This is a genomic window from Corynebacterium variabile (genome assembly GCF_006539825.1).
GTDB lineage: Bacteria > Actinomycetota > Actinomycetes > Mycobacteriales > Mycobacteriaceae > Corynebacterium > Corynebacterium variabile.
In genome coordinates this window covers 1-161,831 of record NZ_BJNT01000001.1, presented here as the reverse complement: position 1 = coordinate 161,831, position 161,831 = coordinate 1, and the positions used below count along the sequence as shown (strand labels likewise).

Below are 161,831 nucleotides of genomic sequence, written 5' to 3'. Positions count from 1 at the left end.
GGTGTCAGCCGGTGTCAGCCGGTGTCAGCCGGTGTCAGCCGGTGTCAGCCGGTGTCAGCCGGTGTCAGCCGGTGTCAGCCGGTGTCAGCCAGTGGGGTGACACTCACTTTGGGAAACAATGTGATCTGCGTCTCTCTGGTGATTACAAATTTATAGTATCCGCACCCCGGACTGAAAATGCAACAGGGATGCCGGGCGGGGGCTTCAGGATCCCCCGGGGGTGAGATGTGGGGGTAGGCATAAAGCTGCGTGCGTGTTCTCTGTGACGCGCAGGTCACGGGGCGGAAGCGGCACGAGTGAAGCAATTACGCAACATTGGTGTTGCTGAATTGTTGACACGCCGCTTTAGGTCTCGCTAACCTCATGGATGTGTCGAAGGCTAGTCACCTACGGCGCACTGCAGTTGTGGATCAGCCGCAACGGCAGGTGGAATCCAGGGTATTCAGCCCCGGTCCGAGACATCCGGCTTCCTCTTCTCACCGGACGATACGGAACGTGGCTGCGGCACCTCCAACGCGCACCCTGGGCTGCAGTTCACCTGTCAGTGGCGGCTAACGGAAGCTTGAGCCCCGCGGATTCGTCACCCGCGATCCGGGCCCTTCCACTGTTGAGGCCCCGACTCCCCGGTTCGTCACCCGGGGAGGCGGGGCCTCAGTCTTGCCCGGAACTAGTCCTCGGCGGACCCGTCCGCCTCGGTGTCGCGTCCCTTGCCTTCTTCGGTGCGGCGGGTGGCCAGCGCGGTGCGGGCGGTGCGCAGCCATTCCGGCTGATCCTGGAGCAGCGCCTTGATCTCTGTGGCGGTCAGTGGCTGATCTGCGTCATTGGCCTTCAGTGCGGTGATCGTGATGCCCAGCTTGCGGGCCACCTCGGGGCGGGGAAACGGGCCTTCGCGGCGCAGGGTCTGCAGCCATTCCGGCGGATCAGCCTGGAGGGCCACGAACTCGTCGTGGGTCAGCGGGGTCTCCTGGAACTCCGACGGGGTTGCGGGCAGGTAGATGTTCAGCTTCTTCGCTGCGGTCTGCGGCTTCATACGGTTCGCGTCGCTCATGGTCGTTCAGTGTAGTGGGGGAGGAGTCGCGGAGACCGATAGGATGACGCCATGAGCTATCTCAAGGTCGTCTTTGCGCCGGGTGTCGTCCCCGGTAAGTGGTTCTCCCGGTTCGATGAACGGATCGACGGGTGGCAGGCGGCCGGCGCGCAGTCGGACGATCCGCTGGCCCATGTGCTCTCAGGTGCGGCGGACATCGGGATCGTGCGTTTCCCCGGTGCGGGATGGGAGGGTGGCGTGGGCGGCGGTGACTTCGCCGGGGTGTCCGACATCGGCGAACGGGAGATGCTGCGCCACGATCTCCACCGGGTCCGCCTCTACGAGGAGCAGCCCGGGGTCGCAGTGCCCAAGGATCATGCGCTCGAGGCGTTGGGGGACCAGGAGCCGGCGTCCTCGGAGGACATTGAGGACGAGATGGTCCTCTACCGCGGAGTGGCGCCGGGGAAGGTACGGGAGGACCTCGATGTCGTCGCCGCGAACGTCGGATGTGTGATCGCGCCCCGGCCGTTGTTGCGCGGCATCAACCGCAGGGGTGTGGTACACCGCAGTTTCCGGGACGCGCCGACCACCGGGATCGGTCTGGTCTGGCGGCGGGACCGTGATGATGAGGTGGTCCAGCAGTTCGTCGGGATCTGCCGAGGACGCCGTGCCTCGAGCTCACGGTAGAAATAGTTTTCAGGTCGTGGATTGCTCGGCTGACCTGGAGGTAGTGGGAAACTACCCCCGCTCTTTATGATTTTCATCACTCATGCGCCGGAAAAGTCTGATAGACAAGTTGGGGGCGAGCCCGCCCACCCCCTCGCGATTTTTCCAGGAAAGAGGACTTCAGATGAAGATCACCCGTTCCCGTTTCTCCCGTCGGAGCGTTGTCTCCCGCTCGATAGCCGTGATCGCCGCCGGCGGACTGGTACTCGGTGCCGCCGCCTGCAGTGACGACGATGACGATTCCGACTCCTCCGGTACCGCCACCGCCGCCTCCACCGAGGACGCCGGCGCCGGCTCCTCGGACGGCGCCGCCGCCTCCGACGGTGCCGATGCTTCCGAAGGCGCTGACGGGGCGGAGGGCACTGACGGTGCGTCCGGCGACGGCGAGGCAGTCACCGACGCCAGCCAGTTGCCGGAGGACATCGCCGCAGCCTACGAGCAGGCCGGTGGTGAGGCCGGAGCGCTCGGTGCGTTCAGCGAGTTCACCACCGACGGTGACAAGACCCTGGCCACCTTCGCCAACGGCTGGATCACGTCCTCGCCCGAGACCGGCGCACAGCCGCTGATCGGCGAGATCGGTAACACCTGGAATGAGGGCGGAGCCCTCGGCAACGAGGTCGGACTGCCGACCGCACCCGAGTCCGGCGACCCCGTCTCCGGTTGGGACCAGGAGTTCCAGAACGGCACCATCGGCTGGCACCCGGACGAGTCCGGTACCTGGGGTGCGACCGAGTAGGCCGTCGATTTCACACGGTGTTCATCTCACAACCATGTGAGTAACACGTGTGCCCCCTAGCGTCGGGGACATGACCATCACCGACGCCACCACATCACCGGCAGGCCGCCCCGACGGGGCGGCCTGCGTCCGTCTACGCACCTATGTCATCGACACGTCCGTCCTGCTCTCGGACCCCTGGGCCCTGCTGAAATTCGCGGAGCACAAGGTCGTCCTGCCGGTGGTCGTCGTCAGTGAACTGGAGGGCAAACGCCAGCACCCGGAACTCGGCTGGTTCGCCCGCCAGGCACTCAACCTCCTCGAGGACTTCCGACGTACGGAAGGACGCCTCGACCGCGATATAACGGTCACCCCGGAGGGCGGCACCCTGCGGGTCGAACTCAACCACTCCGATGAGTCCGTACTTCCCCCGGGCCTCCGGCTCACGGCCGGGGCCAAGTCGGACGGTGCGGACAACGACCGGCGCATCCTCACCTGCGCCCTGAACCTCGGTCGTGACGGTGAGGCCGTCACCCTGGTCACCAAGGATGTCCCGCTCCGCGTTAAGGCGGGGTCAGTCGGGCTCGACGCCGACGAGTACCGCGCCCAGGATGTCGTCCTCACCGGTTATGACGGCATGTCGAAAGCGGAGGTGGACCCCACGGTCATCGACGACCTCTTCACCACCGGAGCCGCTGACGGTGCCGGGATCGTGGACGCCCGCCTCGATGCGGACGGTGACCCGCTGCCCGACCTTCCGGTGCACTGCGGCGTCCAGCTCACCGCAGGCAGTCAGTCGGCGATCTCGCGGGTCGCCCCTGGTGGCGTCCTCCGGGCGGTACCGAACGACCTGGAGGCCTTCGGGCTGCGGGGACGCAGTGCCCGGCAGCGCCTGGCTCTCGACCTTCTGCTCGACGAGGAGGTGGGCATCGTCTCCCTCGGCGGATCCGCCGGTACCGGCAAGTCCGCTCTCGCGCTGTGTGCCGGGCTGGAGAGCGTCATGGAGCGCAACCGGCACCGCCGGATCGTCGTCTTCCGGCCGATCTACGCCGTCGGCGGCCAGGACCTCGGCTTTCTGCCCGGGGACGCCGACGAGAAGATGAACCCGTGGGCGCAGGCTGTCTTCGACACACTCGAAGGCCTGGTCAGCGAGAACGTACTCGACGAGGTCATCGACCGGGAGCTGCTGGAGGTCCTGCCGCTGACCCACATCCGTGGCCGTAGCCTGCACGACAGCTTCGTCATCGTCGACGAGGCGCAGTCCCTGGAGCGCAATGTCCTGCTCACCGTGCTGTCCCGGATGGGGCGTAACTCGCGCGTCGTGCTCACCCACGACGTGGCCCAGCGGGACAACCTCCGGGTGGGACGCCACGACGGGATCCAGGCGGTCATCGAGAAGCTCAAGGGGCACCCGCTGTTCGCCCATGTGACCCTCAGACGGTCCGAGCGTTCAGCCATCGCTGAACTGGTCACGGACCTGTTGGAACGTGGTTGACGCGGCCGTGTGCGCGTCGGGGTCCGCGACTCTACAATCATCGTCATGACATTCACCATCCGCCCCATGAGGGAGGGCGACTACCCACAGGTCGCGTCGATCCAGCAGGCCGGTATGGACACCGGCCACGCGACATATGAAGGTGAGACCGTCACGTGGGAGGAGTTTACTGCCCACCGGCGTCCCAACCTCATGTTCGTCGCGGACGAGGACGGCGAGATTCTCGGCTGGGTCACCGGATCCTGGTACTCACACCGGTCCGTGTTCAGTGGTGTGGTTGAGGACTCGGTCTACGTGTCCCCGGATGCGACCGGCAGAGGCGTGGCGGGCGCCCTCCTGGACCATCTCATCGAGAAGTCCACGGAGGCAGGGTGCTGGTCCATCCACGCTGTGGTCTTTCCCGAGAACCCCGGTTCGATGAAGCTTCACCGTTCCCGTGGTTTCAAGGAGATCGGCACCGCCCACACGATGGCGAAGATGACCTACGGTCCGATGAAGGGGAACTGGCGGGACATCGTCAGCTTTGAGAAGGTCCTGGAGGGTGGCCCTGCCCACCCCGAGTACCACGAGCGGGTCGTCAAGCCGGGCGAGAATGATGAGTCTGTGTCAGCTGAGACACCTGAGGCGTCCTGACACTACGGCAGAAGCCCCGGTCACCGTGACGGTGACCGGGGCTTCGTGTTCCGGGACAGGCCCCGGGGAACACCGGGGAGTTGTTCCGGGACAGGCCCCGGGGAACACCGAGGAGTGAGGACTACTCCACGGTCTCCTTGAGCTTCTCCTCGCGGGTGAAGAAGAGGATCGCTGCGCCGACGAGGGCGAACGGGACCAGCACGGTGAAGATCGGCACGAGACCGTCGTTGTAGCTGGTGATGATCGCCTCGTGCAGCGGCCCCGGCAGGGTGTCGACGAGGGCGGGGGTCAGGCTGTGGTTTTCACCGGAGAACATGGCGGTGAACTCGGCAGCCTTGTCTCCGAGGGACTGCAGGGCGCCCGGCACACGGTCGCCCATGTTGTCCTGCAGGCGGGAGGTGAAGACCGAACCGACGACCGCGGAACCGACGGACATACCGATCTGGCGGAAGAAGTTGTTCGAGGCGGTGGCGGTACCGACCATGGTGACCGGGAAAGAGTTCTGGACCATGAGCACCAGGATCTGCATGGCCATGCCGATACCGAAGCCGAAGACGTACAGGGTCAGGCCCAGGTGCACCAGGCCGTCGTGGGTCTCCAGACCGCCGAGGAGGAACAGACCGGCAGCGGCCACAACCATGCCGATGACCGGGTACCACTTGTACCGACCGGTGCGGGACACGACGATGCCGACGATGATCGAGGTCGGCAGCATGCCGAGGACCATCGGGATCATCATCAGACCGGCCTTGGTGGGCGACATGCCGTGGACCATCTGGATGTAGGTCGGCATGTAGGCCAGGGTGCCGAGCATGACGATGCCGATGACGATGCCGGCGGTGGAGCAGAGCACGAAGTTGCGGTTCTTGAACAGCTCCAGTGGGATGATCGGCGCGGCGGCCTTGGACTCGGCGAAGACGAAGAGCACGGCGCAGATGACGGTCGCGATGATGAGGCCGATGATGGTGGCCGAGCCCCAGGCGTAGTCCTTGCCGCCCCAGGTGATGAAGAGGATGAGGCAGGTGGCGAAGCCGGCCATGAACAGGGTGCCCCAGATATCGAGCTTGGCACCTTCACCTCGCTTCGGGACGTGCAGGGCGAACAGGGAGATGGCGATGGCGATCAGCGCGATGGGGACGTTGAACCACAGGGCCCAGCGCCAGCCGGGGCCGTCGGTGAACACGCCACCGAGCAGCGGGCCGAGTACGGAGGACAGTCCGAAGACGGCGCCCATCATGCCCATGTACTTGCCGCGCTCACGGGCGGGGACGACGTCGGCGATGATGGCCTGCGAAAGCACCATCATGCCGCCGCCGCCGATGCCCTGGATGGCGCGGGCGACGATGATGATCCAGATGTTCGGGGCCAGTGCACCGACCACTGAACCGACGAGGTACGTGCTCAGAGCGAAGATGAACAGCGGCTTGCGGCCGATCTGGTCACCCAGCTTGCCGTAGATCGGCAGGCCGATGGTCTGTGCCAGCAGGAAGGAGGTGATGACCCAGCTCTGCTGGTCGGTGCCGCCGAGCTCACCGACGACGGTCGGCAGCGCGGTGGAGAAGATGGTCTGTCCCAGTGAGACCAGCAGCATACCCAGCATAAGGGCGCTGAAGACCAGTGGGACGTTGTTCTTGGCTGCGACCGCGACAGTGTCCGCGGTCGCGGTGGACGCAGTCTGCGGCTGTGCCGCCTGCGTCTCCGTGTTGTTGTCCATAGGTGTCCTCGTCAGTGTTCTTCTTGGCCCAACAGTGTGGATGTGTGTGAGTCTGGAGTGCTCCGTGTGTCCCAGCCGTCCCGGTAACCGTCGGCGAGACTGGTGAGGTCCCGTCCGGCCTTCAGGAGCATCTCCACCCGGCTGATGTCGTCGGCGCTGTAGATCAACGGGCCAGTGACGATCACCTGCCGGAGGAAGGATGTCAGGAAGGTCGCTTCCTGCTCCACAGTGAGGTGATGCAGTCGACGACGCTCAGGGAACGCGGTGAGATGCCGGCGGATCGTCTCCATCGCCGTTCCTGCGAGCTGGTCGAACCGGTACAGGCCGGCCAGCATGAGGTACGGGGTCTCCTTGATGATCCTTCGGCGTCTGGCCCTGATCCTCAGACTCGTCTCCCGGTCAGGGGAGAGGGTGAGTGAGGTGTCCGGGTCGTTGTCGACACGTTCCCCGATGTAACGGAGGATGTCGCGGACGACATTGTCGGAATCGGCGGTCGCGAAGACGTCCAGCTCCTCTGGATCGAGCAGCGGGACAGCTGTTCCGGTCGCGACCTGGTCCTTCGACTCGAAGTAGTTGAAGAAGGTGCGGCGGCTGATGCCGGCTTTCTCGCAGATCTCCTCCAGGGTGACATGGTCGAAACCCCGCTCGAGGATCAGCTCAGTGCCGCAGTCCTCGATACGTAGTCTCGTTTCCCGGCGCTTGCGCTCGCGCAGCCCCGGGCAGTCGGTGTTTCTCTCAGTCACGAGAGTCTGTTGTACACCGGGTGCATTCTTGCACGCAATGCAAAATTGCCCTCAGTCCACCCGCGGAAAGGGTTGTCCTCTTGCGGTGACTTCCGTTAACTGATATCGGACCCCGGTCAGCGTTCGGTGGGAGTTGCCTGGTGGTGGCGCAGTGTCCACTGTTCACCCTCCCGGACCCAGAGGGAACTCCGGGCGACGGTACCGGCGACCCCGGAGGTCGTGTAGGTGAGGAGGAACACATCAGGTGCGATCTGTGAAGAGGTGATGTCGGCAGCACAGACCTCGTCGACGGCATCGAAGCCGACCAGCGGAGACAGGGCGTCGAGGACGTCGTCGCGGGAGTACCGCTGACCGGTGGCGCTGATTTCCGTCATCCCTTCGTGCAGCAGTCGGGACGCGAGCTCCCGGTCGCCGCGGACCGCATCGGAGAGCAGGGCGAGCTCGCGGTCGACCACGGCGTCCGCGGTGGAGGCGACCCCGGTGGCGGCAGCCGGCGCAGGTGAGGATGTACCGTCGAAGCCCGGGCCCTCCTGCGGGGCCTGCTTCTTCTGGAAGGCGGTGGCCGCGGCATTCGCGCGCTGGTCGGCGGCCTCGTTCATCGGGTGACCGGCGTGGCCTTTCACCCACTCGAACCGGACGCGGCGTCCCTGCATCGCGGCGTCGATGGCCTTCATCAGGTCGACATTGAGTACCGGCTTGCCGTCGCGCTTCTTCCAGCCCTTCTTCTTCCAGCCCGGCATCCACTTCGTCACGGAGTTGATGACGTACTGGGAGTCGCACAGGACGAGGAGGTCCTCGTCCGTGCGCCCGGCGTCCGCGGTGGACTCCAGCAGGTCGAGGACCGCCTTGAGTTCGCCCATGTTGTTGGTGCCGTGCGGCCAGCCGCCGGCACGCCAGGTGTCGTCGTCGATGTACCAGGCCCACCCGGCGGGGCCGGGGTTGCCGAGAGCGGATCCGTCAGCGGCTGCGGTGATTGTCATGCGGTTCACCGTACAGGTGCGCCCGCAGGTAACTTCCGGTGGCTGAACACACGCCGGTGTTCTCTCCGGCGACCTGTTCCGGAGTGCCGGTGGCGACGATCCGCCCACCGTCCGCACCACCGCCGGGGCCCATGTCCACCACGAAGTCCGCATTGGCGATCATGTCGAGGTCGTGCTCGATGACCAGCACGGTCGCACCGCGGTCGCACAGTCGCTGCAGCACCTCCAGCAGTGTGCGGACATCGAGGGGGTGCAGACCGACACTCGGCTCATCGAGGACGAAGACGGCGTCCGACTGCTCGCGGTGGAGCTCGTTGACCAGTTTGAGCCGTTGGGCCTCACCACCGGACAGCGCAGGCGTGGCTTCGCCGAGGGTGAGGTAGCCCAGTCCCAGTTCGGCGAAGGCAGTGAGCCGACGCTGCACCTTCCTCAGTCCCGGCACCGCCTCGAGTGCCTCGTCGACGGTCATGGCGAGCAACTCCGGCAGGCTGACGCCCCCCCGGCGGTACCGGTCGGCGGCGGGGGAGTATCTGGTGCCACGACAGTCCGGGCAGGGGACGTCGATGTCCGGCAGGAACTGGACATCCAGCGAGATCTGCCCGGTCCCCTCGCAGCGAGGGCACGCCAGGGACGTCTCCCGCGACCCGGTGTTGTAGGAGAAGTCGGAGGCGGTGAGCCCGTCCGTCGCAGCCTCCGGCAGACGGGCGAAGGCGGCACGCAGATCGTCCATCACCCCAGAGTAGGTCGCCACAGTGGAGCGCACGTTGATGCCGATCGGCGTCGCGTCGACCACGTGCACGGTGGTCCCCGCGGGGGCGTCGATACCGGTGACGTGGGGGACATGGTCACCCAGCAGTGCAGGAACCAGGGACTCGAGTACGAGGGTTGTCTTGCCGGAGCCGGACATGCCGGTGACGGCGGTGAGCCGTCCGAGCGGGAACTTCACGGTGAGCGGGTGGACGGTGTGCACCGCAGAGGTCTCCAACCGGATCCGTCCGTGGTCGAAGACTTCCGCCGACGTGGCCCGGTCACGGACCAGGACCTCCTCCTCGCCGGTGAGGAAGCCGGCGAGCCGGGAGGTGCTGGACGCCCGGAGGTCGGCCACAGTTCCCGTGGCCACGACCGTGCCACCGTTGCTGCCGGAGGCCGGGCCGATCTCCACCAGATGGTCCGCCCGGCGCAGCACCCGGACATCGTGGTCGACGAAGACCACGGAATTCCCGTCGTCGAGCAGGTCGGACATGATGCCGAGCAATCCGTCGACATTCGCCGGGTGCAGGCCGATGGACGGCTCATCCAGGACATAGAGGACGCCGGTGGTGCGGTTACGTACCGCCCGTGCCAGCTGCACCCGTTGCCGCTCCCCGGTGGACAGGGTCGACCCCGACCGGTCGAGTGAGAGATAGCCCAGTCCCAGACCGGTGAGCCGTCGGGCCATGGACTGCAGGGTGTCCACCAGACGCCGGGCCATCGGGTGCATCTCAGCGGGCAGGGCGTCCTCCACCCCGTCCGCCCAGTCCAGGACGTCGTGCAGGGGGAGTGCGGTGACCTCGGCGAGGTTCCGGGTACCGGAGGCGGTGGTGATCTCCGGGGCGCGGGCGGCATCGGACAGACGCGTCCCGCCGCAGTCCGGACATACACCGGTGGACAGGAACCGTTCCACCTTCGCCAGCCGTTTCCCGGACTCGTCCGCTCCGGCCCGCTCCAGTTCCCTGAGCACGGTCAGCCGCGCATTGCGGAAGGTGAAGTCCAGGTCGTGGACGCCTTTCACCGAGGTCACCGTGATGTGCTTCTTCTCCTCCGGCCCGTCGAACACGATCTCTTTCTCATCGTCGGTCAGTTGCGACCAGGGGACATCGGTACGCACGCCGAACTCCCGGGCGATGTCCGGCTGCACATTGAAGCCGAACATGTTCCACGGCACCACCGCGCCGTCATCCAGGGACTTCGCGGGGTCCGGCACCAGTGTGGCGTCATCCACGGTCCGCACGGCACCGGTGCCACCGCAGCGTCGGCATGCGCCCCCGGAGTTGAAGGCGAGGGCCTCCGCGCCGGGGGCGTGGACCTCGGCGTCACACTCCGGGCAGTACAGGGGACTCTCGGCGGCGACGGCGAGCGACGGCGGGACGCGGTGTCCGTTCAGGCAGACATGGGAGGCGAGCCGGGAGAACATCAGCCGGATGACATTGAGCAGTTCGGTGGAGGTGCCGAAGGTCGAGCGCACACCGGGCACGCCAGGCCGCTGCCGGAGTGCGAGGGCGGCAGGGACATGCTCGACGGCGTCCACGTCCGCCCGGGTGGACTGCGCCATCCGGCGGCGGGTGTAGGTCGACAGGGCCTCGATGTAGCGGCGGGAGCCTTCCGCGTAGAGGACGCCGAGCGCGAGCGAGGACTTCCCGGATCCGGACACCCCGGCGATGCCGACCAGCCGGTGCAGCGGAATGTCGACGTCGATGCCGCGGAGATTGTTCACCCGCGCCCCGCGGACGCTGATGTGGTCGGGGAGGGAGTTCATCCACCCCATCGTAGGCCTCGCTCGTGTATTGTCGGGGAAAATAACTTTGACGGTGAACTCTTGAGGGGAACACCATGACCGATCAGTGGGGGGCAGTCGATGTCGCACAGGCAGGGGCCGGGGTACTTCGCGACGGGGCCGTATCCGCAGGGGACCTGTGCGCCGGGAGCTCCTGCCACTCCCCGGGCCGACGGCATGATTGTCGCTGCACGTGTGGTGTCGCTACTGCTCTGCCTGCCGGCATTGCTGGTGACCGTTTTCACGGCACTGACCATCTTCGCTTTCGCGGCCTGGGACCGGGAGGAGTTCGGTGGCAGTGGCATATGGGGGCTCCTGGGCCTGATTCCGCTCGTCGTACAGGTGATGGCCGTGATCTGTGCCGTGATCTCCTGTGTGAGGAAGGACAGGAAGACTGTGCTGCTTCTCGCCGGGGCATCTGCGGCACTGACTCTCTCCATCCTCCTGCTCGTGGTCGTGGGCCGCGTCCTGGTGGCTGCCTGAGGACGTGGAGCGGGACGGGACACAGAAAAGCGCATGGCCGGCAGGAGTGTTCCTGCCGGCCATGCGCCGGGTGGACCCCGCCCCTACGGGGCGGAGGTCAGTCAGTGACTAGTCGCGGTCGGTGTTGGCCATGGCCAGCACATCGAGGCGCTTGTCCAGCTCTTCCTCGGACAGCTTCTCCGGGACGAAGCCCAAGTCGATGACGGTCTGACGGATGGTCTTGCCCTCCTTCAGCGCGGTCTTCGCGACCTTCGCGGCGGCCTCGTAGCCGATTGCGGAGTTCAGCGGGGTGACGATGGAGGGGGAGGACTCGGCCAGGGTCTTCATGCGGTCGATGGCCGGCTCGATGCCGTCGACGAGACGCTCGGCGAAGACGCGGGAGGTGTTCGCCAGCAGCTTCGCGGACTCGAGGACGTTGCGGGCCATCATCGGGATGAAGACGTTGAGCTCGAAGTGGCCGGAGGCACCACCGAAGGCGATGGCGGCGTCGTTGCCGATGACCTGTGCGGCGACCTGGGTGGCGGTTTCACACAGGACCGGGTTGACCTTGCCCGGCATGATGGAGGAACCCGGCTGCAGATCCGGCAGGTGGATCTCGGCCAGGCCGGTCAGCGGGCCGGAACCCATGAGACGGATGTCGTTGGCGATCTTGTTCAGCGAGACGGCGATGGTGCGCATCGCGCCGGAGAACTCGACCAGGGCATCACGGGCGGCCTGGGCCTCGAAGTGGTTCTCGGCCTCCTTGAGCTGCTCGACACCGGTGAGCTTCTTGAGCTCCTCGGTGACCTTGGCGCCGAAGTCGGCGGTGGTGTTCAGGCCGGTACCGGTGGCGGTGCCGCCGATGGCCAGCTCACCGAGGCGCGGCAGGGTCGCCTCGACGCGCTCGATGCCCAGCTCGATCTGACGGGCGTAGCCGCCGAACTCCTGGCCCAGGGTGACCGGCACGGCATCCATGAGGTGGGTACGGCCGGACTTGACGATGGCCTTCCACTCGGAGGACTTGGCGGCCAGCGAGTCACGCAGCTGGGACAGGGCCGGGATGAGGTCGGTGACGGCGGCCTCGGTGGCGGCGACGTGGGTGGCGGTGGGGAAGGTGTCGTTGGAGGACTGCCCCATGTTCACGTCGTCGTTCGGGTGGATCTCCACGCCGTCCTGCTTCGCCAGCGAGGCGATGACCTCGTTGGTGTTCATGTTCGAGGAGGTGCCGGACCCGGTCTGGAAGACGTCGATCGGGAACTCGTCGTTGTAAGTGCCCTCGGCGATGGCCTTACCGGCGGCGATGATGGCGTCCGCCTTGGTGGCGTCCAGTGCGCCGGAGTCCTTGTTGACCTGGGCGCAGGCGGCCTTCAGCAGCCCCATCGCACGGATCTGGGTGGCCTCCAGCGGACGACCGGAGATCGGGAAGTTCTCCACGGCACGCTGGGTCTGGGCACGCCACAGGGCGTCGACGGGGACCTTGACCTCGCCCATCGTGTCGTGCTCGATGCGGTATTCCTGCTCGCTCATGTGTCCTGCCATGTCCTTTACTTGGTGATGTGACGGGGACCATTGTGACCCACGCCGGTGACGGGCGCACCAGGCACCCCCGATTCCGGGGGTGAGGTCACCCTTTTTTCAGAAACTCCGTCAGGGAACTAGGCGTAGTCCTGGACCGAGTAGTCCTGCAGCTTCTGGAGCTGGTGGACGGCCTCGATGCGGCGGACCGTGCCGGAGCGGGACCGCATGACCAGGGAGGTGGTGGTTGCACCGGACTTGCGGTAGGTCACGCCGTGCAGCAGATCACCGTTGGTGACGCCGGTGGCGACGAAGTAGCAGTTGTCCGACTTCACCAGGTCGTTGGTGGTGAGGACGGTGTCCAGCTCGAGGCCGGCGTCGAGGGCCTTCTGGCGCTCGGCGTCGTCCTTGGGGGCGAGGATGCCCTGGATCTCGCCGCCCATGCACTTCATGGCGCAGGCGGTGATGATGCCCTCCGGGGTTCCACCGGTGCCCATCATCAGGTCGACGGAGCTGGTGGACATGGCGGCGTGGACGGCACCGGCGACATCGCCGTCGCCGATCAGTCGGACCTTGGCGCCGGCAGCCCGGATCTCGGCGATGAGCTGGTCGTGGCGCGGACGGTCGAGGACCATGACGGTGACGTCGGTCGGATCGACGCCCTTGGCCTTGGCGACGGCCTTCACGTTGTAGTCGGTCGGGGCGGTGATGTCGATGACTCCTGCGGCCTCAGGGCCGGTGGCGATCTTCTTCATGTAGAAGACGGCGGAGGGGTCGTACATCGAACCGCGCTCGGCGGCGGCGAGCACGGAGATGGCGTTCGGGCGACCCTGAGACATCAGGGTGGTGCCGTCCACCGGGTCGACGGCGATGTCCACGTTGGCGCCCTCACCGGTGCCGACGTGCTCGCCGTTGAACAGCATCGGGGCTTCGTCCTTCTCGCCCTCACCGATGACGACCACGCCGTTCATCTGGACGGTGTTGATCATGGAACGCATAGCGTCCACGGCGGCACCGTCACCCTCGTTCTTCATGCCGCGTCCGACCCACTTGCCGGACGCGAGTGCGGCGGCCTCGGTCACGCGGACCAGCTCCATCGCGAGGTTGCGGTCAGGTGCCTTCATGGGGATGTCGGCGGGGACAGTGGGCTGAGCCGTCATGGCTACCAACTTTCATTCGATGTGCTTCGACAACTCATCCCATTGTTCCACGTCGCCGCCAATTCCGGGCGAGGGGGTGCCGCGTGACATAATCGACGCCGTGAAGATCGAGAAACCACGCATGTTCACCAACACCCGCGACCTCATCATCTCGCTGGGCGTTCTGCTGGTGGTGATGTTCTTTTCCGTCGGTTTCACCGGTATGTGCAGTTTCAACCCCGGCTCGGCGGACAAGTCCGGTCCCGTGCAGGAGGTGGACATCGACACCATCCTGAAGACCGACGCCCGCGGGCTCGGTATCCCGGTGCGTCTGCCGGCCTTCCCGGACAACTGGGAGGCCAACTCCGGACGCCGCACCATGGTCGACAATGAGCCGTCGTCGAAGGCCGGATGGGTCATCGACGGGGAGGCCTTCCTCGCACTCACCCAGACCGTCGCGGAGCTCAAGGACGCCGTCAACGACGAAGACGGCGAGTACCGCGAGGAGACCGACACCTTCGTGGTGCCGGCATCGAAGTCCTCCACCGGTGAGGACGTCACCTGGCAGATCTGGTCGGGGGACGACGTGAAGCAGATCTGGGCGGTCGATCTCGGAGATGTCCGCCTGCTCATCTCGGGAACCGCAACCCAGGCGCAGTACCGGACGATGGCCGAGGCGGTGACGAAGGCGGAGCCGCTGGAGACGGGGGCGGCGTCCTCCACCCCGGGGGGTGCCTACTCCGACGGAGTGACGGCGCGCTTCGCCAGCGCGTCCTCCACCCGCTGGGACGCCCCGTCGAGGTAGCGCTCGCAGTAGGCGGCCAGGGTTTCGCCGCGCTCCCAGTAGTGCAGGGACTCGTCGAGACTCATCTGGCCGAGTTCGAGGATCTTGACGACCTCGATGAGTTCGTCGCGGGCGGCCTCGTAGCTGAGCTCCTCGAGGGGGCGGAAGGTCTGCTGGTCGTTCTGGTCACTCATCGGTGGACTCCTCGGTCTCTGTATCGGTCTCTGTATCCGGTGCTGTCTGTGTGTTCGTCGGGGACTTCTGTACCCCCATGGCTGCCGCGGTCACGGACCCGTCTAGGACGCGGATCCGCAGCTGCGACCCCGGTTCCACGTCGTCGACAGTGGTGACGACCTGGGGTGGGGTGTGGTCTCTGGGGACGACCTGCACCACCGCGTAGCCGCGTCTGAGGGTCTGCGAGGGGCCCAGTGCGTTGACCCGGGCCCGCAGGGACTCGACCTGGTGCCGGGCGGTCCGCACGAGGACGCCGAGGGCGCGGTCGTTGCGGGAGCGGGCGTCCTCCACGACCTCCCGTGCCCGGGTGATCGGCAGCATAGGGTCGGCCAGAACCGGCCGGGAGCGGACCGAGGCCAACCCCCGCTGCTCATTGGCGACCCAGGAGCGCAGTGCGCCGGCGGCGCGTCCCCGCAGCTCTGCGATGAGGGAGAGCTCGGCGGCGACATCGGGGACGACCCGCTTGGCGGCGTCCGTCGGCGTGGCGGCACGCAGGTCGGCGACGTTGTCGAGGACCGGGTTGTCCGGCTCATGGCCGATCGCGGAGACCACCGGGGTCGTCATGGAACTGACCGCGCGCGCCAGCGCCTCCTCGGAGAAGGGGAGGAGGTCCTCGACGGAGCCGCCCCCGCGGGCGACGATGATGACGTCCACCCGAGGATCGGCCTCGAGGGTGCGGAGGGCATCGAGGATCGCCGGGACCGCCTGGGAACCCTGGACCGGTGTGTTGATCGTCTCGAACCTCACCGCCGGCCAGCGGTCGCGGGACACGGAGAGGACGTCATGCTCGGCCGCGGATTCACGCCCGGTGATCAGACCGATGCGGTTCGGCAGGAAGGGGAGAGGGCGCTTGAGCCTGGGGTCGAACAGGCCCTCGGCGGCGAGTGCGCGTTTGAGTTCCTCGATCCTGGCCAGCATCTCGCCGACACCCACCGGGCGGATCTGTGAGACCCAGAGGGAGAACTCGCCGCGAACGGCGTAGAAGGCGGGCTTGCCGTAGACGACGACGCGGTCGCCGTTCTTCACCGGCACGGGAAGATTACGCAGTGTCTGTGTGGAGCAGGTCAGCTTTATCGACTGTTCCTGGGAGACGTCACGCAGGGTGATGTACGAGAGCTTCCACGACGGCTTCATGTTGAGCTGCGTGATCTGCCCCTCCACCCAGAGATGACCGAGCCGCTCGATCCAGCCCTTGACCTTCTCGTTGACGGTGTGGACGTGCCACGGGGAGTCCGCTGTGGTGGGACCCGGGGATTCTGACATGCCTCTGATTGTAGAGATCTGTCAGATATCGAGGGGGGCGTCGTCCCCGCGGTGACGGGCGGTATGTGAGGATTCCTCACGGGCGCGACGGCGCTCGCTGGCCGCACGCAGTTCTTCGGCGGTGCGGGTCCGGATCTCCGGCTGCTCAGGGGAACTGGTGGACGTAGAGGACGCAGTAGCCGGGGAGTCCCCGGTCCGGGTGTGGCGCGGCGGGCGTGTGACAGTCCGGGCCCGCTGGGCCGACGGGGCACGCTCGGAGGTGTCCTCACGTTCCCGGTCACGGTCCCGGTACCGGTCACGGTCTGCGGTGCGCTCGAGGTCACGCACCCGTGACGTCACCCGGCGGTTGTCCTCGTCAGCGGTCGCGCTGCGCCGACGCCGCTGGCGGGCCAGCCGCAGGGCACGCTCGCGGGCGGCGGCATCCAGGCGCTGGCGGACCAGGGCGATGAGCAGACTGACGACGAAGGAGACGAGCAGCCAGAGGTAGTTCTCCACCGCGGGGAAGACCGCGGTGAGCAGTGCGGTCTTACGGTTACCGTCGGAGAAGGACGCCCGGTCGGCGAAGTAGCCGATCACGGTGATGCCGCCGAACCAGGCGAAGGGGACGGTGACGACCGTGAGGAAGAGTCCCCGCAGTTCGACCAGTGCGGTACACACGATCGAGGACAGGAAGAACAACACCAGATAGACGGTGCTGACTTCCCCGAGGACCACCCCGGTGAACGCGACCGCCACTGCGACGAGCAGCGGTGCCCACGGGGGGATGAAGCCCCACCGGTTCAGGGGCACGTCTTCCGGAGCTTGGGGGTCATTGGTCACGGGCAGTCATGCTACAGGACATGTCCGTCACTTCGCCGTGTCGTCAGGTGTGTCAGTGGAGTCAGTCACGGTCACCCTCCGGCGGGTGAGACGCCACTCCCGCCAGCGACGGGCGGCATCCTCGTTGCGTTCGGCCCCCTTGGCCCCGTCCTCCGTCGCGAAGTTGATCTCCTCGGCCCTCTTCTCTCCGGTGGACAGGTCCGTGAGGTCTCCGATGTAGCGCAGGATCTCCGCGATCATGGCGGCGACCGGGACGGCGAGGAAAGCGCCGATGATGCCCCACAGGCCGCCACCGACGGTCACAGAGAGCAGGACGACCACCGGGTGCAGATTCATGGCGCGGGACTGCAGTACCGGGGAGAGGACATTGCCCTCGAGCTGCTGGACGGCGATGACGATGAGCAGGACGATGAGCGCGGTGGTGAAGTCATTGCCGACGAGAGCGACCAGGACAGACAGCGCACCGGCCGTGAAGGCACCGACGATGGGGATGAAGCCGGCGAAGAAGGTGATGATCGCCAGTGGCCCGGCCAGCGGGACTCCGAGGATGAACAGGCCCAGTCCGATGAAGAAGGCGTCGATGAAACTGACGATGGCCTGGGTGCGGATGAAGCCGCCGAGCGTGTTCCAGCAGCGGGTGAGAGCTTCGGTGATGTGCCAGCCGACGCGACGGCCGGTGACCCGACGGACCATCGGGAGGAACTTCTCGCCGTCCTTGAGGAAGAAGAAGGTGAGGACCAGGACGACAACCAGCGTGACGATGGCCGAGGTCACGGCGGAAACGCCGGCGACGGCGGTCTGGGTGATCTGGTCGGTGCTGTCCTGGAGCCGGTTGGTGGCCTGGTCGATGGCGTTGTCGATCTGGTCGCTCTGCAGCTCCAGAGGCGGGCCAGCGACCCAGTCCTGAATCTTCTGGACACCCTCGGTGCCCTTGTCCACGAGCTCACCGGCTTGGTCGACCACACTCGGGACGATCGCGGCGATGATGCCCGCGAAGACGCCGAAGAAGACCAGTAGCGAGGTCAGGACGGCGAGAGGGTTGGGAAAGTGCCACTTCCGCAGCCGCCGGGACAGCGGCCACAGCACCGTACAGACGATGATCGAGAGGATGATCGGCAGGATGCCCGCCCACAGTTTCGCCGAGCCGATCCAGAGGATGTAACCGGCGGCGGCGATGACGAGAAAGCGGAGACACCAGCCGGCGAACCAGCGCATCGAAGTACCGATGACCTCGGCCCGGTCGCGGATCTCCTCCTGGTGGTCGGGGATGCCGTTGTCGTCGGCGTCCCCACCGGTCACCTCGGTGACGTCGGGGAGGAGGCGGGGGTCCTTCACCCCGTCGGTGTCCGCGGGCTGCTCAAGCAGTTTGTCCTGTTCCCCGGGCAGCGGAACCGCGGACTCGGCGGGCAGAGGTCCGGAACCCATGAGGAAGTCCGCGAAGTCGCGTCCTTCCGTCATGTCGCGGGGGTCGCGACGGTCCGGGGATTCGGAGGACTCGTTGCCGCCGGTGGACGGGGTGCCGTTCTGTTCACTGCTCACCCGCCCCATTGTGCCCTACCGGGGGAGCAGTGTCAGTGACTGCGCTGCAGGAAGACGGGTCAGTGCCCGTCAGTGACCGTGGATGACGAGTTCGGCGTCCGTGGTGCCCGGGAGAGTCCCGAGATCGCCGGCCTCCTCGTCGACCTTGCCGCGCAGGGCGAGTGCGGAGAGGACGAGACCACCCCAGATGACGACGATGAACAGGACCAGCATGGCGATGGCTGCGGCACTCATGACCGGTCACCTTCCTTCCCGGAGGTGGTGGCCGCTGCGGTGGCAACGGCAGTGGCGAAGCGGTTCGGGGCCTTGGCATCCCGCGTGCCGACCGGGACTCCGAAGTCGGAGCCGGGGACGCCGTCGAGAACGCGGACGTTCTTGTATTTCACGAAGACCATGGCGACACCGGCGATCGCGATGATGATGAGGACCATCCAGCCGAGTCCGAAGACCTGGCCGGAAGTGTAGTCCTCGTAGCCGTCCTTGATGAGGTTGATGACCTCTTTGACGAGGGTGTAGATCAGCACCAGCGGGGTGATGACGAAGGCGCAGACCTTCCAGATCGGGCCGACGCGGAAGCTGGAGACCGCGTTGAGGTGACGTTCGATCTCGGTGGAACGGCGCAGGACGTACGCGAGGACCACCGTCGCGATGATCGCGCAGACCACGATGCCGAGGTTGTTGGTGAACTTGTCGACGATGTCGACGCTCATCAGGCCGGCGGAGCTGGAGAAGATCAGGCAGGAGATGACGGCCATCGGAACGCCGACCAGTACGGCGACGCGGCGACGGTCAACGCCGATCTTGTCGGCGACGGCGGAGATGACGACCTCGATGATGGAGATGAGCGAGGTCAGGCCAGCGATGAACAGGCTGCCGAAGAACAGGACGCCGAACAGGCCGCCGGCCGGCATCTCGTTGATGATCGCCGGGAAGGCCATGAAGGACAGGCCGATACCGGAGGACGCGACCTCGTCGACCGGGACATTCTGCTGCACGGCCATGAAGCCGAGGGCGGAGAAGACGCCGATGCCGGCGAGGACTTCGAAGGAGGAGTTCGCGAAGGCGGTGACGAGGCCGGTCGCGGTGAGGTTGGACCGCGGCTTGAGGTAGGAGGCGTAGGTGATCATGATGCCGAAGCCGATGGACAGCGAGAAGAAGATCTGGCCGTAGGCCGCGATCCACACACTCGAGTCGGTCAGTGCCGACCAGTCCGGGGAGAACAGGGCGTCGAGACCGGTGCCGGCACCGTCGAGGAAGAGGGCACGGATGACCATGATGACGAACAGGACGACCAGGATCGGGATGAAGATCATTCCGGCCCGGCCGATACCGGCCGAGACGTCGAGAGCGAGCACAGCGATGGTGATGATCCAGACGACGACCATGGCGATGAGGATCGGCCAGACGAAGTTACCGGAGAAGATCCCGCCGTCACTGAGCTTGTCGGACTCGAGGAAGTCGTTGGCGAAGTACTCGTCGGGCTTGTCGCCCCAGCCCTTGTTGATGGACTTGAAGATGTACAGGCCGGCCCAGGCGAGGATCACGGCGTAGTACAGACCGATGAAGGCGGCGACACCGGTCTGGAACCAGCCGATGATCTCGGCCTTGGGGTGCAGACGGCGGAAGACCATAGGGGCGGATCCGCGGAATCGGTGGCCCAGGGCGAAGAACAGCCACAGCAGCGGGATACCCGCGGTGAGCAGGGCGAACAGGTAGGGAATGAGGAAGGCGCCGCCGCCGGACTCGTAGGCCACGTAGGGGAAACGCCAGATGTTGCCGAGTCCCACTGCGGACCCGATGGCGGCGAAGATGAAGAGCATCCGCGAGTTGAATGTGTCGCGGGTGACCTTCACCTCCGCGCCGTCGCTGGTATCGGACATGATGGAAGTCCTTCTTGTCGGTGAACGTCAGAATTGCTGGACCAACAGTAGCCCCACAGTGAACTGGCAGGAAAGGGGGAGGGGTCAGCAGGTGGGGTGGTACCGGTTAGGATGGTTCCCGTGTCTCTTACTCTCGGAATCGTCGGACTGCCCAACGTCGGCAAGTCCACCCTGTTCAATGCTCTGACCCGCAACGACGTGCTCGCCGCGAACTACCCCTTCGCGACCATCGAGCCGAACGAGGGGATGGTGGAGCTTCCGGACCCGCGACTGACGCGGCTGTCCGAGATCTACGGTTCCGAGCGGATCCTCCCGGCGACGGTGACCTTCGTCGACATCGCCGGCATCGTGAAGGGTGCCTCGGAGGGCGAGGGTATGGGCAACGCCTTCCTCGCCAACATCCGTGACGCCGACGCGGTCTGTGAGGTCGTCCGTGTGTTCTCCGACGACAACGTCATCCACGTCGACGGTCGCGTCGACCCGGAGGCGGACATCGCGGTTATCGAGACCGAGCTGATCCTCGCCGACCTGCAGACCATCGAGAAGGCCCTCCCGCGGCTGCAGAAGGAAGGACGCAAGGACAAGGAGAAGGCGGAGGAGGCCGTCGCCGCCGAGGCCGCGCAGAAGATCCTCGAGGACGGTCGGACGCTGTCGTCCGCTGCGAAGAAGGGGGAGATCGACCTCGCCCCGATCCGCGACCTCCACCTCATGTCCGCCAAGCCTTTCCTCTACGTCTTCAACTCCGATGAAGGCGTGCTGACCGACGAGGCGAAGAAGCAGGAGCTGCGCGACCTGGTCGGCCCGGCCGACGCCGTCTTCCTGGATGCCGCGACCGAGTCCGAGCTGCTGGAGCTCGACGATGACGAGGCCGCCGAGCTGCTGGCCTCCGTCGGCCAGGATGAGCCGGGTCTGGCGACACTGGCGAAGGCAGGTTTCAACACCCTGGGTCTGCAGACCTACCTCACCGCCGGCCCGAAGGAGTCCCGCGCCTGGACCATCCCGCAGGGCGCGACCGCCCCGCAGGCCGCCGGCGTGATCCACACCGACTTCGAGCGTGGCTTCATCAAGGCCGAGATCGTCGGCTTCGACGACCTTGACGAGTACGGCTCCGTCGCCGAGGCCCGCACCCACGGCAAGGTCCGCCAGGAAGGAAAGGACTACGTCATGCAGGACGGCGACGTCGTGGAGTTCAAGTTCAACGTGTGATCTCCGATACTCCGGGCAGTGTCCGACCTGACCTGCCGAGCCCCGCTACGACCCGCCGTACCCCGCGATGTTCGCGCTTCCAGGGTGAACTGTGGTTGAATCCTTAGCCATGTTCAGATGAAGTGCGCAGCGGTGCACGGTGACTAAGCGGAAGGTGCTCTAGTGAGTGGTCGGGTCAGAGATACAGCGCAGAGGGTCTGGTCCATCACCGACCGAGTCCTCCTCTACATCCTGATCTGGGCGGGCTTCACGTTGCTGGCCGCGGCCATCAGCATCCGTTTCTACTGGGGGCCCATCACGGTCGACCAGATGATGCTGAATCTCGTCTCCGTCCAGGGGGAGGGCGGAGGTGGCACGATGGTATTGATCTGCATCCTCGGCATCGGCGTCCTTCCTGTACTGCTCACGGCCGGTATCGCATACTGGCGATTCCGGATAAGGCGGAAGCGGCGGGCCTCCGCCGTCACTGTGGACGCCGCCGTCGTCGACTCCGGGACTTCCGATGGTCCGACCCCTCCCGCCGAGGATGAGACCGAGCCCCTCCGCCGCTCGTGGGCGAAGGTCTGGTTCGCCCGGACAGTCTCCCTGGTCATGGTGGCGGCCCTTGTGACCACCGGAACCGTCATGTTCGGCAATTCCGTCCACTTCGTGGACTACGTGCGGTCGGTGAACTCCGCGTACGCCGTCGACGACTACTACGAGACGCCTGTCGTCGCCTCTGCCGAGAAGAAACGCAATCTGGTGATGATCTACCTCGAGTCCGGGGAGGAGACCTTGTCGGACACCACCCTGTTCGACAAGGACCCCTTCGTCCCGCTCAAGGAAGCCACCCCGGCGGAGGACGGTTGGCAACAGGTCGAGGGTCTCCGCCAGTACGAGGGCGGTGGATGGACCATGGCGGGTATCTCCGGTACCCAGTGCGGTGTCCCGCTCAAGGGCAGCGGCCTTCTCACCGGGAAGTCCGGGCTGAACTCTCTGGGCGGAGAGCTGGACAGCTACCTCGGTGGACTTACCTGCGTCGGAGACATTCTGTCGGAACAGGGGTACCGGAACGTCTTCATGGGCGGGGCCGAGGAGTCCTTCGCGGCCAAGGACCGGTACTTCCTGAGTCACGGCTATGACGAGTTCTACGGCCTGAACCACTGGAAGGAGCTCGGCGAGCCGGCGGACCAGATCCGTAGCGACTGGGGCCTCAGCGACAAGCGGCTCATGGAGCGGGCGAAGGACCAGGTCGACACCCTGCATGCTGAATCCGAGCGGACCGGGGACCCCTTCAACCTCACCATGTTGACCGTGGACACCCACGAGCCGGCACACCTCTACGACTACTGCCCCCAGGACACGGAGAGTGAGGTCACCTCCATGTTCAACTGCTCGATGACCCAGGTCGCGGGCTTCATCGACCACCTGGAGGCCCAGGGGTACCTGGACGATACCGCCGTGGTGATCATGGGGGACCATCTCAAGCACATGGGGGCCAGCAACGCCTTCCACGAGCAGCTCGACGACAACCCGAACCGCACCATCTTCAACCGTTTCTGGATCCCCGGCGACGACCGTCGGACGTCGACGATGCAGGGCGGCGTGGACCAGTTGAATATGATGCCGACCATTCTGGAGGCGGCCGGAATCGAGTTGGCCGACCGTCAGGGAGGACTGGGCGTCTCCGCATTCACAGTGGACATTCCCCGGGAATCTGCGCAGCGACTTGAACCGGACGCCTACAACGAGTTGCTGAATTCCCGGTCGACCGACTTCTACAATGACGCCTGGGACGGGCAGGAACTCAAGAAGAAATAGGCGGGACCGCCGGGCGGTTATGCTGAGTCAGTACCGCACGCCGATGATCGGAGGGTCGACAATGGGCAGGAACTACGAGCCCTTCGACTATGTGATCACCAAGTCCGGGGATGTGCGGATATTCCGGGGAGGACGTGAGGTGGTCACCGTGCGTGGGCGGGCTGCCTCGGCGTTGGGCGCCAGACTCGGACGAGGGGAGGAGTCCGATCAGGCGGCTCTCCAACGGGTCACCGGCAACTACAAGCGTGGCAATGAACGTCGCTAACCGGCGCTGACTAGATTGGGGACCGTGAACTCGACTCCTGACGAACCCACCACCGCTGAAGATCTCATGAGCTCGCGCTTCCGTGCCTTCAGGGACGCGGACGCTGACTGGCTGCTCCATACCTGGCACCCGTCCACCCGACCGGAGTCGCTCGACCTGAGTGACAATCCGACCTGGCGCGGTCTCCAGATCGTCGACACCGTCGCCGGCGGGCCGGAGGACATCACCGGCATCGTCGAGTTCCGGGCGACCTACCGCGAACCCGGCGGGGGAGTCGGTGTGCAGGAGGAGCGTTCGCGCTTCGTCAGGGAGGACGGCCGCTGGTTCTACGTCGACGGAGTCGTCAGCTGAGCCCGGCGTCCTCGTCCCGTAGCCGCGGTTCGACCCTGTTCTCCGGGATGTACCCGGCCTTGTCTGTGTAGAAGTCACGGATGGCCCCCATGTCTGCCGCAACAGCGCCGGTGAGGTCGATCGTGGGGCCCAGTCCGGTGGTCATCGTCGTGCGGTCGACATAGCCGAGCGTCACCGGAAGTCCGGTCTCCCGGGCGATCCGGTAGAACCCGGATTTCCAGTGGGTGTGCCCGCTGCGGGTGCCGTCCGGGGTGACCACGAGACCGAAGGTCTCACCGGAGCGGAGACGGTCGACGAGATCATCGACCAGTCCGTCCGGGTGGGCCCGGTCGACGGGGATGCCACCGAGGGCCCGCATCACAGCGCCCTTCCAACCTTTCCAGCCCGTGAAGAGGCTGTCCTTCCCCAGCCAGTGGACGTTCATGTCGAGTCGCCAGGCGATACCGAGCATGAGGATGAAATCCCAGTTCGAGGTGTGCGGGGCGCCGATGAGGACTGTGGGTCGGTTCGGGGCAGGCAGGGTGTCCAACGTCCAGGGGCTGAACTTCCAGAACACACGGGCGACGAGGCGACGGATCATTTCCCCCACAGTAGGTGAATGTCCGTCATCGCCGGTGACAAGGTCTGGTCAGCAGCCCTTCGGCCCGCAGGCCTCGGCGTTCTGCGCCCCGTCGACAGAGAGGAAGGACGGCGTCCCGGGGTGGGACGCCGCCCACGCCTGTTCCAGGGCCCGTGTGAAGACCTCGGTCGGCTGTGCACCGGGCACCGCCCACCGCATGTCCAGCACGAAGGTCGGAACGGAGTTCAGCCCGAGGGACGCAGCCTTCCGCACATCCTCTTCGACCGCCGCGATGCGTGACCCGTAGGTGAGCTCCGACAGGACCTCCGAGGTGTCCAGACCCGCCTCGGTGGCCAGGCGGACGAGGGTGTCGGCGTCACCGATATCTTCACCGTGCTCGAAATGTGCGGCGAACAGTGACTCCTCCAGATGCTCCACCGCGGCGGTGTCCCCGGACTCCCTCGCCAGCTGGATGACCTGGTGGGCCCGTAGGGAGTTCGCGACGACGAGGCTGTCGAAGTCGTAGGTCAGGCCTTCACCGGCACCCTGCTCGGCGACATGGCCGACCATCGCACGGACCTGCTCCACCGGCATTCCCTTGGTCTCGGCGAGATACTGCGCTTCACTGCGGTCGTCATGGTCGGGGAGTGACGGGTCGAGCTGGTAGGAATGCCAGGTCACCGTCACCTCGTCACGGTGGGGGAAGGCGGCAAGCGCACGCTCGAACCGGCGTTTGCCGATCCAGCACCAGGGGCAGGCGACGTCGGACCAGATATCGATGTTCACTCCCGGTGCAACCCGCCGCGGGGCCCTGACATTCCCTGACATTCCCTGACATTCCCCGACATTCCCGGTTCATTCACTCACCGAAGGTTTTCAGCGACTACGGTGGATGGGGATGAAGCTGATCAGCTACAACCTCCACCACAACAACGCGGCCACCGAGCTGGCACCTTTGGCGGCCCTCCATGATCCGGATGCGCTGTGCCTGCAGGAGGCGGACACCGAGACTCTTCCCACCAGGATCGGTGACCTGGAACTGGTCCAGTCCACCTCGGGAAGCCGCCTCGGTCTGGCGGTCTACCTGCGGACCAGTCGCTTCGACCCCCGGTCGTTGCTCACTGTCCCGCTGGAGAAGTCACTGCACGACCTGGTGATGAAGCCCGGCGAGGAGCGGCTCGCCACAGTGCGAGCCCATGACGTCGTCCACGGCGGTGAGGTGCTCATCTCCTCCTTCCACGCGGCCCCGTTGACCGCCAGTAATTCGCTGCGACGCCAGCAGATCCGCACGGCCTTCTCCGCACTGCACGACCTCGGCCCCGGCCTGCCGTCGATGATGGTCGGTGACTTCAACTACCCGGTCTTCCAGGCCGGTCTGGCCAGACATGTCGGCTCCTACGGCTACGACCTCTCCAGCAGCGACACCTTCACCTACCGCAGCTACGGTGTGCTGCGGGGACGCTACGACCTGGCCATGTCCCGCGGCTACATCGACCCCACGGTCACCTCGCTGCCTCAGGACGGTTCCGACCACCTGCCGATCCTCGTGGAGACCGCACTTGAACCGGTGCAGGAGGCCGCACCGGGCGAATTGGAGACCGTCCCCAAGACCCTCGTCGTGCCGACCGGTCGGCGCTACCGTCAGCGGCGCGTCAAGCTGATCTGATCCGGCGGACTGCCCGGGCCACCAGACCGACCACGACCAGGACCACGGAACCGACCAGGAAGCCGACGACGGCCGAGCAACCGGTCTCCACCAGCCACTGCACCGCACCGCCGGCGGAGGCGACCGTATCCTCCAGGTGGTGGACGATATCGTGCGGCAGATGCCAGCCGAGTTCATCGGTGCCGGTGACGAGGATGTGTCCACCCACCCACAGCATCGCCGCGGTGCCGACCACCGACAGGGTGGCGAGGATCTTCGGCATACCCGCGACCATCCCCCGGCCGGCATTCTGGATCAGCCCGGTGCGTCCGGCATCCCCGGAGGCCAGACGCAGCCCGACGTCGTCCATCTTCACCAGCAGCCCCACCACGCCGTAGACACAGACGGTGATGACGAGGGCCGCGACGACGAGGATCGCGGCGCGTTCGAGGAACGGCTTGTCCGTCACCTCGTTGAGTGAGATGACCATGATCTCCGCCGAGAGGATGAGGTCGGTCATCACCGCCCCCTTGACCAGTGAGGCCTCGTCATCAGGCCCCTTGTCCACCGCAGCGGCATCGCGGCCACCGTGCCGGTGGCCGCCCCGTCGGGCGGCGACGGCGTGCCAGATCTTCTCCGCGCCCTCGAAGGAGAGGTAGGTACCGCCGACCATGAGGATCGGGGTGAGTGCCCACGGGGCCAGCCAACTCAGCAGCAGAGCGATGGGAAGGATGATGATGATCTTGTTGACCAGGGAGCCCTTGGTGATCTTCCAGACGATCGGGAGTTCCCGGGCCGGCGTCGCCCCCTGGACGAAGCCGGGGGCGACCGCTGCGTCATCGACGACGACTGCCGCGGCCTTCGAGGAGGTGGACGCCGCGGTACTGGCGACATCTCGGGTGGCGACGGCGGCCTTTTTCGCGATGAGGGCGACGTCGTCGAGGAGGGCGAACAGGCCACCGGCCATGGAATGTCCTTACGGGGGTAGGGGCGGGAAACTAGCTCAGTCTAGCGCCGGTCAGGCGCCGAGGAACTCCATGATCCTGTTCCACTGCCGGTCGGTCTGCACCAGGCCGTCGTAGTAGGAGGCTTTGAGCTTGTCGAGGTTGCGCTCGGTGTTCGAGATCCGCATCTCATCGGGGAAGAACAGCAGGGCACGGCCCTGCTTCTCCAGCTCGAGGAGTCGCTGCTTCGTCGCGTTGTAGAGGGCGGGGCGGGCCAGTACGGCCTCGGCGACCGCCGGGTACTTACCGAGCATGCGCCGGATGACCGCCGGGTACTTCACCTCGGGGCGCACGTAGTCGCGCGGGCGGGTGCACAGCACGAGGAACTTCCCGAAACCGTCGGCTTCCGCGGCGTCCACCGGAATGCCACCGGAACCGCTGAGCGCACCGTCGACATAGGGCACGCCGTCGACCTCGGGGGTGTTCATGATCACCGGCAGCGTCGAGGACGCCCGCACCCGCTTGAGCAGGGACTCCAGATCGGTGATGTCCTCGCGGCCCCAGCGCACAGATTCCCCGGTGAGGGCGTTGGTCGCTTCGATCCGGAAGGGCGTCGGGTCATTGAGGAAGGCGTCGAAATCGTAGGGCAGGTCGTTGCCGGGCAGGCCCGAGGTCTCGTAGATGTACTTCGCGTCGAAGTAGCCGTCACCGCGGATGAAGGAACCGATACCGCCGGACGCCGGGGACGCGGTGAACTCCACGAAGCTCTCCCGCGTGCGCTCGGCGTCATGGCCGAGGAAGTTCATGGTGTGTGACGCCCCGGCGGACACACCGCCGATCCAGCCGAAACTCACTCCCCTGACCATGAACTCGTGGACCGTCGCAGCGGTGAAACTGTTGCGGGCACCGCCGCCCTCGCAGACGAGGGCGACATCAGAGGCAGTGAAGGGGAGTTCGGTCATGGCGCCGATGGTAGTCCGTGTCTCATTCGAAGCCGGAGCCACGGGACTCCAGCGCATTCGACAGGTTCAGGTCCAGGTCCTGCAGCACGTCCGCCGGGGCGTCGTCGCCCTTGTTGAACCGCAGGGTGTGACCGGCGCTGCGCGGGCAGGCCACCGCCGCGGCGATCGCGGAGGCGACGGCCTGACGGGGTACAGAGGTCGCCTCGGTGCGTCCGCGGTCCTCCGGGATCAGGGCGATACCGTCGCTGTCCCCGTCGGTCAGCGAGCTGGGGCCCAGGATCGTCCAGTCCAGGGCAGAGTGGCGCAGATGGTCGTCCGCCCGAGCCTTGGCGTCCGCGTAGTAGTGGAAGGGATTGTCGGCGGGGATGCCGTGGTCGTCGTAGGACCCGGCCCAGGAGACCATGATGAAGCGCTCCGTGTCCGATTCCTCGGCGGCGTTCATGGTGCGGACAGCGGCATTCTCGTCGACGGCCCTGGTGCGCTCCGGGTCGCCGCCGCCGGCACCGGCGGACCAGACGACGGTGTCGAAGGGCTGGAGCATTCCGGCGAGGTCGTCGGTACTCATGGTCTCCACATCGGCAACGAGGCCGGCTGCTCCGGCATCCTCCACGTCGTCGATGTGCGCGCGGTTGCGGACCACGGCCGTGACCGAGTTCCCGTCGGCGACGAGCAGGGGGATGGTCAGCAGGGCAACGCGGCCGTGGCCGCCGATGATCACGATGTCGCTCATACGGCCCAGCCTAACGACTGTTCGCCGGTTATGCGGGGGAGAGCGCGCGGATCAGCAGAGTGGAGAGGTCGTCGTTGAGGCAGCCCCGCAGGTTCGGGGCGGCGAGATAGCTGGCGTCCAACTCGTCCGGGGGATAGATCCGCAGGCCGTCGGCGGTGGTGACCGTGCAGCGGTCGCCGTAGTTCTCGGGCTGGGTCACCTGTAGCTGGGCGACGGCGGACGCGCCCGGGGACAGGGGAACGGGGCCGCCGCCGGAACCACTGCCGTCGCGTTCGGCGGGGGCTCCGATCTGGGTCCCGTTGTCGTCCCCGACGAGGCTCACACCCGGGTAGCCGGACACGGTGCAGTCCCGGACGGAGATGTTCCGGAAGTCGAGGGTGAGGTACTGGCTTCCCGCTCCAGCGTCGCCACCGGCCAGGGTGACCTCAAGCTCGGAAGTGTGGCAGCGCGAGTCCGCGGCGTCGCCTCCGCCGGATCCGTCGCCGTCGGATCCTCCCGGCGCAGGTGCTGCGTCAGTGTCGGTGCCGGGGGCGGACGGTGCCGGGATCGGCGTCACCGTGTCCGTGACGGTCGCGCCGGATCCGGCGGATGCCGTGGTGCTCGGGGATTCATCGTCGTCGGAGCCGCAGGCGGTGAGTGCCAGCATGACTGTGCCGGTCAGGACCGCACCGGCAGCCCACCGGCGGTGGGTGCATGTGTTCGGTGCTGAAGTGGTCATACCCCGACGTTAGTCCTGGCGGGTCACCCCTGCAGGCGGGAGATCCGCAGCGTCACCGGTGCGTCATCGCCGGTGCAGCCGGTCAGGCCGTCGACGGTCACGGTGGTGGAATCCTTCTCGTCCGGCGGATAGATCTTCAGCGCGTCCGCCGGCGTGGCGGTGCACTGGTCGCCGTAGACGCCGGGGTTGCTGATCTTCAGGTCGGCGGACGCGGCGTCGCCGGGGGAGAGGGTGATGACCGGAGCTTCGCCCGGGGTGTCCTCACGGTCGGCGGCGGCACCGACCTGGGTGTCGCCGCCGGCGACGAGGCTGACGCCGGGGTAGCCGCTGATCGTGCAGTCACTGTCGGAGGAGTTGGTGAAGATCAGCTGGCGGTAGACGCTGCCCGCCGCGCCGTCGGGGTCACCGACGGAGACGTCCAGGTCTGAGGTGTGGCAGCGGTCGCCGTCGGACCCGGACGAACCGGAGGAACTGCCGTCCGGGGCATCACCGGCGAGTGCGGCCTCGGTCGGGGTGGTGGTGGCACCGTCGGCGGCGTTGTCACTGTCGCTGCTGTCGTTGCTGCAGGCACCGAGGACAACCACGGCGGCGAGGGCGACGGCGGTGACGGCACCGGTGCGGTGTGATGAAAGTGGTGTCCTGATACTCATGGGATCCACAGTAGTCGTGAATTCGGCAGAACGCCCTCCGCTTAAGAGGGGTCGTACTAGCATGTCCGGAGAACGGTGGTGCCGAAACGGCCGAGAAAGTTCGGTCACGGTAACTACCTGCACACCCACAAGGACTTCCAGGAAACAGGAGCATCCATGGCCTTCAACCCCGACTTCGACCTCTTCCAGCTGCCGGAGGAATACCGCGAGCTGCGCTCTGCCATCCGGCAGATCGCCGAGGAGCAGATCGCCCCCCACGCTGCGGAGGTCGACGCCGATGAGCGGTTCCCGGAGGAGGCCCTGAAGGCCCTCAACGAGTCCGGATTCAACGCCGTCCACGTTCCTGACGAGTTCGGTGGCCAGGGTGCTGACTCGCTCGCCGCCGTCATCGTCATCGAGGAGGTCGCCCGTGTCTGCGGTTCCTCCTCCCTCATCCCGGCCGTGAACAAGCTCGGCACCATGGGTCTGATCCTGGCGGGCTCCGACGAGCTCAAGGCGAAGGTCCTGCCGGACATCGCCGAGGGTGGGCTGGCGTCCTACGCCCTCACCGAGCGTGAGGCGGGGTCGGACGCCGGCGGCATGAAGACCAAGGCTGTCCGTGACGGCGACGAGTGGGTCCTCAACGGCTCCAAGTGCTTCATCACCAACGGCTCCCGTGCCACCTGGGTCACCGTCATGGCCGTCACCGATCCGGAGGCCGGCTCCCGCGGCATCTCCGCGTTCATGGTCCACAAGGATGACCCGGGATTCCGCGTCGGCGGCCTGGAGCACAAGCTCGGCATCAAGGGTTCCCCGACCGCGGAGCTGTACTTCGAGGACTGCCGTATCCCGGCCGACCGCATGATCGGCGAGGAGGGCACCGGCTTCAAGACCGCCCTGCAGACCCTCGACCACACCCGTCCGACCATCGGTGCCCAGGCGCTCGGTATCGCCCAGGGCGCTTTCGACGCCGCCGTGGAGTACGTCAAGGAGCGCAAGCAGTTCGGTAAGCCGATCGCTGCTTTCCAGAACACCCAGTTCACCCTGGCGGACATGAAGATGAAGATCGACGCCGCCCGGCTGATGATCTACACCGCCGCCTCCAACGCCGAGCGTGGTGTCGCCGAGGACGGTGGGAAGCTCGGCCTCATGGCCGCCGGCTCGAAGGCCTTCGCCTCCGACATCGCCATGGAGGTCACCCTCGACGCCATCCAGCTGCTCGGTGGCTACGGCTACACCCGTGACTTCCCGGTCGAGCGCATGATGCGCGACGCCAAGATCACCCAGATCTACGAGGGCACCAACCAGATCTGCCGTATGGTCATGGGGCGCCAGATCCTCACGTAGAGGTCAAGGGCGGGTTTCACTGTCCTCGTCGCCGCCGGCGGCACAACAGACCCGGGAGATCTGCCACCCCTCAGGTCAATTTTCTCGGCCTGGATCGACCTGAGGGGTGGCAGATTTCCGGGACGGGGGCGATCGCGGGTGCGTCATGAGAAGCGTCTCCGCGTCATGAGAAAACCGCCCGCGGTTCAACGGCACTTTGCGCGGGAGACTCATGACGCTGGGGCGAAACCCATGACGCCGACGTCAATGGTGGGGCAGGTCATCTCTCTGGCGGGGCCAGCCGGACGTCAGATACTCTCCTCGCCGGGGCGAGGGTCACCCTGTCCGGGTCTGCCCAGGACAACTCGATCCCGATGTTGCTCAGCCACCGTTCCACTGACCCCTCGGAAACCATTCCGGTGATGAGTTCCTGGGCGGACGACAGTGCGCGGTGGGTCGTCTCAGCGTCCAGGAGTCCGGCCGTCAATGCGTCTCCCAGCTCGTCGAGGTCGAGGAGCTCCCAGCGTCCTCCCGCGTAGGTGACGAGGTCGATGTAGAGGTCCGTGGTCCGCCACACGGTGTCGTCGGTAGATGCCGGTGGGTCGACGAGGGCGATGTCGACGTACAGCTCCTGGCCGGGGTAGGGACCGTGCCCGGTGCCGTTGCGGAAGTGGAAGCGGTTGACCCTCAGATCGAGTGCGGGCAGCAGCCAGCTCTCCAGGTATCCGAAGCGGGGATGGTCGGAGGGGCGTGCCATGTAGAGCGCGGCGGAGTCGCCGTCCCAGCGGTCCACCGGCCGGGTGAAGCCCTTCGGGTCGATGTTGACATTGGACGCTGTGTCGAAGGTCTCCACCTTCGGAGGGTGCGCACCGTTCATGACCGCGGTTCTACCACGGTGGAACGCACCCGGCCAGGGGTGTGACTGCCCTACGCGACCTGGGTCAGCCCGACGGTCGGCGCGAACTCACAGTTCGCGGGGCCGGATTCCTCGTCGGTGGTGATGCCACCACTTAGTACGGCGACGACCGGGCCGGAGCCGGTGTCCGCGAAGCCGTTGACGGTACCCGGACCGTCGGCGTTGATGCCGGTGGGCGTCAGCGGGGTCTGTCCCATCCGGCCGTTGGCGACATTGAGCCAGTGGACCTGCATGGCGGTGGACTGGTTCGCGGCAGCCGGTCCGGTGCCCAGCGCGGTGAAGATGAAGCCGGTCTGGCCTGCGCCCACGCCGGGGAGCGGGAGGGCGGCCGGGCCGGGCACGGCGATTGCGGTGCCGACGGCGTTCGAGGTGCCGCCGATGCAGTTGGTGGCGACGGTCGGCCAGCCGAACTGGGTGAAGACCGGACCGTTCTCGGGCAGGTCGACGCCGGGTTCGCCGTCGCCGCGGAAGAAGCTGATGACACGCAGGAGCGTGCCGCTGACCTCTTCCGGCATGCCGGGCTGGTTGGCGAAGTTCTCGAGCTGGTTGAGGATTTCAGGGCTCGGGCGTCCCAGGCTGTCCACCGGCGCGGCAGGGAAGACGGGGAGGTTCTGGGCGGAGGCGGACGGGGTCATGGCCATGGGCACGGCGAGGGCCGTCGCTGCGGCAAGAAGTGCTGCAGTCAGGCGGCGGGGACGTCGGGTGGGATGCACGTGGAGCCTTTCGAAAACCTCATGAGTCACATTTATCACTACAGTAACATTAGTCACGCGAAACGGGCGCGCTTCTGTCTGATGAGAAGAATAACGGGAAGAGCGGGTACTCTGTACCCCCGTCCGCATGTCGGGACCGCCGATATGCCTCAATGCTGTTTCTCCCGCTCTATAAGGAAGACCTGGATCTGTGTCACTGACTGAATTCCGTAATGTCGCCATCGTCGCGCACGTCGACCACGGCAAGACCACCCTCGTGGACGCCATGCTGCGCCAGTCGGGCGTTTTCGACCCGCACGCGCAGGTTGAGGACCGTGTCATGGACTCCGGTGACCTGGAGAAGGAAAAGGGCATCACCATCCTCGCCAAGAACACCGCCATCCGGCGCGCTGGCCAGGGCAAGGACGGCTCCGACCTCATCATCAACGTCATCGACACCCCGGGTCACGCCGACTTCGGCGGCGAGGTCGAGCGTGCGCTGTCCATGGTCGACGGTGTCGTCCTGCTGATCGACGCCTCCGAGGGTCCGCTGCCGCAGACCCGCTTCGTGCTCGGCAAGGCCCTCGAGGCCAAGATGCCGGTCATCATCTGCGTCAACAAGACCGACCGCCCCGACGCCCGCATCGACGAGGTCGTCTCCGAGGCCCAGGACCTGCTCCTCGAGCTGGCGTCCGCCCTCGACGACCCGGAGGCCGCCGAGGCCGCCGAGACCCTCCTCGATCTCCCGGTCATCTACACCTCCGGTCGCGCCGGCAAGGCCTCCACCGAGAACCCGGGCAACGGCAACATCCCGGACGCCGAGGACCTCCAGTCCCTCTTCGACGTCATCTACGACGTCCTCCCGGAGCCCTCCGCCGAGCACGACGCCCCGCTGCAGGCCCACGTCACCAACCTGGACTCCTCCAACTTCCTCGGCCGCATCGGCCTGGTCCGCGTCTTCGCCGGTTCCCTGCACAAGGGCCAGCAGGTCGCCTGGATCCACTACGACGAGAACGGTGAGGAGCACGTCAAGAACGTCAAGATCTCCGAGCTGCTCCGCACCGTCGGCGTGGACCGCGTCGCCACCGACGAGGTCATTGCCGGTGACATCGCCGCCATCTCCGGTATCGAGGACGTCATGATCGGTGACACCCTCGCCGACCCGGAGCACCCGGTGGCCCTGCCCCGCATCACCGTCGACGAGCCGGCCATCTCCATGACCATCGGTGTGAACACCTCCCCGATGGCAGGCCGCTCCGGCAACCAGCTCACCGCCCGCGTGGTCAAGAACCGCCTGGACCAGGAGCTCATCGGTAACGTCTCCATCAAGGTCCTGCCGACCGAGCGTCCTGACGCCTGGGAGGTCCAGGGTCGTGGCGAGATGGCGTTGTCCATCCTCGTCGAGACCATGCGTCGCGAAGGTTTCGAGCTCACCGTCGGTAAGCCGCAGGTCGTCACCAAGACGGTCGACGGCAAGCTGCAGGAGCCCTGGGAGCACATGATCATCGACGCTCCCGAGGAGCACCTCGGTGCCATCACCCAGCTCATGGCCGCCCGTAAGGGCCGCATGGAGGGCATGGACAACACCGGCAACGGCTGGATCCGGATGACCTTCCTGGTCCCGGCCCGTGGCCTCATCGGCTTCCGCACCATCTTCATGACGGAGACCCGCGGCACCGGTATCGCCAACAGCTACTCCGCCGGTTACGACGCCTGGGCCGGCGAGATCAAGGACCGTCCGAACGGTTCCCTGGTCGCCGACCGCACCGGCCAGATCACCGCCTACGCGCTGACCCAGCTGGCTGACCGCGGTTCGTTCTTCGTCGAGCCGGGTACCGAGACCTACGAAGGAATGGTCGTCGGCCAGAACAACCGCGACGAGGACATGGACATCAACATCACCAAGGAGAAGAAGCTCACGAACATGCGTTCCGCCACCGCGGACGCGACCGTGACGCTGGCCAAGGCCCGCAACCTCTCCCTGGATGAGGCCATGGAGTTCTGTGGCCACGACGAGTGCGTCGAGGTCACCCCCGACGCCATCCGCGTCCGTAAGTCTATCCTCGGTGCCACCGAGCGTGGTCGTGCGGCGTCCCGCGCGAAGCAGCGCGACAAGAAGTGATCGAGATCCGGTAGTCGCCCCTGTCAGAAGGGGCACTGGTGAGAGGAGCCGTCGGGAGTGGTAGAGAACAGTCGCCCCCGGCGGCTTCCCGCTGTCATGGCGGCGCTCAGTGCCGCGGGGTTGGTCGGGGCGGTCCTCGTCGGCTGTCAGGCGCGTCCCTCGGACGCGCCGACCGTCGCTGCACCCCAGACCGCCAGCACCACCCAGGAAGAGACCGAGGAGCCGGGCACGGTGCCCGATGAGCTCCGGACCGTCACGGTCGGTCTGGACAGTATCCCCGGCGACCTCAACCCCCACCTCATCGGCTCACGGTCTCTGGCGACCAGCGTCGTCGCCCAGCTGACCCTGCCCAGCGCCTTCACCGTGCCCGCCGGCAGCGCCTCCGGTGCCCGGACCGAGCGCAACACCGACCTGCTGGAGTCCGTGAAGGTCACCGAGGGGACCGAGGTGGCGCCGACCAAGGTCCGCTACGTGCTGCGTCCCGATGCCCAGTGGTCGGACGGGACGCCGGTCACCGGTGCAGACTTCGACTACCTCCACCAGCAGATCACCGGACGCTCCGGTGTGGTGGACCCGGCCGGCTACGCGATGATCGACAAGCTCTCGGTCTCCGCGGGAGGACGCACGGTCGACGTGACCTTCACCGGACCTGACCCTGACTGGCGGGAGCTTTTCGCCGACCTGCTGCCGAGCCACATCTACCGCACCGAGGACCGCAGTTTCGACTCGATGATGTCCGGTGTGCCCGCGGCGTCCGGCGGGATATTCCGGGTCCGCGGGGTAGACACCGCCCGTGGTGAAATCCGCCTGGACCGTAATCAGCGGTACTGGGGGGAGACGCCCGCACGTACTGACAGCATCGTGCTCTCGGCGGTGCCGGATTCCCGCACCGCCACCCAGATGCTGCGGACCGGTCAACTGCAGATGCTGTTGACCGGGGAGCAGGGGGTGACCACCGAGTCGTTGGCCGCTGTACCGGGCCTGCGCGTCCGGGAGATGACGCGGCGTCCTGACCTGGTCATGACCCTGAACACCACCGCTCCGCGGATGGCCTCGCTGACCAACCGCACCCGGGTGACCGACGCGCTCGACGCCGATGCCCTGGCCCGCATCCTCACCCAGGATCCCTCCGCGACGGCGCCGGGAACCGGCGTCGCCGCCGATGACGGCGAGACCGGCAGTACGGGCCGCGACGGCTCCCCGGCAACTCCCGCCCTGCCGACGGTGGGCGGTGAGCTCACCCCGTTACGGATCGGGGCGGACAGCGGGGACGCCACGGCGGTCGAGGCCGCCCGACGCGTCGTCGACCAGCTCACCGCTGCAGGCATCGCCGCTGAGCCGGTCATCCGCCCCTCGGCCGACCTCTACGGATCCTTCCTCCCCGCCGGGGAGGTGGACGCCGTCATCGCCTGGCAGGAGACCCCGGAGACTCTCAGCGAGCTGCGCAGCCGCTACGGCTGTGACACCACGGACCGCTCAGTGTCGAGGCCGTCCACCGGACTGCCCTCGGTGACCGCCGTGCCGACCTCGGAGTCGCAGTCCACGGAACCCACGGAAACCACGGCAGCGACTGAATCGACGGAATCGACGGAGACTCTGGAACCCACTGAATCCGGGGAGCCCACCGAATCCGCTACCGAGGGGGAGGACGCCGCCACCACCGGCCGCACCGTCAACACCTCGGGCCTGTGTTCGGCCGAGATCGACGGCATCATCGACGCCGCACTGCTCTCGGTGGAGGGCCTGTCCGAGGACGGGGTCAGCTCCCTAGTCGACGCCACCGTGGAGCGGGTCTCCGATGCCGTCGCCGAGCAGCGGATCGACGTGCCGCTGACCAGGGACCGTCGGGTCATCGCCGCCGGGCGCGACCTCGTCGGCCCGGAGCCCCGACTGGCGGACTGGCCGCTCGACCGGGACACCGGCCCGTTGGCCTCCGCCGCCACCTGGCGACGCGCCGAAGAGACGTCCGCGTCCTCGTCGCCCACGTCCCCGACGGCCGCGGCGCCCACGACCTCAACCACCACTGACGAAGAAGACGACTGATGACCGACCAGAACCTGCAGGGCCTGCGTGTGCTCGCCGTGCACGCCCACCCAGACGACGAGTCCCTGTGGACCGGCCTCGCGCTGACCCACTGGGCCCGACGCGGTGCCGAGGTCACCGTGGTGACCTGTACCCTCGGTGAAGAGGGTGAGGTCATCGGGGACAAGTACCAGGGCCTCGTCGCCGACCGTTCCGGACTGCTCGGCGGCTACCGCATCGCCGAACTCCAGCGCGCCCTGGCGGCGCTGGGCGTCAACCACGACGGGACCACCGGGTCCGCCAGGCCCCGCTTCCTCGGCGGCGTCGCACACTGGCGGGACTCGGGCATGGCGGGTACCCCGCCGGCCGATCATCCCCGTGCCTTCGTGCGTTCCGGGGACGCCGCCGTCGATGCCCTGCGTGCCGAGATCGTCGCACTGCGTCCGCATGTCGTCGTCACCTACGGACCCGACGGCGGCTACGGCCACCCCGACCACATCCGTGCCCATGAGATCACCCACGCCGCGGTCGCCGCACAGGCGGACGCGGGGGAGTGGACCCCGGCGAGGATCTGGTGGTGCGTCACCGAGGCCGAGAAACTCGAGGCCGGCCTGACGGAACTGCGTGCAGCGGGCGAACCCCCGGCAGACTGGCGGTGGCCGCTCGACGGCGAGCTGGCCAGCGTCCCGGCGTCCTCGGTGGACGCCCGCGTCCTCGGCAACGCCGAGGACCTCGCGGCGAAGCAGGCGGCCATGGTCGCCCACGCCACCCAGCTCTGGGTCGCCGACGGTTCCGCCGGCGATGTCATCGACACTCCCCGGACCAGCTCAGACGGCGCTCCGGTGCCGTTCTGTCTGTCCAACCTCATCACCCAGCCGCTCCTCGGCACGGAGAGTTTCACGCTGGGCGAACGGCGGGACGGCGAGTCTGGACTTTCGGGCGAAACACTGGACAGACTAGACTGTCTATTCGCTGAAGGGAGGTAGCCGATGTACACCACAGACGAACCCCACTGGGGTGATCCGGAACGCCGTCAGGTACGCCGGGACACGACCCGCGCCGAACGTAGGGCGGGGATCATCTGGTTGTGCGTCGGGGCACTGGCCGCGGTTCTGCTCGCGGCCCTCTACCTCGGCTCCAGGATCACGGTCGGAGACACCGCCGTGCCCTTCCCGTGGCCGCTGGTGGCCACACCGTGGTTCCTGGTGGTGCTGACGAAGACGGCACTGCTGTGGACCGACAACCGCTCCCTTGCGGCCGCCCCGATGTGGACCTGGCTGGCGGGGTACCTGATCCTCGTGTTCTGGCCCGCCATCCCCGGTCTCGGCGGAGACACCATCCTGGGTGGTTCCCTGACCACCCTGCTTCTCCTGCCGCTCGGACTGGCCGGCGGCGGTTGGGCATTGCTGCGGTTGAAGTGACAAGATGAGATCTGCCCGAAGCAGTACTGACGACCTGCGGAGGGCGATCGTGACGAGTTTCCCAGAAAGTGACAATCAATGACCTACGTAATCGCGCAGCCCTGCGTCGATGTGATGGACCGGGCCTGTGTGGAGGAATGCCCCGTCGACTGCATCTACGAGGGCAAGCGATCGCTGTACATCCACCCCGACGAGTGCGTGGACTGCGGCGCCTGCGAACCGGTGTGCCCGACCGAGGCCATCTTCTACGAGGACGACCTCCCCGACGAGTGGGAGGACTACATCGACTTCAACACCGCGTTCTTCGACGATCTCGGTGACCCGGGCGGAGCCGCCAAGCTCGGCCCGCAGGACTTCGATCCCGAGGGCATCAAGAACATGCCGCCCCAGAACCAGGACTAGAAGGAACTCCACCGATGACCGACGCAGCGCGACCCCGCCGACGCACCCTCTCCGCCGAACTCCCCGATTTCCCGTGGGACTCCCTCGAGGGGGCGAAGGCGACAGCGGCCGCGCATCCCGACGGCATCATCAACCTGTCGGTCGGTACCCCGGTAGACCCGGTCGCGCCCTCGATCCAGCTGGCCCTGTCGCTGAACGCCGGCGAGCCGGGCTACCCGCAGACCATCGGCACCCCGGAGCTCCGGGCCGCTGTCGTGGCGGCCATGGAGCGACGCTTCGGCGTCCCCGGCGTGGAGACCGCACAGGTCCTGCCTGTCGTCGGAACCAAGGAAGCCATCGCCTGGCTGCCCTTCATCCTCGGTGTGGTCCCCGGCCAGACCGTGGTGATCCCCGAGCTCGCGTACCCGACCTACGAGGTCGGGGCGAAGATCGCCGGGGCGGACGTCCTGCGCAGTGATTCGCTGCTCAAGATCGGCCCGGCCACTCCGGCGATGATCTTCCTCAACTCCCCGGCGAATCCGCACGGCAAGGTGCTCGGAGTCGACCATCTCCGCAAGTTCGTCGAGTTCGCCCGCGAACGCGACGTCATCGTCGTCTCCGATGAGTGCTACCTGGGTCTCGGCTGGAACGGGGCTGAAGAGGATGCACCGGTCTCCATCCTGGATCCCCGGGTCTGCGACGGGGACTTCACGAACCTCATCGCGGTCCACTCCCTGTCGAAGACCTCGAACCTGGCGTCCTACCGTGCCGGTTTCCTCGTCGGCGACACGGACCTCATCGCCGAGGCCCTCGCGGTGCGGAAGAACGCCGGCCTCATGATGCCCGGACCGATCCAGGCCGCCACCGTCGCGGCCCTCGAGGACGATGACCAGGAGACCCTGCAGAAGACCCGCTACCGGCAGCGTCGTGCACTGCTCGCCGCAGCGGTCGAGGACGCGGGCCTGCGTATCGACGATTCCGAGGGCGGCCTCTACCTGTGGGCCACCGAGGACCGGCCCTGCCGAGAGACCGTGGACCGCCTCGCGGCACTCGGCATCCTCGTCGCTCCCGGTGACTTCTACGGCCCCGCGGGAGCGCAGCACGTGCGTATCGGCCTCACCGCCACGGACGAGGACATCGCGAAGGCCGCCCAGCGGCTCAGCACGCTGGAGCAGTAGATACCGGTTCTCCGGCCCCCCGTTCCGCTCAGAAGTCCTCACCATTCGGGGTGCACCCCGAATGGTGAGGACTTCTGTGTCCCGACCACCCGGAGGCGGTTCAGGAGGCGACCAGAGTCAGGGTTCAGTTCTTGTGGAGGGCGTCGTTGAGCTCCACGGACCCGGTCGCACGCGGCACGGCCTCGACCGCACCGGTGAGCGAGTTGCGGCGGAAGAGCAGATTGGACGCACCGGAGAGGGTGGCGGCCTTGACGACGTCACCGTCGAAGGCGACCTTCGTGCCGAAGGTGATGTACAGACCGGCCTCGACGACGCAGTCGTCGCCCAGGGAGATGCCGACGCCGGAGTTCGCACCCAGCAGGCAGCGCTTGCCGATGGAGATGACCTGCTTGCCACCACCGGACAGGGTGCCCATGATCGAGGCGCCGCCGCCGACGTCCGAGCCGTCTTCGACGACGACACCGCCGGAGATCCGCCCCTCGACCATGGAGGAGCCGAGCGTGCCGGCGTTGAAGTTCACGAAGCCCTCGTGCATGACGGTCGTGCCCTCGGCGAGGTGGGCGCCGAGGCGGACACGGTCGGCGTCCCCGATGCGCACGCCGGTGGGCACGACGTAGTCGACCATGCGGGGGAACTTGTCGATCGAGTAGACGGTGACCTGGCCGCGGGCCTGCAGCTTCGCGCGGGTGGCCTCGAAGCCTTCGACGGCGCAGGGGCCGAAGTTGGTCCAGACGACGTTGGTGAGCCTGCCGAAGAGGCCGTCGAGGCTACAGCCGTGGGGCTGGATGACGCGCCCGGAGAGAAGGTGCAGACGCAGATAGGCGTCGGCGGAATCGGCCGGGGCGTCGTCGAGGTCGGCGATGGTGGTGTTCACCACGACGCGGTGGACGCCGCGGTCGGCGTCCTCACCCACCAGATGGGACAGGTCGAGCGGGGTGGCGGGGGCGTCACCCAGGCCGAATTCGGGGTACCACACGTCAAGGACGGTGTCGTCAGCGGTCAGGGTCGCGATGCCGGTTCCGTAAGCAGAGGTCATGGCATCACAGTGTACCGGTCAGTTACCGGCGGTCTCGTCAGACCTGTCACGCAGGGCATCGTCGGCGAACCGGTCGTGGTGCCGGGTGACCCAGTACCCGAGCGCGGAGAGCAGGCCGAAGGCGACGACCACCGTGATGACCTGCTGGCGGGCACTCTCGTCGAAGAGCATGAGGACGGTCAGGCCGAGCAGTGCGACGAAGGTGAGGACCGGGAGCGCGGGCCAGAACCACATCTTCAGCTTCAGGGATCCCTCCGCCTTCAGCAGCGGACGCAGCTTGAGTTCGGACAAGACGATCATGAACCAGATGACGAGCAGTGAACCGCCGACCGCGTTGAACAGGATGTTGATGAGGTTCTCCGGTCCCCAGACCTGCAGTCCGACGGAGATGAAGGCGAAGACCAGGGAGCAGATGACGGCGGGGAGCGGGACCTTCTGTGTGGAGAGCTTCCGGAAGACCTTCGGGGCGTTGCCCTGCCAGGAGAAGGAGTACATCAGACGCGAGGTGGCGTAGATCTGCGCGTTGAACGCGGAGAGCAGCGCCAGAACGATGACGATCTCCATGATCCCGACGATCGCGGGGACATCGGCCATGCTGAGCACCCGGGTGAACGGCGAATTGGAGGCGTCCTCCTCGTCGGCGAGATCGGTGTAGTTGATCAGCGTGGTGATCACGGCGACCGAACCCAGGTAGAAGACCATGATGCGCCAGACCACCGCGCTGACCGCGGAGGTGATGGCCTGGGCGGGCTTCTCGGACTCGGCCGCGGCGATGGTCACGATCTCGATACCGCCGAAGGCGAAGGCGACGGCGAGCAGGCCGGCGGAGACGCCGGAGATCCCCTCGGGAGCGAACGGGGTGAGGTTGTCTGTGCCGACGGACTCGTGACCGGGCAGCCAACCAAAGATGAGCAGGGCGCCGATGACGAGGAAGGCGATGATGACGGCCACCTTGACGAAGGAGAACCAGTACTCGAATTCACCGAAACCACGCACGGCGAAGAGGTTCACGACGGTGAAGAGCACCACGCAGACCAGGCCGGGGATCCAGCCTTCCACGCCGAACCACTTACCCATGATCGCGCCGGCGCCGGTGATCTCGGTACCCATCACCATGATGAGCATGAACCAGTACAGCCATCCCAGGGAGAAGCCGGCCCAGCCGCCGAAGGCCTGGCGGGCGTAGGTGGTGAAGGTACCGGAGGCAGGACGGGCGGCGGCCATCTCGCCGAGCATCCGCATGACGAAGACGACGACGATTCCGGCGACGACATAGGAGAGCAGGACAGCCGGTCCGGCCGCCTTGATGCCGACACCGGTGCCGAGGAACAGGCCCGCACCGACGGCGGACCCCAGTCCCATCATCGTCAGGTGACGGGTCTTGAGCCCGTGGCCCAGTTCGCCCCGGGTTTCTTCTGCGGTCGCGGTCTCGGACGCAGGTGATGCTGCGGAACCGCCCAATGAACTACTCATGAACACTCATTCTGGCACAGTGCCTGTGACCCGCTGCACCACTGTCACCTCTACGATGGGGGTCACGATGAACGAAAAGACTGCACAACTCGATCTCACCCTCGATCCGGTGTCACTCACCGCCGCGTTGGTGGACATTCCCAGCCGGTCCCACGAGGAGACCGTGATCGCCGACACCCTGGAGTCCGGACTCGTCCGGCTCGCCCTGCCCGGGGTCACGGTGGACCGCCGGGGGAACACGGTCATCGCCCGGACGCACCGTGGACTGCCCACCCGTGTCATCCTCGCCGGCCACATCGACACCGTTCCGCCGGCGGACAATCTGCCGTCGCGACGGGGTCCGGACGCCGCGGGCGCAGACTGCATCCACGGGCTCGGTTCCGTAGACATGAAGTCCGGGGACGCGGTGTACATCCACGCCTTCGTCACCCTCGCACAGTCAGATGACCTGGCCCAGGACCTCACGCTCGTGCTCTACGACGGTGAGGAGGTCGCCTCGCGCTACAACGGCCTGAAGAAGGTCGCGGACACCGAACCCGGTCTGCTGGCCGGTGACGTCGCCCTGCTCGGTGAACCCTCCGGTGCCGTCATCGAGGCGGGCTGCCAGGGCACACTGCGGCTGAAGGTCACCGCCCACGGCACCCGGGCCCACTCCGCCCGTGCCTGGCTCGGGGACAACGCCGCCCACCGGCTGTCCCCGGTGATCGCCAGGATCGCGTCCTACGAACCCCGCGACGTCGACATCGACGGCTGCCTCTACCGTGAGGGGCTCAACGTGGTGCGACTGGAATCCGGGGTGGCGACCAACACCATCCCGGACGAGGCGTGGCTGTTCGTGAACTTCCGTTTCGCGCCGGACCGGTCGGGGGAGGAGGCCCTGGCGCACACCCTCGACGTCCTGGGCGTCGGCACCCCCGAGGAACCGGCGGACGGGTTCTCCCTGGAGATCGACGACCTGTCCCCGGCCGCCCTGCCCGGACTGCACCGGCCGGCCGCCGCCGCACTGGTCACGGCCACGGGCGGCAATGTCCGGGCGAAATACGGCTGGACCGATGTCGCCCGGTTCTCCGTCCTGGGCATTCCCGCGGTGAACTTCGGCCCCGGTGACCCCGGCCTGTGCCACACCCCGCAGGAGAACTGCCCGGTCGAGATGATCACGACCGTCAGCGACCAGCTCATCAGCTACCTCACCACTCCGCCGGAGATCCCGGCCTGACAGAGAGGACCCACCATGGCTCCGATCAGACCGAACGACCCCTCGTACTTCTACGAGGGACCGGTCATGCGACGCGGCGAAGGCCGACGCATCGCCCCGACCACCACCACAGACCAGCGACTGCTCGGCGAACAGCCGAACTCGGACTGGCTGCACACCGACCCCTGGCGGGTGATGCGTATCCAGTCGGAGTTCGTCGAGGGCTTCGGCGCGCTCGCCGATATCCGCCATGCCGTCACGGTCTGGGGTTCTGCGCGGACCCCGGAGGACCACCCGTGGTACCGGCTGGGCGTGGACACCGGACGCCTGCTCCACGAGGCGGGCTACGCCGTGATCACGGGCGGCGGCCCCGGCCTGATGGAGGCGGCGAACCGTGGCTGCTCCGAGGCCGGCGGCCTGTCCGTGGGCCTGGGCATCGAGCTTCCCCACGAGCAGGGGCTCAACGAGTGGGTCAATCTGGGCCTGAACTTCCGCTACTTCTTCGTCCGCAAGACGATGTTCGTCAAGTACGCCCAGGCGTTCATCTGTCTGCCCGGCGGCTTCGGCACGCTCGACGAACTCTTCGAGGCCCTCGTCCTCGTCCAGACCGGCAAGGTCAGCGAGTTCCCGATCATTCTCGTCGGCACGGACTACTGGGGCGGACTGGTGGACTGGATCCGCTCGCGGATGCTCGACGAGGGGCTCATCAGCGAGTCCGACCCGGACCTGCTGTACGTCACCGACGATCCGGAGGACGCCGTGAACCGGGTGGTCGCCGCCCACGCCGGACGTCGGCTCCGATGACCCTCCGGTGAGGTAGGCTGACCGCCATGTACCTGCTCATCACCGTCATCGCCGCGCTGCTGGTGGGCCTCGTCCTCGTCGCGCTGGTCCAGACCGCATTCGGTCGGCCCGAAGAGGTGGCGGAGAGCACGGACGACAGTGACGGACCCCGCTTCCGGGTGGTGCGTCGCGGCTACGACATCGCCGAGGTCGACTACTACCTCGACACCCTGCAGGACAGGGGCCAGGACAGGAGCACTGCGCAGGAATGAGCACCACGATCCCGACCCTCGCCTCCGGCGCCCCCGCCACGGGCTCAGAGGTCATCGACTGCCGAATCATCGTCCGCGCCACCCCGTCCGCTGTGGTCCGCCCGGCCGCTGACGGCGTCTGGGAGGTTCAAGTCCCGGAACATCCCGTCCCGCTGACCGACCTTGCGGAGCTCCCGGAAGAACCCAGGCTCGGTGACGACGGGTGGCGCGACGCGGGGTCCCGGCTCGTCCGACGACTCACCGACCTGGTCGCCGTCCACCCGGTCAAGGCGAAGCGGCACCTTGTCCAGGTCCACGTCCCGGCGTCCACCACCCGACGCAACCTGCGCAACCTGGCGCAGGGGCTGGTCGGTGCCGGTCATACGCCGCTGGCAGGGGCTCCGGAGGCGGACCTGGCCGTTCCTGCCGTGAGGGACATCCGGATCGCCCTTTCCGCCGTCTCCGGCGACACCGCCTCCGCCGCCGACCGGGAGCTCCGGCTCGGTGCCGAGCTCGGCGCCGCCGCCGCACTGGCCGACGCCCTCGGCGCGGTGCCGGACGGTTCCATGACCCTGGACTGGTGGCGGCAGCAGACCCGGGCCCTGTTCCACGGGCGTCCCGGCGTGCGGGTGAAGGTCCGCACCGGTGACTGGCTGGAACGTAAGGGCCTCGACGGGGTGCGGGCCGCCAGTGCGGACCCGTCGCGTACCGCCGGGCTCGTCGAGATCACGTGGGACCCCGCCGCCGCCGACGGCGAACTCACCGATGACCGTCCGGACGCCGTACTTGTCGGTGGGGCAGTGGTCCCGGCGGTGCTCAGCGCCCTGTCCCGCCTGCACTCCCCGCAGAAGGTCATCGGCCTGGTGCCGGTCACCGGTCTGCCCGCGGACCTGAGGCCACCACTGACCGGGAGGCCCGAGGAGGTCGTCACCCACGTCGGTGGGAGGACAACCACCCTGCACGTCACCGGAGACGAGACCGGGCGGGCCGAGACCGTGTCCCGGCTCGCCACCGCGGACGCGCTGGCCTACGGGGTACAGCGCCACCGTCCGCGCCGGATCATCAGTGCCGGCCCGACGTCCACCGGGGCGAAGACCGCCCTCGGTACCCGCACCGGTGCGCTGTTCACGGAGGACCCGGTACTCGCCCGTCGGCTCACCCTGCGTGGGGCGAAGGTGGGGGAGCGGTGGTGGCCGATGCCGCTGCCGACCGACATCGCACCGGAACCCGATGGTCCCGACCTGCTCAACTCCGCCCTGTATCTGCGTGGTTTCACCGGGGATGTCACCCATATCCACCTGGACTCCGCCGGACCCGCCGCGGCCACGACTCCGGCCGGGGACACCGTGAGCGGTGTCACGGGGTTCCCGGCCCGTACCCTTGTAGAGTGGCTCCGTAAATAGCGGTCATCCACACTGACCCACCCCACCTGTTCTGACCCACATTGTCTGTCCGAGGAGAATTCCCAACCGTGCTGTCCGATGTCATCGATCTGCTCGCCGATCCGGTCGACGGGACCCCGCTGCGTGCCGGGGACGAGTCCTGGCGGACCATCGTCTCGGGATCCGGTCACAGCTACGACGTCGCCCGTCAGGGCTATGTCACCCTCGTCGGCGGTGCAGGGCTGCGCTACACCGGCGATGACGCCGACATGATCACCGCCCGTGAGGCATTTCTCGCCGGCGGACACTTCGCCCCGTTCGTCGAGGCGGTGTCCGACGCTGTCGCCGATGTCCTCGACGACAACCACGTCTCCGAGAATGACCGACCTTCGGTCGTGGAGATCGGCGCCGGTACCGGGTACTACCTCGCCCATACCCTCGACGCGGTCCCCGGCTCCCGGGGCATCGGCATCGACGTCTCCGTGCCGGCGGCCAAGCGGCTGGCCCACTGCCACCCGCGGGTCGGTGCCGTCATCGCCGACGCCTGGGCCCGGCTGCCGCTGCGCGATGACAGCATCGACGCCGTGACCGTCATTTTCGCCCCGCGCAACGCCGCAGAGTTCGCCCGGGTCCTCACCCCCGAGGGACAGGTCGTCGTCCTCACCCCGGACGTCGGACACCTCGGCGAGCTGCGCGCCCCGCTCGGCATCATCGACGTCGAGGAGGGCAAGGTCGAACGGATGATCACCCAGGCATCCGGCTACCTCGTGCCGGTCGGCGAGCCGGAGCATGTCGAGTTCGTCATGCACCTCGACCAGGCGTCCATCGCCGCACAGATCGGGATGAGCCCGTCGGCCCGACACATCCACCCGAAGGTGCTGGCGGAGCGGATCGCCGACCTTCCCCCGGTCATGGAGGTCACGGCACGTGCGACCGTGACCCGACTCGCCCGCGACCCCCGCACGCTGGGCTTCAACGGATCCTAGTCCGCCACATCCCCGGCGCTGAGCTCCGTGGCGAGATCCCGGTCCGCCAGTGCCGCCTCGGCGATGAGACGCTCCTGCTCCTCCGGGTTGTCGAGCTGGGCCAGTCGACGCTGCAGACGGCGTCCCAGTGACTCCATCGCCGACAGGACGCGGGCCCCGGCGGCGGTGTCCACCCGGAACTTCGCGAACGGCGCTTCGCCGTGGAGCGAACTGGTCAGCGAGACAAGCCCGCCGTCGGCGAAGACCTCGCACACCGGACCGTCGACGAGGATGGTGAGGGTGTCCGAGTCGCCGTCGGCCAGCTCTGCGGTGCGTACGTCACCGGAACCGTCCCTGGAGGGCCTGGAGACCTTGACACGGTCGCCGGAGTGCCGCACGGTGGCCAGCATTCCGTCCTTCTCATCGAGGAGGGAGACAGTCACCGATCCGGCGGAGACGTCGAGCTGGGCGGTGAAGACGGCCGCGCGGTCGGTGTAGGAGCGTACCGCCGACGGTACACCGACGATGTCCTGGTGCAGGTGCCCGCCGCGCAGGGTGAGGAAACGGGGGACCGACAGGCAGTTCGCCCAGGTAGCTGAGCCGTTGCCGGGGAAGGTCCCCACCAGGCCCACGATGACAGGCTGGACGCCCGGGATACCCTGGACGACCCTGGGCCGGGTGAAGTCGTGGCCGTTGTCGAAGAGCTGGAACCCGGTCTCGACCGTGAAGACTGTCCCGGAGAGGGTACCGACCAGGTAGCCCGCGTTCTCCCCGACGCTCTCTTCGCCGCCGTCAGCACCGTCTGCCGGGTAGGTGATGAACAGTACGTCGCTGGTCTCGTCGGTGAGTTCGTCGCTCATGGTGACGATACGCGGGGCGAAAGGGCGTCCCTCCGGCACGGCGGCGTCAGGGGAGTCCCCGGTGATCTCCAGCGGACCGAGGACGGTCCAGAGCTGCCGGTCACCGGAGGTGAGCACGACGATGTCGGCGGCGGTGTCGTCGACGAGGTCAAGGGCGACCATCAGCCAGCCGTCGTCGTGCCGGATGACGCTCGGAGTCACCAGTGCGGTGACCGGGTGGGCTGAGTCGTCGATCTCCACCGGACCGAGACGGTCGACCTCCCGGCGTACGACGCTCGGGTCATCGGAGACGTCGTCGGAGATGGCGGCGAGATCGGAGATCCGGGCGCGTTGGATCCGGAAGTCCCGGGGGCCGCGCCGGCCATGGGGCAGATCGGAGCCCCGGACAGCCTCCCCGTCGGTGGGGGTGGTGGTCACGAAGAACAGTTCCACGGTGCCGTCACCGACCAGGACGGAGGATCCGGCCAGGCAGTCGATCTCGTCGCCTTCGGGAGCGAGGACGTCGTCACAGACGTCCCAGCCGTAGGGGAGACCGGTCGCCATCTGGTGCGCCCAGCGGGCGCCGGAGTCCGGGGTGGGTCGGAACTGGTGGAAGACGTGCAGGGCATCACCCTGCCTGACGGCTCCGGCCGGTGCCTCGAGGACACCGGTCTCCGCGGTCACATGGAGTTCAGGTCGAAAGCGATTCACGAACCCCTGTATACCAGCGGTCAGGAGGCGGGCGGCGGGACCGGGGCTGTGGTGGCGGAGTCTGTGCCGTTCACGCCGGTAGTGGCTCCTCCGGCGGACGCGGCGTCCTCCCGCCCCTGGCGGCGTCCGCGCCACCATTCCAGGGCCAGCGGGATCACCGACAGTGCGATGAGCAGGATGATGATGAGGTCGACATGGGCGCGGATGAAGTCCACACCGCCGAGGAAGTACCCGGCGACGGGAATGATGCAGGCCCAGGCCACGCCGCCGATGATGTTGTAGGGAATGAAGCGGCGGCGTTCCATACCGCTGATGCCGGCGAGGACCGGGACGATGGTGCGGATGACCGGGACGAACCGGGCGAGGATGACCGCGTGCGGGCCGCGGGTCGCGAAGAAGTCCTGTGCCTTGCCGATCCGTTCCTCGCCGATCAACCGTGCCGCCCGGGAGCGCAGGATCGGCGGGCCGGCCCACCGTCCGATCTGGTAGCCGGTCTGGTCGCCGATGACGGCGAAGACGACGGCGACGGCCAGGAGCTGCCACAGCGGGAACACGGGGTTGTCCCCGCCGGTGAACAGTCCGGCGACGAAGAGCAGGGAGTCGCCCGGCAGGAAGAAACCGATGAGCAGCCCGGTCTCGGCGAAGAGGACCAGGGCGATGCCGATCAGTCCGAAGCTCGAGACGATGTGCTCGACGTCGGTGACGCTGTGATAGAAGTCGGTGATGGAATTCACCGGAGGAACGATAGCACCGTTCAGCGCCGGGTGATGACTGTCATGCCCGCACCCAGCGGCAGCCGTGAGGTCGAGACGGTGCCGGCGTCCACCAGCTCGCGCAGGTGGACCTCGGCGGCGCGGGCGGCCTCGGTCTGACGGTCGGTCCGGGCCGGATCCCCGGGCGCGCCGTCGAGGAGGGCGTCGAGAAGCACGAGGACGCCACCGGTGCGCAGCGCCGGCAGGGCATTGTCGACCGCGGCGGAGAGCAGCTCAGGGTCCACGTCGGCGACGATGATGTCGTAGGAGTCGGTCGCCAGGCGGCCGATGCCGTCGAGTGGGGCGGAGGGCACGAAGCGGAAGGCGGTGGGACGCAGGCCCACGGAGGTGAAGGCCTCCTTCGCGAGCTTCTGATGCTGCGCCTCAGGGTCGATGCAGGTGACGTGGCCGACCGGCTCCTTACCGGCACCACGGAACCCGGCGAACAGATACAGGCCGATGACACCACAGGCCGGGGACATGACCACGGCGCTGGGCTGGGCGGAACCGGTCGCGCGGGCGGCGAGGAACGAGAGGAACTCGCCGGTCGCGGCATCCGGGCTCAGCAGACCGAACTCGTCGGCGGCGGTCTGCGCCCGGTCGAGGTTGTCGTCGGAGGCGGCGGTGCCGTTGATGTAGGTGCGCACGGCGTCGAGGGCTGATCCGGTATTGACATTCACAGGGCCCAGCTTAGGGGGAGGCCACCCCCGACCGACGGAGGAGGTACCGGCGAGTCGGGGAAAGCGCTGTTCGTCTGGGGTTGCCGTCCTGTATGTTCGTCGGTGGAACAAGTAGTCTCCGCGGTATGCCGGTGGTTCACAGAGAACGTCCAGCCGGTCCGTACCGCACCTCAACCCCGGTGACCCAGAATGGAACGCATGACTTCCGCAGTGTCCCCCGACCCCACCTCCGGTGCCTCCGCCGACGGCGACCCAGTCTCCGGCACCGGCGCCTTCGACCGCGGAGAAGCGGACATGCCGGAGTGGGGGGATCTCGTCGCCGAGCACGCGGACGGTGTCTACCGCCTCGCCTACAGCCTCTCCGGTAACCGGCAGGACGCCGAGGACCTCACCCAAGACACCTTCATGCGCGTCTTCCGGTCGCTGAAGAGTTACCGCCCCGGGACCTTCGAGGGCTGGCTGCACCGCATCACCACAAACCTCTTCCTCGACATGGTCCGCCACCGGGCCACCGTCCGGATGGAGGCACTGCCCGAGGACTATGAGCGGGTCGCCGGGGAGCACCCCGGCCCCGAGCGCGTCTTCGAGTTCAACCACCTCGACCCGGCACTGGCCCGGGCACTGGACGACCTCTCACCGGAGTTTCGCGTGGCCGTGGTGCTCTGTGACGGACTGGACCTCAGCTACGAGGAGATCGCCGACACCCTCGGACTGAAGATGGGTACCGTGCGTTCCCGGATCCACCGGGCCCGTGCCCAGCTGCGGGCGGCCCTGGACCGGACGGCCGGGGAGCTGAGCTATGTGGTCGGGAAATGATGTCGGCCATCTGACGACCGAAGCTGTCGCAGCACTGGTGGACGGAGAGTTGTCCGCCGGTGCGGAAAGCCGCGCGAAGGTGCACCTGGTGCACTGCAGTGACTGTCGCGAGGAGGTCCGCGCACAGCGCCAGGCGGCGGCACGCATGCGTGACCAGGCAGGCACGATGTCTGAGGTCCATGCCCCGGGGGCGTTGCTCGACAGGCTGACCGGGATCCCGGCGTCCTGCGGGGAGCGGGATGCCGCGTCCGGCGACGCGGACGACCACGACGGGGTGGGGCTCGACGGGCGCCGACGCCCTGAGTCGCTGGGTGCCAGGTTGTCCACCTCTGTACGTCGCATGCTGCGTGTGTCGCAGACTGGGCGGGGTCGGCGGTAGAATCACCCGGGTCAGGGCACAGAGCAGGAAGTCAGGTGGAACACGGTGTTCTCCAGCGTCGGATGGGGCGAGATCCTCATCCTGGTTATCGTCGGCATCATCGTGGTCGGCCCGGAACGGCTGCCCCGGATCATCACGGACGTCAAGGCGATGATCCATGCCGCGCGGGGTGCGATCACCTCGGCGAAAGAGGAACTGGGGGATGACTTCAAGGAGGACTTCGAGGACTTCCGTAAGCCGCTGTCGCAGATCAACGACATGCGGCGCATGGGGGCCCGCGGTCTCGTGAGCAAGGCCCTGCTCGACGACGACCCCGAGTTCTTCCGCGACATCGAGGCCTCGGCCCGCGGGGTCAGCAGCGCGGTCACCGGTCAGGGTGGGTCGGCTTCTGCGTCCACCCGGTCCACCGGGGCCTCCAGTCAGGCACCTGCAGCGTCGGTTGAGTCCGCTGCGCCCGCTGAGACTACTGAATCTTCTGAGTCTTCCGCAGCCGGAGACACCACCGCCGCCGGTCAGAAGAAGACCGACGGCGGAGCGGACTGGGGAGCCATGGACGAGGGGGACGTCCTCTAGGACGGTTTCCCTCATCGTGGCGGGGTACTACGGGGGATCAGTTCCGGGTGACGCCGAGGTTCAGCGGGCGTCCTGCCAGCGACTGACGGCGGGTCACCAGCTTGTCGGCCAGCGCGACGAGAGCGACGCCGGCAGGTGAGTCCGGCTGGGACACGGCGATCGGGTTACCCACGTCACCCCCGACGCGCAGGTCCGGGTCCAGCGGGATCGAGGCCATCAGCGGTACCGGGGAACCGGTGATCTCGGACAGCCGGTCGGCGACGTGCTGACCGCCACCGGAACCGAAGACATCCATCACGGTCCCGTCGGGCAGAACCATGGCGGCCATGTTCTCGATCACACCACCGATGCGCTGCCGGGTCTGCTGGGAGATCGAGCCGGCACGCTCGGCGACCTCTGCGGCCGCGGCCTGCGGGGTCGTCACGATGAGCAGTTCGGCGTTCGGGACCAGCTGTGCCACCGAGATCGCCACATCACCGGTACCGGGCGGCAGGTCGAGGAGAAGCACGTCCAGATCGCCCCAGAAGACGTCGGAGAGGAACTGCTGGATCGCTCGGTGCAGCATCGGTCCGCGCCAGATGACCGGGGAGTTTCCCTCGAGGAAGTGCCCGATGGAGATCAGCTTCACGCCGTGCGACTGTGGCGGGATGATCATGTCGTCCACCTGGTTCGGCAGGGCGGTGGAGCCCATGAGGTGGGGCACGGAGTGACCGTAGATGTCCGCGTCGACGATGCCGACGTTGAGCCCGCGCGCGGCCAGCGCGGTGGCCAGGTTCACGGTGACGGAGGACTTGCCCACACCACCCTTACCGGACGCCACGGCGTAGACCCGGGTCGTCGAATCCGGCTGGGCGAAGGGGATGACCGGTTCCGTGGTCGAGCCACGGACCTTCAGACGCAGCTCGCGACGCTGCTCATCGGTCATCACGTCGGTGGTGACGGTGGCCTTCGTGACCCCGTCGACACTCTCCGTGGCCTCCCGCGTGCGGTCGGTCAGGGTGGATTTCATGGGGCATCCGGCGATGGTGAGATAGATCTCGACCGCGACCTCGTCCCCGTTGACGGTCACGGATTTCACCATGCCGAGATCGGTGATGGGGCGGTTGAGCTCCGGGTCCTCAACCGACGACAGCGCGCTGCGGACAGCCTCTTCAGTGACAGTAGACATCACCCGGCATGTTACACCCGGCCGACCGGATCACCGAGGCCGGTCAGAGTGGCCGTCCTGGCTGTCATGGTCGTCATGCTCGCGGTCCTCGAGCTTGTCCTCGATACGGTGGAGCAGATCGGTGAGGTCGTCGAGTTCATGACGCAGGTAGTCGCGGGTCACGTTCTCACCCACGGCGATCCGCAGGCCGGCGAGCTCACGGGCGAGGAACTCGGTGTCCGCCTTCGTTTCGGCGGTGCGCCGACGGTCCTCGTTGAGGGAGACGCGGTCGCGGTCGTCCTGCCGGTTCTGGGCGAGCAGGATCAGAGGTGCAGCATAGGCGGCCTGCGTCGAGAAGGCCAGGTTGAGCAGGATGAACGGGTAGGGGTCCCAGTTCCACCACATGCCGCCGATATTGAGCAGGATCCAGATGATGACGAATACGGTCTGCCACAGGAGATAGCTGCCGGTGCCGAGGAAGCGGGCCACCCGTTCGGCGCCGACACCGATGGCGTCCCCGTCGAAGGAGAACAGCTTCTTCCGTCGTGCCCCGGTGGGGGTGTCCAGGTCGGTGCGGGCGTAGTTGTCCGGCACGGTTCCTCCTTCGAGCGGTGGTCAGGCTGCAGTTGCGCCGTGGATGTGCAGTGGAAGTGCGAGGGTCCGCCGGTCAGGCGGGGGAGCGGAGTTCCCGCCAGTCGTCGTCACGCCAGTCCTCGGGGAGGAGGTCGTCGAGCAGGTCGTCGACCGCCACCGCACCGAGCAGGTGCTGGTTGTCGTCCAGCACCGGTCCACAGACCAGGTTGTAGGTCGCGAAGTAGCGGGCGGCGGTCTCGATCGAGTCATCGGTACGCAGGGCGGGGAGATCCAGGTCGAGGATACCGCCGATCAGCGTCGACGGCGGTTCGCGCAGCAGCTTCTGCAGGTGCACACATCCCAGGTAGCGTCCGGTCGGGGTGGCCTGCGGTGGACGCACCACGAAGACCAGAGAGCTCAGTGCCAGCGGGACCTCCGGGTTACGGGCGTGGGCCAGTGCCTCGGCCACGGTCGCCTGCGGAGTGAGGACCAGCGGCTCCGGGGTCATCAGTGCACCCACCGTGTCCGGCGAGAAGTTCATCAGACGACGCACCGGCTCGGACTCCTCCGGGTCCATGAGCTCCAGCAGGACGTCAGCTTTGTCGTCGGGCAGTTCACCGAGCAGGTCGGCGGCGTCATCCGGGTCCATCTCCTCGAGGATGTCCGCGGCACGCTCGATGGTCAGTGTCTCCAGGATCCCGGTCTGTTCGTCATCGGGCAGCTCGGCGAGAACGTCGGCCAGTCGCTCGTCGGCGAGCTCACCGGCGACCCGGTAGCGACGGTCGACCGGCAGGTCGTGGAGGGTCTGCGCGACATCGGCGTTGCGCATCTCCTTGAACTCGGCGATGAGTTCGGCGTCCGCGTCCTGCGGGCCTGCGCCGGAGGCGGAGAGGCCGTGGACGTGGGAGAACGGGACGATCGCCGGTGAGGACCGCCGACCGAGTCGGCCGCGGGTGATCACCGCGACGCGGCTGATGTCCCACTCGCGGGTGCGGGTGAGTTCCAGCTCGACATCGGAGATCTCCACCGCCCGACCGGTGAGATGCTCATGCTCCGGGTCGTCGATGTGGACGCGGGCACCGATGAGATCGTCCATGACCGAGACCTCGCCGGACCGGGATTTGAAGGGACGCAGACTCACCGAGCTGGTGTTCATCGTCACCTCCGACGGATCGATCGAGGCGATACGGAGCATAGGGAGGAAGATCCGGCGCTTCCCTGCGACCTCGACGACAAGTCCGAGGGCACGCGGACGACGGGCGCCGATACTCACGACCACGTCCCTGACCCGGCCGACGGACTCGCCGTCTGCACCGAGCAGGATCATACCGGCCAGTCGACCGGCGAAAACTCGCGAAGCACTCATAGAGCAGAGGATACGTGACGTGGTCTACGCACCGCTCACAGCAGGTGTCAGAGCCAGCGGTTGTGCCGGAACAGGGCGATCAGGCCGACGCAGATCGAGACCATGAGACAGACGACCAGCGGATAGCCGAAAGCCCAGTCGAGCTCCGGCATCTCCTGGAAGTTCATCCCGTAGATCCCGGCGATCATCGTCGGCACCACCGCCACCGCCGCCCAGGCGGAGATCTTCCGCATGTCGGTGTTCTGCTGCAGCGAGATCTTGGCGGCCGCGGCGTCCACCAGGGACGCCAGCCGTTCGGCGTAGTTGCCGGTGTGGTCTGCGGCGAGGATCTGGTGGTCCAGCACGTCACGGATATAGGTCCGGCTGTCGTCGATGATGTTGTCGTGGTCGGAGACCAGCAGCTTCAGTGCCACCGTGAGGGGGTCGATGGCGTGCCGTATCTCCAGGACCTCCCTCATGAGCAGGTAGACCTCCTCGATGGAGAAGGAGATGGACGGCGCGAACACGGTGGTCTCCATCGCACTGACATCGTCTTCCAGCTGGAGGGTCACGTCGAGGTAGTGGTCGACGATCTCGTCGGCCAGGGAGTAGAGCACAGTCTGCGGCAGGAACACCCGCTCGAGATTCTCCGTGACCCGGTCGGTGGGGTCCGGAGCCTCACCGTGGGTGACGGTGACGACGAAGTCCCGGCCCAGAATCACCTGTGCCTCGCCGGTGGTGACGTCCGGGGTGAGGTCCGTGTCGGTGCCACCCGGGGTGTAGTTCACGGTGCGCAACACGAACAGCAGCTGACTTTTGTAGCGCTCGAGCTTCGCCCGTTGATGGGCGGTGACGGCGTCCTCCACGACGAGTTCGTGGATGCCGAAGATCTCCGCGATCCGGTGCATGACGGCCTCGTCCGGTTCAGAGACATGGACCCAGCAGAAGTCCCCCTCGCCCAGAGATTCGTGGGCGTGGCGCAGTGCCTCGACGTCGCCGGTGGTGGTGTTGAGCTCGAAGCGTTCAGCAGAACCTGCGGCAGCGGCGGCACCGGATGAACTGTCCCGGTTGTCGGCCCGGTTGTCGGCGCGGTAGACGGTGCAGTGTGCTTCTGCGACGGAGAGGGGACTGCTCATGATGACAGTCAACCAGATCAGTGCATGATGTGGCGGGGCGTTGCGCTGCACCCCCGGTGTCAGTGACTACTCTGGTCGGGACGGACAGCACCGAACCGAGGGAAGGACCGGGTGACTGACAACCATGACCCGACTGATCGCCGGCGGCCTCTGCGGCCTCGCCGTGATTCTCGCCGTCGCGGGGAACACACTGTGGATCCCGCATGCCGTGGCAGGCGCGGTGGCGACGGCCGGGGCACTGGCCAGCGACCACAACCGGTGGTGGGGACTGGTCCCGTGGATCGCGCTGGTCGTGCTCATCATGGCGGTGTGGTTCTGATGGGCCGCACCCGACGAGGCGTAGTTGTCGTGTCCGGCGCGCTGACGGCGATGACCGCACTCACCCTGCCGCTGGCGTCCTGCAGTTCGACGGCCACGGTGCCGCAGCAGGCCGCTGTCGCCGCGTCCACGGACGGGCCCGTGACCGTCGGGGCCACCGATGACCCGTTGCAGCAGGCGTTGGCGGAGAAGGTCGGTGCGAAGCTCAAGGACGCCGGACGCAGCGTCGAGGTGACCACGGTGGACGCCGGTGACCGTATCGGGGAGTTGCGCGACGGTGGACTCACCGTGGTCACCGGGTGCGTCGGCGAGCTGCTGGACACCCTTGACGCGGCCAAAGGGCAGGAACTGCGGGGGCTCTACGCGGAGGCGCAGGACTCCGGGGGCGTGGACCGGGACATGTGGCGGGACATCACCCACTCCACGATGGTCTCGGCCCTGCCCACCGACCTGCAGGCTGCGGATCCGGGCCAGTCGGTGGCCTGTGATGATGATTCACTGCCGCAGAACACCGTGGCCCTGTACGCCAAGCCGACGATGGACCGGGCGGACCGGAAGGCGCTCAACGACATCGCCGGGGGAGTGACGACCGAGGACCTGCGCGCTGCGGCGGAGTAGGCGGCAGCTGACAGACAGAAGGCACAGACCCCCGCACCGGATGATCCGGTGCGGGGGTCTGTGCCTGAGGGCCCTGAAAGCCCGGCCGCGGGCTAGTCGGCGAAGGCCTCGTTGAGGAGGGCCTCCTGCTCAAGGTGGTGGACCTTGGCGACACCGGTGGCGGTGGAGGACTGGGCACGGCGGGAGACGCGCTTCATGGTGAAGCCCGGGATCCGCTCCGGCAGGTTGAGGGCCAGGAAGGGCCAGGCGCCCTGGTTGGCCGGCTCATCCTGGACCCAGCGGACCTCGGCGCCCGGGTAACCCTCGGCGACGGTCTCGCGGATCCGGTTGTGCGGGATCGGGTGCAGCATCTCGACGCGGACGATGGCGACATCGTCGCGTCCTTCCTCTGCGCGCTTCTTCTCCAGGTCGTAGTAGATCTTGCCTGTGCACATGAGCACCTTCTTGACCCCGGAGCGGTCGGCGGTGCCGTCGGCGAAGCGCGGGTCGTCCAGCACGGACTGGAACTTCGTGACCTTGGTGAAGTCCTCGACGGTGGAGGTCGCGGCCTTGTTGCGCAGCATCGACTTCGGGGTGAAGACGACCAGCGGACGACGCATGGTGCCCAGAGCGTGGCGGCGCAGCAGGTGGAAGTGGTTGGCAGGGGTGGACGGCTGGGCGATGGTCATCGATCCCTCGGCGGCCATCTGCAGGTAGCGCTCGATACGGGCCGAGGAGTGGTCCGGGCCCTGGCCCTCGTAGCCGTGCGGCAGGAGCAGGATGACGCTCGACAGCTGGCCCCACTTGGCCTCACCGGAGGAGATGTACTCGTCGATGATGGTCTGGGCGCCGTCGGCGAAGTCACCGAACTGGGCCTCCCAGGCGACGACGGCGTCGAGGTTGCCGACGGAGTAGCCGTACTCGAAGCCCATACCGGCGTACTCGGTGAGCGGGGAGTTGAAGGCACGGAAGGAACCGCCGTTGCCGGCCTTGCGGGCGACCTCCTCCAGCGGGCTGAAGGGCTGGTTGGTCTCCGAGTCGAAGAGGATCGCGTGGCGCTGGGTGAAGGTACCGCGCTGGGAATCCTCACCGGCGAGGCGCACGAGGCGTCCTTCACGGGCCAGGGAGCCGAAGGCGAGCAGTTCGCCGAAGGCCCAGTCGATCTTGCCCTCGCGGGACATCTGGTGGCGACGCTTGACCACGGAGCGGACCCGCTGGTGGATGTTGAAGCCCTCCGGGGCGTCCACGGAGAAGCTGTCGCCGATCTCGGCGATGACGTCCGCGGTGATGGAGGTGTCCAGGCCGGTGGTCAGGGCCTGACCGCCGGCGATGCCGGTCTGGGCGGCCGGGGTGGCAGCCGTGATGCCTTCCTTGACCTGGTTGAAGACGGCCTCCAGCTGGCCGTGGAAGTCGTCGGCGGCGCGCTGGGCGTCCTCGGCTGTGATGTCGCCACGTCCCACGAGCGTGTCGTGGTAGATGGAGCGCACGGTCGGACGGTCCTCGATGATGCTGTACAGCTCCGGCTGGGTCATCGACGGGTCGTCGGACTCGTTGTGACCGCGGCGGCGGTAGCACACCATGTCGATGAAGACGTCCTTGCCGAAACGACGGCGGTATTCGACGGCCAGACGGGCGACCCAGACGACGGCCTCGGGGTCGTCACCGTTGACGTGGAAGACCGGGGCGTCGAAGCCCTTGGCGATGTCGGTGGCGTAGTGGGTGGAGCGGCCACGGTCCGGGGTGGTGGTGAAGCCGATCTGGTTGTTGACCACGACGTGGACCGTGCCACCGACGGTGTAACCGCGCAGCTGGGCCATGTTGAGGGTCTCCTGGACGATGCCCAGGCCCGTGAAGGCGGCGTCACCGTGCATGAGGATCGGCATGATCGGACGCTGTTCGGCGTTCGGGGACAGGTCCTGGTGGGCGCGGGCCAGACCCTCCATAACCGGGTTGACGGCCTCGAGGTGGGACGGGTTCGCGGTCAGGGTGACCTTGATGTCGTTGTCGCCGAACATCTGGGTGTACACACCCTCGGCGCCCAGGTGGTACTTCACGTCACCGGATCCACCGGCGGCGGCGGGCTCGATGTTGCCCTCAAACTCACCGAAGATGGTGGAGTACGGCTTGCCGACGATGTTCGCCAGGACGTTGAGACGACCACGGTGGGGCATACCGATGACGATCTCTTCGAGGCCCTGCTCGGCAGCCTGGTCCGCGGCGGCGTCCAGCATCGGGATGAGGGCCTCGGCGCCCTCGAGGGAGAAGCGCTTCTGGCCGATGTACTTGGTCTGGAGGAAGTTCTCGAAAGCCTCGGCGGAGTTCAGCTTCTGCAGCAGGTACTTCTGCTCGGGGTTGGACAGCTTCTGCTGACCGGCCTCGATGTGCTCCTGCAGCCAGAGACGCTCGTCCTTGTCGAGGATGTGGGTGTACTCGGAGCCGACCTTGAGGGTGTAGGCCTGGCGCAGGGTCGCGAGGACCTCACGCAGGGTCATCGTCTCGCGACCGGCGAAGCCACCGACGTTGAACTTACGGTCCAGGTCCCAGAGGGTCAGGCCGTGGCTCTCGATGTCGAGGTCGGAGTGGTCCGGCACCGGCAGGCCGGGCTGGGCCCAGTGCAGCGGGTTGACGTCGGCGATGAGGTGGCCGCGGGAACGGTAGGACTCGATGAGCTGCATGACCCGGGTGGACTTGTCCACGCCGGAATCCGGCATATCCTGGGACCAGCGGGTGGGGGCGTAGGGAATGCGCAGGGAGATGAAGATCTCGTCCCAGAAGCCGTCGTCGATGAGCTGGCGGCTCATGTCACGCAGGAACTCGCCGGACTCCGCACCCTGGATGATGCGGTGGTCGTAGGTCGAGGTGACGGTGACGAGCTTGCCGACACCCAGGTCGGCGAGACGGTCCTGGGAGGCGCCGGCGAACTCCGCCGGGTAGTCCATGGCACCGACACCGATGACCGCACCCTGACCGTTGGTGAGGCGGGGCACGGAGTGGCGGGTACCGATGCCGCCGGGGTTGGTCAGCTGGATGGTGACGCCGGAGAAGTCGTCCATCGTCAGCTTGCCCTGGCGGGCGCGGACGACGATGTCCTCGTAGGCGTCGACGAAGCCCTCGAAGGTGAGGGTCTCGCACTCACGGATGGCGGCGACAACGAGGTTGCGGCTGCCGTTCTTGGAGACGAGGTCGATGGCCAGTCCGAGGTTGATGTGCTCGGGGGTGACCACAGCCGGCTTGCCGTCGATGACCTTGTAGCTGTTGTTCATCGTCGGGTGCGCCTTGACGGCGTTGATCAGTGCCCAACCGAGGATGTGGGTGAAGCTGATCTTGCCGCGGCCCTGGGAGCGGAGGTGGTCGTTGACCATCGCCCGGTTCTCGAACATGAGCTTCGCCGGCATGTCCCGGACGGTGGTGGCCGTCGGGATCGTCAGGGAGGCGTCCATGTTCTTGGCGATCGCACGCTGGGCGCCCTTGAGGTTCGCCTCACCCGCGGTGAGCGGCTCGGCGGCGCCCTTCGGTGCCGGGGGAGCGACGCGGGTCGGGATCGGGTTGGCCGACGGTGCGACGTTGCCGCTGATGGAAGCTGCGGCACTGACCGGACGCCCCGCGGCGGGGGTGGACGGGACGCCGGCCGGAGCGGTCTTAGGGGTCGTCACCGGGGCGGCGGCGGGGGTGGTCGCCGGGGCCGTCACGGTCGTGTCTTTCGGAGCGGCTGCCGGGGTCGCGTCACCGGTGGTCTTCCCCTCGGAGAAGAAGTCCCGCCATTCCTTGTCCACGGACTGCGGGTCCTCCTTGAACTGCTGGTACATCTGGTCGACCAGCCATTCGTTGGAACCGAAATTGGAGCTGTTCACAGCAGGTCCTCGCCTCATTTCATGATGTTGTCAATCTCGACCAACCACCCTACTACATGTGTCCTGTACCACGATGTCGAAGGGGTTGTCCGGGGAACCGGGGACAAAAAGTATATTTTCAGTTGCTTCTCCGCCAGGGGCACTCCCGGTCGGTCCGGTGTCGGCTAGCATGGGTGACGGTTCCGACGGCGTACCCGGGTGATGTGCCCGGGGCGAGACCCGTTCGGAGTGGACCGTAGGAGGTTCCCCTCGTGGGTTTCTATGTGGACATCGCTGAAGCACTCGACGCGGAGGGGATTGAATCCCGCGTCAATGACGGCACCCTCTTCGTTCCGGTGTCGGAGGATCTGGAGGTCCAGTTCGTCGACATCACCGGGGGGACCGGGATCCCCGGTGCGAACGTCTTCCTGGCCATGGCTGATGTCTCCGAGGATGACGAGGAGTTCGAGGCAGCCCTCGTCGGTGTCGTCTTCTCGGTGGAGGACGCCGTCGCCACGGTGGCCCGCCACGTCGCCACCGACCTGGTGGTCGGCACGGTCCGCGATCTCATGGAGGGCACTGACCCCCGCATCGCCGACCTCGAGTTCGTCCAGGATCCGGTGGACGCGTTGACGGTCAGCGCGGAGGTCGGGGAGAGCTCGGAGATCGTCGTGACCTTCGAGGGCGAGGAAGGTACCCCCACTGCGCGGGTGCAGTTCGTCACCCTCGGCGAGGACTTCGAGGATCTCATGGACCAGGCGGTCGGTGAGATCTGGGATGAGGAAGTGGACCCGGATCCGGAGGACGTCACAGACGGTGTCTTCCATTCCTCCGAGGCTGACCGTCAACGGATCCTGGAGGGCCTGGTCCACGACATCGCGGACATGACCGAGGAGATCCTCGAACTGGGGTCCTACCAGGACTTCGACCGGCTTTTCGATGTCCTCTTCGTCGCGCAGGAGCAGGCCTCGGCCTGGGAGGAGCTCCTGGTGCCGCTCGAAGAGTTCTGGGAGGAGGACGGGGAAGACGGCGATGACGGCAACAGTGACGAGCACGCCTGAGCGTCTTCCGTGCTGATTGCACGCTGACCCCGGCAGCACGACGCCCACACGGTCCGGTGTTCCGGACGGGTGGGCGTTGTCGTGTGCAGGCCCTGTGGAGCGGAAACCTACGCCAGTTCGGCGGGCTCCATCCGGGTCGGGTACACCTGCGGGCGGGCTCCGGCGATGTCCTCGACGATGCGGATCACCTGGTTGGAGTAGCCGAACTCGTTGTCGTACCAGACGTAGAGCACGAGATTCTTTCCCTCGGCGATGGTGGCCAGGCCGTCGACGATGCCGGCATGGGTGGAACCGACGAAGTCGGAGGAGACCACGTCCGGGGACTTGATGTAGTCGATCTGCTGACGCAGGTTGGAGTGCAGTGCCACCTTGTGGAGGTACTCGTTGACCTCGTCGCGGGTGGTCTCCTTGTCCAGGTTGAGGTTCAGTACGGCCATCGACACATCCGGGGTGGGGACGCGGATCGCGTTACCGGTGAGCTTGCCGGCCAGCTCCGGGAGTGCCTTCGCGACGGCCTTGGCGGCACCGGTTTCGGTGAGGACCATGTTCAGGCCGGCGGAGCGGCCACGACGCGGACCCTTGTGGAAGTTGTCGGTGAGGTTCTGGTCGTTGGTGAACGAGTGGACCGTCTCGACGTGGCCGTGGACGATGCCGTAGCGGTCGTCGATGACCTTGAGCACCGGGGTGATGCCGTTGGTGGTGCAGGACGCCGCGGACAGGACGCGGTCCTCCGGCGCGATGTCGCCGTGGTTGATCCCGTAGACGATGTTCTTCACGTCGCCCTTGCCCGGTGCGGTGAGCAGGACCTTGGACACGCCCTTGGACTCCAGGTGGCGGGACAGCCCGTCGCGGTCACGCCAGACGCCGGTGTTGTCGACGACGATGGCGTCGTTGATGCCGTAGGAGGTGTAGTCGATGTCGGACGGGTCGGAGGCGTAGATGACCTGGATGGCGGTGCCGTTGGCCCAGATGATCTCATTCTCCTCGTCGACGGTGATCGTCCCGTCGAAGGCACCGTGGATCGAGTCGCGGCGCAGCAGGCTGGCACGCTTCTCGATGTCGTCGGAGCTCTTCTTGCGCAGGACGACAGCGCGGAGGCGGACACCCCCGTAGGTTGCCTCGCGGGAGATGAGGATGCGGGCCAGCAGGCGTCCGATGCGGCCGAAGCCGTAGAGGACGATATCCACCGGGTCCTTCTCGATGTGCTGGTTGAGGACGTCGGCGAGTTCACGCTCGAGGTACTCGCGGAGGTTCCTGCCACCCTCGGCCTCGAAACCGGTGGCCAGCCGGCCCAGGTCGATCGAGGCGGTACCGAGGTTCATCTCCACCAGTTCCTGCAGGATCGGCAGGGTGGAGCTCAGCGGCAGCTCGCGGTCGGTGACCAGACGGGCGTAGCGGTGGCTCTTGATGATGTCGATGTCGGTGACATTGACGAGCAGGCGACCGAACACCGAGGTGACGACGTTGTGCTCGTTGTGCAGCCGGGTGATCAGCGGGAGGATCTCCTGCGCCAGGGCGATGCGGTTGCTCCAGTCGCTCTGGTTGGCGGGGGCCTGTGCAGTCATAGGGGTCCTGTTCAAAGTCGTGGAGACGGTATCTGACGGGGGTTCCGGACGCGTCGGTTTCCGGGTGTGCTCCCGGGTGGGGTGCCGGTTCACCCCCTACGGTAGTTCAAACCCCACATGGCGTCCTAGTCGCATGTCTGTTTACGGGGTTGACGGGGTCTCCGGATCCCCCTGCTGCCCCGTGAGGCCCTGGTCTGTCGACCGTGTACGGTGCCGGGAGAGGGGATAGAGCAGGCTCATGCCGACCGTGAAGATGACACCGGCGAGCAGCGCCGAGCGGTACTCCGCGAGCCAGAACATCGTGCCGAAGGTGACGAGGATGACGGCGATCGCGAGATACTGTCCCCAGGGCCAGAACGGCACCCGGAACGACAGCGATTCCGGGTCGACCCTCTCCCCGCCACCCCAGCCGTAGCGGCTGGCGAGGTGGGCCAGCAGGATCATCAGCCAGACGAAGACGGTGGCGAAGGTCGCCAGCGCGGCGATGGACTCGAAGAGATCCGCGGCGGTCGCGTTCCAGAGCTGGAGGGCGACACCGATGACGAGGACGCAGAGCATCGCTCCGACGGTCGTCACCGGGACACCGTTCCTGCTCAGTTTCGCGAAGACCGAGGGTGCGAGGTGCTCGCGCGCCATGCCGAAGATGATGCGTCCGGCACCGTAGAGGTCCGAGTTGATCGCCGAGAGTGCTGCGGTGAGCACCACGACATTGAGCAGACCGGCCGCCCAGCTGACGCCGAGGGTGCTGAAGATCTGGACGAAGGGGGACTCCTCTCCGGTGATCTCGCGCCACGGCGTCACCGAGACGATGACGAGAATGGCCAGGACGTAGAACAGCAGGATGCGCACCGGGACGGTGTTGATCGCCTTGGGGATGGCGGTCCTGTAGTCCTTGGCCTCGCCGGCGGTCACGCCGATGACCTCGGTACCGCCGAAGGCGAAGAGCACGAGAATCAGTGAGCTGAGGACGCCGGTGGCACCGTTGGGGAACATGCCGCCGTCATTCCACAGGTTGTCGATGCCCGCGGATCCGCCGGTGTCGACGTTGAATACGAGAATCGCGGCGCCGCCGACGATCATCGCCACGACGGCGGTGACCTTGACGAGGGTGAACCAGAACTCCAGCTCGCCGTACCAGCGGGTGGAGGCGAGGTTGGCGGCGGCGACAATGATCAGGGCCACCGCGACCCAGACCCAGCTGGCGGTGTCCGGGAACCAGAACTTCATGTACAGCGCGACGGCGGTCAGGTCGGCGAGGCAGACGATGATCATCTCGAAGGCGTACATCCAGCCGGTGATGTAACCGGCCCAGCCACCGAGGAATCGGCGGCAGTGCTCGGCGAAGGAACCGGCGACCGGCTCTGCCACGGACATCTCGCCGAGGGCGCGAAGCATGAAGTACACGACCGCGCCGCCGAGCAGGTACACGAAGACGACGCCGGGGCCGGCGGCGCCGATGGCTCCGGAGGACCCGTAGAACAGGCCGGTGCCGATGGCCGACCCGAGGGCGATGAAGTGGATGTGCCGGTGGGTCAGTGCGCGGCGCAGCTGGCGGGTGGTGCTGGCCGACGGTCCGGGCGGGGTGGGCGTACCGGACGGCGAGGACAGGTCGGGGGAAGCGGGGTCAGTCACGCAGATCATCCTAGATGGTGATGCCCCCTGTCCCACATCATGGGCTCAATCTGGGGTAGACTCGGCCGAATCGCTTTTGGTGCCGCGGGCACCTATGATGGGGGTAATGACTGAAACTGAGAACGTTTCCGGCGACGAGAACCAGCCGGACACCTCCCAGTCGACGGTTACTCAGAACGATCTGCTCGAGACCTCCGGGGAATCCCCCCTGAGCGTCGGTGACATTGTGGGCGCAGATGATTCCGAGAACACCGCGGACAGGGATGTCACCGAAGAAAATCCTGCAGACAACAACGATACTGAGACTGAATCCGGTTTCGCGGGCCTCGGCCTGCCTGACCGCATCCTCGCCGCGGTGGAGAAGGTCGGTTATGTCACGCCGTCCCCGATCCAGGCGGCCACCATCCCGGCTCTGATGGACGGGCACGACGTCGTCGGCCTCGCCCAGACAGGTACCGGCAAGACCGCGGCCTTCGCGCTGCCGGCCCTGTCCCGCCTGGACACCACCGAGCGCCACCCGCAGGTGCTCGTCCTGGCCCCGACCCGTGAGCTCGCGCTCCAGTCGGCTGACGCCTTCGAGTCCTTCGCCAGCCACATCGGTGGCGTGAGCATCCTCCCGATCTACGGCGGTGCCCCCTACGGCGCACAGCTGTCCGGCCTGCGCCGTGGCGCGCAGGTCATCGTGGGTACCCCGGGCCGTATCATCGACCACCTGGAGAAGGGCAGCCTGGATCTGTCCCACCTGCGTTTCCTTGTCCTCGACGAGGCCGACGAGATGCTCAACATGGGCTTCCAGGAGGATGTCGAGCGCATCCTCGCCGACACCCCGGACTCCCGTCAGGTCGCGCTCTTCTCCGCGACCATGCCCTCGGCGATCCGTCGTCTGTCGAAGCAGTACCTCAACGACCCCCAGGAATACACCGTCAAGTCCGAGCAGCGGACCGGTGACAACATCACGCAGGACTACCTGATGGTGTCGCACCGCAACAAGCTCGACGCGCTGACCCGCATCCTCGAGGTCACCGAGTTCGACGCGATGATCATCTTCGTGCGGACCAAGAGCGACACCGAGGAGCTCGCCGACAAGCTGCGGGCCCGTGGCTTCGAGGCTGCGGCCATCAACGGTGACATCGCGCAGAACCAGCGTGAGCGCACCGTCGACCAGCTCAAGGACGGCCGACTGGACATCCTGGTGGCGACCGACGTCGCCGCCCGTGGCCTCGACGTCGACCGCATCACCCACGTCTTCAACTACGACATCCCGCGGGACACCGAGTCCTACGTGCACCGTATCGGCCGTACCGGCCGCGCCGGCCGCACCGGTCGGGCGATCCTCTTCGTCACCCCGCGTGAGCGTCGTCTGCTGAAGAACATCGAGCGTGCGACCAAGTCCCACCCCAACGAGATCCAGCTGCCGGGTGTCGACGAGGTCAACGAGGCCCGCAAGAACAAGTTCTTCACCTCGATCACCGAAGCCCGCAAGGGCAAGCAGGTCGACATCTTCCGTGAACTCGTCACCGAGTACGCCGAGGCCAATGACGTCACCCCGACGGACATCGCCGCCGCTCTGGCCGCGAAGCTCCAGGGTCGCGAGGCCTTCTACGTCCAGGAGATCCAGGAGCCGCAGCGTCGTGAGCGTCGCACCCGCGACGACTGGGACCGTGGCGAGCAGGATTCGGGCGTGCACCGTCCCTTCTCCGAGCGTTTCAACAGGGACGCCCCGAAGGTCACCGACCGCAACGGCAAGGAACTTGCCGTCTACCGCGTCAGCGTCGGACACCGTCAGCGCGTCCGCCCGGGTGCCATCGTCGGTGCCCTGGCCAACGAGGGCGGTCTGAACTCCCGTGACTTCGGCCGGATCAGCATCTTCTCCGAGCACTCCCTCGTGGAGCTGCCGGCGGATCTGCCGAAGGACGTTTTCGAGCAGCTCGACCAGACCCGGATCTCGGGCAAGCTGATCAACATCGAGCCCGACCCGGGCGCTCCGGCCGGCCGTCCCGCCCGCAACCGTCGCGACCGCGATGACCGCGACGGTGACCGTCGTGGCGGTGGCCGTGGTGGATACGGTGGACGCGGTGGCCGTGACCGTGACGACCGCGGTGGACGCGGCGACCGTGGCGGCTACTCCGACCGGGGCCGTTTCGACCGTGACAAGGGCAACCGCGACCACGGTAACCGTGACCACGGTGGACGCAGCAGCTGGCGTGGCAACCGCAACGACCGCTACGACCGTAACGACCGTAACGACCGCGGTGGGGACCGTGGCGGTTACCGGGGTCGGCGCGACCGCGACTAGTCGGCGGCGCTCCGCCCACTGACATCCACCACCTTTCAGGTCACCGGGAGATTCCGGAACCGACCTGAGGGGTGGTGGATTTCTGTACGGGTGGGGCAGGTCCTTCTCCGGGGCGGTCACAGTCGGCAGGCGACCCGGGCGGCGGAGACGTCGGGTTCACTGACACTCAGTCCGTACCCGACGGAGACCGTCAGGTAGCGGGCGACGTAGGCGCACGGAGCGGCACCGGACAGTGGGGGAAGCCATTCGGCCGGTGTCCCGTCGCTCTTGGCCTGGTTCGCCTGCCCGGAGACCCCCAGGAGGTTCCGGTCCAGGTCGTTGGCGAAGGCGACCCGCCTGGCGCGGTCCCAGGCATAGGCCCCGTGGTCCCAGGCCGCCGCCAGCGGGACGACATGGTCGATCTCCACCTCCGACGGGGAGATCAGATCCCCGGTGTAGACGTCGGTGGCTGAGCCCCCGGCCCGCGGGCACGTGGTGCGTCCACCGTCGGCCGGGACTGTGGCGTCGAAGATCTCCAGCATCACCCGCTCCCGGGTGGTGCACAACGCGCCCTCGGCGGTGACCCCGGTTTCCCACCCGCCGAAGTGACTTCGGTCGTAGCCGAGGACATGGATCCGACGTTGCGTTGTCGGGACTTCGTCGAGCAGCGAGGCGACGAGACGCCGGTCTCCCCCAGCGGGCGTCACGGCGTCCTCCCGGGGAAGGGGGAGGAGGAGTGCGCCGGCAAGGGCGGCGCAGACCGTGGCAATGACGAAGGCCGGTCGTGGGAGTCGCATACTGTGTTGGACTCCACGACCGGCCTTCCGGTTCACACCGGGACGTTGATCAGCGGGTGACTGTCTTCCCGTCCTCGGCGAGGATCTTGTCGCGGGCGGAGGCGATGTCGAGGTTCTTGTCGGACTCGGCGAGGCGCGCCAGGCGGGTGGCTTCGTCGAATTCGGTGACGACCTCTTCATCCGGCTCCCTGGTGTTCAGGGTGACGATGACCATGACGAGGATATTGATGATGACGCCCGGGATCATCTCGTAGAGACCGAAGGGCTTGTCCATGACATTGAACTGGGGCAGTCCACCCCAGATGAAAGCGACGGCTGCACCGGCGGCCATACCTGCGACCGCACCCGGCACGTTGAGCCTGCGCCAGAAGAGTGCGGCGACGACCACCGGGCCGAAGGAGGCACCGAAGCCGGCCCAGGCGAACTCAACCAGGCCGAGGATGGCGGAATCCGGGTCGAGGGCGACCAGGGCGGCGATGATCGCGACGATGATGATCATCGCACGCGAGAGGTTCTTCAGCGTGTTGTCCGTCGCGGACTTGTTGATGAGGCCCGCGTAGATGTCCTCGACCAGTGCGGAGGCGACCACCAGCAGCTGGGAGGAGACCGTGGACATGATCGCGGCGAGAACGGCGGTGAGGATCAGACCGGCGATCAGCGGGTGGAAGACCACCTTGGCGATGTCCAGGAAAATCGTTTCGTAGTTCGTGATGTCGGAGAACGAGGCGTCCCCGTTCTGGGCGAAGAAGGCGGGGCCGATGATCGCGATGAAGACCGAGCCGACCAGGCAGAGGCCCATCCAGCCGACACCCCAGCGACGGCCGGCGGTGGCGTCCGAGGGCTTCCGCATCGCCATGAAGCGGACGATGACGTGCGGCTGACCGAAGTAGCCGAGGCCCCAGGCGAGACCCGAGACGATGGTGACGAATCCGACGCCGCTGACCGGGTTGAACCAGCCGGAATTCGCCGCGATCTCGTTCGCCGCATCACCGTAGGTGTTGTCCAGCTGGAAGGTGAAGATGTCACCCGGGTTGTCAACGTTGAGGATGGCGAAGGTGGGCACGAGAATCAGCGCCAGGAACATCATGGAGCCCTGGACCACGTCGGTGTAGGAGACTGCGAGGAAGCCACCGACGAAGGTGTAGAGCACCGTCACCGCGCCGATGATGGCCAGACCGGTCAGGTAGTCGCCGTCGAAACTGGACTCGAAGTAACGGCCGCCGGCGACCATGCCGGAGGCGACGTAGAAGACGAAGAAGACGAGGATGATGACGCCCGAGAGGATGCGCAGCGTATGGCTCTTGTCGCGCAGCCGGTTCTCCAGGAACGAGGGGATGGTGATCGAGTTGTTGGCGATCTCGGTGTAGCTGCGCAGGCGCGGGGCGACCAGTTTCCAGTTGCACCAGCAACCGATGAGCAGACCGACAGCGATCCAGATCTCGGAGAAGCCGGACACGAACAGGGCTCCGGGAAGACCCATGAGGAGCCAGCCTGACATGTCCGAGGCACCGGCGGACAGGGCGGCCACGAACGGGTGGAGGCCGCGACCTCCCACCATGTAGTCCTCGTATTCGTCGGTCTGGAGGTAACTCCAGACACCGATGCCGAGCATGGCGATCAGATAGATCACCATCGCGATGATGAACCACGTATGGTCACTCATGGCAGAACTCCTCGTGTGTCGTCGGTACAGGTTTCAGTCGATGAAAAGTCATTGAGAACCACAGTAGAGGTTTTGGAGCCGGCTGTCCGGTGGACGGGGTCGAACAGTGGTTCGGCACGGGTAGGGCAGAGGCTGTCCGGTCCCCGTGGTACACAAGGAGAGTGACTGAACACCGGGTACATCTTCTGTGGCTCGCCGGCCGGGGTCTTCACCTCTGGGTTGAGCGGGTCGAGGGGCACGCCGTCGTGGTCGACAGTGCCACGCTCGGCCCGGATGACCTGGCTGCGCCGCTGCTCGACCTGGTGAAGAGCCGGGCGCTGCGGCGTCGCGACGGGATGAGGGTGGCGACGCCGAAGGGACAGGTCCGTGAGATCTCCCTCTACACCCAGGCGTGGACGCCTGAGCAGGCGCTCACCGTGCTCGGAACACTCTCGGCGTATCTGCGTGGGGGTGGTGACATCTCCCAGCTCAGCGCGGAGACGGTGTGGCTCGTGCGGCTGTACGAACTCCTCCTGGAGATCGTGGACACCGGACGTGTGATGATGAAGCTCCATTTCGCCGACGGTCAGTGGTTCCCGGTGTGGTGCGTCTCCTCCTCCGGGGTGCACAACCGGATCCTCAGGGAGTTCCAGGCATCCTGCCCGGTGGTGCTGACGCTCAACGGCGGGGATGATGTCCTGCTGCGCGCCGCCGATGAGCTGGTCCACTGGATGTGTGTCGCCCGGCTGCAGGAGCGGTCCGCAGCCACCGGCACGGTCTTCGACAACCACTTCGTCGCCGCGCTGGTGTCCGGCGAGGCAGACCGCCGCCTCACTCCGGTCGTCGCTGACGGGCTGGCGGCATGGCGCCGCTCGGCCACCGAGAACTCCACCCGGCTCGTCCTCATGCTGCAGGAGCCCCAGGGTGCGGCGGCGGACGACGGCGACGACGATGACTCAGACACCGGGGCAGAACCGGTTGATCCGGAGGCGCGTCGCTGGCGTCTCGGCGTCCGTCTGTCGGTGGATGACGCCCCGGCCGCCGAGATCCCGGCGTCCGAGGCGGGGGACAGGGAGAAGCGGGTGCTGCGTCCGGGGTTGGACGCCGCCTACCGGGCGTGGCCGCCGCTGCGTGACACGGCCACGGCGGTGGAAGGGTGGTTACGCACCGGGGTGTGGTTCCCGGAGTCGGCGGCACTGACCGGGCGTCCTGCCGAGGACCGCGTGCTGTCCCTGGCGCTGACCATGGCGGATGTCGAGGCACTGCTGTCCGAGGGGGTGGCGGCGCTGACCATGGCCGGTGTCGACGTGCTCGTACCGCGTGGCTGGTCCACGGTGCGTCCGGCGGTGAAGGTGCGGATCTCGCCGGTCGGCGCCGGGCCGGCGGAGGGTCGCATGGGTATGGAGCAGGTGCTGTCCTTCGACTGGGACATCTCGGTCGACGGCGAACAGCTCAGTCCGCTGCAGAAGCATGACCTGCTCACCTCGGCACGCTCCGTCGTACAGGTCAAGGGCCGGTACGTGCGCCTGGACGGGGACTCCCTGTCCCGGGCGCGCAGCTACTTCCGCACGGTGACGGAGGCGCAGCAGGCGGCGGAGAAGGACAGGAAGGACGCAGCGCGTACCGACGACCCCCATCCGCTGGTGTCGCTCGGCGACCTGCTGTCCGCCGAACTGGCCTCGCAGGACCGAACCTGGAACGCCGACGAGGACCTCGAGATCGACGCCGAGGGCTGGGTCGGCCGGATGCTCGCCGCCCAGCACCCGCGTGAAGGTGACGGCGAGATGCCGGCCCTCACCCCGCCGGAGCGGGTGGAGCCGCCGACCTCCCTGACGGTCACGCTGCGCGACCACCAGCAGCGGGGTCTCAACTGGCTGGTGTGGATGTTCCGCCACCGGCTCGGTGCGGTTCTCGCCGATGACATGGGCCTGGGTAAGACTCTGCAGGTCCTCGCCCTGCTGGCCTGGGAACGCGAGCACGGTGAGTCGACCGGTCCCACACTCGTCGTGGCCCCGACCTCGGTACTGGAGGCATGGAACTCGGAGGTCGCCCGGCATGTGCCGTCGCTGCGTGTCCTGGTGGACCACGGCTCGGGAAAGGTGCCGGAGGAGCAGTTCCCGGCCGCGACCGAGGCGGTGGATCTGGTGCTGACGACCTACGGGACCGTGGGACGCAACCCGGCCCGCTACGCCGGTCTGCGGTGGGGTCGGGTGGTCGCCGATGAGGCGCAGAACATCAAGAACCCGGGCACGGCGCAGTCGAGGGCGGTCCGGGCTGTCCCGGCCGACCACCGCATCGCGCTCAGCGGCACCCCGGTGGAGAACCGGCTGTCAGAGCTGCACACCCTCATGGACTTCTGTAATCCCGGGCTGCTGGGCTCGGCGAAGGCCTTCCACAACGCCATCGGTTCCCACATCGAGCGGGACCGGGAACCGGAGGACGTCGAGCGGCTCCACCGGCTCGTCGACCCGTTCATCCTGCGGCGGGAGAAGACGGATGCGTCCCTGGATCTGGGGCTGCCGGAGAAGCGCGAGTACATCGACTCGGTCACCATGACCGCGGAGCAGGCGGCGCTGTACCAGGCGTACGCCGCGGACGTCGAGGACAGGTTGGCCAACAGCCGCAGTGACCGACGTAGTGGTCTGGTGCTCACCGCGCTGACGCATTTCAAGGAGATCTGCAATCACCCGGCGCATTTCAGTGGCGACGGGTCCGGGATCCGTAAAGACGGCCGTCACCGCTCCGGCAAGGTCGAACGGCTCTACCGGATCGTCGCCGAGGCACTCGAGCAGGACCGTCGGGTGCTGGTGTTCACCCAGTTCCCGTCGTTCGGACGCATGCTCGCCCCAGACATGGAGGAGGTGTTCGGCATCGAGGTGCCGATGCTCCACGGTGGACTGAACAGGAAGGCGCGTGTGGACCTGGTGAACCGGTTCCAGTCGGAGAACGGGCCGAAGGTGATGATTCTGTCGACCAGGGCCGGTGGCACCGGCATCACGCTGACCCGGGCCAGCGTGGTCATCCACATCGACCGTTGGTGGAATCCGGCGGTGGAGGACCAGGCCACCGACCGGGCCTACCGGATCGGCCAGGGGCAGGACGTCCGCGTTCACAAGCTCATCGCCGTGGGTACTCTCGACGAGAGGATCAACGACATCCTCGGTGCCAAGCGCGACCTCGCCGGAGACGTGGTCAGTGCCGGCGAAAGCTGGCTGACGAGGATGGACGATGCGTCCTTGAAGGACCTGTGGCGGCTGAACACCTCCACCTCCGACCGCCGACTCGGTACCGGCGGTGCCGAAGGTGAGGCGGCGCTGCAGGAGGCGATGGACAGGATCGCGGACAACTGGGCCGAGTTCCAGGCGGGTCTGCTGGAGAAGTACCCGGCGAAGTACCCGGCGAAGGACAGAGAGGAGGACGACTGTGAGTGAGGACAGGAAAGGCGGACGACGGCGGCTCGGCACCCCGAAGCCGGAGTGGGGCGACAACGTCATCGAGGCCGACTTCGGTTCCCGCGGTCCACGCGCCTCCGGCAAGGACGCCACCGGCGGACCCGACCTCACCAAGGGTCTCTTCGACCCGGCCAGCCGGCTCGGGCGGGCGGTCGCCGAACAGCGGGCCGCGCAGACCGCCGCGGAGGAAGCGGAGAAGCGCCGGAGGACGCAGACCCGTCAGCGCGAGCAGCGCGCGGCATCCACCACCGAAGGCTGGGCGGGCCGTGTCATCCTGGACACGGTCGGTTCCGGTGCAGACACGGCACGCCGTCAGCGGGGACTCGCATACGCCCGTGGGGGCAATGTACGGCAACTCGACCTCGAACTGGGCACGGTGAGCGCACTGGTCACCGGATCGCAGCTGGAGCCCTTCGAGGTGTCCCTGCGGTGGCGTCCACTGTCGGAGAACCAGGTGACGTACATCCACGGCGAGTGCCTGGAGCACCCCGAGAACCTCGCCCGGCTGCTGGCGGGACGCGAGCCGCGCCGGGACGTGGCGGCGGTGCTGCTCAGTCCGTCGGACTTCCGCGATTCCTGGTGCACCTGCCCCGACCGTGCCGGGGTGTGCAAGCACCGGATCGCTGTGGCGCATGCCGTGGCCGAGCAGTTCACCACCGATCCGGTGGCCTTCCTCGACTGGCGGGGGATGGACACCCGGAAGCTCATCGATGAGGTCGGTGCGAAGGAGAGGCAACGTCATCCGCAGGTCGTGGACCTGCAGCGGCGGGCGGTGCAGACGGGGTCTTCCGGGACTACCGGCAGTTCCGGCAGTTCCGGCAGTTCCGGCAGTTCCGGTGGGACGCGCCGGGAACCGGAGGATGTCCGCTACAGTCCCGGGGAGTTCTGGGGTGACCTGTCGCGGCTGCCGCAACGGGAGCCGCTGACCCCCGGGTCGGGGCTGGAGCTCGGTGACCAGGGCACCCGGAACGCGGTGATACGCAAGGTCAGCTGGAATACGGTGGACCAGTTGCGCGTCCTCGATGAGCTGGAGAGCTGCTACCGGCTGCTGACCGGGGAAGATCAGGAAGAATACGATACTGTGTTCGACAGGGAACCTTGGTTGTCCGGCCCGTCCGGAAGAATCGGTGCGCATGACTGACACACCACGCCCGTCACCACATTCCGTCCGGATCCTCCACACCTCGGACTGGCAGCTCGGCATGAAGCGCTGGTTCCTCGGGGAGGAGGCCGGCCCCCGGTACCAGGAGGCCCGTCTCGCCGTCATCGAACGGATACTCGACCTTGCCGTGGCGCGGTCCTGCGACGCGGTTGTCGTCGCCGGCGATGTCTTCGACGACAACCTCGTCGACAGTCGGACCTGGCGTCGGGCGGTCGACATCCTCCGGGCGTCCCCGGTGCCGGTGTTCCTTCTGCCCGGCAACCACGACCCCTACGACCCGGCGAGCATCTACCGGGATCCGGTGTTCGAGGGTCTGTCACCGACAGTCCGCGTCCTCACGGACACCACTGCGCAGCGGGCGCGGGACGCCGCCGACGGCCGGCCGGCGTTGGAGATCGTCGGTGCTCCGCTGCTGTCGAAGTACGTGAGTGCGGATCCAGTGGCCGGGGCGCTGCGCGAGCTGCGTGGTCCTGAGCGCCGGGATGCCGCGACGGTGCGCGTCCTCGTCGGTCACGGTGCGACCTCCTCGCGGTCATCGGCCGGCGACCCCGCCGTCATCGACGTGGACGCCGCCGCACAGGCCTGCCGGGACCGGCTCGTGGACTATGTCGCCCTGGGGGACACCCACTCCGCGGTGAACCTCCACGAGGACGGCACGGTGCGCTACTCCGGCAGCCCTGAACCCACCGACTTCCGCGAGGAAGACGGCGGGGGAGAGGGACGCTCCGGCTTCGCGCTCGTCGTCGACATCACCCTCGACCCGGAAGCCCCCGTGGCTCCGGCGACGGTCACCGTTGACGAGGTGCCCGTCGGTACCTGGCATTTCCTGGCGCTGTCCGCCCGGATCGACTCCGATGAGGGGGTCACCGACTGGATCCGTCGGCTCGGGGAACTGCCGGACAAACGCACCACCGTGGTGAAGTACGCGCTGACCGGCACCGTGGATCTCGCGACCGGCGCCCGGCTGGACCGGGAGACCGCCGAGAAGGTCCCGTCCTTCGCCGCGCTCTACCCGAGGGAGCGGCTGATGGACCTGCACACCGCGCCCGATGACGGGGAACTCGCCGAGGCCCGGTGGCCCGGTGCCGTCGGTGAGGCCTCGCGGGTCCTGGCGTCCCGCACCGCCGAGGGGGACGCCACCGCCCGTGACGCGCTGCGCCTGCTCTACCGGTTGTCGGCCGAGCCTGCTGGAACCACGACCGGGAAAGGGAACTGACCCATGCTCACCCTCCATTCCCTGACCCTCGACCATGTCGCCGGAGTCGACCACGCACACCTGGAACTGCCGGACAGCGGAGTTGTCGTCGTCCACGGACCCAACGAGATGGGAAAGACCACCCTGCTCACGGCCTTCGGCCTGCTGCTGTCCGAGGTCGGGGTGAACTCGAAGGCGGCCAGGATCAAGGCACTGAAGAGCGCGACAGAGGACGTCGCGACCACGGTCTCCGCAGACATGACGGTCGCCGGGCACCGGCTGACCATCCTCAAGAGCTTCAACAAGAGCAGCGGACGCTGTGAACTCACCGTGACCTCCCCGCGGCGGGAGAATCTCACCGGACGGCAAGCGGCGGAACGCTTCGCCGAACTGCTGTCCGAGGGGGTGGACACGCAACTCATCGACGCCCTCACCATCAGGCAGGGTGCGAGCCTGGACATTCTGGCCGCCACCGGAATCCCCAGCCTGGAGCAGGCTCTCGGCGGGGATTCACCGGCGGATGACGAGGCTGCCGGTGCCGGTGCCGGTGCCGCTGCCGGCACGGGTACAGCGGACGGGGCCGGCGCCCTCATCGGCAGGATCACCGAGGAATACCTGCGGTACTTCACCCCCGGTGGCCGACCCTCCAAGGAACTCAAGGCGGTCACAGACGCCCTGGCAGCGGCCGAGGCGGACCATGATGCAGCGACCGGCCGCTACACCCAGGCGCAGAATCTCATCACCGAGCTCGGACAGCTCACCGTGGAGAAGACCGCCGTGGCGAAGCAGGAGCCCGTCGCCGCCGAGGCTGCCGTGGAGGCGGAGAAGACCCTGGCTGAGGGCCGCGCCGCGGTCGCCGAACTCGACGGGTTGCACAGGACCGTCACTACCGCCGCCGGAGTGCGGGACCTCGCCGACCAGCGTGCCCGCGCCCGCGCCGACCGGATTTCCGCCCTGGCGGACGCAGAGAAGACCGTCGCCGCCCTGACCGTCGAGGTACAGGAGGCCGAGAAGGCCGCCGAGCAGGAGGAACAGACCACCGGGGATCTGGGGAAGAGACGCAGCGCCGCACGTCGCCGGTCCCGGGTCGCCACCGCCTGGGCGGCACGCGTGGAGGCACTGTCCCGGCGACAGGATGCCGGGTCCCGGGTCGCGGACCTGGCGGACCGGATCGCCAGGGCCACCGGCATCGCCGACGAGGTCCGTGATCTGAAGAGGTCGGTGGACGACAGTCCGGTGACCGACAAGGTCCTCGCCTCCCTGCGTTCGGCGGACGCCGCCCTGTGCCAGGCTGTTACCGTCCGCGATGCGGTGGCGACGACCGTGGAGGTCGCCGGACCTGCTGACGGCACTGTCACTGTCGACCGGGAGCCCCGTGAGCTGGTCGGCGGGTCGGCGACCGTGCATGTCACCGGACGCCAGGAGATCGGTCTGGGGGACTGGACCGTCACAGTCACCCCGTCCCGCGACGTCAGCGAGGTCTCCGAGGAAGTTACCCGTGCCCGCGCGGACCTCGACCGACTCCTGGTGGCCGCCGGTGTCGAGGACCTGACAGCGGCCGAGGCCGCGGCGGCGGCACGTCAGGATGCGGCGGAGGAGCACCGTGAAGCGGTGCTCCGGCTGACTCAGGTGACCGGTACCGGCACTGTCGACGATCTGCGCAACCGGCACGAGCGTGCCGCCGCCGAGGTCGAGGAGCTCGGAACGCGTGCGGACGAGGCGCTGCAGCGGATCCACGACGAGGATCCCGAGGGGGCCGTTGTCCTGCCCGGGGTGCCCGGTGCGGATACCGGTGACGAGATCACCGCCACCTCAGCGGAACTGACCGATGAGGCGGACGCCGCCCTGCGGGAGGCGGAGCGGATCCAGGAGGACATCACCCGGGTCACCCGCGCCGGTGCGGCAGTGCGGCTCGAGGGCAGGAAGACGGAACTGGAACGGGCGACCGCAGGTCGTGACCGACTCGCCGCGACTCTGGCTGCGGATCGGGAGCAACGGGACGACGCGTCCCTCGACTCCGAGCTCGCAGAGGCCGCCACCGCACTGGCGGAGGCCCGGGAAGCTCTCGCCGAGGCGGAGTCCCGTACCGGCGTCATCGACATCGGGACGCTCACCAGCCTGGCGGAGGGGGCGACATCCCGTATGCGTCGGCTGCGGGAACGCGCCGAGGAGACCGGCCACGCTGTCTCACGGGTCACCGGTGCGCTCGGTGAGCATGCGGGTGTCGCCGAGGAGGTGGAGGACACCCGCACCGCCGTGGAGCGTGCCGAGCGTGAACACCGTCGGGTGTCGGCACAGGCAGAGGCCGCAGCACTGCTGTACTCCGAGGTCCAGGAGGCGCTCGCCCGGGCACGGGAACGCTATGAGGCCCCGCTGCGTGCCACGGTCGAGCGGCTCGCCCGCACCCTCTACGGCTCGGAAGTGGACTTCGAGTTCGGTGACGACCTCGGTCCGTCCCGCCGGACCCTGGACAATGTCACCCTCGACACCACTCAACTGTCCGGTGGTGCCCGTGAGCAGCTCTCCGTCCTGACCCGCCTGGCCGTCGCGGATCTCGTCGGTGGGGGAGACGCGGTGCCGGTGATCATCGACGACGCCCTCGGGTTCTCGGACCGCGGGCGGATCGACCGTATGAACGTCGTCCTCGACACGCTCGGACGGGACCACCAGATCATCGTGCTGACCTGTGACCTCGACCGCTTCGACGGGATCTCCGGTGCGACCCTGGTCCCGATGCGGCAGGTGCTCGCCGGGTGAGCGTCCACCGGCATACGAGAAAACCGCACCTCACATGAGGTGCGGTTTTCTCTGCTGTGCCCCCGAGACGATTCGAACGTCCGACCGCTGGTACCGGAAACCAGTGCTCTATCCCCTGAGCTACGGAGGCAATGACGATGACTATAGCACCGCGTAACCCTGCGACCGCAAACCGCCCGCATGACACCGGTGTAAGTCCTCCGGATGGCCGGGGCCGGCGGTTCGCCGTGGTCGCCTACGTTCCGCGTACGCCACGTTGGTAGTCTCGTCCACTGTGACTCCTGCTGATCTTTCCGTCCTCATCTCCGGTGCTGCGCGCACCGTACTCACCGACCACGGCCTCGACCCCGCCGTCGTCCCGGACCAGCCTGTCGTCGAGCGACCGCGCAATCCGGAGCACGGTGACTACGCGACCAATATCGCGCTGCAGACCGCGAAGAAGGCCGGCACCAACCCCCGCGACCTGGGCACCTGGCTCGCCGAGGCGCTCGCCGCCGCTGACGGCGTCGATGAAGCGACCGTCGCCGGCCCCGGTTTCATCAACATCCGCCTCGCCGCGGACGCACAGGGACGCCTCGTCACCGACATCCTCACCGCCGGTGACGCCTACGGCACCGGTGACGACTACACCGGTCAGCGGATCAACCTGGAGTTCGTCTCCGCCAACCCGACCGGCCCGATCCACCTCGGAGGTACCCGGTGGGCCGCCGTCGGCGATTCGCTCGGCCGCGTTCTCGCCGCCCGCGGCGCACAGGTCACGCGCGAGTACTACTTCAACGACCACGGCACCCAGATCGACCGGTTCGCCCGGTCTCTCGTCGCCGCGGCCAAGGGTGAGCCCGCCCCGGAGGACGGCTACGGCGGAGACTACATCGCCGACATCACCGACCAGGTCATCGAGGCCACCCCGGACTGGGCGGACCACTCCGACGGGGAGATCCAGGAGATCTTCCGTTCCCAGGGCGTGGACCTCATGTTCGCCCACATCAAGCGGACCCTCGCCGAGTTCGGCACCGAGTTCGACGTCTTCTTCCACGAGAACGCCCTGTTCGAGTCCGGTGCCGTGGAGAAGGCCATCCAGACCCTCAAGGACAACGGCAACCTCTACGAGGCCGAGGGCGCCTGGTGGCTGCGCAGCTCCAACTTCGGGGACGACAAGGACCGCGTCGTCATCAAGTCCGACGGCAACGCCGCCTACATCGCCGGTGACATCGCCTACATCGCCGACAAGATCGACCGCGGCCACGACCTCTGCATCTACATGCTCGGCGCCGACCACCACGGCTACATCGCCCGCCTCAAGGCCGCCGCCGCGGCCCTGGGCTACAACCCGGAGCAGGTCGAGGTCCTCATCGGTCAGATGGTCAACCTCGTCCGCGACGGCAAGGCCGTGCGCATGTCCAAGCGCGCCGGCACCGTCATCACCCTCGACGACCTCGTCGAGGCCATCGGTGTGGACGCCGCCCGCTACGCCCTCATCCGCTCCTCCGTCGACTCCTCCCTGGACATCGACATGGACCTGTGGACCAGCCAGACCAGTGACAACCCGGTCTTCTACGTCCAGTACGGCCATGCCCGGCTGTGCTCCCTGGGGCGTAAGGCCGAGGAGAACGGCATCAGCCTGCCTGAGGACCTGTCCACCCTGGACCTCGGCACCCTGACCCACGACCGCGAGGGAGACCTCATCCGCACCCTGGGTGAGTTCCCTGACGTCCTGGCCACCGCCGCGGAACTGCGCGAGCCGCACCGTGTCGCCCGCTACGCCGAGCACCTCGCCGGAACCTTCCACCGGTTCTACGACTCCTGCCAGATCCTGCCCAAGGGTGACGACGCCACCGGCGAGGACATCGCCCCGGTCTTCCTCGCCCGTCTCGCCCTGGCGAACGCTGCCCGAGTGACCTTGGCCAATGCCCTGCGCATGGTCGGTGTTTCTGCCCCCGAAAGGATGTGACCGTGGATCCCGAGGTGCACCTGCCCCAGGTCCCGCTGCGTCAGCGCACGGCGACCCTGGAGGACTTCAACACCCTCCCGTCCCACGTGTTCCCCACGAACACCCGCGTCCGGACGACCGGTGAGATCGAACTGGGCGGTGTCCCGGTCACCGAGCTCGTCGCCGAGCACGGCACCCCCGTCTTCGTCATGGACGAGGCCGACTTCCGGGGACGCTGCCGCCGTCTCGCCGCCGCATTCGGTGGTGGCGAACACGTCCACTACGCCTCGAAAGCTTTCCTGTCCGTCACCGTTGCCCGCTGGGTCGCCGACGAGGGCCTGGCCCTCGACGTCGCCAGCCAGGGCGAGCTGGAGATCGCACTGACCGCCGGTTTCCCGGCCGAGCGCATCACCGTGCACGGCAACAACAAGTCCGAGGACTTCCTCGCCGTGGCCGTCCGCGCCGGTGTGGAGCTCATCGTCATCGACTCCGTCGAGGAGATCGGACGCCTCGCGAAGGTCGCCTCCGGCCTCGGTGTGACCCAGGACGTCCTCGTCCGCGTCAAGCCCGGCGTGCACGTCGACACCCACGAGTTCATCGCCACCAGCCACGAGGACCAGAAGTTCGGCTTCTCGCTGGCCTCCGGCTCCGCCGAGCGGGCCTGCCTCGCTGTGGTGGATGCCGCCGGTATGCGGCTGCGTGGCCTGCACTGCCATGTCGGTTCCCAGGTCTTCGAGGCCGACGGTTTCGGCCTCGCCGCCGACCGTCTGCTGGGCCTGTGGGCCCGCCTCATCGACGAGCTGGGGGAGGAGTCCGACGAGGCCACCGCCCTCAACACCCTCGACCTGGGCGGCGGCTACGGCATCGCCTACACCCCCGACCAGGAGGAACTCGACGTCGAGACCGTAGCGTCTGACCTGCTGCGCCGGGTCCGGCAGACCGCCGTCGAGCGAGGTCTCGACGCCCCGGTGCTCAATGTCGAGCCGGGTCGCGCGATCGCCGGTCCCTCGACCGTCACCCTCTACACGGTCGGCACCGTCAAGGACGTCCACACCTCGGACGACACGGTGCGCCGCTACATCTCCGTCGACGGCGGCATGAGCGACAACATCCGCCCGGCCCTCTACCAGGCGGAGTACGACTGCCGGCTGGCCAACCGCCACGCCACCGGCACCCTCGTCCCGACCCGTGTGGTCGGCAGTCACTGCGAATCCGGTGACATCCTCATCAACGACGCACTGATGCCCGACGACATCGCCGCCGGCGACATTCTCGCGGTGCCGGCCACGGGCGCGTACTGCTACATGATGGCCTCGCGCTACAACATGCTGACCCGTCCGCCGGTCGTCATCGTCGGCGACGGACAGTCCCGCGTCATGATCCGCCGGGAGACCGTCGCCGATGTCCTCGCCCTGGAGAACATCGACCTCGAAAAAACTCCCCGGTGAGACGTCGTTTATGATCGGGTCCCAGTAACCCGCACCATCCTGCACACCCGCAACCACAACCCACGGGAAGAGACAACGGGAAGAGACTATGGCTGAACTGAACACGGAATCCACCACCCCGACCGTCGGCGTCGCCCTGCTCGGTATGGGAACTGTCGGCCGCGAGGTGCTGCGCATTCTCGGCGAGGCGGAACAGGACTTCACCGCCCGTATCGATGGTCGGCTCGAGGTCCGCGGCGTCGCCGTCTCCGACCTCTCCAAGCCGCGCGAGGGCGTGGACCCCGCCCTGCTCACCGATGACGCCCTCGGCCTCGTCAAGCGCGACGACATCGACCTCGTCATCGAGGTCATCGGTGGTATCGACTACCCCCGCACGATCGTGATGGCCGCCCTGAACGCCGGGAAGTCCGTCGTCACCGCGAACAAGGCCCTCGTCGCCGCACACGCCATGGAACTGGCGGACGCCGCCGACGCCTCCGGGGCCGACCTCTTCTTCGAGGCCGCCGTCGCCGCCGCCATCCCGGTCGTCGGCCCGCTGCGTCGCTCCCTGGCCGGTGACAAGGTCAACGCCGTCATGGGCATCCTCAACGGCACGACGAACTTCATCCTCGACGCGATGGACAAGCGCGGCGCCTCCTACGACGTGATGCTCGCCGAGGCCACCGAGCTGGGCTACGCCGAGGCCGACCCCTCCGCCGACGTCGACGGCTATGACGCCGCCTCAAAGGCCGCCATCCTCGCCTCCCTCGCCTTCCACTCGCCGGTCGGCTTCGACGATGTGCACTGCGAGGGCATCCGCAACATCACCGCCGACGACATCGCCGCGGCCAAAGCGGCCGGCTGCACGATCAAGCTGCTCGGCATCTGTGAGCGCCTGGTCGACGAGGAGAGCGGCGACGAGTCGATCTCCGCGCGCGTCTATCCGGCTCTGGTGCCGCTGTCCCACCCGCTGGCGACGGTCTCCGAGTCCTTCAACGCGATCTTCGTCATCGCCGAGCACGCCGGTCGACTGATGTTCTACGGCAACGGTGCCGGCGGTGCCCCCACCGCGTCCGCCGTTCTCGGTGACGTCGTCGCCGCCGCCCGCAACGTCGTCCACGGTGGTCGTGCGCCGGGCATGTCGACCTACGCCAACCTGCCGATCGCCGACTTCGGCGCGGTGCGGACCCGCTACCACGTCGACATGACCGTCCAGGACCGTCCCGGCGTCCTCGCCGAGGTCGCCTCGACCTTCGCCGCCCACGGTGTGTCCATCAAGACCGTCCGCCAGGAGGAGAACGTCGACGGCGCCCGCCTCGTCGTCATCACCCACCACGCCACCGAGCAGGCACTCGAGGAGACCGTGGACGCGCTCATGCAGCTCGAGGCCGTCAAGAACGTCCGCAGCGTCATCCGGATGGAAGGTAACTGATGTCTGACGTCGCAGTGGGTCGTGCCGTCAAGGTCACCGTCCCCGCCTCCTCGGCGAACCTGGGCCCCGGTTTCGACACCCTCGGCCTGGCCGTCGACTTCACCGATGTCGTCGAGGTTGAGGCCACCGACTCCGGGCTCGAGGTCATCGTCCACGGCGAGGGCGAGGGGGAGGTCCCGCTCGACGAGCGTCACCTCGTCGTCCGTGCGGTCCGCGCCGGTCTACGTGAGGCCGGTGCGACCGTCCGTGGCCTGAAGATCACCTGCCACAACGTCATCCCGCACTCCCGCGGTCTCGGATCCTCGGCCGCCGCGGCGGTCGCCGGTGTCGTCGCCGCCTCAGGGCTGGCGGGTGACCCGACCCCTGAGCGTCCCACCGGTGCACTCGACGACGACACGCTGATCCAGCTCGCGGCGTCCTTCGAGGGGCACCCGGACAATGCCGCAGCCAGCGTGCTCGGCGGAGGCGTGATCTCCTGGACCAATATCCCGGTCGACGGCCGCAGCGCCCCGGAGTACCGGGCCGTCGGCGTGCCGGTGGCCGAGTCGGTCCTGGCCACGGCCCTGATCCCGGACTTCCACGCGTCCACCGAGGCCGTGCGCCGCGTTCTTCCCAGTGACGTCTCCCATGTGGACGCCAGGTTCAACGTCTCCCGCGCCGCGCTGCTGCCGGTGGCGCTCTCCCGGCACCCGGAGCTGCTGTGGGAGGCCACCCGTGACCGCCTGCACCAGCCTTACCGTGCAGAGGTGCTGCCGGTGTCCTCGGAGTGGGTCAACCGCCTGCGCAACCTGGGTTACCCGGCGTTCCTCTCCGGTGCCGGCCCGACCGTGATGGTGCTCTCCACCGAGCCGGTCGATCCTGCCCTGCTCGACGAGGCCCGTTCCCGCGGTCTGCGGGTCCTGGAGACCCGCGCCGGCGGACGTGTGACCGTCGAGGTCAGTAACTGATCAGGGCTTGTCGCCCCGGGGGAGGCGGATGATCCTGAACTCGCCGCGTCGCAGGTGGGTGCGCATGTCCTTCTTGTCGAACTTGCCCACCGAGGTGTGGTCGAGGGTGTCGACGAAGGTCCAGTACTCCGGCACCATCCAGCGCGGTGCCCGCGCGGCGACCGTCTCCGAGATCGCGGCAGCGGTCTCCCGGGTCGTCGGGGTACCCGGGACGACGACCACCACCGCGAGCGGACGCTCACCCCAGTCCGGATCGGGCATGCCGATGACCGCAGCCTCGGCGACCATGGGGGAGGCCATGACCAGGTTCTCCAGGGTGGCGGAGTAGATCCATTCACCACCGGAGCGGATGATGTCGGTCTGCCGGTCGTGGACGGTGAGGAACCCGTCCCGGGTGATGGTTCCGACATCCCCGGTGCGCAGCCACCCGTCCTCCGTGAAACGGTCGGTGGCGTCCTCGACGGCACCGCCGCGGAACACGGCGGCCGGTCCCTCGGCGTCCTCGGCGGGGGAATGGTAGTAGGACGCGGTGACGTAGTTGCCCCTGACCTGGATCTCACCGGTGGACCGGTCGTTGGCGGTCAGCGGGACGCCGTCCTCGTCGACCACCCGGTACATCATCCCGACCGGGAACCTGCCCTGGCTCTCCCGGTAGTTCTGACGCGCTGCACCACCGACACCGGCGGGTGGACGCGCGACGGTGCCGACCGGACCGGTCTCCGTCATGCCCCAGGTGTGCGTCATGTCCACGCCGTAGCGCTCCTCCCAGGCGGCGATGAGGGCAGGGGGAACGGTCGACCCGCCGGAGATGATCTCCCGCAGGCTCATCTTCTCGGGCGGGTTCTTCTCGTAGTGGACCATGAGCTGTGTCCACACGGTGGGGGCACCGTGGGCGCGCAGCGGCATGGCGTCGGCGATGACGTAGGAGAGGTGCTCGGGCGAGGCATCTCCGCCCGGCATGATCAGACGGGTCCCGGCCATCATCGCGGCGATCGGTACACCCCAGCTCAGGACGTGGAAGACGGGGACGCAGCACAGGAACCGCTCGCCGTTGCGCACCGCCAGTGAGTCGACTGAACGGATGGTCGTGGCGTGGGTCCACACTGAACGGTGGGAGAAGACCACGCCCTTGGGCGCGCCGGTGGTGCCGGTGGAGTAGCACATGGCCACCGGGGCCGTTTCCGGAAGATCGGGCCAGGCGTAGGTGGTCGGGCGTCCGTCGAGACTGGCCTCGTAGCCGAGGACCCGGATGCCGTCGGGGGTGGCGGTCTTGACGGCCTGGACCTCCTCGTCATCGCCGGTGACGATGAGGGTGTGGACGCCGGGGCAGTCGGGCAGCAGCGGCAGCAGCACCTCGGCGAGGTCCGGGTCCAGGACGATCACCCGGTCATCGGCATGGTTGATCACGTGGATGATCTGGTCCGGCATGAGGAAGGGGTTGAGCGGCTGGAACACCGCACCCATCGACCCTGCGCCGAAGAGCACCTCGAGGTGCTCTGCGGTGTTCGGCATCATGGTGCCGACCCGTTCGCCGACGGCTGTGCCGACCAGGTCGTGAAGGGTGTGGGCAAAGGCGGCGGCCCGTGATCCGAGTGCTGCGAAGGTGCACTGTTCGGAACTCATCCCGCGGTAGGTCGTCACGGTCGAGGCGGCGTGGACCCTGCGGCCGTACTCCAGGATGCGGGCGAGCGAAAACGGGACCACCTGCATCGTCGATGCGACGGGTGCAGGGGCGGTTACGGCCGGCGGCGTGGATGGTGCGTCGTGCGAGTGGTCCTCCATGGTCACCAGGATAGGCATGCCGGTGCGTTGATTGGCGGTGGGACCGCCTGAGGGTGGTAACATCGCCTCCGAGAATCGATCACTGCCACCACAGACCGACACACCCGGTCGCGCAGTGCCCGGTCATCAGGACTCCCGGGTCCGCCAGACGAGCCGCCACGCGGCCTGTCCGGACAACGTCGACCCCGGTCTCCGAACCTCACAATCCGACGACTCAACGAGAGCACGTCGCCCCCCGGTCTCCTGCCGTGTCCCGGCCAGGTCAGACAATCCCGGCCCCACGCAGCACGTCAGTGCCGTCCATGACCGTGGCCGTCCGTTTCCGGGGGGTGGACCGAAAGGACACCTGTGACTTTGCCTGACATCGTCTCCAGGGCACAGAACGACGGCCTCGCCAGCCTCAAGCTGACGGAGCTGAAGCAGATCGCCGCCTCCCAGGGCCTCCGTGGCACCTCGGGACTGCGCAAGGGCGAGCTCATCGACGCCATCAGTACCGCGGGTATCGGTGGGGGCCGTCCCGCGACGGCGAAGAAGACGACCGCACCGGAGAAGGCGACCGCACCGGAGAAGGCTCCGGAACCGGCTGCTCCGACGACCACAGAGAAGGCCGACCAGGGCGACACCGTGTCAGAGAACCGTACCGAGAGCACCGACCGAAACGACCGCGACGACCGCGACGACCGCGACGACCGGAATGAGCAGCAGGACGGCGAGGGCGGCGGACGCCGCAGCCGCCGTAACCGCCGAAACCGCCGCAACCGCGGCCGTGGCGACGAGCCGCAGGGCAACCAGGGGGACGGCGGCCAGCAGGGCGGCCGGGGTGGACGCCAGGACAACCGCCAGGGGAACCAGCAGGGCAACCAGCAGGGTGGCGGACGTTCCGAGCGCAACTCCCGCCGCGAGCGCAACCGCAACCGCAACAACCAGGACGGCGGTAGCCAGGGCGGTAACCAGAACAACCAGAACGACCAGAACAACCAGAACAACCAGAACAACCAGGGCGAGCCGCCGACCCCCGTCGCCGGCATCCTCGACTTCGTCGACGCGAACACCGCCTTCATCCGCACCACCGGGTACCACGCCGGCTCCACCGACATCTACGTCCCGATCCAGATGGTCCGGAAGTTCGGCATGCGCCACGGTGACGCGATCACCGGCACAATCCGCCCCGGCAAGCAGCAGACCGCCAACAACGGTCAGGGACGTAACCGCAACCGCGGCAAGTACACCCAGCTGCACAGTGTGGACACGGTCAACGGTCTGAGCCCTGAGGACGCCGCCAAGCGTCCGAACTTCCACAAGCTCACCCCGCTGTACCCGAACCAGCGGCTGCGTCTGGAGACCACCCCGAAGATCCTGACCACCCGTGTCATCGATCTCATCATGCCGATCGGTAAGGGACAGCGCGCCCTTATCGTCTCGCCGCCGAAAGCCGGTAAGACGACCATCCTGCAGGAAATCGCGAACGCCATCGCGGTCAACAACCCGGAGTGCCACCTCATGGTCGTCCTCGTCGACGAGCGTCCCGAGGAGGTCACCGACATGCAGCGTTCGGTGAAGGGCGAGGTCATCGCCTCGACCTTCGACCGTCCGCCGAACGAGCACACCGCGGTCGCCGAGCTCGCCATCGAGCGCGCGAAGCGTCTGGTGGAGCAGGGGCAGGACGTCGTGGTCCTGCTGGACTCGATCACCCGCCTGGGCAGGGCCTACAACAACTCCTCGCCGGCGTCCGGACGCATCCTGTCCGGTGGTGTGGACTCCAACGCCCTGTACCCGCCGAAGCGCTTCCTCGGCGCGGCCCGCAACATCGAGAACGGCGGCTCCCTGACCATTATCGCCACCGCCATGGTGGAGACCGGGTCCGCCGGTGACACGGTCATCTTCGAGGAGTTCAAGGGCACCGGTAACGCGGAACTGAAGCTGGACCGGAAGATCGCCGAGCGGCGCCTCTTCCCGGCCGTGGACGTCAACCCGTCCGGTACCCGCAAGGACGACCTCCTGCTCGGCCCGGAGGAGGCCCGGCTCATGCACAAGCTGCGCCGCATCCTCTCCGCGCTGGATCCGCAGGCCGCCATCGACCTGATGATCAAGCAGCTGCGCAAGACCAAGACAAACGGCGAGTTCATGATGCAGATCGCGTCCTCCGCCCCGCTGGCAGGTGACGACGATGAGTGATCTGGCAGGTTCGCCGTCCAAGGTCGACGACATCCTCTCGGAGTACCAGGGCCTGGAGATGCAGCTCTCCGACCCTGAGCTGCACAATGACGCCGCGGCGGCCCGTCGGGTCGCCAAGCGGTTCAGCGAGCTCCAGCCGGTCATCCAGACGTACAATCATCTCACCCAGGCCCGCGAAGACCACGAGGCCGCCGCGGAGATGGCGTCCGAGGACGCCGAGTTCGCCGCCGAGGCCGACCGTCTCGCCGCGGAGATCCCGGCGCTCGAGGAGAAGCTCACCGACCTGCTGGCCCCGCGCGACCCCCACGACTCCGATGACGTGGTCATGGAGGTCAAGTCCGGTGCCGGTGGAGAAGAGGCCGCACTGTTCGCCGGCGAGCTGGTGCGCATGTACCAGCGCTACGCCGAGAAGCACGGCTTCACCTGTGAGGTGTTGGACACCAACGAGACCGATCTGGGCGGCGTCAAGGACCTCACCATGTCGATCCGGTCGAAGCAGCCGACCCGTGACGGCGCATGGAGCGTCTTCAAGTTCGAGGGCGGCGTCCACCGGGTGCAGCGTATCCCCGTGACCGAGTCGCAGGGACGCATCCAGACCTCCGCCGCCGGCGTCCTGGTCTACCCTGAACCCGACGAGGTCGAGGACGTGCAGATCGACGACAAGGACCTGCGAGTCGACGTCTACCGGTCCTCCGGCAAGGGCGGCCAGGGAGTGAACACGACGGACTCCGCCGTGCGCATCACCCACCTGCCCACCGGCATCGTGGTGACCTGTCAGAAGGAACGCTCGCAGATCCAGAACAAGGCCCGCGCCATGCAGGTGCTCGCCGCACGCCTCCAGCAGATGAAGGAGGAGGAAGCGGACGCCGCCGCCGCGGAGGGACGCCACGCCCAGATCCGCACGATGGACCGCTCGGAGCGCATCCGGACCTACAATTTCCCGGAGTCCCGCGTCTCCGACCACCGCATCGGCTACAAGGCCAACAACCTCGACGCCGTCCTCGACGGCGACCTGGAAGCCCTGTTCGGCGCCCTGCACGACGCCGACCGTGCCGCCCGCCTCGAGGCCGATGACTGAGACCGGTCCGCAGACCGTCTCGGCCGCCCTCCGGTCGGCGGTCACCACCCTGACCGACGCCGGGGTACCGTCGGCGGCCCATGACGCCCGTGAGCTCATGGCTGCGGCGCTGACGGCAGCCACCGGCTCCACGGTCACCCCGATGGATCTCGTGCTGCGTGGGGGAGACCCGGTGCCGGCGTCCTTCCCGCCCATGGTGGAGCGTCGGGCCGCCCGTGAGCCACTGCAGTTCATCCTCGGTACCGCGCCGGTGGTGGGGGTCGACCTCGCCGTCGGGCCGGGGGTGTTCATCCCGCGGCCGGAGACCGACCTGCTCATCGACTGGGCAGCGTCCCGGATCACAGACTGGGAGACGCGACGTCGCAGTACTCCGTTGCGTGCCGCGTTGGTCCCGCCGCGGTTCACCGTGGTGGACTTCTGCTCCGGACCGGGCACGATCAGCCTCGGACTCGCCCACATGCTCACCCGTTCCAGGCTGGCCGACCGCCTCGACCTGCGGATCATCGGTATCGAGCTTTCGCCGACCGCGCTGGACTACGCCGGACGCAACCTCTCCGACTGGCAGGCCAGAGGAGACATCGACCCCCGGATCGCCGTCGAGTTCCACCGCGGGGACGCCACGGACGCCGCACTCGTCACCGGGCTCGGCCTGGTCGCCGGTGCGGATCTCGTCCTGTCGAACCCGCCCTACGTCCCCGAAGGTGACCACGGCGAGCATGTCGCCGCAGCCGACCCTGAGGTCGGGGCGGACCCCCACGAGGCGGTCTACTCCGGCGCCGACGGCCTCGAGCTCATGCGCCCCCTGGCCCGGATCATCGCCATGACCTGTGCCCCGCACGCGGAGATCGCCGTCGAGCACGATGACGCCACCGGGCAGCAGGTCCGGGAACTGCTGGCGGACGCCGGTATCGCCGATCCGGTCCAGCACCGTGACTTCGCCGGTCGCGACCGCTTCGTCACCGGTGCGGTACGCCGTGATCCCGGTGACCGCGGGGGCTCGCCCGACCGGCTACAGTGAATCATCTGAAAGACCCTTTCCATCCGCCACTTCCCCAAGGAGCACCAGAGTGTCGCAGACCTATGACTGCACACGACCCGAGGGCCACGAGGCCGGCCTCGCCGCCGCCCTCGCCGCCGTCAAGGGTGGACGCCTCATCGTCATGCCGACCGACACGGTCTACGGCATCGGCGCAGACGCCTTCGACAATGACGCCGTCGCGTCCCTGCTCGCGGCCAAGCACCGCGGTCCGGACTACCCGACCCCGGTCGTCGTCGGCTCCTGGGACACGGTGACCGGGCTGGTGCGGGACGCTGACGCCCGGATGAAGGCACTCGTCGAGGCCTTCTGGCCCGGCGGACTGACCATCGTCACCCACCAGGCGCCGAGCCTGCCCTGGAACCTGGGTGACACCCGTGGGACTGTCGCATTGCGCATGCCGCTGCACCCGGTGGCCATCGAACTGCTCCAGCAGACGGGGCCGATGGCCTTGTCGAGCGCCAACGTCCACGGCCAGCCTTCGGCACTGTCCACGGCTCAGGCCCGTGAGCAGCTGGGGGACTCGGTCTCCGTGTACCTTGACGGCGGTCCCGCCACCATCGGCACCTCCTCGACCATCGTCGACCTCTCCGGTCGCCGGCCCCGCATCCTGCGCCACGGCGCGATCGAGGCGGCCCGGGTGGCCGAGGTGCTCGGTGTCCCCGAAGAGTCCCTGACCCAGGGGTGACATGCGGATGGGTGAAGTGACGACGGTTCTCGCCGCGTCCGGCAACGCCGGCGTCGGCATCCCCTTCCGGGAGCTGGCACTTGTGCTGCTCATCGGATGCGTCACCACCTACCTCACCACCGGTATCGCCCGGATGCTCATGGTCCGGTTCGGATCGATGAGCGCGCCGCGGGCCAGGGACGTCCACACCGTGCCGACGCCACGGCTCGGTGGCGTGGCCATGTTCACCGGCCTCGTTGTCGCGGTCGCCACCGCCGGTCAGTTGCCGGCACTGAACCGCGGGTTCCCGCCGGTGACACCGGACATGATGGCCGTGCTGTTCGCGGCAGCGGTCATCGTGGTCGTCGGCATCATCGACGACCTCTACGACATCTCCTGGGTGATCAAACTCGGTGGACAGGTCGTCGGTTCGGTGGTGATGAGCCTGGCAGGCCTGAGCTGGTACCTCATCTGGGTGCCGCTCGGTGACGGCGGGACCACGCTGGTTCTCGACCAGGTCCAGTCCACTGTCCTGACTGCGGTCCTGACGGTCGCGATCATCAACGCCATGAACTTCGTCGACGGTCTGGACGGGCTCGCGGCCGGGCTCGGCATGATCGGCGGCGGGACGCTGATGATCTATTCGCTGACGATCCTCCATGACCAGGGCGGCACCGTGAGTGCCTACCCGCCGGCGATTATCTCGACGGTGCTGGTGGGCGTGTGCGCCGGCTTCCTGCCGCACAACTTCGCCCCGGCCCGGATCTTCATGGGGGATTCCGGTTCCATGCTCATCGGTCTGCTGCTGGCGGCCGGCTGTGTCTCGGCCTCGGGCAGGATCACCATGTCCCTCTACGGCACCGCGGACGTGGTTGCGCTGCTGTCCCCGCTCCTGGTGGTGCTCGCCGCCCTGTTCATTCCTCTGCTGGACCTGGTTCTCGCCGTCTGCCGTCGACTGGCTGCCGGCAAGAGTCCCTTCGCCCCGGACAAGAAGCACCTGCACCACCGGTTGCTGCGGCTCGGCCACGGCCAGCGTCAGGTCGTGCTCGTGCTCTACTCCTGGGTCGGGGTGGTCGCCCTGGGTGCGGTGGGGGCGACGGTGTTCCCTCCCGTGGTCGCCCTTGTGGTTTTCCTCGTCGCCTTCGTGGTCGTGGGCGTGGTGACCTGGGTTCCGCTATTGCGTAACCGGAACAGGGATGCGCTACCGGACCGGGGGTAGCGCACCGATTGCGGTGCGCGGCACGGGCCGGGATACCCTGGGCGGGTGACTGACCAGAACCAGGACCCCATCTCCGATCCCTCCGAGCTCCCGGACATCAACATCTCCGAGGACGGTGACATCGCCGACCACAGGCGCCCGCTGCTGCGGGCCGCCAGACTCGGTGGTATCGGGGTCGCCGTGCTGACCGTCATCTCTCTGATGGTCTGGGGGAGTGTCCGGGACATCGAGGGCATCTGGGGCGTCCTCATCGGGGCGGCCATCGGCGGCGGATTCGTCCTGGCGACCGTCGGCGTGGTGCTGCTCACGGCGAACACCACGCCGCAAAACACGCTGATCGTGATTCTCGGCAGCTGGATCCTCAAGATCGTGGTGGTGCTCGTCACTCTGGGCGTGCTCAAGGGATTCGACTTCTACGACTCCACCGCGCTGGGGGTGACGATCATCTTCGCGATGGTGGTCGGCCTGGCGACGGAGACCCTGGGGATCCTGCGAACGACGACGACCAACGTGGGCTGAATTCACCGGGTCGGGGGACAAATCCGGGGGTGTCGGATGTTCGAACGGGGGAGCGTGATCGGGGCGTCGACCTCCCCCTAAACCGCAGGTGGAGGACGCAGGGGGTGCCCGTTAGCGTGTGAGCAACGGGGCTGCTATTGTTCAGTGCGGGTAATCAGGCGACTGGCCTGGCGCGTCTGCGCGGTCAGGAACAGTCCTGGATCTACGCCCCCGGCATCGTGCGGATGTGCGACGGAGTCCACGGTGACCGGGTACCACCTGACGACCTCCATCGCACCGCCTGACGCACAGGTCACGCGGCTCAAACTCGGGAGAGAACGCTGAGCGTTACAACCTTGGCCCTGGAGGGTGAGTTCCACACACCCTCAATGGGGCACGAATTCTTCCCGGGTGGAGACAAGGCACCTACCGAAGACGTTCCCGGCCGGGAAGGTCTCTGGTTCTACGATTTCGCGAACGGTTTCTTCGCACTCGACCGCCTGATGATCATCCGTCTGCTGATGATCCTCGTTCTGGCCGTGTTCTTCGTTATCGCGATGCGCAAGCCCAAGCTGGTCCCCCGTGGTATCCAGAATCTCGGGGAGTACCTCCTCGACTTCGTCCGGATCCACATCGCAGAAGACATCCTGGGGAAGAAGGAGGGGCGCCGGTTCCTGCCGGTCATCGCCACCATCTTCTTCGTGGTCCTGGTCGGGAACATCCCGTCTGTGATCCCGTTCCTCAATGTCTCGCCCAACGCCAGGATCGGCATGCCGATCGTGCTGGCGGCCGTGGCGTACATCGCGATGATCTACGCGGGTGTCAAGCGATACGGCTTCGGCAAGTTCATGAAGTCCTCGCTGGTCATTCCGAACCTGCCCCCGGCGCTCCACATCCTCGTGGTGCCGATCGAATTCTTCTCCACCTTCGTCCTCCGCCCGGTCACGCTGACCATCCGTCTGATGGCCAACATGCTGGCGGGTCACATCATCCTTGTCCTGCTGTTCTCCGCCACGAACTTCTTCTTCTGGCAGATGAACGGCTGGACCGTCCTCTCGGCGGGAACCCTGGCCTTCGGCCTCGCGTTCATGCTCTTCGAGATGCTGATCATCTTCCTCCAGGCATACATCTTCAGCCTGCTGGCGGCGGTCTACATCGAGCTCTCGCTGCACGCGGACGAGCACTAAGCACAATCCCTGACCCCGGTACCGGGCACAACAACTACACAGTCCCGGTACGGATTCACGAAAAGGAACGGAAACACAATGAACGAGCTGCTCATCCTGGCTCAGGACTCCTCCTCCGAGATCACCGGCTTCGGTGCCATCGGTTACGGCCTCGCCGCGATCGGCCCCGGTATCGGTATCGGTATCGTCGCCGGTAAGACTGCTGAAGCCATGGCCCGCCAGCCCGAGATGGCCGGCCAGCTGCGCACCACCATGTTCCTGGGTATCGCCTTCACCGAGGCCCTCGCCCTCATCGGCCTGGTCGCCGGCTTCCTGTTCTAGTTGTGTGGCGCCCGCCGGTCCCGGTGGGAACCCCACCGGGAACAGGCAGGCATCTGATACACATCACCACGCACAAGAGCGAAAGCTGAGACTATGACGAACTACTTCATTCTGGCGGCAGGGGATGACGATCCACAGCAGTGGACCGAAAACCCCAACCCGCTGCTGCCTGCGGGCTACGACCTCGTCTGGTCCCTTATCTGCTTCATCATCATCTTCGTGCTGTTCTGGAAGTTCGTACTTCCGACCTTCAAGAGGGTCCTCGCCGAGCGCGAGGAGCAGATCGAGGGTGGCATTCAGCGTGCCGAGGCAGCCCAGGAGGAGGCCAAGGCCGCGCTGGAGAAGTACAACTCCCAGCTCGCCGAGGCCCGTACCGAGGCATCCCAGATCCGGGACGACGCCCGTGCCCAGGGTCAGAAGATCATCGCCGAGGCGAACACCAAGGCTGAGGCCGAGGTCAAGCGCAAGGCCGCCGACGGCGAGAAGGCACTGCTCGCGCAGCGCGACGCCGTCGTCTCCGACCTGCGCAAGGATCTCGGTGCCGCGTCCATCAACCTGGCCGAGCAGCTGCTCGGTGAGGACCTGGCCGACAGCACCAAGAAGTCCGGAACCATCGACTCCTTCCTCGCTGGTCTCGACAGCGTCGGCTCGGGGAAGTGACGCCCGTGCACGCAGCGAGCCGAGCAACCCTGGACCAGCTGTCCGCGAGCCTGGACAGCACCCTGACCGGGTCGACCGAGGCCGCCGGCCTCGGCGCTCAGACCGGTGCCGACCTCTTCGAGGTCGCCGAGCTCCTTGACGGAGACCGGACCCTGCGCATGGCCCTGGTCGACCAGACCATCCCGGACGACCGCCGTGTCGAGCTGGCCGAGAGCCTGCTGTCCGGCAAGGTGTCCGGTACCGCCCTGGAGACTGTCTCCGCCGCGGTCCGTGCCACCTGGTCGAACACCCGTGACCTGCGCAACGGCCTGGTTGAGCTGGGCCGCCGCGCCCTGCTGCGTGCCGCCGGCGCCCAGGGACAGAAGGACCGTGTCGGCAGCGAGCTGTACCAGCTCGCCCGCCTGCTCGAGAAGGAGCCGCAGCTGGAAATGCTGCTGGCCGACCGTCTCGTGTCCGCGGACAACCGCCGCGACTTGTTCGCGAAGGTCCTCTACGGCAAGGTCAGCTCGGTCACCGAGGCGCTTGCGCTTCAGGTGGTCAGCCGGCTTGGTGACCGTCCGGTCGAAGGACTTGACGCGGTCTGCGATTTCGCAGCCGCACTGGACGGGAAGACGGTCGCCCGCGTGCGTTCCGTCTCGCCCCTGTCCGACGCCCAGTCAGAGGCCCTCGGGCAGAAGCTGGAGAAGATCTACGGTTCCGCGATGTCCGTCCATTCCGAGGTTGACACCAGCCTCCTCGGTGGAGCGGTCATCCGGGTCGGCGACGAGATCATCGACGGGAGCACGGCCGGTCGGCTGAACAAGCTCCGTCGTAACCTCGCGTAGAGCCTGGATCGACAGAATATTCAACGTAAGAAGCTGGAAGACAAACCGAGAGCAGGAAGAACATGGCGGAGCTGACGATCTCCTCCGATGAGATCCGTAGTGCGATTGCGAACTACACCTCGAGCACTTCCGCGGAGGCCTCCCGTGAGGAGGTCGGCGTGGTCACCATGGCTGCGGACGGCATTGCCCAGGTTTCGGGCATGCCTTCCGTGATGACCAATGAGCTGCTTGAGTTCCCGGGCGGCGTTATCGGCGTCGCGCAGAACCTCGAGACCGACTCTGTCGGCGTTGTGGTCCTGGGTCACTTCGAGTCCCTCAAGGAGGGCGACGAGGTCAAGCGGACCGGCGAGGTCCTGTCCATCCCGGTCGGGGACAAGTTCCTCGGTCGTGTTATCAACCCCCTGGGCCAGCCGATTGACGGCCTGGGCACCATCGAGTCCGAGGAGGACCGCGTCCTGGAGCTCCAGGCGCCCTCCGTGCTGCAGCGCCAGCCGGTCCACGAGCCGATGCAGACCGGCATCAAGGCCATCGACGCGATGACCCCGATCGGTCGGGGTCAGCGTCAGCTGATCATCGGTGACCGCAAGACGGGTAAGACCTCCGTCTGCATCGACACCATCCTGAACCAGCGCGAGAACTGGGCCAGCGGCGACAAGACCAAGCAGGTCCGCTGCATCTACGTCGCCATCGGTCAGAAGGGCTCGACCATCGCGTCGGTCCGCAAGACCCTCGAGGACAAGGGCGCCCTGGAGTACACCACCATCGTGGCTGCTCCGGCCTCCGACTCCGCCGGCTTCAAGTGGCTGGCCCCCTTCGCGGGTGCCGCCCTGGGCCAGCACTGGATGTACCAGGGCGCTCACGTCCTGATCATCTTCGACGACCTCACCAAGCAGGCCGAGGCCTACCGTGCCATCTCCCTGCTGCTGCGTCGTCCGCCGGGACGCGAGGCCTACCCGGGTGACATCTTCTACCTGCACTCCCGTCTGCTGGAGCGTGCGGCGAAGCTGTCCGACGACCTCGGTTCCGGTTCGATGACGGCCCTGCCGATCATCGAGACCAAGGCCAACGACGTGGGAGCGTTCATCCCGACCAACGTGATCTCGATCACCGACGGTCAGGTCTTCCTCGAGTCCGACCTCTTCAACCAGGGTGTCCGCCCGGCCATCAACGTCGGTGTGTCCGTCTCCCGTGTGGGTGGCGACGCGCAGACCAAGGGCATGAAGAAGGTCGCCGGTAACCTCCGTCTCGACCTGGCCGCCTACCGCGACCTCGAGGCCTTCGCCACCTTCGCCTCTGACCTGGACGAGTACTCCAAGGCTCAGCTGGACCGTGGTGAGCGTCTCGTCGAGCTGCTGAAGCAGAACGAGACCGAGCCGCAGGCAGTCGAGGACCAGATGGTCTCCATCTACCTCGCCGGTGAGGGTGAGCTGGACAACGTGCCGGTGCAGGACGTCCGCCGCTACGAGGCTGAGCTGTGGGAGAACCTGCACGCCAACCACGCGGACATCTACGCCGGTATCGCCGGTGGCACGCCGCTGTCGGACGAGGCGAAGGAGGCCCTCAAGGCCGCCAACGCCGAGTTCGCCAAGGGTTTCCAGACCACCGACGGCACCACGGTCGTCAACGAGCCGGAGCCCGAGGGCCTGGCCGACGGTGACCTGGACAAGCACCAGATCACCGTCTCCGCCAAGAAGTAGGCGGCGACTATGACCGAGAAGTCCAAGTACACCGAAGAAGGGAGGTAGGAAGATGGCTACACTTCGCGAGCTGCGAGACCGCATCAAGTCGGTCAACTCGACGAAGAAGATCACCAAGGCGCAGGAACTTATTGCGACCTCGAAGATCACGAAGGCACAGGCTCGGGTGACCGCATCCCAGCCCTACGCCGACGAGATCACGCGGGTTATCCAGCGTCTGGCGTCCGCCTCCTCCCTGGATCACCCGATGCTGGACACCGAGGCCGAGGCACGTCGTGCCGCGATCCTCGTCATCACCAGTGACCGGGGCATGTGTGGCGGCTACAACCACAACGTGCTGAAGACCACGGTCGAGCTTCGCAAGAAGCTGCAGAACGAGGGTAAGGACGTCGTCCTCTACATCGCCGGTTCGAAGGGCGTGGACTACTTCAACTTCCGTAGCGAGCCGCTGGCCGGCGCGTGGACCGGGTTCTCCCAGGACCCCGAGTTCAAGCTGACCCACGATCTGCGTCACCACCTCATCGACGGCTTCACCGCCGGCCCTGACGGTGTGACCAAGCCTCGTGACGGTATCAGCGCTCCGGAAGGCGAGGGCGTCCCCGGCTTCGACGAGCTGCACGTGGTCTACACGCGCTTCGAGTCGATGCTGACCCAGGCCCCGCAGGCCTTCCGCATGCTGCCGATCGAGACCCGTGTCGAAGGTGAAGTGAACACCGGCGAGGATCTCCTGTCGAACAGTGCGGACACCGCGTCCGCCGACTTCGACTTCGAGCCCGACCCGGACACCCTGCTGGCCGCACTGCTTCCGCAGTACGTCTCCCGCAGCATCTTCGCGCTCATGCTCGAGTCCGCCGCCAGTGAGTCCGCGGCCCGACGGACCGCGATGTCCGCCGCGACCGACAACGCGACCGCTCTGGTCAACGACCTTTCCCGGGTCGCCAACCAGCTGCGCCAGGCGAAGATCACCCAGGAAATCTCAGAGATTGTCGGCGGCGTTGACGCGCTGTCCGACAGTGGAGAAAGTGACTAACTAATGACTACAGCTACTCAGGTGCAGCGTGAAGACGCCGCATCGACTGCTGCCGGGCGCGTTGTCCGTGTCATCGGCCCGGTCGTCGACGTGGAGTTCCCGCGCGGCGAGCTGCCGGCACTGTACAACGCCTTGCAGGTCGATGTGGCGCTCGAAGCTGTCGCCAAGACCATCACCCTCGAGACTGCCCAGTTCCTCGGCGACAACGTGGTCCGTGCCATTTCGATGGCCCCGACCGACGGCCTCGTCCGCGGTCAGGAAGTCCGTGACTCCGGCAAGCCGATCTCCGTTCCGGTCGGCGACGTCGTCAAGGGCCACGTCTTCAACGCACTCGGCGACTGCCTCGACGAGCCCGGCCTCGGCCGGGACGGCGAGCAGTGGGGCATCCACCGTGATGCCCCCGCCTTCGACCAGCTCGAGGGTCGCACCGAGCTCATGGAGACCGGCATCAAGGTCATCGACCTGCTGACCCCGTACGTCAAGGGCGGCAAGATCGGCCTGTTCGGCGGCGCCGGTGTGGGCAAGACCGTGCTCATCCAGGAGATGATCACCCGTATCGCCCGTGAGTTCTCCGGTACCTCCGTGTTCGCCGGCGTCGGCGAGCGCACCCGTGAGGGCACCGACCTCCGCCTGGAGATGGAAGAGATGGGCGTCCTTCAGGACACCGCCCTTGTCTTCGGCCAGATGGATGAGCCCCCGGGAGTCCGTATGCGCGTCGCCCTGTCGGGTCTGACCATGGCGGAGTACTTCCGCGATGTCCAGAACCAGGACGTGCTGCTCTTCATCGACAACATCTTCCGTTTCACCCAGGCCGGTTCCGAGGTCTCCACGCTGCTGGGCCGTATGCCCTCCGCCGTGGGTTACCAGCCGACCCTGGCTGACGAGATGGGTGTTCTCCAGGAGCGCATCACCTCCACCAAGGGCCGGTCGATCACCTCGCTGCAGGCCGTCTACGTGCCTGCGGACGACTACACCGACCCGGCTCCGGCGACCACCTTCGCCCACCTGGACGCGACCACCGAGCTCGACCGCGCGATCGCCTCGAAGGGTATCTACCCCGCGGTGAACCCGCTGACCTCGACCTCCCGCATCCTGGAGCCGGGCATCGTCGGCGAGCGTCACTACGCTGTCGCCCAGCGCGTGATCGGTATCCTGCAGAAGAACAAGGAACTGCAGGACATCATCGCCATCCTGGGTATGGACGAGCTGTCCGAGGAGGACAAGATCGTCGTGCAGCGTGCCCGTCGTATCGAGCGCTTCCTGGGTCAGAACTTCTTCGTGGCCCAGAAGTTCACCGATATCCCGGGTTCCTTCGTGCCGCTGTCTGACACGATCGACGCCTTCGAGCGCATCTGCGACGGTGAGTTCGACGCCTACCCGGAGAAGTGCTTCGACGGTCTGGGTGGACTCGACGATGTCGAGGCCGCCTACCAGAAGCTCACCGGAAAGTAAGGGGTCACGCACATGGCTGAGATTGCCACTGAACTCGTGTCTGTCGAGCGGATGCTCTGGTCCGGAAAGGCCAGCTCCGTCACCGCGCAGACCACCGAGGGCGAGATCGGCGTGCTCCCCGGCCACGAACCGCTGCTCGGCCAGCTGGTCGAGAACGGCGTGGTCGTCATCCGGACGGCCGAGGGTGAGAAGCTTGTCGCGGCGGTGCAGGGCGGATTCCTGTCCGTGTCGTCGTCCAAGATCACCATCCTCGCCGATTCCGCTGTCTGGGCTTCCGAGGTCGAGACCTCCGAGGCTGAGGCCCGGGCGAAGGACGCCTCGGCGTCCGCGCTCGAGCGCGAGACTGCGGTCTCCGAGCTGCGCGCCGTGAAGCGGCTGCAGGAGAAGTAGTTCCTGACGCCGTAGTAGCGCCTGACACCACCGACGGACGGTTCCCCTGGATCATCAGGGGAACCGCCCGTCGGTGTTTTCCATGTTCGGCTGCCGAACCCCGTGTCCTTGACGACACTGCTTTTGGTGGCCCCGGCGACCCCCGGTAAGCTCGTCGAAAAGCCCTGCATAGAGCCGATGGATGACCACCGCCGACAGGGTATGACGACTAGTGACGACAGTGACGACACTGACGAAGGGACGTGGCTGGTGCTCTGGACCATCCTCATTATCGTGGCCGTATGTGTGGTCGCCTTTGGGGCGATCCTGGCAGGGGGCAGGTTCCTCACCCTGCGCAGTCGCGGAATCCCTGTGGTGGTCAGAAGCGTGCCGAATCCCGAGGGCAGGCACTGGCGCCACGGGGTTCTCGTTTACGGGGGGCTGCAGGCGAAGGTCTACAAGCTACGGTCGCTGCGTCCGGAATCCGACCTGAGCTTCTCCCGGCAGAGCACCGAGATCACCGGACGTCGTCCGATCTCCTCCCTCGAGGCGTTCTTCCTGGAGGATGATCTCCATGTGCTCTCCCTGACCGACGGTCCGGCCGACTGGGAGGTCGCCCTCGACGATGCCGGCGACACCGCCCTGGTCGCCTGGCTGGAGTCCGCACCATCGACCCGCAAGGAGCAGTCCGTCAACCGGATCGACCGTCGCCACGGACTCGAGCGACCCTGAGCGGGCCCGCCGGACACGCCTGCTAGCCTGTCACCCATGCGTCTGGTGATCTGCCGTTGTGCCGTAGAATATGAAGGCCGCCTCGAGGCCTACCTGCCTGAAGCCGATCGTCTGGTGATGGTCAAGGCCGACGGGTCGGTGAGTATCCACGCCGATGACCGTGCCTACAAGCCACTCAACTGGATGACCCCGCCCTGCGCCCTGCGCGAGGAGGAGCCGGGTGAAGAGCAGAAGGACGCCGGGATCGTGGACCTGTGGACGGTGCAGAACCCCAAGGGGGAGAAGCTCACCATCCGGATCTTCAAGGTCTACTCGGATACCGCCCACGAACTGGGGGAGGACCCCGGTCTGGTGAAGGACGGCGTGGAGGCGCACCTCCAGGAACTTCTGGCGGAGCAGATCGAGATCCTCGGTGCCGGCTACACACTCATCCGTCGTGAGTACCCGACCGCCATCGGCCCGGTCGACATCCTCTCCCGGGACGACCTGGGCGTCACCGTCGCCGTGGAGATCAAACGCCGCGGCGGCATCGACGGTGTGGAACAGCTCACCCGCTACGTCGAGCTGCTCAACCGGGATGAGTTGCTGGCCCCGGTCCGGGGCGTGTTCGCCGCCCAGGAGATCAAGCCGCAGGCCCGGACCCTGGCCGAGGACCGTGGATTCCGCTGCGTGACCCTGGACTACCAGGAGATGCGCGGCGCGGACTCCACCGAGCTCCGACTCTTCTGATCCCATGCCACGTCACAACCGACGAGCCACCCCGGCGCCACGCGGACGGGCCGAACTGCCCCGCGACGGCGCGACCTACTGGGGAACCCGCCGCGAACCCGGTCCGGCCTGGGCTGCGGGGGAGGACTGGTTCGTCCGTCACATGGGTGCCGGCTCCGCGGTGAAGTTCTACGTCTGCCCGGGGTGTAACCAGAACATCCCGCCGGGGGTCGCCCATGTCGTCGCCTGGCCCGACGGCCACCGTGGTGCCGAAGACCGACGGCACTGGCATGCGGGGTGCTGGGCCAGACGGTGAGCACCGGTCCCGGGCCGCAGCAGTCGTTCGCGTTAGAATGGACGGCATGACTTCACCCCGTCCGGCCGGACCGGCCGATTCCTCCCCCAACCGTTTCGCCGCCCGCGCCGTGGACCTCGGTGCCGTGAAGGAGGCGGCGGACGCCCGGGACCGCGCGAAAGAGGAGGCGGTCTCAGGGGCGCCGGTCGCTCTGGCCGCCCCGGTCACCGCGGAGAGTTTCGAGCAGGACCTCGTCGTCCGTTCCACCCAGGTCCCGGTCATCGTCCAGCTCGGCAGTTCGCGGGCGCCGGGATCCGACGAGATGTCCCAGGCCTTCGCGTCCTCCGCACTGGGGCAGACCGAGCCGGCGTCCTGGGTCTTCCGCTACGTCGACGTGGATACCGTACCCGAGATCGCCCAGGCTTTCGGCGTCCAGTCGGTGCCGACCGTGCTGGCCCTGGCCGCGGGGCGTCCGCTGACCAGTTTCGAGGGCGTCCAGCCGCCGGAGCAGACCGACCGTTTCATCTCCACGGTGCTGCAGGCCACCGCCGGCAAGCTCCCGGGGCTGCCGTCCACCGGCGAGCCCGCCGGGGACGAGGAATCCCCGGCCGATCCACGGTTCACCGAGGCCGCCGAGGCCCTGGACCGTGAGGACTACGTCGGTGCGGTCGCCCTGTACGACGCCGTGATCGATGACGTGGGTGCCCCCGCTGAGGCCGTCAGTGAGGCCAAGGCAGCCCGCGCGACCGCCGTCCTGCTGGGCCGTTCCGCCGACGGTTCGGCCGACGACATCGACCGGATGCTGCTGGAGGGACGCCGCCGCGAGGCCTTCGACGTCCTCATCGACCGGATTCGCACCTCCGCCGGTGACGAGAAGGACGCCGCACGTACCCGCCTGCTCGGCCTGTTCTCCCTCTACGACCCGGCGGACCCCGAGGTCATCGACGCCCGTACCCGGATGGCCAGCGCGTTGTTCTGACCGGCCGTGTGGCACCATGGGGGAGTGAACGATCCCACTCTCATCTCCACTCCCGCCACCGCTGAGGCCCTCGATGAGGACCTGGTGATCGACTTCCGCGACGTCAGCGTCATCCGGAGTGGTCGGGCCCTGCTCGACCAGGTCAGCTGGCAGGTCGAGGTGGATGAGCGGTGGATCGTGCTGGGCCCCAACGGGGCGGGGAAGACCACGCTGATGTCAATCGCCTCGGCGATGCTCTTCCCGACCAGCGGCACGGTGCGGATCGTGGGGGAGACGCTGGGCAAGGTCGACGTCCGTGAACTGCGGACCGCCGTCGGCCTGTCCTCGGCGGCCTTCGCCCACCGCGTCCCCGAGGAGGAGAAGGTCGTCGATCTGGTCATCTCCGCGGGCTACGACGTCCTCGGCCGGTGGAAGGAAGAGTACGACGACAGTGACCGCGACCGGGCGCTGGAGATCCTCGAGACCGTCGGCGCACTGCACCTGGTCGAGCAGGAATGGGGGACGCTCAGCGAAGGCGAGCGTAAACGCGTCCTCATCGCCCGGTCCCTGATGACCGACCCGGAGATGCTGCTGCTCGACGAACCAGGTGCCGGTCTGGACCTGGGCGGACGGGAGGATCTCGTCGCGTTGCTCTCGGAGATGGCGGTGGATCCGGACGCCCCGGCGATGGTTCTGGTCACCCACCATGTCGAGGAGATCCCCCCGGGATTCACCCACGGTCTGATCCTCGACGAGGGACAGGTTGTCGCCCGGGGGCTCATCACCGACGTCATGACCTCCGAGAACCTCACCCGCGCCTACCACCAGCCGATCCAGCTACGGGTCGAGGAGGACGGGCGCTACTTCGCGCGCCGTGCACCGCGTACCGGCCGGTCGCGTCACCGCCAGAACTGACTAGGGTGGGGAACATGGTTGACAGTCGGACACGGAACCCAGGGTCTGAGCCGGGGCCGGTGCCACCCCGGCACGCGTCCACGGTGATGCTGTTGCGCGACACCCTCAGCGGGCCGGAGGTGTACGTGCAGGAGCGGGCGTCCACGATGCGGTTCTGTGCGGAGATGACGGTGTTCCCCGGCGGTGGCGTCGATGCACGCGACATGCCCGGAGACGTGGACGGCGACGGGACGGCGTCCCCGGAGATCGGCTGGAAGGGACCGTCCACCGAGTGGTGGGCCGACCGGCTGCGGACCTCCCCGGACATCGCACGGGCGCTGGTCTGTGCGGCAGTGCGCGAGACCTTCGAGGAGACCGGCACCCTGCTGGCCGGTCACCGTGACGGCCGCACGGTGCAGGACACCACCGGTTATCTGCCGTTCCGCGCAGAGCTTGAGAACCACCGGCTGGCCTTCACCGACTTCATGGAGCAGCACGATCTCGAGCTCCGTGGCGATCTGCTGCGTCCCTGGGCGAACTGGGTGACCCCGGAGGGGCAGCCGATCCGCTATAACACGGCATTCTTCGTCGCCTCGATGCCCGAGGGGCAGGCCGCCTACGGTGACACCCGGGAAGCGACCTCCACCGGTTGGTTCCGTCCCGGCACCCTGCTCGACGGCTGGCGCAACCGGAAGATCAACCTCATGCCGCCGACCTGGTCCCAGCTGAAGATGCTGGACACTTTCCGCAGCGTCGAGGAGGTCATGGACTTCGCCGCCCAGCTGACCGTCGATCCGGTGGTCAAGGAGCCGGTCGATCTGCCGTACATGGCGGAGTACTACCTCATGGAGACCCGGATGTACGGGTACCCCGAGCGCGTCTTCGCCCCGGGGATGAAGTTCGCCGTCGACCCGGAGGATCTCCCTCCCAGCCCGTTCTCGTGACTTTCACGGTCGCCGAGGTCCGGTGGTTGGCGACGCATCCTGAGGCGGTCGAGGCCGCCGGACAGTTGGACCTCACCGCATCGACCCAGCTGTCCGACCTTACCCGGCTGCGGGAGATCGCGGCGGGCACAGGCGCCGCCGACGACGTTGATCCTGCCGCGGCGGCGCGTGCACTGGCGGAACTCATCGGCGCCCGCCGTGCCGCGGTGCGTGGTGTGAAGATCCCGGTGAATCCCGACGGAACTGCCCGTACGGACTGGATGGCCTGCACCGACTCGGCCCAGCAGGCCACCCCGGCCGCGGTGGCCGAGGTCCGGGTGCAGCATCTGCTCTCCGTGGCCGAGGGTCGCAGTGTCGCCGACGTGACCTGTTCGGTCGGCACCGAACTGGCCGGGCTGACTGCCCCGGACGTCCGTGGACGCTTCGGCACCGTCATCGGTGGTGACCTGGACGCCGCCCGGTTGGCCATGGCACGGATCAACCTGCCGGAGGTGCCGTTGGTGCGTGCGGATGCGGTCGTGCCGGCGCTGCGGGCCGACGTCATCGTCGCCGACCCTGCCCGCCGGACCGCACGGGGACGCATCCGCGATCCCCGCGACCTGCTGCCCCCACTGCCGGATCTGCTGGCGGTGTGGCAGGCGGCCGGTGCGGAACTGGCGGTGAAGTGTGCCCCGGGTATCGACTACTCGGAGTGGGAGGGGCAGGTGGATGTCGTCAGTGTCGCACCCGGCGGTCCCGGTGCCCCGGGAGTCAAGGAGGCGTGTCTCTACACTCCGGGGCTGGCCACTGTCCCGGGGACAGGCGGGCAGCACAGCCAGGGCCGGCGCGCCGTGGTGGTGGGGCAGGACGACACCGCCGTGCTCACGACCGCGGACCGGGACTCCGAGGAGGTCGGGGCAGTGGGCCGTTACATCCTCGATCCGGACGGCGCGGTGGTCCGGGCAGGACTCGTGCGTCAGTACGCTGCCCGACTGGGCTGGTGGCGGGTGGACCCGCACATCGCCTATCTCTCCGGTGACCGGTTCGACGACACGGTGCGGGATGCCCTGCTGCCGGGGCAGCGCGTCTTCGAGGTCCTGGACACGGTGCAGGTGAAGAAACTGAAGGCCGCGTTGGCCGCCCACGACTGCGGTGCGCTGGAGATCCTGGTGCGTGGCGCTGACGTGGACCCTGATGTGCTGCGTAAGAAGATGCGCTCCGGCGGGGCGCTCAAGGGAAGTGCCCCGTTGACGGTCGTCATCGCCCGCATCGGTCGGTCACCGGTGGCGGCGGTATGTCGTCCAGTGCGGTGAAACGACATATCTCACCATGAAACGTAGCCCCCCCGGGGGTGACGGAGAAAAGATATTTTTTTGTAGTATGTTCGCAACAGTGCAGGTCATAGGATCGCAGAACCATTATTTTTGTGGCAGATAGGTCTATTTTTACGTGATTGTGGGGTAGGTCACGGCCGAATCTGAGTAGACTGACCGACGATCACATCGAACCCAAGGCAGGAAGGCCAACGAATGTCGAACATCGTGGTTCTGGTCAAGCAGGTGCCGGACACCTACTCCGAGCGCAAGCTGACCGATGACGACTTCACGCTCGACCGGGAGAACAGCGACGCTATCCTGGACGAGATCAACGAGAACGCCGTCGAGGCGGCCCTGAAGCTCAAGGAAGCTGACGGTTCCCGCAACATCATCGTGCTGAGCGTGGGCCCCGCGGGCGCCACCTCCGCCCTGCGTAAGGCGCTGTCCCTCGGTGCAGACGAGGGAATCCTCGTCACCGATGACGCCCTCGCCGGTTCGGACGCCCTGGGTACCGCGTGGACCCTGTCCAACGCCCTCAACCAGGTCGAGGACATCGAGATCATCCTCGCCGGCAACGCCTCCACCGACGGTGGCGCCGGTGCCGTGCCCGGCCTGCTCTCCGAGTACCGCCAGATCCCGGCCGTCACCAACCTGCGCTCCCTCGCGGTCGAGGGCGGCAAGGTCACCGGTGAGCGCGTGACCGAGGACGGCATCTTCACCGTCGAGGCACCGACCCCGGCGATCGTGTCCGTCACCGAGAAGGCGAACACCCCGCGCGTCCCGAACTTCAAGGGCATCATGGCCGCGAAAAAGAAGACCATCCGCGAGCTGGGCATCGGCGACATCGGCGTCGCCGCCGAGAACGTCGGCCTCGGTGCCGCCGCGACCAAGGTCACCGCGTCCGCCCCGAAGGCCGAGAAGACCGCCGGTGAAATCGTCACCGACGAGGGCAACGGCGGCGTCCAGCTGGTCGAGTTCCTCGCCAAGCAGAAGCTCATCTAACTCACCCCACACACGGAAAGGACTACTGAAACCATGACCAACGTCCTGGTCCTCGTTGAGCACTCCGAGGGTGAGCTGAAGAACAGCACCCGCGAGCTCATCACCGCCGCCCGCGCCTTCGGCACCGTCGGTGCCGTCGTCGTCGGCGCCCCCGGCACCACCGAGAAGCTGCAGGCCGGTCTGGCCGCCGCCGGTGCCGAGAACATCTACGCCGCCGAGGCCGACTTCGCCGCCGAGTACGTCGTCACCCCGCAGGTTGACGCCGTCGCCGGTCTGGCCGCCGCCCTCCAGGCCCCGGTCGTCATCGCCGCCGGTGCCAACGGCAACGAGATCGCCGGCCGCGTCGGCGCCCGCGTCGCCTCCGGCGTCCTCTACGACGTGATCGGCATCAATGCCGACCGCTCCGCCTCCGGCTCCATCTTCGGCGGCGACTTCACCGTCGAGTCCACCGCCGGTGGCACCTCGCCCGTCTACACCCTGCGCGCCGGCGCCGTCGACCCGGAGGACCAGGCTGCCGCCGGTACCGTCCAGGCCGTCGAGCTCCCCGCCCCGGGTCCGACCGCGGTGAAGATCAACTCCTTCGCCCCGGCCGAGAAAGCCGACCGCCCCGAGCTCACCGAGGCGAAGATCATCGTCTCCGGTGGCCGTGGTGTCGCCGGTCCGGAAGGTTTCCACGACGTCGTGGAGCCGCTCGCCGACACTCTCGGTGCCGCCGTCGGTGCTTCCCGTGCCGCGGTGGACGCCGACTTCTACCCGGGCAAGTTCCAGGTCGGGCAGACCGGTAAGACGGTCTCCCCGAACCTCTACATCGCCCTCGGTATCTCCGGTGCCATCCAGCACAAGGCCGGTATGCAGACCTCCAAGACCATCGTCGCCGTCAACAAGGACGAGGAGGCCGGCATCTTCGAGATCGCCGACTTCGGAGTCGTCGGCGACCTGTTCAAGGTCGCCCCGCAGGCCACCGAGGAGCTCGCCAAGCGCAAGTAGTTCCCGCCGCCGCAGGTGAGTACCGGTGAAGAACCGGTGACCGCCGCGCGGTAGACTTGACGGTGAATTCCGTCAGAACAGGCACTGTGACCGCAGGACAACAGGGTCCGCACCCCGACGGGGTGCGGACCCTGAGTCTTTTCCCGCACACTTTCTGCAGTCCCCACCGACCACTCCGACCCCCGGACAGGATCCGACTGGATGACAACCCTGATCATCGTTCTCGCTCTCATGCTCTTGACCGTGCTCACGGTGGGAGTGGGAGACAGGATCGGTCTGCCCTGGCCGGTCCTGCTGCTGCTGGTCACCACCGGCGCGATGTTCATCCCGGGGATGCCGACAGTCGATGTCGAACCGCACCTGATCCTCCCGTTGGCGCTGCCCCCGCTGCTGTGGGCACTGGCCCGACGGACCTCCTGGGGCATGTTCCGTGACCAGTGGCGTTCCATTCTCAGCCTCTCGGTGGTCCTGGTCATCGTCACGGTGGCCGTGGTCGCCGGTACGGCGATGTGGATGATCCCCGGGCTCACTCTTGTCGGTGCCCTGGCGTTGGCCGCGGCCGTCGCCCCGCCTGACCCGGTGGCGGTCGAGGCTGTGGCGGAGCCCGCCGGTATCCCACGTCGCATCATCGGCACGCTGCAGTCCGAGGGCCTGTTCAATGACGCCGCGTCCCTCGTCATCTTCAGTGCGGCGGTCACCGCCGCAGAGTTCCACGACGACATCCACTGGTTCGAGGCCAGCGGAACCATGGTCTACAGCGCCCTCGGCGCCGTCGCCCTGGGCTGGGCTGTCGGACGCTACTCCGCGAAGTTCGTCGAGTGGCTCGATTCCCCGGTCGCCGGTAACGCCTTCACCTGGGTACTGCCGTTCATCCTCTACCTGGTGTGCGAGGAGATCCACATCTCCGGCGTCATCGCCGTGGTCGTCGCCGCCGTGGAGCTCAGCTCCCGGCTGGATGCCACCGCTGCCGACGCCAGGCTCGCCGGTTCGGCGTTCTGGGAGGTCATCGAGCTTCTCGTCACCGGTATGGCCTTCGGCCTGATGGGCATGAACGTCCGGGAGTCGTTCTTCGACGACGAGGTCGAGCACCTCAAGCCGGTGATCTGGGGCCTGGTCATCTCTCTCGTCCTCGTCGCCGTCCGTGCGGTGTGGATGAGCGGTCTGTTGTGGGCGAATTCGAGGAGCAGAGGCAGATACCGTGCCCCGGTGCGCTGGACCGATGTCTTGTTGCTCACCTGGGCCGGCATGCGTGGTCTGGTCACCTTCGCCCTGGTGCTGTCACTGAGTCCCACAGACTTCCCGATGCGTGACGAATTCACGATCGTCGCTTTCGTCGTCCTGCTGTGCACGATGGTGATCCCCGGGCTCACCCTGCCGACGCTCACCGCCTACCTCAAACGCAACTACGATCTCCACGACACCGCCGACCATGCCACCGAGGAGGCTCTCGACGACGCCTACCGCGCCGCGGTCGCCGTGGTCAGCAAGGAACTGGCCAGTGAGCATCTCACCCCGGAGGCCGCGGCCCGTATCAACGAGCGACTCCAGGTGATCCGGTCGACCTCGGCTCTCGACGACGGTGACGACGGTCTCGAGGACGCCGACGAACACGCACGGATCCGACGGGTGCGCCGTCAGAAAGCTGCGCGCAGGGCTATCGAGATCCGGCGTCGCTCCCTCAATGAGGCGCAGCGCAGTCTCGCAGCCAGCCGGTACCGTAAGGGCGTGGACCCGAGCGCGGTGGCCGAGAAGATGCACGAGATCGACCGCCGTCTGCTGGCACTGCCCCACGAGGGGGAGTGATGTCGGGGATGTCCCGTATCTATCTCGACCATGCGGCGTCCGCCCCGTTGCGTCCGGAAGCCGTGGACGCGCTGGAGCGCACCGCGTCCCTGCTCAATCCGGCCGGCCAGTACGCGTCCGGCCGTGAGGCGTCCCGCATCGTGGAGGACGCGCGCGAGCAGATCGGTGAACTGCTCGGTGCTGACCGGGCCGAGGTCCTGTTCACCGGATCGGGGACTGAGGCGGACAATATCGCCGTCCAGGGCCTCGCCTTCGGTGCGCTGCGTACCTGTGGTGCCCGGCGGATCCATGTCTCCGCGGTCGAGCATCCGGCGGTGGGGGAGTCCGTGGACTGGCTGTGCGGTGGCCTTCCCGTTCCCGGCGGTCCGTTGTTCGAGCGGGTGGAGATCCCGGTGGACGTCCCGGGCCGCCCAGGCGCGGTCGGGTTGCTGGACCCCGCGCAGGACGCCCTGGTCACCGCGATGTGGGTCAACAACGAGACCGGCAATGTCACCGACCTGGCGTCTGTGGTGGGGCCTGCGGTGAACGTCGGGATCCCGACCCATGTCGACGCGGTCCAGGCTGTCGGGCACCTGCCGGTGGACTTCCACGGGCTCGGTGTCGCGACGTTGACGGCCAGCGCGCACAAATTCGGTGGGCCGAAATCCGTCGGACTGCTGCTGGCCCGGCGTGACGCGGTCATCGACACCCCGGTGCGCGGTGGCGGCCAGGAGCGCAAATTGCGGTCGGGCACCGTCAACCCGCAGGGCGCGGCGGCCACGGCGGCGGCACTGGCTGCCGCGGTCGCTGAGATGGACGCCGAGCACGCCCGACTCGCCGGTTACCAGGAACGGCTGCTCGACGTGGTCCGGTCGATCCCGGACGCGGTGGTCTACACCGACCCGGACGGCGGTGCGCTGCCGTCGCATGTCCACATGAGTTTCCCCGGTGCGGAGGGAGACAGCCTCATCATGCTGCTCGACGTCGCCGGTGTGGACGCCTCCACCGGCTCCGCATGCTCCGCCGGTGTGAACCGGGCCTCCCACGTGCTCACCGCTATGGGTGTCGACGTGCATACCGCCCGCGGCGCACTGCGACTGACCATGGGCCCGGCGACAACGGACGCCGACATCGACCGGATTTGTGCCCTGCTGCCCGGAGTGGTGGAGCAGGCCCGTGCCGCGGGCACGGCGTACTGACGATTACCTGGCGGCCCTGCTGAAGCGCATGGTGAGGGCCACCGAGACCACTACGCCGGCCTGGATCAAGGCGGACCCCGGGACCACTCCGACGCCACCGGTGACCAGCGACGGCCCGTCGGAGGGCGCGGCGACGAGCCAGGCGCCCACCATACCGGTGAGCTGGAGCGACCCGGAACTGACGACGTCCGACACGGTGAACACCACTACCCGGTCCTCCCGGGACACCAGGTCGTAGGCGATGCTGTCGACCGACGTGGAGAACACGGACTTCGCGGCGAAGAGCACCGGCACCAGGACCACCGGCAGCCACGTCCAGACCGTGTGCAGCGCGGAACCGGTCACCGGCACCAGCAGCCAGGGGGCCAGCGCCGCGGTACTGACACCGCCGGAGACCCACAGGACCGACCGTGCCCCGAAGCGCCTGGTGAGCGGACCGAGGAAGAGCATGAACACCATGGATCCGACGGTGCGGGCGATGAGCACGAAACCCACGGTCTGTGATGACACCCCGATGACCTGCATGGGGTAGACCGACAGCAGTGGGACGCCGATGAAGAACTGGCAGGACTCGCACACCAGGATGAGTCGGTAGACCGGCGTCCTCAGCGTGACAGTGAGATCATGCAGGGTGCCGCGGACCAGTCCACGGGGGCTGCGTCCTGCGTCAGTGCTGTCCGGGATTCCGGGATTCCGGGGTCCGGCAGGGCGAGGTAGACGACGGCACTGCCGACGAGGTAGATAAGCAACCACACGCAGACCGAGGTGTAGAGGGTGGTCGTCACGTCGCCGTTGAAGACCACGGCCTGCAGCGTGAAACAGGCGACGAGCGTCCCCTAGGAGAGCAACTTGCCCAGCGACAGGACAGTGGGCCGGTCTTCGTCCCGGACCACCTCGCCCAGCCACGCCGACCACACTGTCCCGTAGGACGGGGAGAAGGCGATCTCCACCGCGACCGCGGCGACAATCACGACCGTCAACTGCAACCGGTCGCCCACAGGCAGGTGGACCACCAGAAGAATCGCCACCACTGCGGCCGCGCTGACAACCGCTCCGGCGGTCATCAGCGTGTGGAAGCGGAAGCATTGGGCGATCGTCGGCCCCGCCAACTGCAACGGCAGGCTCAGCAGCATGCCTGCGTAGATCACCGACAGGACCGCAGGACTGAAACCGAGCTCCCCGGTAAGGAAGAGGTTGAAGAGGTCACCCGACATTCCGCCGGTCGCGCTGGCGAGCAGCGCGGACCCGGACAGTGGAAGCAGGACGCTCCAGCGTGTCCGGGTCGGGGAAGCATGAGGGGGCTCGGTCACGGTAGGTCACGCTAGCAGAGAAATGCCCGGTCAGATGGTCACGGTGTAGGGTGAAGGGCTGTCCATGAGTGCAGAACGGAAGGTGACAGGAAGAATGCGGGTAGTCGCGGCGATGAGCGGTGGCGTCGATTCCTCGGTGGCGGCGGCGCGTGCGCTGGCTGAAGGTCACGAGGTCATCGGCGTCCACCTGGCCCTGTCGCAGTCCCCGGAGGCGGTGCGCGCGGGATCGCGCGGTTGCTGCTCCCTGGAGGATTCCGCCGACGCCCGCCGCGTCTGCGACTCCCTCGGTATCCCCTTCTACGTCTGGGACTTCTCCGACCGCTTCAAGGCGGACGTCATCGACAACTTCGTCGAGTCCTACGAGATCGGTGAGACGCCCAACCCCTGCCTGCGCTGCAACGAGAAGATCAAGTTCGAGGCGCTGCTCGACCGCTCCATCGCCCTCGGCTTCGACGCCGTGGTCACCGGCCACTACGCGCAGCTGCACGACGGCGTCCTGCGCCGCGGCATCGACGACAACAAGGACCAGTCCTACGTCCTCGGCGTCCTCACCGACGAGCAGCTCGCCCACTGCATGTTCCCGGTCGGGGACACCGTCAAGCCCGCGATCCGCGCCGAGGCGAAGGACCTCGGGATGGGCGTGGCGTCCAAGCCGGACAGCCACGACATCTGCTTCATCCCCGACGGGCGGACGCAGGCCTTCCTCGGCACGAAGATCGGGATGCGCCCCGGCATCGTGCAGTCGGTGGAGGGGGAGACCCTCGCCGAGCACGACGGCGTCTACGGCTTCACCATCGGACAGCGCAAGGGCCTCGGCCTGCCCGGCCCCGCCGCCGACGGCCAGCCCCGCTATGTCACCGACATCAACGCCTCCACCGGCACCGTCACCGTCGGACGCAAGCGGGATCTGCGGATCGGCCACATCACCGCCGACCGGCTCAAGCGGCTCGACCCCGCCAAGCACGGTGAGACCTTCGACTGCGAGGTCCAGGTCCGTGCCCACGGTGGCGTGGTCCCGGCGACCGCGACGCTGACCTCGGATGCCGTCGAGCTCGAGCTCCACGAGCCGCTGCAGGGCGTGGCCCGCGGCCAGGCTGCCGTCGTCTACCTGCCGGACGCCGAGGGCGACATCCTCATCGGCTCGGGCACGATCAGTGCGACCGCACCGTGGGTGGATGATGTTGAATCCGGAGCACAGTCCGCGTGACCAGGTTCGCCTGGTGGGAAGATATCCGGACCACCCACACCGATCTCCGTGCGTCTCTGGCCGCCGCAGCCCGGCGTACCCGTGACGTCGATGAGGACGTCGGGGTGGTGCCACCGCTGAGCCTGCCGCGGTCCGCCGTGGACGACGGCCTGCTCATGGAGACCGCCGCGATGGGCGTCACCGTCGGCGGACCCTACCTGCGGTCCCACGCCCGAGGCTGGGAGGTTGCGCCGGGGAAGACCCTCGACATGCGTGCCTTCCTCGGACGCCGTCACGAACTCACCGACATCATCGCCGAGGTCATGCCGGGTACCGACCGGCTGATGGTGCACGTCACCGGGCCGTGGACCTTCGGAGCCTCGGTGGAGTACCGCGGGCATCCGCTGTGTTTCGACCGGCCGGCGTTCCGCGATGTCGCCCTGGCACTCGGCGAGGGTGTGCGGGAGTTCTGCGACGCCGTCGGCGCCTCGGTCGTGCACGTGCATGAACGACGCTTCGCCGAGGTGACCTCCATGCTGGTCGGTGCCACCGACTTCGAGACGATGAGTGTGGACCGGGAGATCGCGACGAATGTGGAGCGACGGTTCCTTGAGCAGATGCGCGGTGACTACGGGGAAGAAGGTGGCCGGGAGATCATCCTCGACGCCGGGTGCCTGTACCCCGAGCTGGCATCCCTGGACTCCACCCTGGTGGTGGACCGGCTGGATGACGAGGTCGCCCGACTGGTCGACAGTGGAACCGCGGTGGCGTGGCGGGTCGGTGGTGAGCGCTCCAGCGAGGAGCTGGCGCACACCGTGATGCGCACCTGGAAACAGTGGACCTTCGACGGGGAGAGCCCCGAACCGCAGATCGACCTGGTGGCTGTGGGGGAGGACATCCTGACCCCGAATGCGGCGGCCGAACTGGCGCGCACCGTGCGCGGCGCGGCGGTGCTGCTGCACCGCAACTGACCGGTTTTTCACATGCCCTCGGGAGGAGGACCGGGCCGGTGGCTACTCCTGTCCGGCGACGGCGTCCAGGTCAACAACCTCAAACTCCAGCAGGTCGGCACCGGTGGCCACCGGCTTCTTCCCCTCACCCGAGTGCGGACCGCTGTGCGCAGCCTTCGCCGGGCCGGACGCCCAGGCCTTGAAGTCCTCCTCGGAGGCCCAGGTGGTGACGACGAAGTAGCGGTCGTCACCCTTGGTCGGGCGGAGCAGCTGGAAGCCCTCGAAGCCGGGGGAGGAGTCCACGGTGTGGGCACGGGCGGCGAAGCGCTTCTCCAGCTCAGGGCCGGCACCTTCGGGAACACTGATTGCGTTGATCTTCACGACAGACATAGCCGCGAGCCTACCTGCAACCGGTCGAGCAGGACCTCGTCGCGGCTGACCACGATCAGCGCCCCGCGGTAGGACGCCAGGGCATCGACCAGCGCGTCCACCGTGGCGAGATCCAGGTTGTTCGTCGGCTCGTCGAGGGTGAGCAGCTGGTTCGCAGGTTCGGCCAGCAGCAGGCGGGCCAGGGAGACCCGGAACCGACCGCCGCCGGAGAGATCGCCGATGCTCCGGTCGACCTCGTCCTTCCGGAACAGGAACCGGGCCAGCTGCGCCCGGATCCGCTGCGGATCGGTGGTGAGGGCTGCGATACGAACCTCATCGAGCACCGTGGCGTCCTCGTCCAGATCGTCGGAGCGCTGTGGCAGGTAGCCGACCCGGTCCGTGAAGAGGCGACCGCACCGACCGTGCACCAGATCCTCGAGCAGGCGGGTCTTGCCCGAACCGTTGTCGCCGGTGACGGCGAGGCGTTCCGGGCCCTGCAGGATCGCCGTTCCGGAGGGGGAGGGAATTTCAGCGATAACCTTCCCTGCAGGCACTTCCGGATCCGGCAGGTCGATGCGGACATGGTCGTCGCGTCGGACCGCGGCGGCCTCTTCCTCGACAACAGCCCGTGCGGAATCCACGTCGCGAGCCATCGCTGTTCGCAGCTCTCCCGCGCTGACCTCGGCCTCCTGCTTCCGGTTGTTCATGATCGCCTTCGGACGTCGCTTAGTGGCGAAGTCCTTTTTCGCGTACCTCAGCCGACGGGCGAGCGTGGTCTGCGCCTCCACCTGCTGCCGCTGCTCGGTCTTCAGTGCCTGCTCGGCGGTGATGAGCGCCTGTTCCGCCGCAGCCTGCTGATGCTCCAGGTGCTCCCGGTACGCCGAGTACGGGCCTCCGAAGACGGTCAGTGACCCGGTGTGCAGTTCGGCGGTGTGCTCCATGAGATCGAGGAGCTCGATGTCATGGGAGACGACGATGAGGGTCGGAGTCCAGGACGCGTGAGCCGAGACGGCGTCATACAGGTACTCCCGGGCGTGCCGGTCGAGGTTGTTCGTCGGCTCATCGAGCAGGACGACGTCATGGCGGGACCGTCGCAGGCCGACCAGCGCGGCGTGGACGGTCTCTGCCCACCGGACAACGTCCCGACGCGCCGGGAGAGCTCGATCCCGTGCAGCCCGGCGGCGGCGAGGTCGGCGAGACACCGGACGCCGATGTCCCAGTCGTCACCGACCGCATCGAAGTCAGCAGGGTCGGTGCTGCCGTGCTCGATCCGGGCCAGGGCATCGAGGACCGCGCGGACGCCGAGGAGGTCGGCGACCGTGGCGTCGGTGTCCAGGGTGAGGCGTTGCGGCAGGTAGCCCACCGATCCGGGAATCGCCAGATGCCCGGCGGTGGGGGACAGTTCACCGGCGAGGATGCGGAGCAGCGTGGACTTGCCCGTCCCGTTCGCACCGGTCAGGCCGGTGCGAACAGCGGGGAAGGTGGCAGTGAGATGGTCGAGGACAGGTGTGCCGTCCGGCCAGGTGAAGGTGAGGTCGTCGAGGACGACAGATGGGTGTGTGGATAACACGGGGGCCTCCCGGTGATCAGCGGTCGCGCTGATTGGAGCAGGGCCGGGAAGGCGGGCTCTACGACGTCAGCGGGCGGACAGGGGCGCGGAGTGGGAGTCGCAGATGATCATGGCCGAAGACTCTAGCTGGTGGGGCAGAGGGAGGAAAGGGTGGTAGCGCGGCACTACCGCAGCGCGTCCGGCCCCTCGGCCAGCAGCTTCTCGAACCCGGCCTCGTCGAGGACGGGGACGCCGAGATCCTCGGCCTTGGTGAGCTTCGAACCGGCCTTCCCGCCGGCGACGAGGAAATCGGTGTTCTTCGACACCGACCCCGCCGCCTTGCCACCGCGGGACTCGACGGCCTCCTTCGCGCTGGTCCGGTCGAAGTTCTCCAGGGATCCGGTGACCACCACGGTCAGCCCGGCCAGTGTCTGCTCCGGCAGGTCGGAGGCCTCGACGATCTGCTCCATACGCACCCCGGCGTCTGCCCAGGCGTCCACGATCTCGCGGTGCCAGTCGACGGCGAACCAGTCCTTCACCGACTGCGCGATGATCCCGCCGACTCCGTCGATCTCGGCCATCTCCTCGACTGAGGCCTTGTCGATCGCGGGGATGGACTGCAGTGTCGCGGCCAGAGCCTTTGCCGCGGTCGGCCCGACATGCCTGATCGACAGTGCAGTGATCACCCGCCACAGGTCGACCTGCTTGGCCTCCTCCAGATTGTCGAGCAGCAGTTCACCGGGCCTGTTCAGTTTCCCGGCCTTGGTCGTGTACGCGTTGGTGGAGGTCAGGTCGTCGGCGCTGAGCGAGAACAGGCGTCCTTCATCGGGCAGGACGCCGGAGGCGATGAGGTCACTGGCGGCGCGCTCGCCGAGGGCGTCGATGTCGAAGGCGCCGCGTCCGGCCAGGTAGTTCAGCCGGTTCTGCAGTTGGCCGGGGCAGTAGCGGGTGTTCGGGCAGCGCCAGTCGGCGTCCCCCTCCTTGGTCGGTGCCAGGGGAGTGCCGCATTCCGGGCAGACCGAGGAGAAGACGAACTCGCGCTCGGAGCCGTCGCGGACATCCTCCACCGGGCCCAGGACCTCGGGGATCACCTCGCCGGCCTTGCGGATCATCACCCGGTCACCCAGCCGGATGCCCTTGCGGTGCGCCTCGGTCGGATTGTGCAGTGTGGCCATGGAGACCGTGGACCCGGCGACGGGGGTCGGGGACATGACCGCGAACGGGGTGGCGCGGCCGGTGCGGCCCATTCCGATCCGGATGGACTCCACCGTGGTCATCGCCTCCTCCGGCGGGTATTTGTAGGCGATCGCCCAGCGTGGGGCCCGGCTGGTCGCGCCCAGGTCCTCCTGCTCGTCGAGGCTGTCGACCTTGACGACCAGGCCGTCCATCTCGTGGGTGGCGTCATGCCGGTGCTCGCCCCAGTACCCGACCTGGGCGATGACCTCCTCGGCCGAGTGCACCTGCTTCGTGTACGGGCTGACCGGCAGGCCCCACGCCTCGATTGCGCGATAGGCGTCATGTTGGCTGGCCGGCTCGAAGCCCTCACGGGCGCCGAGGCCGTGACAGATCAGTTTGAGGGGACGCTTCGCCGTCTCTGCCGGATTCTTCTGCCGCATTGCCCCGGCCGCGGCATTGCGCGGGTTGGCGAACATCTTCTTGCCTTCGGCCTGCCGGTCGGCGTTCATCGTCGCGAAGTCCTCGACGGTGATGAAGATCTCGCCGCGGATCTCGACGACCGCGGGCACCGGGAACTCCTCGGTGCCGCTGAGCCGGTCGGGGATGTCGGAGATGGTGCGGGCGTTGTGGGTGATGTCTTCACCGGTCACGCCGTCGCCGCGGGTCAGGGCGGTCTCCAGGCGACCGTCCAGGTAGAGCAGGTCGATGGAGGCGCCGTCGATCTTCAGCTCGGTGAGGTAGGTCTCCGAGGGGGTGCGGTCGAGCCACTCCTTGAGCTCGCCGCCGTCGAAGACATTGTCGAGGCTGAGCATCTGCTCACGGTGGGCGACATTGCGGAACGGCGAGTTCACCGGGGGCTGTGCGACCTCGGTGGTCGGGCTCGGTCCGGTGACGACCTCCGGGTGCTCGGCCTCCAGGGACTGGAGTTCGCGCATCATCGTGTCGAACTCAGCGTCCGTGATCACCGGCTCGCGGTAGTAGTAGAGGTCACGGTGGTGACGGATCTCCGCGGCCAGGGCGGACCAGCGCTCGGCCGGGTCGTCGGGGGATGCGGTGGGGGACGTCGTCTGCTTCGGCTCGCTCACCCGGTTCAGTGTAGTGCGGACGCGGACGCGCACCGGGGACGCCGTGCGATGATGTTTCTGCTTCGATATGAGTTCCATATCACTATATCCGGGGCTCGGATGATCTGGATCACACCGGCCGGGGGTGGTGGTATCTCCGCTGAAAACAACTGAACCTGCGGTCCCTGTGAGCTGTGCCCTGCGTGGGGACGACGGGGGTGTCATCCGGCCGGGGGTGACGGCCCGGAAAGCCGTGGACTGCTTCCGCGGCGAAACATAGCGTTGGACGTGTTGCACCAGATGCACCACGCACCACATAGAACCCACAGACCCGAGATTCCTCAGGAGTTCAAGATGTTCAACCTTCTCAGCCGTGAAGAAATCGCCGACCTCTCCGCCGGTGCGTCCTACTACCTCTTCGGTGACGACGAGGCTCTCGCCGTGACCTCCCCGGAGTTCGACGACGCCCTCGCCTGATTCTCCGCTGTGTCCCGCGGAATTCGAATGACCCCGTGCCCTCGCGGCACAGGGTCATTTGCGCGTCCGGCCGCCCGCTAGAGTGGTCCACCATGACGACCGCGACGCGCTTCGATCCCTCCCACATGCTCAGCTTCGACCTGGAGACCACCGGCCCGGACCCCCTGACCGCACGGATCGTGACCAGCGCGCTGATCACCATCAACGGTTCCCACCGTGATGACCTGGAGATCCTCGCCGACCCCGGGATCCCGATCCCGGAGGGTGCCACCGCAGTCCACGGCATCACCACCGAGTACGCCCGGGAGCACGGGCGTCCCCACGACGAGGTTCTCGCCGAGACCATCGAACGCATCCGCCGCGGTTGGTCGGAGGGGGCGACGCTCATCATCTACAACGCCGCCTACGATCTCACCGTCCTGCGGACCCTGGAGCCCACCTTCACCGTCGACGGTCCCGTCTTCGACCCACTTGTCGTCGACAAGGCGAAGGACCGGTACCGCAAGGGAGGACGCCGTCTCACGCAGGTCTGCGAGCACTACGGTGTCACCCTCGACAACGCACACGAGGCCTCGGCGGACGCGGTGGCGGCCGCCCGCGTCGCCTGGAAACTCACCCGTGCCTACCCCGAGGTCGTCGAGATGACCGCCGATGAGCTCATGCTCAAGCAGGCGACCTGGAACTACGAGGACAAGAGTCATCTCAAGGAGTACTTCATCTCCAAGGGGCAGACCGCCAAGGCCGAGACCGTCAACACGTCCTGGCCACTGCAGGCGTGATGTCCACCGCTGAGTAGCATGGTCAACCATGGCAAAGACTTCTGCTGAATACCTCCGCGACATCGTCTCCGCGCCGGTCTACCGGGCCGCGAAGCACACCCCCATTGAAATGATGGACGGACTGTCGGAGCGAATTCACAACCGGGTGCTGGTCAAGCGCGAAGACCTGCAGCCGGTGCACAGTTTCAAGCTGCGTGGAGCCTTCAACCGCATGTCCCAGCTCGTCGGCTGTCCCGGCGTGATCACCGCGTCCGCCGGCAACCATGCTCAGGGCGTGGCCCTGTCCGGCCGTGAACTCGGCATGCGCTCGGTCATCGTCATGCCGGTGACCACCCCGTCGATCAAGGTCAACGCCGTGCGTGGGTTCGGGGGTGAGGTCATCCTCCACGGCGAGAACTTCGACGCCGCCCAGGCCAAGGCTAAGGAACTCTCCCAGCTCGAGGGCCTGGAGTACGTCCCGCCGTTCGACGACGAGGCCGTCATCGCCGGCCAGGGCACCATCGGTCTGGAGATCTTCCAGTCCGGCCCGGTCGACCGGGTCTTCGTCCCGGTCGGTGGCGGTGGACTCGCCGCCGGAGTGGCCGTCCTGCTCAAGGAGCTCAACCCGGAGATCAAGGTCATCGGTGTGGAGCCTGAGGAGTCCGCCTGCCTCACCGCGGCCCTGGAGGCCGGTGAGCCGGTCACTCTCGACCACGTCAGCCTCTTCGCCGAGGGCGTGGCCGTGAAGACCATCGGCGCCGAGACCTTCCGGCTGTGCCGGGACCATCTCGACGAGGTCATCACCGTCAGCTCCGACGAGATCAGCGCGGCGATCAAGGACCTCTTCGACGACAACCGTGCCGTCGCCGAGCCCGCCGGTGCGACCTCCCTGGCCGGCCTGAAGAAGTACGTCGCCACCCACGACATCCACGACGAGACCCTGGTCAACATCCTCTCGGGCGCGAACCTCAACTTCCACACCCTGCGCTACATCTCCGAGCGCGCCGAGCTCGGTGAGGGCGGCGAGGGCATCTTCGCCGTCTCCATCCCCGAGGAGCAGGGCGCGTTCCTGCGTTTCTGCCAGGTGCTCGACGGCAGGATGGTCACAGAGTTCAACTACCGCGTCGACGAGCGCAGCGGTGGCCAGGACACCGACCACAGGGCCCGCATCTTCGTCGGTGTGCAGCTCAAGGGTGGCGTCGAGGAACGCACCGCCATCGCGGACGCCCTGGGTGGGGCCGGCTACGACGTGGTCGACCTCTCCGACGACGAGACCGCCAAGGAGCACGTGCGCTACATGATCGGCGGCGTGCCGCCGTCACCCGTCAACGAGCGGATCTTCTCCTTCGAGTTCCCGGAGCACCCCGGCGCCCTCGTGCGCTTCCTCGACGTCCTGGGCACCCGCTGGAACATCACCGCGTTCCACTACCGCAGCCAGGGCATGGACTACGGCCGCGTCCTCGCCGGTTTCGAGGACGCCGACTCCACCGAGTTCGAGGAGCACCTCGCTGAGCTCGGGTTCCCGTTCGCCGAGATCACCGACGATCCCTCGTACCAGCTCTTCCTCGCCCCGGGCTCTGCGGAGTAACTCACCGCGCCGCCTACGTGGGAGGGGATGTCGGCCTCGCGCAGCCTGAGGTTGTGGGCGAGGTGCTCAGAGCGACCTCAGACTGCGTGCTGCGGACATGGGGTGTTGGGGGCCGGTAGCGTGGGGCCATGGACTGGACCACACTGCGCACACAGTTGTCGGGGTACCCGGAACTGACGCTACACGGGCATCTCGGTGGCCCGGGAGATTTCGGGGACGGGGAGTGCCGTGAGGGGCACACCGAGATCTGGCGGCAGGGGAGACGCCTGCGGGTCGAGGTCGACGGTGCTCCTGAGTTCCTCTGTGACGGGGAGACCTCGTGGAGTATGGAACCGACGCGGCATCTGACCGGTCTCGCGGGGACGCCGGTGGCAGCGCCGGCGGGAAAGCTCATCTACCACGGGGATGCCCGTACCTTCGTGCATCCACGGGAGGACCGTGACTGGTCCGGGGACGACTTCATCCGGCCTGAGGAGGAGGTCATCGCTGAACGTTTCCAGGGGCGTGACTGCTGGACGGTGGCGCTGAAAGCACCACGGCGCAAGGTCGGTCCGCTGCGGATGTGGGTCGACCAGGAGTCCGGGTACCTGCTCGGCGAGGTCAACGAACACCCGGACGCCGCAGGCGCGCAGGCCTGGATCGAGGACAGCGAGATCAACGTCCCACTCGACGATTCCCTGTTCGTCTGGGACGGACCGACCGTGACACGGGCGGAGGTCAAGGCCGCGCAGAAGGAGGATCTCCGGGCCCTGGAGGAATCGCAACGCGCCTGGTTCCGGGAGCACATCGCCGACGGACCACTGAGGATCCCCGCCACAGTGGACCTGTCTCCGACGCAGTGTTCCTACCGCGAGGACGGGACGTTCGTCGCAGGCAATGATGGAATCATTATCAGGCGCGAAGGTGTCGGATCTGAGGCCGAGCACTCCGTCGACATCGCCTGGACCGAGGACGGACTCCGCACCACAATGCGTGTCCAGAACCGCTCGGTAGTTCCGGACGTCTCACTCCGCGACGTGCTCCGGGCGCGCTTTGACGGAGGGGACCCGGAGGTGACGGCAGACGAACCTGCGGAGTTGTGGCGGCTCTGCAGACAGGAGAAGGAGGAACTCGCCCGCACCCGGATGCTGGCGCACATCGTCTCGGACCTCTCACCGGTTCCGGTGACCCTGGATCTCACCCCGACCGCGGTTCCGGTACACGATGACGTCACCGGCGAGTTCACCGCCTACGGTGAGGACTTCTCGCTGACACAGAGCCGGCGTGTGGAGAGCATGGGGAAGACCGCTATGAATGACCCGTCCTCGGAACTCCACCGGTGGTCGACCCCGGACGTCGACTGTGAACTCACGGTGGGCGGCCTGGTCTCCGTCGACCGCGCCGGGATGGCGGCACTCTGGGAACAGTTGCATCCCGGCGTCCCCGTGGACCGGTACTCCCGCTACCGGCCGGAGGCCTGATTCTCAGCCCAACAGTGAGCCGAGGATCAGGCCGAGCTCGCCGAGGTGATCGATCTCCGAGAGCAGGAAATCCGGCCCGCCCGGACGGCCGATGACCATGATGAGGTCGGTGCCGTCCAGGGGAGTGGCGGCCAGCGCGGAGTCCATGACAGTCCAGGACTCCGGCACCCAGTCGTCGCGGTCTGTCAGGGCACGGGCCTCGGACACCGGGGTGGCGTGCAGCACCCGGCCGTCGTCCTCGGGCGCGGAGGAGGACGCAGCCACCCGACGTACCGCCACAGCGCCCTCGCCCTCGGTGACGGACTCCAGCACCACGACCCACTGCACGGACATGGTCTGCGGCAGCTTCTCCAGCAGGGATTCGAGCCCCTCGGTCCGGGCCGCCCGGCGGGCGACGGCGGCGAGCAGGCTGACCTGGCCACGACGGTCGACCGTCCCGGAGAACGGGCGGATGGAGTCGACGTAGACCCCCTCGACCTCCTGGGCGGCGCTGATGAGGGCGTCGGCGAGGCGTCCGGCGGGCAGGTCGACGACGATGTCATCGACCACGGTGCCGTCGGGGTCATGCTCGACCACGTCAACGGTGCGGATGTCTCCGTCGACGGCCCCGAGTGTCGCGGCGATCAGGCCGAGAGTTCCGGGGACATCGGGCAGTCGGACGCGCATCAGGTAGGACAAGGAAGACCTCGAAGGAGTGTGGGGTGGACGTGATCGGACAGCCCGATTGTAGCGAAGGGACCCACCCTCCGGCCGGGTGAAACACCGGGACGGTGAAACACCGGGACCCCGGGGCGACTAGAGTGTCTGAGGTACAGGAACACTGATCAGAAAGGGATCCCCTGTGTCAGAGATCTCCCGTGACGAGGTCGCGCACCTCGCCAGGCTCTCCCGCCTCGCCCTGACGGAGGAGGAGCTCATCCACTTCGCCGAGCAGATCGACGGCATCGTCGAAACGGTCGCCGCTGTCCAGGAGGTGGACACCGAAGGTGTCGCCCCGCTGAGCCACCCGACCCAGAACGTCGACGGGGACGTCTCCGTCATGCGTGAGGATGTCCCCGAGTCCCTGCTCACCGCCGAGCAGGCCCTCGACCAGGCACCGAAGCAGGCGCAGGACCGCTACCAGGTCCCCCGGATCCTCGGCGAATAGACGGACGAGCAGGAGAAAGAACACATGACTGATCAGACAGCACTCGTCGGCTCCCGCGACGATTCCGACCTCACCACCTGGACCGCCGCCGCCCTGGCGGAGAAGATCCACGCCGGTGAGGTCAGCTCGGTGGACGTCACCCGCGCCCACCTCGACCGCATCGCCGCCGTCGACAGCGACGTCCACGCCTTCCTCCACGTCGGTGGGACCGAGGCTCTCGCCGCCGCCGAGCAGGCCGACAAGGACATCGCCGCCGGGAATGTCGCGTCCCCGCTGGCCGGTGTGCCGCTGGCCCTCAAGGACGTCTTCACCACCACCGATGCACCGACCACCTGTGCCTCGAAGATCCTCGAGGGCTACATGAGCCCCTACGACGCCACGGTGACGAAGAAGATCCGTGCCGCGGGCATCCCGATCCTCGGCAAGACCAACATGGACGAGTTCGCCATGGGTTCCTCCACGGAGAACTCCGCCTACGGTCCGACCCACAATCCCTGGGACCTCACCCGCACAGCGGGTGGTTCCGGCGGCGGCTCCTCCGCAGCCCTGGCCGCAGGCATGGCCCCGCTGGCCATCGGCACCGACACCGGTGGATCGATCCGTCAGCCCGCCGCGTTGACCAACACCGTCGGTGTGAAGCCGACCTACGGCACCGTCTCCCGCTACGGTCTGGTCGCCTGTGCGTCCTCCCTGGACCAGGGCGGCCCCACCGGCCGCACCGTGCTGGACACCGCCCTGCTGCACGAGGTCATCGCCGGCCACGACCGGTTCGACGCCACCAGCTCGCAGCGTCCGGTCGCCCCGGTCGTCGCTGCCGCGAAGGAGGGCGCCAACGGTGACCTGCGCGGTGTGAAGATCGGCGTGGTCAAGCAGCTGGAGTCCGTCCGTGGCCTCCAGGCCGGTGTGGAGGAGAGCTACAAGGCCTCTCTCGAGCAGCTGAAGAGCCAGGGCGCGGAGATCGTCGAGGTCGACTGCCCCTCCTTCGACTACGCCCTCAACGCCTACTACCTCATTCTCCCCTGTGAGGTCAGCTCCAACCTGGCCCGCTTCGACGGCATGCGCTACGGCCAGCGCCGAGGCGACGACGGCCACCACTCCGCCGACGAGGTCATGGCGATCACCCGCGCCGAGGGCTTCGGCCCGGAGGTCAAGCGACGCATCATCCTGGGCACCTACGCCCTGTCGGTCGGCTACTACGACGCCTACTACATCAAGGCGCAGCGCGTCCGTAACCTCATCGCCCAGGACTTCGCCAAGGCATTCCAGGACGTTGACGTGCTGGTTTCCCCGGTTACCCCGACCACGGCCTTCGCGCTGGGGGAGAAGGCCGACGATCCGCTGGCGATGTACCTCTTCGACCTGTGCACCCTGCCGCTGAATCTGGCCGGTGTGTGCGGTATGTCCGTGCCGGGGCCGCTGGCCACCGACACCGGACTGCCGGTGGGCCTGCAGATCATGGGCCCGGCCCACGGCGATGACCGGCTCTACAAGGTCGGCGCCGCGTTCGAGTCCGGCCGGTAGTAGGCCGGGGGCTGCCATTCGGGCCATTCGTTCTCCAGACCGGCGATGACGAAGTCCACGGTCTGCTCCGCCTGGTCCTCGGCGAGCTCTTCGCCCACCTCGGGTTCGACGGTCTCACCGTCGGTGAGGGTCTCGGCCCGGTCGAACTCCTCCTCACCGTCGGGCCGGCCGCGCAGCCGGTCCATCCGGTTCTGCAGGCCGGTGAAGGCGTCACGCAGCGTCGCCATGGCGAAGTAGATCTGCGCGTCATTGATGTCCAGGGCGTTCAGCCGGTCGCGCCAGGGGAGGAAGACCGGATGGAACGCCCCTTCCTCGGGGACCTGGGACTGGGCGATGCCGTGGAACCCGGGGAATTCACCACAGATCCGCCAGTACTCGGCGGCCCAGCTACGCAGAACCGTCTGCCAGTCGGCGTCCCGGTCGATGAGGTCATCGATGTTGTGGAACTCTGCGGCGACGGTCATCATGCAGGCGTCAAGGACTGCCTCGCGGGAGTCGTACACCCGGTAGAGGGCGGACGCACCGACGCCGAGGCGACGTGCGATGGCGGACAGGGAGAAGTGGTCCAGACCCATGTCGAAGGCCTCGCGGACGACGTCCTCGGCACTGAACACGGGCTTGCGACCGGACCGGCGTGAGGTCGTCGGGATCGGGGACACCGTGGGCGTGTAGACCGGAAACTCCTGGCCGTCAATCTGAGGGGTCGGGTGGGAGACGGAGTGAGGGGCTGAGTGGGTGACAGTGTGTGGCACTGCCGTCGGGTGCTCGTGCATGGATGTCACCCTAGCCTGGGGCGTTGAGGGACAGTACAACTTTCGAGAAGTGAGAGCCGATGATTTACGCCACCGGCCCCGGACACCTAGTCGGCGTACCCTGGCGCCCATGTCTGAACAGGTGATCCACGGAGACGGTTGGGCGGTCGGATCGGACGGTGTCCGGCGCTGGGGAACCCTCGGCGCAGCAGGGCTCTTCCTCACCACCGTCGAGAACGGTGTGACGCTGTTGCTCGTCCAGCACCGTGCGATGTGGACCAACTTCGGCGGCACCTGGGGCATCCCCGGCGGTGCGGTGGACATCGGTGAGTCAGCGACCGAGGCCGCGCTTCGCGAGACACAGGAGGAGACCGGGGTGGACCCGGCCGACGTCACCGTCACCACCTCCGCCGTCACCTCCCGCGCCGCCCTGGAGCACGTGCTGCGCCGCGTACCGCTGGAGGACGCCGAGCTTCCGCTCGCGGCCCCGGTGACCGACGCCGTCGCCTCCGGCCTGCGGTTGTTCGACGCCCTCCGCGAGAACCCGGTGACGCACCCGGACACCGGTCACCGGTTGGTCGCCACCATTGACGGCCAGTTGTGCTGGGAGGTTCCGGACCCCACCGTGGAGGAGTGGACCTACACCACGGTGCTGGGCACCGCGTCCCACACCCTGGAACTGACGCCGACGGCGGAAAGCACCGATCTCGCCTGGTGCCCGATCGACGAGGTGGCGGAGCTCCGACTCCTTCCGGCCTTCCGTGAGGCGTTGCCGGGACTGCGGGAGATGCTCGGGGAGTGACGGCCGGATGTGGCAGACTGTCCCTCTGTGACTGACCCCGCCCCCGAGACCACCGACCGTTATCCCGCCCTGCCGCTGCCCGAGCCGCGGGCGTGGAAGGCGCTGATCGCGCTGTGCACCGGGTTCTTCATGATCCTGCTCGACCAGACGATCGTGGCGGTGGCGACCCCGGACTTCCAGGAATACCTCGACGCCGACTACAACCAGGTCATCTGGGTCACCTCTGTGTACCTGCTGACCTTCGCGGTGCCGCTGCTGGTCACCGGACGCCTCGGCGACCGCTTCGGACCGAAGAACGTCTACTGCGTGGGCATGGTGGTGTTCACCCTGTCCTCGCTGTGGTGCGGTCTGTCAGGCAGCATCGAGATGCTCATCGCCGCCCGCGCGGTCCAGGGACTGGGCGCTGCCCTGCTCACCCCTCAGACCATGGCGGTGATCAACCGAGTCTTCGCCCGAAACCGTCGCGGTGCGGCGCTGGGTGCCTGGGGTGCGACTGCGAGCCTGTCGACGCTCACCGGTCCGATCCTCGGTGGCGTGATCACCGAGTACGTCGGCTGGGAGTGGATCTTCTTCGTCAACGTGCCCATCGGCGTCCTCTCGATCGTCGCGGTGACGGCGTGGGTGCCACGGGTGCGGACCACCACCCGGCCGATCGACCCGCTGTCGATCCTGCTGTCGATGGTCGCGGTCTTCCTCCTCGTCTTCGCCCTGCAGCAGGGCGAGAAGGAGCACTGGACCTGGTGGATCTGGGGGTTGGTCGCGGTCTCCGTGCCGCTGTTCGCCGCCTTCGTCCGCCAGCAGGTCGTCGCCGAGGCAACCGGACGCGATCCCCTGATGCCGCTGAGCCTGTTCTCGGTGCGCAACTTCAGCCTGGGAAATATCGGCATCACCGGCATGGGCTTCACTGTGGCATCCATCCCGCTGCCGATCACGCTGTACTACCAGCAGGTGCACGGACTCTCTCCGCTGGGCGCGGGTCTGATGATGATCCCGCAGGCGGCGACCTCGCTGGTGCTCTCGCCGATCGTCGGACGACTCAGCGACCGCCACAGCGCCCGGAAGTTCGGCGCCTTCGGTTTCACCATGATGACGGTGTCCATCGTGGCGATGACCCTGGTGATGTCCGGCGGCGTCAGCCACTACTGGACGATCCTCCCGCTCATCGGCCTGGGTGTGGGCAACTCCTTCGTCTGGGCGCCGAACTCGGCGTCCACCATGCGTGATCTCGCCCCGGAGCAGATGGGCGTCGGCTCCGGCGTCTACAACCAGACCCGACAGCTCGGCTCGGTCATCGGTGCCGCGGCCGTCGGTGCGGTCATGCAGTGGCGCCTCACCGTCACCGACCCGGCCAGCGCCTTCGGCGAGGCGATCCTGCTCGCCGCGGCGGTGATCCTCGTGGGCACGGTCACCTCGCTGATGTCGCGGGACAACCACGTCGGGGCCGCCACACAGACAGCCGGCGGGCGCTCCTGAGTCTGTGCCGCTAGTCTGGGGCCCATGCGCATCGCGACCCTGACCAGTGGTGGAGACTGTCCCGGACTGAACGCCGTCATCCGGGGGGTGGTTCGGACGGCGGCGGGCCACGGTGCCACCGTCATCGGCTACGAGGACGGCTGGCAGGGCCTCGTCGAGGACCGACGCAAGCAACTCTACGACGACGAGGACATCGACCGCATCCTCACCCGCGGCGGCACCATCCTGGGGACCGGACGCCTGCCGGTCGACGAGTTCACCGGGGCGATCGACCGGGTCAAGGAGAATCTCGCGGACGCCGGGATCGACGCCCTCATCACCATCGGCGGCGAGGGGACGCTCAAGGGGGCACAGTTCCTCCACGAACACGGCGTTCCGGTGGTGGGCGTGCCCAAGACCATCGACAACGACGTCAACGCCACCGACTACACCTTCGGTTTCGACTCCGCCGTGGCCGTGGCCACCGATGCGATCGACCGGCTCCACACCACCGCGGAATCCCACAACCGTGTGATGATCGTCGAGGTCATGGGACGCCACGTCGGCTGGATCGCCCTGCACGCCGGCATGGCCGGCGGCGCCCACGACATCCTCATCCCCGAGCACCCCTTCGACATCGAGGACGTCTGTACCCGCATGGCCCGTCGCTTCCAGCTGGGGGAGAAGTACGGGATCATCGTCGTCGCCGAGGGCGCGGCACCCAAGGAGGGGACGCTGGAGATGGCAGAGCGGGAGGTTGACCAGTTCGGCCACCAGAAATTCGGCAACGTCGGCGCACTGATCGCCCACGAGATCCAGAACCGGCTGGACGCCGACGTGCGCTCCACCGTCCTCGGCCACATCCAGCGCGGTGGCACACCAACCGCCTTCGACCGGGTGCTGGCCACCCGCTACGCCGTCCACGCCACCAAAGCCGCGCTGCGCGGGGACTTCGGCCTGGTTGTCGCCCTACGCGGCGAAGCCATCCGGCTGGTCAGTTTCGACGACGCTGTGGGTCAGCTCAAGTGCGTTCCGGACCACCGGTGGGAGAGCGCCCTGTCGCTGCTGGGGTGACAACGGTGCTGACCCGGGTTCCGTGACCTGAACCACCCGGGATCACGCAAGGTGACGTTCACCATGGATGCACCGGAACACAGCTCTCCGCAGAACGCCGACCGCAGCGCCTATGTCGCGACCCTCGGATTCCCTCTCCTCGTCATCATCGGCGGACTCGTCGGATTCTTCGGCCACGGCACCGTCGGCGGACACAGTGACTGGGTCAACCCCCTGCTCGGCCTCATCATGTTCGGCATGGGCCTGACGCTGCAGCCCGCAGACTTCGGCCTCGTCGTCAGGCGACCGCTGCCGGTCCTCATCGGCGTGGTCGCCCAGTACGTCATCATGCCGTTGGCCGCCCTCCTGGTGGTGTGGGTCCTGCAGCTGCCGGACGCGGTCGCCGCCGGCGTCATCCTCGTCGGCTGTGCGCCCGGTGGTACAGCCTCCAATGTCGTGTCCTACCTGGCCCGCGGTGACCTGGCACTGTCGGTCGCCATGACCTCGGTATCGACCCTGCTGGCGCCGCTGCTCACCCCGGTCCTGACCCTGTGGCTGGCAGGGGAGTACATGCCGCTCGACGGCGGAGGGATGGCCCTGGACATCGTCAAGATCGTCCTGGTCCCCGTCATCCTGGGCCTGGTGGTCCGGGTGTTCCTGCCGAAGGCGGTGGCCCGCGTCCTGCCTGTGCTGCCGTGGGTGTCCGTCATCGCCATCGCCGTCGTGGTGGCACTGGTCGTCTCCAACGCGCACGACAGCATCCTCGACGCCGGCCTGTCCGTCCTGGTGGCGGTCGTCCTCCACAACCTGCTCGGTATGGCACTCGGCTTCGGCGCCGGAGCGGCGACCGGTCAACCGCTTCGGGACAGGCGGACCATGGCGATCGAGGTCGGCATGCAGAACTCCGGGCTGGCAGCGGGCCTGGCGGCCCAGTACATGGAACCGCTCTCAGCGATCCCCGGCGCCATCTTCTCGGTCTGGCACAATATCTCCGGATCGCTGTTCGCCATGCTCTGCAGGGCTGTCGACAGACGACGCGCGACGACGCACTAGAGTAGGTGACCATGACTGCCGCGGTGAACGATTACTCCGATGATGTGATGGACTACGACGAGGTGCTGGAGCGCTTCGACCCCGTGATGGGTATGGAGGTCCACGTCGAGCTGCTGACGAAGTCGAAGATGTTCTCGACCTCGTCCGCGGAGTTCGGCGACGACCCGAACAGCAACGTCGACCCGGTGTGCCTGGGTCTGCCGGGCGCTCTGCCCGTGGTCAACCGCCAGGGTGTGGAGTGGGCCATCAAGATCGGCCTGGCCCTGAACTGCGAGATCGCCCCGTACTCCCGCTTCGCCCGGAAGAACTACTTCTACCCGGACCAGCCGAAGAACTACCAGATCTCCCAGTACGACGAGCCCATCGCCCACGACGGCTACCTCGACATCGTCCTCGACGACGGCACCCCGTGGCGCGTCGAGATCGAGCGCGCCCACATGGAGGAGGACACAGCCAAGCTGACCCACCTCGGTGGCGCCGGCGGCCGCATCCGAGGCGCCACCGCCTCCCTGGTGGACGCCAACCGTGCCGGCATCCCGCTCATCGAGATCGTGACCAAGCCGATCGAGGGCGCAGGTGCCCGCGCTCCGGAGGTCGCCCGCGCCTACGTCACCGCCCTGCGTGAGCTGGTCAAGGCCCTCGGCGTCTCCGATGTCCGCATGGACCAGGGCTCGATGCGCGTGGATTCCAACCTCTCGCTGCGTCCGATCGGTACCACCGAGTTCGGTACCCGTACCGAGTCGAAGAACATCAACTCCCTGAAGTCGGTCGAGCAGGCCGTGCGCTTCGAGATGCAGCGTCAGGCCGCCTGCCTTGTCAACGGTGTGGAGATCGTCCAGGAGACCCGCCACTACCAGGAGACCGACGGGACCACCGCCAAGGGCCGTCCCAAGGAGACCATGGCGGACTACCGCTACTTCAACGATCCGGACCTGCCTCCGGTCCTGGCGCCGGCCGAGTGGGTCGAGGAGATCCGCGCGACGCTGCCGGAGATGCCGTGGATCCGCCGGGCCCGCATCCAGGAGGAGTGGGGTCTCAAGGACGAGGAGATGCGTGACCTCGTCAACGCCGGCGCCCTCGACCTCATCATCGCCACCGTTGAGGCCGGCGCCGGTGCCACCGAATCCCGCAGCTGGTGGGTCGCCTACCTCGCCCAGAAGGCCAACGAGGCCGGCACCGACCTCGAGGGCCTGGCCATCACCCCGGCCCAGGTCGCCCGCGTCATCGCCCTCATCGGTGAAGGCAAGCTGACCAACAAGCTCGCCCGCCAGGCCGTCGACGGCGTCCTCGCGGGGGAGGGGGACATCGACGAAGTCGTCGCCGCCCGCGGTCTGGAGGTCGTCCGTGACGACGGTGCCATCGAGAAGGCCGTGGAGGACGCTCTGGCGGCCAGCCCGGACATCGTGGAGAAGTACCGTGCCGGCAACAAGAAGGTCACCGGTGCGATCGTGGGTCAGGTCATGAAGACCACCCGCGGCAAGGCCGACCCGGCCCAGGTGAACAAGATCATCGCGGAGAAGCTGGGCTAGGCCTGCCGTGTGAACCGCCGGTCATCATAGCCCCCGCAGGAGTGTTTCTTGAAGAAATAACAATCCTGCGGGGGTTTCGGCGTTTTTCACCCGCTTCGGGGGTGATGTGGGGGTGAACTTACGGAGGTGTCAGGGTACTTAACGGAAAACCGGTGACGTACGTCGCATGAGACTGCATACTTAATGAGACGTTTACAGACGTGACCCATTTTACGACCGGTCCGTTGCGAGCTTCCGGCGCCCCGGCCACCCATCCGTGTGCCTGTGAACCTGGAAGCCCGGCGACCGACCCCGCTCTTCGAGGAGCCCTCCGTTGCTCATTGGTATCCCCAGGGAACCACAGACACTGGTCGCTGCCACCCCGGACACCGTCGGCAAGCTCATCAAGCTGGGCTACGACGTTGCTGTCCAGTCCGGTGCCGGCGACCAGGCAAACCACCCCGACAGCCAGTACGAGTCCGCCGGTGCGCGGATCGTCGGCGATGACGTCTGGTCCACGGCCGACATCATCACCACGCTCGACACCCCCTCCGCCGAGCAGCGTGCGGCCATGAAGCCGCAGGCCACGCTGATCGCCCGCCTCGCCCCCGGGCGCAACGACGAGCTGGTCGCCGATCTCGCGGCGAAGAACCTCACGGCCATGGCGATGGACACCGTCCCGCGCATCAGTCGTGCGCAGGCCATGGACGTGCTCAGCTCCCAGGCCAACGTCGCCGGTTACCGTGCGGTCATCGAGGCCGCCAACACCTTCGGTCGACTGTTCACCGGTCAGGTCACCGCCGCCGGTAAGGTTCCGCCCGCCACCGTGTACGTCATCGGCACCGGTGTGGCAGGCCTCGCCGCCATCGGTACCGCCAACTCCATGGGTGCGGTCGTCAAGGCCACCGACCTCCGTCCGGAGACCGCCGAGCAGGTCGAGTCGATGGGCGCCGAGTTCGTCGCCATCCCGACCGCCTCGGAGAAGTCCGACGACGGCTACGCCAAGGAGATGACGCAGGACCAGGCTGCCGCCGCCGCGAAACTCTACGCCGAGCAGGCCGCCCGGGCCGATATCGTCATCACCACCGCTAACATCCCGGGTCGCAAGTCCCCGGTGCTGCTCACCGCGGCCGACGTCGCCGCGATGACCCCCGGTTCGGTCATCGTCGACATGGCCGCCGCCAACGGCGGTAACTGTGAACTCACCGTCCCCGGTGAGGTGACCGAGACCGACAACGGTGTGAAGATCATCGGCTACACCGACCTGGCAGGACGCCTTCCTGCGCAGTCCTCCCAGCTCTACGGCCAGAACATCGTCAACCTGTTCAAGCTCGTCACCCCGGGCAAGGACGGCCGGCTGGTCCTGGACATGGACGACGAGATCGTCCGTGGCATCACGGTCACCCAGGCGTCCGCCACCGGGTCGGCGTCCGACATCCTGTGGCCGCCGCCGCCCGTGAAGGTCTCCGCCGCACCGGCGCCCGCTCCGGCTGCTGCCACTGCTGCCGCCGAGGCCGAAGAAGAGGAGCCGAAGGGTTCCGGTCTGTGGTGGAAGATCGTCGCCGGTGCGCTCGGTGTGGCACTCGTGCTCGCCAGCCCGCTGTCGGTGACCACGAACTACATGATCCTCATGCTCGCCGTCGTGGTCGGCTTCTATGTCATCACCGCGGTCTCGCACTCCCTGCACACACCGCTGATGAGTGAGACCAACGCGATCTCCGGCATCATCCTGGTCGGTGCCGTGCTCCAGGTCGGATCGTCGAATGCGGCGATCGCGGTCCTGGCGTTCATCGCGGTCGTTATCGCCTCGATCAACATCTTCGGCGGCTTCGCCGTCACCCGACGCATGCTCGCCATGTTCCAGGGAGGTAACTGATGAATTCCTTCATCCTCGCCACTGAGGTCACCAACCCGGATGTGTCCCAGGATCTCCTGGACTGGACCGACCGGATCTCCACTCTCGCCTACCTCGTCGCGGCCCTGCTGTTCATCCTGGCTCTCGCCGGTCTGTCCAAGCAGCAGTCCGCCTCTCGGGGCAACACCTTCGGCATCGCCGGTATGACCATCGCTCTGGTGGCCACGGTCTTCAAGGCTGCCGTCCAGTCCCACGCGGACCCCGAGAACTACAACGACGCCTGGGTCACCATCCTCCTCGTCGCGGTCGCCATGCTCATCGGTGCCGTCATCGGTATCGCCCGTGCCAGCAAGGTCGAGATGACCGGCATGCCCGAGCTCATCGCGATGCTGCACTGCTTCGTAGGTGCGGCCGCTGTGCTCATCGGTGTCAACTCCTTCATCCACGCCGAGCACACCTCCGAGGCCGGCTACGAGAAGTTCCACCTCGGTGAGGTCTACCTCGGCATCTTCATCGGTGCCGTCACCTTCACCGGCTCGATCATCGCCTACCTGAAGCTCTCTGCCCGTATGAAGGGTGCCCCGCTCACCCTCCCGGGTCGTAACCTGCTGAACCTGGCGATCATCGTCCTCTCCGTCGTCGGCATGGTCTTCTTCATCCTCACCGGTACCGAAGAGGCCGACAACAAGGCTGTCGCATGGACGATCCTCGGCATCATGATCGTCCTGGCCCTGCTGCTGGGTCTGCACCTCGTCGCCGCCATCGGTGGCGGTGACATGCCGGTCGTCGTGTCCATGCTGAACTCCTACTCCGGTTGGGCCGCCGCAGCGGCCGGTTTCATGCTGGCAAACCCGCTGCTCATCATCACCGGCGCACTGGTCGGTTCCTCCGGTGCCTACCTGTCCTACATCATGTGCAAGGCGATGAACCGTTCGTTCATCTCCGTCATCCTGGGTGGCTTCGGCACCGAGGCGTCCTCCAGTGACGACCGTGACTACGGCACGCACACCGAGATCACCGCCGAGGAGACCGCCGAGCTGCTGAAGGGCGCCAAGTCCGTGATGATCACCCCGGGCTACGGCATGGCCGTGGCCCAGGCCCAGTACCCGGTGGCCGCAATGGTCTCCAAGCTCCGCGAAAAGGGTGTCGACGTCACCTTCGGCATCCACCCGGTCGCCGGCCGTCTGCCCGGTCACATGAACGTGCTCCTGGCCGAGGCCAAGGTGCCCTACGACATCGTGCACGAGATGGACGAGGTCAACGACGACTTCGCCGACATCGACGTGGTGCTCGTCATCGGCGCGAATGACACGGTCAACCCCATCGCCGAAGAGCCCGGCTCGCCGCTCGCCGGCATGCCCGTGCTCAAGGTGTGGGAAGCCAAGCGCGTCGTCGTGTTCAAGCGCTCCATGGGTGCCGGTTACGCCGGCGTCCAGAACCCGCTGTTCTTCAACGAGAACACCGACATGCTCCTCGGCGACGCCAAGGATTCCGTCGAGAAGATCACCTCCGCCCTGTAACCGGCCCTCTCAACAGGACCGCTCAGGCGAAAGCTCCGGCCTCGTCGCCGTCCCGGATATCTTCCGGACGCGGCGCGGCCGGAGCTTCTGCGTTCCCGGCCGCATTCCAGAACGGCGTGCCCCCGAGACGCTCCCGGTCGTGCGGGGTGTAGAACGCCGCCGGATCCGGCCCGACCGCGACCACGCCGGTGGGGTTGATGTCGGTGTGCACCCGGTAGTAGTGCTGCTTGATGTGGTCGAGGTTGACGGTGTCTCCGATACCAGGGGTCTGGAAGAGGTCGCGCAGGTAGCCCCAGAGGTTCGGCATCTCGGCGATCCTGTTCCGGTTGCACTTGAAGTGCCCGTGGTAGACATGGTCGAAACGCACCAGTGTGACGAAGAGGTAGACATCCGCGAGCGTCAGGTGCTCACCGACGAGGTACCGGCGGGTGGCCAGGCGCTCCTCGAGCTCATCGAGCCGGGCGAAGAGTACGGCGAAGGCGTCCTCGTAGGACGCCTGGTCTCCGGCGAACCCGCAGCGGTACACCCCGTTGTTCACGGTGCGGAAGTTGAGGTCCACCATCGCGTCGATCTCTTCACGGAGCTCAGCGGGGTAGAGGTCCGGGGCGCCGGACCGGTGCAGCGGGGCCCACTGTGTGGCGAGGTCAGTGACCATGGAGCGGAAGTCATTGGTCACCACGGCCTTCGAGTTGACCTCCACCAGAGCGGGGACGGTGATCCCCTTCGGGTAGTCCGCGTACCGGTGCAGGTAGCAGTCCCGCAGTCGGCCGACGCCGAGTACCGGATCCACCGAGTCCACGTCGAGGTCGAAGGTCCAGGACTTCCAGTCGTGGGTGGGACCGCACAGCCCCTGCGACAGCGGGGCCGGACCGGTACCGCCTGGGCCGGCGTCCGGTCCGACATCCAGCCCGACGAGCCGACGGGTGATGATCGCGCGGTGGGCCCAGGGGCAGGCCCGGGAGCCGACGAGCCGGTAGCGCCCGGCCTCGACCGGCCACTCCCGGTCGCCCTCAGGGTGTTCCACGACCCGGTCGTCGATGTAGTTCATGTCCCGGTCGTAGCCGCCGGCCTCGACGTATCCCACTGCGTCCTCCTCGGTAGTTGTTCCGTTCCTCCCCAGACTAGGCCGAATCCCCGGGTGGGCCGGTCGTGTCTACCGCTGTGGCGGGGATTCGGTGTTTATGGTGGGGATGTGACTGATGAGACGAAGAACCCCCGCCGACCCGACCCCGACCCTGATTTCGAGACCGTGGACGACCTCGGGGGCATCGACGTGCCAGATGCCCCGGAGACCGATGTCCCGGAAGCCCCGCGTCCCGCCCGCGACATCTACGACGTCACCGGGCGCGCCCGTCCACAGAAGATCGTGCCCAAGGCTCCTGAACCGGAACCTGAACCCGAACCGGAGCCTGAGGCGGACGACACGGAGACCACCGTCTTCGCGTCCTCGCTGGACGAGTCCGCCGGGGCCACACAGGTGATCGGCGGCCCCGGCGAGTCGGGCAGCTCCGACGCCCTGGACGACGAGGACGCCGCGACGCGCGTCTTCGATCCGGTGGCCGTCCCCCCCGACGCACCGGCCGGTGACGACGCCTATGCCAGCGGTTACGGTCCCGACTACGCGACCTCCGTCTTCGACGACACCCGCCAGGTCGGGGACATCGACGGCGCTGACGCCGAGAACGCCGTGAACGCCGAGGCGCTCGACGGTACCGGGGGTGCGGAGCAGGGGGCCGGTGCTGTCGCGGTGACGTCCACCCCGCGCGGCACCCTGGACCTGGGACTGCTCGTCCTGCGCATCGTGGTCGGCGTCCTGCTGATCCTGCGTGGTGCCCAGACCCTCTTCGGGTTCGGTGGTGATCCGGGGATCGATGCCCTGGAGAGCCGGCTGTTCGACTTCACGGCGGCCGAAGTTCTCGCGATCGCCCTGCCGGTGGTCCAGCTCGTCGGTGGTGGGCTGCTGCTGCTGGGGCTGGCGACGCCGGTCGGCGGTGCTTTCGCACTGGTCGGCGCGGGCTTCATGGCCCTGTTCGAGCTCTCGCAGTCCGGTGCCGGCTACTGGCCCTACGAGATGAGCAAGGACGTCCAGATCTGGGCGATCCTGGGTCTGCTCGGCCTGGTGCTCATCTTCACCGGCCCCGGCCGCTACGGCGCGGACGTCTCCCGTGGTTGGGCGACCCGCCCGAGGGCGTCCGCCTGGCTGTGGGCGGTCTTCGGCACCGCCGGTGCCGCGGCGGCATGGGTGCTCCTCGGCGGGGGAAACCCGTTCTGATCAGCCCATCGTCGCCAGGCGCGCGGCCATGGCGAGCATGAGGACGCCGATGCCGAGGTTGATCCACCGCCAGACGGACACCTTCGACAGTGGCCGGGCGAGCAGTCGGGCGGCGTAGCCGACCCCGACGAAGAAGAGCACCGAGCCGACCAGGGCGCCGACGGTGAAGACCCACTTTCCGCCGCTCCCGTACTGGTTGGACATGGTGCCGAAGACGATCATGCCGTCGACCCAGGCCGCCGGGTTGAGGAAGGTCACGGCCAGTGCAGTGGGGAGCGCGGCCAGTGCCGGCATCCGGGTCGTCACCCGGGTGCGCAGGGGAATGCGGGTGAGCGTGGCCACGGCGGAATCAGAGCCGGCGTCGGGGGAGTGCACAGTAACCGTCTCCACCGAAGGACGCTCGGTGCAGGTGTCGATCGGGGTGGGGTTGCGCACGTCACGCAGGCAGGTGGTGGCGAACCACAGCAGGTAGGCCACGCCGCCCCAGCGCAGGATCTCCAGCAGCAGCGGCATCTTCTCCACGACGACCGCCACGCCGGCGGTGCCGAGGGTGAGCAGCACGATGTCGCCGATGATGAACACGGAGACGACCAGGCCCACACCCCAGCGTCGCACACCCTGCTTGAGCAGGACGATATTCTGCGGCCCGATACCGACGATGACGGTCAGCTGGAACAGCAGTCCGGAGAGGGCGACATGGAACTGGGAGGCAAGGGTAGCGGTCATCACCCGGATGAGCCTAGGAACCACCCCCGATGAAGACAACCAAGGACTTCTGAACTGACGTAAGATCAGCTTCATGATCCCACGTCACCTCGATACTCTGCTGCTTGTCGTCGATGAGGGGAGTTTCGATGCCGCAGCCTCGCGTCTGGGCGTGAGCCCCTCGGCGGTCAGCCAGAGGATCAAGGCGCTCGAATCGGACGTCGGCCGGGTGGTCGTGCGGCGTGGCTCACCGGTCGGCGTGACCGAGGCCGGGGAGGTGCTTGTCCAGGCGGCCCGACGCCTCCGGCTGCTGGAACAGGAGACCGATGACCGGTTGCGGGGACGTATCAGCGAGCGTCCGGTGACTGTCGGCGTCAATGCGGACTCGCTGGGTACCTGGTTCCGACCTGTGCTGCGGACCCTCGCGGAACAGGGCGGGATCGCTCTGCGGTTGACGGTGGAGGATGAGCAGCATTCCCTGGAGATGCTGCGCCGGGGCGACTGTATGGGGGTGGTCACCGCATCCGCCGATCCGGTCCCTGGCTGTGAGGTCGAGGAACTCGGTGTGCTGCGCTACTGGCCGGTCGGATCCCCGGCCCTGGCCGATCGTCTGGACAGCGAGGACGGCGGCGGATGGAAGAACCTGCCACTGCTCATCATCGGTGAGCATGACCGGATGACCGATGACATCCTCGACCTGCACGGCATCATCCCGGATGTGGGACGGCGGGTTTCCCGGATCCCGAGTTTCGAGGGGCTCAACGATGCCGTGGTCGCAGGTCTGGGCTGGACGGTGGTCCCCGTGCCCGCTGCGACGCCGTTCGTGGACGCCGGCACCATGGCCCGGCTCAGCGACGATGTCCTCGAAGTGCCGCTCTACTGGCAGCGGTGGCGGCTGGAATCGGACACGCTGGAGGCGCTGACCGACGCGATCCACGCGGCGGCCGCAGTGGGGCTGGATTAACCGGAGGACGCCGCCAGCGCCCGACCGGTTGCCGTGTCCGTTGCCGCAACCTCGGCAGGTGTTCCGTCGGCGATGATCCGGCCACCGTCGGCGCCTGCACCCGGGCCCAGGTCGATCACCCGGTCCGCCTGCGCGACAACCCGGAGGTCATGTTCGACGACCACCACGGAGTCTCCGGCGTCCACCAGGCGGTGCAGTTCAGTGACCAGAAGGTCCACGTCCGCCGGGTGGAGTCCGGTCGTCGGCTCGTCCAGCAGGTGCACGGTCGGGGTGCGTCGTCGCGTCTTTCCGGAGCGCTGCAGTTCGGTCGCCAGCTTGATGCGCTGAGCCTCGCCGCCGGAGAGCTCCGGGGCGCCCTGGCCCAGCCGCAGGTAGTCCAGACCGACCGCATGCAGGGCCTGAAGTGCGGCGGCGATCTGCGGCTCCTCGGTGAACACGTCCCGGGCCTCGGCCACGGTGAGGTCGAGGATCTCCGCTACGGTGTACCCGTGCCAGGTGACCTCCAGGGTCTCCGGGTTGTACCGGGCACCGTGGCAGTCGGGGCAGGTCGTGTAGCTGCCGGGCAGGAACACCAGCTCCACCTCGATCGTCCCCTCACCGTTGCAGGTGGGGCAGCGGCCCTGTGTGACGTTGTAGGAGAACCGGGATACCGTCCATCCGCGTCGCTTCGCCTCGTCGGTGTCCGCGAAGAGCTTGCGCACCCGGTCGAACAGGCCGGTGTAGGTGGCCAGCGTGGAGCGCGGCGTCCGTCCGATGGGCTGTTGGGTGATCAACAGTGCACGTAGGCCAGTGTCCTCCAGTATGCCGGGGAGGACCTGGGAGACCAGGGTCGACTTCCCGGACCCGGAGATGCCTGTGACCGCGGTGAACTGGCCGAGGCCGAGGGTGGCGTCCACATCGAGGGTGCGCGCGGTGGCACGCACCGGCACGCTGTCCGTCGCGGGTCGCGGGGCACCCTTCAGGGTGGGGAAAGATGCCGCGAGTGCGCGTCCGGTCGGGGTGTCCTGCGCGGCCAGGCCCGCCACCGGGCCTGACCAGAGGACCTCCCCGCCGAGCTCGCCGGCACCCGGGCCGACATCGATGACATGGTCGGCGTCGGCGACCAGGGCCATATCGTGCTCCACGAGGATGACACTGTTGCCGGCGTCCAGGAAACGGTCCATAAGTTCACGGACTGCGGTGCGTTCGGTCGGGTGCAGACCGGCCGAGGGCTCGTCGAGGACGTAGACCACCCCGAACAGGCCCGAGTGCAGCTGGGAGGCCAGTCGTAGCCGCTGCATCTCACCGGCGGACAGTGTGGTCGCCGGTCGGTCCAGGCTGAGATGCCCGAGACCCAGGTCGACGGCGGCGGTGAGTGTCGGCAGGACCTGGTCGAGCAGGAGTCGTTCGGCTTCCGTCGCTGCGTCGGCGGTGTCCTCTGTGGTGTCGGAGCCCTGTTCCAGCAGTTCCCGCAAGGTCTCCAGCGAGAGGGCATTGAGTTCATCCACCGGGTAGCCGCGGTAGGTGACTTGCAGAGCGTCCGGGGTGAGGCGGCGTCCACCGCAGTCCGGGCACACCGCATGGTCCATGAAGGAGAGCACGCGCCTGCGGGTCGACTCCGATCCGGTGGCGGCCAGAGTCTCGCACAGGTACACCGAGACCGACCGCCAGGTGCCGTCGTAGGTGCGTTGAATCTGGTCGGCGCCGCGCACCGGATGCACCGTGACCACCGGCTTGTCGTCGGTGAAAAGGATCCAGTCGCGCTCGGTCTGCGGCAGCTCGTGCCAGGGGAGGTCGGTGCGGTAGCCGAGGGTGACGAGGATGTCATGGAAGTTCTTGCCCAGCCACGCGCCGGGCCATGCGGCGATCGCCCCCTCGTCGATGGACAGTGACGGGTCCGGCACCATCGACTGTTCCGTCGGTGCGTGGACTGTCCCCGTGCCCTGGCAGGTCGGGCACATCCCGGCGGCGGTGTTGGGGGAGAAGTGGTCTGAATCCAGCCGACCCAGTCTGTCGCGCAGCTCGGCGGGGTAGTAACCGCAGCGGGAGTACAGCAGTCGCACGGAGTTGGACACGGTGGAGAAAGTCCCCACAGTCGACCGCGCACCGCCGCCCGCCCGGTTCTGCTCCAGAGCAACCGTCGGTGGGAGTCCCTCGATCCGCGCCACCTTCGGGTCCACCGCGCCGGCGATCAGACGGCGGGCGAACGGGGCGACGGATTCCAGGTAGCGGCGCTGCGCTTCACCGTGGATCGTGCCGAAGGCCAGCGACGACTTTCCTGACCCGGACACCCCGGTCACCGCGACCAGCGCATTGCGGGGAAGTTCCACATCGACATGGCGGAGGTTGCGCAGGTGGGCGTCGTGCACGGAGATCAGGTCAGACATGACAGCCCAGTATAGGCAGTACCGTGGACGCCATGGATCTGGGAATAGCAGGACGCTGGGCCGTGGTCTGCGCGTCGAGTAAGGGACTGGGCTTCGGATGTGCGGACGCGCTGGCGGCTGAGGGCGTGAATCTGGTGGTCAATGCGCGTTCTGCGGGGCCGTTGGGGGAGGCGGCTGAGCAGTTGCGGCGCCACGGGGTGGAGGCCCGAGAGGTCGTCGGCTCGGTGACGGACCCTTCCGTGCGTGCCGCCCTTCTGGACGCCGCCCCGCAGGTCGACATCCTCGTCACCAATGCCGGAGGTCCGCCGCCCGGCGACTTCCGGGACTGGGACGAGGACGCCTGGCTCGGTGCACTCCGACAGAACATGCTCACCGCGGTGGAACTGATCCGGGCGACGGTGGATGACATGGCCTCCCGAGGCTTCGGACGCGTCGTGAACATCACCTCGGGGTCGGTGAAGGCACCGATCGCGAACCTGGGCCTGTCCAACGGTGCGCGCTCCGGGCTGACGGGCTTCGTCGCAGGTGTCGCCCGTCAACCGCAGCTGGCCTCGGCGAACGTGACGCTGAACAACCTGCTGCCGGGAAAGTTCGCCACCGACCGGATCCGGGAGACCGCCGGGGTCGCGCCGGGTGAGGAGCTGCCGGTACCGGAGGGTATACCGGCCGGACGCTACGGGGACCCGGCCGAGTTCGGGGCGGCCTGCGCGTACCTGTGCTCGGAGCAGGCGTCCTACATCACCGGCCAGAACCTGCTGCTCGACGGTGGGGCATACCCGGGCACGTTCTGAGCGGCGGCCCCGGGACGCGCGAAGGCCCGGCAGGTGTGAACCTACCGGGCCTCGTCAGCAGCGTCGGCCGTGATGACGCGGGAAAACTAATCCTCGACGACGCGGACAGCACCCTTGTCGGCACTGGCGGCCATCTTCGCGTAGGCGCGCAGGGCCTTGGTGACCTTGCGCTGGCGGGTGGCCGGCTTCCACGGGTTCTCGGAGGCCTCCATCTCCGCGCGACGGGAGGCGATCTCCTCGTCGGAGATCTCCACGTTGAGCTGACGGTTGTGGACGTCGATGGTGACCGTGTCGCCGTCACGCACCAGACCGATCAGACCGCCGGCTGCCGCCTCGGGGGAGACGTGGCCCACCGAGATGCCGGAGGAACCGCCGGAGAAGCGGCCGTCAGTGACCAGAGCGCACTTCTTGCCCATGCCGGAGCCCTTGAGGAAGGCGGTGGGGTGCAGCATCTCCTGCATACCCGGCCCACCGGCCGGACCCTCGTACCGGACGATGATGACGTTGCCGGCCTTGATCTTCTTCTTGAGGATCACCTGCACGGCCTCCTCCTGGGACTCGACGACCAGCGCCGGGCCCGAGAAGTGCCACAGGGACTCGTCGATACCGGCGGACTTGATCACCGCTCCGTCGGGGGAGAGGTTGCCGCGCAGGATGACCAGACCACCGTCGGCGGTGATGGCGTTCTCCACCGAGTGGATGCAGCCGTTCTCGTCGTCGAGGTCCAGGCTGTCCCACACATTCTCCGTGGAGAACGGTTCGGTGGTGCGGACTCCACCGGGAGCGGCGTGGTACAGGTCGACGGCCTCCTGGGCGGGGCTCTCCGCGGAAATGTCCCAGTGCTCCAGCCAGTCCTTGAGAGACGGGGAGTGCACGGTGTGGACGCCCTCGTTGAGCTTGCCGCCCCGCCACAGTTCGCCGAGGATACGGGGGATACCACCGGCACGGTGGACGTCCTCCATGTGGTAGTCGGCGTTCGGGGCGACCTTGGACAGGCAGGGGACGGACTTGGACAGGTCGTCGATGTCCTGCAGGTCGAAGTCGACGCCACCCTCCTGGGCGGCGGCGAGGATGTGCAGCACGGTGTTGGTGGAACCACCCATGGCCATGTCGAGGGCCATCGCGTTCTGGAAGGCCTCCTTGGTCGCGATGGAGCGGGGCAGCACGGAGGTGTCACCCTCGCCGTAGTAGCGGCGGCACAGGTCGACGACGAGACGGCCGGCCTCGCTGAAGAGCTGCTTGCGCGCGGCGTGGGTCGCCAGGGTGGAACCGTTGCCCGGCAGCGACAGGCCGAGGGCCTCGGTGAGGCAGTTCATCGAGTTCGCGGTGAACATGCCGGAGCAGGAACCGCAGGTCGGGCAGGCGGCCTGCTCGACGGTGAGCAGACCCTGCTGGGTGACCTGGTCGTTGGCCGAGGCGGAGATGGTGGTGATCAGGTCGGTGGGGGCGTGGGCCACACCGTCGACGACGACGGCTTTGCCGGCCTCCATCGGACCGCCGGAGACGAAGACCACCGGGATGTTCAGACGCATCGCGGCGTTGAGCATGCCTGGGGTGATCTTGTCGCAGTTGGAGATACAGACGATGGCGTCCGCCTGGTGGGCGTTGACCATGTACTCGACCGAGTCGGAGATGATCTCGCGGCTCGGCAGGGAGTACAGCATGCCGGAGTGGCCCATGGCGATGCCGTCGTCCACGGCGATCGTGTTGAACTCGCGGGCGACTCCGCCGGCCTCCTTGACCGCCTCGGCGACGATGTCACCGACGTTCTTCAGGTGGACGTGACCCGGGACGAACTGGGTGTAGGAGTTCGCGATCGCGATGATCGGCTTGTCGAAGTCCTCGTCGGTCATGCCCGTGGCACGCCACAGGGAGCGGGCGCCGGAGGCGTTGCGTCCCTGGGTGGTGACAGAGGAACGGAACGGGATTGTGTTCATGTGGGCAGGTCCTTACAGAGTGGATGCAGTTGTACAGTTCAACGGCCCTGGGGGTCGTTGTCTTCCTGGGAGCCGGAATCATTCTTCCGTCGCGCCTCGTCACGACGCTCAAGCTCTTCCCTGGCCATCTGGCCGGTCCGCCGTGCGGCCTCGTACTCGACGTACTCGTCTTTGTCCATGAGCACGGCGTAGCCGTCGCGGTTGACCACCTTGACCGACTCGTCGATGGCGGTGAGACTCGGGGTCACCGGGTCGGGGATTCTGCCCTCCGTCGCTTCGCTGAGGTCAATCAGCGAGTTGAAACTGACGCCCGGCAGCGGGAATGATGTCCCGTCGGTCCGGACGGCAAGGGCCTTGCCTCCTCGGGTAAATCGTAGTGCGTCGAAGTCCTCCCATGCCAACGACGCCGACTTACGGAAGAGGTACCGGGCCGTGATCCCCTTGTCGTAGAAAGTCGTACGGCTCCGAAGGATCCAGACGATGAACAGCAGGGGGAGAACGGGAAGCCAGAACAGGACCGACGGCGCGTAGGCGATGGCCACGATGGTCATCACCAGCATGACGACCGCCGCCATCAGATGCCCCTGATCCACCCGGACCTGGTACGGAAGCCGGTCCTGAGAGGTCTCGTCTTCCCTGTCATCGTGCGTGGAACTCATAACCATCCATTTAAGCAGCAGGCGGTGGTCCCGACTGCATCGGCTCCCGACTATCCGGCCAGCTGCCGGGCCTAGGTGGTCGGGGACGCTGTGTCGCCGCTGTCGGTACCGCCGGAGCGGTTGAAACCGAACAGGGACGCCGGGTTGCTCGGCTCCTCAGTCTGTGAGGAACTGTCACCGGTGGTGTCGGTCTGTTCGCCGGACTGACCGCCCGTGGTGGTGGGGGACGCGGTGCCTGTGCCGGTGTCCGTGCCGGTTCCCCGGGTGCTGTCGTCGGTGACGGTCCCGTCCTGTTCGGTCGGGGTGGCGTCTCCGGTCTCCGGCGTGGTGACCGCGGTCTGGGGTGCGGGGGCCTCTGTGGTGGGTTCAGTCGTCGACGTCGTCGTCGCCGGCGCCCAACGGTCAGGGGAGAGGATGTTGGAGCTTCCGCTCGAGGGGTTCGTGGACAGCACCGCGAGGATGGCCAGCACGATGATGGCGATGAGGAGGACGGCCGACGACGGCCGGATCCGCCCGCCGAGACTGAGCACCCGGACGAATTTCGACTTCGTGTCGATGTTGCGCCAGATCCCGTTCTCGGCGACATCGGCGGCGACTGCGTCGTAGTCGGTGGCCCCGGGACCGCCCGTCGACTTCTCCGCTGTGCCCTCAGAGTCCTCTGTGCCCTCCGTGTCCTCGAGGCCGGCCGGTGTGACGTCCGCCGGTCGGGGATCGCGGGCCTGCGGGGCGTCCGTGGAGGTCTTCGCGTCCTTGTCTGACGGGGGAGTGGTCGGCGGGAACTCCTGGGTGGGCGGACCGGCGTAGGGAGTCGGACGGTCGCCGGGGGCCTGGAAACGGTCCCAGAATTCGTTGATGAGGGCGGCGCGGATCGCACGCTGTACCTTCCACTGGGTGGCGGGGGCGACATCGACGGTGACGCGCATGCCCACGCTCCACGGCACACCTGCGGCAGTGGGGGCGGTGATGCTCATCGCCGGCATGACCGTGACCTCTCCGAGGATGTCCTCGCGGACGCCGGCCGTGTCGATCGCCCGCTCAGAGACGATTGCGACCGTGTCGGACAGTGTTGTCATGGTGTCGTCGTCGGTCATCGGGATATCCAGGTCGACTACCGCGGACGACCACTGCTGTGAGTAGTTGATGGTCACGCTGGCCTGGCTGTTCGGCACGGTGATCAGCTCGCCGTTGACGGTGCGGATCTGGGTGGAACGCAGGGTCAGCCGGACGACGGTGCCCATGACCTGCTCGCTGACCCCGTCGAAGGAGACGGTGTCGCCGACGCCGTACTGGTGTTCGGAGATGATGAAGAAACCGGAGAGGAAGTCCCCGATGACTGTCTGGGCACCGAAACCGATGGCGGCGGAGACCACGGTGGCGGGGACCGCCGCCCCGACCGTCGAGACGCCCAGATTGGTCAGCACCGTGTAGATGACGAAGAAGTAGGCGACGACCTCGAGGATGTAGACCAGTGCACCCACCAGCGCGAGCTGGCTCTTGGTCTGCTCCTCACCCCGGGTCTTCCGCTCGGTGACGATGCGGACGATGAGGCGACCGATGCGGGGGATGAGGATACCGACGATGATCGCCGCCGCGAGCGTCAGTCCGTGGTCGACAATCCAGCTCCAGAAATCGAGCAGTAGGTACTTCCAGTTCATGGGCACCGACCGTAGTCGCCGAGTCTGGGAGAGTCCTGTTCCGGTCTCCGTCAGCCGCCGCAGAGCGACCACAGAATGGGAATAGGGGTATCAGCGGGTGGGAACAATGTGGCCAACGCGTTGACCCGGAGCGGTCTGGTGGGGTAACCTCACTGGCATGACGATGTTCCGACTTCTCGTATCCGCCGGGCGCTAGAGCCCTGCGGTAATTTCGCGGAACACTCTGGCGCCCCCGCCCGGCGTACGACACGCCGGGTCAGGGGGCGTCAGTCAGTTTCGGAGCATCTGACTTCCACGACTCATGACCCGAAAAGGAGTGCACGGACTGTGACCGACACCTCACGCTCACACCCCAGTCCCGCTACTGTCGCCGCCACCGGGCGCGGCCGTCGGCCCGAGCGCATCAACGGCGCCCAGGCTGTCGTCCGATCGCTCGAAGAGCTTGGAGCGGACGTGGTCTTCGGACTTCCCGGCGGTGCTGTCCTGCCGCTGTACGACGCGATCTACGGGTCGGAGAAACTCAACCACATCCTCGTCCGCCACGAGCAGGGGGCCGGCCACGCAGCCACCGGCTACGCCCAGGCCAACGGCCGGGTCGGCGTGTGCATCGCCACCTCCGGCCCCGGTGCGACGAACCTGGTGACTCCGCTGGCCGACGCCAACATGGACTCCGTCCCGGTTGTCGCCATCACCGGCCAGGTCGGTACCCATCTGCTGGGCACCGACGGCTTCCAGGAGGCCGACATCCGCGGCATCACGATGCCGATCACCAAGCACAGCTTCATGGTGACCCGCCCTGAGGACATCCCCGCGGCCATCGCGGAGGCCTTCCATGTCGCCAGCACCGGACGCCCCGGTGCCGTGCTCGTCGACATCCCGAAGGACGTCCAGAACGCGGAGCTCGACTTCATCTGGCCGCCGAGCTACCGCCTGCCCGGCTACCACCCGGTCACCACACCGCACTCCCGTCAGATCGACGAGGCTGCCCGCCTGCTGTCCGAGGCGAAGCGTCCGGTCATCTACGCCGGTGGCGGCGTCCTCAAGGCGGAGGCTTCCGAGGCTCTCCTCGCCTTCGCGGAGGCAACCGGCATCCCGGTGACCACCACGCTGATGGCGCTGGGCACCTTCCCGGAGTCCCACCCGCAGTTCCTCGGCATGCCGGGCATGCACGGCACCGTCCCCGCCGTCGGGGCCCTGCAGAGGTCAGACCTTATCCTGGCCCTGGGCGCCCGGTTCGACGACCGCGTCACCGGTGACGTGGACTCCTTCGCCCCGAATGCCAAGGTCATCCATGCCGACATCGACCCCGCCGAGATCGGCAAGATCCGCGAGGCCCAGGTGCCGATCGTCGGTGACGCCCGCGAGGTTCTCGTCGCCCTGACCGACGCGATGGCGTCGCTTCCGTCCCCGAAGCTCACCGACTGGCGCAGCTACCTCGACGGTCTGAAGAACGACTTCCCGCGCGGCTACGAGTGGCCGGCGGACGGCAAGCTCGCCCCGCAGTTCGTCCTGGAGTCCCTGTCCCAGCAGGCCGGTCCGGACGCCATCTACGTCGCCGGCGTCGGTCAGCACCAGATGTGGGCCGCCCAGTTCGTCGACTACGAGAAACCGCGTACCTGGCTGAACTCCGGCGGACTCGGCACCATGGGGTACTCGATCCCCGCCGCCATGGGTGCCAAGGCCGCCTGCCCGGACACCGAGGTCTGGGCCATCGACGGTGACGGCTGCTTCCAGATGACCAACCAGGAGCTGGTCACCTGTGCCGTCGAGGGGCTGCCGATCAAGGTCGCGCTGATCAACAACGGCAACCTGGGCATGGTCCGCCAGTGGCAGACCCTGTTCTTCGACAAGCACTACTCGAACACCAACCTCAAGCCGGGCGAGAACTACCTCCCCGACTTCGTGGGTCTGGCCGAGTCCATGGGGTGTGCCGCTTTCCGCGTCACCGAGAAGGACGATGTCGCCGACGTCATCCGCCAGGCGCGCGAGATCAACGACCGCCCGGTCGTCATCGACTTCATCGTCGGCGAGGACGCCCAGGTGTGGCCGATGATCGCCGCCGGATCCTCCAATGACGAGGTCCAGTACGCCCGCGATCTCCGCCCGCTGTTCGACGACGAGAACTCCGCCGCCGAAACGCCGGAGGCCATCCACTCCACCATCCAGGAAGGGGAGCAGAACTAATGTCGCAGATCCACACTCTCAGCGTGCTGTGTGAGGACGTCGACGGTATCGCGTCCCGTATCACGGGAATGTTCACCCGACGGGCCTTCAGCATCATCTCCATCGCTTCGGGGCGCACCGAGGTCGACGGTGTCAACCGCTTCACCATCCAGGTGGAGGGCGAGGACCACGTCATCGAGCAGATCACCAAGCAGCTGAACAAGCTGATCCCGGTGATCAAGGTGTCCCGTCACGACCCGGAGAGCATCGTCTGCCGCGGCCTCATGCTGGTCAAGGTCAGCGCGGACAACTCCAACCGCACCCAGGTCGTCGAGGCGGCCAAGCTCTTCCGCGCCCACGTCGTGGACGTCGGACCGGAGTCCCTCGTCATCGAGGCCACCGGTACCCCGACCAAGCTGCAGGCGATGCTGGAGGTTCTCGAACCCTACGGTATCCGTGAGCTGGTCGAGTCCAGCCTCACTGCGGTGAGCCGTGGCCCGAAGGCCATGTACCCCGCCAAGCTCTGATCCACCCCGTATTCATCTTGTGAGACACCCTGTCTCACAGTCTGGTACACATTCTGCTACGATCCAGTGCAGAGTCCGTTACATCCCACGAAAGGTTGTTCTCCCATGGCAATTGACGTTTTCTACGACGCCGACGCTGACCTGTCGATCATCCAGGGTCGCAAGGTCGCGGTTCTCGGTTACGGCTCCCAGGGCCACGCCCACGCCCAGAACCTGCGCGATTCCGGTGTCGAGGTCGTCATCGGTCTGCGTGAGGGCTCCAAGTCCGCCCCCAAGGCCGAGGAAGCCGGCTTCAAGGTCCTCTCCAACGCCGAGGCCACCGCCTGGGCCGACGTCATCATGATCCTGGTCCCGGACACCACCCAGGCCAAGGTCTACGCCGAGGAGGTCGCCCCGAACCTCGAGGACGGCAACGCCATCTTCTTCGGCCACGGCCTGAACATCCACTTCGAGCTGATCAAGCCGGAGGCGAACATCACCGTCGCCATGGCCGCCCCGAAGGGGCCGGGCCACCTGGTCCGTCGTCAGTTCGTCGACGGCAAGGGCGTGCCCTGCCTCATCGCCGTCCAGCAGGACCCGAAGGGCGAGGGCCGCGACCTGGCCCTGTCCTACGCCGCCGCCATCGGTGGTGCCCGCGCCGGTGTCATCCCGACCACCTTCGAGGCGGAGACCGTCACCGACCTCTTCGGTGAGCAGGCCGTGCTCTGCGGTGGCACCGAGGAGCTCGTCAAGACCGGCTTCGAGGTCCTCACCGAGGCCGGCTACGAGCCCGAGATGGCCTACTTCGAGTGCCTCCACGAGCTGAAGCTCATCGTCGACCTCATGTTCGAGGGTGGCATCGCCAACATGAACTACTCGGTCTCCGACACCGCCGAGTTCGGTGGCTACCTCTCCGGCCCGCGCGTCGTCGACGCCGGCACCAAGTCCCGCATGAAGGACATCCTGACGGACATCCAGGACGGCACCTTCACCAAGCGCCTCATCGCCAACGTCGAGGGTGGCAACAAGGAGCTCGAGGGTCTGCGCGCCGATTTCGCCAAGCACCCGATCGAGGTCACCGGATCCAAGCTGCGCGACATGATGAGCTGGGTCAAGAACCCGCTCGACGCCACCGCGTAGTCTTCTCCCTCCGCGGATCTTCCCCCGGGCACTGCACCTGCAGTGCCCGGGGGATTCTTCTGTGCGGTGACGGCTGGCTAATGGAAACGATTACCCTTACCTAAAATATGGCTTGAACTGCGACGGTCGTGTATCTATCCTAGGATTCGTACCGTTAATGAAAATGAGAGGGGCCCTGATGGGGCACGACCACGCCCACGATCATCCGCACGACCATTCGCAGGTCCGGGGGAAGCGGCTCTGGATCGTCATCGGCATCACCTCGGTCATCTTCATCGCCGAGGTCGTCGGCGGCATCATCTCCGGATCGCTGGCGTTGCTGGCGGACGCCGGACACATGCTCTCCGATGCCGGCGGCCTCATCGTCGCCGCACTGGCGATGCTCATCGGTTCCCGTCCGGCCACCCACCGCTCCACCTACGGCTTCCGTCGCGCCGAGGTCCTGGCTGCGGCCGTCAATGCCGGCGCGGTCTGCGTCATCGCGGTGTGGATCGCGGTCTCCGCGTTCCGCCGCATGGGGGAGGGGGTCGAGGTCGAGACCGGCATGATGCTCGTTGTCGCGATTGTCGGCCTGGTTGCGAACCTCGTCTCCGCGGTCGTCCTCAACGGGGGACAGGGGGAGTCGCTCAACATGCGCGGTGCCTATCTTCACGTGCTGGCCGACCTGCTCGGCTCGGTGGCGGTCATCATCGCCGCACTGGTCATCAGCGTCACCGACTGGCACTGGGTCGATCCCGTGGCGTCCCTGGTCATCGCGGTACTCATCCTGCCGCGGTCCTGGCAGCTGCTGCGTACCGCCGGCGCGGTGCTTATGGAACGGGTGCCGGACGCCGTAGATCCGACCGACCTGGAGGAAGAGCTGGTGGGCGCCACCGGGGTGGAACGGATCCACGACCTCCACGTGTGGAGCGTGGACGGGGAGTCGGCGCTGGCGTCGGTCCATGTCGTCGCTGACGGGGCCTCGCGGCATTCACAGGACGCGGCACGATGTGCGGTGCTGGACCGTGTGCAGGAGATCTTCCGTGGGCACGGCATCGACCATGCGACCGTCCAGGTGGAGGAACCCGGGCACGAGAACCACGAGGATTCGGTCTGCGGGTGAGACGATTCCCACAGGATGGTCACTTTTTTCCGCCCACGTCCCACTGTCGGGGAACGACGTACTAAGCTGTCCGTAGTCGTACGCCACCGCCACCCGGCCGCGCTGCCGGGAGGTTTTCCAGGCGTGGGCCCTGCCATCCGACGCGGTCGTGCCGGGTGGTCCAGGAACATCACACTTTTCAGGAGATCCTGTGAGCCAGAATTCCCGTCCCGTCGTTCTCATCGCCGACAAGCTCGCCCAGTCCACCGTGGATGCCCTCGGTGACTCCGTCGAGGTGCGGTGGGTCGACGGTCCGAACCGCCCGGAACTGCTGGAGGCTGTCAAGGACGCTGACGCCCTGCTCGTCCGCTCCGCCACGACCGTCGACGCCGAGGTCCTCGCTGCCGCTCCGAAGCTCCAGATCGTCGGCCGTGCCGGCGTCGGCCTGGACAACGTGGACATCGAGACCGCCACCGCCAAGGGTGTCATGGTCGCCAACGCGCCGACCTCCAACATCCACTCCGCCTGCGAGCACGCCATCGCCCTGCTGCTGTCGGCTGCCCGCCAGATCCCGGCCGCCGACAAGACCCTGCGTGACGCCGAGTGGAAGCGTTCCTCCTTCAAGGGTGTCGAGATCTTCGGCAAGACCGTCGGCATCGTCGGCTTCGGTCACATCGGCCAGCTGTTCGCCCAGCGTCTCGCCGCCTTCGAGACCGAGATCGTCGCCTACGACCCCTACGCCAACCCGGCCCGCGCAGCCCAGCTCGGTGTCGAGCTGGTCGAGCTCGACGAGCTGGTCGCCCGCGCCGACTTCGTCACCATCCACCTGCCGAAGACCAAGGAGACGGCGGGCATGTTCAACGCCGAGCTCCTGGCGAAGTCCAAGAAGGGCCAGATCATCATCAACGCCGCCCGCGGCGGTCTGGTCGATGAGCAGGCACTCGCGGACGCCATCAAGGACGGTCAGATCCGTGGCGCCGGTTTCGACGTCTACTCCAAGGAGCCCTGCACCGACTCCCCGCTCTTCGAGTTGGACGAGGTTGTCGTGACCCCGCACCTCGGCGCCTCCACCGTCGAGGCCCAGGACCGCGCCGGCACCGACGTCGCCGCGTCCGTCCTCAAGGCCCTGGCCGGCGACTTCGTGCCGGACGCCGTCAACGTCACCGGCGGCAGGGTCTCCGAGGAGGTCGCCCTGTGGCTGAACCTCGCCACCAAGCTCGGCAAGGTCGCCTCCGCTCTGCTGGATGCCCCCGTCGCCAGCGTCTCCGTCGAGGCCCGCGGTGAGCTGTCCAGCGAGTCCGTCGACGCCCTGGGCCTGTCCGCTCTGCGCGGCGTCTTCGCCGGTGTCGTCGACGAGCAGGTCACTTTCGTCAACACCCCGCAGATCGCCGAGGAGCGTGGTGTGGAGCTGTCCGTCAGCACCGCTGACGAGTCCGTCACCCACCGTTCCGTCCTCGAGGTCAAGGCCGTCGCCGGCGACGGTACCTCCGTCGCCGTCATCGGTGCCCTGACCGGCCTGGAGCACGTCGAGAAGATCGTCCGGATCAACGACCGCGGTCTCGACCTGCGCGCCGAGGGCCTGAACCTCTTCCTCACCTACAGCGACCAGCCGGGTGCCCTGGGCACTGTCGGCACCTTCCTGGGTCGCGAGGGCATCAACATCAACGCTGCCGCCCTCTCCCAGGATCTCGCCGAGGATTCCGCCACCCTGGTGCTGCGTGTCGAGAAGGAGATCCCGGCTGATCTGGTCTCCCAGATCGGCGAGGCGCTCTCTGCCTCCCGCGCCGTCCAGCTGGACCTGGCATAGTCTGAACCGGACGGTTCTGCACTGGACCCGGACGGGCACCGCACTTTCGACGGCACCTGTCCGGGTTCTGCCGTATCTGCCCTGGAGTCGTCCATCGCCAGAGTTGTAAATAAGCCGCTTATATAATAGGATTCTACATCGTGTCGCACAACGACGAAGAGCCGTCTGACGCCAGTACCGAGCTCGCACAGCAGATGCGGGACTCCATCCGTACCGCAGTCCAGATGACCCGACTCCTCGAATATCCCGGTGACCTCTCCACGCCCCAGGTCAGCGTCCTCAACACGCTGTCCTCAGGGCCGGTCAGGATCGGTGACCTCGCCGCACTCGGCGGCGTCACTCAACCGGGGATGAGTCAGCTGGTCTCGCGCCTGGAAGGCGCCGGGCTGGTGGAGCGGACAAGGTCCGACGAGGACGCCAGGGTCACCCTGGTGGAGATCACGGACGAGGGACGTAACGCCCTCGAACGGGTCAACCGGGAACGTAACCGCGTCCTCGGCGTCCACCTGGAGAGGCTCTCCGACGAGGAAGTGCGACGCATCCGGGACGGCCTCAGTCCCCTGAGCTCACTGGCTCAGGACGTCGTCCGGGATCTGACGGCAGGAGACGACAACAGGAGGCGATGACCGCGTGGGCGGACATCAGGTGAAGGAACAACGCCCGGCGAGCATGGATGCCGCGACGCTCGAATCAGAGAAGCAGTCCATGCTTCACCAGCCGATCGCCGTCTGGGCCACCGCCCTGGCGTGCGTGTTCGCCTTCATGGGCATCGGCCTGGTCGACCCCATCCTCCCGGCCATCGCCGAGAACCTCGACGCCGGCCCTTCCGAGGTCTCCCTGCTGTTCACCAGCTACTTCGCGGTGACCGCCGTGATGATGCTCATCACGAGTGCGGTCTCCAGCCGGATCGGCGGAAAGAAGACCCTGCTCGCGGGCCTCGCCCTCATCGTCATCTTCGCCGGCCTGGCCGGCACCTCGGGCAGCGTCGGTGAACTCGTCGGCTTCCGTGCCGGCTGGGGCCTGGGCAACGCCCTGTTCGTCGCCACTGCTCTCGCCGTGATCGTCGCAGTGGCCTCCGGTGGACGCGCTGTCGCCATCATCCTCTACGAGGCCGCCCTCGGCCTCGGTATGGCCTGCGGACCGCTTGTCGGCGCCGTGCTCGGTCACATGAACTGGCGTGGACCGTTCTTCGGCACCGCCGTGCTCATGCTCATCGCCCTCGTCGTGCTGCTGTGGAAGCTGCCCGAGGTGCCGAAGCCGGCGACGAAGACCGGATTCTTCGACTCACTCAAGGCCCTGCGTCACGGCGGACTGTTCGGCGTCTCGTTCTCCGCCCTGTTCTACAACTTCGGCTTCTTCACGGTGCTGGCCTACAGCCCCTTCCTCCCGGTCATCAAGGAATCGGGGGAGTACGGCATCGGCCTGGTCTTCTTCGGCTGGGGCTGCGCACTGGCCGTCTGCTCGGTGTTCGTCGCCCCGCTGATCCAGAACCGGGTCGGCGCGGCGAATACCTCGATGCTCATGCTCATCGGGCTGCTCGTCATCTACGTGCTGCTCGGCCTCGGCCACGACAACAAGGCCGTCGCCATCGTCCTGGTCATCGTCTCCGGAGCACTGATGGGCATCAACAACACCGTGTACACCGAGATGGCCATGAGCGTCTCGGACCACCCCCAGCCCGTCGCGTCCGCCGCCTACAACTTCGTGCGGTGGATGGGTGGCGTCGTCGCCCCCTACGCCTCCACGAAGATCGCCGAGCATGTCGACCTCTCCACCCCGTACTACGTCGGTGCGGTGGCCGCGGCGGTCGCCGTGGTGGTCATGCTCTTCACCCGAAACGCTGTGGAGGCACACGGCCCCAACGCGGTGTAGCTGCCGCTAACCGAACAGCGCCGTACCCCAGTCCTGCCCCTCGGCCAGGCCGGGCGGGCAGGCGAAGACCGCCTTGGACTCGTAGCGGACGTACTCGTTGATCCTGTCGCGGTGGGCGAGCTTCATCTGGATCGGTGTGAAGTTCACCGAAGGCGCCGAGACATAGGCGATGAAGAACAGTCCGGCCGACAGATGGCCCATCGAGTCCGTGCCCTCGATGAAGTTGTAGGTCCGGCGCAGCATCCGCTGGCCCTCGTTCTGGTCGGGGTGGGCCAGGAAAACGTGCGAATCCTTCGGGATCGCCGGACCACCGGTGCCGAGATAGAGGTCGAAAGGGACGTCGGCATTCTCGTCGTCGGTCCCGATCGGTGCCCCCGATCCCTTGTAGCGGGCGAAGGTGTGCTGCTGGTCGTCCAGGATCTGACGGTCCCACACCTCCAGCAGCATCCGGATCCGCCGGACACACATGTAGGTGCCTCCGGTCATCCACCCGTCATCGGAGACCCACACTATGGAGTCGATGTCGTCGTTCTCGTCGGCGGTGATGTTGCGGGTGCCGTCCTTGAACCCGAAGAGGTTGCGGGGAGTGTCCTCCTCCTTCGTGGTCTTCGACGCTGCACCGTAGCCCAGCTGGGACCACTTCACCTCGACCACACCGGTGCCGGCCCGGGTGAGGTTGCTCACCGCGTGGACGGCGACCTAAGGGTCGTCGGCACAGGCCTGGATGACGATGTCCCCGTCGCACAGGGCGTCCTGCAGCTGGTCGCCGGGGAACTTCGGCAGCGGCTCCAGTTCCTCCGGCTTCCGGTCCTTGAGCCCGAAACGGTCGTCGAACAGGGACGGGCCGAAGCCCACAGTGACGGTGAGATTGCCGGACGCCAGGTCCAGCGCCTCGCCGGTGTCCTCCGGAACCTGGTTGAGCAGGTTGTCCGGGTCGTCGGTGACGTCCGCGTCGGCGTCGGTGAGGGCGCCGACCTCGGTGGTCTGATCACCCCGCGTCATCCGCTCGGCCATGGCTGTCCACGTGGACAGCATGTCCCGCAGCTCTTCCCGGTCCCCGGTGAGGACCGTGAACGCCACGATGCGCAGGTGCTCCTGCTGCGCGGTGGTGACGCCGGCCTGGTGGTCACCCCGGAAGGGGACCACCTGGTCGTCGTCACCGTCGGTGGAACAGGCGCTCAGGGCGCCGACACCGGCGACACCTGCTGTGCCGACGGCGGCTGCACCGAGCCCGGTGAGGCCGAGTCCGCTGAGGAACCGACGGCGGGAGACGGACCGCTCGGGCATTACTTGCTGCTCTCCGCTGCGGTGATGACGCCGGTGACCTTGGAGACCTGCTCGTTGAGCTGGTCGAGGACGGTGGACAGCTCCTTCCGGTCGTCCTCGCCGACCGTGTCGTACTAGACGAAGCCGTCACCGTCACGGAAGGTGTCCAGCAGTTCCTGGACAGCATCGAACTTCGCGTTGATGTCGGCGAGCAGGTCAGCGTCCTTCTCGTCGATGGCGTCCTCCAGGGACGCGACGGCGGGCTTGGAGCCGTCCAGGTTCGCCTGGAAGTCCCAGAGGTCGGTGTGGGAGAAGATGTCCTCCTCACCGGTGATCTTCGAGGTGGAGATCCCGTCGAGCAGGCCGTGGGCACCGTTGGCGATGAGGTCGGGGGGGCGACGGTGAAGTCGTCGGTGTTGACCCCGTCGACGAGCTCGGCGATGTCCTCGCTCAGCTGGTCGGCGTCCTTCTTCGTCTGCTCGGTAATCCTGCCGCCCTCCCACAGGTCCTTCTCGATCCTGTGGAAGCCGGTCCACTCCTGGCCGTCCTCGAGATCGGCCTCACGCAGGTCGATGCGGGGATCCAGGTCGTCGGGGAAGGACTCGGCGATCGGCTCGATGCGCTCGTAGTAGATACGGGTGGGGGCGAACAGGGGCTTCGCGGTCTCCAGGTCACCGTCCTGGATCGCCTGGACGAAGGTGTCGGTCTGCTCCTGCAGCGCGGTGGTCTGGGACCGGACGTAGCGCAGGTAGCCCTCGACGGCGGCGGTGAGGGTGTCGCTGCCCTCGGTGAGATCGACCGAGTCACCGGTGACGTTCAGGTCGTGGCTGATACCTTCGCCGACCATGCCCGGCTTACAGGTGGCCTGGTAGGTGCCGGTCTCGGGGATGGAGACGAGCAGCTTACGGGTGGCACCCGGGCCGATGTTCTCGACCTCGCCGACCACGCGTCCGCCGTCGGTGTAGACGTAGAACTCGGTGATCTTCTTGCCGTTGTTGGGGACCTCGAAGTTGTTGTTGCCGGTGGTGGTGTCATAGGAGTCGACGTCACAGGTGCTGTCATCGGCGGTGACGGTGAATACCGGGGCGTCATCGTCCTTGTCGGCGCAGGCGACCATGCCCAGGGGGAGGGCGAGGACGACAGGCCCGGCAGCACAGTGGCCTCCTGCAGGTCGGTGATGCCGTAGCGCAGGATGCCGGCGGCGACGAGAATCAGCAGTGCACCGGTGATCTGGAAGAACATCCTCAGGTTGATCTTCACGGCGCCGATGTACATGGCGACGCCGATGACGATGGAGATGCCGACGCCGGTCATCAGACCGGCGAAAGGGACACCCAGGGATCTGCTGAAGGAGTCGAAGACCAGCAGGGCGGTCTCGATGCCTTCGCGGGCCACGGCGATGATGGCGACCGTGGCCACGGCGACCGGGCCCACGGCCACGGCCTTCTCCATCTTCCCCTCGAGCTCGGCGGTCATGTTCCTGCTCGAGCCCTTCATCCAGATGAGCATCCAGACCACCAGAGCCACGGTGACCAGTGAGGCGATACCGCCGATGAGTTCCTGGCCGGTGGTGGAGAGGGTCTTCGTCCCGAAGTGGATGATGAGGAAGACGCTGACCGTCACGACGAGCGCAGCGGCGATCCCTCCCCACAACCAGGGGTAGGAACGGCGCTGACCGGTCTTCTTCAGGTGGGCGGCGAGGATGATGACCACCATGGTGGCCTCGAGGCCCTCACGGAGGCCGATGAGCGCATTGGCGTAGAACACTGCGGCTGCTTTCTGGTGAATGACGTGCAATGAACCGGCGGGAGGGCGCCGGTGTCGCTGGCCTGTGTCTTGGTGAGGCTCACCGAACCTCAGGAGGAAAGGAATGCTAGTCCCGGGGGAGGAGAACGGGAAGAGGGGGATGGGACGGGGGAGATGAGTATCCACCCCCCCCGGGGTTGTTGTCGGGGGCGGTGGCCGATCGCGGTTTCCCGGGGTTGCCGTCGACTGTCGGGGAGGGCGACATGGTAATCTGGCTGCACTTTCCAACGATGTGAGACAGATCGACGCTAAGGAGTCCACGGAATGAAACTCGCCGTAATCGCCGGAGACGGAATCGGAACCGAAGTCACCGCCGAGGCGTTCAAGGTCCTCGACGCCGTGACCGGTGACGAGACCATCGACACCACCGACTACGACCTCGGTGCCCGCCGCTACCTCCGCAACGGCGAGCTGCTCACCGACGCTGACCTGGCGTCCCTGAAGGAGCATGACGCGATCCTGCTCGGCGCGATCGGAGACCCCCGCTCCGTGCCTGCCGGCATCCTCGAGCGCGGCCTGCTGCTGCCGCTGCGCTTCAAGCTGGACCACGCGGTCAACCTGCGTCCCGCGAAGATCTACCCCGGTTCCTCCTCGCCGCTGGCGAATCCCGGCGAGATCGACTTCGTCGTCGTCCGCGAGGGGACCGAGGGCCTGTACTGCGGCAACGGCGGCGTCCTGCGCGAGGGAACCGACAACGAGGTCGCCAGTGAGCTGAGCCAGAACACCTGGTACGGCGTGTCGCGCGTCGTGCGGGACGCCTTCGGGCGGGCGCAGTCCCGCCGGAAGAAGCTGACCCTGGTCCACAAGACCAACGTGCTGGTCAACGCCGGTGGGCTGTGGTCCCGCGCCGTCGACACCATTGGCGCGGACTTCCCCGAGGTCTCGGTGGACTACTGCCACATTGACGCGGCGACCATCTACATGACCACCGACCCGGGGCGCTTCGACGTCATCGTCACCGACAACCTCTTCGGCGACATCCTCACCGACCTCGCCGGTGCGGTCACCGGCGGCATCGGTCTGGCGGCCTCCGGCAATATCGACCCCTCTCGGGTCAGCCCGTCCATGTTCGAGCCGGTCCACGGCTCCGCACCGGACATCGCCGGTCAGGGCATCGCCGACCCGTGTGCGGCGATCCTGTCCGCCGCCCTGCTGCTGCGTCACCTCGCCGGCGACGAGGGTGAGGACGCCGCCCTGCGTATCGCCCAGGCCGAGAAGATCGAGGCCGCGGTGCTGGCCGAGGCCGGTTCCCGCGACGGTTCCCGGATCCGCACCACCGAGGTCGGCGACCGGATCGCCGCGGCCGTGGCTGCGTAAATTCCACTCTGCTGCACCAGAGCTTTGCCGGTTGACCGTCTGAGAGTGGAATCAGCGGAGTCTGGGCACTCTGGCGTAGTCGACCCGTGCGCACTGCAGGGGGAGGGGGATAGAGTGCATCCATGACCGCACTCGTGCCCGTTGAACTCACCGGGGAGATCGTCCGCCTCGAGCCGCTCAGTCACGACCATGCCGCCGGGCTGGTCGAGGCGACGAAAGACGGCGAGCTCTGGAAGCTCTGGTACACCTCCGTCCCGATGCCGGACGGCATGGAAGCGGAGATCGACCGGCGCCTGGCCCTGCAGGACGCCGGCACGATGATTCCCTTCGTCACCCGTGACCTGCGCAGCGGGAAGGTCATCGGGATGACGACCTACATGAACATCGACGCCGACCTGCCGCGGGTCGAGATCGGCTCAACCTGGAACGCGGAGAGCGCCCAGGGCTCCGGCACCAACCCCGAATCCAAGCTGCTGCTGCTCGCCCACGCCTTCGAGGTGTGGGACTGCCCGGCCGTGGAGTTCCGCACCTCCTGGCACAACCGGCAGTCCCGGGCGGCGATCGAGAAGCTGGGCGCGAAGTTGGACGGTGTCCTGCGCCAGCACACGCGCACTTCGGACGGGTCACTGCGCGACACCTGCGTCTACTCCGTCGTGCAGGCGGAGTGGCCGCAGGTCCGGGCGTCCCTGCGGTTCCGTCTGGGCAGGGAGGTGTAGGGGCAGTACCCCCGGACGTGATGCCGACCACAGCTATGGTGACTGTTGAATAATATTTCACCGAAAGGAAGTGTCTGTGGGATTCCGTACCCGCGTCACCGCACTCCTGGCCTCACTTCTCGTCTCTGCCGGCGGCGCAGTCTCCGCCCCCGCGGCCACTGCGCAGGAGGTCGCGTCCGGCACCGGTCCTGCCCTCACTGTCGACGAGGCGTCCCTCGACCGCTCCCTGAACCGCCACGGCGATCTCGCCGGCAGTGACCGCAATACTGTCATCCCTCTCCACGGCACCACCGCGAACGTCGAAGCCAACTGGTCGTGCACCTGGGAACCGGCGCTGGCGGAGGAGGGACGCCCGTACTGCACTGTCGAGCTTCCCGACAACGGCATGCAGGACGTCCAGGTCTCCGCGGAGAACGTCACCCATGCGATCCGCACCGTGTACGCCGAAAGCGGCCGCAAGGTCGACCTCGTCGGTCACAGCCAGGGCGGGATGATCGGCCGGTGGACGACGAAGTGGTGGCCGGACACTCGCGCCATGGTCGCGAACATGGTGGGCCTCGGCTCGTCGAACAACGGCTCCGACATGATCTCGTTGACCTGCACCGTGGCATGCCCCGAGGCGATGCGACAGCAGTCCAGCGGCTCGGACTTCCTCACGGCACTCAACGAGGGTGGGGACACCTACCCGGGTATCCGCTACACGAGGATCGCCACCCGCTTCGATGAGGTCGTCGCCCCCTACGACAAGGCCTTCCTGCCTCCTGCGGACAACGTCCGCAACATCATCCTGCAGGACCAGTGCCCGGGTGAACCGGTGGAGCACTTCCTCCTCGCCGCGAGCAACCCGGTGTGGGAGCTCGCCGTGCAGGCCCTCGACGGGAACCCGGATCCCCGGGTTGACCCGTCCGCCTGCCAGAAGATCATGCCCGGGGTGGACGTCGCACAGATCCCCACGGGGCTGCCGTCCACGGTCGGGACCATCGTCGGTGCCCTGGCCGGGTCACCGTGGACGGCCGCGGAACCTCCGGTCGCCGACTTCGCACGGTGATCCGGTCACCGTCCGGTATGACGCAGACAGGCCAGCACCGCGCGGACCCGTCGGTTCTCGTCGGAGGGGGGTCATCCCCAGCTTCAAGAACACATTGGCGACATGCCTGCTCACCGCGCCGGGACGCCGGGTAACCCGGAGTGACGTGGCGACCCTGTTCGACGGCCTCGGACTCCGCAGGCTGTGCCTTTGTCTTCCCGGTCGCCGGGCTGGTGGGGCGACATTCTGTGGGCGCCGCTCGGTGTGATCCTGGCGGTGATGTGGGTGCTGGTTGCGTCGACGGCCGCCGTCTCCTC

At 67.2% G+C, this 161,831-nt stretch carries 143 protein-coding genes, 1 tRNA gene and 3 pseudogenes; 91 read left to right on the top strand and 56 right to left on the bottom strand.

What is annotated here, in order from left to right; all coding sequences use genetic code 11:
* Positions 1-667: 667 nt before the first annotated feature.
* Entirely contained in the window at positions 668-1,030 is a 363-nt protein-coding gene (locus CVA01_RS00710) for a DUF5997 family protein (RefSeq protein WP_041630647.1), read from the bottom strand.
* Between the two features lie 69 nt (positions 1,031-1,099).
* Here CVA01_RS00710 and CVA01_RS00705 point away from each other — a divergent pair, with 69 nt between their 5' ends.
* The 4 genes from CVA01_RS00705 (at position 1,100) to CVA01_RS00690 (ending at position 4,596) form a co-directional block, all read left to right on the top strand.
* On the top strand, positions 1,100-1,714 hold the full coding sequence (locus CVA01_RS00705; RefSeq protein ID WP_014010440.1) for a type 2 periplasmic-binding domain-containing protein: 615 nt from the start codon (positions 1,100-1,102) through the stop codon (positions 1,712-1,714).
* Between the two features lie 163 nt (positions 1,715-1,877).
* Entirely contained in the window at positions 1,878-2,489 is a 612-nt protein-coding gene (locus CVA01_RS00700; protein ID WP_141327840.1) for an LGFP repeat-containing protein, read from the top strand.
* 70 nt (positions 2,490-2,559) lie between these two features.
* Positions 2,560-3,963 (top strand): RNA 5'-3' helicase PhoH2, encoded by a 1,404-nt coding sequence (gene phoH2 / locus CVA01_RS00695; RefSeq protein WP_073884774.1) that lies wholly within the window; start codon positions 2,560-2,562, stop codon positions 3,961-3,963.
* A gap of 45 nt (positions 3,964-4,008) precedes the next feature.
* A complete protein-coding gene (locus tag CVA01_RS00690; RefSeq protein WP_014010437.1) occupies positions 4,009-4,596 on the top strand; it encodes a GNAT family N-acetyltransferase in 588 nt (195 codons plus the stop codon).
* 121 nt (positions 4,597-4,717) lie between these two features.
* On the opposite strand, the gene CVA01_RS00685 is transcribed toward CVA01_RS00690, so the two are convergent.
* From CVA01_RS00685 to CVA01_RS00670, 4 genes are all read right to left on the bottom strand, one after another.
* Positions 4,718-6,310, bottom strand: a complete 1,593-nt coding sequence (locus CVA01_RS00685) for an MDR family MFS transporter (protein ID WP_014010436.1) — start codon at positions 6,308-6,310, stop codon at positions 4,718-4,720.
* Between the two features lie 11 nt (positions 6,311-6,321).
* Positions 6,322-7,053, bottom strand: a complete 732-nt coding sequence (locus CVA01_RS00680) for a TetR/AcrR family transcriptional regulator (protein ID WP_141327838.1) — start codon at positions 7,051-7,053, stop codon at positions 6,322-6,324.
* A gap of 116 nt (positions 7,054-7,169) precedes the next feature.
* The gene (locus tag CVA01_RS00675) at positions 7,170-8,033 is read right to left on the bottom strand and encodes an RNase H family protein (protein WP_141327836.1); all 864 of its coding nucleotides are present in this window, start codon (positions 8,031-8,033) and stop codon (positions 7,170-7,172) included.
* Positions 8,011-10,557 carry an excinuclease ABC subunit UvrA gene (locus CVA01_RS00670; protein ID WP_141327834.1) on the bottom strand — a complete coding sequence of 849 codons (2,547 nt, stop codon included), beginning with the start codon at positions 10,555-10,557 and terminating at the stop codon, positions 8,011-8,013. Before CVA01_RS00670 ends, CVA01_RS00675 begins: the two co-directional genes overlap by 23 nt.
* Positions 10,558-10,647: 90 nt before the next feature.
* On the opposite strand from CVA01_RS00670, the gene CVA01_RS00665 reads away from it, so the two are divergent.
* Entirely contained in the window at positions 10,648-11,049 is a 402-nt protein-coding gene (locus CVA01_RS00665) for a hypothetical protein (RefSeq protein WP_141327832.1), read from the top strand.
* A 108-nt stretch (positions 11,050-11,157) separates the two neighbouring features.
* Here CVA01_RS00665 and CVA01_RS00660 read toward each other — a convergent pair whose 3' ends face one another.
* The gene (locus CVA01_RS00660; RefSeq protein ID WP_141327830.1) at positions 11,158-12,555 is read right to left on the bottom strand and encodes a class II fumarate hydratase; all 1,398 of its coding nucleotides are present in this window, start codon (positions 12,553-12,555) and stop codon (positions 11,158-11,160) included.
* A gap of 128 nt (positions 12,556-12,683) precedes the next feature.
* Complete coding sequence (gene glpX / locus CVA01_RS00655) at positions 12,684-13,703, bottom strand: class II fructose-bisphosphatase (RefSeq protein ID WP_014010430.1); 1,020 nt, start codon at positions 13,701-13,703, stop codon at positions 12,684-12,686.
* 100 nt (positions 13,704-13,803) lie between these two features.
* Here glpX and CVA01_RS00650 point away from each other — a divergent pair, with 100 nt between their 5' ends.
* Complete coding sequence (locus CVA01_RS00650; RefSeq protein ID WP_244938068.1) at positions 13,804-14,487, top strand: DUF4245 domain-containing protein; 684 nt, start codon at positions 13,804-13,806, stop codon at positions 14,485-14,487.
* On the opposite strand, the gene CVA01_RS00645 is transcribed toward CVA01_RS00650, so the two are convergent.
* The 6 genes from CVA01_RS00645 to CVA01_RS00620 are packed head-to-tail and all read right to left on the bottom strand — an operon-like array spanning position 14,418 to position 20,201.
* Positions 14,418-14,660, bottom strand: coding sequence for an exodeoxyribonuclease VII small subunit (locus tag CVA01_RS00645; protein ID WP_141327828.1), 243 nt, complete (start codon positions 14,658-14,660; stop codon positions 14,418-14,420). The genes CVA01_RS00650 and CVA01_RS00645 overlap by 70 nt on opposite strands.
* Complete coding sequence (xseA, locus tag CVA01_RS00640; RefSeq protein WP_141327826.1) at positions 14,653-15,963, bottom strand: exodeoxyribonuclease VII large subunit; 1,311 nt, start codon at positions 15,961-15,963, stop codon at positions 14,653-14,655. Before xseA ends, CVA01_RS00645 begins: the two co-directional genes overlap by 8 nt.
* A 21-nt stretch (positions 15,964-15,984) precedes the next feature.
* Entirely contained in the window at positions 15,985-16,782 is a 798-nt protein-coding gene (locus tag CVA01_RS00635) for a DUF6542 domain-containing protein (protein ID WP_141327824.1), read from the bottom strand.
* Between the two features lie 27 nt (positions 16,783-16,809).
* Positions 16,810-18,330, bottom strand: coding sequence for an AI-2E family transporter (locus CVA01_RS00630; RefSeq protein ID WP_141327822.1), 1,521 nt, complete (start codon positions 18,328-18,330; stop codon positions 16,810-16,812).
* A gap of 60 nt (positions 18,331-18,390) precedes the next feature.
* Positions 18,391-18,555 carry a methionine/alanine import NSS transporter subunit MetS gene (gene metS, locus CVA01_RS00625; protein WP_014010424.1) on the bottom strand — a complete coding sequence of 55 codons (165 nt, stop codon included), beginning with the start codon at positions 18,553-18,555 and terminating at the stop codon, positions 18,391-18,393.
* A complete protein-coding gene (locus tag CVA01_RS00620; RefSeq protein ID WP_141327820.1) occupies positions 18,552-20,201 on the bottom strand; it encodes a sodium-dependent transporter in 1,650 nt (549 codons plus the stop codon). Before CVA01_RS00620 ends, metS begins: the two co-directional genes overlap by 4 nt.
* Before the next feature lie 120 nt (positions 20,202-20,321).
* Between CVA01_RS00620 and ychF the strand changes: the two genes are divergently transcribed.
* The 4 genes from ychF to CVA01_RS00600 all read left to right on the top strand — a co-directional run bounded on the left by ychF (position 20,322) and on the right by CVA01_RS00600 (position 23,823).
* The gene (gene ychF, locus CVA01_RS00615) at positions 20,322-21,407 is read left to right on the top strand and encodes a redox-regulated ATPase YchF (protein WP_174775581.1); all 1,086 of its coding nucleotides are present in this window, start codon (positions 20,322-20,324) and stop codon (positions 21,405-21,407) included.
* Positions 21,408-21,569: 162 nt separating this feature from the next.
* Complete coding sequence (locus CVA01_RS00610) at positions 21,570-23,207, top strand: LTA synthase family protein (RefSeq protein ID WP_141327816.1); 1,638 nt, start codon at positions 21,570-21,572, stop codon at positions 23,205-23,207.
* A 61-nt stretch (positions 23,208-23,268) separates the two neighbouring features.
* Entirely contained in the window at positions 23,269-23,472 is a 204-nt protein-coding gene (locus CVA01_RS00605; protein ID WP_141327814.1) for a hypothetical protein, read from the top strand.
* Between the two features lie 24 nt (positions 23,473-23,496).
* The gene (locus tag CVA01_RS00600; RefSeq protein ID WP_280528045.1) at positions 23,497-23,823 is read left to right on the top strand and encodes a YchJ family protein; all 327 of its coding nucleotides are present in this window, start codon (positions 23,497-23,499) and stop codon (positions 23,821-23,823) included.
* On the opposite strand, the gene CVA01_RS00595 is transcribed toward CVA01_RS00600, so the two are convergent.
* Both CVA01_RS00595 and CVA01_RS00590 read right to left on the bottom strand, forming a co-directional pair.
* Positions 23,816-24,403, bottom strand: coding sequence for a 1-acyl-sn-glycerol-3-phosphate acyltransferase (locus CVA01_RS00595; protein WP_141327811.1), 588 nt, complete (start codon positions 24,401-24,403; stop codon positions 23,816-23,818). The genes CVA01_RS00600 and CVA01_RS00595 overlap by 8 nt on opposite strands.
* A 48-nt stretch (positions 24,404-24,451) precedes the next feature.
* The gene (locus CVA01_RS00590; RefSeq protein WP_141327809.1) at positions 24,452-25,168 is read right to left on the bottom strand and encodes a DsbA family oxidoreductase; all 717 of its coding nucleotides are present in this window, start codon (positions 25,166-25,168) and stop codon (positions 24,452-24,454) included.
* Between the two features lie 112 nt (positions 25,169-25,280).
* Here CVA01_RS00590 and CVA01_RS00585 point away from each other — a divergent pair, with 112 nt between their 5' ends.
* Entirely contained in the window at positions 25,281-26,048 is a 768-nt protein-coding gene (locus CVA01_RS00585) for an endonuclease/exonuclease/phosphatase family protein (protein WP_141327807.1), read from the top strand.
* Here CVA01_RS00585 and CVA01_RS00580 read toward each other — a convergent pair.
* The 5 genes from CVA01_RS00580 to CVA01_RS00560 are packed head-to-tail and all read right to left on the bottom strand — an operon-like array spanning position 26,035 to position 30,031.
* Positions 26,035-26,994: a DUF808 domain-containing protein gene (locus CVA01_RS00580; RefSeq protein ID WP_141327805.1), complete on the bottom strand. Its 960-nt coding sequence runs from the start codon at positions 26,992-26,994 to the stop codon at positions 26,035-26,037. The two genes, CVA01_RS00585 and CVA01_RS00580, sit on opposite strands and share 14 nt — an antisense overlap.
* A gap of 51 nt (positions 26,995-27,045) precedes the next feature.
* Positions 27,046-27,933 carry a patatin-like phospholipase family protein gene (locus tag CVA01_RS00575; protein WP_014010400.1) on the bottom strand — a complete coding sequence of 296 codons (888 nt, stop codon included), beginning with the start codon at positions 27,931-27,933 and terminating at the stop codon, positions 27,046-27,048.
* 22 nt (positions 27,934-27,955) lie between these two features.
* Positions 27,956-28,663: an NAD(P)H-binding protein gene (locus tag CVA01_RS00570; protein ID WP_014010399.1), complete on the bottom strand. Its 708-nt coding sequence runs from the start codon at positions 28,661-28,663 to the stop codon at positions 27,956-27,958.
* A 28-nt stretch (positions 28,664-28,691) separates the two neighbouring features.
* Positions 28,692-29,381 carry a DUF4232 domain-containing protein gene (locus tag CVA01_RS00565; RefSeq protein WP_141327803.1) on the bottom strand — a complete coding sequence of 230 codons (690 nt, stop codon included), beginning with the start codon at positions 29,379-29,381 and terminating at the stop codon, positions 28,692-28,694.
* Positions 29,382-29,404: 23 nt separating this feature from the next.
* A complete protein-coding gene (locus CVA01_RS00560; RefSeq protein WP_141327801.1) occupies positions 29,405-30,031 on the bottom strand; it encodes a DUF4232 domain-containing protein in 627 nt (208 codons plus the stop codon).
* A 156-nt stretch (positions 30,032-30,187) separates the two neighbouring features.
* On the opposite strand from CVA01_RS00560, the gene CVA01_RS00555 reads away from it, so the two are divergent.
* Positions 30,188-31,357 carry an acyl-CoA dehydrogenase family protein gene (locus tag CVA01_RS00555; RefSeq protein ID WP_041630087.1) on the top strand — a complete coding sequence of 390 codons (1,170 nt, stop codon included), beginning with the start codon at positions 30,188-30,190 and terminating at the stop codon, positions 31,355-31,357.
* A 259-nt stretch (positions 31,358-31,616) separates the two neighbouring features.
* Here the strand turns inward: CVA01_RS00555 and CVA01_RS00550 are convergent, their stop codons facing one another.
* A complete protein-coding gene (locus CVA01_RS00550; protein ID WP_141327799.1) occupies positions 31,617-32,213 on the bottom strand; it encodes a ribonuclease FAU-1 family protein in 597 nt (198 codons plus the stop codon).
* Between the two features lie 50 nt (positions 32,214-32,263).
* Positions 32,264-32,893 carry an Rv1157c family protein gene (locus CVA01_RS00545; RefSeq protein WP_373862649.1) on the bottom strand — a complete coding sequence of 210 codons (630 nt, stop codon included), beginning with the start codon at positions 32,891-32,893 and terminating at the stop codon, positions 32,264-32,266.
* Positions 32,894-33,155: 262 nt separating this feature from the next.
* Here CVA01_RS00545 and typA point away from each other — a divergent pair, with 262 nt between their 5' ends.
* The 6 genes from typA to dapC all read left to right on the top strand — a co-directional run bounded on the left by typA (position 33,156) and on the right by dapC (position 40,068).
* Positions 33,156-35,066, top strand: a complete 1,911-nt coding sequence (typA, locus tag CVA01_RS00540) for a translational GTPase TypA (protein ID WP_141327797.1) — start codon at positions 33,156-33,158, stop codon at positions 35,064-35,066.
* A 57-nt stretch (positions 35,067-35,123) separates the two neighbouring features.
* Complete coding sequence (locus tag CVA01_RS00535) at positions 35,124-37,109, top strand: ABC transporter family substrate-binding protein (protein WP_141327795.1); 1,986 nt, start codon at positions 35,124-35,126, stop codon at positions 37,107-37,109.
* Positions 37,109-38,074, top strand: a complete 966-nt coding sequence (mshB, locus tag CVA01_RS00530) for an N-acetyl-1-D-myo-inositol-2-amino-2-deoxy-alpha-D-glucopyranoside deacetylase (protein WP_141327793.1) — start codon at positions 37,109-37,111, stop codon at positions 38,072-38,074. The genes CVA01_RS00535 and mshB overlap by 1 nt, the downstream gene beginning before the upstream one ends.
* Before the next feature lie 3 nt (positions 38,075-38,077).
* On the top strand, positions 38,078-38,509 hold the full coding sequence (locus CVA01_RS00525) for a hypothetical protein (protein WP_014010390.1): 432 nt from the start codon (positions 38,078-38,080) through the stop codon (positions 38,507-38,509).
* Positions 38,510-38,587: 78 nt separating this feature from the next.
* Positions 38,588-38,911, top strand: coding sequence for a ferredoxin (gene fdxA / locus CVA01_RS00520; protein WP_014010389.1), 324 nt, complete (start codon positions 38,588-38,590; stop codon positions 38,909-38,911).
* Between the two features lie 14 nt (positions 38,912-38,925).
* Positions 38,926-40,068 (top strand): succinyldiaminopimelate transaminase, encoded by a 1,143-nt coding sequence (gene dapC / locus CVA01_RS00515; protein ID WP_014010388.1) that lies wholly within the window; start codon positions 38,926-38,928, stop codon positions 40,066-40,068.
* 124 nt (positions 40,069-40,192) lie between these two features.
* Here the strand turns inward: dapC and dapD are convergent, their stop codons facing one another.
* Together dapD and CVA01_RS00505 are read right to left on the bottom strand one after the other, a co-directional pair.
* Positions 40,193-41,104: a 2,3,4,5-tetrahydropyridine-2,6-dicarboxylate N-succinyltransferase gene (dapD, locus tag CVA01_RS00510; RefSeq protein WP_141327791.1), complete on the bottom strand. Its 912-nt coding sequence runs from the start codon at positions 41,102-41,104 to the stop codon at positions 40,193-40,195.
* Between the two features lie 18 nt (positions 41,105-41,122).
* Positions 41,123-42,577 (bottom strand): amino acid permease, encoded by a 1,455-nt coding sequence (locus CVA01_RS00505; protein WP_014010386.1) that lies wholly within the window; start codon positions 42,575-42,577, stop codon positions 41,123-41,125.
* A 67-nt stretch (positions 42,578-42,644) separates the two neighbouring features.
* On the opposite strand from CVA01_RS00505, the gene dapE reads away from it, so the two are divergent.
* From dapE to CVA01_RS00480, 5 genes are all read left to right on the top strand, one after another.
* Positions 42,645-43,793, top strand: coding sequence for a succinyl-diaminopimelate desuccinylase (gene dapE / locus CVA01_RS00500; protein WP_014010385.1), 1,149 nt, complete (start codon positions 42,645-42,647; stop codon positions 43,791-43,793).
* A gap of 15 nt (positions 43,794-43,808) precedes the next feature.
* Positions 43,809-44,576 carry an LOG family protein gene (locus CVA01_RS00495; RefSeq protein WP_041630085.1) on the top strand — a complete coding sequence of 256 codons (768 nt, stop codon included), beginning with the start codon at positions 43,809-43,811 and terminating at the stop codon, positions 44,574-44,576.
* 26 nt (positions 44,577-44,602) lie between these two features.
* On the top strand, positions 44,603-44,827 hold the full coding sequence (locus CVA01_RS00490) for a DivIVA domain-containing protein (RefSeq protein WP_014010383.1): 225 nt from the start codon (positions 44,603-44,605) through the stop codon (positions 44,825-44,827).
* On the top strand, positions 44,824-46,209 hold the full coding sequence (locus tag CVA01_RS00485; protein ID WP_141327789.1) for a M17 family metallopeptidase: 1,386 nt from the start codon (positions 44,824-44,826) through the stop codon (positions 46,207-46,209). Before CVA01_RS00490 ends, CVA01_RS00485 begins: the two co-directional genes overlap by 4 nt.
* A gap of 68 nt (positions 46,210-46,277) precedes the next feature.
* Positions 46,278-47,174 (top strand): methyltransferase domain-containing protein, encoded by an 897-nt coding sequence (locus CVA01_RS00480; RefSeq protein ID WP_141327787.1) that lies wholly within the window; start codon positions 46,278-46,280, stop codon positions 47,172-47,174.
* On the opposite strand, the gene CVA01_RS00475 is transcribed toward CVA01_RS00480, so the two are convergent.
* From CVA01_RS00475 to CVA01_RS00465, 3 genes are read right to left on the bottom strand one after another with little or no spacing between them, the layout of a single operon-like run.
* On the bottom strand, positions 47,171-48,703 hold the full coding sequence (locus CVA01_RS00475) for a glycoside hydrolase family 32 protein (protein WP_170209643.1): 1,533 nt from the start codon (positions 48,701-48,703) through the stop codon (positions 47,171-47,173). The two genes, CVA01_RS00480 and CVA01_RS00475, sit on opposite strands and share 4 nt — an antisense overlap.
* 20 nt (positions 48,704-48,723) lie before the next feature.
* Positions 48,724-49,437 (bottom strand): DedA family protein, encoded by a 714-nt coding sequence (locus CVA01_RS00470; protein WP_014010379.1) that lies wholly within the window; start codon positions 49,435-49,437, stop codon positions 48,724-48,726.
* A gap of 20 nt (positions 49,438-49,457) precedes the next feature.
* Positions 49,458-50,135 (bottom strand): O-methyltransferase, encoded by a 678-nt coding sequence (locus tag CVA01_RS00465; protein ID WP_014010378.1) that lies wholly within the window; start codon positions 50,133-50,135, stop codon positions 49,458-49,460.
* Positions 50,136-50,324: 189 nt separating this feature from the next.
* Between CVA01_RS00465 and sigE the strand changes: the two genes are divergently transcribed.
* The 3 genes from sigE to tatB are packed head-to-tail and all read left to right on the top strand — an operon-like array spanning position 50,325 to position 51,903.
* Positions 50,325-50,951, top strand: a complete 627-nt coding sequence (gene sigE / locus CVA01_RS00460; protein ID WP_141327785.1) for an RNA polymerase sigma factor SigE — start codon at positions 50,325-50,327, stop codon at positions 50,949-50,951.
* Positions 50,935-51,330, top strand: a complete 396-nt coding sequence (locus CVA01_RS00455; protein WP_141327783.1) for a zf-HC2 domain-containing protein — start codon at positions 50,935-50,937, stop codon at positions 51,328-51,330. Before sigE ends, CVA01_RS00455 begins: the two co-directional genes overlap by 17 nt.
* Positions 51,331-51,375: 45 nt before the next feature.
* On the top strand, positions 51,376-51,903 hold the full coding sequence (tatB, locus tag CVA01_RS00450) for a Sec-independent protein translocase protein TatB (RefSeq protein WP_141327781.1): 528 nt from the start codon (positions 51,376-51,378) through the stop codon (positions 51,901-51,903).
* Between the two features lie 37 nt (positions 51,904-51,940).
* On the opposite strand, the gene CVA01_RS00445 is transcribed toward tatB, so the two are convergent.
* From CVA01_RS00445 to CVA01_RS00430, 4 genes are all read right to left on the bottom strand, one after another.
* Positions 51,941-53,071 carry an Mrp/NBP35 family ATP-binding protein gene (locus CVA01_RS00445; RefSeq protein WP_141327779.1) on the bottom strand — a complete coding sequence of 377 codons (1,131 nt, stop codon included), beginning with the start codon at positions 53,069-53,071 and terminating at the stop codon, positions 51,941-51,943.
* Between the two features lie 30 nt (positions 53,072-53,101).
* Complete coding sequence (locus CVA01_RS00440) at positions 53,102-53,644, bottom strand: DUF1003 domain-containing protein (RefSeq protein ID WP_141327777.1); 543 nt, start codon at positions 53,642-53,644, stop codon at positions 53,102-53,104.
* 73 nt (positions 53,645-53,717) lie between these two features.
* Positions 53,718-54,989: a magnesium transporter MgtE N-terminal domain-containing protein gene (locus CVA01_RS00435; RefSeq protein WP_014010372.1), complete on the bottom strand. Its 1,272-nt coding sequence runs from the start codon at positions 54,987-54,989 to the stop codon at positions 53,718-53,720.
* Positions 54,990-55,036: 47 nt separating this feature from the next.
* Positions 55,037-56,104 (bottom strand): magnesium and cobalt transport protein CorA, encoded by a 1,068-nt coding sequence (locus CVA01_RS00430; RefSeq protein WP_244938066.1) that lies wholly within the window; start codon positions 56,102-56,104, stop codon positions 55,037-55,039.
* Between the two features lie 124 nt (positions 56,105-56,228).
* Here CVA01_RS00430 and CVA01_RS15155 point away from each other — a divergent pair, with 124 nt between their 5' ends.
* Together CVA01_RS15155 and CVA01_RS00425 are read left to right on the top strand one after the other, a co-directional pair.
* The gene (locus tag CVA01_RS15155) at positions 56,229-56,423 is read left to right on the top strand and encodes a hypothetical protein (RefSeq protein WP_073883980.1); all 195 of its coding nucleotides are present in this window, start codon (positions 56,229-56,231) and stop codon (positions 56,421-56,423) included.
* Positions 56,423-57,040: a hypothetical protein gene (locus tag CVA01_RS00425; RefSeq protein WP_244938065.1), complete on the top strand. Its 618-nt coding sequence runs from the start codon at positions 56,423-56,425 to the stop codon at positions 57,038-57,040. Before CVA01_RS15155 ends, CVA01_RS00425 begins: the two co-directional genes overlap by 1 nt.
* Positions 57,041-57,132: 92 nt before the next feature.
* On the opposite strand, the gene CVA01_RS00420 is transcribed toward CVA01_RS00425, so the two are convergent.
* Positions 57,133-60,888, bottom strand: a complete 3,756-nt coding sequence (locus CVA01_RS00420; protein ID WP_174775580.1) for a multifunctional oxoglutarate decarboxylase/oxoglutarate dehydrogenase thiamine pyrophosphate-binding subunit/dihydrolipoyllysine-residue succinyltransferase subunit — start codon at positions 60,886-60,888, stop codon at positions 57,133-57,135.
* Positions 60,889-61,121: 233 nt separating this feature from the next.
* Between CVA01_RS00420 and CVA01_RS00415 the strand changes: the two genes are divergently transcribed.
* Positions 61,122-61,910 (top strand): hypothetical protein, encoded by a 789-nt coding sequence (locus CVA01_RS00415; protein ID WP_141327769.1) that lies wholly within the window; start codon positions 61,122-61,124, stop codon positions 61,908-61,910.
* Between the two features lie 107 nt (positions 61,911-62,017).
* Here the strand turns inward: CVA01_RS00415 and CVA01_RS00410 are convergent, their stop codons facing one another.
* Positions 62,018-63,475, bottom strand: a complete 1,458-nt coding sequence (locus tag CVA01_RS00410) for a glyceraldehyde-3-phosphate dehydrogenase (protein WP_073883983.1) — start codon at positions 63,473-63,475, stop codon at positions 62,018-62,020.
* A gap of 141 nt (positions 63,476-63,616) precedes the next feature.
* Complete coding sequence (locus tag CVA01_RS00405; RefSeq protein WP_373862647.1) at positions 63,617-65,116, bottom strand: amino acid permease; 1,500 nt, start codon at positions 65,114-65,116, stop codon at positions 63,617-63,619.
* A 97-nt stretch (positions 65,117-65,213) separates the two neighbouring features.
* On the opposite strand from CVA01_RS00405, the gene CVA01_RS00400 reads away from it, so the two are divergent.
* On the top strand, positions 65,214-67,403 hold the full coding sequence (locus tag CVA01_RS00400) for a DEAD/DEAH box helicase (protein WP_141327765.1): 2,190 nt from the start codon (positions 65,214-65,216) through the stop codon (positions 67,401-67,403).
* A gap of 116 nt (positions 67,404-67,519) precedes the next feature.
* Here CVA01_RS00400 and CVA01_RS00395 read toward each other — a convergent pair whose 3' ends face one another.
* Positions 67,520-68,179 carry an HNH endonuclease family protein gene (locus CVA01_RS00395; RefSeq protein WP_141327763.1) on the bottom strand — a complete coding sequence of 220 codons (660 nt, stop codon included), beginning with the start codon at positions 68,177-68,179 and terminating at the stop codon, positions 67,520-67,522.
* A 49-nt stretch (positions 68,180-68,228) separates the two neighbouring features.
* Positions 68,229-69,842 (bottom strand): sodium/proline symporter PutP, encoded by a 1,614-nt coding sequence (gene putP / locus CVA01_RS00390; RefSeq protein ID WP_141327761.1) that lies wholly within the window; start codon positions 69,840-69,842, stop codon positions 68,229-68,231.
* Positions 69,843-70,003: 161 nt separating this feature from the next.
* Between putP and CVA01_RS00385 the strand changes: the two genes are divergently transcribed.
* Genes CVA01_RS00385 through CVA01_RS15410 form a run of 4 tightly spaced genes read left to right on the top strand, consistent with a single transcriptional unit; the run spans position 70,004 to position 78,387 of the window.
* Positions 70,004-73,252, top strand: a complete 3,249-nt coding sequence (locus CVA01_RS00385) for a DEAD/DEAH box helicase (protein WP_244938064.1) — start codon at positions 70,004-70,006, stop codon at positions 73,250-73,252.
* Complete coding sequence (locus tag CVA01_RS00380) at positions 73,245-74,414, top strand: SWIM zinc finger family protein (RefSeq protein ID WP_141327757.1); 1,170 nt, start codon at positions 73,245-73,247, stop codon at positions 74,412-74,414. The genes CVA01_RS00385 and CVA01_RS00380 overlap by 8 nt, the downstream gene beginning before the upstream one ends.
* Complete coding sequence (locus CVA01_RS00375; protein WP_041630634.1) at positions 74,407-75,651, top strand: metallophosphoesterase family protein; 1,245 nt, start codon at positions 74,407-74,409, stop codon at positions 75,649-75,651. The genes CVA01_RS00380 and CVA01_RS00375 overlap by 8 nt, the downstream gene beginning before the upstream one ends.
* A gap of 3 nt (positions 75,652-75,654) precedes the next feature.
* Positions 75,655-78,387 carry an ATP-binding protein gene (locus tag CVA01_RS15410; RefSeq protein WP_141327755.1) on the top strand — a complete coding sequence of 911 codons (2,733 nt, stop codon included), beginning with the start codon at positions 75,655-75,657 and terminating at the stop codon, positions 78,385-78,387.
* Between the two features lie 57 nt (positions 78,388-78,444).
* Here CVA01_RS15410 and CVA01_RS00365 read toward each other — a convergent pair.
* Positions 78,445-78,517: transfer RNA gene (locus CVA01_RS00365), tRNA-Arg, on the bottom strand.
* Positions 78,518-78,661: 144 nt separating this feature from the next.
* On the opposite strand from CVA01_RS00365, the gene argS reads away from it, so the two are divergent.
* The 4 genes from argS to thrB all read left to right on the top strand — a co-directional run bounded on the left by argS (position 78,662) and on the right by thrB (position 84,123).
* Entirely contained in the window at positions 78,662-80,338 is a 1,677-nt protein-coding gene (gene argS, locus CVA01_RS00360; RefSeq protein WP_141327753.1) for an arginine--tRNA ligase, read from the top strand.
* The gene (gene lysA / locus CVA01_RS00355; protein WP_373862646.1) at positions 80,335-81,765 is read left to right on the top strand and encodes a diaminopimelate decarboxylase; all 1,431 of its coding nucleotides are present in this window, start codon (positions 80,335-80,337) and stop codon (positions 81,763-81,765) included. Before argS ends, lysA begins: the two co-directional genes overlap by 4 nt.
* 88 nt (positions 81,766-81,853) lie before the next feature.
* Positions 81,854-83,176: a homoserine dehydrogenase gene (locus CVA01_RS00350; RefSeq protein ID WP_014010356.1), complete on the top strand. Its 1,323-nt coding sequence runs from the start codon at positions 81,854-81,856 to the stop codon at positions 83,174-83,176.
* A complete protein-coding gene (gene thrB, locus CVA01_RS00345) occupies positions 83,173-84,123 on the top strand; it encodes a homoserine kinase (protein WP_141327749.1) in 951 nt (316 codons plus the stop codon). Before CVA01_RS00350 ends, thrB begins: the two co-directional genes overlap by 4 nt.
* On the opposite strand, the gene CVA01_RS00340 is transcribed toward thrB, so the two are convergent.
* The gene (locus tag CVA01_RS00340; RefSeq protein ID WP_174775583.1) at positions 84,124-85,833 is read right to left on the bottom strand and encodes a long-chain fatty-acid--CoA ligase; all 1,710 of its coding nucleotides are present in this window, start codon (positions 85,831-85,833) and stop codon (positions 84,124-84,126) included.
* Between the two features lie 420 nt (positions 85,834-86,253).
* On the opposite strand from CVA01_RS00340, the gene rho reads away from it, so the two are divergent.
* The 25 genes from rho to CVA01_RS00215 all read left to right on the top strand — a co-directional run bounded on the left by rho (position 86,254) and on the right by CVA01_RS00215 (position 110,914).
* The gene (gene rho, locus CVA01_RS00335) at positions 86,254-88,080 is read left to right on the top strand and encodes a transcription termination factor Rho (RefSeq protein ID WP_141327745.1); all 1,827 of its coding nucleotides are present in this window, start codon (positions 86,254-86,256) and stop codon (positions 88,078-88,080) included.
* Between the two features lies 1 nt (position 88,081).
* The gene (gene prfA, locus CVA01_RS00330) at positions 88,082-89,158 is read left to right on the top strand and encodes a peptide chain release factor 1 (RefSeq protein ID WP_141327850.1); all 1,077 of its coding nucleotides are present in this window, start codon (positions 88,082-88,084) and stop codon (positions 89,156-89,158) included.
* Positions 89,151-90,176, top strand: a complete 1,026-nt coding sequence (locus CVA01_RS00325; RefSeq protein ID WP_041630078.1) for a N5-glutamine methyltransferase family protein — start codon at positions 89,151-89,153, stop codon at positions 90,174-90,176. The genes prfA and CVA01_RS00325 overlap by 8 nt, the downstream gene beginning before the upstream one ends.
* Before the next feature lie 49 nt (positions 90,177-90,225).
* Positions 90,226-90,882, top strand: coding sequence for an L-threonylcarbamoyladenylate synthase (locus CVA01_RS00320; RefSeq protein WP_141327743.1), 657 nt, complete (start codon positions 90,226-90,228; stop codon positions 90,880-90,882).
* A 7-nt stretch (positions 90,883-90,889) separates the two neighbouring features.
* A complete protein-coding gene (locus CVA01_RS00315; protein WP_014010349.1) occupies positions 90,890-92,080 on the top strand; it encodes an MraY family glycosyltransferase in 1,191 nt (396 codons plus the stop codon).
* A 45-nt stretch (positions 92,081-92,125) separates the two neighbouring features.
* Entirely contained in the window at positions 92,126-92,599 is a 474-nt protein-coding gene (locus CVA01_RS00310; protein ID WP_141327741.1) for a Cg1360 family ATP-synthase-associated protein, read from the top strand.
* A gap of 341 nt (positions 92,600-92,940) precedes the next feature.
* A complete protein-coding gene (atpB, locus tag CVA01_RS00305) occupies positions 92,941-93,765 on the top strand; it encodes a F0F1 ATP synthase subunit A (RefSeq protein WP_141327848.1) in 825 nt (274 codons plus the stop codon).
* Positions 93,766-93,843: 78 nt separating this feature from the next.
* Positions 93,844-94,086, top strand: coding sequence for an ATP synthase F0 subunit C (locus tag CVA01_RS00300; protein ID WP_141327739.1), 243 nt, complete (start codon positions 93,844-93,846; stop codon positions 94,084-94,086).
* A gap of 93 nt (positions 94,087-94,179) precedes the next feature.
* Complete coding sequence (locus CVA01_RS00295; protein ID WP_141327737.1) at positions 94,180-94,746, top strand: F0F1 ATP synthase subunit B; 567 nt, start codon at positions 94,180-94,182, stop codon at positions 94,744-94,746.
* A 5-nt stretch (positions 94,747-94,751) separates the two neighbouring features.
* On the top strand, positions 94,752-95,570 hold the full coding sequence (locus tag CVA01_RS00290) for a F0F1 ATP synthase subunit delta (protein ID WP_014010344.1): 819 nt from the start codon (positions 94,752-94,754) through the stop codon (positions 95,568-95,570).
* Between the two features lie 62 nt (positions 95,571-95,632).
* A complete protein-coding gene (gene atpA / locus CVA01_RS00285; protein ID WP_141327735.1) occupies positions 95,633-97,267 on the top strand; it encodes a F0F1 ATP synthase subunit alpha in 1,635 nt (544 codons plus the stop codon).
* A gap of 52 nt (positions 97,268-97,319) precedes the next feature.
* Positions 97,320-98,297, top strand: coding sequence for a F0F1 ATP synthase subunit gamma (locus CVA01_RS00280; RefSeq protein ID WP_141327733.1), 978 nt, complete (start codon positions 97,320-97,322; stop codon positions 98,295-98,297).
* Positions 98,298-98,300: 3 nt separating this feature from the next.
* The gene (gene atpD / locus CVA01_RS00275; RefSeq protein ID WP_141327731.1) at positions 98,301-99,749 is read left to right on the top strand and encodes a F0F1 ATP synthase subunit beta; all 1,449 of its coding nucleotides are present in this window, start codon (positions 98,301-98,303) and stop codon (positions 99,747-99,749) included.
* A 12-nt stretch (positions 99,750-99,761) separates the two neighbouring features.
* A complete protein-coding gene (locus tag CVA01_RS00270; RefSeq protein ID WP_141327729.1) occupies positions 99,762-100,139 on the top strand; it encodes a F0F1 ATP synthase subunit epsilon in 378 nt (125 codons plus the stop codon).
* Between the two features lie 201 nt (positions 100,140-100,340).
* A complete protein-coding gene (locus CVA01_RS00265) occupies positions 100,341-100,850 on the top strand; it encodes a DUF2550 domain-containing protein (protein WP_244938063.1) in 510 nt (169 codons plus the stop codon).
* A gap of 36 nt (positions 100,851-100,886) precedes the next feature.
* Positions 100,887-101,579 (top strand): endonuclease NucS, encoded by a 693-nt coding sequence (gene nucS, locus CVA01_RS00260; RefSeq protein WP_014010338.1) that lies wholly within the window; start codon positions 100,887-100,889, stop codon positions 101,577-101,579.
* Positions 101,580-101,583: 4 nt separating this feature from the next.
* Entirely contained in the window at positions 101,584-101,874 is a 291-nt protein-coding gene (locus CVA01_RS00255; RefSeq protein WP_141327727.1) for an Rv1322 family protein, read from the top strand.
* Between the two features lie 46 nt (positions 101,875-101,920).
* Positions 101,921-102,832: a tetratricopeptide repeat protein gene (locus CVA01_RS00250; protein WP_244938062.1), complete on the top strand. Its 912-nt coding sequence runs from the start codon at positions 101,921-101,923 to the stop codon at positions 102,830-102,832.
* Between the two features lie 24 nt (positions 102,833-102,856).
* The gene (locus CVA01_RS00245) at positions 102,857-103,726 is read left to right on the top strand and encodes an ABC transporter ATP-binding protein (RefSeq protein WP_170209641.1); all 870 of its coding nucleotides are present in this window, start codon (positions 102,857-102,859) and stop codon (positions 103,724-103,726) included.
* Between the two features lie 14 nt (positions 103,727-103,740).
* Positions 103,741-104,649 carry an NUDIX hydrolase gene (locus tag CVA01_RS00240; RefSeq protein ID WP_014010335.1) on the top strand — a complete coding sequence of 303 codons (909 nt, stop codon included), beginning with the start codon at positions 103,741-103,743 and terminating at the stop codon, positions 104,647-104,649.
* The gene (locus CVA01_RS00235; RefSeq protein ID WP_141327721.1) at positions 104,646-105,941 is read left to right on the top strand and encodes a class I SAM-dependent methyltransferase; all 1,296 of its coding nucleotides are present in this window, start codon (positions 104,646-104,648) and stop codon (positions 105,939-105,941) included. Before CVA01_RS00240 ends, CVA01_RS00235 begins: the two co-directional genes overlap by 4 nt.
* A gap of 216 nt (positions 105,942-106,157) precedes the next feature.
* Positions 106,158-106,946 carry an electron transfer flavoprotein subunit beta/FixA family protein gene (locus CVA01_RS00230; protein WP_014010333.1) on the top strand — a complete coding sequence of 263 codons (789 nt, stop codon included), beginning with the start codon at positions 106,158-106,160 and terminating at the stop codon, positions 106,944-106,946.
* A gap of 33 nt (positions 106,947-106,979) precedes the next feature.
* Positions 106,980-107,933 carry an electron transfer flavoprotein subunit alpha/FixB family protein gene (locus CVA01_RS00225; RefSeq protein WP_141327719.1) on the top strand — a complete coding sequence of 318 codons (954 nt, stop codon included), beginning with the start codon at positions 106,980-106,982 and terminating at the stop codon, positions 107,931-107,933.
* 201 nt (positions 107,934-108,134) lie between these two features.
* On the top strand, positions 108,135-109,736 hold the full coding sequence (locus tag CVA01_RS00220; RefSeq protein WP_141327717.1) for a cation:proton antiporter: 1,602 nt from the start codon (positions 108,135-108,137) through the stop codon (positions 109,734-109,736).
* Positions 109,736-110,914, top strand: a complete 1,179-nt coding sequence (locus CVA01_RS00215) for a cysteine desulfurase family protein (RefSeq protein ID WP_141327715.1) — start codon at positions 109,736-109,738, stop codon at positions 110,912-110,914. The genes CVA01_RS00220 and CVA01_RS00215 overlap by 1 nt, the downstream gene beginning before the upstream one ends.
* A 3-nt stretch (positions 110,915-110,917) precedes the next feature.
* Here the strand turns inward: CVA01_RS00215 and CVA01_RS14805 are convergent, their stop codons facing one another.
* Genes CVA01_RS14805 through CVA01_RS14795 form a run of 3 tightly spaced genes read right to left on the bottom strand, consistent with a single transcriptional unit; the run spans position 110,918 to position 112,224 of the window.
* Positions 110,918-111,493 (bottom strand): MFS transporter, encoded by a 576-nt coding sequence (locus tag CVA01_RS14805; protein WP_170209640.1) that lies wholly within the window; start codon positions 111,491-111,493, stop codon positions 110,918-110,920.
* Positions 111,494-111,519: 26 nt separating this feature from the next.
* Positions 111,520-111,717 (bottom strand): hypothetical protein, encoded by a 198-nt coding sequence (locus CVA01_RS14800; RefSeq protein WP_170209639.1) that lies wholly within the window; start codon positions 111,715-111,717, stop codon positions 111,520-111,522.
* A gap of 33 nt (positions 111,718-111,750) precedes the next feature.
* Positions 111,751-112,224 (bottom strand): hypothetical protein, encoded by a 474-nt coding sequence (locus CVA01_RS14795; protein WP_014010327.1) that lies wholly within the window; start codon positions 112,222-112,224, stop codon positions 111,751-111,753.
* A gap of 94 nt (positions 112,225-112,318) precedes the next feature.
* Here CVA01_RS14795 and mnmA point away from each other — a divergent pair, with 94 nt between their 5' ends.
* Positions 112,319-113,431 (top strand): tRNA 2-thiouridine(34) synthase MnmA, encoded by a 1,113-nt coding sequence (gene mnmA / locus CVA01_RS00205; RefSeq protein WP_141327844.1) that lies wholly within the window; start codon positions 112,319-112,321, stop codon positions 113,429-113,431.
* Positions 113,428-114,381: a uroporphyrinogen decarboxylase/cobalamine-independent methonine synthase family protein gene (locus CVA01_RS00200; RefSeq protein ID WP_141327711.1), complete on the top strand. Its 954-nt coding sequence runs from the start codon at positions 113,428-113,430 to the stop codon at positions 114,379-114,381. Before mnmA ends, CVA01_RS00200 begins: the two co-directional genes overlap by 4 nt.
* 42 nt (positions 114,382-114,423) lie before the next feature.
* Here the strand turns inward: CVA01_RS00200 and CVA01_RS00195 are convergent, their stop codons facing one another.
* From CVA01_RS00195 to ligA, 4 genes are all read right to left on the bottom strand, one after another.
* The gene (locus CVA01_RS00195) at positions 114,424-114,750 is read right to left on the bottom strand and encodes an antibiotic biosynthesis monooxygenase family protein (RefSeq protein ID WP_041630072.1); all 327 of its coding nucleotides are present in this window, start codon (positions 114,748-114,750) and stop codon (positions 114,424-114,426) included.
* Positions 114,738-115,382: an ATP-binding cassette domain-containing protein gene (locus CVA01_RS15520; protein WP_307723348.1), complete on the bottom strand. Its 645-nt coding sequence runs from the start codon at positions 115,380-115,382 to the stop codon at positions 114,738-114,740. The genes CVA01_RS00195 and CVA01_RS15520 overlap by 13 nt, the downstream gene beginning before the upstream one ends.
* Positions 115,383-115,633: 251 nt before the next feature.
* Positions 115,634-116,299 (bottom strand): ATP-binding cassette domain-containing protein, encoded by a 666-nt coding sequence (locus CVA01_RS15515; protein ID WP_307723347.1) that lies wholly within the window; start codon positions 116,297-116,299, stop codon positions 115,634-115,636.
* Positions 116,300-116,463: 164 nt separating this feature from the next.
* Positions 116,464-118,836 carry an NAD-dependent DNA ligase LigA gene (ligA, locus tag CVA01_RS00185; protein ID WP_373862648.1) on the bottom strand — a complete coding sequence of 791 codons (2,373 nt, stop codon included), beginning with the start codon at positions 118,834-118,836 and terminating at the stop codon, positions 116,464-116,466.
* A gap of 36 nt (positions 118,837-118,872) precedes the next feature.
* Here ligA and CVA01_RS15405 point away from each other — a divergent pair, with 36 nt between their 5' ends.
* The 4 genes from CVA01_RS15405 (at position 118,873) to CVA01_RS00170 (ending at position 122,801) form a co-directional block, all read left to right on the top strand.
* Positions 118,873-118,995 carry a hypothetical protein gene (locus CVA01_RS15405; RefSeq protein ID WP_255307676.1) on the top strand — a complete coding sequence of 41 codons (123 nt, stop codon included), beginning with the start codon at positions 118,873-118,875 and terminating at the stop codon, positions 118,993-118,995.
* Positions 118,996-119,087: 92 nt separating this feature from the next.
* Complete coding sequence (locus CVA01_RS00180; protein ID WP_014010321.1) at positions 119,088-119,774, top strand: 3'-5' exonuclease; 687 nt, start codon at positions 119,088-119,090, stop codon at positions 119,772-119,774.
* Between the two features lie 28 nt (positions 119,775-119,802).
* Positions 119,803-121,341 (top strand): threonine ammonia-lyase, biosynthetic, encoded by a 1,539-nt coding sequence (gene ilvA, locus CVA01_RS00175; protein ID WP_014010320.1) that lies wholly within the window; start codon positions 119,803-119,805, stop codon positions 121,339-121,341.
* Between the two features lie 128 nt (positions 121,342-121,469).
* Entirely contained in the window at positions 121,470-122,801 is a 1,332-nt protein-coding gene (locus CVA01_RS00170) for a hypothetical protein (protein WP_141327707.1), read from the top strand.
* Between the two features lie 3 nt (positions 122,802-122,804).
* Here the strand turns inward: CVA01_RS00170 and CVA01_RS00165 are convergent, their stop codons facing one another.
* Positions 122,805-123,479 carry an ACT domain-containing protein gene (locus tag CVA01_RS00165; RefSeq protein WP_041630069.1) on the bottom strand — a complete coding sequence of 225 codons (675 nt, stop codon included), beginning with the start codon at positions 123,477-123,479 and terminating at the stop codon, positions 122,805-122,807.
* 163 nt (positions 123,480-123,642) lie between these two features.
* Here CVA01_RS00165 and gatC point away from each other — a divergent pair, with 163 nt between their 5' ends.
* Together gatC and gatA are read left to right on the top strand one after the other, a co-directional pair.
* Positions 123,643-123,948, top strand: coding sequence for an Asp-tRNA(Asn)/Glu-tRNA(Gln) amidotransferase subunit GatC (gene gatC / locus CVA01_RS00160; RefSeq protein ID WP_014010317.1), 306 nt, complete (start codon positions 123,643-123,645; stop codon positions 123,946-123,948).
* A 24-nt stretch (positions 123,949-123,972) separates the two neighbouring features.
* Entirely contained in the window at positions 123,973-125,469 is a 1,497-nt protein-coding gene (gatA, locus tag CVA01_RS00155) for an Asp-tRNA(Asn)/Glu-tRNA(Gln) amidotransferase subunit GatA (protein ID WP_141327705.1), read from the top strand.
* Here gatA and CVA01_RS00150 read toward each other — a convergent pair.
* Positions 125,433-126,128 carry a TetR/AcrR family transcriptional regulator gene (locus CVA01_RS00150; protein ID WP_141327702.1) on the bottom strand — a complete coding sequence of 232 codons (696 nt, stop codon included), beginning with the start codon at positions 126,126-126,128 and terminating at the stop codon, positions 125,433-125,435. The genes gatA and CVA01_RS00150 overlap by 37 nt on opposite strands.
* A gap of 223 nt (positions 126,129-126,351) precedes the next feature.
* Here CVA01_RS00150 and CVA01_RS15400 point away from each other — a divergent pair, with 223 nt between their 5' ends.
* The 7 genes from CVA01_RS15400 to pntB all read left to right on the top strand — a co-directional run bounded on the left by CVA01_RS15400 (position 126,352) and on the right by pntB (position 135,464).
* Positions 126,352-127,023, top strand: a complete 672-nt coding sequence (locus CVA01_RS15400) for an NUDIX domain-containing protein (RefSeq protein ID WP_041630068.1) — start codon at positions 126,352-126,354, stop codon at positions 127,021-127,023.
* A gap of 27 nt (positions 127,024-127,050) precedes the next feature.
* A complete protein-coding gene (locus tag CVA01_RS00140) occupies positions 127,051-128,496 on the top strand; it encodes an MFS transporter (RefSeq protein ID WP_170209638.1) in 1,446 nt (481 codons plus the stop codon).
* 24 nt (positions 128,497-128,520) lie between these two features.
* Positions 128,521-129,549 (top strand): ATP-dependent 6-phosphofructokinase, encoded by a 1,029-nt coding sequence (locus CVA01_RS00135; protein WP_014010312.1) that lies wholly within the window; start codon positions 128,521-128,523, stop codon positions 129,547-129,549.
* Between the two features lie 63 nt (positions 129,550-129,612).
* Entirely contained in the window at positions 129,613-130,581 is a 969-nt protein-coding gene (locus CVA01_RS00130; RefSeq protein ID WP_141327698.1) for a bile acid:sodium symporter family protein, read from the top strand.
* 11 nt (positions 130,582-130,592) lie between these two features.
* Positions 130,593-132,110, top strand: coding sequence for an Asp-tRNA(Asn)/Glu-tRNA(Gln) amidotransferase subunit GatB (gene gatB / locus CVA01_RS00125; protein WP_141327696.1), 1,518 nt, complete (start codon positions 130,593-130,595; stop codon positions 132,108-132,110).
* A 313-nt stretch (positions 132,111-132,423) separates the two neighbouring features.
* Positions 132,424-133,965, top strand: coding sequence for a Re/Si-specific NAD(P)(+) transhydrogenase subunit alpha (locus tag CVA01_RS00120; RefSeq protein ID WP_141327694.1), 1,542 nt, complete (start codon positions 132,424-132,426; stop codon positions 133,963-133,965).
* Positions 133,965-135,464 (top strand): Re/Si-specific NAD(P)(+) transhydrogenase subunit beta, encoded by a 1,500-nt coding sequence (pntB, locus tag CVA01_RS00115; protein ID WP_141327691.1) that lies wholly within the window; start codon positions 133,965-133,967, stop codon positions 135,462-135,464. The genes CVA01_RS00120 and pntB overlap by 1 nt, the downstream gene beginning before the upstream one ends.
* Before the next feature lie 22 nt (positions 135,465-135,486).
* Here pntB and CVA01_RS00110 read toward each other — a convergent pair whose 3' ends face one another.
* Positions 135,487-136,548: a glutathione S-transferase family protein gene (locus CVA01_RS00110; protein WP_141327689.1), complete on the bottom strand. Its 1,062-nt coding sequence runs from the start codon at positions 136,546-136,548 to the stop codon at positions 135,487-135,489.
* A 108-nt stretch (positions 136,549-136,656) separates the two neighbouring features.
* Between CVA01_RS00110 and CVA01_RS00105 the strand changes: the two genes are divergently transcribed.
* Entirely contained in the window at positions 136,657-137,736 is a 1,080-nt protein-coding gene (locus CVA01_RS00105) for a DoxX family membrane protein (protein WP_141327688.1), read from the top strand.
* Here CVA01_RS00105 and CVA01_RS00100 read toward each other — a convergent pair whose 3' ends face one another.
* Complete coding sequence (locus CVA01_RS00100; RefSeq protein WP_141327686.1) at positions 137,737-138,462, bottom strand: LysE/ArgO family amino acid transporter; 726 nt, start codon at positions 138,460-138,462, stop codon at positions 137,737-137,739.
* A gap of 73 nt (positions 138,463-138,535) precedes the next feature.
* Between CVA01_RS00100 and CVA01_RS00095 the strand changes: the two genes are divergently transcribed.
* Complete coding sequence (locus CVA01_RS00095) at positions 138,536-139,405, top strand: ArgP/LysG family DNA-binding transcriptional regulator (protein WP_141327684.1); 870 nt, start codon at positions 138,536-138,538, stop codon at positions 139,403-139,405.
* Here CVA01_RS00095 and CVA01_RS00090 read toward each other — a convergent pair.
* A complete protein-coding gene (locus CVA01_RS00090) occupies positions 139,402-141,771 on the bottom strand; it encodes an ATP-binding cassette domain-containing protein (protein ID WP_141327682.1) in 2,370 nt (789 codons plus the stop codon). The two genes, CVA01_RS00095 and CVA01_RS00090, sit on opposite strands and share 4 nt — an antisense overlap.
* Before the next feature lie 32 nt (positions 141,772-141,803).
* On the opposite strand from CVA01_RS00090, the gene CVA01_RS00085 reads away from it, so the two are divergent.
* A complete protein-coding gene (locus CVA01_RS00085; protein ID WP_141327680.1) occupies positions 141,804-142,562 on the top strand; it encodes an SDR family oxidoreductase in 759 nt (252 codons plus the stop codon).
* 86 nt (positions 142,563-142,648) lie between these two features.
* Here CVA01_RS00085 and ilvD read toward each other — a convergent pair whose 3' ends face one another.
* The 3 genes from ilvD to CVA01_RS00070 form a co-directional block, all read right to left on the bottom strand.
* Positions 142,649-144,499, bottom strand: a complete 1,851-nt coding sequence (ilvD, locus tag CVA01_RS00080; RefSeq protein WP_014010301.1) for a dihydroxy-acid dehydratase — start codon at positions 144,497-144,499, stop codon at positions 142,649-142,651.
* Between the two features lie 38 nt (positions 144,500-144,537).
* Complete coding sequence (locus tag CVA01_RS00075) at positions 144,538-145,158, bottom strand: PH domain-containing protein (RefSeq protein ID WP_041630067.1); 621 nt, start codon at positions 145,156-145,158, stop codon at positions 144,538-144,540.
* A 71-nt stretch (positions 145,159-145,229) separates the two neighbouring features.
* A complete protein-coding gene (locus CVA01_RS00070) occupies positions 145,230-146,813 on the bottom strand; it encodes a mechanosensitive ion channel family protein (RefSeq protein WP_141327678.1) in 1,584 nt (527 codons plus the stop codon).
* A 327-nt stretch (positions 146,814-147,140) separates the two neighbouring features.
* Here CVA01_RS00070 and CVA01_RS00065 point away from each other — a divergent pair, with 327 nt between their 5' ends.
* The 7 genes from CVA01_RS00065 to CVA01_RS00035 all read left to right on the top strand — a co-directional run bounded on the left by CVA01_RS00065 (position 147,141) and on the right by CVA01_RS00035 (position 155,382).
* Complete coding sequence (locus tag CVA01_RS00065; RefSeq protein WP_141327676.1) at positions 147,141-148,997, top strand: acetolactate synthase large subunit; 1,857 nt, start codon at positions 147,141-147,143, stop codon at positions 148,995-148,997.
* Entirely contained in the window at positions 148,997-149,503 is a 507-nt protein-coding gene (ilvN, locus tag CVA01_RS00060) for an acetolactate synthase small subunit (protein WP_014010297.1), read from the top strand. The genes CVA01_RS00065 and ilvN overlap by 1 nt, the downstream gene beginning before the upstream one ends.
* Positions 149,504-149,608: 105 nt before the next feature.
* Positions 149,609-150,622: a ketol-acid reductoisomerase gene (gene ilvC, locus CVA01_RS00055; RefSeq protein ID WP_014010296.1), complete on the top strand. Its 1,014-nt coding sequence runs from the start codon at positions 149,609-149,611 to the stop codon at positions 150,620-150,622.
* Between the two features lie 157 nt (positions 150,623-150,779).
* Complete coding sequence (locus CVA01_RS00050; RefSeq protein ID WP_141327674.1) at positions 150,780-151,724, top strand: cation diffusion facilitator family transporter; 945 nt, start codon at positions 150,780-150,782, stop codon at positions 151,722-151,724.
* A gap of 190 nt (positions 151,725-151,914) precedes the next feature.
* Entirely contained in the window at positions 151,915-153,510 is a 1,596-nt protein-coding gene (serA, locus tag CVA01_RS00045) for a phosphoglycerate dehydrogenase (RefSeq protein ID WP_014010294.1), read from the top strand.
* Between the two features lie 140 nt (positions 153,511-153,650).
* On the top strand, positions 153,651-154,136 hold the full coding sequence (locus CVA01_RS00040) for a MarR family winged helix-turn-helix transcriptional regulator (protein WP_014010293.1): 486 nt from the start codon (positions 153,651-153,653) through the stop codon (positions 154,134-154,136).
* A 43-nt stretch (positions 154,137-154,179) separates the two neighbouring features.
* Positions 154,180-155,382, top strand: a complete 1,203-nt coding sequence (locus CVA01_RS00035) for an MFS transporter (RefSeq protein ID WP_141327842.1) — start codon at positions 154,180-154,182, stop codon at positions 155,380-155,382.
* Between the two features lie 6 nt (positions 155,383-155,388).
* On the opposite strand, the pseudogene efeB reads toward CVA01_RS00035, so the two are convergent.
* From efeB to CVA01_RS00020, 3 pseudogenes are all read right to left on the bottom strand, one after another.
* A pseudogene (gene efeB, locus CVA01_RS00030) lies at positions 155,389-156,669 on the bottom strand (iron uptake transporter deferrochelatase/peroxidase subunit).
* Positions 156,669-157,765 (bottom strand): annotated as a pseudogene (gene efeO / locus CVA01_RS15545) (iron uptake system protein EfeO). Before efeO ends, efeB begins: the two co-directional pseudogenes overlap by 1 nt.
* A gap of 95 nt (positions 157,766-157,860) precedes the next feature.
* Positions 157,861-158,364 (bottom strand): annotated as a pseudogene (locus CVA01_RS00020) (FTR1 family iron permease); the annotation flags it as partial.
* A 354-nt stretch (positions 158,365-158,718) separates the two neighbouring features.
* On the opposite strand from CVA01_RS00020, the gene CVA01_RS00015 reads away from it, so the two are divergent.
* The 3 genes from CVA01_RS00015 (at position 158,719) to CVA01_RS00005 (ending at position 161,535) form a co-directional block, all read left to right on the top strand.
* Positions 158,719-159,771: a 3-isopropylmalate dehydrogenase gene (locus CVA01_RS00015; protein WP_141327672.1), complete on the top strand. Its 1,053-nt coding sequence runs from the start codon at positions 158,719-158,721 to the stop codon at positions 159,769-159,771.
* Positions 159,772-159,893: 122 nt separating this feature from the next.
* Positions 159,894-160,487: a GNAT family N-acetyltransferase gene (locus CVA01_RS00010; RefSeq protein WP_014010286.1), complete on the top strand. Its 594-nt coding sequence runs from the start codon at positions 159,894-159,896 to the stop codon at positions 160,485-160,487.
* A 76-nt stretch (positions 160,488-160,563) separates the two neighbouring features.
* Positions 160,564-161,535 carry an esterase/lipase family protein gene (locus CVA01_RS00005; RefSeq protein WP_141327670.1) on the top strand — a complete coding sequence of 324 codons (972 nt, stop codon included), beginning with the start codon at positions 160,564-160,566 and terminating at the stop codon, positions 161,533-161,535.
* Positions 161,536-161,831 lie beyond the last annotated feature (296 nt).

What these genes read in the sequence shown, in the direction of transcription:
- CVA01_RS00710 (WP_041630647.1), bottom strand. Translation starts at nt 1,030, where the DNA reads ATGAAGCCGCAGACCGCAGCGAAGAAGCTGAACATCTACCTGCCCGCA.
- CVA01_RS00705 (WP_014010440.1), top strand. Translation starts at nt 1,100, where the DNA reads ATGAGCTATCTCAAGGTCGTCTTTGCGCCGGGTGTCGTCCCCGGTAAG.
- CVA01_RS00700 (WP_141327840.1), top strand. Translation starts at nt 1,878, where the DNA reads ATGAAGATCACCCGTTCCCGTTTCTCCCGTCGGAGCGTTGTCTCCCGC.
- phoH2 (WP_073884774.1), top strand. Translation starts at nt 2,560, where the DNA reads ATGACCATCACCGACGCCACCACATCACCGGCAGGCCGCCCCGACGGG.
- CVA01_RS00690 (WP_014010437.1), top strand. Translation starts at nt 4,009, where the DNA reads ATGACATTCACCATCCGCCCCATGAGGGAGGGCGACTACCCACAGGTC.
- CVA01_RS00685 (WP_014010436.1), bottom strand. Translation starts at nt 6,310, where the DNA reads ATGGACAACAACACGGAGACGCAGGCGGCACAGCCGCAGACTGCGTCC.
- CVA01_RS00675 (WP_141327836.1), bottom strand. Translation starts at nt 8,033, where the DNA reads ATGACAATCACCGCAGCCGCTGACGGATCCGCTCTCGGCAACCCCGGC.
- CVA01_RS00670 (WP_141327834.1), bottom strand. Translation starts at nt 10,557, where the DNA reads ATGGGGTGGATGAACTCCCTCCCCGACCACATCAGCGTCCGCGGGGCG.
- CVA01_RS00665 (WP_141327832.1), top strand. Translation starts at nt 10,648, where the DNA reads ATGTCGCACAGGCAGGGGCCGGGGTACTTCGCGACGGGGCCGTATCCG.
- CVA01_RS00660 (WP_141327830.1), bottom strand. Translation starts at nt 12,555, where the DNA reads ATGAGCGAGCAGGAATACCGCATCGAGCACGACACGATGGGCGAGGTC.
- glpX (WP_014010430.1), bottom strand. Translation starts at nt 13,703, where the DNA reads ATGACGGCTCAGCCCACTGTCCCCGCCGACATCCCCATGAAGGCACCT.
- CVA01_RS00645 (WP_141327828.1), bottom strand. Translation starts at nt 14,660, where the DNA reads ATGAGTGACCAGAACGACCAGCAGACCTTCCGCCCCCTCGAGGAGCTC.
- xseA (WP_141327826.1), bottom strand. Translation starts at nt 15,963, where the DNA reads ATGTCAGAATCCCCGGGTCCCACCACAGCGGACTCCCCGTGGCACGTC.
- CVA01_RS00630 (WP_141327822.1), bottom strand. Translation starts at nt 18,330, where the DNA reads ATGGGGCGGGTGAGCAGTGAACAGAACGGCACCCCGTCCACCGGCGGC.
- metS (WP_014010424.1), bottom strand. Translation starts at nt 18,555, where the DNA reads ATGAGTGCCGCAGCCATCGCCATGCTGGTCCTGTTCATCGTCGTCATC.
- CVA01_RS00620 (WP_141327820.1), bottom strand. Translation starts at nt 20,201, where the DNA reads ATGTCCGATACCAGCGACGGCGCGGAGGTGAAGGTCACCCGCGACACA.
- CVA01_RS00605 (WP_141327814.1), top strand. Translation starts at nt 23,269, where the DNA reads ATGGGCAGGAACTACGAGCCCTTCGACTATGTGATCACCAAGTCCGGG.
- CVA01_RS00595 (WP_141327811.1), bottom strand. Translation starts at nt 24,403, where the DNA reads ATGATCCGTCGCCTCGTCGCCCGTGTGTTCTGGAAGTTCAGCCCCTGG.
- CVA01_RS00585 (WP_141327807.1), top strand. Translation starts at nt 25,281, where the DNA reads ATGAAGCTGATCAGCTACAACCTCCACCACAACAACGCGGCCACCGAG.
- CVA01_RS00580 (WP_141327805.1), bottom strand. Translation starts at nt 26,994, where the DNA reads ATGGCCGGTGGCCTGTTCGCCCTCCTCGACGACGTCGCCCTCATCGCG.
- CVA01_RS00575 (WP_014010400.1), bottom strand. Translation starts at nt 27,933, where the DNA reads ATGACCGAACTCCCCTTCACTGCCTCTGATGTCGCCCTCGTCTGCGAG.
- CVA01_RS00570 (WP_014010399.1), bottom strand. Translation starts at nt 28,663, where the DNA reads ATGAGCGACATCGTGATCATCGGCGGCCACGGCCGCGTTGCCCTGCTG.
- CVA01_RS00565 (WP_141327803.1), bottom strand. Translation starts at nt 29,381, where the DNA reads ATGACCACTTCAGCACCGAACACATGCACCCACCGCCGGTGGGCTGCC.
- CVA01_RS00560 (WP_141327801.1), bottom strand. Translation starts at nt 30,031, where the DNA reads ATGAGTATCAGGACACCACTTTCATCACACCGCACCGGTGCCGTCACC.
- CVA01_RS00555 (WP_041630087.1), top strand. Translation starts at nt 30,188, where the DNA reads ATGGCCTTCAACCCCGACTTCGACCTCTTCCAGCTGCCGGAGGAATAC.
- CVA01_RS00550 (WP_141327799.1), bottom strand. Translation starts at nt 32,213, where the DNA reads ATGAACGGTGCGCACCCTCCGAAGGTGGAGACCTTCGACACAGCGTCC.
- CVA01_RS00545 (WP_373862649.1), bottom strand. Translation starts at nt 32,893, where the DNA reads ATGGCCATGACCCCGTCCGCCTCCGCCCAGAACCTCCCCGTCTTCCCT.
- mshB (WP_141327793.1), top strand. Translation starts at nt 37,109, where the DNA reads ATGACCGACCAGAACCTGCAGGGCCTGCGTGTGCTCGCCGTGCACGCC.
- CVA01_RS00525 (WP_014010390.1), top strand. Translation starts at nt 38,078, where the DNA reads ATGTACACCACAGACGAACCCCACTGGGGTGATCCGGAACGCCGTCAG.
- fdxA (WP_014010389.1), top strand. Translation starts at nt 38,588, where the DNA reads ATGACCTACGTAATCGCGCAGCCCTGCGTCGATGTGATGGACCGGGCC.
- dapC (WP_014010388.1), top strand. Translation starts at nt 38,926, where the DNA reads ATGACCGACGCAGCGCGACCCCGCCGACGCACCCTCTCCGCCGAACTC.
- dapD (WP_141327791.1), bottom strand. Translation starts at nt 41,104, where the DNA reads ATGACCTCTGCTTACGGAACCGGCATCGCGACCCTGACCGCTGACGAC.
- CVA01_RS00505 (WP_014010386.1), bottom strand. Translation starts at nt 42,577, where the DNA reads ATGAGTAGTTCATTGGGCGGTTCCGCAGCATCACCTGCGTCCGAGACC.
- dapE (WP_014010385.1), top strand. Translation starts at nt 42,645, where the DNA reads ATGAACGAAAAGACTGCACAACTCGATCTCACCCTCGATCCGGTGTCA.
- CVA01_RS00495 (WP_041630085.1), top strand. Translation starts at nt 43,809, where the DNA reads ATGGCTCCGATCAGACCGAACGACCCCTCGTACTTCTACGAGGGACCG.
- CVA01_RS00490 (WP_014010383.1), top strand. Translation starts at nt 44,603, where the DNA reads ATGTACCTGCTCATCACCGTCATCGCCGCGCTGCTGGTGGGCCTCGTC.
- CVA01_RS00485 (WP_141327789.1), top strand. Translation starts at nt 44,824, where the DNA reads ATGAGCACCACGATCCCGACCCTCGCCTCCGGCGCCCCCGCCACGGGC.
- sigE (WP_141327785.1), top strand. Translation starts at nt 50,325, where the DNA reads ATGGAACGCATGACTTCCGCAGTGTCCCCCGACCCCACCTCCGGTGCC.
- CVA01_RS00455 (WP_141327783.1), top strand. Translation starts at nt 50,935, where the DNA reads ATGTGGTCGGGAAATGATGTCGGCCATCTGACGACCGAAGCTGTCGCA.
- CVA01_RS00445 (WP_141327779.1), bottom strand. Translation starts at nt 53,071, where the DNA reads ATGTCTACTGTCACTGAAGAGGCTGTCCGCAGCGCGCTGTCGTCGGTT.
- CVA01_RS00435 (WP_014010372.1), bottom strand. Translation starts at nt 54,989, where the DNA reads ATGAGTGCTTCGCGAGTTTTCGCCGGTCGACTGGCCGGTATGATCCTG.
- CVA01_RS00430 (WP_244938066.1), bottom strand. Translation starts at nt 56,104, where the DNA reads ATGAGCAGTCCCCTCTCCGTCGCAGAAGCACACTGCACCGTCTACCGC.
- CVA01_RS15155 (WP_073883980.1), top strand. Translation starts at nt 56,229, where the DNA reads ATGACCCGACTGATCGCCGGCGGCCTCTGCGGCCTCGCCGTGATTCTC.
- CVA01_RS00425 (WP_244938065.1), top strand. Translation starts at nt 56,423, where the DNA reads ATGGGCCGCACCCGACGAGGCGTAGTTGTCGTGTCCGGCGCGCTGACG.
- CVA01_RS00420 (WP_174775580.1), bottom strand. Translation starts at nt 60,888, where the DNA reads ATGAGGCGAGGACCTGCTGTGAACAGCTCCAATTTCGGTTCCAACGAA.
- CVA01_RS00410 (WP_073883983.1), bottom strand. Translation starts at nt 63,475, where the DNA reads ATGACTGCACAGGCCCCCGCCAACCAGAGCGACTGGAGCAACCGCATC.
- CVA01_RS00405 (WP_373862647.1), bottom strand. Translation starts at nt 65,116, where the DNA reads ATGATCTGCGTGACTGACCCCGCTTCCCCCGACCTGTCCTCGCCGTCC.
- CVA01_RS00400 (WP_141327765.1), top strand. Translation starts at nt 65,214, where the DNA reads ATGACTGAAACTGAGAACGTTTCCGGCGACGAGAACCAGCCGGACACC.
- CVA01_RS00395 (WP_141327763.1), bottom strand. Translation starts at nt 68,179, where the DNA reads ATGCGACTCCCACGACCGGCCTTCGTCATTGCCACGGTCTGCGCCGCC.
- putP (WP_141327761.1), bottom strand. Translation starts at nt 69,842, where the DNA reads ATGAGTGACCATACGTGGTTCATCATCGCGATGGTGATCTATCTGATC.
- CVA01_RS00375 (WP_041630634.1), top strand. Translation starts at nt 74,407, where the DNA reads ATGACTGACACACCACGCCCGTCACCACATTCCGTCCGGATCCTCCAC.
- CVA01_RS15410 (WP_141327755.1), top strand. Translation starts at nt 75,655, where the DNA reads ATGCTCACCCTCCATTCCCTGACCCTCGACCATGTCGCCGGAGTCGAC.
- CVA01_RS00350 (WP_014010356.1), top strand. Translation starts at nt 81,854, where the DNA reads ATGGCTGAACTGAACACGGAATCCACCACCCCGACCGTCGGCGTCGCC.
- CVA01_RS00340 (WP_174775583.1), bottom strand. Translation starts at nt 85,833, where the DNA reads ATGCAGGTGGTCCCGTTTTCGCTCGCCCGCATCCTGGAGTACGGCCGC.
- CVA01_RS00325 (WP_041630078.1), top strand. Translation starts at nt 89,151, where the DNA reads ATGACTGAGACCGGTCCGCAGACCGTCTCGGCCGCCCTCCGGTCGGCG.
- CVA01_RS00315 (WP_014010349.1), top strand. Translation starts at nt 90,890, where the DNA reads ATGGGTGAAGTGACGACGGTTCTCGCCGCGTCCGGCAACGCCGGCGTC.
- CVA01_RS00300 (WP_141327739.1), top strand. Translation starts at nt 93,844, where the DNA reads ATGAACGAGCTGCTCATCCTGGCTCAGGACTCCTCCTCCGAGATCACC.
- CVA01_RS00295 (WP_141327737.1), top strand. Translation starts at nt 94,180, where the DNA reads ATGACGAACTACTTCATTCTGGCGGCAGGGGATGACGATCCACAGCAG.
- atpA (WP_141327735.1), top strand. Translation starts at nt 95,633, where the DNA reads ATGGCGGAGCTGACGATCTCCTCCGATGAGATCCGTAGTGCGATTGCG.
- CVA01_RS00280 (WP_141327733.1), top strand. Translation starts at nt 97,320, where the DNA reads ATGGCTACACTTCGCGAGCTGCGAGACCGCATCAAGTCGGTCAACTCG.
- atpD (WP_141327731.1), top strand. Translation starts at nt 98,301, where the DNA reads ATGACTACAGCTACTCAGGTGCAGCGTGAAGACGCCGCATCGACTGCT.
- CVA01_RS00270 (WP_141327729.1), top strand. Translation starts at nt 99,762, where the DNA reads ATGGCTGAGATTGCCACTGAACTCGTGTCTGTCGAGCGGATGCTCTGG.
- CVA01_RS00265 (WP_244938063.1), top strand. Translation starts at nt 100,341, where the DNA reads ATGACGACTAGTGACGACAGTGACGACACTGACGAAGGGACGTGGCTG.
- nucS (WP_014010338.1), top strand. Translation starts at nt 100,887, where the DNA reads ATGCGTCTGGTGATCTGCCGTTGTGCCGTAGAATATGAAGGCCGCCTC.
- CVA01_RS00255 (WP_141327727.1), top strand. Translation starts at nt 101,584, where the DNA reads ATGCCACGTCACAACCGACGAGCCACCCCGGCGCCACGCGGACGGGCC.
- CVA01_RS00250 (WP_244938062.1), top strand. Translation starts at nt 101,921, where the DNA reads ATGACTTCACCCCGTCCGGCCGGACCGGCCGATTCCTCCCCCAACCGT.
- CVA01_RS00240 (WP_014010335.1), top strand. Translation starts at nt 103,741, where the DNA reads ATGGTTGACAGTCGGACACGGAACCCAGGGTCTGAGCCGGGGCCGGTG.
- CVA01_RS00230 (WP_014010333.1), top strand. Translation starts at nt 106,158, where the DNA reads ATGTCGAACATCGTGGTTCTGGTCAAGCAGGTGCCGGACACCTACTCC.
- CVA01_RS00225 (WP_141327719.1), top strand. Translation starts at nt 106,980, where the DNA reads ATGACCAACGTCCTGGTCCTCGTTGAGCACTCCGAGGGTGAGCTGAAG.
- CVA01_RS00220 (WP_141327717.1), top strand. Translation starts at nt 108,135, where the DNA reads ATGACAACCCTGATCATCGTTCTCGCTCTCATGCTCTTGACCGTGCTC.
- CVA01_RS00215 (WP_141327715.1), top strand. Translation starts at nt 109,736, where the DNA reads ATGTCGGGGATGTCCCGTATCTATCTCGACCATGCGGCGTCCGCCCCG.
- mnmA (WP_141327844.1), top strand. Translation starts at nt 112,319, where the DNA reads ATGCGGGTAGTCGCGGCGATGAGCGGTGGCGTCGATTCCTCGGTGGCG.
- CVA01_RS00195 (WP_041630072.1), bottom strand. Translation starts at nt 114,750, where the DNA reads ATGTCTGTCGTGAAGATCAACGCAATCAGTGTTCCCGAAGGTGCCGGC.
- CVA01_RS15520 (WP_307723348.1), bottom strand. Translation starts at nt 115,382, where the DNA reads ATGGCTCGCGACGTGGATTCCGCACGGGCTGTTGTCGAGGAAGAGGCC.
- ligA (WP_373862648.1), bottom strand. Translation starts at nt 118,836, where the DNA reads ATGTGGTGCGTGGTGCATCTGGTGCAACACGTCCAACGCTATGTTTCG.
- CVA01_RS15405 (WP_255307676.1), top strand. Translation starts at nt 118,873, where the DNA reads ATGTTCAACCTTCTCAGCCGTGAAGAAATCGCCGACCTCTCCGCCGGT.
- CVA01_RS00180 (WP_014010321.1), top strand. Translation starts at nt 119,088, where the DNA reads ATGACGACCGCGACGCGCTTCGATCCCTCCCACATGCTCAGCTTCGAC.
- ilvA (WP_014010320.1), top strand. Translation starts at nt 119,803, where the DNA reads ATGGCAAAGACTTCTGCTGAATACCTCCGCGACATCGTCTCCGCGCCG.
- CVA01_RS00170 (WP_141327707.1), top strand. Translation starts at nt 121,470, where the DNA reads ATGGACTGGACCACACTGCGCACACAGTTGTCGGGGTACCCGGAACTG.
- gatA (WP_141327705.1), top strand. Translation starts at nt 123,973, where the DNA reads ATGACTGATCAGACAGCACTCGTCGGCTCCCGCGACGATTCCGACCTC.
- CVA01_RS15400 (WP_041630068.1), top strand. Translation starts at nt 126,352, where the DNA reads ATGTCTGAACAGGTGATCCACGGAGACGGTTGGGCGGTCGGATCGGAC.
- CVA01_RS00135 (WP_014010312.1), top strand. Translation starts at nt 128,521, where the DNA reads ATGCGCATCGCGACCCTGACCAGTGGTGGAGACTGTCCCGGACTGAAC.
- CVA01_RS00130 (WP_141327698.1), top strand. Translation starts at nt 129,613, where the DNA reads ATGGATGCACCGGAACACAGCTCTCCGCAGAACGCCGACCGCAGCGCC.
- gatB (WP_141327696.1), top strand. Translation starts at nt 130,593, where the DNA reads ATGACTGCCGCGGTGAACGATTACTCCGATGATGTGATGGACTACGAC.
- pntB (WP_141327691.1), top strand. Translation starts at nt 133,965, where the DNA reads ATGAATTCCTTCATCCTCGCCACTGAGGTCACCAACCCGGATGTGTCC.
- CVA01_RS00100 (WP_141327686.1), bottom strand. Translation starts at nt 138,462, where the DNA reads ATGACCGCTACCCTTGCCTCCCAGTTCCATGTCGCCCTCTCCGGACTG.
- CVA01_RS00095 (WP_141327684.1), top strand. Translation starts at nt 138,536, where the DNA reads ATGATCCCACGTCACCTCGATACTCTGCTGCTTGTCGTCGATGAGGGG.
- CVA01_RS00090 (WP_141327682.1), bottom strand. Translation starts at nt 141,771, where the DNA reads ATGTCTGACCTGATCTCCGTGCACGACGCCCACCTGCGCAACCTCCGC.
- CVA01_RS00085 (WP_141327680.1), top strand. Translation starts at nt 141,804, where the DNA reads ATGGATCTGGGAATAGCAGGACGCTGGGCCGTGGTCTGCGCGTCGAGT.
- ilvD (WP_014010301.1), bottom strand. Translation starts at nt 144,499, where the DNA reads ATGAACACAATCCCGTTCCGTTCCTCTGTCACCACCCAGGGACGCAAC.
- CVA01_RS00075 (WP_041630067.1), bottom strand. Translation starts at nt 145,158, where the DNA reads ATGAGTTCCACGCACGATGACAGGGAAGACGAGACCTCTCAGGACCGG.
- CVA01_RS00070 (WP_141327678.1), bottom strand. Translation starts at nt 146,813, where the DNA reads ATGAACTGGAAGTACCTACTGCTCGATTTCTGGAGCTGGATTGTCGAC.
- ilvN (WP_014010297.1), top strand. Translation starts at nt 148,997, where the DNA reads ATGTCGCAGATCCACACTCTCAGCGTGCTGTGTGAGGACGTCGACGGT.
- ilvC (WP_014010296.1), top strand. Translation starts at nt 149,609, where the DNA reads ATGGCAATTGACGTTTTCTACGACGCCGACGCTGACCTGTCGATCATC.
- CVA01_RS00050 (WP_141327674.1), top strand. Translation starts at nt 150,780, where the DNA reads ATGAAAATGAGAGGGGCCCTGATGGGGCACGACCACGCCCACGATCAT.
- CVA01_RS00035 (WP_141327842.1), top strand. Translation starts at nt 154,180, where the DNA reads ATGGATGCCGCGACGCTCGAATCAGAGAAGCAGTCCATGCTTCACCAG.
- CVA01_RS00015 (WP_141327672.1), top strand. Translation starts at nt 158,719, where the DNA reads ATGAAACTCGCCGTAATCGCCGGAGACGGAATCGGAACCGAAGTCACC.
- CVA01_RS00010 (WP_014010286.1), top strand. Translation starts at nt 159,894, where the DNA reads ATGACCGCACTCGTGCCCGTTGAACTCACCGGGGAGATCGTCCGCCTC.